This window comes from Hymenobacter actinosclerus, assembly GCF_900111515.1.
Taxonomy (GTDB): domain Bacteria; phylum Bacteroidota; class Bacteroidia; order Cytophagales; family Hymenobacteraceae; genus Hymenobacter; species Hymenobacter actinosclerus.
Genome location: NZ_FOHS01000001.1, coordinates 480,688 through 707,249 on the forward strand (window position 1 = coordinate 480,688; position 226,562 = coordinate 707,249).

The window sequence follows — 226,562 nt, forward strand, 5'->3', positions numbered from 1 at the left end:
TGGCGGGTGAGGGCGAACTGGCGGCCGATGTCGAACTGGATATTTTTGCCCACGCTGAACATGGCCCCCGCATTCACGGCCTGCTGCCAGCGGCGGGAGCGGAAATCGTGCTGGGCCACGAGCTCGCCAAAACCCGTCAGCCAGGGCCGGAAGGCGTGGTCGAGGTTGAGCGACGGGGCCGTTTGCAGGTAGTGCTGGCTTTCGTCGCGGTCGAAGTTGAGGCGCAGCGGCAGCTGGGCGCTGAGGTTCCAGGTGTCGGCCAGCGCGTAGGTGGCGGGCAGCAGCAGGCCGTACTCGTAGCCGCCCGCCCCCTGCCGGCCGCCGGTGGGCAGGCGCACAAACCCGATAAGGGCCACGGCCAGCGGACTTTCGGTGGAGTCGTTGCCCCGCAGGTTGCGCTTGAGGCGCACCGTAATATCGCCGAAGCCCTGGTTGCGGGTGCTGGGCTCGTCGGCGGTGGCAAAGGTGCGGTCCCACTCGTAGGCATCCACGAACAGCTGCACATCGGTGCGGTTGTCGAGGCCCATTTTCAGCACGAAGGCATTGGCCCGGAAGGTGTGCTGCTTGGGCTGCCGGCCGGGGTGGCTGCTGATGAGGTTGGCCAGCGCGGTTTCAAACTGAAAATGGCCCGCATCGACGGTAAACGGGCTTTCGGTCACCCCGGGCCGGTCGGGCGCCAGGTCGCGCAGCAGCTCCCGCGGCACCGGCCGAAACAGCGAGTACCGGCGCTTCACGGCCGTCAGCGAATCGGTAGGGGTTTGGGCAGCGGCCAGCAGCGGCAGCAGCAGCGCGCCGGCGGCGAGCAGGGTGGGGGAGAAAAGGCGCATAGATGGCAGATAACAGAACAGGCAGCCGGCAACGGGCCGCCAACCGCCTCCCGATACGGCAGAAAACGCCGGATAGCTGGCCGTCGGCCACCTGAGCTACCCGTTTACCGTGCCTTCAGCCACTCTACCAGCCCGTTCCAGTACTCGGGGGCCGGTTGGGGCCACTGCCACTGGCCATCGGAGCCAGTGCGGCCGGGGCGCCGGAAATCGGCCGTTACGCCGGCCACTACCTGCACCTGCGTGCCCCGGCGGTAGCCCAGCGCCGGGCGCAGCCGGCGGGCGCTGGCCGCTGCCTGCACCGTGGTGTCGAGCCCGGCGTAGTAGGCCAGCACCGGAATCCGCTGCCGGTTGAACACCTGATACCCGGCGGCCTCGGCGCGGGTAGCGGCGGCGGCGGCCTCCAGCACCGCAAATCCGGGCTGCGGCAACTGCCCGGCGGCGGCGGCCACCCGCGCGGTGGCCGGGCCCCGGCCCCAGTAGCCCACCCGGCCCGAATCTACCAGGGCCTGCCGCCGCAGCGCCGCCAGCGCCGCCACCGGCAGCGTCGTGCCCGAGTCGGTGGGGGCGGCCGGGGGCAGCAGCAGCGCTGCAATGCCGCGCCGGGCCAGGTGCGTGGCCCGGCGGGCAGCCGCCGGGGCATCGGCCGCCGAAGTCAGCAGGACCAGCGCCGGGTGCCGGGGCAGCGTATCGTCGGGCAGCAGCAGGCGCAGGCGCTGGGCGGGGCGGCCGGGCACGGTTACCGTCAGGGTGGTGTCGCGGAAGCCGGGGGCGGGGGCTCCGCCGCGGCGCACCCACACAAAATCGGCCCGCACGCTGTCGCCCCAGCCCAGCACCCCGCGCAGGAAGTCGCCCTCGCGCACGGCCTGCACCGTGATGCCGCCGGGCTGGCCGGGGGCTTCCTCCAGTCGCAGCTGGGGCGCTTTGTAGCTGGCCGTGGCCGCCTCAAACTCCAGCCCCGACACCTGCGGAAAGCTCAGCGTCGCGGTCAGCTGGCCGGACTTGGTTTGGCGCAGATCCAGCGCCGTGCGCAGCTCGCTGCCCTGGTAGCTGATGGCGCCTTCGTAGTGGCCGGTGGGCGGGGCGGCGTTGGGCACTTCCCCCGCGCCCGAGTTGCCCGAGCAGGCGCTCAGCAGCGGCAGCAGCGCCACCAGGCCGGTAAGACGAAGAAAGGGAAGGCGTTGCAACGACACGGAATGAGGGGACGGGCGGGCAAAGGTAGCGGACCCGCACGTAACGCCCGGCCGCCGGGGCCAATCCTTACAGACCCTTGCGCAGAATCAAATCGGTCTGGGCCTCGGCGCCGAGCTGGAACGCGTGCTGCCCGATGGGCCGAAAGCCGAACCGCTGGTAGAACTCCCGGGCGCGGGCGTTGTGCTCCCATACGCCCAGCACCACGGCCCGGCACTGCTGCTGGCGGGCCTCCTCGATGGCCCGGCGCATGAGCGCGGCGCCCAGGCCGGTGCCAATCCAGTCTTCGGCCACGTACAGCCGCTCGATTTCCAGCCGCTCTTCGGGCACTTTGGCGGGGTCGAGGCCCAACTCGGAATGCAGCCGCAGCTTGGCATAGCCCACCAGCTCCTGCAACATGCGCGCCTCCAGATACACCGTGTCGGGGTCCTGCAACTCGGCCAGCTGCTGCTCGGGGCTGAAATTAGCGTCGGCGTAAGCTGCCAGGTTTTCGGGCGTGTTCTGGGCGGCGTAGGTTTCGTAGAACAGCCGTCGGCCCAGCTCGGCGAGCTTGGCCGCGGCGGCCGGGGTGCGTTTGGCCAGGCTTATAATCAGGGGTTGACTCATGTTTTATGGAGCTGTCTATTGAGCTGTTAGCTGATAGCTGATAGCTGATAGCTAACGAAGCTGTTTAGAAAGTCGCTAGAAGTTGAGGAAGTTTCATGCTGAGCGCAGCCGAAGCATCTCTACTGCAATACTAACTCTGGCATTGAGTCAGCACCACAGAGAAGCGGTAGAGATGCTTCGGCAAGCTCAGCATGACGGTCTGATTGACTTGCTAAACAGCTTCAACAGCTCAAAATTAATCTACCGTGTCGTTGCCGCGCACTTCGCGCCAGCCGTAGCGCAGCATCATCACGGCGGCTACCAGCATCATCAGGCGCACGATGAGGGCTGTGGAGCTCACGCCGCCGTTGCCCAAGCGCTGGAACTCCTCGTACATGATCCAGAGCTGCATACTCACGCCCAGCACCAGCAGAAAGCCGGCCGTCAGGAACAGCCAGGCAACAAGGCGGCGGGTAGCAGGGGTAGGAGGCCAGGCCATAGCGAGCAGGGTTGAGCGTAGATGGGTAGCGGTCGGCCCTAGCGCCGGCCCGCCGGCCGCTACCGGCCGGCTACAAAAAGAAGCAATTTTTCGCGGTCGGGCAACGCCGCGGCGCACTTCGAAGCCGCAGCCGGTTGGATTTCGGTTTTCGCGGTGTATTTTTGCACTTACCAAGCCCCATAAGCGAGAGTAGCTCAGTTGGTAGAGCATCAGCTTCCCAAGCTGAGGGTCGCGAGTTCGAACCTCGTTTCTCGCTCATTATAAAACAGCCACCCATCTTCTGCTGGGTGGCTGTTTGCGTTTTAAGATGAGAGAAATAACTATGTAATTGATTGCTTAGTATAATATTCATTTCTAAGCTATTTTCATGAAAGCAGTGCCTTTACCTTTGTTTAATAATGAATGTATTTCGCTTGTCAACATCCCAATATGCTCTTGGAGTTCTTCTGGACTAAATTCTAGATCATGTAAATGGGCTTTAATCATGTTTTCAATCAATATGGGTCGTTCAGTAGGAATATCTAAACTGCTAGGCTCCCTCTTTCTATATCCCATTTTGCTCATTTGTTGAAATAAGGAAGTATAACGCTCTTTTGTAATGATTTGTAGCTGATAAGCTCTCTTGATTAGAAATTGCATTGACATTTTCCAATATCTCTTCAAATCTGCATAACCTGAAAGCGTTGTTTTGTCATTGACCATTCGTTGAAACTCCATAGAAGGAACCATGAATTCCCCAGCGAATCGAAATGCTTCATCTTCTACATCTTCATCCGCCATTGGATTGAATGCATGATGCATTATCCAATGCCCTAACTCGTGAGCAAGTGTAGAGCGCTGTCTGTCTCCTGGAGCATCCTTGTTGAGGTAGATTAATGGTAAAGCATCTTGGTCAGGTACAATCATTCCGTCTAACTTATCTGAATTAAAATCGGTGGTAATAATTATAATCCCTGCTCCCTCTATAATATTTACTAAATTCTTGATTGGGCCAGCTGGAACAGATAAAATATGCCTTGTCCGACGCGCTATTTCTTCCGGTGAGCCGAAGTCAGCTGGATTCATGGGCTCAATCTTCTGCTTAAGTTCTAAAGCCTTTAGGAGTTGTTTAATTCTAAAACGCTCTATATGAACTATATTATCTACCTTCTCAACATCACCTGCTCGTAATGCAGTGCGTTTGCGATAATAAATAATATTGGGGGTAAGGATATTTATTTCTTTAAAAAAGAAGGTATTAGGATAGTGAAGTTCTTCTGCAATTTTACTCAACAATTCTTCTTTTATAGCTAAGTGGCCGAGTTCGATTTTGCACAAGGTGGCAGGTGTGATATTTATGCTTGCTGCAAGAGCCTTCTGGCTTATACCACGCGAACGACGCGCAACAGATAGAGCTTCACCGTTAAATGTTAGCTTGGTTTCCATTGTCTTTTTTTGGCCTTGCATCAGCCCTTATGGTGAATGGAGAGTCTACAGGTAAGTTTGTTTCGGTAAAAAGGTCAGACATAATGACTCCTGAAAAGTCATTCGTTAAATTAAAAACTAGAGGGTCCTTACCTCTCACCACAGCCCAGACTTTATCAATCCCAGCATCAACAGCATCATTCACGTATCCTACATCAATGCATGTCAACTCCTGAATGTTAAGTTCTGGAATAATCAGGGTTCCATTACGCCAACTTCTGACTTGCCTAGTAGGAATATTAGCTGACTTTAATCGTTTGTCAAGCTTTTTAAAACGTAATCCGATTTTATCGCCAATAATTACCAGGAACATTCGGTTTTTAGTATGAAATCTTACTTCATGTTCGCCTTGTAATTGTTCTTTGATATGATTGACTACGTAGTCTCTTATGATGTTTGCACGAGTTGTCTTGGTCCAATCCACTATATGGTTGGCATGACGTTCTGAATACTGGTCATGCCCAAAGTGGATACATTGGTAGACAGTAGGTAAAACGTTTTTCAACTGCTCAGTAAGCCTTTCTCTCTTTCCCTCTACAGCAGGTATGAATTCGTAAAGTGAGGCGGTTTGGTTCTGGACCATAGAATTGGGGGAACAGATGTTAGTGATAATCAAAGGTAATAAATTGCTTTGAAAATTTCCAAATTTATTTCCAAATTGCCTCACCCATCCAGCCGCCGCTGCAACTCCGCCAGCAGCAGGCCCACGTGGTAGCCGTCGGCCAGGCCGTGGTGGACGTTGACGGACACGGGCAGCAGCTGCCGGCCACCCTCGGGGCGCAGGCGGCCGACCGATATTTTGGGGATGCTGTCGACGGCGGGGCGGGCGAAGGAGCGGGCGTGGGTGAGGCCGGTGAACGAGAGCCAGGGCAGGGCCGAGAAGTGGATGACGTCGGGGCGGCCGGTTTCGGGGCCCAGGCGCAGGCCGCTGCTGTGGCGCACGGCCGCGGCTTCGGCGGCCAGGCCGCGGCCGAATTCGTGCAAATCGGTGCTGTAGGGAATGAAGCTGAAGGCGAAGGTGTGGTCGGGCCGGGTGAGGATGGCCGACACGTTGATCTGGTCGTAGCAATCCACCTCGTTGTGCTCGTTGATGCGGTAGCGCAGATTTTCCACGGTTTGCACCGCCGAGAGCGTGGCGTGCAGGTAGAGCTGAAAGAACGACACGCCCAGCTCCCGGGCCCTAGCGTAAGCGCGGGTGGCGTCTACGTCGGCCACGAGGCCAAAAAACGGCTCATCAAACTGCGAGAAGAAGGCGAAATGCTCCTGCCGGTTCCAGCCAGCCGGCTCGATGCGGTGTTTCATGGGTTGGTATTGGGTAGTTGGTAGTGAGTAGTGAGATGCTTACAATCCCTCTTTCGTATGCTGGCGAAAGGGGGGCGCAAAGGTAACTTCGCGCCCTGGGCTGCTACTGGTCCGGTACCCTGGCTGTTTTCAGTCTCACTACCCACTACCAACTACCTACTACAAACCTATGCCCCGCCTGATTGCCTTCGACGCCGACGATACGCTCTGGCCCAACCAGCCCCACTTTGATGCGGCCGAGGCCCGCCTGCACGAGCTGCTGGCCCATTACGGCACCCCGCAGCAGTTCACCGACCAGTTTTTTGCCGTGCAGCGCCAGAACCTGCCGCTGTTCGGCTACGGGGCCAAGCCCTTCATGCTCGGCATGATCGAAACCGTGCTCCAGCTCACCGACGGGCAGATTACGGGCCAGGAAATCCAGCACATCCTCGACCTGGGCAAGCGCCTGCTCGACTACCCCATCGAGCTGCTACCCGACGTGGCCGATACGCTGGCCGCCATCAAAGCCCAGGGCCCGCCGCTGATGCTGCTCACCAAGGGCGACTTGTTCGACCAGGAAAGCAAGCTGGCCCGCTCTGGCCTCGGCGACCTGTTCGACCACGTCGAAATCGTGAGTGAGAAAAACGAGGGCACTTACCAGCGCATCCTCGACCGCCACAACGTGCGGCCCGAGGAGTTCGTGATGGTGGGCAACTCGCTCAAATCCGACGTGCTGCCGGTGGCCCGGCTGGGCGGCCACGCGGCCTACGTGCCCTACTACACTACCTGGGCAATGGAGCGCGTGTCGGAAGCCGAGCAGGCCGGCGTGGCGTTCCGCCAGATGCAGTCGGTGGCCGAGGTGCCGGCCTGGCTGCGGGAGCTGGCGGGGTAGGCTGCTACCGGGCCTTGCGTAGCAAATACACCACGCCGTCGGTGCCGAAGCTGCTCATCTGGGCTACCTCCCATCCATCTTCGGCGGCCAAGTTCAGGCTTTGCGTTATTTGGTCGGTGAGGGCTTTGGCGTGTTCAGAACTCATGCGGACGAATTTTTTTGTGTTTTCTATTAGCTCCTGATTCTGCTGCCGCTGCTCCTCCTGCTCCTTTTCCTCATACTTCCGGCGTTGTGCCAGCGTCATTTTCGTCAAATCAATAATATCGGCTGATGAGGTGGTAGAAACTTGCTGCGTCATACCACTACCAGAGCCACCCATCATCTGGGCCATCCGCTGCATGTAAGCCGTCGGAGCAGTTAGCATGATATCCGTTTGCCCGCGCATTGCCGGGCTGAAATGGCCTATGGGGCCAGACATTGTTTTACCTCCGTAATAAAACAACTGCATATATTGATACGCCGGCTTGGTCTGCGCTACGGCGGCCTGCGTGCTTACCAGCAGCAGAAAAAGAAGCAGAAGGCGGGTTGCTTTTTGATACATGATAGAAATGAATCAGATGATTAACAGCGGCAAACATACCGGTTTACTGCGAATAGACAGAAAGCAATTTGCCCATAACCAGCCGGCTCTTTGAAGCTCGCTGATTATGGGCAAAATTGTAAGTACAAACACTTTATCCTTACACGATAAGGTTTAATCGCGCTTGGTTTTGAGCACCTGCTTGAGGGCGGCCAGCTCGTCGCGGAGCTTGGCGGCGGTGAGGAAGTCGAGGTCCTTGGCAGCGGCTTCCATCTTCTTTTCGGTTTGCTTGATGAGCTTCTCCAGGTCCACCTTGTTCATGGTGGATATCACCGGCTCGGCGGCAATGGACAGGGCCACGTCGCCGTCGGGGCCGGCATAGGCCGTGTTGTCCTGGATGCGGTAGTCCGAAAGCGAGGTCTGGCCCATGATTTCGGCGTGGCTCTTGCGCACCGTGCGGGGCGTGATGCCATGCTCCTGGTTGTAGGCCAGCTGGGTGGCGCGGCGGCGGTTGGTTTCGTCGATGGCCCGCTGCATCGAGCCCGTCATGCGGTCGGCGTACATAATCACCTTGCCCCGGTCGTTCCGGGCGGCGCGGCCCATGGTCTGAATCAGGCTGCGCTGGTCGCGCAGGAAGCCTTCCTTGTCGGCGTCGAGGATGGCTACCAGGCTCACTTCGGGCAGGTCGAGGCCCTCGCGCAGCAGGTTTACACCAATCAGCACGTCGATTTCGCCCAGCCGCAGCTGGCGCAGTATTTCCACCCGGTCCAGCGTTTTCACGTCGGAGTGCACGTAGCTGGACTTGATGCCCAGGCGCTCCATGTACTTTTGCAACTCCTCGGCCATGCGCTTGGTGAGGGTGGTCACCAGCACCCGGTCGCCCATCTTCACGCGGTTGTCCACTTCGTCGAGCAGGTCGTCGATCTGGTTGGTGCTGGGGCGCAGGTCGATTTCGGGGTCGAGCAGGCCGGTGGGGCGGATGATCTGCTCCACGATGATGCCGTTGGCCTGGGTTAGCTCGTAATCGGCGGGCGTGGCACTCACGAACACGGCCTGGCGGTACATGCTCTCGAACTCGTTGAACGTGAGCGGGCGGTTGTCGAAGGCCGAGGGCAGGCGGAAGCCGTACTCAATCAGCGCGGTTTTGCGGCTCCGGTCGCCGCCCCACATAGCCCGGATTTGCGGCATGGTGGCGTGGCTTTCGTCTACTACCAGCAGGTAGTCGTCGGGGAAGTAGTCGAGCAGGCAGAACGGGCGGGTGCCGGGCTGGCGGCCATCGAAATAGCGCGAGTAGTTCTCGATGCCCGAGCAGTAACCCAGCTCCCGGATCATCTCCAAATCAAACTCGGTGCGCTCCATAATGCGCTTGGCTTCCGAGTCGCGGCCCTCCTTCTCGAAGTAGGCGTGCTGCTGCACCAAATCGTGCTGAATTTCCTTGATGGCCTGATTGAGCGTGTCTTTGCCGGTCACGAACAGCTGGGCCGGGTACAGGGTCACCGATTTCTCGTCGGCCAGCTTCTTGCCGCTCGTGGGGTCGATGCGGTGGATGGCTTCGATTTCGTCGCCGAAGAAAAACAGCCGGTAGGCATAGTCGGCGTAGGCCGGAAACACATCCACGGTGTCGCCCTTCACCCGGAACGTGCCGCGGGTAAACTCCACCTCGGTGCGCGAGTACAGAATCTGCACAAACTGGTAGAGCAGGTTGTTGCGGGAGTAGCGCAGGCCGGGGGCCATGAAAATCACATTTTTGCTGAATTCCTCGGGGTTGCCGATGCCGTAGATGCACGACACCGAGGCAATGACAATCACGTCGCGCCGGCCCGAGAGCAGCGTGGAGGTGGTGTGCAGCCGCAGCTTCTCGATTTCCTGGTTGATGGCCAGGTCTTTCTCGATAAACACGTCGGAGGAGGCAATGTAGGCCTCGGGCTGGTAGTAGTCGTAGTAGCTGATGTAGTACTCGACGGCGTTGTTGGGGAAGAACTGCTTGAACTCGCCGTAGAGCTGGGCGGCCAGGGTTTTGTTGTGGCAGAGCACCAGCGCGGGCTTGCCGGTTTCGGCAATCACGTTGGCCATGGTAAAGGTTTTGCCCGTGCCGGTGGCCCCGAGCAGCACCTGGGCCGGCTCGCCGTTGTTTACGCCTTCCACGAGTTGTTTGATGGCCTTGGGCTGGTCGCCGGTGGGCTGGAATTCCGAGGTAAGCTGGTAGTTCATGCAGGCAAGTTAGGTAGCCTCTGGTAACTGCAATTGGGGCCCGTTGGTTCGGGGGGATGCACTAATAGCTCCGGGCAGTGTTGCTGTAGCTTTCCCGCAGAGGTACGCAGAGGTTTGCGCAGAGGTACGCGGAGCCGTTCAGCGAAACCAAAAGCCCGCTTCCTGAGGCAGGAAAGCGGGCTTTGGTTATTCGTCAATGTCCTCAAACTGCAATTGGTGGCGGGCCTTGCTGATCGAAATCCGGTGGAAGGTGGGCGCATAGCCTGGTTTTCCGCTGGGCTTAAAGGATTCCCTGATGAATCCATCTTTCGTTTCGTAGTTCCTCACGCGCTCCGGGCCGGCGTAGCGGTTGGGGCCGCGAAGCAAACTCGCGCGGGAGCTGCTGTCGGCATGGAAGTCTTTCGACCGCTTGATCTGGCTTATCACCCGGTGTTTGTCTGGCTCCGAAATTTCCAGGCTGAAGGTGTGATAATAGTCCCCTATTCCGGACATCGACTTGTTGTTGAGCAACTCAAACTCATCCGTGAGCTCGATGCCGTGCTGCTGAATCAGGGCGCTGGCTTCGGTTTTCGTGAACAGCCGGTCTTCGAACCCTACCAACAGTACCAGCAGCCCTACCAGAACACTATAACCGACGGTCAGATACCTGGCGGCCCTGGGGTGGCCGGCTCGCCTGGGTACAAAATAGAGCAGTAACCCAATGCCGATGGGGATTCCAGCGCAAACAAGCAGCAGAAGGAAGAAAAGCGGGTCCGGCATAGTTCCGGCTTCAGTTGCTGAGGTACGAAAAGCCAACAGCGAAAAACGGCCCTTAGCGCGGGTCGCGCCAGATGAGGACGGGGTCGGTGGCGGTGGCGGCAAAATCGGGGCAGCCACCGTCGCCCTTGCCGTTCAGGCCGCCGGCCGCCGCGCATACTACTTTGCCGCAGTTGTCGAACAGGTAGGCGTAGGCGCCCGGGCTGCCACCGGTTACCAGGTACACGGTGCGGCCCTGGTAGGTGTACTGGGTTACTTCGGCGGCGGGGGTTTGTTTGGGCTTTTGCTTGAGCTGGTCGATGAGTTCAAGCGAAAAGTTGCCCCCGCAGTTGCCCGACGTAGGTAATACCTCGTCGTCCGTGACCGAGCAGCCCGCGGTGCTCAGCGCCAGCCCAGCTGTCAGCAATAGGAGGATAAAACGATTCATGGCAAGCTAAAAGAGTACGCGTTGGGCCATACTACGGAACATTTGGGACGGCGAAGAAAGCCAGGCTCTCATTCAGCGGATTCCTCTCCAAACAACGGCCCGGCTCTTCTCTCAAGGTAAAGCTTATTGGACTACCGACATCACCTTGGCGCTGCCGAACTCGATGGTTGCTTCTACGCCCAGGCTGTAAGGGCGGGTTTGGCGGGCCGCGCGCTGGCTGGGGTTGGCATTGAGCGGCGTGATAAACACCTCGGCGCTGGGGCCCACAGTTACGTTCCAGGTAGAAAGTACCGGCTGGTAGCGCACGCCCCCGCCCAGGCGGCCCGAGGCAAACAGCGTCCGGTACGGCGACTCGGCCGAGCGGATATCGTAGCTGCGGGTAGCCTCGGGCGAGCCTTCCAGCTCCGAGCGGCTATTGATCAGCAGGCTGACTACGGCGCCGGCTTTGGCATACAGCGACAGGCCGGCTTTCTGCGAGCCATAGCTCAGGCTTACGGGCACGGCCGCCGTGCGGTAGCGGTAGGAGGTAGGCCGGGCCGCAGAAGTGCTGGAGTTGCTGCCGGAAAAGCCCGCGCTGGAGTTGCGGTAGGTCGGCTGGGCGAAGAAATCGGGTGCTTCGCTGCCCACCTGCTTGCCGTCGAGAAAGCCGAACGAGGTGGCCGAGGACGCCCGGCTTTCGGCCCATTCGGCCCCGGTAGATACCGTCCAGTGGGGGTTGAGCTGGTAGGAGGCCGTGAGGGCAACGCGCTGGCTGGGGCCGGAGCGCAGGTTGCGGCGGTACTCGCGCTCGGCATCTTCCTGGTAGTAGCTGCGCAACGCGTCGGTTACGGGGTCAGACTTGGTGCGGCCGTCGGCGCGCGAGAAGTTGATGTTGGGATTGAACACGCTCAGGGCGTAGCCGCCCCCCACGCGCAGCCGCTTCCAGAGCTTGCCGGAAGCTTTGGGAGCCGGTTCGGGCGTGAGAACCGTGCGGATGGCCGGGGCTTCGGCCGGCGCCAGCAGCTGGCGCTGACCCGGGCGGCCCAGGCCCAGCCCGTCGCGCAAGTTCAGGTCGTCGAACGATACGGCCACGTTGCCCGGCTGGCCCCAGGCCGCCGAGCGGCTGCCCGGCAAGGCCAGCAAAGCCGGAGCCGAGTACGGAGCCCCGAAGGCTGCACCAGCATCTGCCCGCACCACGGCCGACTCGTAACCGGCCGCAGCCAGGCCATCGAGGGTGCGCCGGGAACGGCCCGCGCCGTAAGCGCCAACCAGCTGCGCATCGGCACCGGCACCCGATGCCGGAGCCAGGCTGGTAAGGCGGTCGAGGTAGCTGGCGTCAACTCCTCCGGGCAGCGTCAGGCCCAGGCCCGACAAGCCAGCGGCGGGCGCAGTAGCCGTAGCCAGCACCGGACCGGCCGGCCGGCCCGACTGCGCCAGGTAAGCCCAGCTGGCCACGCCCAGCGCCAGCACCAGACAGGCGGCGGCGGCCCAGCGGTACACGGCGGCCCGCTGGCGGTACATGGCGTTCTGGCGCAGCATATCGGTGTGCTGCTGGGCTACCAGCTCGTGGTCGAGCTGGTCCCAGAAGTTGGCCCGCGGGCGCACCTCGGCCTCGGCCAGCTTCTGCCGGAACAGGTGCTCTAGGTCGCCGCTGGGGCGCCCGGGCTGGTGGTTATCAGATGGAGGATTAGCGGAGGCCATGGGGGCGTTGCGCGTCGAGGCGCTCTATTTTATTTTTCAGAATGGCCCGGGCCCGCGAGTACTGCGACTTGCTGGTGCCCTCGGAAATGCCCAGCATTTCGCCGATTTCCTTGTGGCCGTAGCCTTCGATGGCAAACAGGTTGAATACCATCTGGTAGCGCGGGGCCAGGTCCTGCACCAGCCCGAGCAGCTCTTCGAAGTTGTAGTTGGAAAGCGTGAATTCCTCGCCAGCCAGATCTTCGGGGTAGTCGCCCCCGTCGCTGACGGCTATCAGCGGGGCGTTGCGGCGGTGCTGGCGCAGGGCCGCATTCACCATAATGCGGCGAATCCAGAACTCCAGCGGGCACTCGCGGCGGAAGCTGGCCAGGTTCTTAAATACGGTCAGAAAGCCTTCCTGCAGCACGTCTTCGGCCTCGAAGGTGGTTTGAGCATAGCGCAGGCATACGGCCATCATGCGGCTGGCAAACCGCTCGTACAGGTATTTCTGCATGAGCCGGCTGCCGGCCAGGCAGCCGTCGAGCAGCTCGCCATCCGAAAGCTGCGCGGGGGGCGTGAGCGTACGGCTGGCCGTGGAGGCCGAAGACGCCGCCGACTCGGTGGCGGTGTGGGCGCCGGGCAGCAGGCTCCGGAGGCCACCGACCCCGCTCAGGGCCGCCGACAGGGCGCTCATCGAGTTTTCCGGCCAAAACGGAGGCCGGTTCCGGAGTAGAAGGATGGCTGCATACGCTGCTAAATCGGCGGGGAGAAAACAGGTTCCGGCTAATGGCCGGCTAAGTGCTGGTAAGAGGACGCGCAGGCGGCCGGAGGTTGCATGGACACGCGCCTTTTTCCGAACCTGCAAGATAATCCTTTCGTCTTCATAGGTTTTAAGCGAAAACCGGGCGCCATTCTTTTAAACGAGGTACCCACAACCTTTGCGGCCGATTAAAGCTATACAGTAATTGGCCGGGCCCCGGCTCCGTTCTTCTTCCTTACACCCTCAACCCCTTTTTGCTCATGAAAACCCTGATTCTGTTCTACTCCACCTATGGCCACGTGTACAAGCTGGCCGAGGCCATGGCCGAAGGCGCCCGCCAGGTCGAAGGCAATACCGTCGTTATTAAGCGCGTGCCCGAAACGCTGCCGCGCGAAATTCTGGACAAAACCGGGGCCACCGAAGCCCAGAAGGCCTTCGAGCACATTCCGGTAGCCACGCCGCAGGAGCTGGAGCAGTACGATGCCATCATTATCGGCACGCCCACGCGCTACGGCAACGTCTGCGGGCAGATTCAGGCCTACCTCGACGGCACCGGCGCCCTGTGGGCCGCCAGCAAGCTGGTGGGCAAAGTGGGGGGCTGCTTCGTGAGCACCGCCACCCAGCACGGCGGCCAGGAAACTACCCTGCGCGCGCTGCACACCGAGCTGCTGCATCTGGGCATGGTGATAGTGGGCCTGCCCTACGCCTGGCAGGGCCAGATGGGCCACCACGAAGTAACCGGCGGCACGCCCTACGGCGCCAGCACCGTGGCCGGCGGCCAGGGCGAGCGGCAGCCCAGCGCCAACGAGCTGGAAGGTGCCCTCTACCAGGGCCGCCACACCGCCGAAATAGCCAAGAAGCTGGCCTCTTAGAGCTGCAAGCTACAAGCCTCAAGCGGCAAGCTTATGCCGGTGCCAATAGAGCAGAGGACCTCACATCGTATTAAGAACCACTTTAGTGGCTGCTTAAGCGGTGTGAGGTCCTCTTTTGTGACAATGTATCCGTAAGCTTGCCGCTTGTAGCTTGCCGCTCTTTCACAGCTGATTATACGCCTTGATCAGGGCGTTAAACGATTCGCGGTAGGTGTCGCCGATGGGCAGCAGGCGGCCTGCCACCTGCACTTTGCCCCGCTCCACGTGCTCGATGCGGCTCAGGGCCACCAGAAACGATTTGTGGATGCGCGCAAACCGTTCGGGCGGCAGCACTTCCTCCAGCCGCCGGAACGACTGCAACGTGAGCACCTTGCCAGTAGTGGTGTACAGCATCAGGTACTCCTTCATGCCCTCGATGTAGAGCAAATCGTCGAAGGCCACGCGCTGCAGGCGGTGCTCGTTCTTCACAAACATGGCATCGTCGGGGGCGGCCGCGGCGGCAGGAGCGGCTTCGGCCACTGCGGTCGGGGTGGGCGGTGCGGCTCCGGTCGAGGTGGCCGACAGCTGCTGGCGCACCCGCTGCACGGCCTGCACAAACCGCTCGAAAGCAATGGGCTTGAGCAGGTAATCGGCTGCGCTGAGCTCGTAGCTGCGCACCGCATACTGGTCGTAGGCGGTGGTGAAGACGATGCGCGGGCCGGGCTGGGGCAGCAGCTGGGCCAGCTGCACGCCCGTCAGGCGCGGCATATGAATGTCGAGGAACACCACATCCACCGGGTTGTCCTGCAGAAAGGCCAGCGCCGCCAGCGCATCATCAAACTGCCCCACCAGCTTCAGCCCCGGCACCTGGGCACAGTAGTCGGCCAGCAGGTCGAGGGCCAGCGGCTCATCATCGAGAATTACGCAGGTCATCGGTGAATGAGTGAGTTAGTGAATGAGTGGCTCATGGAATGAATGAGTTGGTGAGCAAGTGAGTTGGCGAATGACAGAACTGCTTCACTCATTCACCGAGTCACTCATTCACCGTTACGAAAGTAGCACCAAGGTAACGCGGTGCTGCTCGGCGGAGGTTTGTACGTCGAGGGTGTAGCGGTTGGGGTAGAGTAGTTCCAGGCGGCGGCGCAGGTTCACGAGGCCCACGCCGCCGGGCTGCCGGGGCAGGGGGCGCTCGGCATCGGCGGGCGCTACGCGGTTAAGCACCGAGAAGCGCAGGTGGCCGTCGGGGGCCAGGTGCAGGGCAATGTGCACGGCCACCGGCCGGGCCGTGAGGTCGCCGTGCTTGAAGGCGTTTTCGACCAGCGGCAGCAGCAGCAGCGGCGCAATGGGGTGCACGCAGTCGGGATTGGTGCCGTCTACTTCGAGCACCACGGCCTCCTGGGCCGAGGCCGGCAGGCGCAGGCGCTGCAAATCCAGAAAGCTGCGCAAATGGTCCAGCTCGCGGCTCAGCGGTACGGTGTCGGTGCTGCTTTCATACAGCAGGTAGCGCATGATTTCGGCCAGCCGCAGCACCGCCTCGGGCGCCTTGTCCGACTTGCGGCTGGTGAGCGAGTAGATGTTGTTGAGCGTGTTGAACAGGAAGTGCGGGTTGATCTGGGTTTTGAGCATGGCCAGCTCCGTAAGCAGCTGCTGGCGCTCCAGCTCGCGGCGGTTGCGCTGCCCCCGAATATAGTCGTGGGTGATGCGCAGACCCGAGGCGCCGGCAATGATGAAGCCGCCCAGAATGGCCGAGGCCAGCAGCTGCATCACCACTTCCGGGTGCACCCGCTTTTCCGGCTTGCCCGCTTCGAGGGTAACGGTAGCTGGTTTGCCCGCTCCGGCGCCCCGGGCCGGTACGCGGTGCACTACTACATTGAAATTCTTCGGGAGTACCTGCGGAACCACCCAGCCCATCAGGCCAACGTAGGGCAGGGCCAGCAGGGCAGCCATCGGCACGTATTGCAGCACCCGGGCCCGGCCCAGCGTGGTGGGCACCAGCCAGCGCCAGGTCAGGTAGAAGAGGGTGGCGGCGGCCAGGTCTTCGAACAGCAGCCCGGCCAGCCGCGGCAGCAGCGGCTGCCACTCGGCCACTGTCAGCGGAAACCGGGGCAGCTTGGATATGAGGTTGCTGATTTTCAGGCCGTCGAGCAGCAGTAGCCATGCCCACAATACAATATGGGCCCAGCGCGGCACCTGATTGGTCTCGGTCGTGGCCAACAGTTCGGTAGGCCGCAGCCAGCTGCGCAGCCGGGCCTGCCAGCTGCGCCACAGGGGCGGCCGGAGCGCGGTAACAGGGGCAGCAGCAGGCGGCGTCAGAACTTCCATACTCGAAAATAGCGCAATAACGGGCGGGAGCCGGGCCATCTTCAATCAACCCTGCTACCGGCACCGCCAACGCCACCGCCCGCCGCACCAACCCGCCGGGCGGGCGGTGGCGGTATTTTTTGGGGGTTGAGGAGGAAAAAAACGGGTTTCGGGGCCGAATGAGGAAGTTGGTTGAATTGTCGGGGAAAGATATAGGGCTGCCGCTAGGTTTGCAGCAGTTCTTCCCGCTTCGCTCAGCCTTTCGCCATGAAACCTGCTACTGCCACCCCGCTACTCGAAACCCACGACCTAAGCTTCCGCTTCGGGGCCCGCCCCGTTGTGCACGAGCTGAACCTGCGGGTGGAGGCCGGCAGCATCTACGGGTTTCTGGGGCCGAACGGGGCCGGCAAGAGCACCACCATGCGGCTGCTGCTGGGGCTGCTGCGGCCGGCTACCGGCTCGGTGCAACTGTTCGGGCACGATCTGGCCCGCCACCGGGTGGCACTGCTGGGCCGGGTGGGCGCGCTCATCGAAAGCCCCTCGCTCTACGACCACCTCACGGGCCGCGAAAACGTGGAGGCCACCCGCCGCCTGCGGGGCGTGCCGGCCCCCCGCACCGCCGAAGTGCTGGCCCTGGTCGGCCTCACGGCCGACGCCCACCGACCCGCCCGCGAGTACTCGCTGGGCATGCGCCAGCGCCTCGGCCTGGCCCTGGCCCTGCTGCCCGACCCCGACCTGCTGCTGCTCGACGAGCCTACCAACGGCCTCGACCCCACTGGCATCATCGAGATGCGGGCCCTGCTGCGGAGCCTGGGCCACGAGCACGGCAAAACCATCGTCGTCAGCAGCCACCTGATCAGCGAAATCGAGAAGACGGTGACCCACGTGGGCGTGATTCAGCGGGGGCGGCTGGTGTTTCAGGGCAGCCTGCCCGATTTGCAGCGCCTGCAAGCCGGCCGGGCCCAACTGGTGCTCGAAACCGCCAGCGCCGACACCTGCCGCAACCTGCTGCCCCGGCTGCTGGCCGGCGCCACGGTGGCCGGCCCCGGCACGCTGCACCTGCCCTGGCTGAGCCGCGAGCACGCCGCCGAGCTGGCCGCCGGACTGGTAGCCGCCGGCCAGCCGCTCTACAGCCTGCACCAGGAGCAGCCCAGCCTCGAAGATACCTTCCTGCACCTCACGGAGGCGGCGGTGAATGAGTGACTCAGTGAATGCGTGTGATGCCACGCACTACCAGTACCTATTCACCCAGTCAGCAATCCGCTCATCCCCTCATTCACCAACCCTCCCATGGAATACGCCCTGCCTACCGCCCCTGGCCCGCTTACCCAGCTCGGCCGCGCTCTGGTTGCCGACTCGCTGAAACTGCGCCGCACGGCCGTGCTGTGGCTGGCGCTGGGCGGCGGGGCGCTGCCGGTGCTGCTCAACCTGCTGATTTTCTACTTCAAAGGGCAGTACATTATAAAGCCGGGTGAGAACCCGTGGCCGCAGTACATAAGCATGAGCTGGCAAACGGCGTCGGTGCTGCTGGGCTTCTTTCTGGTGCTGCTCAGCGGGCTGGTCGTGAACCTGGAGAACCGGGGCGGCTGGCGGCAACTGCTGGCCCAGCCGGTAAGCCGGAGCTCCGTATTCCTCAGCAAGCTGCTGCTGCTGCTGGGGTTGAATGCGGTGGCCCAGCTGATTTACGTGGGTTTGCTGCTGGCAGCCGGCGTGCTGCTGGGAGCCGTGCGGCCCGCGCTGGGCTTCCAGCACAACACCATCGATTTGCTGCCCATGCTGCGGATGCTGGGCCATACCTACCTGGCCACGCTCGGTATTCTGGGCATTCAGTACGCGCTGGCGCTGGCCTTCCGGGGCTTCGTGGGGCCGCTGGCGGTGGGCATAGCCGGCATTGTGTCGGCCCTCACGCTGCTGCGCTGGGAACACATCGACCTGGTGCCCTACGCCGCGCCCAACGTGGTGCTGCGCCTGCTGGAATTTAAATCGGGCTTTACCGTAGCCGCCGCGCTTTCGTCGGCCGAATGGTACTCGCTGGGCTGGTTTGCGCTGGCGGTGCTGGCAGGCTACGTGCTGCTACTGCGCCGCCCGGTTACCGATTAATGCCCGGTTGGGCCACTGCCCTCGGCAAACACCGATTGCCAAGCAACCTTCGTCTCCTTTTCTTCTCTATTGGCGCCTCATTGCCTCAACTCATGAACTACGCTACTCCTCTGGCCCTGCTTACGGCCACGCTGCTCACTGCCCCGGCCCTGGCCCAGACCGGCCCACCCGCCGGCCAACGGCCCGCCGGGGGCCCGCCTGCCGCCGCGCCGGCCCGGCCGGTGCTGCCCGCCGCCAAAGGCACCGGCCGCCTCGAAGGCACCGTGCTCGACGCCACCACCAAAAAGCCCGTGGAGTATGCCACCGTGGCTTTGCTGCCACTGAGTGGCGCCACGCCGCTCGATGGCACGGTATGCGACGAGAAGGGCCGGTTCTCACTGAAAGGGCTGGCCGAAGGCTCGTTTCGGCTGCAAATCAGCTTTATTGGCTACGCGCCCCAGACGATGCCGGTAACCGTGAGCGGGGGCCTGACGACGGTGCCCGTGGTGCGGCTGGAGTCGACGGCCCAGAAGCTGGGCGAGGTGACCGTGACCGGCGAGCGGGATGTCATTGAAACCAAGCCCGACCGTATCGTCTACAACGCCGAGAAGGACCTCACCAACTCGGGCGGCACGGCGGCCGACGTGCTGCGCAAAGTGCCGCTGCTGAGTGTGGACCCCGACGGCGGCCTGCAACTGCGCGGCTCCAGCAACATCCGGGTGCTCATCGACAACAAGCCTTCCTCCATCGTGGCTACCAGCGTAGCCGACGCGCTCAAGCAGATTCCGGCCGACCAGATCAAGAGCGTGGAGGTGATTACGACGCCCTCGGCCAAGTACGACGCCGAAGGCACGGGCGGCATTATCAACATCATCCTCAAAAAGAACAACCTGCAGGGCCTCAACGGCTCGGTGGGCCTGGCCGGCGGCAACCGCAGCTCCAACGCCAACGGCTCGCTCAACTACCGCAAGGGTAAAATCGGCATCAACAGCTCGCTGAGCGGCTTTGCCTTCTATAGCCCCAACCGCAACGACCTGAGCCGCACCCTGAAAGACGGCAGCGGCAACGAGCAGCTGGCCGTGCGTCAGGCCGGCGACGGCAACACCGTAGGCGGCGGCGGCTTCGGCCGGCTGGGGCTCGATTACGACCCCGCCCCGTTCCACAACCTGCTGCTGAACGTGCAGGGCAACCTGTTCCGCAACAGCGGCAACTACGAGCAGTACAACGCCCAGTACAGCAACCCGCTGCTGCCGGCCCCCAACAACCCCGATAACCTCCCCAACGAGTTCACCCGCGACACCGACCGCAAGTTCCGCACCCAGAGCTACGACCTAAACGGCGGCTACACGCGCACGTTTGACGGGCAGAAGGGCCGCGAGTGGAGCGTGCTGGGCCAGCACACCCGCAACCGCAACGAGCAGGACTACAACCTCGACCAGTTCCAGGGCAACACCACGGCCAACGACGCCAAAGACTACCGCGAGGCCAGCAACAACCTGTCGCGCAACCTCGAAACCACCCTGCAAACCGATTACGCCCAGCCGTTTTCGGCCACCAATACGCTCGAAACCGGCGCCAAGGCCATTATGCGCCGCGTGAGCAGCGTCTATGACGTGGCCAACAGCGCCCCCAAGGCTGAGGTTATCGACCCGGTGTTCAATCCGGCCCGCTCCAACCAGTTCGACTACGACCAGGACGTGCTGGCCGGCTACGCCAGCTACGGCTTCGCGGCCTCGAAAAAGCTGAGTTTCAAGCTGGGCGGCCGGGTGGAAAACACCCGCGTGCGGGGCAGCTTCCAGGAGCGCCAGGGGCAGAATGCCGACCTGCCAGGCGTGCGCCAGAACTACACCAACCTGCTGCCCAACCTGAGCCTCAGCTTCCAGCCCAAAAACGAGAAAAAGCCCGGCGAATCGGTGCGCCTGGCCTACTCGCGCCGCATTCAGCGCCCCCAGATTTTCTACCTCAACCCCTTCCGCAACACCTCCGATACGCTCAACGTCAGCTTCGGCAACCCCGACCTGCGGCCCGAGCTGACCGACAGCTACGAGCTAAACTACACCACCTTCGTGAAGGGCTCGGTGCTGAACCTGAGCGCCTATGTGCGCCGCACCGGCAACGCCATCGAAACGGTACGCCTCGTGGACGAAAAAACCGGGATTAACAGCCAAACTTTCGATAACATCGGCCGCAACGCCACCTACGGCGGTAGCGTGTTTGGCTCGGTGAAGCCGCTGAAAGACTGGAGCGTGAGCGGCAACGTGAACGTGTACTACGTCTCGCTCAAGAGTTCCGGCCTGGGCTTCAACAACAGCGGCGTGCAGTACAATCTCAACCTGAATTCGAGCTACAAATTCAAGGAGGGCCTGAGCCTACAGTTCTTCGGCGGCCTCAACTCGCCGCGGGTGCAGCTGCAAGGCAAGCAGGCCGCCTGGACTTACTACTCCATGGGCCTGCGCAAAAACCTGCTCAAAGACAAAGCCGACCTGACGCTGAACGCCGACAACTTCCTCTCGGCCACCCGTAACCTCAGCACTACCCTCGAAACCGACCGGTTCCGCCAGGAAAGCAACAACTACCTCTACCTGCGCGGCGTGCGGCTGGCCTTCAACTACCGCTTCGGCAAAGTCACGAACCAGCCCCCCAAGCGCCGCCGCGGCATCCAGAACGACGACACCAAAAGCGGCGGCGACGGCCAGCAAAGCGGGCAGCAGTAGGGCAACTAAGGATTGAAGTCAAGGAGAAAAAGTCAAAAGTAAAAGCCGCTGAACAACGCCATATGAGTTGTTCAGCGGCTTTTGCTTTTGACTTTTTCTCCTTGACTTCAGCTAAACTTCCCGTGGTAGCGCAGCACTTCCAGCAGCCCTTCGCGGTAGGTTTCGCCGATGGGCAATGAGGCGCCGTGCACCTGCACGCGGTGGCGCTCCACGAATTCGAGGTGGCGCAGGTTGATGAGGTAGGACTTGTGGATGCGCACGAAACGGCCGGCCGGCAGCTGCTCTTCGAGCTTGCGGAACGATTGCAGAATGAGCAGCTTGCCGGAGGCCGTGTAGTACATCAGGTATTCCTTCTGGCCTTCCACGTAGTAGATGTCGTCAACCAGCACCCGGCGCAGGCGGCTGTCGTGGCGCACGAATAGCGCTTCGTCGGCCGCGACAGTGGGGTCGGCGGCGGGGGCTTCGGGCGCGGCGGGGGCAGCTGTGGGGGCCGGCGGGAGCAGGGCGGCGCGGGCGCGGTGGGCGGCCTGCACGAACCGCTCGAAGGATATCGGCTTGAGCAGGTAGTCCAGGGCCGGCAGTTCGTAGCTCTGCACGGCGTAGTCGGGGTGGGCGGTGGTGAAGATGATGCGCGGCCCCGGCGCGGGCAGCAGCTGGGCCAGCTGCAAGCCCGTCAGGCGCGGCATCTGAATATCGAGAAACACGACATCCACCGGATTGTCCTGCAGAAACGCTGCCGCCGCCAGCGCATCGCCAAACTGCCCTTGCAACGCCAGAAACGGCACCTGCTGGCAAAAGTCCACCAGCACCTTCCGGGCCAGCGGCTCGTCGTCCACCACAAGGCAGCTAATTGGTCGGCGGGTTTCCATGAGGTGGTGAGGTGGTGAGATAGTGAAATGGTGAGTTGATGTGCGGGCGGCGCGGGGGAGCTAATGGTTCAGCTTATGATGAGGATGATGGAACGTCATCTCACCATTTCACTATTTCACCGCTACGGGCACGGTAAGACGAACCGCGTATTCCTGCTGGTTGGCCGTAACTACCAGCGCGTGCCGGCCGGGGTAAAGCAGCTCCAGGCGGCGGCGCAGGTTGGCCAGGCCCACGCCGCCGGGGGCCGCCTTATCGGGCGAAATGCGGTTGCGCACCGTGAAATGCAGCTGCCCGTCGGCCGCGGCCAGCTCCAGCACCAAGCGCACCACGTGGGGGCGGGCCGTGAGGTCGCCGTGCTTGAAGGCGTTTTCGACCAGTGGCAGCAGCAGCATAGGCGGCAGCAGCAGCTTCGGGGCGGCCTCGGGGGGCAGCAGCAGGCGGAAGTCGATGGCCTCATCGGCGTCGTCGGTGGTGCCGCCGGCCGTGGGCAGGCGCAGCTGCTGGAGCGTGAGGAAGCTTTGCAGGTGGCCGATTTCGCGGGCCAGCGGCACAAGGTCGTCGGCGCTGTCGTAGAGCTGGTAGCGCATCAGCTCGGCCAGGCGCAGCACTGCCTCGGGGGCCTGGGGCGAGGCGTGCAGCGTGAGCGAGTAGATGTTGTTGAGCGTGTTGAACAGGAAGTGCGGGTGCAGCTGGCTTTTGAGCAGCGCCAGCTCGGTGCGCAGCTGTTGCTGCTCCAGGGCGCGGCGGTGGCGCAGCTCGCGCCAGTAGTAGCCGGCCAGCTGCACAAAAAAGCTCAGCAGCAGAATCTGCCCGCCCAGCAGCAGGTAGTAGGCCTGCAGCACCTGCACGTAGTAGCTTAGCGGCTGCGACTCGCCCTGTACTTTCACTTCATCAAACGCATAGCTCACGCCAATGCGCAGCGCGCAGAACGCCAGCAGGCCCAGCCCCAGCAGGCCCAGGTAGGCCCCCAGCCGGCCGCGCTGAAACAGCCGGGGCATCAACTGCCAGTTGAGGTAGAAAAGGGCCGAATCGAGCACGTCGGCCGTGAGGGCCAGAGCCCAGAAGTGGTCCTGCTGCTGCGGTACCAGCACGCCCTGGCGCAGCAGCCAGTTCTGCCAGTCGAAATACAGCAGCAGCGCTATCCAGCCCAGGGCCACCCAGGGCAGCCGCCGCAGCCAGACCGGGGGCGTAGGCAAGGGCCGCAACGGCCGGGAAACAGAAGCAGGCAGATTCAGGGAGGTTGGCGCTTAATTGAACTGGCAAAGTAGCCAATTGGCTGGGTTTGCGGCCGGATTTTCAACCTGCCCAACGTCCGCTTCAACCAAATAGCCCACAGCCGCCACCAGCATAAAGTAAGGGCTCAGCCAAGTGGCCGGTTGAGCGGAGTAACCCCGGCACGGCTTGCTCCGGAGGCCGTATTGGCTGAGCCGCGGCCCGGAGCTGCTTGAGCTTCCCGGCTTTCTGCCTGATACACGGGGTACGTTTGCGCGGCCGGTCTGCTGCTGGGTGCCGGCTTTTACCCCTGGGCGTTGCTAATTTCCTGGCTCCCGGCCACCAATACACCAGCCTCACCACTACGCCCGGCGTTGTCAATTTCGGCAGCTTCTATCAGTATCAGCGCAGCTTGCGCCTCTCGTTCAGCTACCGTTTTGGCCAGCCCGAAAGCAGCCCATGCCCGCGCCGCCCCATCAAAAACAACTGCTCCGAGAAGGGTGGCTCCACCGGCGGCGGGCCGGGTCGAGGCGGGTTCGGAAGAGAACCGAACAGGGTTGGGCGGCGCCGGAGTCAGGAGCGAAAAGCTGGCCTGGGGCAAGATGGGGCCGACGTGTGCAGTTAGTTGTTGATGTAGACCCGGATAAGCTTGGTCAGAATCAAATCCATTTTGCTGCTCAACGTTTCCAACTGGCTGCTCATTTTCTCGAAGCGGATTTCCAGGTCGTCCAGCTGCTGGGCCTGCCCGGGCGCGTAGCTGGCCTGCGCCGGAAGGAGGGTAGCCGGCGCAGATAAGGCCTCGTTGAGTTGCACCAGTTGCTCCTGGTAGCTGCTCTGCCCGGCTAGGAGCTGCTGCATAAGCTGGGCGTTGCCTTCCGTCGCCTGCACCAACTGCCGGAGCATAACCGCATGCTGGCGTAGCTGCGCCGTATGGCGGTCAAGAATAGAGGTTGTTTCCGAAAGCAGAGGCTCCAGCTGGTCGAGGCTTTCTTCAGGAGTCATGGGAAGGTTTATATAGTAGAATTATAAGGCAATCTACTACTATTCCCTTAGATTGTGTATATAATGGGGAAATTTCACTATATAATTGTACTAATACTGTCAGTCTGAATATTAGGATATTTTGGGCCAGATGCTTGGTTGAAAAAGGAAGTAGTTGCCTGGTCTATAAAGAGCTACGATTCCTGATGCCAGATGTCCCAGGCGGCTTCGGCCTGACGGCAAAGCATATCGAAGCCGTTTTTCACCTGCGCCCCGGCGGCCAGGCCGCGGCGCATAAACTCGGTTTCGGCCGGATTATATACCAGGTCGTGCAGGTAATGCTGGGGCGTGAGGGCTTCGTAGGGCAGGGGCGGGCAGCTGCTTACGTCGGGGAAGGTGCCCAGAGGCGTGGCGTTGATGATGAGCTGGTGGTCGTGGATCAGGCGCGGGCTTAGCTCGTCGTAAGTGAGGCCCGCGCCCAGTGGGTTGCGCGAAACCGTCCAGGCGCCGATGCCCAGCTCGCGCAGCGCCACCTCCACGGCTTTGGCCGCCCCGCCGCTGCCCAGCACCAGGGCCCGCAGCCCGGCCGGCACGGGCGCTGGCAGCAGGGCCCGCAGCGAGTCGCGGAAGCCCACGTAATCGGTGTTGTGCCCCACCAGCCGGCCATCGGCCCGGAACTCGACCACGTTCACGGCCCCCACCCGCGCCGCCGAAGGGGCCACCTCGTTGAGGAAGGGCCAGATTTGCTCCTTGTAGGGAATCGTGACGTTGAGGCCGCGCAACTCGGGCCGGGCCGCCAGCAGGGCCGGCAGCTCGTGCATATCGGCCAGCTCAAACAGCTCGTAGCGGTGGTCGGGCAGGCCCAGGCTGTGGAACTTCTGGCTGAAATAGGTCTGGGAGAACGAGTGCTTTAGGGAGCGGCCGAGCAATCCGAATTCGGGCATAACGCGGGGGTGGTTTCGGGCGGCAAGCAACAAAAAAACCGCCGGCTTTCCTTGCGGAGCCGGCGGTTATGATGGGTATGTTTTCGCTCTTGCTGGTCGCGGCCGACTTTAGGCCACGGGCTTCTGCTTGCCGAAGCGTGACTTGCCGAACTCCCATACTACTGGCAGCACCGACAGCACAATAATGGCCAACACAACCAGCGAGAAGTTTTTCTGTACTACCGGAATCAACCCGAAAAAGTAGCCCGCACTCGTGAGCGACACCACCCACAGCACCGCGCCCACCAGGTTGTACGACAAAAACTTGCTGTAGTGCATGGTGCCCACGCCCGCCACAAACGGCGCAAACGTGCGCACAATGGGGATAAAGCGGGCCAGAATAATCGTTTTGGCGCCGTGCTTCTCGTAGAAAGCCTGGGTGCGCTCCAAGTGCGCCCGCTTCAGAAAGCGGGAGTTTTCGCGGAATACCCGCGGCCCCAGGTAGTCGCCGATGTGGTAGTTGAGCGCGTCGCCGAGCACGGCCGCCACAATCAGCAGGCCCATCAGCAGCCACACGTTGAGCGGCGAGCCGGGCAGAGCGGCCGTGGCGCCCGCGGCAAACAGCAGCGAGTCGCCGGGCAGAAAAGGCAGCACCACCACGCCGGTTTCCACGAAAATGATCAGAAACAGAATAGCGTAAGTCCAGACTCCATAGTCCCTGACAATTTCACCCAGGTGCTTGTCGAGGTGCAGAACGAAGTCGATGATTTGCTGAAGAATTTCCATGAGAGGGGTTTGAACCCGCAAAGTAAGCGAGTTAGCGCCAAACGGCAGCCCGGTGCCCCGCTACGGTGGCGTTGGTCAGGGCCGCCGCTGCAAAATCAGCAGGCGGTTAAGCTGCTCCACTTCCATGTCCTTCACGGCAAAGCCCAGCGCCTCCAGAAACCCGGGCAACGGCTGGCCATCGGGCTCCAGTGCAGCCGTTGTCAGCAGGTTGCACAGGGCCCAGCCGCCGGGCCGCAGCACCCGGTGCAGCTGCCGCCAGAAAGCCGCCCCGCCCAGCTCGGCGGGCAGCGTCAGGTCCAGGAACAGATCGACTACCGCCAGCTCGAAGTGGCTGGCAGGAGCAGTGGGCAGCCAGGCGAAGGCGTCGGCGCACTCCAGGTTAAGCCCCGGACCCGGCCGTACGCCGAATTCCTCGGCGGCCACTCGCAGCACCGCCGGGTCGAGCTCGATGGCCGTAATGGGCCCGGTGCGGCCCTGCTCGCGACGCAGCAGCGGCAGCACCGAGCCGCCGCCCAGGCCCAGCACCAGCACCGGCGCGGCGGCATCGGTTACCGGCACGAAGCGCAGCCCGTAGCGCAGTACCTGTTGCAGCGAGCCGTAGCTGTAGTTGGCCTGGGCCGTGTTCAGCACCTTATAGCCGCGCCAGGTCGTAACCTCCAGCCACCCGCTATGGGCCGATGGCACGCGGCGCGTCATGGGCGTCAGGTAGCTCAGCAGATGGCGGGCAGTGGTCAGCCAGTTGGGCATTGGTCGGGGGGGCGGGAAATCAGGTGGTGGTGGCGCATAAGAAGCGGCAGGTTACCCGGCAACAATGCCGGGCTATTCGTGCACTCCTGACAAGCAAACCGGTCGACTGCCGCCACCGACTGGTCGAGCAGCCGCAGTTGACCGGTGGATTTCAAAAAACGTCCCGTTGATTTTTCGAAACATCAGGACGCTTTCAAAAAGCATCAGGAGGTTTTTAAAAATCGACGGGACGTTTTCGGTGCCTATGCTCCGGCCGGCCGGCAACGGCTATTGAGCGGCGATGCGCCAGATTTTGCCGCCGGCGTCGTCGGCGACCAGCATGGCGCCGGTGGGCAGCACCGTTACGCCCACCGGGCGGCCGTACACCTCATTCTTCTCCTCATTGGCGATGAAGCCGGTCAGGAAATCCTGGGGCTGGCCGGCGGGCTTGCCGTTGCGGAACGGCACGAACACCACTTTGTAGCCCGAAAACTCGGAGCGGTTCCAGGAGCCGTGCTGCCCGATGAAGGCGCCGTTGCGATAAGGCTCCGGAAACTTGTCGCCGGTATAAAAGGCCAGGCCCAGCGAGGCCGTGTGGGGGCCCAGCGGCACATCGGGTACGATGGCCTTTTTCACCAGCTCGGGCTTTTCGTCCTTGCGCCGCGGGTCGACGTGCTGGCCGAAGTAGGAGTAGGGCCAGCCGTAGAAGCCGCCTTCGCGCACGCTGGTCAGGTAATCGGGCACCAGCTCATCGCCCAGCTCGTCGCGCTCGTTCACGGCCGTCCAGAGTACGTTGGTGCCGGGCGCCCAGTCCATGCCCACGGGGTTGCGCAGGCCGCTGGCGTATATCCGTTCGCCCGTACCGTCGGGGTTTATTTCGATGATGTTGGCCCGGCGCTGCTCCTCCTTCATGCCGTGCTCGCCCACGTTCGACGATGAGCCCACCGAGATATAAATCTTGTGGCCGTCGGGGCTGGCCAGCAGGTTGCGGGTCCAGTGGTTGTTGTAGCCGCCGGCCGGCAAGTCCAGAATCTTCTGGCCCTTGGCCGTAATCGAGGTCTGGCCGCCCACGTAGGGGTAGCGCCACACGCCATCGGTGTTGGCTACGTAAAAGTAGCCGCCCAGCAGCAGCATGCCGAAGGGCTGGTTGAGGCTGTCGAGAAACACGGTGCGCGTGCTGGGGCGAGCCACCTGCTGCTCGTCGCGCAGCAGCGTAATGCGGTTGGCGCTGGTAGGCCTGAGCGACTTCGAGGGGTCGAGCTTGAGGGCGGCGGCCACCTCCTCCTTGGGGCCGGTGGGCACGGTGTTCGCCTCGGCCACCAGCACGTCGCCGTTGGGCAGCACGTACATATTGCGCGGGCTTTCGAGGTCGGCGGCGTACTGCGTTACCAGAAAGCCGGTGGGCACGGTGGGCATGGTGGCCTGGGGCCACTCTACAATTTTGCTGCGCTTGGTTACCGATTTGGTGGCGTAGGGCTCGGGCAGGGTCAGCGAGTCGGTTTTCGTAGCCACCGTGTCGGCGGGCGTGAGTACGGCCGCTTCGGTTTTTTCCTGCTTGGTGGGGCCGCCGCAGGCGGCCGTCAGGAGCAGCGCCGCCGCCGCCAGAAGAGAAGAGATACGAGTCATATAAAGGTAAAAGTGCTGAATAATCCGGGGCCGGGTCTGTAGCTGGCCGGGCCATTCTCTTTTAACTGATTTTAGGCGGCCGGGGTTAGGGCCTTGTTGCGGCCCAATGCCGCAAGCTTCGGGCCAGCCCGCCCAACCGGCCCGATTAAGCCAACGACAAAGGCCGCGCACTATGTACGCGGCCTGGTCGGCTACTTTCAAACGGACAGCCTGGCCTACTACCCGCGCGGCATGGAGGTGCCGGGGCGGCCGGGCGTCTTGGGCTCGGGCCGGAACATCTCGTCTACCTGGCTCATGTCGAGGAAATCGGTGAACGTGTCGCCGCGCAGGCCCAGGCGGATGGTTTCGAGGCTGATGATTTCGTTGGGCGCGATGTTGCCCAGGTTCACATTGGCCCCCAGCAGCTTGATAAACCACACCTGCTGGGCCTTCTGGGGGGCTTCCCAGATGATTTTCTCGAACGGAATCTGGGTCAGAATCTCTTCTACCAGACCCGAGCGCACCTCGCCGGTGCTGCGGAACAGGCCCACGTTGCCAGCCTCGCGGGCCTCGCCAATCACCTTCACGGCGCCGGCTTCCAGTTCCGTTTTCATCTGCGAAATCCACTTGTAGGGCGGAATAATCTTCTCGGCATCCTTCGAGCCCACCTCGCTGAGCACCTGCACCTGGCCCGAAAGCGTGCGGATAAACTCCAGCTTCTTGTCGTGGTTGAGGTCAATCGAGCCGTCGGATACCTCGGCGTACTCCATGCCGAAGGTGTCGAGCAGGCGCTGGTAGTCCTCGAACTGGTTGCGGATGATAAAGGCTTCGAACAGCGTGCCGCCGAAGTACACCGGAATGCCGGCTTCCTTGTAGGCGGCCAGCTTGCGCTTGAGGTTGGGCGTGGCGTACGAGGTAGCCCAGCCCAGCTTCACAATGTCGGTGTAATCGGCGCCCACTTCCAGGAAATCCTCCACCTCGCGCACGCTCAGGCCCTTGTCCATGACCATGGTGAAACCTTGTTCGCGGGGTTTGCTGGTGCGCTCGGGCAGCTGGCTGAGGGAGTAATTCATGCGTTAGGGGTCCGGAGGACTGAAGTTCTGAGGAACTGAATTGATATGCGGGCAAAAGTACAGCCGGATTGGGAATTGCGCGGTTGGCCTAAAAAAACTGTCATCCTGAGCGCAGCGAAGGACCTGGGCAGAAGCTAACATGTGACTGTCGCTTCCGTCCAGGTCCTTCGCTGCGCTCAGGATGACCGGTGGGTTCGTTTGCTGCTACTTCCGGTACTGGTCAATCAGGCGGGCCAGGGCCTGCTGCGACTCCAGCTCGGGGAAGTAGTCGAACAGCAGGCGGTGCTTGTCGAAATCGAGGGTGAGGGCCTGCTCCAGGGTCTGGTAGGCCTCGCGGTAGCGGCCGGCCGCCAGCAGGTAGGCGCACAGCCGGTAGTGCAGCTCGGCCTCTACGGGGCTGATTTCGAGGGCCGTGCGCATCAGGTCGATGGCGCCGTCGAAGTTGCCCTGCTCATACAGCAGAATGCTCCAGTTCAGCCAGCCGTCCTTGTTGTCGGGGCCGGTTTCGGTGGCTTTCTCGTAGGCCTCAATGGCCGAGGCCAGGTTGCCAATCTGGTACTCGGCGGCGGCCAGCGCCAGCCAGTACTCCACGCTTTCGTCGTACAGACTCACGGCCTTACGGAAAAAGTGGATGGCCTCGAAGTACTTCTCCTGAGCCTGCATGATGATGCCGATGCCAAACCAGGCCTCGTCCATGGTCGCGTCGAGGTCGATGGCCTTCTGGTAGAAGCGCCGGGCCAAATCCCACTCGGCCAGCTTCTCGTGGCACTCGCCGATGTTGCACAGCGCCTCGGGCGTGGGCGTGCCCTCGGCGTGGCTCAGCTCAAACTCGGCAATGGCTTCGCGGTAGCGTTCCAGCGTTACGTAGCAGCTGGCCAGGTAGCCGTGGGCGTCGTAGTACTGGGCATCAATCAGAATGGCGTACTCGAAGGCGCTGATGGCCTCATCCACCTTGCCGGCCCGGTAGTAGGCCTGCCCCAGGTTGAACCAGGCCAGGGCCGAGTAGGGGTCGTCGTCGGTGAAGCGGCGGAAGAACTCCAGGTTGCTTTCCAGCCGCTCGCTCACCTCCAGGCAGTACAGCAGCTCCTGCACGGCCACGTCGTTGTCGGGGTTGAGGCGCAGGCTTTGCTTGTAGTACTTGGCCGCGCTCTTGTACTTCTGCCAGCTCTGGTAGGCCAGCCCCAGGTTGAAGAAGATGTCGTCGCGGTCCTCGGTGTTTTCCACCGCTTGCAGGAAAAACGCCACGGCCTCGGCAAACTCGCCCTTCTGGGTGGCAATAATGCCGCGGGTAACGGCCACGTCGGGGTTGGTCGGGTCGAGGTGGGCCACGTCCTCAATCTGGGTACTGGCGGCGGTGTACTCGCCCTTCATGGCCAGCACCTGCGAGCGGTCGATCAGCAGCTCGGTGCTGAACGGGTACTGGGTTATAGCGGCCTCGCAGGCCTGCAGGGCGCGGTCGTACTGAGTATTGGACGTATAGTGGTCGATGATGTTCTCAAAATCAGCCAGGTCGAAAAATACGGGTTCGTTGCGGTCTACCATGTCCTCAAAACGGCGCACGGTAGCCAGCACTTCGTCCCGGTCCTCAAAGTTCTCGTTCATTCTCATGCTTCAGCTAACAACACAAACCCGCCAAAAAGGCAGGTTCCGTGGGGTGGGCACAGGCCGTTTCAACTCAGAAACCGCCCTGCCCTGAATATACAACAACCGCACCCAAAGGTGAACTGGCGCAAGGTGAAATAGTGAGATGGTGAAATGGTGAGTTGATGTTTTGGGGGCCTATTGGCGCGGGTGGCGCTATCGGCATAAGTGGCGCAAATCAACCAACGGTGCCAACTGCGCATTTTGCGCCGGTAGGGCCCCAGAACATCAACTCACCATTTCACCATCTCACTATTTCACCTTGCGCCAATTCCTGGCAGCACCAGCGGATGGTTTCCGGCAAAGGTCGGAACTGGCGGCCCAATTCGCGGCATACTTTGTCGGCCTGGTACTCCAGGGGCCGGCGGCCAGCGCGGGCCGTGTCTTTGGTGATGAGCGGGCGGGCGCCGGTCAGCAGACTCCGAACGTGTTCGAGGCGCCAGATAGTTTCGGCGGCCCAGCCCGGCACGGCCACCGTGGGCGGGCGCTTGCCGAAGTTTTCGGCCATAAGGCCCAGCACCTCGGCCAGCGGCCAGCGCCCGGCATTGAGCACGTACCGCTCGCCGCTGTGGTCGGTGTCGAGGGTGAGCTGGGCCAGCATTTCGGCCACGTCGCGTACGTCTACCAGGTTGAGGCTGGAGGGCGTGTAGAAGCGGTGCTCGTTGTAGGCGTAGCGAAACAGGCGAGTGCTGCTGCGGTGCCAGTCGGCGGGGCCCAGCACCACCGAGGGATTTACCACCACCGCCCGCAGGCCCTCCGATACGCCGCGCCATACTTCCAGCTCGGCCAGGTATTTCGAGGTAGCGTAGGCATTGTGCTCGGCTCCTAGGTCCCATTGGCTCTGCTCGTCGATGCGCAGCACCTCGGTGCTGGGCAGCTCGCGCTGGGCCGCCGCCGCTCCACCCCCGAGCGCCGCCACCGACGACACGTAGCCCAGCCGGATACCAGGCCGCTCCAGGCAGGCATCCACTATGTTGGCCGTGCCCTCCACGTTCACACGAAGCAGTTCCTCCTCATCCTGGGGCGCGTACGACACCAAGCCGGCGCAGTGAAACACGTGCGTTACGCCTTCCAGGGCCGTCCGCAGGCCCAGGCCGTCGCGCAAATCGCCCGGCACCCACTCCACGGTTTCGGCCCCGGCTACCACAGGAGCGGCCTCGCCCCGGTAGATTGCCCGCACCGGTAAGCCGCGCCGAACCAGCTCCGCCAGCAGAAAGCTGCCCACCAACCCCGTGCCGCCGGTTACTAGTATCATTTATTCGTTTTTCGTGGTTTGTTTTTCGTTGTTCGGCAGTTAGTGTTTTTCGGTATTACAAAGGGCTTGCTCAATCGGAATACCCTCACGAAAAATGAAAAACAAACCACGAAAAACGAATCTTACAGCGTATTATTGAGCAGTGGCAGGGCCAGGGCCTTGGCCAGGTAAGGGGAGAGCAGTGTTTTGGTGCGCAGCGTAGCAAGGTGCTTCACGTGGTGAGTATCGGAGCCCAGCAAATCCACGAGGCCACCGTCGATCAGCTTTTCGGCTACCCGTTTGGCCCCGGCCGAATAGTAGCCGCTCAGCGAGTTCAGGTTCACCTGCAGCATAACGCCCTGTTCGCGCAGCCGCTCCAACTCCTCAAAACGCCCGTAGAGGTAAGTGTAGCGCTCGGGATGCGCCAGCACCGGCTGGTAACCCGCCGCCTGCAGGTTGAAAATGCTTTCGTTCAGGTTGAAAGGCTCGTTGATGTACGACGTTTCGAACAGCACCAGCCGTCGCGCTCCGCCAAACGTGAGCAGCGGCTCCCGTTGCTCCAGCCGCCGCCCGAAACTCTCATCCAGGTAGTACTCGGCGGCGCAGTCCAGCTCCAGCCCGGTAATACCGGCCCTGGCTGCCGCCGTTTTCAGCGCCTCCAGCGCCCCCCGGATGCCCTCGGGCGTGTTACGGTAGAAGTCGCCCATGATGTGGGGCGTCATAATCAGCTTGCGGTAGCCAAACGCCTGCAACTGCCGTAGCAGATCCAGCGAGTGTTCCAGCGTTTCCGCGCCATCATCGAGGCCCGGTAGCACATGCGAGTGCATATCGACCTGCAGCGCAGCCAGCGACGCGGCCACGGCAGGCGCAGCCGACGGGCCAAACAGCTTGCTGAAAATCGACATAGACTTAGCTGAATCAGGATATGCGCTGCCGTAGCCGGCTCAACAAGCCATCCTTGGGCGTATTGTCCTCGTCGTAGTAGCCCTGCCCGTAGCTGTAACCGTAGCCATAACCGTAGCCGTAGCCGCCAGTGGTTTGGGCGTCGTTGAGAATAGTTGTCAGCTTCGTGAAGCCGTTGGTACGGATCAGCTTGTTGATGTTCTTGAGGAACGACTTTTTCGAGTAGTTGGCCCGCACGACGTAGATCGGGACATCGGCCTTACGCATGATGAGGATGCCGTCGGTTACCAGTCCCACCGGTGGCGTATCAATAATGATGACGTCGTAATGCTGGTGCAGCTCGGCAATCAATGGGTCGAACATGTCACTCAGGATCAGCTCCGAGGGGTTGGGCGGAGTGGGGCCGGCCGAGATGAAGTCGAGCGTCGGGATGCTGGTATGCTGCACGCATTCCTGCCAGGTGTGCTTCTCGATGAGAATTGTGCTGACGCCCTTGATGTTTTCGGCGTCGAAGGCCAGATTCACCTTGGGCTTGCGCATATCGAGGTCGAGAATTACCACCCGCTGGTCGGAAGCGGCGATAATACCGGCCAGATTCACCGTTACAAAGGTTTTGCCTTCACCGCTAATAGTCGAGGTAACGGAAATCAACCGTTTCCGCTTGGAGGACGCAACGAACTCCAGATTGGTGCGGATGGAACGGATGGCTTCCGACAACGCCGATTTGGGGTTGCGGTCTACGACCAGCTTCGAGACGGCCATCTTCTCTTTGTCGTAAGTCGGAATTACGCCCAGCACGGGGGCGTGAGTATTGCGCTCCAGTTCCCGGATGTTGGTGACGGTGTTGTGCAGCAGGTAGCGTACGGCAATAAGCCCGAGGCCCAGCACAATGCCGGCGGCCAGCCCAATGGCGTAGATAATAAACTTAACCGGCGAAATAGGTATGGCCGGTGAAGCAGGCGAGAGTATCTGGAAATCAGCAGTAGCGCCGGCCATCGAAATGCCAAACTCAATCCGCTTATCTAGCATCATTAAGTTATACTTCTCGAACAGTTCCAGCGGCCGTTGCAGGCGGGCCTGCTCGGTATACTTATCAGGCAGAACTCGCAGCTTGGCTTCCAGTTCGGCGCGCTTACCCAGCAGCTTCGCTTCCTGAGACTTAAGCAGCTGCTGATTTTTGCGCAGCAATTGGCGCACTATTTTCTTGAGGTCGGCAATGCTCTGCTCCTTGGTCTGCATGGCCAAGGTAGCCCCCGGCTGGTAAGAGAGCAGCGCCCGTTTCAGGTCGAGCTGCGCGTCGCTCAGCTCTGTAATGCGCTGCACGAGCTGGGCGTCTTTCACTTCGGCCAGGGCCGGGATGCTTTGCATTACGTCGCCGTCGGCGCGGGTCGTGAGCTGCTCCCGGTCCAGCAACTGGCCTACGTCGTTCATCATTTCGCCTTGCTCCTGCAGCTTGGCGCGCTCCTCCTCCAACTCCTGCATCAGGCCGGTAATCTGACCTACCTCGCCCTTTACGTCGTAAGATCCGGTGCGCTTCACGAAAGCTTCCATCGCCTCTTCGGCCTGGCTAAGGCTCTGGTTGTTACTGCCCAGCTGCTCGTTGATGTAGCGAAGAGCACGGGCCGACTGCTCCCGCTTGCGGGCCAGCTTTTCCTCCAGATAGACTGCATCCACGGCATTTACAATGTCGCGGGCTTTGGCCGGATTGTGGTCGGTGAATGAAATGCTGATGGTGTTGGCATCTACATTCACAATATCGACCAGCAGGTTGCTGTTGAAGTAGTTGCTCAGCGCGCCGGGGCTGTTAACCATGAACGAGTACTGCCCCTCCGGAGCCGCTGCGCCGCTGTCAGCAGCTTTGCGAATGGTCAGCCGAAAGCCGGCCACTGTGAAGGGCTGCCCGAACGTGTGTTGCTGCTCGGTTCCGCCTAACTCTTCGGGCAAAGTCAGCTCGAAGGTGGTGGGGGAGAGGAAGCGTAGCGCAATCTTCCGGTCGAAGGCCGCATCAGCCAGAGCTTCGTAGCTCACCTCAAAAGGCGAAGAACCATAGATTTCCGTTTCCAGCACCGTGCCCTGCACGTAGTAATTTACATCGAGGGCCAGCGAGTCGTTGAGGCGGCTGTAAATGATATCGGACTTGATAAGCTCGATTTCACCCGACAGCTTGGTGAGGCTTTGCTTTTGCTCTACGGCGCCACCCAGGCTGCCCAGGCCCAGTACGCCGGCCTCGGTTTTTTCGTCAATCTTAAGCGTAGAGGTGGATTTGTACAGCGGCGGCGTGTAGCGCAGAAACAGCCAGGAGGCAGTCAGGCCGAGTACTACCAGCAATACCATCCAAGGCAGACTGCGCCGGGCCACGGTCAGCAGCGTCGTCAGGTCCAGTCCGCCGCCGTCGTCTTCCTCCTCGGGTTCTCCTCCGGCGTTGCGGATCAGTTCTTCCAGTTCCGCGTCTTCCTTAGCTGCCATTCACGTAGGTAATCAATGAGAAAGCCCTTTATTACTATTACAGCTTCGAAATAAGATAGATCGTGCTTATAACGGATGCAATGCTAGCAATAAGACCAAACAAGGGAGTTGCATCCTGCAGTCCTTCGTAGAATGGCCGTCGGATGGGCTCAACATATATAATATCGTTGGGTTCCACCTGCAGGTTTGCTCGCCGCATGCCGTCAATAGTAGTCAAATCTATTATCTGGACCTGCGGGTTTTTGAGACTACCGCGGATCAGGCGAATGTTATCAGCGCGGCCGGCGCGGCCAGTGGCGGTAGTGCCTACGAAAGCTCCATCGATGCCACCAGCGGTGGCCAGCACTTCCAGCAGGTTCATGTTATCGTTGTACATCTGGATAACCTGGCCCGAGCCGCCGGAAGTGGCTCCGAGCACGATGATGCGGTTGTTGGCTACCCGGGTTGTTACAAAAACGCCTTTGTAAAATTCGGTGTACTTTGTTTGTAGCAAACTGTCGGCCTGTAACAACGTCAGGCCAGTCAGGCGCTGATAGCCTACCATAGGCAGGCGCACGACACCATCGTGCTGCACCAGAAACTGGGTGCTATTCTGGTTTTGCTGCTGCTGCTGCTGTTGTCCCCCCTGGCGGCCCCCAACTCCTGACTGCGGCCGGCTGATGCCGGTACTTCCGATACCACCGGTTCCCATCATGTTACCGAACTGCAGTTCGCCGTTGGGGTCGAGAATTCGCTCCCCTTCGTTGGTATAAAGTCGAACTTCGAGGTAGTCGTTGGGTTGGATGATGTAGTTGCGCTCGGCCCGGTTTACTACGTCACGCAGTTTAGCCGTATCGAGGCGCCCGGCTCCGTCGGTGCGGAACAAAATATTTTGCTGATGCACACGGGCGGCGGAGCAGGAGCCCAGAAACAGGGCCGCCGGAGCGCACAGCAGCCACAGCAGCAGGAGGCGGTGAAGCGAGGATTTAGGCATGCAAACCGGCTCACACCGGATTCAGTAGGAAAAACGACAGGCAAATACCGCCCCTGAACAGGACAATATCTGCCTAAAAACCATCAAAGAAACCGAATAAACCGGGCCCATCAAAATCGGCAGGGCTTCCGGCCCGAATCCTGCACTGGCGGGAGCGGGCGTAAAATCGTACTTTTGCAAACCCAAAGTTGGGTTTCACTGGTTGTATGCACTCCCACCCAACTTCTTTTACCCATCCCACCCACCCCTTACTTATGGAACTGGTAGCTACCGAAAATCAAACCATGATTGCCCAGATGGTGCGCGACTTTGGCGCCCAGCACATCAAGCCCCGCATGATGGAGTGGGACGAGTCGCAGGAGTTCCCGAAGGAAGTATTCCATAAGCTGGGCGAGCTGGGCCTGATGGGGGTGCTAGTGCCCCAGGAGTACGGCGGGGCCGGTTTTGGTTACGTCGAGTACGTAACGGCCATTGCAGAGCTGTCGAAGATTGACGGTAGCATCGGCCTGAGCATGGCGGCGCACAACTCGCTTTGCACCGGCCACATTCTGCAGCACGCCTCCGAGGAGCAGAAGCGCAAGTACCTGCCCAAGCTGGCCTCCGGCGAATGGATTGGCGCCTGGGGCCTGACCGAGCCCAACACGGGTTCCGACGCCGGCAACATGCGCACCGTGGCCGTCGAAGATGGCGACCACTACGTGCTCAACGGCGCCAAAAACTTTATTACCCACGGCAAGTCCGGCAACGTAGCCGTAGTTATTGCCCGCACTGGCGAAGTGGGCGACTCGCGGGGCATGACGGCCTTTATCATTGAGCGCGGCACGCCCGGCTTTGCGGCCGGCCGCAAGGAAGACAAGCTCGGTATGCGGGCTTCGGAAACGACGGAGTTGATTTTCACCGACTGCCGGGTGCCCAAGGAAAACGTGATTGGCAAAATCGGCGACGGCTTCGTGCAGGCGCTCAAGGTACTCGACGGTGGCCGCATCAGCATTGCGGCGCTGAGCCTGGGCATTGCCCAGGGGGCTTATGAGGCGGCGTTGCAGTACTCTAAGGAGCGCCACCAGTTCAACCAGCCCATCAGCAACTTCCAGGGTATCAGCTTCAAGCTGGCCGACATGGCGACGGAAATTGAGGCGGCCTCGCTGCTGACCTACCGCGCCGCCGACATGAAGGACCGGGGCCTGAACGTGAACCTGGAGTCGGCCATGGCCAAATTGTATGCCTCCGAGGTAAGCGTGCGCGTCGCTAACGAGGGAGTGCAGATTTTCGGGGGCTACGGCTACACCAAGGATTACCCGGCCGAGAAATACTACCGCGACGCCAAGCTTTGCACCATCGGCGAAGGCACTTCCGAGATTCAGAAGCTCGTTATTGCCCGCGCCATCCTCAAGTAAATCACAGATGGTGCAGATGAAAAAGGATAACACAGATTCGTTCTGGTAGAGGATGAACGCGGAGGAAATAGATGCTTAGCGGAACGAATCTGTGTTATCCCTTTTATCTGTAACATCTGTGATGTATCTTTGCGGCCCTTCATAGTTGATTTCTCAAGTTCACTGCTGATATGCTCATCGTCCAAATCAAAGAAAACGAGTCGGTTGACCGCGCCCTCAAGCGCTTCAAGAAGAAGTTCGAGCGCACCGGCGTTCTGAAGGAGCTGCGTCGTCGCACCTTCTTCCAAAAGCCTTCCATCACCAACCGCAAGCAGAAGCAGAAGGCTATCTACAAGCTTTCTACCTACGGCCCCGACGCGGACCCCAAGTAAGCATCCGCTAGCGGCTTAGCCGTAGTGTGGATCGAGAAACCCGGCTGATTTGCTCATCTGAGCGAATCAGCCGGGTTTCTCGCGTTTTAGCTGGCCGGTTTGTTTGCTGGGTTGAATTGCCTACATTGGCTATCCGCCCCTTGGTTGTTGCCTTTCTATGGAGTTGTTTTTTGATTACCTGCGCTTCGAGAAGCGGTACAGCCCGCATACAGTGGTATCGTACCAGACGGACCTGCGGCAGTTCAGTGAATTCCTGAGGGCTACCTACGAGCTCGACGATACCACCAAGGCCGACCACACGCTGATCCGCTCCTGGGTGGTGGCGCTGATGCAGCAGCAACTCGACCCACGCACTGTAAACCGCAAAATTGCCTGCCTGCGCTCCTACTACAGCTACCTGCTGCGTACCGGCGCGGTGGCCAAGAACCCGATGCTGCGCATCACCTCGCCCAAAACGGCCAAGAAGCTGCCCGACTTTGTCCCCGAGGAAAGCCTCAATGACCTGCTCAACTCGTTTGAATTCCCCGATACTTTTGCCGGGGCCCGCGACCAGCTGATTCTGGAACTGCTCTACGGCACCGGTATGCGCCTTTCGGAGCTGATGGGCATCCGGCCCGCCGACCTGAGCTTGCCCGGCGGCACGGTGCGCGTAACGGGCAAGGGCAACAAGCAGCGGCTGGTGCCCCTGAACCCCAGCCTGGTGCGGGTGCTGGAGCAGTATATGGCCCGGCAGCGGCACGAGTTCGGCAATAGCGGCAACACCAGCGGGCCGCTTCTCGTTACAGACAAAGGCGAGCCGCTGTACGAAAAACTAGTTTACCGCACCGTGAAGCACTATCTGAGCCAGATAACCACGGCTTCGGGCCAGCAGCATCCGCACGTACTCCGCCACTCTTTCGCCACGCATCTGCTGGGCAAAGGAGCTGATTTGAACGCCATTAAAGAACTGCTCGGACATGCCAACCTGGCTGCTACCCAAGTCTATACCCACCTGAGTATCGACCGGTTGAAGTCCGTTTTCGAGAAGGCCCACCCCAAGGCCTGATTGGTTTATTGTTTACCCTTAACCCCCTAGTCGATGAAAGTACAGATTAACTCGGTGCATTTTGACGCCGGCCAGCCCCTGCTCGATTTCATTCAGCAACGCCTTAACAAGCTCGAAACTTTCTTCGACCGCATAACCGAGGGTGAAGTCATTCTCAAACTGAACAACAAAGACGGTATTGCCAACAAGACCGTAGAAATCAAGCTGATGGTGCCCGGTAACACCCTGTTCTGCGAAGAAGACGCGCCTACTTTCGAAGCGGCTACCGATGCCTGCTATGAAGCCATGCGCCGCCAGTTGGTAAAGCATAAGGAGAAGCTGGTGAACTACTAGTTTTTGAGCTGCAAAACTCTGTAATAGCTGCAAGCCTGAAGCTACAAGCTGCAAGCTTTTCGTTCATGCAAAAGCCCCGTCTGACAATGCAGACGGGGCTTTTGCGTGAGTTGTTGTAGGAAGTTCGACTATTGCTTACTGATACGAAAGCTTGCAGTTTGAGGCTGGCAGCTTGTAGCGCTTATAGCCCAAACTCCGCCTTGATCCGGTCCACGTAGTCGAGCTTTTCCCAAGTGAAGGTTTCGACGGTTTTGGTGCTGCCGTCGGGCATTTGTACCTGCTTGGTGCCGGCCTCGCGGCCCATGTGCCCGTAGGCGGCCGACTCGGCGAAGATGGGGTTCTGAAGGCCCAGGCGTTGCACGATGGCGTAGGGGCGCAGGTCGAAAAGGCGCTGCACCTTTTTGGCAATCTGGCCGTCGGTGAGCTTGTCGCCGGTACCGCTGGTGGCTTTCGTGGTGCCGTAGGTGGTCACGAACACGCCCACCGGCTCGGCCACGCCGATGGCGTAGGCTACCTGCACCAGCACCTGGTCGGCCACGCCGGCCGCTACCAGGTTTTTGGCGATGTGGCGAGCCGCATAAGCTGCCGAGCGGTCGACCTTGCTCGAATCCTTGCCCGAAAAGGCCCCGCCGCCGTGGGCGCCCTTGCCCCCGTAGGTATCCACAATGATTTTGCGGCCCGTCAGGCCCGAGTCGCCGTGGGGGCCGCCGATAACGAACTTGCCCGTGGGGTTGATGTGGTGGATGATGCTATCAGTGAACAGCGCCTGGGTATTGGCATCGAGCTGGGCCTTTACGCGGGGGATGAGGATGGTTTTGACATCCTGCTCGATGCGGCGCAGCATGGTGGCCTCGTCGGCGTCGAATTCGTCGTGCTGGGTGCTGACGACGATGGTTTCGATGGCTTCGGGCGTGTTGTCGTCGGCGTAGCGGATCGTCACCTGGCTTTTGGCGTCGGGGCGCAGGTAGGTCATCTCGCGGCCTTCCTTGCGGATGGCTGACAGCTCGCGCAGCAGCCGGTGCGACAGGTCGAGGGCCAGGGGCATGTAGTTGGCCGTTTCGTTGGTCGCGTAGCCGAACATCATGCCCTGGTCGCCGGCGCCCTGCTCTTCGGCAGTGGCGCGCACTACGCCCTGGTTGATGTCGGGCGACTGCTCGTGCAGGCGGTTCATTACCTCGCAGGTGTCGGCGTTGAACAGGTACTCGGGCTTGTTGTAGCCGATGCGGCGGATTACCTCGCGGATAATAGGCTCGGCATCCACATGGGCCGTCGATTTGATTTCCCCGGCGACGAGGGCGAAATCGGTGGTTACCAGGGTTTCGCAGGCCACTTTGGCGGCGGGGTCCTGGCGCAGGTATTCGTCGAGGATAGCGTCGGAAATCTGGTCGGCTACTTTATCCGGGTGGCCTTCCGAAACGGATTCGGAAGTGAACAGGTAGGGCATCAGCTAAGAAAGGTAGAAGTACGCGAGAGGCCGGTAGCCCCTGCCCCGCGGCGGCGAATAACCGGGCAGGGCCGCAAAGCTACAAGTTTTCCGGCGGTTGGCTAGGGTTGACATTGCATCAACCGGCTGGCTAAACCCCAACCTCAACCGTCGGACGATGTTTTCGTTTACTGCTTTGAATCTCCCTCATTCCAGCTTCTATTCAGATGAAAAAACGCTTTACGCCCCTTCTGCTGCTGCTCCCGTTGCTGCCCCTGGCCGATGCGCAGGCCCAGCAGGCGCCCTCGCCCTACCGCACCCGTTTCGCCGTCGATGCCCCCGTTACGGCGGGCTTGGGTGCGCTCAGCGGCGTGGGGCTGCTGCTGATTTCCAGGAAGGACGGACTGAACCAGACTGAGCTGGCTGCCCTTAGCAAGCAGGACGTGCCGAAGTTCGACCGGTTCTCGGCTGGCAACTACAGTACCAGCGCCCAAACCGCCAGCGACCTTATCGTGTACCCCTCGCTGCTGCTGGCGCCGGGACTGCTGGCCCTGGATAGCGACGTGCGCGCCCGCTACGGGCAGGTGCTGGGACTATACCTGCAGACGATGGCCGCCTCCAATGCCGCTTTCACGCTCACGGCCGGCAACGTGTACCGCTACCGGCCCTTCCTGTACGGCCCGGAGGGCGGGAGCAAGCGCACCAGCCATATCTCTACCAACTCGTTTTTTGCCGGCCACACGGCCAATACGGCCGCGGCCACGTTCTTCGCGGCCAAAGTGTACCACGATTTCCACCCCGGTTCGGCGGCCCGCCCTTTCGTGTGGGGCGCGGCGGCGCTGGTGCCGGCCGCCACGGGCTACTTCCGCCTCAAAGCCGGCAAGCACTTTCTGTCCGATAACATTTTAGGGTATTCGGTAGGCGCGGCGGTGGGCATTCTGGTGCCGCAGCTGCACAAAACCACCAGCCGCACCGGCCTCTCGGTTTTTCCCGTGCAGGGCCTGAACGTGAACGGCTACGCCTATTCGGGCTTGGGTTTCACCAAACAACTGTAGGCCGGACGAACAGCCTCCGGATAGGTGTTCTTGTAAGACTTCTTATTGATAGAAGACAACCGCACAAAGCCCCGGCCGGGCGACCCAATCCATTAATCGGTTGGTATCGCCCGGCCGGGGCTTTGTGCGGCCGGTACGGTTATCAGCCGGTGGCCTGCGGAGGCTGGTGGGCAACCGGTAGGACGGTTTTAGCAGTATCAGGAACTTGCCTGCTGCTCCTGCTGCACTTCCTGCACGGCGCTGAAACGGGCGTTCAGCTCTTGGAAAGCCTGGGGCGGCACGCGCAGGTATTCGAGCACGTCGGCCGTTTTTTCGGACGCCTTACCGTCTTTGTCCAGCTCGAAGGTGACGTTTTCGAGCGACAGGTAGCAGCAGTCGGGGTCGGCGGGGGCGCGGTAGAAGTGCAGGCGCCCGTGCGGGGCCGTATCCGACAGGTCGGTAGGGTGCAGCTGCAGGTGATTCCAGTCGGCGGCTTCGAGGGCGGCCGTGGTGGCGGTGGTATCGGCAAAATGAGCGGCGGGGCGGGGCAGGGTTACTTTTTCGGCCCATTGTCCGGCCATTTCGGAGAAGGGCTCCTTGGCTTTGTTGCGGGTCAAAAGCCAGCTGAAGCCTACAATAATGACGAACTCTACCAGCCAGATCAGGTAAAGGAACACGCCGCTTACCGTTACCTTGAACAGCGTCCAGGTACCGTTTTCAGCCAGTGCGGGCAGGATGCTTAACACTTCGCCGGGGTTGGTGAGGTAATACAGAAAAGCTTCGAACTCGAAAGCGGTGTGGGCCACCGAAAAGCGGCTGCCGAACTCCTCGACCTCGCCGGCGCCGGCCAGCAGCGTAATGTACACGCACCACTGTACGTACCAGCCCCAAACGCCCACCAGCGCGCCCAGCAGGCCGGCCAGCGCGGGGTTGCGCAGCTTGCCGGCCACTACTAGCTTCCGCAGCACCCAGCCCAGTAATCCACCAAAAATAACGGTAAAAAAGAAGTTCAGGTAGATAAAAGGGATGTACCACACCCCATAGGTGTAGGCGAAGGCCAGCGGCACGGCAGCCACCAGGCCCCCTAACAGCAGCAGGATAATGCCGACCACCGTGAAGCGGCCGGAAGGTTGGTAGTAGAGTGGGTTCATAGAAGAGATGAAAGAAGGAAAGGTTGCCAAACCTAGTGGTTTGCCACGACTTTCTCCCAGCTATATAGCCCCCGGCGCATGCAGCGCGCCCGCTGGCCCGCCCACTCTCAGGAAAATGGCCCGTAGCTGACCATCTGCCAGACGTGCCAGCTCAGGGCCGCGGCCAGCAGCAGCCCGCCGGCCCGGCGGTCCGGCAGCCGGAGGGCCAGCGCCAGGGCTACTACCAGTAGCAGCAGCGGCACCAGCATAAACGTGAGGCGCGCCTGGTAGTAGCCCAGCGCGGCCAGAAACCCCGTCAGCAGTACCAGCAGCCCGCCCAATTCGGTTCTGCCGGCCGGGGCGCTTTGCCGGAGCGCCCCGCCGGCAACCAGCGCCGCCGCCAGGAAGGGCAGAATGGCCGGCAGCGTGGCCGCAAACCGGGCAAAGTTGGCGCCGGCCCGGGCCAGAAATGCGGGCAGCGGCTGCTGCCACAGGCCCCGCAGCCACACCAGCTGCTGGTAGGCTTCGGCCTCGTGGTTGTAGTAGCTTACGCCGCGCAGGTGCAGCAGCAAAATCCAGAGCAGTGTGGGCAGCGCGAACAGGCCGGCCAGCAACAGCGCCCGGCTTAGCAGGTCGAGCCACGTTTTCTCGCGGCGCAGCAGCCACAGCCCGTAGAGCAACACCGGCAGCACCAGCACGAAACTGCCGTAGAGCAGCGCCAGCAGCCCACCGGCCACGGCCAGAGCAGGAAGGGCCGCCCGCCAGCGGGGCCGGGCGCGTAGCTGCAGGGCCAGCCAGAGCAGGGCCAGCGGCACCAGAAACGTAAACATCTGCTGGTGCACCGTCCAGAAAAAGGCCTTGGTTACCTGGTTCGACACCATAAACACCAGCAGCGCCCCCAGCACCAGCGGCTGGCCGCGCCCGGCCGTGAGGCGGTAGTACAGGTGCCGAAACAGCAGCAACGCCCCCAGCAGCACGCCGAAATTCAGCAGCACGTAGCCGATGTAGAAGCCGAGCAGCGGCCGGTACTTGGCCGGCAACTTGGCCACCACGGCCGCCGGCAACACCCCGCCGGCCCGCAGGCCCTGCACCGCCCAGCTTAGCGGGTAGCCCACGGCCGAGCCCAGCAGCACGTACAGCGGCCGCGACTGGCGCACGGCCCGTGGCTGCAGCAACCGGGCCGGGTAGCGGGCACTTTCCATGTACTCGAATCCGTCGCAATTGGCCGTGAAGCCGGCGAAGGAGCTCAGGTGCAGGTAGGTGCCGCAGTACTCGTCGTCGGTGAGCGGGGCGGGCGAAAACCAGAACGACGCCGTGGCCGCCACAATCAGCACCGAGTAGCGCAGCAGGCGGCCGATGATGAGGGACATTGTGGGATATGCGCAGTTGTGGAACAGAAGGCCGTGCGTTTCAGTATGCTGGCTGCCATTTGCCAGGTACTGGAGTGCCAGCCCGGCGACCTGCTCGAGCACGCGCCCGACCCCAACGACGTGCGCGACACGTCCGAAAATGCCTGAGGCGCTGGCGTCCCACCTAACGGCAGGCGCCAGCGCATCAGCTGTCGATTGGCAGAAATCAGTAGCGTACTTGCTTACAGGGCCAGGTATAGTAGGAAAAGCCGGGCGCTACTGCCCGCCCGCGCCGCTGCCGGTTGCCGTACCAGCGGGCTTCAGGTTCTGCTCGAACAGCTTCAGAATGCGGCGGTACTCGTCGGTCCAGGAAGAGGGCTCGGTGAAGCCGTGGTTTTCCACGGGGTACACGGCCAGCTCCCAGTTCTCCTTTTTCAGCTCGATGAGGCGCTGGGTGAGGCGCACGATGTCCTGGAAGTGCACGTTGGTATCGACCATGCCGTGGCACATGAGCAGGTGGCCCTGAAGGCCGGCGGCGAAGTTGATGGGCGAGGAGCGGGCGTAGGCCAGCGAGTCGTTGTAGGGCTCGTTGAGGATGTTGTCGGTGTAGCCATGGTTGTAATGGGCCCAGTCGGTAACCGAGCGCAGGGCGGCCCCGGCCCGGAACACCTCGGGCTGGGTGAACATGGCCATGAGCGTAATAAAGCCGCCGTACGAGCCGCCATAAATGCCGATGCGCTGAGGGCTGACGCCGTATTTCTCGGTCAGCAGCTTGGCGCCGTCTACCTGGTCGGTGAGGTCCTTGCCGCCCATGTAGCGGTAGATGCCCGTGCGCACGTCGCGGCCGTAGCCGGCCGAGCCCCGGTAATCGATATCGAGCACTGTGTAGCCTTTATCCACCAGCAAATTGTGGAACATGTACTCGCGGGAGTAGCTGCTCCACCATTTGTGGGCGTTCTGGAGGTAGCCGGCGCCGTGCACGAAAATAACGGCCGGACCCTGGGCCTGGGGGCTGGCGGGGCGGTAGAGGCGGGCATATACGCTGGCCCCGTCGCGGGCCTGGTACTCGATTACCTCGGGCTGGCGCCAGGCATAGCTCTCAAACTCGGGGGTGGTGGAGTGAGTGAGGGCCCGCATAGCGGCGCCGGGCTTGTTGGGCATGGTGTACAGCTCCCAAGGCGTGTTGCTGGTGCTGTAGCGCAGGGCCCAGGTTTTCTCGTCGGGCGAGAGGGTGGCCTCGTCGTAGCCGCCGGGCCGGGTGGTGAGCTGCACGAGCGGGCCGCCGCCCACCGGCATGCGGTAGAGGTGCTGTTCGCCGGGATGGGTTTTGTTGGCCAGCAGGTACCAGGTCTGGCCGTCGCGGCTGAGCTGGGTTTTCTGGATTTCGAACTTCCCGCTGGTCAGGGCCTTTTTCTGGCCGCTCACCACGTCGTAGGTGTAGAGGTGCGAGTAGCCGGTAGCTTCGCTCTGGAACCAGAAGCGGCGCGAATCGGGCAGCCAGCCCACGTTGCCCTCGCCGTAGCCGATGCCCGGGCCGTTGATCCAGGCGTCGTCGTGCTGGCGGTCGAGCAGCTTTATTTTCTGCGTGGCCGGGTCGAGGCCCACAATCCAACGGTCCTTGTTGTCGGTGCTCCGGATGACGAGAAAGGCGTGCTGGCCGTTGTCGGACCAGAACGGGCCGTAGGGCATCACCCGGCGCAGCTCGGTGGCCGGCTTGGCGGATTTAGCCGTTTTGGCGGCCTTGGCCGAATCAGCGGGGGCGGGGGCCTGGGCTTTGAGCTGGTATTCCTTGCGGTAAGCCGGCTGCTCGTCGAGGCCCTGCAATTCGGCGTAGCCCAGCACGAAAGTGGTGTCGCGGCCCACGTCGTAGAGGCCCAGCTGCGAGGTTGTCTGGGCCGCGCCTACTTTGCTGCGGGTGTTGATGTCCTCGGTGAAGCCGGAAACCGTAACGAAGTCGGGGACCAGGGCCACCTTGGCGGCGGGCGGCTCCTGCATCAGCGTGTAGGTAACGTAGCGCCCATCGGGTGAGAGGCGCAGGTTACGCACGGTTTGGGTACCGAGCCAGATGGCCTTGGGCCGGAGCTTGGCCAGGGCCTTCTGCTGGCGCTGCCGGGCCTTGGCATCCTGCTCTTTCTCGCGCAGCACGTCGAACAAGGCCAGCTGCTGGGCTTTCAGGTACTGCTCGCTTTTGTCGGTAGGGGCGCCGCTGGCCGGGCGGTTGCCCTTGCGGAAATCGGTGCGCTGCGTGGTTTCGCCGGTGGCGGGGTCCCAGGTGAACAAGTTGCCGCCACGGGTGTAGCTGATGGCCTGCTCCTGGAGGGCAAAGTGCGGGTCGGTTTCCGGCTCGGCGGTGTTGGTGATGCGCCGGATGCGTTGGGTTTTGAGGTCGAGCAGGTAGATGTCGCCGCCCTTCTCGTAGAGCTTGCGGGCGTAGCGCCGGTCGTACTCGCCCTCGGCGGCCGGCAAGCCTACCTGCTCGCGCAGGCTCACCTTGCGGGCCGTCCCGCCATTGGGCGAAATGCGGTAAAGCGAGTCGCGCCTGGCCTTTTCGGGGTTCCAGTTGAAGTAGATGGCTTTGCCGTCGTCGGCCCAGGAAATGTTGCTGGGCGAGGTGCCCAGCCACTGGGCCTGGTCGCGCATAATTTTCTCGACGGTGAGCGGGGCCAGCTGCTGGGCCCGGGCCGGGCCGGCCAGCAGCAGCGCCGCCAGCGGCAGCAGGTAGCGGTGAGTCATAAGTAGTGATGCGGGTTGAAGCAGGAAAGTAAGGGACGCGGGCGGGAAGGAGGGCGTTGCGCTGACAAGGTGAATTATCGAACCCTCATTGATTCTGCTTCCACCACACCACCAGCCATGCGACCAGCGGGCATATAATCAGGACCAATGCAATCAAAATGCTGAGTTGCTCCATACTCCTAATAGTGGTGTCGGACCCAGAGAATATCCATAGCATCACCATTGCCCATAAATACAGCGAAACACTCCAAAACTTTACTCTATAAGTGAACCGGCCGAATAGAACGAACAGGCCAAGCACAACAAACGAAACGAGTTGCGCAAAAACAGGCAATAGCACCTGCTCACCATGCGCAAAAGCCCAAGCTGGAGTCAGCAACAGCACAAGTAGCAGGAGCAGTTGTTTGTGCATAGCAAGAAGCTTTTAAGAGGTCGATCAGGACCGTGATAAGCAAAGTGTAAACTTGTATTACTGCTCGCACCATTCACCCTACAACTCCGCCAGCTCCGCCCGCAAATTGCGCCGAGCCGCCGCGTCGAACCGCTCCTGGAACCCGGCGGTGCGGTACAGTTGCGGCGTGTTCAGCAGTTGCTCCAGCACCTTGCGGCGGCCCCGGCGGTACAGCACGGCGGGCACCAGCTGGTACTCCTGGCGAATCAGGCGGGCATATTCGGCGTAAGCGGCGGGAGCGGCTCCGAGGATGCGCAGGTCGGCGTCGAGGAAGAAATCCAGGTCGGGGGCCGGGGCGTGGGCGGCGGTGTGGCGGGCGGTGCATTCGATGAGGTAGGCTACCCGCGCCTGCCGCTCGGCGCTGAGCGTGGAATGCGCCAGAAACTGCCGGGCCAGCGCGGCGCTACGGGCCTCGTTTTCCGACGACAGGTAGTCGTACACCGCATCGTGAAACCAGACGGCCAGCTCCACTACCTCCCGGTCTTCAACTAAACCGATGTACTCGTCCACGGTAGTCAGCAGGGCCTGCACGTGGTGCAGGTTGTGGTAGTGGCGGCCGGGCCCGGAGTAGGCGGCGGTGAGCTGCCGGTACGTGGCGTCGCGCAAGGCGGCATCGGGTAACAGCGAGACTACGAGGGCGTTCCAGCGGGTTTGCATAAGGGAAGGGTGAGGGTAGCTTACTGAAAGAACGGTCATTCTGAGCGAAGCGGAGCGGAGTCGAAGAATCTCGCGTGCCAAAGTAAATCCTGATGATAGGAGTTAGCACTACACACGAGATTCTTCGACTCCGCTCCGCTTCGCTCAGAATGACCGTTCTTTAACCGGCTCACCCGTTCTAATTTCCCGTGGGCACCCCGTACGGGTTCTGTTTCTTGATTTCCAGGAACCGCTCGGGGGTGGGCAGGTCCTGGAAGCCGAAGCGGCGGTAGAGACTGTGCGCGTCGAGGGTGGCCAGCATAAAGCGGCGCACGCCCAGCAAGTCGGGATGGGCCATAACGGTTTCCACGAGCTGCTTGCCCAGGCCCCGGCCCTGGTATTCGGGCAGCACGAACACGTCGCAGAGCCAGGCAAACGTGGCTCGGTCGGTTACCACCCGGGCGAAGGCGGCCTGCCGGCCATCGGGGCCGTAGAGGCCGAAGCAGAGCGAGTTGGCCAGCGCCCGTTCCAGGGTTTCGAGCGGCATGCCCAGGCCCCAGTACGACTGCTGGCTGAGGTACTGGTGAATCAGGGCCACATCGAGGCGGGCGGGGTCGGTGCTGACGGTGAACATAGACGGTGGGCTGGTAGGAGTAGGCAGGGTTGAGACGCAGAAGCAGCAAGAACGATAAGTGGCAGCAAAGTTGGTGCGTCGGCCGGACAGAAACCGCCGGGTTTTGTTATCTTCCAATCCGGCCCCCGGCCCCAAACACCCTGACTATGAAACACCTGAACTCCTTCCTGACCACGCTGCTGCTGGCGGCCACTACGCCCCTGGCCGCCCAAACGCCGCTGCCGGTGCTCACTACCTTCCCGGTGGGCGCCACCACGGTTACGGTTTCCGCCCTAACCACTGGCCTGACCGTTCCCTGGGAGCTGGTGTGGGGCCCCGATAATTTCATCTGGATGACCGAGCGCGGCGGCCGCATCAGCCGCGTAAACCCCACTACCGGCGCGGTTACGCCGCTCATCACGCTCTCCGACGTGGCCACTTCGTCGGAGGGCGGGCTGCTGGGATTGGCGCTGCACCCCGATTTCGCTGTTTCGCCCTACGTGTACGTGGTCTACAACTACACCGACGCCGGCGGCACCTACCTCGAAAAGCTGGTGCGCCTGACCTACGCCAACGGCGCGCTCGGGGCTCCGCTGACGCTGCTGGGCAACATTCCGGCCACCAGCACCCACAGCGGCTCGCGCCTGCTCATGCTGCCCGACCGCACCCTGCTCATGAGTACCGGCGACGCCCAGCAGCAGCCCCAGGCCCAGAACCCGGCCTCGCTCAACGGCAAAATCCTGCGCCTCAACCTCGATGGCAGCATCCCGGCCAACAACCCCACGCCGGGCAGCCGGGTGTACACGCTGGGCCACCGCAACCCCCAGGGCCTCGTGCAAAGCCCCGCCGGCCGCCTCTACAGCTCGGAGCACGGCCCCGACAGCGACGACGAGCTGAACCTCATCGAGCCCGGCCGCAACTACGGCTGGCCTACCGTGGAAGGATACTGCAACCGGCCCGAAGAGCAGACCTTCTGCGCCGCCAACAACGTGAAGGAGCCCCTCACCACTTGGACGCCCACGCTGGGAGTAGCCGGCCTCACGTACTACAGCTCGCCCGCCATTCCGGGCTGGCAGAACCACCTGCTGCTGGTTTCGCTCAAGGGCGCCCGCCTCACCGATCTGGCCCTGAACGCCACCGGCGACGCCATTCCCACCCGCACCGACTACCTCAGCGGCTTCGGCCGGCTGCGCGCCATCTGCGTTTCGCCCCAGGGCCGGGTGTACGTGGCCACCAGCAACCGCGACGGCCGCGGCAGCCCCGCCCCCACCGACGACCGGATTCTGGTACTCGAAAACCGCGACTTCGTGGTCACCTCCACCGCCACGCCCGCCGCGGCCCGCCTCCAACTCTGGCCCAACCCCGCCCGCCACACCCTCACGCTGGAACGCCCGGCTTTGGGCGAAGACGCCATTACCATCAGCGACGCGCTGGGCCGCCGGGTGCAAACGGCCCGGTTCGCGGCGGGGCAAAAGCAGGTGGTGTTTTCGGTAGAGGGGTTGAAGCCCGGCGTGTACCTGGTGCAGAACGGCAGCCGGGCCCAGCGGCTGGTGGTGGAGGAGTGAATCGTGCTGGTGTGCGCCTCACCCCCTATCCCCCTCTCCTCAACAGGAGAGGGGGGACTAGAAGCTAGTTTTCTAGTCTAGCTGTAGATGCTCTACTACTAGAAATCTAGAGACTAGTTCCCCCTCTCCTTTTCGGAGAGGGGGCTAGGGGGTGAGGCGCACGCCAGCCGGTGCCGCTCGTTCTTGGCTACGTTGGCCAGCGTCCAGGTGATTTCCTGGGTGAAGGGGTGGCGGCGTACGGGGCAGTCGGGCACGTGGCAGTGCCAGCAGGCGGAAAACGTGCAGGGGTCGGCATGCACGAACATTTCCACGGGCACCTCGAACTCCTGGGCTACCAGCGCCTCAATGCCGTGCACCTGCTCGTGGGTTTGCTCCAGGCTCAGGTAGTAGGGCATGGTTACGTGGCAGTCGATGTGCAGGCTGGCGCCGTAGCGCTGCACGCGCAGGTTGTGCACGTCAATCCAGGCCGGCTCGCGGTGCTCCTGCAACTCGGCCACTACCTGTTGCACGGTGCTCACATCGGCCTCATCCATCAGCCCCGACACCGAGCGGCGCACCATCCGGAAGCCGTTCACCACGATGAACACGCCCAGGCCCAGGGCCGCCAGCGCGTCATACAGCACGTTATCGGTGAGCATAACCAGGCCCAGGGCGGCGCACGAGACGAAGGTGCTCACGGCGTCGAGGTAGAGGTGCTGGCCGTCGCCGACCAGGGCCGGGGAGTGGTGCCGGCGGCCGGCGCGCACCAGCAGCCAGCCGGTGCCCAGGTTCACGAGGGCCGTGGCGGCCAGCAGCGCAATGCCCCAGTCGGGCCGGGCCACGTGGTGCGGCTGCCACAGCGCCAGCAGCGCCGCATAGAAAATGTAGCCCCCTGCCATCAGAATCAGCCCACCCTCAAAGCCCACCGACAGGTACTCGATTTTGCCGTGACCGTAGGGGTGGTTTTCGTCCTTGGGCAGCCCGGCCAGGTAGATGCTGTAGAGCGCGAAGCCGCTGGCCACCACGTTGATAATGGATTCGAGCGCGTCGGTGAGCACCACCTGCGAGTCGGTGAGGGCCCAGGCGTAAAACTTGACGCCCACCAGCACCACGCTCACCACGAGCGAGAGCAGGGCGTAGCGGGTTTTGAGCGGCAGCTTCATAGTGGATAGAATGGGGAGGAGGGCGGAATGCGGACAAAGCTAACAATCGGCCCGGCCCCACCCGACGCGAGCCGGCCCGCTAAAATTCCGCTTTCTGCCTGCGGCCACAACTTTTTTGTTTCAGGTGAGTAAACTAGATGCTTAAAAAAATAATTTTAGATCAATCTAAAATTACCTTCCCTGCGTATCTTTGCGGCGCATCCGGCCCGCTCCCGTCCTGGCATCTATGTCCGAAATCTTACCCGCTTCTCCCGCTTCGTCCACCGCCTCATTCGACCAGGATGCCGGCTGGCGCTACCCGCGGCGCTCCAACTCGCTGTCGGAAGTGTACGCCTCTATTACGGTGCCGCCCGAGGGGGCCTCGTTCTGGCGCAAGCTCTGGGCCTTTACCGGGCCGGGCCTGATGGTGGCCGTGGGCTACATGGACCCCGGCAACTGGGCCACCGATATCGAGGGTGGGGCCCGCTACGGCTACATGCTGCTGTCAGTCATTCTGATTTCCAACTTCTTCGCCATGCTGCTTCAGCACCTGGCCGTGAAGCTGGGCGTCGTGACGGGCCGCGACCTGGCCCAGGCCTGCCGCGACCATTACTCCAAGCCCGTTTCGTTCGTGCTCTGGGTGCTGTGCGAAATTGCCATTGCCGCCTGCGACCTGGCCGAAGTCATCGGCTCGGCCATTGCCATCAACCTGCTCTTCGGCATTCCGCTCACCTGGGGCGTGGTGCTCACCATTCTCGATGTGCTGGTGGTACTCTACTTCCAGAGCAAGGGCTTCCGCATCATCGAAAGCATCGTGGCCGGCCTGATCTTCGTGATTTTCGGCTGCTTTCTCTACGAAATCGTGGCCTCGCACCCCGACTACTTCGCCCTGGCCCAGGGCCTGATTCCGAAGCCGGAAATTGTAACCGACCCGCACGCGCTGTACCTGGCCATCGGCATTCTGGGAGCCACCGTGATGCCGCACAACCTGTACCTGCACTCCAGCATCGTGCAAACCCGCGCCATTGCGCCCACCGAGCCGGCCAAGCGCTCGGCCATCAAGTTTGCCACCATCGACAGCACAGTGGCCCTGTTTCTGGCCTTCTTCGTGAACGGAGCCATTCTGGTGGTGTCGGCCGCCACCTTCCACAGCAACAACCTGCGCGACGTGGCCGACATCTACGACGCCCACAAGCTGCTCACGCCGGTGCTGGGCGCGGGCGCGGCCTCGGCCGTGTTTGCCATTGCCCTGCTGGCCTCGGGCCAGAACTCGACCCTCACCGGCACACTGGCTGGCCAGATTGTGATGGAAGGCTTCCTCGACATCAAGCTCAAGCCCTGGGTGCGCCGCCTCATCACCCGCGGTATTGCCGTGGTGCCGGCCCTCATCGTTACTATCCTGTATGGTGAGAAAGGCACGAGCGAGCTGCTGGTGCTGAGCCAGGTGGTGCTGTCGTTGCAGCTGAGTTTCGCCGTTATTCCGCTGGTGCTGTTCACTGGCAGCAAGCTCAAGATGGGCGTGTTCGTGAACAAGCCCTGGCTGCAAGCCGTGTGCTGGGTGGTGTCGGCCATTATTCTGGGCCTGAACGGCTACCTGCTGTACCAGTTCTTCACGGGGGCATAAGGCGCAGTAGCACCCACGAAAACCGCAACGGCCGCGTTGCGGTTTTTCTTGGCTTGTTGATTTAGATAAATCTAAAAATAAATTAAGCCCGGCTTAAATGAAGTTACTTCTTACATCATTTTTTCTCCTGCTGACGTTGCCCTTGCTGGCCCAAACCAGCGTGTTGCGCGGCCGGGTGCTCGACCAGCGAGGCCAGCCCGTGCCGTTTGCCAATGTGGGCTTACTGGCCCTGCAAAAGGGCACCGCCGCCGACGAAAACGGCCGCTTCACGCTTCCCGATTTGCCCGCTGGGGCCCAGCAGGTGCAGTTCAGCGCCGTGGGCTACACTACGGCCACCCAAACCGTAATGCTGCCGCTGGCGCTGCTCCTCACGGTCCGGCTGCATTCCACCGAAAGCACTTTGGGCGAAGTGGTGGTGACCGGGGTGAGCCGAAGCACTGAAATCCGCCGCTCGCCGGTGCCCATTGCAGCCTTAACAGGCCGCGAAATCCGCCTCAACGCCAACGGCAACGCCATCGATGCGGCTGTGCGCGGCGTGCCGGGTCTGGCGGCCGTTACCACGGGTCCCAACATCAGCAAGCCCTTTATTCGGGGCCTGGGCTACAACCGGGTGCTCACGCTATTCAACGGCCTGCGCCAGGAAGGCCAGCAGTGGGGCGACGAGCACGGCATTGAAGTCGATGGCTACGGCCTCGATCGGGTGGAGGTGGTGAAGGGCCCTGCCAGCCTGCTCTACGGCTCCGACGCAGTGGCCGGCGTAGTGAACCTGCTGCCTGCCCTGCCCAGTGGCCCCACCGGCGAGCTGCACGGCGAGGCGCTGGCCGAGTACCAGTCGGTGAATGGGCTGGTGGGCAATTCGCTGGCTTTCGACTACCAGAAAAACGGCTTCCAGACCAGCCTGCGCGGCAGCCACCGCCAGGCCCGCGACTACCGCAACGCGGTGGATGGCCGGGTGTACAACACCGGTTTTCGGGAGCTGAACCTGACGGGTATGGTGGGCATGCAGAAGGAGTGGGGTGCAGTGCGCCTGTGGCTGACGGCCTACAATAACCGCCAGGAAATCCCGGACGGCAGCCGCGACTCGCTGAGCCGGGCCTTCACCCGGCAGCTATTCGACGGTGCCCAGGACGACATCAATAACCGCCCCGTGGTGGGCCAGCCGGAGCTGAAAAGCTACGGCATCAGCAACCTGCACCAGCACATCCAGCACTACCGGGTCTTTGCTACGAGCGAGCTGCCAGCCGGCCCCGGCGAGCTGCGCCTGTTGCTGGGCGTGCAGCAGAACCACCGTCAGGAGTTCAACCACCCCACCGCGCCCCGGCAATCCGGCCTGGATTTGCAGCTGACCACGCTCAACTACCAGGCCCGCTACCTGTTTCAGGATTTCAACGGCTACGAGCTGACCGTGGGTGTAAATGGCATGGGCCAGGACAACCGGCACCTCAACGCCACCGACTTCGCTATTCCGCCCTACCGGCTGTTTGATGTTGGTGGCTTTGGCGTGGTGAAAAAGGCTTTCAGGGCGCTGGAGCTGACCGGCGGCCTGCGCTACGATACCCGGGTGGTAGACTGGAACGACTTCTACACCGGCCTCGACCCGGTTACCGGCTTCGGCCGCCAGGCCGACGCCGGCACGCCCGGCGCCGACCGGCAGTTCTCGGACTTCCGCAAGGTGTACCGGGGCGTGTCGGCCAGCGTGGGCGGCTCGTACGCTGTGGGACCTAACCTAATTCTGCGGGCCAACGTGGCGCGGGGCTACCGGGCCCCCAACATCCCCGAAATCGGCTCCAACGGCCTCGACCCCGGCGCCCACATCATCTACCTGGGCAACCCCGATTTCCAGCCCGAATTCAACTGGCAGGAAGACGTGGGCGTGCTCTGGAAGACGCCGGGCTTCGAGGCCAGCGCCGAGGCATTCTACAACCACGTCGAGAACTTCATCTACCAGGCCAAGCAGTTTGATGCCAACGGCCAAGCCCTGAGCGACCAGTTTGGCAACTCCACCTATAAATTCGAGCAGGCGGCGGCTAACCTGTTTGGGGGCGAAGTGGCCTTTAACGTGCAGCCCCGGGCGCTGCCGGGGCTGAGCTGGCGCACCGGCGCGGCCCTCGTCATCGGCGTCAACGAGAATAAACCCCTGCGCGAACGGGCCGGCGACGATGGCCGCTACCTGCCCCTGATTCCGGCCCCCACCGCCCAGACGGAACTACGCTTTACGCTGCCCGACCAACCCGGCCGGCGCCTCGCGAATAGCTACCTGCGCCTGTCGGTGGCCGGCACCGCCCGCCAAAACCGCTTCTACGCCGTGGATGGGGCCGAAACTGCCACGCCCGGCTACCTGCTCACGGGCCTGGGCACGGGCACCACCCTGCGCACCGCTGCCGGCCGCGACGTGCTGCAACTGGTGCTGCAAGCCGACAACCTGTTCGACGTGGCCTACCAGGCCCACCTCAACCGTCTCAAATACTTCGAGTACTACCGCGCTTCGCCCAACGGCCGCCTAGGCATCTACAGCCCCGGCCGCAACCTGAGCGTGAAAGTAGTGGTGCCGTTTTAACAGCCGAGAAGTGGGAGATACTATAAATGGGTAATATATTGCTGATTTTAAGTTATTTATGAAAATGGTTAGGTTATAAGGGTAAATTGCCCCGTTTATAGTGAGAACTAGATTCCTTCCACTTAATCCATTGTAAATATGGCTAATGCAAACGACCAAGCCGAAAAACACGTCGGCGAAACCAAAGGACTTCCTAACCACACCCACGACCTGGTGCATGACCTAAACACGCGCCTCGACGCCCTGTGGCGCTACGACCAGTACATTGCCAACGCCGAAAAAGGCGGCCCCAAAGACGGCAAGCAGTTCTGGTAGGACATGAAAACCCAGGAAACCAAGAACATCGACCGCCTGAAAGACCCGATTCGCCAGTGCGTGCAGGATGGCAGCTTCTGATTCGAGTTACTATAGTCCAACACAAAGCCCGCTGGCGACCTGCCAGCGGGCTTTGTGTTGGACTATATCCGACGGTTGCCAGCCTAGTCCTGGATATTAATAGTGAATTTCCCATCCGTGACGCGCTTTGTTACCTGATTATTCCGAAGGCTTTTGCCGGTAAAAGTAAAGGTGCCCGAAACGGTTGAGGCTGTGAGCGTAGAAACAGTAACGTAGCCAGCGTCAGCCGAATAAGCGTCAATTCCAATGTAAGTATTGGGGTCGGCAAAGCGGGCATTTGCGATAGAATTGGAGCCAATGGTATATGTCCCCACTTTCATAGGAACATGCAGCTCCAGGTTAAGTCCCACCCCTTTCGAATTGGCAATAGTAACTTCCTGGTAGATATAGATATCCAATCTATCAAAATTTATATCGCCATATCCTGTTGAGGAGGTCAGCTTCTGGCCCTCCAATATCCAACTGGCCACCCGCGGCTGGGTCGAGGCGGAACTGTCGTCATCCTTGGAGCAGGCTGTTAAAGCCAACAGCGATGCTGCGAAGGCTAAAGTGGCCAAACGATGGGAAAAGGTGGGCATAGCCAGAGGCGTTAAAGAGTGGGAATTATCGTGTCGCTCCTCCGACAATATTCGTTCCAGATGCCCTGTAAATAGCAATATATCAGCCCGTGAGCTGTTGAGGTGTCGTGCCAGTTGTGCATCCGCCGCCGCTACAGCACCAGCAGCCCCTTCTCGCGCAACGTCAGCCACGCTTCCGACTCCAGGAACCGCTCGAACGACTGACCGGCCGGGAAGTCGCGGGCAGCTTCTTTGAGCAGGATTTTCGTGTCGTAATCGGTGCTGAGGCGGGTGAGCAACTCGTGCAGCCAGGGGGCGAGGGCGGCGGGTACGGTCAACTCGAAATCTTCGGCCTGCTCGTAGAAGGTGAGCGTGGCGCGGCCGCCTTTTTTGCCCGGAGTCAGCCGCAACTCGGGGGCGTTGCCGAGCCAGAACAGGCGCTGGTTCTGCTTGGCGAAATCGGGTTTGGCAGGCTGCTGGAGGGCCTGGTTTATCAGTTGGCGGGGCACGGTGGTTTTGGGCACCCGGAAATCAAACCAGAAGCCCAGCGGCTCGTGCAGGGCCACGCCGTGCAGGTAGTTGTAGAGGGCTTTGGCCAGGCCCGGCCCGAACTGCGCGTGGTCGGTGCCGGTGGGGTCGTCGTGCCAGAGGTCGTTCCAGGCGAAGGGGCCGGGCGCGGGGCCTACGGCCGCCACCTGGTACTTGGCCGGATTCTTCCCCACGGGCGAGTGAGCCGTCATCGAAAAGCGGTGCCAGTAGCCGCTTTGGATGATGCCCGCCTGAAACAGCTGCCGCACGATTTCCAGGCTGTCGACGGTTTCCTGGGTGGTCTGGGTCGGGAAGCCGTACATCAGGTAGGCGTGCACCATGATGCCGGCCTGGGTGAAGCCATCCGTCACGCGGGCGACCTGGGCAATGGTAACGCCCTTTTCCATGAGGGCCAGCAGCCGGTCGGATGCCACTTCCAGGCCCCCGCTCACGGCAATGCAGCCGCTGGCGGCCAGCAGCCGGCACAAATCGGGCGAGAAGGTTTTCTCGAAGCGGATGTTGCCCCACCAGGTAATGCCCGTGCGGCGCTTGAGCAGTTCGATGGCCAAATCGCGCAACGCCAGCGGCGGGGCGGCCTCGTCCACGAAGTGAAAGCCGGTCTGGCCGGTCTGGGCCACGATTTGCGCGATGCGGTCGGCCAGCAGGGCAGCGGGGGCGGTTTCGTAGCGGCTGATGTAGTCGAGCGTGACGTCGCAGAACGAGCAGCGTTTCCAGTAGCAGCCGTGGGCCACCGTCAGCTTGTTCCAGCGCCCGTCGCTCCAGAGCCGGTGCATCGGGTTCAGCACCTCAATCACCGACAAATACTCGCTCAGCGGCAAATCCGAATAATCCGGCGTGCCCACCTCGGGGTGCGGAATATCGGGCTGCGGATGGTTGACGTACTCGACCTGGCCCGCCGCGTTGCGCAGGAAGGTGCGTTGCAGGGGAGCTGCAAGCCACCAGCTGCAAGCTGCAAGCTTACGTTCATTAGGCTCATCAACGGGCAATTCACCGCTTGCAGCTTGCAGCTGGTGGCTTGCAGCTTCTAAAACCCGCAGCCATGGCCCTTCGCCGTCGTCGAGGGTCAGGAAGTCGATGTAGTTGAAGAAGCGGGGCTCTTTGAGGGTGCGTAGCTCGGTGTTGGGGTAGCCGCCGCCCATGAGGGTGTAAGTGGCAGGGTGGGTTTCCTTGATGCGGCCGGCCAGCCGGAGCGCCCCGTAGAGGTTGCCCGGAAACGGCACCGTGAAGCCCACGATGTCGGGCTGGGTGCGGACCATAAGCTCATCGAGCAGTTCCAGCAGCATCCGGTCGAGCAGGTTGGGCGGGGCTTGCAGGGCCTCGTGCAGGGCATCGAAGGTGGTGGCCGACATGGCCAGCTTCTCGGCGTAGCGCGAGAAGCCGAACTGCGGGCCCACGGTTTCCTTGAGCAGGTCGCCCAGGTCTTCGAGATAGAGCGTGGCCAGGTGGCGGGCCTGGTCGGAGAGGCCCATGGTGCCGAAGGCGGTTTCCAGGTCGGCTACGTTGTCGAAGCGGCTGGCCTCGGGCAGGTAGCGCGAGTGGCAGATGCGCGGGGCCAGGGTGGAGTCCTTGTTCTGCAGGAAGCGCACGACCGGCTCCACGGTGCTCAGGTAGCTGTTTTTGAGCCGCAGCATCCGGCGGGCGTTGTCGCTCAGCTCGAACCCTCCGGCCTCAATCTCGGCAAACACCCGGCTCAGGCCCGCCCGCGAAAACAGCTTCAGCACCAGCTCCAGGCCCAGATCGGCCTGCGCCACGGCGTAGCCCCGCCCGCCCAGAAACCCCTTGATGTAGGCCGTGGCCGGGTAGGGCGTGTTGAGCTGCGTGAGCGGCGGGGTAATGAGCAGGACTTTGGGCGAAGTCAAAGAGAAAAAGTCAAAAGGAAAAGCCGGACCGACTTTCGGGCCGGCCGTGCGGAAAACAACCGCCGACCGGCCCGAAAGGTGCCCGCAAAGGTACGGCTCCGCCCGCCGCCTCAAGTGGTTGCCCTACATCTTCATCTTGCCCATCTTCATTAGCGAAGGGTTCAGCCGCAAATACACCTGCCCCGACACCGGCGTGCTGCCGTAATAGGGGCGGATAGCCTCTTCGGGCCGGTACACGGTGGCCTGGGCGCCCAGCGTGAAATCAATGTTGGCCACCTGGGCCACCCGGTAGTTGGCGCCCACCGTGAGCGAGTGCACGTTGAAGGTAGGGTGCGAGGCGGTTGGATATTCAGGCGTCGGGAGTTGCAGTTCCTCGTCCGACTTCTGCACGAACTCGTAGCGCCCGTACACGGCCGGCTTGCCCAGCTGCACGTTGGTTTCGGCCAGCACCGAGTGCGAAGCCTTGTCGGTGTGGCTGCCCTGCACGTGCTGGTTCATGCCCCAGACCAGCGCCGAGGTGATGTAGCGGTACTCGCCCCAGCTGCTGCTCTGGATGATGGAGGCCGTCGTGCGCTTCACGTCCTCTTCGGGCGCCAGTGTTTCGGGGCTTTTGATGAAGGCCCGGCTCACCTGCAACGCCAGCGCCGGAGTGGGATTCCAGTTCAGGCGGCCGGCCCAGGAGTCGGCGCGGGGCTTGTCGAAGCCGAAGCGGTGCTCGTCGGGCTCGCGGCCCGTGAAGTTGGAGCCTTCCAGCTTGAACTGCTTGTAGCGCAATCCCAGCGTGGCCACCCCGAACGTAATGTGGGTGGCGTCCTGCCAGTGGTGGCCCAGGGCGGCATCGGGGTTGGGCATGGCCGAAATCCGGTGCATGAAGGCCACCGGCCCGATGGCCGGCTCGCCGGGGTAGCCCACGTACAGGCTCAGGTCCACGTCCTGGTTAAAGGCGTGGGTGTAGGCTATGCTCAGCGACGAAAACAGGTCGTGCGGGTGCTGGCGGTCGACCAGCGGCTGGCCCTTGAGCGCCTCGCCGCTCTGGAACAGCAGCGGGTAGCCGTTGTTGCCGTCGGTGATGACGTCGAGCGAGAGCATGGCCGTGAAGTTGAGCAGGCCCTTCTGGCCGATGTTGCGCTGGGCCATGGTCATAAACCAGTTGGGCGCGTCGAAGGTGCTGCCGCCGCGCTGCCCGTTTTTGCGGCCGATGTTCTGGCTGGTGAAGCGCGGGCTGATGGCGCCGTGGTTCATAATCATCCAGGCCCCCTTGTGGTGCATCCACATGTACATGGGCGTGTTGTCGGGGTTCCAGGCCGTGCCCGAGCCGTTGCGGTTCATGGGCAGGTTGCGCGAGTAGGCGTGGCTCATGTTCTCCAGGCCGCCGTGGTCCATACTGCTGTGGTCCATTTCGGCGCTCTGGCTCATGCCGGGCATGTTGTGGCCGGCGTGGTTCATGCCCGGCATGGTTTGGCGGGTGGTATCGGCGGGCGCGGGCGTGGGGTGGTGCTGGGCCAGGGCCGGCGTGGCCAGCAGCGTACCGGCCAGCAGGGTCAGCGAATAAGGAAAACGCATGGTCAGAGGAGTCAGTTGGTGAGCTACCCTAAAGACCCGCTAACGAGCCTTCGGGTTACATACAACCCGGGCCCAGTGGGTACGAAATTGCGCCAGCCGGGGGCGTAGCAGTCAGGAAGAAGAAGTAAAAGGCAAAAGCCGCTGAAAGAGCCTGCGTGGCCCGTTCAACGGCTTTTGCCTTTTACTTCTTCTCTTCGCCTTACAATTAGCCCAGCTGGTCGAGCGAGAGGCGGCGGGGCATCAGGTCGCGGCGGAATTCGCTCACCGAGCGGCCGGTGACCTGGCGGAACTGGTTGCTCAGGTGCTGGCCCGAGCTGTAGCGCATCTTCTCGGCTATTTCGCTCAGCGTCATTTCGTTGTAGCTCAGCATCTCCTTCACCCGCTCAATCTTCATCCGGATGAGGTACTTCTCGATGGTGAGGTTGGCGGTGCGCGAAAATACCTTGCTCAGGTGCGAGTAGGTGGCCGCAAACCGGTCGGTGAGGAAGGCCGAGGTGGTTAGGGGCATGCGAGCGGTGCGCAGATGCTCCAGGTACTCGATCAGCGCCGATTTAATCTGCTCGGTGAGCTGGTCGGCGCGGCCCATAATCACGTCGAAGCCGGCCTCGCGCAGCAGTGGGGCTACGGCGCTGGGGTCGGCGGGGGTGTTTTCGTCCAGCTGAACCTGCCCGAGCGTTACGTCGGTGGGGGTGTAGCCGGCCTGTTCGAACAGGTTGCGCACTGCCTCGATGCAGCGGGGGCAAACCATATTTTTGATGTGGAGCAGATGGGTTTTCACGGATGGTTGTGGTTGGAGGGTTTCGGCCGTGCGACAGCGCGCACGGGAGTACGGGAAACGGCAACAGCCGACTTTTTACGCCGCCCGGAGCTAACCGGGGCTTCGGCCCAGGCGGAACCAAACCAATTGGCTGCCGCCCAACTTACAAACGGAACCGCGGCCAAAAAGGTGATGGCCAGCAGCCAGAAAAATACGAAAAAAGCCCCGAAGAGGCGGCTAAAGAACTGGCCCTGCGTTCCGTACAGGTACAGAATAAGGGCCAGGGCCAGCAGAAGGCTGATTCCGGCCAGCAAGGCGGCCTGCCGAAGCAACGGCCGCAGTGGCAAAAAACGGCTGGCGGGTTGGGGCATAACGGAGCGTTGAGGAAGCAAATATAAGCCGCTGCCCTACTTAGCCGTTACGCAGGCAGCTTGGAACCGGGTTGAAGACCGAACATAAGACGTGCAATGGAGTGGATAAAGTGGAAGAGGCCGCCGGCATAGCAGTAGAGCCGGAGTCCGAAATCAGCCTACGCAAAAACCAGTCGGGCAGTCAGCCGTACAGACAGGTAACCCGTTCTTTTTGGTTTAGTCCTGCCCATTTGCTGCACCCATGAAAATGACCCTACTTCGCCCCCTGGCGGCTGCCCTGCTGCTCACCGGTTCTCTGACCGCCTGCAACACGGGCAACGAAAACGGCGCCACCAACGTCGAGATTGGCAACGATAAGAAGATGGACCCCGAAGCCCTGCGCCCCGATAACCAGGGCGCCGACTCGGCTACCTCCGGTCTGACGCCCGACACCAGCCGCGCCACCCTCGAGCAGCAGTACAAAAACGCCGCCGACACGCCCGACCGCAACCGCGACGGGCTGGCCGACTAGGCTTACCAGCTGATACCGAAAGCTATAAACCGTAGCTTTTGTTTAACGGCTCAGGTTTCAAACGACAAAGCAAGGCCCCGTACTCCCTGGAGTGCGGGGCCTTGCTTTATGTTGGTGCCTGCCGGTTTTAAAGCCGGTGGCTATCCGGAGGGTTTAATAGAACACGAAACCGTTGGGGCCGGCCAGAACCGTGAACGAGTCGATGGCCGCGCCGGTGCTTTTGAAGCGGATAACCTTGTCGGATGCCGTGAACGAGGCCAGGCCGCCGTAAATCGTGCCATCCTGCGGATCGACGCCCAGGCCATAGAAGCTGCCGCGCTTGATCAGCGGTTTGGTGGGCAGCGTGGCCTCGTTGATGTTGAGCGTGTACACGCCCCCCAGGTAGGTGTAATACAGCTGGTCGAGGCTGCCGTTGATGGTCAGGCGGCCCGGAGAACTCTGGTCGGAGGGCATCTCGCGGGTAGTAGCCGTGAGCTGGCCGGGGACGATTTGTGAGAGGCTGCCTTTGCTTACCCGGGTAGAACCAGTGGTAGTGTACACGATTTTACCGCTGCTCAGCACCCATACCCGGCCATTGCGGTCGGCCACCACGCTGTTGGGGCCGTCGCCCACCGTAATAGTGCCTTCCACCACATCGGTCGTGGTGTTAATCACGGTAACTGTGTTGTCGCCGTTATTGGTCACGTACAGGCGCGAACCCACTACGGCCAGCTTCTCGGGCTGCTTGCCTACGGCAATGCTGCGGGTCACCTTGTTGGTTTTCAAATCGATAACCGAAACCTGGCCGGAAGCAGTGCTATATGATACCGTTTCGGTCACGTAACCCTTCTCCGACGAAGCGGCCACGAAATAACGCGGCAGCTTGAGGTTTTCGATAGTCGCCTTCGACTTGAACCGGGCCAGCGACACCACCTCCAGCTTGTTGCTGTTGTTGACCACAATGTAGCCCAGGCTGTCGCGCACGGCCATGCTCTGGGCAATGTCGCCAAGCGACCTGCCGTTGGCCGAGCTGAACAAAGACTTGTTGGTTACTGAGCTGCTGGCCTTGCTGAACAGGCTGATTTCGGCGTTGGAGCGCGTAAAGTTGCCCTCATTAACGATGTACACGGAGTTCGTAACGATGGGCTGCGAATCAGGCGTGGGGTCGTTGTCAGGGTCGCAGGCCAGTAGCGTAAGCGCGGCGGCGCTACCCAGCAACAGCCGGCCCGGCAGGCTGGCGAAAGCAGAAAATGGCTTCATGTAGGAAAGAAGAGGGTGAAGAAGGGTTGAAAAAATCGGTGGTTGAACTGGTTGCGGGTAAGAGCCGGCATCAGCGCCACAGCAGGCGCAGGCTGAGGCTGGCGTTGCGGCCGGGCAGGGCGCGGTTTTCGTAGTTCTGGTAGCTGTTATTAGTCAGGTTGAAGCCCTGGGCCAGCACCAGTATCTGCCAGGCGGGGGCCACGGCCAGCGTGCGGCCCACCGAGGCGTTCAGCAGCAGAAACCCGGGCAGAAAGGCCGTGGCCGAGGCATCGGTGAAGCGGTAGCCAGTGTAGGTAAGCGTGGTGCCCAGCTGCCAGCCCCGCCAGCCATGGTCGGTGCTGACGGCGGCCGTGTGCCGGGGCACGAAGGGCAGCTGCCGGCCTGCCGGGTCGGTATCGGTGGCCGTGCCGCGGGTTTTCTCGGTGCTCGTGAAGGCGTAGGAGCCCCGGGCCGTGAGGCGGTACGCGCCCGGCTGCCAGCCCAGCGTGCTGCCGGCCTCCAGGCCCTGGGCCCGCACCTGCCGCAAATTGCGCGGCGACCAGTACGAGGCGCCCGGCGTCCACTGCACCCAGTTGTCCACCAGCTGCCGGTAGCCGGTCAGCTCGGTTTGCAGCGTCAGGCGGGTGGTTTTAAAGGTGTGCGCCAGTCCGCCTTCATAGCCCATGCTTTCCTCGGGCAGCAGGTCGGGGTTGCCGCCGGGCCGCCAGTACCGCTCATTCAGGGTGGGAGCCCGGTAGCTGCGCGAGGCGTTGGCCTTCAGGCTGAGCGCGTGCCGGTTGGCGGCCAGCACCTGCCACTCGGCGCCGGCGGTGGGCGTGAGGGGGGGCTGCCGGCCCGGCAGCACGGCCTGCCGCAGGTTAAGCGAGAGTTGCAGCCGGGGGCGCGGGTCGTAGCGCAGCAGCAGGAAGCCCGAGTAGCGGTTCTCGGTGCGCGGAGCCGCACCGTAGCCATCCACATGGGCCGCGAAATGCTGGGCTTCGGCCCCCAGCCGCACCGAGGCGTTGGGCGCCAGCCGCCACGTGTGCTCGGCCTGGGCCTGGCTGGTGCGCACCGTCGATTCGCTCAGGCCGCTCACTTCGTCGCGGTAGTTGATCACGTCTTCAAACCAGGCGGCCCGCACGGCCCATTCGGCGCCGGTGCTCACGCGGCGGTAGGCGGCCATGAGGCGGCGGCTCTGGTCGCGCTCCTGGGCCCGGGTGTTGTTGGTGCCGATGCCGGGCTGAATCTGGCGGTCGGCGTCGGTCAGCCAGGCGGCGGCGCTCAGCTCGCCGTGCTGGCCCAGGCGCAGGGTGGCATCCTGGCTGAAGCTGGCCTGCCGAAACGCCGCGTTTTCCTGGTAGCGGCGCACGCGGCCGCCGCCTTCGCGGGTGTAGTAGGGGAAGTCGTTGTCGGCGCGGCGGTAGTTGAAGCTGGTGCGCAACGCTATTTTCTGGTTGCTGAAGCCGGCCGTTGCCAGCCCCGCGCCCAGCCCAAAGCTGCCGTAGTCGCCCTGCGCGGTGCCGTGCCAGCCCCGGCCCCAGTCGGCCGGACTGTTGGCGGCCGCGCTCAGCCGTACCGTGCCGCCCACTGCCCCGTTGCCGTAGGTGGCGCCCGCCGGCCCCGGCTGAATGTCAACCTGCGTGGTGCCATTGATGGGCAGCAGCGCGAAATCGGCTTCACCCAGCGAGGGCAGGTTGATGTTGAAACCGTTCCAGAGCACGGCCGTGTGCCGGGCCGAGGTGCCCCGCAACGAAATGGACGACAGCTGCCCCGGCCCGTAGTTCTTCAGGTAAATGGCCGTGCGCGCCCCCAGCGCATCGGCCAGCGTGCCACTCCGGTAGTTGCTGAGGGCTACCGAATCGAGGGTCAGCTGGCGGCTGCCCACGGCAAAGCGCGTGGGGCGCAGGCCGGCCACCCGCACGGTGGGCAGCTGCTGGCTCCGCAGCGTATCAGTAGGGGCCTGGGCGGCGGCGGGTCGCGGCAGCAGGCCAACCAACAGGCCGAAGCCGGTAAGCACGGGGAAGCGGGCGGCGAGCCGACTGGAAAAACGCGTCTGGAGAACCAAAATTTTCGCGACCGAAAAATTCAGTTCAAAACTTCGTGGGGTGTGCGCCGGCGGCGCCAACCGGCCGAAGCCGAGTCCGAAAACAGAAGGGTATTCCGCGGCCCCGAGAGGCCACTACTGTATTCGTTCTCCGCCCTTCCTCCGCAGGCGCTGAACATGGGGAAACGCAAAGGCAGGTCTCCTGGCTTGCTCCGGGTGCGTCGCCTTCCCATTTCCGCCATCTTTTTTCACTTGGAAAGAAGACAGCTGCCGAAACAGTGGCTGCTAATGACGCGCCGACTCGTGAAGCGTACAGTTGCGGGGACAGCTCCGGATTTCAACCGGATTCCCTTTTCAGCCTCGCCCCCCAATCGGGGTCCGGCCACCTTTACAGCCGCAAAGATAGGTGGGGGATTTTAGAAGTGGGTTAGGAGAAGTGAAATATGGGAGGTGAGAAGTGAGAAGGACGGTCTGTTTACCCCCAGGTTCCGTACCTCACCACTCACCACTCACCACTCACCACTCACTACTCACTACTCACTACTCACTACTCCAAAAATGAAGCTGCCACCCGAGTTTTACCGCCGCCCCGATCCGGTGCAGATTGCCCGCGAGCTGCTGGGCAAGCACGTTTTCTCGTGCGTGGAAGGGCAGCTCACCGGGGGGCGCATCATCGAAACCGAAGCCTACTCGCACCGCGGCGACGACTCGCTGACGCTGCACCTGAAGCGGCGCGGCAAGGCCGGGCAGGCGTTGCAGGAGCCCGGCGGCCACGCGTACCTATACAAGGTGTATCAGCGCCACACGCTGTTCAATATTGCCACCAACGAGGCCGGAAAACCCGATACGGTGCTGCTGCGGGCCATTGAGCCGCTCGTAGGCCTTGATACTATGCAGCTGCGCCGGGGCGCGTCCATCAAGCCCAACCGCCTCACGGCGGGCCCGGGCATGCTCACCCAGGCGCTGGGCCTCACGCCCGAGCTGAGTGGCACCGATTTGCAAAGCGACTTGCTCTGGATTGAAGACCACGGCGAAATCGTGCCCGAAGCCCAGGTTGTTGCCGGCCCCCGCATTGGGCTGGAGTACGCCGGCCCCGCAGCCGCCAGCCTGCCCTGGAACTACAAATGGGCCCGATGAAACCGCCCATAGTGCCGGTTCGTTTGGGCTGACCAGTCGGCTTCGATACCACCGGCAGAACAAACCGGCACCAGCCGGCCACCTGCGCTAGCCGTGGTGTTAAGGCTGCTCCAGGCCTATTACCGGCGCCATCTGCGATTCGCAAACCAGCACCATCAGCTTGCCCTCGTGGCTGGTGGTGGCGAACAGGTACAGGTCGCCGCCTTCGCGGATGCCGGTGCGGTGGCGGAACTCGGCCACCGAATCGGGGAAGTTGCGCGTGGTAACGTGGGCGCGCACCGCCGGCCCGAGGTGGGCGCGCAGGGCCTGGGCATCGTACTTCTCGACGGCCAGAATGCGGAAAATGCGGCCGGGGAAGTCCGTATACAGCGTGTCGGAGGTGTAGAGGTGGCTGTGCTGGTGCAGCTTGAGTAGCTCGAAAGCCGTGCCGACGCTCTTGAAGGCCCCCGCCTTGAGCACGGCCACGTTGGGCTCGTAGAGAAACTCCCGGGGCTCGGCGTAGCGCGTGATGGCGCGGGCCTCGCGGGCACGGTTGAGCCGGAACTCCTGCTGCGTGCCGTCGCGGCGCAGATTCAGGGCGTAGCGCTCGGGGTCGATGGCCGGCTCGGCGCCCAACTCGTACAGCACTTCCTTGCACTCGTTGTCTACGGCCACCACCCACAGCCGCCGCACGTGGCGCAGCTCGCGCACAGCCTGCTCGATATCGAGCATGGGCGAGGTTTTGAGCAGGATGCGCGGGCTTTTGCGCAGCAGCAGCGGCAGCAGGCGCAGCACATCGGGCTCGCAGTCCTGGAGGCGGAAAATCTTTTTAGCGGCCGTGTCGCGCCGGGCCGGGTCGAGGTAAATCCAGTCGAAGGTCTCGTCCGAGTCGCGCAGGAAGTGGGTGGCGTCGGTGCTGTGGCAGTGCACATTCTCCAGGCCCAGCTGCGCCAGATTGAAACGCACCACCTCGGCCAGCGCGGCATTGCGCTCCACGTAGTGCACCTCGCCTACGGTAGCCGCGAAGTGCGCCGAGTCAACCCCGAAGCCCCCGGTCAGGTCGGCCAGGCGCTGGGCCCCACGCACTAGCTCGGCCTTGAAGGTGGCCGTGCGGTCGGAGGAGGCCTGCTCGACGGAAAGCGCGGGCGGAAAAACCAGGTCGGTATTGGCGGCCCAGGCCGGCAGCTTCACGCGGGCCTTCTGGCGGGCCTGAATCTGGCGCACCAGGTCGGGAACGGGGAGGTCGGGATGACGGCGGGCCTGCAGGGCCAGTTGGGCGGGGTCGTCGTGCAGGTGCTCGGCCACGTACTGGCGAGCCGCCGCGGGCAGCGGGTATTCCATAGTGCGAAGCTACAAGCTTTGGCTTTTGAGCGGCGAACAACCCGCCTGTTTCTGACAGGGTCGCGCCTCAAACGAAGACGAAGGACTGCTGCAGAAGCAAGGCCGGGGCCTTCATCTGCAGCAGTCCTTCGCGAGGGTAAGTCGGATGAAGGCCAGCCCTTACAGCTGCCAGCTTAGCGCCAGCAACGGCCGGCCGGTGGCACTGGCGCCCAGGCCCACCGCATGGGGCTGTAGCTGCCGCAACAGGCCGGTTCTGCTGGCGGTGCGGCCGGCGTTGTGGGCCTCCACCGCCCGCTGGAAGTGGGTGTTCGTGTTGCGCGAAACAAAAATGTTGCTCAGCAGGCTGGCCGCCGCCACTCCGATAGCCACTTTCTGGGTGTTGTTGAAGTACTGCTGCCGGTCGGGGGCCGCAAGCACCTGCTGGCCATAAAGGCCTACCGCGCCCACAAACACCAGCCGTTCGGCCAGAAAGAGCGTCTTCTGGCGCCGGTAGCGGTTGAGCGCCGCCAGGGCATCAGGCTCACCTGCCAGGTAAGGGCGCAGGCGCTGGCCGAAGAAGCCGGCACTCTGGTAGTCGGCCTCGGCCGGGTTCTGGCTCAGAGAGAAGTAAAAGTTCTTCTGTACTCCATTCAGTCCGCGCTGCTGGTCGTCGGGAGCCAGGCGGATGGGGCCCGTTTGCTGGGCGTGTACGCCGCTGGCCAGGCCCAACAGGCAGACAAGCAGGGCGGCAAAGTGGCGCGACTGGCGCAAAAGGGCAGAGGGAAATAAGAACATAAAGACAAAAGTAGTGGACAGAAAGCCAAACCGCTAAGGTTGCCTTCAGGAAAATAGTGCAATTCGGAATGGATTTTTTTTCGCCCCGACTCAACAAAAGGCCCATGGCGTTCGTTGTGCAGGCCATCACCTTCCTCATCCATATGAAAATGACCTCTTTCTTCCGCCCTGCCGCTCTGTTGGCCACTTTGCCCGCCATGCTGGCCTTCTCGGCGTGCAAAGACGACAAAGATCCGGCTCCTCAGCAGGGTCGGGTAATGATTACGCACGTGGCCGCCGCGGTTTCGGGGCAGGTTACCGCCTTTGTCGGTGATAAGCAGGTCGGCCAGCTCAATTACGGCCAGAACAGTGCTTACCTGGGCGTTGATGCCGGTAGCCCGGTTTTCCGCATCAACAGCGGCACGCAGGAGGTCACGAAAAAGAACATAGACGTAGCGGCCAACCAGAACTACTCGGTTTTTGCCTACTCCCCCTCCGCTGCTATTGGCAGCGCCGAGCTCATCAGCTTCTCCGACGACCTGACGGCTCCGGCAACCGGGCAGGCCAAGATTCGACTCATCCACCTGGGCACCGGAGTTAATTCGCCGGTGCGCCTAAGCGTTCCTGCTCTCACTGCTGGCGCGGCTCCAACCGATCTGACGACCGACGTGGCCTTTGGTAAAGCATCGGACTTTATATTGGTTAATGCCGGCTCTACTCCCGATCTGAGGGTAACTACGACGGATGCCCAGCGTACGTCCATCCTGACAGTAGGCGATGGCTCGGGCTCGGGTACGGGCAGCAAGAAGATCGAAGCCGGTAAAATATATACGGTGCTCGTGCGCGGTATTGCTACGCCCGGTGCCCCGGCAGCGCAGAAGCCCCAAGCCGTTATCATTGCCAACAACTAAGAAGTTGCTTGAGTTGGTTTTTGGGGCGCCAGTGTGGTGTAGAGACGCAACATCTTGCGTCTCGTCGTTGCTGATGTTGGCTGTTTCCACATGAGAGTTCAACGACCGTTCAACGACGACACGCAAATAGGCGTCTCTACATCGTGCGCGGCTAACTTAAATAGCTTCTAAGCGGCTGCGGCCACTTATCAAACGCCAGCGCCTGCTTTCCCAAAAGGGAGGCAGGCGTTGGTCGTTAAAGTCTATATAGTAGCCGCCTTAACTTTTTCGTATTTTTGTGGTTGACTTCTCAAACCCCTTTTTATCATGGTAGAGACCAAGACGACGACGGCCTACGTGCCCTATAAAGTAAAAGACATGAGCCTCGCCGAGTGGGGCCGCAAGGAAATCCGTTTGGCCGAGGCTGAAATGCCCGGTCTGATGGCCCTGCGCGAGGAGTACGGCGCCAGCCAGCCCCTCAAGGGTGCCCGCGTGGCCGGCTGCCTGCACATGACCATCCAGACGGCAGTACTTATCGAAACGCTCATCGCCCTCGGCGCCGACGTTACGTGGTCGTCGTGCAACATCTTCTCGACCCAGGACCACGCCGCCGCCGCTATTGCCGCAACTGGTGTTGCCGTGTACGCTTGGAAGGGCATGACGGAAGAGGAGTTCAACTGGTGCATCGAGCAGACGCTGTTTTTCGGCGAGAAGCGCGAGCCGCTGAATATGATTCTCGACGACGGCGGCGACCTGACCAACATGGTGCTCAACCAGTTCCCTGAGCTGGCGGCCGGCATCAAGGGGCTGTCGGAGGAAACCACGACCGGCGTACTGCGCCTGCTCGACCGCGTGAAAGCCGGTACGCTACCCATGCCCGCCTTCAACATCAACGACTCGGTTACCAAGTCGAAGTTTGATAACAAGTATGGCTGCAAAGAGTCGGCCGTAGACGCTATCCGCCGGGCCACCGACGTGATGATGGCCGGCAAGATTGCCGTGGTAGCCGGCTACGGCGACGTCGGGAAAGGCACGGCCGCTTCGTTGCGCGGTGCCGGCGCCCGCGTTATCGTCACCGAAATCGACCCCATTTGCGCCCTGCAGGCTGCCATGGACGGCTACGCGGTGAAGAAAATGGAGAATGCCATCAAGGAAGCCGACATCGTGGTAACGGCCACCGGCAACTGCGACATCATCACCGAAAAGTCGTTCCGCGCCCTCAAGGACAAGGCCATCGTCTGCAACATCGGCCACTTCGATGATGAGATTGATATGGCCTGGCTGAACAAGAACTACGGCAGCACCAAGGACACCATCAAGCCCCAGGTTGATCTATACACCATTGATGGCAAGGAAATCATCGTGCTGGCCGAAGGTCGCCTCGTGAACCTGGGCTGCGCCACCGGCCACCCCTCGTTCGTGATGTCGAACTCGTTCACCAACCAGGTGCTGGCCCAGCTGGAGCTGTGGCAGCACGCCGACCAGTACGAAAACCAAGTGTACACCCTGCCTAAGCACCTCGACGAGAAAGTAGCCCGCCTGCACCTCGCCAAAATCGGGGTGGAGTTGGAGGAGTTGAACCCCCACCAGGCCAAGTACATCGGCGTGGACGTGGAAGGCCCCTTCAAGTCGGACCTGTACCGCTACTAGGCTTTCGAGCTTTCACCCAAACGCTAAAAACCCCGCCCGGCACTGTGCCGGGCGGGGTTTTTAGCGTTTGGGTTTAGATGCTAGTTGTCGGCTATCTGACCGCCCGATCCTTATACTCCGCCATCTACGCCTGAAGAAGTGAAAATAGCTTGAGAATCTTCTTCGGTTGCCTGAGAATTCTCTTTGGTTGCTTGAGAAAGGTCTTTGCTTGTCTGAGACCAAGCTTAGGCAGTATAGCAGAGCTTCCAGGGCTGGATAGCTACTTGCCGGTGCTGAACCAGGCGGCTCCCAGCCGGCCGGGCCGCTGGTAGATGTGCACCGTGTCGCCGATGACCGTTTGTTGATAAAGCGTTTTGCTTACCTCTACATTCTCGGGTTGGGCGCGGGCGCCCCAGGGGCCCACGTTGAGGTAGTAGGAGCTGGTTTGGCCGCCGCTCAGCTGCTTATCAAGCACCGGCACGGCATACACCCGCGGACCACTCGTATCGAAAACGCAATTGACGGTTACGACGGCCGCCGCGCCGTAGAGTACGGCCATAATTCCGCCCGTTAGCAGCACGCGCCGGCCGCTGGTGGCCAGCAGTTGGGGGCTGCCCAGCACCAAAGCCGTGGCCATTAGTAGGGCAGTGCCGGCCGCGTAAGGGGCTAGCGGCTGGTAAGCCAGCAGCTCAAAATCGAACAGCCCGCGTAGCAACAGGCCCAGCGGCGGAAACAGCAGGGCCGCCGTGATGGCAGGCCGGGCGCTATGGTTGCTGTCGTCGAAACAGAGCAGGCCGCGGTGCCAGAAAAGGGCTGCGGCGGCCAGGGGTGGCACACCCAGCCCTGCCCACACGGCCCAGTCGTAGGGCTCGGGCCAGAACAGCAGCCAGGCCCCGCTCAGGCAGCCAGCGGCATTTAATACCCAGCTTACATGCCGGGCGCCGGCCAGATTGGCCTCCCGCTCAGCCGGGTTGCGGCCGAAATCCTCTTCCAGCAGCAGCCTTTCGGCGTCTTGCTGTACTTGCTGCGCGTCGAGGTCGGGAAACCGGGCGGCCAGCCACTGCTGGATTTCGGCGTAGCCCTCGCTGGTATAGCCGATGCGGATGCCGCGGTACTGCCTGCTGACGGGAACGATGTAGGTGTAGTTGTCGTCGGTGCGGTAGCCCTTGATGGCGGCCAGGGGCAGGTCTTTGCTACGGAAGGCCCCCCGGTAGCGGATGCCCTGCGCCGAGAAAGTATGGCGCCCTTTATACACGTCGTAAAGCAGGACGCTGAAAAGCCCGGCCATACCCCACATAACGGCTCCTATTGGCCCATATACCAGAAGGCTCTGGTCGCTGTCAAACAGAAACGGACAAATCAGGAACACCACAATCATGGGTGGAGTAACCAGGTAAATGAACACGCGCCAGCCGCGGGCAGTGCCGTAGCTGCGAGGAGTGGTAGCGGTGAAGGGCACAGATGTGAGCACAGAGTAGGGCAGGGGAGTAGCCCGCCAAAGCTACGCGCCGGAAACAAGCGCGACAACTCCGGGAGGGAGCTGGCGCGGTTTGTTGACAGGCAGTTGGTTATTCAATTGGGGCTTGACCCTCATATTCTTCGGCGGTGGTATATACGTTTATGCCCAGCAGCTTCCAGTCGTGCAGCACCGTGACACTATAGGCTAGCTGGCCATTTTGGCCGTTTGCCATGCCTCTCAGCGGCCTCCAGTCGTGCCCAAGCATGACGCCGGACACGGTGGTATAGAGGCCGTAAGGCTTTACATTATCGCCGTCACGGTTCCCCTCTATAAGTACTGACAGCCGGTTATTGGGGTTGAGGCCAACGTGTTGCATTGTGCTCCAGTTGCCCACCTGGCCCGCCGGCTTAGCCGACTTCAGCAGGTTTTCGGCAGGCTTGCTTTCCTCACGGCCCCGGAAAGAAACCAGACTAAGCAGAAACAAGAGGGATAGGCCTATGCCCACCTGCCGCCTCAGCAATTGAAACACTTTAATCCAGGCATAACCAATCAGCAGAAAAAGGACGACGTTGAGGCCTGTCCAGGCTAAAGCTCCCATAAGACAGTACTTGGTAAAGAAGTGGACGCCTAAAGTAAGCCAAAGCAGCTAATCGGCCTACTCCCCGAAGAACTCCTGGCCTACCAGCCGCTCGGTTTCCTGCCAGAGTTGCCGGGCCTTGGCGGGGGCGGTGAACTCGTGCTTCACGGGCACGGCCTTCTGCTTGTCGAAGTAGCCGCCACTCACCTGCCCGCCAATGGGGTCGGTCGCCAGGAAGATGCTGGTACGAGCGCCTTCTTCGGGCGTGAGTAGCAGGGGGGCGGCCAGCTTGGTGAACCAGCTGGTGAGGCCGCCCGAAGCTGAACCGAAGCCGCTGGCCACTACGCCGGGGTGCAGGCTGTTGGTCACTACATTGCCGATGCCGCGGGTCCGTAGCTGCCGGGCCAGCTCCTGCGTGAACAGGATGTTGTAGAGCTTAGTGTTGCCGTACTGCCGCCAGGCGCTGTAGTTTTCTTTCTGGCCCAAATCGTGCAGGCGCGGTTTGGCTATGCGGTAGCCTTCGGAAGCCACGTTCACGATGCGGGCCGCTTCGCTACGCTCCAGCGCCGGCAGCAGCAGGCTGGTGAGCAGGAAGGGGCCGAGGTGGTTGGTGGCCAGGGTCATTTCGTAGCCATCGGCCGAGGTTTCGCGCTCCTTGCCGAAGATGAGGCCGGCGTTGTTCACCAGCAAGTCGAGGCGATGGTAGCGCTGGATGAACTCTTCGGCCGCACGCCGCACCTGGCTCAGGTCGGAAATGTCGCAGAGCAGCACATCGACCCGCTGGCCGGATGCCGCCAGTTGCTGAAATTTTTGGCGCACCCTGGCGGCCTTGGCGGCGTCGCGGGCCAGCAGAATAACGTGGTAGCCCCGGCGCACCAGCTCGCGGGCCGTTACTTTGCCAATGCCGGAAGTAGCGCCCGTCACGAGGGCAATTTGTTCAGAAGCAGAAGTAGTCATGGGATACAGAAGTAGTTGCCCGGCTATACGCGACACCGCCACAGTTGGGTGCCAGCTGGCCTGCTTCCGGCTACCCTACCGCTGTACCAGCAGCCGGCGCACCAGCGGGGCCGCGCCCGCATCGGCCCCGCTGATGCGCACCACGTAGTTGCCGGCCGGCAAATCGGCCACCGAAAAAGTAAGCCGTGCGTCGGGGGCCGGAACCGTTCGTATGGCGTGGCCCTGGTTGTTATAAAGTGTTACCAGCCGGTTGGCCGCGGTTGGGAAATCCAGCGTGGTTTGCTGCTGCGCCGGATTGGGGTAGGGTCCGAGCACGGGTGCTGCGGGCGGGGCGGGCACTTCGGCCGGTGCAGTGGGGCGCTCCGCGCCCAGCAGCCGGTAAATGGGCAGGCTATCGAGCTGTGCTGCGTAGAAGGACCGGAGCTGTCGTCGGTCGAAACGCAGGCGCAGGCTGTCGTTGGCGGCGCTGCGGAAACGGACCAGCTCAGAAAAAGCCCCGTTCCGGGTTTGCTCGCTCAGCGCCCGCATCTGTTCGTAGCCGGTGCCCAGACCCTGCACCTGCCCGTGGCCGATGTGCGCGGCATGGACCCAGTCGGCTCCATGGGTGCCGTTTTCCACGAAGTAGTAGAGGCCCCGAAACTGGAAAACCCGCGCGACGAGCACCGTGTCGTCGGTCGGGGTGGTGAAGATGGTGCGGCCGGTGGCGCCATCGAATGCCAGGCGAAGCTGGAAGGTATCGTCGACACCAGCCAGCGTGAGAGTAGGCCCCAGCGTCCGGGCCAGATTCAGCGGCTGGCGCACCGCTACGGGGTCGAATTGTGCCTCGGGGCCGGATGTGCCCTCGCAGCCAGCCAGCAAAAGCACGAGGCCCAGAAAAGAGACTGTTCGCATTGGTCAGGGGGATTGAGAACGAAGCTTTTAATGCGCGGCTGCTCCGGCAGGTAACCCGCCAGTCAGCCAGCCGCCCAAATCATCCGATATTTGCTGCCTATGCCCGCTGCCGTTTCGCTGTCCGTCGTCATCATCACCTTCAACGAAGAAGCCAACATTGCCCGCTGCCTCGAAGCCGCCCGCCCGGTGGCCGCCGAGCTGCTGGTGGTCGACAGCTTTTCGACGGATCGTACCGTGGAAATCTGCCGGGCGCTGGGGGCGCGGGTGGTGCAGCACGCCTTCGCGGGCTACGTCGAGCAGAAAAACTACGCCACCGCCCAGGCCCGGCACGAGCACGTGCTCCAGCTTGATGCCGACGAAGTGCTGACCCCGGAACTGCAAACCAGCATCCGGGCGGCCCTGGCCAACTGGCAGGGCGGAGGCTACACGCTGGCCCGCCTCACCAACTACTGCGGCCACTGGGTGCGCCACGGCGGCTGGTACCCCGACCGCAAGCTGCGCCTCTACGACCGGCGCCTCGGGAGCTGGCAGGGCCTGCTGCTGCACGAGCACTACGAGCTGGCCGCTGGCCAGGCCGCGCCGCAGCCCCTGACCGGCGACGCGCTGCACTACTCCTATACCTCCGTCGAGCAACATGTGCAGCAGCTCAACCGCTTCACCAGTATTGCCGCTCAGGAACGGTACCTACAGGGCAAACAGCAGGTTTCGGCCTTTCATCTGGTACTGAAACCGCTCTGGAAGTTCGGGCACGGCTACGTGCTGCGGGGCGGATTTCTCGACGGCTTCGCGGGGCTGAGCATTGCTGCTATTTCAGCCTGGGGCGTGTTTCTGAAGTTCGCCAAGCTTCGGTATCTGGGCGAAAGCCAGAAGCCGGACCAGAAATGACTGAACCAAAAGCCCCAAACAGCGCTAACAGCCATCAGCTAACAGCCAGAAAAATGAGCCGTACCTTCCTTATCAGCCGCACCGACGCCATCGGCGACGTGGTGCTGACGCTGCCGGTGGCCGGCCGGCTGAAACAGCTGTTTCCGGGCTGCCAGGTGCTGCTGCTGGGCCGCAACTACACCCGCGCCGTGGCCGAAGCCTGCCCCTGGGTGGATGATTTCGTGAGTTTCGACGAGTTGCAGCAGCTGCCGCCCAACCAGCAGATAGCCGCCCTGCGCGCCCTGGGGGCCGATACCATCCTGCACGTTTTCCCGAACAAAGACCTGGCCCGCCTGGCTCTGCTGGCGGGTATAAAAGTGCGCATCGGCACGCGCAACCGCTGGTTTCACTGGCTCAGCTGCAACCGGCTGGTCAAGCTCAGCCGCCGCCACTCGCCCCTGCACGAAAGCCAGCTCAACCTGGCCCTGCTGGCCCCCCTGACCGACAGCGCCGCCGCCCCGCTGCCGCTGCCCGAGGTAGCCGCGCTGGTGAAGCTGACGCCCGCTGTGCCCTTACGGCCCGAGTTGCAGGCCCTGCTGGCCGCCCGCCAACCCGGCCAGTTGAACGTGGTGCTGCACCCGCGCAGCCGCGGCAGCGCCCGGGAGTGGGGGCTGCCGCACTTCGGGCAGCTGGCCCGCCTGCTGCACAAGGCCGGCCACCGGGTGTTCGTAACGGGCACGGCCGCCGAGGGCGAGGAACTGCGCGACTGGCTGACGGAGCACCAGCCCTACCTCACGGCCGACCTCACCGGCCAGCTGGACCTGCCCGAATTCCTGGCCTTTCTGGCTGCTGCTGATGGGCTGGTGGCCGGCAGCACCGGTCCGCTGCACCTGGCCGCGGCACTGGGGCGGCACGCGCTGGGCCTCTACCCGCCCATCCGGCCCATGCACCCCGGCCGCTGGGCCCCGCTCGGCCCCCACGCCGAATACTTGGTCTTCGACCGGCCCGACTGCCAGGACTGCCGCGCGCAGCCAGCGGCCTGCACCTGCATCAAGGCCCTGGAGCCGGCGCTGGTGCTGGCCCGAGTGCAGCAATGGCAACCGCTTGCTTCGGGTGGTTAGCTGCCGCCTTGTACCTGCTGGCTCCCATTCCCGACAACCGGATTTCCGCTCAGCAAGCACATCGGCACATTGCGCTCTGCTTTACTGCTGCGTGTTGCAGACCTCCGCGAAAAATCTGCGTCAGTGTGTTCTGAAAACCTCGTTCGACCAGTTGCCGCCGCCGCAGGTGCATATTTGCCTAATCGTAGCTGTTTCTGATGCCCGTTTCTGTTTCTAAAACTGCCGAACCTGCCGCCTGGCAGGCGTGGTGGCATTCCGGCCGGCTTTCTCAGTACCTGCTGTTGCTGGCCTGCGTGGCCGGGGTAGTGGGGCTGCTGGCTTCGCGGGCGCTGGTGGCGCTGGCGCCGGTAGCGGGCGTGGTGGCGGCGCTGGCCAACCCTCACCTGCGCCAACAGGTGCCCCGGTGGCTACGGCTGCGCACGGTATGGGCTCCGGCCGGCCTCTACGCGCTGCTAGTGCTCAGCGGCCTCTACACCCACGAGTGGCCCGTATGGCGGCACGAGTTGTTTCGGTTGCTGCCCTGGCTGGGTGTGCCGCTGGTATTCGGGCTGGCCGTACCCCTCACGGGCCGGCAGCGGTTTGGGGTGGGCAGCCTGTTTGTAGTGGGGCTGGCGCTTATCGGGGCGGCCACCATGGGCCAGTACCTGCGCGACCCGGCCGCGGCCAACGAGGCGTTCCGGGTAGGGCACAACCTGTCTTCGGTTACCCGCATCTTCCATATTCACTTCGGGCTGATGCTGGCCCTGGCGGCCTTTTTCGGGTTCCGGATGGCCCGCCAGCCCCAGGCGCCGCGGTGGCTGCGGGTGGTGCTGGGCCTGAGCGTAGCCATGTGCGTAGCGGTGCTGCACGTGCTGGCCTACCGCACGGGCCTGCTGGCCGCCTACGTGCTGCTGCTGGTGGAGGCGCTGCTGGCCCTGCTGGTGCGCCGCCGGTTCTGGCTGGGCGCGGCCCTGCTGCTGGCCCTAACGCTGGTTCCCTGGCTGGCCTACCGCACATTAGGCTCGGTGAACGAGCGTTTTCACGCCACTTTCTACGATCTGGAGCAGTTTGAGCTGGGCCACGATATCAACAACTTCTCGCTTTCGCGGCGGCTGGCTGCCTGGCAGACGGCCACCGTCGTGGCCCGCCGCCATCCTGTGCTGGGCGTGGGCGCCGCCGATGCCAATGCGGCCATGATGCAACAGTACCAATGGCGCAGCTACGGCCTGCTGCCCCAAAACCGGGTGATGATTCACAACCAGTACCTGCACCAGCTGGTAGCGGGCGGCGTGGTGGGGCTGGCGCTGTGGCTGCTCGTGCTGCTGGGGCCGCTGGCGCAACCCGCCCTACGCCGAAATCCGTACGTGTACCGGTTCCTGCTGCTGCAGGCAGTGGCCATGCTCACCGATTCGCTGCTGGAATTACAAATCAGCTACAACCTGTTTGTTTTTCTCTATGGCTTTCTGGTAGTGGCTGCTGAGCGCCGGGCTTGGCAGAATCCCAAACCTTCCCCGGCGCAAATGGTATAAATAGTATATTTGTCTGACCGCGGTTTTCGGCCCCGAAAACCGCAATTTTTAGCGTCCATGAGCGATTCTCCCGAGCGGGTTCCGAAGCTGAGCAAAGAGGAAAAAGACCGGCGTTTCCAGGCCGAGCTGATGCCCGTGCTCGACCCTCTATACAATTTTGCCTTCCGCCTCACCCTCGACGAGGATGATGCAAATGACCTCGTACAGGAAACTTATCTGAAAGCATATCGCTTCTTTGAGTACTTCGAACCGGGGACAAACGCCAAAGCGTGGCTGTTTCGCATCCTCAAAAACTCGTTCATCAACGATTTCCGCAAGAAAAGTAAGCAGCCCGCCAAGGTTGATTACAGCGAAATCGAAGGTTACTACAACTCCGAAGAAGTGGAAGCCGACTCCGATGCCGGCACTACCTCCTCGGACATGCGGCAGCAGGCCGTGCGCGACCTCATCGGCGACGAAGTGGCCCGTGCGCTGAACTCGCTGCCCGTGGATTTCCGCACGGTTATCATCCTCTGCGACCTGGAAGGGTTCACGTACGAGGAGATGGCCAAAGTGCTCGACATCCCGATTGGTACCGTGCGCTCGCGCCTGCACCGGGCCCGGAACTTCCTCAAGGAAAAACTGGAAAAATACGCCCGTTCGATGGGCTACGGCTCGAGTGGAGCCACCCCCGAAGATGAAGACGATTCAACCGATTAACCGACCAACTCATTTCTCTCAAAGCCAGGCAGCAGCTATGGAAACTACCTCTACTTCATCAACCAAACAGGCTACGGCCGCCTTCACCGACGGCCCCGACTGTGAGCGTGTGAACACGATTCTCGATCAGATTATCGTAGGCCAGGACCCCTCGGCCGAAGATGAGGACTACTTTGTTAACCACGCCGAAGACTGCTCGCCCTGCTTTGATAGCCTGGAGAAACAACAGATTTTCATCGACTTCCTGGGCCAGCACGTCGGGCGCAAGGGAGCTCCGGCCGCACTTTCTCAGCGTATTCTTGCTAAAGTTCAGGGAGAAATGGCCTAATTTTACCCGATGCAGGGTAAAATTATTGCTTTCTCCGCGCCCTCCGGGGCCGGCAAAACCACCATCGTTCATCGGCTGCTGGCCCGAATGCCGGAGCTGAGCTTCTCCATCTCGGCCTGTACGCGCGACAAGCGCGGCCGCACCGAAGCCAATGGCAAGGATTACTACTTTATCTCCGTACAGGAGTTTCAGGAGAAAATCCGCCACGACGACTTCGTGGAATGGGAAGAAGTGTACGAAGGCGCTTTCTACGGCACGCTGAAACAGGAAATTGAGCGCATCTGGGAAAACGGCCAGCACGCCGTGCTCGACGTGGACGTGAAGGGGGGGCTCAGCATCAAGGAGTTTTACCAGGACCGCGCCCTGGCCGTGTTCGTGAAGCCTCCGTCGCTCGAAATTCTGGAGCAGCGCCTGCGCCACCGCGCCACCGACTCGGAAGCCAGCATTTCGGCCCGCCTCTACAAGGCCAATTTCGAGCTTACGTTTGAGGACCGCTTCGATGTGGTTATCACCAACGACGACCTCGACCGGGCCGTGGATGAAGCCGAACGACTGGTCCGCGCCTTTATTACTGCCGAATCGGCCATCTTGTGAGCAGCCCCACCTCCGTCGCCCCCCCGGGCCGGAAAGTGGGGCTGCTTTTTGGCTCATTCAACCCTATCCACACCGGCCACCTGATTCTGGCCAACTTCCTGGCCACGCACACCGACCTGGCCGAAGTCTGGCTCATCATCTCGCCCCAAAGTCCTTTCAAGGCCGAAGCCGACCTGCTCGACGAGCAGGCGCGCCTGGCTCTGGTCGCCCGCGCCATTGCCGGCAACGAGCGCCTGCGCGTGCTCGATATCGAGTTCCGGCTGCCCAAGCCCAGCTACACCATCGACACGCTGGCCCAACTGCGGCAGCTGCACCCGGAGCAGGAGTTCGTGCTGCTCATGGGCGGCGATAACCTGCCCGGCCTGCCGCGCTGGAAAGCCGCCGACCGCCTGCTGGCCGAATACGAAATTTACGTGTACCCGCGTCCCGGCTACGCGTTGCCCGAGCCGCTGCCGCCCGCCGTGCGCGTGGTCGATGCACCGCTGCTTGATATTTCGGCCACCTTTATCCGGCGCTGCCTGCGCGAAGGCCTGTCGGTGCGCTACCTGCTGCCCGAGGCCGTGGAGCAGCAGATACGGGCAAAGGGCTATTACGCGTAATAAGCAATAAGCCGCAAGCTCCAAGCTGATGTTGAACGTCAGCTTGGAGCTTGCGGCTTATTGCTTGTAGCTTATTATTGAGAAATCAAATCGTCATTATCTCCGACTCCTTCTTGCTCAGCACGTCATCTACTTTGCTGATGTAGGCGTCGGTGAACTTCTGCACTTTGGCTTCGGCATCCTTCACCGAGTCTTCCGACGCACCGTCCTTCTGCAGCTTGCGCAACGACTCGTTCACGTCTTTGCGAATGCCGCGGATGCGCACCTTGCCATTCTCCGATTCTGCCTTGGCCTGCTTCACCAGCTCGCGGCGGCGCTCCTCGGTCATGGCCGGAATGTTGAGGCGGATACCCTCGGCATCCGACTGGGGGTTGAGGCCCAGGTCGCTGTTTTTGATGGCCTTCACGATTTCGCCAATCATGTTCTTCTCCCAGGGCTTGATGAACAGCGTCCGGGCATCGGGCGTCGAGACGTTGGCCACGTTGGCCAGCGGGGTGGGCGTGCCGTAGTAATCGACGCGCAGCGAATCGAGCATGGCGGGCGAGGCCTTGCCGGCCCGGATGCGCGAAAATTCTACGGTCGTGTGCTCCAGGGCTTTGCCCATCGACTCTTCGGCCTCATCGAGGTAAAACTTAATTTCTTCGTCCACTTCGGAAAAGTTAAGCGTTGAAAAACGGGGATTAAATAGCTTGGCCGCCTGGCTGGGAAAACTAGGCCGACGGGGTGTTGGGTTCGCCTACGGCGGGTTGGAGCAAGGCGTCCGGCTCGTTGGCGCCGGCCGCAGTGGCGCCGTTCATGCTCACGAGCGTGCCCACGCTGTCGCCGCGCAGCAGGCGTTGCAGGTTGCCTTCCTTGTTCATATCAAAAACAATGATGGGCAGGTTGTTTTCCTTGCACAGCGTGAAGGCCGTCATGTCCATCACGTTGAGCTTTTTGTCCATCACCTCATCGAAGCTGATGTCGGTGAAGCGTTTGGCCGTAGGGTCTTTCTCGGGGTCGGCGGTGTAAATGCCGTCTACGCGGGTGCCTTTCAGTACCACGTCGGCCTCAATTTCGATGGCCCGCAGCGAAGCGGCCGAGTCGGTGGTAAAGTAAGGCGAGCCGATGCCGGCGCCGAAAATAACCACCCGGCCCTTTTCGAGGTGGCGCATGGCCCGGCGGCGGATATACGGCTCGCACACCTGCTGAATATGCAGGCCCGAGAGCAGCCGGGTGTTCACGTCCAGCTTTTCGAGGGCGCTCTGCAGGGCCATCGAGTTGATAACCGTGGCCAGCATGCCCATGTAGTCGCCCTGCACCCGGTCGAGACCAAACGCTTCGGCCTGCACGCCCCGGTAGATGTTGCCGCCGCCAATAACGACGGCCACCTGCGTGCCGGTTTCGGCGGCAATTTTGATTTCCTCGGCGTACTGCATGAGCCGGTTGGCATCGATGCCGTACTGCTGCTGGCCCATCAGGGCCTCGCCACTCAGTTTCAGCAGAATTCGGTTGTACTTCAAGGCAGTAGGAGGGATGGTGAGTTGATAATTGGTCAGAACCAAAGCTGACACCTATCAGCTAGTGGCTAACAGCTAAGCAATCAGGCAAACTGGATCAGTACCTGGCCCTTGGTTACGTTGTCGCGCAGCGAAACTTTGATGGCGGCCACCACGCCTTCGCCGGGCGCTTTCAGGATGTTCTCCATTTTCATGGCCTCCAGCACCAGCAGCGGGTCGCCCTTCTGCACGGTCTGGCCCGGCTCCACCCGCACGTCCACAATCAGGCCCGGCATGGGGGCTTTCAGCTCGTTGACTTTGGTGCTGACCGCCGCGCTCAGGCCCATTTTGTCGAGCAGCAAATCGAGCCGGTCTTTGGCCTGGAATTCCAGCCGCTGGCCATTGAGCTTGAGGGCTACCGTTTTGGCGGAGTAGTCGATTTCCAGCAGCTCGGCGTTGTAGGAGCGGTTCTGATACAGGATGTGGTAGCGGCCGTCGCCGAGGGGCGTCAGGTCCCAGGCGAAGGGCTGGCCGCCGAGCGTAACCGCGCCACCGGGCTGGTAGTCGACTTCCTGCGGCGGCTGGGCGGCCGCGGCCAATTGGATTTGCAGCATACAAATAGGGCGGGAGTGGGGCAGAAAAGGGCTTAAAGATAGGTCAAATCTGAAATAAATTCGGAACTTCACCAACTAATACCCTAGTGCCTTATTGCATGAAATACCTCTTGCTCGGTATTCTTTTTCTGTGGCTGCCGGCCCAGTTGCCAGCTGCTGCTCAGGCGGCTAAGGCGGGCCGCGGTGGTGCAGCCAGCCCGCATTCGCCCGCCCGAAAAACCCCCGATGTTACGCCCTACCTGGCGCCCGCCGTGGCCCCCGTGCCCAACTGGCTGCCCGACCTGGCCCGTCCGCGGCAGCCCTCAGCCACCATTCTGCACAGCCTGGTCGACACCAAGCTCGACGTGCGCCCCGACTGGGCCCGGCAGTGGCTGACGGGCACGGCCACGCTCACGCTCCGGCCGTATTTCTACCCCCAAAGCCAGCTGGTGCTCGATGCCAAGGGCTTCGATATTAAAAGTGTGGAGCTGCTCAGCGGCGGCCGCAAGGGGCGCGACCTGAAGTACACCTACGATAAAAAGAAGCTTACCATTGCCCTCGACCGCAGCTACCAGCGCACCGAGCAGTACCAGGTGCGCATTCAGTACGTGGCCAAGCCCAACGAGCTGCCCCGGGGCGGTGGGAGCGAGGCCATCATCGACGACAAGGGCCTGTACTTCATCAACCCGCTTGGTACCGAAAAGGGCAAGCCCCGCCAACTCTGGACCCAGGGCGAGACGGAAGGCAGCTCCTGCTGGTTCCCGACCATCGACCGGCCCAACCAGCGCATGACCCAGGAAATCAGCCTGACGGTGGAAGCCGATCAGAAAACGCTGTCCAATGGCCTGCTCGTGTCGTCGCGCCGCAACTCCGATGGTACCCGCACCGATACCTGGAAGCTCAGTCAGCCCCACGCGCCCTATCTGGCCATGCTGGCCGTGGGCAACTTTGCCGTAGTGTCGGATACCTGGCGCGGGAAGGCGGTAGACTACTACGTCGACCCGGCTTTCCAGAACATAGCCAAGCAGGTGTTCGGCCACACCCCCGAAATGCTGGAGTTCTTCTCCAAGAAGCTCGGCGTGGATTATCCGTGGGAGAAATATGCCCAGGTAGCCGTGCACGACTTCGTATCGGGTGCTATGGAAAACACCACGGCTTCGGTGTTTCAGCAGCAGCTGGTGCAGTTTACGCCCCGCGAACTGGCCGATGTGCCCTACGACGGCTCCGAATCGGTGATTGTGCACGAGCTGTCGCACCAGTGGTTCGGCGACTATGTAACCAACGAGTCGTGGGGCAACCTGCCGCTCAACGAGGCCTTCGCCGATTACTCGGAGCTGCTCTGGGCCGAGCATAAGTACGGGCCCGACGCGGCGGCGCTGGTGCAGCGCAACAAGCTGCGCACCTACCTCGATGAGGCCCAGGTGAAGCGCGAGCCGCTCATCCGCACCAGCTACAACAGCCACGAAGACCTGTTCGACCGCCACTCCTACGACAAGGGCGGCCGGGTGCTGCACATGCTGCGCACCCTGGTGGGCGACGACGCCTTCTTCGCCTCCCTCAACCGCTACCTTAACCAGAACAAGCTCTCGGCTGTCGAGCTGGCCAAGCTGCGCATTGCCTTCGAGGAGACGACCGGCGAGGATCTGACCTGGTTTTTCGACCAGTGGTTTCTGCAGCGCGGCCACCCCGAGCTGCGCGTAACCCACAGCTACGAAAACAACGCCGTGGTATTGCGCGTGCGGCAGGTGCAGGATACGCTCTACCAGCCCGTGTACCGCCTGCCGGTAACGGTAGCCGTCTGGACCGGCAACCAGGCTACCGAGCACCGCCTCGTTATCACCAAAACCGACCAGACCTTCCGCCTGCCCGCCCCCCAGCGGCCGGCTTTGGTGAAATTCGACAACGAAGGAATTCTGCTGGCTGACATCGACGAGACGCAAAGCGCCGAGGAGCTGCAGTTCCAGCTAAGCCACGCCCGCGGCTACCTGCAGAAAGTACAGGCCATTGAGGGGCTGAAAAGCAAGTCGGGCGATTTACTGGTCAGCTCGGCTTTCCGCAACGCCCTCACCGACCCGTTCTGGGCCACCCGCGTGGCGGCCCTGGAGGGTCTGCGGCGCTACCGTGGAGCCGAAGGCAGCGTGGTGCGCCGGGACCTGCAGCAGGTTGCTCTCAACGAGAAGCACGGCGCTGTGCGGGCCACGGCTATCAACGTGCTGTCGTCGTTTGCCAACGAAGACTTTGCCAAGGTGTATGAAGCCTCCCTCATCGATAGCTCGTACCTGGTAACGGCCGCCGCCATCGATGCGCTGGCTAAAGCGCCGGCGCCCACCACCCGCGCCCAGGTAGCGAGCCTGCAGAAAACCCGCAACCCGGCCCTGCTCACGTCGCTGTCCAACTACTATGGCCTCAACGGCACCCTCGACGATTACGACTGGTTTCTGCAACGCAGCCAGGATGCCCAGCCCGAAGTGCTCTATGTGCTGCTCGAAAACTTCGGCAAGCTGATGAACCGTATTCCCCCCATCGAGCGCGAGAAGGGGGTAGAGCGGCTCGAAAACCTGGCCCGTAACCATCCGCAGCTCTATGTTCGCCTGGGGGCCTACAAAGGCCTGAACGAGCTGACCGGAAGCATGCCCAGCCTGAAAACCACCCTGCAGGATATCCGCAGCAAGGAAAAAGATGGTAACCTGAAGGCCATGTATAGCCTGGTGCAATAATTTTTTTTGCCTGGCCGCCGGCGCGCCGACTCTGCTTTAGTATAGGAAGTCAGCCGCTTAGCCCGGCGACGTGGGTCGGAGCCGCTCAAAAAGTCAGCCAACGCAAAACCTTTTTTCGCGCAGGGCTTGACTTACATCGGAAAGCCACTAATTTTGCAACTCCAATTCGAGAAAAAGCGGCTCCGGCCCACGAATTGGAATGGGCAGGTTTCGCGCAAACGGCGTTGGAGCCACATAATTGGGGGTGTCGCATAGTGGCAATTGCGGCTGACTGTAACTCAGCTCCTTCGGGTTCAGAGGTTCGAGTCCTCTCACCCCCACATCCGTGAATGGGCGAATGAGTGAATTAATAAGTTCTATCTGAACTGCTGGTTCACTCATTCACCAAGTCACACATTCACTCCGCGGGAGTAGCTCAGTTGGTAGAGCGGCAGCCTTCCAAGCTGCAGGTCGCGAGTTCGAACCTCGTCTCCCGCTCGCAGCAACAGATGCGGCAGATAACAGATTGCGTCGGCTCCGGCTGGTAAATGTTGTTCTCCTGTCGTACCTTTGCCCCGGCTACGCGCCAGCGGGCTAAAAAAGTACCAGCCGTTTTAGCTCAGTGGTAGAGCACTTCCTTGGTAAGGAAGAGGTCATGGGTTCAAATCCCATAAATGGCTCAGAATTACGAGTACCAACGGGGCAGCGCGACTGCACCGTTTTGGAACTGTCAGCCAAGAAAAGCGACGTGCAGTCCCTGGTCAAGCAGAGCTGTGTTTCGCTTTCTTCTGTATAGTTAGGTTTTAGTCGCGTTTTCCCCTTCTCACCTCAAAATTCCTCTTAATCTCTTTACAATGGCTAAAGAAAATTTTGACCGGTCCAAGCCGCACGTAAACATCGGCACGATTGGTCACGTTGACCACGGCAAAACCACCCTCACCGCTGCCATTACCCAGGTACTGGCCGGCAAAGGCCTGGCTGCCAAGCGCGACTTCTCTTCGATCGACAATGCTCCCGAAGAAAAAGAGCGCGGTATTACGATCAACACTTCGCACGTAGAGTACGCTACCGAAAACCGTCACTACGCTCACGTTGACTGCCCCGGTCACGCTGACTACGTGAAGAACATGGTTACCGGTGCTGCCCAGATGGACGGTGCTATCCTCGTGGTAGCTGCCACCGACGGCCCAATGCCCCAGACCCGTGAGCACATCCTGCTCGCCCGTCAGGTAGGTGTTCCTCAGCTGGTGGTGTTCATGAACAAAGTAGACATGGTCGATGACCCCGAGCTCCTCGAGCTGGTGGAAATGGAAATCCGTGAGCTGCTCTCGTTCTACGACTTCGACGGCGACAACATCCCCGTAATTCAGGGCTCGGCTCTGGGTGGCCTGAATGGCGATGCCAACTGGGTTCCCAAGATCGAGGAGCTGATGGACGCTGTTGACTCCTTCATTCCGATTCCTGCTCGTCTGACCGACCTGCCCTTCCTGATGCCTGTTGAGGACGTGTTCTCGATTACGGGTCGTGGAACAGTTGCTACCGGCCGTATCGAGCGTGGCATTGTAAACTCGGGTGAGCAGGTTGACATCCTCGGCATGGGTGCTGAAGGCCTGAAGTCGACCGTTACCGGTGTGGAGATGTTCCGCAAGATTCTGGACCGTGGCGAAGCCGGCGACAACGTTGGTCTGCTGCTCCGCGGTATCGAGAAAGAAGCCATCCGTCGTGGTATGGTTATCTGCAAGCCCGGTTCCGTGAAGCCCCACACCAAGTTCAAGGCTGAGGTGTACGTGCTCTCGAAAGAGGAAGGTGGCCGTCACACGCCGTTCTTCAACAACTACCGCCCGCAGTTCTATTTCCGCACCACCGACGTAACCGGCATCATCACGCTGGGCGAAGGCGTGGAAATGGTAATGCCCGGCGACAACGTAACTATCTCGGTTGAGCTGATCAACTCGGTAGCTATGGAGAAAGGCCTGCGTTTCGCTATCCGTGAGGGTGGCCGGACGGTAGGTGCCGGTCAGGTAACCGAAATCACCGAGTAATTTTCTTCGGAAAACTGCTGAAATAAAACAAATCCGCCCCCGAAAATTTCGGGGGCGGATTTGTTTTGTCTGAAGAGTTACCTACATTTGCAGTCCCAATCGGGCTTTGTGCCTTTGCGGGACGCATCCACGGGCGTAGTTCAAGGGTAGAATAGAGGTCTCCAAAACCTTTGATGGGAGTTCGAATCTCTCCGCCCGTGCCACCAGATTGTACGGCTGCTTCGGCAGCCGTTCTTTTACTCACTCTCACCAGCAGTTCCTGTAGCATGAGCAAGCTGACCAACTACTTCCGGGAAACATCGGACGAGATGCGTTACAAAGTAACGTGGCCTTCGCTGGAAGAACTGCAGAAGAGCGCCGGCTTGGTATTGCTCGGCTCGCTGATTTTTGCGGTGGTTGTAGGAGTGATGGATGTGATTTTTAAAGAGGGCCTAGAAGCTTTCTATAACTCGTTCATTTAATCGACCATACCCGCGACTGAAATGGGCGAATTGAAATGGTACGTGGTCCGCTCGGTAAGCGGGCAGGAGAAAAAGGCCAAAACCTACCTCGAAACGGAAATCGGCCGTCATGGCCTCTCGGAGCTGGTACCGCAGGTGCTGATTCCGGTAGAAAAGGTTTTCGAGATGCGCAACGGCAAGAAGCGCGTCCGCGAGCGGAACCTTTACCCTGGCTACATCATTATCCACGCCGATCTGACCCACGGCGAGGTCGACCACATCATCACCAGCACACCGGGCATCATCGGCTTCCTCTCCGACAAGGAGGGCAAGGCGGCCAACCAGAACACGGTGCCCGTGCCACTGCACATTTCGGAAGTCAACCGTATCCTCGGCATCGTCGATGAGTCGGAAGAGCAAACCGAAACGCTGGAAACCCCCTTCGTGGTGGGTGAGTTGGTGAAAATTGTGGACGGTGGTTTCGCCGGCATGTCGGGCAACGTGGCCGAGGTGTTCGAGGACCGCAAGCGTCTCAACGTAATCGTGAAAATATTCGGCCGTAGCCAGCCCATGGAGTTGAGCTACACCCAGGTCGAGAAGGAAATAGAGTAGTTGTTAGTGATTTGTTGTCAGTTGTCAGTCTGTTGAACGGACTGACAACTGACAACAAATCACTAACAACGAAAGAAAAACGTCATCGGTTATCCGCTCCGGACCGGTGGTGCTTCCACTTCGGAGCAATTAGAAAACTGAGGATGAGGCGAGTTACGTCGCGGCATCCGAAGCCTTACAAACCAAATGGCCAAGGAAATTAGAGGTTATCTGAAGCTTCAGATAAAGGGAGGCGCCGCGAACCCCGCGCCGCCGGTTGGACCTGCACTTGGTAGCAAAGGCCTTAACATCATGGAGTTCTGCAAGCAGTTCAATGCGCGCACCCAGGATAAGGCCGGCCAAGTTTGTCCCGTTTTGATTACCATGTACACCGACAAGTCGTTCGACTTCGTGGTGAAGACCCCCCCGGTGCCCGTTCTGCTGAAGGACGCCGCCAAGCTCCAGAGCGGTTCGAAAGAGCCTAACCGGAACAAGGTAGGGTCGGTATCGTGGGACCAGGTTCGCACCATCGCCGAAACCAAAATGCCCGACCTCAACGCTTTTGCAATTGAGTCGGCCATGAAGCAGGTGGCTGGTACGGCGCGTAGCATGGGTATCACCGTGTCGGGCGCTTCTCCTTTTGCTGAATAATTTAACAACGGAGAAGACATGGCAACTAGTAAAAAACGCAAGGAAGCCCTTGCCAAGCACGACCTGACCGAAATCCGGACCCTGGTTGATGCCGCCAAAGTCGTGAAGGATATCACCTACACGAAGTTTGACGCCTCGGTGGATATCGACGTTCGTTTGGGCGTTGACCCCCGTAAAGCCGACCAGATGGTGCGTGGCGTTGCTACGCTGCCCCACGGCACTGGCAAAACCGTTCGCGTTCTGGCCCTCGTTACGCCCGACAAAGAAGCCGAAGCTACTGCAGCCGGTGCCGATTTCGTTGGTCTGGACGACTACATCGCCAAGATCGAGAAAGGCTGGACCGACATCGACGTAATCATCACCATGCCGGCCGTAATGGCCAAGGTGGGCCGTCTGGGCCGCGTATTGGGCCCCCGTGGCCTGATGCCAAACCCTAAGTCGGGCACGGTTACGACCGACGTTGCGAAAGCAGTGCAGGAAGTGAAGGCTGGTAAAATCGACTTCAAAGTCGACAAAACCGGTATCATTCACTGCTCGGTTGGCAAGGTGTCGTTCGACGACCAGAAGTTGGCTGAAAACGCCATCGAGGTTATCCAGACGCTGCTGCGCCTGAAGCCTTCGTCGGCCAAGGGCACCTACATCAAGAGCATCACGCTCTCGAGCACGATGTCGCCCGGCGTGCCGGTCGATACGTCGGTAACTTCCGCCTAACCTTAATCAACACGACGATATGATCCGGGAAGACAAACAAGCCCTCGTCGACGAGTTGAGCGAGAAGTTTCAATCGCACAACGCGTTCTACATTGCCGATGCATCGGGAATGTCGGTGGCGAAAATCAACGAATTCCGCCGGTTGTGCTACAACCGCGGCATGGAGTTCAAGGTGTACAAGAACACGTTCATCCGTAAGGCCCTCGATACCCTCGAGGTAGACACGACGGAGATGGACGCGGCGCTGGTAGGCCAGTCGGGCATCCTGTTCTCGAAAGAGAGCGGCAATGCTCCGGCCAAGCTGATGCAGGACTTTCATAAGTCGCAGAACTACAGCAAAACGGCTGTTGTTCGCCCGGCCCTGAAAGGTGCTTACGTAGATGCTGGCATCTACATCGGCCACGACCAGCTCGGCACGCTTGCCACGCTGAAAGGCAAGACGGAACTCATCGGTGAAATCATCGGTCTGCTCCAGTCGCCCGCCAAAAATGTTATCTCGGCTCTTTCGAGCGGTGGTAGCAAGCTGGCTGGCATCCTCAAAACGCTTTCCGAAAAAGAAGAGGTTGCAGGCTAACCACTGCTCATCTTTTTCAAGTATAAATTTTCTTCAACAACCCCCCTTTTTAACAATCTACAGAAATGGCAGATTTGAAAGCATTCGCCGAGCAGCTCGTTAGCCTGACGGTAAAAGAAGTAAACGAACTGGCTACCATCCTGAAGGATGAGTACGGCATCGAGCCTGCTGCTGCTGCTCCGATGATGATGGCTGGTGGCGGCGCTGCCGCTGCTGACGCTCCTGAGGAGAAGACGTCGTTCGACGTTATCCTGAAAGCTGCCGGTGGCCAGAAACTGGCTGTTGTGAAGCTGGTGAAGGACCTGACCGGCCTCGGCCTGAAGGAAGCCAAAGAACTCGTTGACGGTGCTCCAAAGGCCGTTAAGGAAGGTGTTGCCAAAGACGAGGCTGAAGGCCTGAAGAAGCAACTGGAAGAAGCCGGCGCTGAAGTAGAGATCAAGTAATTTCTGCTGCCTGCTCTAACACCCAGCAAATTAGGAGAGGCCTGGCAACTAAGCCAGGTCTTTTCCTGTTTGTAGGCAACAAACTAGTCGGAAGTTCGTTTACGCGCCGCTTCGCGGCTTTTGGCGGCTACGGACGGTCCAGCGCAAACTGCTACTAGTAGTGCTTTGCGCTTCGGCGTGTCCGCTGATTTCACAAATTATTCGCCAAGCGGCCGACGTTGTTTTCCGCCTGGCTTGGATTCTCCCAGTCTCCATTTCCTAACCCCACATACATTGGCTACATCGAAAGAACCGAAAGCGCCTCAGGCGCCGACAGGGCTGCAAAAATTGCAGGCCGCTGACGAGCGGATCAACTTCGCCAAGATTAAAAAGGTTATTGAGTACCCGGATTTCCTCGACGTGCAGGTTCGCTCGTTTATGGATTTCTTCCAGTTGGAAACGGCTGCTGAGAACCGGACCGATGAAGGCCTTTTCAAGGTATTCGCCGAGAACTTCCCGATTTCGGACTCGCGCGAAAACTTCGTCCTGACCTTCCTCGATTACCACGTCGACCCGCCCAAGTACTCGGTTGACGAGTGCATCGACCGGGGCCTGACGTACTCCGTGCCGCTGAAGGCCAAGCTCCGGCTGGTCTGCAACGATTCGGACAACGAAGACTTTGAGACGATTGAGCAGGAAGTGTTCTTGGGCAACATCCCGTACATGACGGAAAAGGGCTCATTCGTTATCAACGGGGCCGAGCGTGTTATCGTATCGCAGCTGCACCGCTCGCCGGGCGTGTTTTTTGCCCAGAGCAAGCACACCAACGGCACCAAGCTGTATTCGGCCCGTATTATCCCGTTCAAGGGTTCGTGGATTGAATTTGCCACGGACGTGAACAACGTGATGTACGCCTACATCGACCGCAAGAAGAAATTCCCGGTTACCACGCTGCTGCGCGCCATCGGTTACGGCACTGACAAAGACATCCTCGACCTGTTCGGGCTGTCGGAGGAGGTGAAGGCCGACAAGAAGAATCTCAAGAAAGCGGTTGGCCGTAAGCTGGCTGCCCGGGTGCTGCGCACTTGGACCGAGGACTTCGTGGACGAAGACACCGGCGAAGTAGTTTCCATCGACCGCAATGAGGTGCTGATGGAGCGCGATTCCGAAATCTCGGAGGAGGACATCGACATCATCCTGAATGCCGGGGCGAAGTCGGTGATTCTGCACCGCGAGAACGTGAACATTGCGGACTACGCTATCATCTACAACACCCTCCAGAAGGACAACTCCAACTCGGAGAAGGAAGCCGTAGAGCAGATTTACCGTCAGCTCCGGAACACGGAGGCTCCCGACGAGGAAACTGCCCGCGACATTATCCAGAAGCTGTTTTTCTCGGATAAGCGCTACGACCTCGGCGACGTAGGCCGCTACCGCATCAATAAGAAGCTGGGCATCGAGACCAACTGGGAAGCCCGCGTGCTGACCAACGAGGACATCGTGCTCATCGTGAAGTACCTCATCGGTCTGATCAACTCGAAGGCCATTGTCGATGACATTGACCACCTGAGCAACCGCCGTGTGCGCACGGTGGGCGAGCAGCTCTACGCCCAGTTCGGCGTGGGTCTGGCCCGCATGGCCCGCACCATCAAGGAGCGCATGAATGTGCGCGACAACGAGGACTTCAAGCCCGTAGACCTGATCAACGCCCGCACCCTGTCGAGCGTTATCAACTCGTTCTTCGGTACCAACCAGCTCTCCCAGTTTATGGACCAGACCAACCCGCTGGCCGAGGTGACGCACAAGCGTCGCGTATCGGCACTGGGGCCAGGAGGTCTGTCGCGGGAGCGTGCTGGCTTTGAGGTACGGGACGTTCACTACACGCACTACGGTCGCCTTTGCACCATCGAAACGCCGGAAGGACCCAACATTGGTCTGATTTCGTCGCTGTGTGTGCACGCCCGCGTGAACTCGATGGGCTTCATCGAAACGCCATACCGCACGGCCGCCAATGGTCAGGTGGACATGACGGAGAACGTGAAGTACCTGACTGCTGAAGAAGAAGACACCCACCACATCGCCCAGGCTAACGCCCCGATTGATGACAATGGTAACTTCCTCAACGACCTCGTAAAAGGCCGTTTCGAAGGTGACTTCCCCGTAGTTGGTCCCGACGAGTATAGCTACATGGACGTAGCCCCGAACCAGATTGTGTCGGTAGCCGCTTCGCTGATTCCGTTCCTGGAGCACGATGACGCCAACCGGGCACTGATGGGCTCGAACATGCAGCGCCAGGCAGTTCCGCTGCTGAAAGCCGAAGCCCCCATCGTGGGTACCGGCCTCGAAGGCCGCGTAGCTACCGACTCGCGCACCCTGGTTGTATCCGAGGGTGTGGGTGTGGTCGATTACGTGGATGCCAACCGCATCGTGGTGAAGTACGATCTGACGCCTGATGAAGTCCTCGTAAGCTTCGACGCTGAGCGGATTTCCTACGACCTCATCAAGTTCCGCCGCACCAACCAGGACACCTGCATCAACCTGACGCCCCTCGTGAAGAAGGGCGAGCGGGTGACCAAGGGCCAGGTACTGTGCGAAGGCTACGGCACCAACAAGGGCGAACTCGCCTTGGGCCGCAACATGCAGGTGGCGTTCATGCCGTGGCAGGGCTACAACTTCGAGGATGCCATCGTCATCTCGGAGAAAGTAGTGCGCGACGACATCTTCACCTCGATTCACATTGAGGAGTTTGAACTGGAAGTGCGCGAAACCAAGCGCGGCGAAGAAGAGCTGACCTCGGAGATTCCGAACGTGAGCGAAGAAGCCGTGCGCAACCTCGACGACAATGGCGTAATCCGCCTAGGTGCTGAGGTGAAGGAAGGCGACATTCTGATCGGTAAGATTACGCCCAAGGGCGAAACCGATCCGACGCCGGAAGAGAAGCTGCTCCGCGCCATTTTCGGCGACAAGGCCGGCGACGTGAAAGACGCTTCTCTGAAAGCGCCACCGTCCCTGCAGGGCGTTGTTATCGGCACCAAGCTGTTCTCGCGTCCTAAGAAAGACAAAAACCTCCGGGCCAAGTCGAAGAAGGAAGTAGAGGAGCTGAAGGAGGCTTACGGCCGCGAGCTACGGGGCATCCGCGCCATCATGGTGGAGAAGATGACCAGCCTGCTCGAAGGCAAGACGTCGCAGGGTATCAAGCATAAGTTCGGTGAGGAAATCATGTCGAAGGGCGTGAAGTTCGGCAAGAAGAACGTGGCCGAAAACCTGTTCCCCGACAAGAACCCCTACCGCGACGAGAGCAACTACGCCGTGCCAGAAGAGGCCAACCTGTTCAAGGACCTCGTGCTGGACGGCTGGACAGCTGATGCCCGCGTGAATGCCATGGTGGGCGAGCTGGTGAAAAACTACGCCAAGCGCCGCAACGTGGTAACGGCCCGCTTCAAGCGCGAGCGGTTCACGCTGGAAGTAGGTGATGAATTGCCCGCCGGCATCGTGCAGCTGGCCAAAGTGTACATCGCCAAGAAGCGCAAGCTGAAGGTGGGTGACAAGATGGCCGGCCGCCACGGTAACAAAGGTGTAGTAGCCCGCATCGTGCGCGATGAGGACATGCCCTTCCTGCCCGACGGCACCCCAATGGACATCGTGCTCAACCCGCTGGGTGTACCCAGCCGGATGAACATCGGTCAGATCTACGAAACCGTACTCGGCTGGGCCGGTCTGAAAATGGGCCGCACCTACGCCACCCCGATTTTCGATGGTGCCACCGAGGACGAAGTAGCCAAGGAACTGACCGAAGCCGGTCTGCCCGACTGGGGTCGTGCTTACCTGCACGACGGCCTGACGGGCCAGCGCTTCGACCAGCCGGTAACGGTGGGGGTTATCTACATGCTGAAGCTGGGTCACCTGGTGGATGACAAGATGCACGCCCGTTCGATCGGACCGTACTCGCTCATTACCCAGCAGCCGCTGGGTGGTAAGGCCCAGTTCGGTGGTCAGCGCTTCGGCGAGATGGAAGTGTGGGCCCTGGAGGCCTTCGGTGCCTCCAACGTGCTCCAGGAGATCTTAACCGTAAAGTCGGACGACGTGGTAGGCCGGGCCAAGGCATACGAAGCCATTGTAAAAGGCGACGTGCTGCCCAAGCCCAACATCCCCGAGTCGTTCAACGTGCTCATCCATGAGCTGCGCGGTCTGGCTCTGGAAATCACGCTGGACTAGGTATTCGGAAAGGGAGCTGCTGCCGGTCCGCCGGTAGCAGCTCCCACTTCGGACATAATAGGAGTGGCCCAACCTGCCACCGGCGTCGTGCCGAGATATGGTCAGCACGACTTATACGCCCGGCGGGAGTGGCCGCACTACGCTTCGGTTTGCTAAAACCGGAGTGAGTACCCATCAGACCTGACGAAAATCTACTGCCCGGCGTACCTATCCGACTGGCAGAGCACTTTTAGCAGAGTCGAGCTGTTATGGTATTTCCGCCTCGCTTAAGCGGCGCGGATTTTCCCTGACAGATAAACAGCCAACAGCTAACAGCTTCCCTACATGGCGTTTGCAAAAAACAAGAAACTGGTGCAGGACTTCTCGAAAGTCACCATCTCGCTGGCCTCGCCCGAATCCATTCTGGAGCGGTCGAACGGTGAGGTGATTAAGCCCGAAACCATCAACTACCGGACGTATAAGCCCGAGATGGGCGGCTTGTTCTGCGAGCGAATTTTCGGTCCTGTGAAGGACTGGGAGTGCCACTGCGGCAAATACAAGCGCATCCGTTACAAGGGCATCATCTGCGACCGTTGCGGTGTGGAGGTGACCGAGAAGAAAGTTCGCCGGGAGCGGATGGGCCACATTGAACTGGTGGTGCCCGTGGCGCATATCTGGTACTTCAAGTCGTTGCCTAATAAAATCGGCTACCTGCTGGGCCTGCCCACCAAGAAGCTCGACCAGATTATTTACTACGAGCGCTACGCCGTGGTGCAGCCGGGTACGCTGGCCGAGGAAGGCGTGCAGCAGCTTGACTTCCTGACCGAAGACGAATACCTCGACATCATCGACAAGCTCCCCCGCGAGAACCAGATGCTGCCGAACGATGACCCCAACAAGTTCATCGCCCGCATGGGTGCCGAGGCGCTGCAAATGCTGCTCGAGCGCATCAACCTCGATGAGCTGAGCTACTCGCTGCGCGACTCCGCCGCCACCGAAACCTCCCAGCAGCGTAAGGCCGAGGCGCTGAAGCGCCTGCGCGTAGTGGAAGCCTTCCGCGACGCCGCCACCCGCGTGGAGAACAAGCCCGAGTGGATGGTTATCCGCATGGTGCCCGTGATTCCGCCGGAGCTGCGTCCACTCGTTCCGCTCGACGGTGGCCGTTTCGCTACGTCCGACCTCAACGACCTGTACCGTCGCGTTATCATCCGCAACAACCGCCTCAAGCGCCTGATTGAAATCAAGGCCCCGGAGGTGATTCTGCGCAACGAGAAGCGCATGTTGCAGGAAGCCGTGGATTCGCTCTTCGACAACTCGCGTAAGGTGAATGCCGTGCGCGCCGAAGGCAACCGCGCCCTGAAGTCGCTGTCGGATATGCTGAAAGGCAAGCAGGGGCGCTTCCGCCAGAACCTGCTCGGTAAGCGCGTCGACTATTCCGGCCGTTCGGTTATCGTAGTAGGCCCCGAGCTGAAGCTGCACGAGTGCGGGCTGCCCAAGAACATGGCGGCCGAGCTGTTCAAGCCGTTCATCATCCGCAAGCTCATCGAGCGCGGCATCGTGAAGACGGTGAAGTCGGCCAAGAAAATCGTAGACCGCAAGGACGCCGTAGTCTGGGATATCCTGGAAAACGTGCTGAAAGGCCACCCCGTGCTCCTGAACCGGGCTCCAACCCTGCACCGCTTGGGCATCCAGGCCTTCCAGCCGCGCCTCATTGAGGGCAAGGCTATCCAGTTGCACCCGCTCGTTTGTACGGCCTTCAACGCTGACTTTGACGGTGACCAGATGGCTGTGCACGTGCCCCTGGGTCCGGCCGCCATCTTGGAAGCTTCCATGCTCATGCTGGCCTCGCACAACATCCTGAACCCTGCCAACGGCGCACCGATTGCGGTACCGTCGCAGGACATGGTTCTGGGTCTGTACTATGTCACCAAAGGCAAGCGCAGCACCGAAGACGAGAGCATCCAAGGCGAAGGCCGGGTATTCTATTCCGACGAGGAAGTGGTAATTGCCCTCAACGAAGGCCAGCTCTCGAAGCACGCCTACATTAAGGTGCGTACCGAGATTCGCGACGAGGACGATAACCTCGTGACGAAAATCATCGAAACCGTGGCCGGCCGCGTGCTCTTCAACCAGCTCGTGCCCCGCGAAGTAGGTTTCGTGGATGAGTTGCTGACCAAGAAGAAGCTCCAGCAGATTATCTCGCTGGTGTTCAAGCGCACGGGCATGGCCCGCACCGCTCAGTTCCTCGACGACATCAAGACGCTGGGCTTCCAGTCGGCTTACAAAGGTGGCCTGTCGATGGGGCTGGGTGACATCCAGATTCCGAAGGAAAAGGATGAGCTGGTGAAGCAGGCCCAGGCCGACGTAGCCGCGGTAACCCAGAACTACCAGATGGGTCTGATTACCGACAACGAGCGTTACAACCAGGTTATCGATATCTGGACGCGCATCAACAACCAAATCACCGAAACCCTCATGGGTCGCCTCGAAAAGGAGAACCAGGGCTTCAACTCGATTTACATGATGATGCACTCTGGGGCCCGGGGTTCGCGCGAGCAGATTCGTCAGCTCGGCGGTATGCGGGGTCTGATGGCCAAGCCCCAGAAGTCGCTCCAGGGTTCGGTAGGCGAGATTATTGAAAACCCGATTCTGTCCAACTTCAAAGAAGGCCTAGACGTAATCGAGTATTTCATCTCGACCCACGGTGCCCGCAAAGGCCTCGCCGACACGGCCCTGAAAACTGCCGACGCCGGCTACCTGACCCGTCGCTTGGTGGACGTTTCCCAGGACGTTATCGTGAACGAGCCCGATTGCGGCACGCTACGCGGTATCGAAACCTTCGCCCTCAAGGACAACGAGGACATCGTGGAGCCCCTGGCCGAGCGTATCCTGGGTCGCGTGGCGGTACACGATATCATCGACCCGCTCACGGACGAGGTTATCCTGACGGCCGGCGACGAAATCACCGAGGAGATTACCCGCCGCGTTGATGCCACGAGCATTGAGTCAGTGGAAATCCGCTCGGTGCTGACCTGCGAGAGCAAGCGTGGTATCTGCGCCAAGTGCTACGGCCGTAACCTGTCGTCGGGCCGCATGGTCCAGCGCGGCGAGGCGGTGGGCGTAATTGCCGCCCAGTCGATTGGCGAGCCCGGTACCCAGCTCACGCTGCGCACCTTCCACGTGGGTGGTACGGCTTCCAACATTGCGGTGGAAGCCAGCATCCGCGCCAAATTCGCGGGCGTGGTGGAGTTCGAGGACATCCGGACCGTGGAAACGGCCAGCGCCGATGGCGAGGCCGTGAACGTTGTAATGGGTCGCTCGGGCGAAATCCGCATCGTGGAGAAAGGCACCGGCAAGGTGTTCATCTCGAACCACGTTCCTTATGGTTCGTTCCTGCTCGTAAAAGAGGGTCAGGAGGTCGAGAAGGGCCAGGAGCTCAACAACTGGGACCCCTACAACGCCGTTATTCTGGCCGAGTTCGACGGTACAATTGTGTACGACGCCATTACGGAAGGCGTAACCTACCGCGAGGAGTCGGACGAGCAGACGGGTCACCGCGAGAAGGTGATTATCGAATCGAAGGCGGCCAAGGACCAGAACCCCGCCATCATCGTGCGCCCCGGCAAAAAGGGCGACGAGGAGGGGCAGAAGGGCTACAGCATCCCGGTGGGTTCGCACCTGAACGTGGAGAACGGCCAGAAAATCAAGGCCGGCCAGATTCTGGCCAAGATTCCGCGCGCCGTAGGCAAGACCCGCGACATTACCGGTGGTCTGCCCCGCGTAACGGAGCTGTTCGAGGCCCGCAACCCGTCGAACCCGGCCGTAGTAGCCGAAATCGACGGCGTGGTAACCTACGGCACCGTGAAGCGTGGCAACCGCGAAATCTTTGTCGAGTCGAAAGACGGGGTGAAGAAGAAGTACATGGTGCCGCTGTCCAAGCACATTCTGGTGCAGGACAACGACTTCATCCGGGCTGGTTCGCCGCTCTCCGATGGGGCCATTACGCCGTCCGACATTCTGAGCATTCAGGGTCCGGGCGCGGTGCAGGAGTACCTCGTGAACGAGATTCAGGAAGTGTACCGCTTGCAGGGTGTGAAAATCAACGACAAGCACATCGAGGTGGTCGTCCGCCAGATGATGCAGAAAGTCGTGATTCTCGACGCTGGCGACACCTCGTTCCTCGAACATCAGGTAATCGACAAGATTATCTTCATGGAGGAGAACGACACCATCATCGATATGAAGGTGGTGACCAACGCCGGGGATTCGAGCAACCTCAAGCCCGGCCAGATTGTCACGGCTCGCCGCCTGCGCGACGAGAACAGCAGCCTGCGCCGCCGCGACCTGCAACTGGTGGAAGTGCGCGACGCCCAGCCTTCGGTTTCGCGTCCGACGCTCCAGGGTATCACCCAGGCCTCGTTGGGCACCCAGTCGTTCATCTCGGCCGCTTCCTTCCAGGAGACGACCAAGGTGCTCTCGGAAGCCGCCATCCGTGGCAAGGCCGACGAACTGCTGGGCCTGAAGGAGAACGTGATTGTGGGCCACCTCATCCCGGCCGGTACCGGTCTGCGCGAGTATACGCGTCAGATTGTGGGCTCGAAGGAAGAGATGGAAGCCGCCCAGGCCGCTAAAGCCGAAGAGGCTGCTGCTCCTGTAAAGCGCCCCTCCCGCGCCAAGCGCGAAGTTTCGGCAGAGTAATCTGCGGAAGTGAGTAAATGAGAAACCCCAGCCGGAGCGATTCGGCTGGGGTTTCTCATTTAGATTTGATGCTTTAACAGTAAATCGTTTTGTAAGATGAATGTAATTATACTGAACGCTTCTCAGGCAGTAGCTAACATAGCGGAGGTGATGCCCTATTTGTTAGGAGCTATTGCATTGAGCCTTATAATTTACATAGGAGTAATTGTACTGCTGATTAGAAGTAAAACTGCTCTTTGGCGCATACTTGCTTTATCGTTGGCCTTTCTAATTCTTCTAATAGGGGTAAAAGGTGTATTAGATGAAGGGAATGATTGGGGTATGATGAACATCATCTTCTTTGTCCCAATTATAATTGGGCTACTTACCGAGTATCACTTGCGCAAAAACCGACCTGTCTCTTAACCAGAACATTTTTCAAGCATATACCAATGAACCAACCCACCGAACCCCAGAACCCCGACGCGGCCCAGCCCCAGGACCAGAACGCCATCAACATCGAACTGTCGGAGGAAATGGCCGAGGGCGAGTACGCCAACCTAGCCATGATTGCGCATAGCAGCAGCGAATTCGTGATTGACTTTATCCGGCTGATGCCGGGGGTGGCCAAGGCCAAAGTGAAGTCGCGCATCATCCTCACGCCCGAGCACGCCAAGCGCCTGCAGGCAGCCCTGGCCGAGAACATCGAGCGGTTCGAGCAGGCCAACGGCTCCATCAAGGCCCAGCAGGAGACCCCGGCGTACCCGATGGGTTTCGGTGGGACGATGGGGGAGGCATAGAACGATGTAGGGTGCGGGGCTTGCCCCCGCCCGCCGTTGAACGATTCGGTAATGGGCCGTTGTATCAACCAAGCGGCGGGCGGGGGCAAGCCCCTACGACGTTCTAAAACAAACTATCTCAACTCGTTTGCTATTGCCGCGCAACTTTTCTACCTTTGCAAGCCTAATTTTTGGGAGAGAACCCTCCCTGGACAAACCAATTCCGTAAATGCCTACTATCAACCAGTTAGTACGAAAAGGCCGCGAGAAACTGACGACGAAGTCGAAGTCGCCGGCCCTGGATTCGTGCCCGCAGCGCCGCGGCGTTTGCACCCGGGTGTACACCACCACGCCTAAGAAGCCAAACTCGGCTATGCGTAAGGTCGCCCGCGTGCGCCTCACCAATGGCAAAGAAGTAAACGCCTACATCCCTGGCGAAGGCCACAACCTGCAGGAGCACAGCATCGTGCTGATTCGCGGCGGACGGGTGAAAGACCTTCCCGGCGTGCGTTACCACATCATTCGCGGTGCCCTCGATACGGCCGGCGTAAGCGGCCGTACCCAGCGTCGCTCGAAGTACGGTGCCAAGCGCCCCAAGCCCGGTCAGGCAGCCGCGGCCGGTAAAGGTGCTCCCGCTAAGAAGAAAAAGTAATTGAAGCCGGGTGAGGTAGTGCGAAGTGCTGGATAGCACATGGTTCTTATCCCACTTTCCCGCTACAGCAACCCATTTCTACTCTCATGAGAAAGTCAAAACCAAAGAAGCGCATCCTCCTGCCCGACCCTAAGTACAAGGAGACGCTGGTAACCCGGTTCGTCAACTACATGATGTATGACGGCAAGAAAAACCTGGCCTACACCATTTTCTACGAAGCCTGCGAGCTGGTAGAAGAGCGGACCAAGGAAAGCGGCGTGGAGATGTGGCGCAAAGCCCTCAACAACGTAATGCCGACCGTGGAAGTAAAGAGCCGCCGCGTAGGTGGTGCCACTTTCCAGGTTCCCATCGAAGTTCGCCCCGACCGCCGCATTGCAGTTGGCTCGAAGTGGCTGATTCAGTACGCTCGTCGTCGTGGTGAGAAAACCATGAAGGACAAGCTGGCTGGCGAAATCATTGCCGCCGCCAAGGGCGAAGGTGCCGCCGTCAAGAAGAAGGACGACACCCACCGGATGGCCGAAGCCAACAAGGCCTTCTCGCACTTCCGTTTCTAATCAGTGAATGAGCGAATGAGTGAATGAGCGAAAGTTCTTTTTAGGGAATTATTCGTCCGTCTCACTCATTCACCAATTCACTCATTCACTTACTGAACTAATGGCTGTAAATAAAGACCTGCAATACCTCCGGAATATCGGGATTATGGCGCACATCGATGCTGGTAAAACCACCACGTCGGAGCGCATTCTCTACTATACCGGCAAGACCCATAAAATCGGGGAGGTGCACGACGGTGGCGCCACCATGGACTGGATGGAGCAGGAGCAGGAGCGGGGTATTACCATTACCTCGGCCGCTACTACTACCTTCTGGAACTACCCCACCGACGCCAACGGCGAGCCGGTGGATAGCACCAAGCAGTACAAAATCAACCTGATTGACACCCCCGGCCACGTAGACTTTACGGTGGAGGTGGAGCGCTCCTTGCGCGTGCTCGACGGCGCTGTGGCGCTGTTCTGCGCCGTATCGGGCGTAGAGCCCCAGTCGGAGACCGTATGGCGTCAGGCTGACAAGTACAAGGTGCCCCGCATCTGCTTCGTCAATAAGATGGACCGCGCCGGTGCCGACTTCTTCAAGGCCGTCAACGAAATCAAGGAGAAGCTGGGTGCTAACCCCGTGCCACTCCAGATTCCGATTGGTGCCGAGGAAACCTTCAAAGGCGTGGTGGACTTGCTGACCGGCAAAGCCATCGTATGGGACGACGCTACTCAGGGCAAATCCTTCCACGAAATCCCCGTTCCCGAGGACCTCGTTGAAACGGTAGCCGAGTGGCGCCAGAAACTCATCGAAAGCGTAGCCGAGTACGACGACGCTCTGTTGGAGAAATTCTTCGACGACCCGGACTCCATCACCCGCGAGGAAATGATGGTCGTTATCCGCCAGGCGGTTATCGACATGAAGTTCTCGCCCGTGATGTGCGGCTCGGCCTTCAAGAACAAGGGTGTACAGACGATGCTGGACGGCGTAATGGCCTACCTGCCCTCGCCCCTCGACATGCCCCCCATCATCGGTAAAAACCCCGAGACCGAGGAGGAAATCGAGCGTCACCCCGACAACTCGGAGCCCTTCACGGCCCTGGCCTTCAAGATTGCCACCGACCCCTTCGTGGGCCGTCTGTGCTTCTTCCGCTGCTACAGCGGCGTGCTGGATGCCGGTTCGTACGTGCACAACAACCGCACGAACAAGAAGGAGCGTATCTCGCGCCTGATGCAGATGCACTCCAACAAGCAGAACCCCATCGAGCGCATCCAGGCCGGCGACATTGCTGCCGGCGTGGGTTTCAAGGACATCAAAACCGGCGATACGCTGAGCGACGAGAAGCACCCGATTGTGCTCGAATCCATGTCGTTCCCCGAGCCGGTTATTGGTTACGCCATCGAGCCCAAGACGCAAGCCGACGTGGACAAGATGGGCATGGCCATTGCCAAGCTCGTGGAAGAAGACCCCACCCTGGTGGTACAGACCGACCCCGAAACGGGCCAGACCGTACTTAAGGGTATGGGTGAGTTGCACCTCGAAATCATCATCGACCGCATGCGTCGGGAGTTCAAGGTGGAAATCAACCAGGGTGCTCCGCAGGTAGCCTACAAAGAGGTACTCACCAAAAATGTTGAGCACCGCGAGACCTACAAGAAGCAGACCGGTGGCCGCGGTAAGTTCGGCGACATCGTGTTTGAACTGGGTCCGAAAGTAACCGACCCGGAGAAGCCCGGTCTGGAGTTCGTGAACGATATCACGGGTGGTGTAATCCCCCGCGAATTCATCGCGCCAATCCAGAAAGGTTTCGAAGAGGCCATGAAGAATGGTCCGCTGGCCGGCTTCCCCATCGAGGGCATGCGGGTTCGCCTGTTCTTCGGTTCCTTCCACGACGTTGACTCGGACGCCCTGTCGTTCGAACTCGCCGCCCGTGGTGGTTTCCGTGAGGCTGGCCGTCAGGCTGGTCCGAAGCTGCTCGAGCCGATTATGGCAGTAGAGGTAGCTTCGCCGGATGAGTACACTGGTTCGGTAACGGGCGACCTGAACCGTCGCCGCGGTATCATGAAGGGCATGGATACGAAGGCTGGTGCCAACATCATCAAGGCTGACGTTCCGCTGTCGGAGCTGTTCGGCTACGTTACCTCGCTTCGTACGATTACGTCGGGTCGGGCTTCGGCTTCGCTCACGTTCTCGCACTACGACCAGGTGCCGAACAACCTTGCTGAAGGCATCATTGCCAAGCAGAAGGGCAACGCTATCCGCTAACCCGCTTTCACACAAATCGACATGAATCAGAAAATTCGCATCAAGCTCAAATCCTACGACCACAACCTGGTGGACAAATCGTCGGAGAAGATTGTGACGGCGGTGAAGGCTACGGGCGCTATCGTTAGCGGTCCGATTCCCCTGCCCACTAAAAAAGAGAAGTTCACTGTGCTCCGTTCGCCCCACGTGAACAAGAAGAGCCGGGAGCAATTCCAGCTCTGCACCTACAAGCGTCTCGTGGATATCTACTCGACTTCGTCGAAGACGGTAGATGCCCTGATGAAGCTAGAGCTGCCCAGCGGTGTTGACGTAGAAATCAAAGTCTGAGGACCGGGTTTCCGTTAGCTGATTAACTTAAACGCCCCATCGTCTCTTCGGAGCCGGTGGGGCGTTTTTGGTTGGTGAAAGAATCGGCGGGGAACTGGCACTGCGGTGGGAGGGAAGGAACTATCCTGCCGCTACAGCGCTTGACTGACTTCTGCCTAAGATGGTAAGCGGTTCCGGATGGTAAAGGCAGGCTAACTATCTAACTCTGAAAATATTTCGGAGCCACCTTAGATATTCCGGCAACAAATCCCTAGCTTTGCACTCCATTTGCGAAAATGCCACGCGGGCGTTTTCGAGTGTGTCTTTTTTTAAAACCCCAATTGAATGCCTGGCATCATCGGTAAAAAAATCGGTATGACAAGCCTCTTCACTCCGGACGGGAAGAACATTCCCTGCACGCTCATCGAGGCGGGTCCGTGCGTAGTGACGCAGGTTAAGACCATCGAAACGGACGGCTATCTGGCCATCCAGCTCGGTTACGGCGAGAAAAAGGCGAAGAACACGACCAAGCCTCTGGCTGGTCACTTCGCTAAAGCCGGAACCACCCCCAAGAAAAAGCTCGTTGAGTTCCGCACCGACGACGCCGCCAACTTTGCTGCTGGCAGCGAAATCAACACCTCGCTGTTCGAGGAGGGCGAATTCGTTGACGTAGTAGGTACGTCGAAGGGTAAGGGTTTCCAGGGCGTTGTAAAGCGCTACAACTTCGCCGGTGTTGGCGGCCAGACCCACGGTCAGCACAACCGGGCGCGTCACCCCGGCTCCATCGGTGCCTGCTCGTGGCCTTCGCGCGTATTCAAAGGAATGCGCATGGGTGGCCGCATGGGCAACGACCGGGTGAAAGTGCAGAACCTGAAGGTTATGCGCATTGTAGCCGACAAAAACCTCATCGTGGTGAGCGGCTCGATTCCCGGTGCCAAGAACTCTTTCGTGGTCCTGGAAAAATAACCTAGCAAGATGGAACTGTCAGTAATCAACATCAAAGGCGAAGACACCGGCCGTAAGGTCACCCTGTCCGACGCCATCTTCGGCCTCGAGCCGAACGAGCACGTGATGTACCTCGACGTGAAGCAGTACCTGGCCAACCAGCGCCAGGGCACGCACAAGTCGAAGCAGCGCAACGAAGTGCACGGCACCACCAAGAAGCTGAAGAAGCAGAAAGGCACCGGCGGTGCCCGGGCCGGCTCCATGAAGTCGGGCGTATTCGTAGGTGGCGGCCGCATGTTCGGCCCCCAGCCCCGCGACTATGGCTTCAAGCTCAACAAGAAAACCAAGCGTCTGGCCCGCCTGTCGGCCCTCTCGACGCTGGCTCAGGACGGCAAGGTATCGGTAGTGGAGAACATTACGATGTCGGCCGTGAAGACCAAGGACTTCGCCGCCATCATGGCCGGTCTGAAGCTGAACAACGGCAAAAAGACCCTGCTCGTAACGGGCGCGGTTGAGAAGAACGTAGTCCTGTCGGCCCGCAACATTCAGCGCGTAAGCGTAGCTACTCCGGTAGCCCTGAACACGCACGACCTGCTGAACACCGATACGCTGTTGCTGTCGGAGGATGCGCTGACGGCATTGGAACAACTCTATACCACGGCTGAGTAATGAGCATTCTGAAAAAACCCATCGTAACGGAGAAGGCAACCAGCCTCAACGACAAAGGACAGTACTCCTTCGACGTAGCCATCGATGCCAACAAGGTGCAGATCAAGAAAGAGATTGAGCAGCTTTACGGCGTTACCATCACCAGCATCAGCACGATGCGCACGATTGGTAAGGTGAAGTCGAAGTTCACGAAAGGCGGCTCCATCTCGGGCCGTCGTCCGCACGGCAAAAAGGCCGTGGTTACCGTTAAAGAAGGCGACATCATCGACTTCTACAGCGGCCTGTAAGCCTTTCTTTCAGCCAAGAATTTTTCCTAAGCAAGAGTAATGGCACTCAAAAAACTAAGACCAACATCACCGGGTCAGCGCTTCCGCATCGCCCCGGCCTTCGACGAGCTAACTGCGTCGACGCCGGAGAAGTCGCTGTTGGCACCCCTCAAAAACTCCGGTGGCCGTAACAATTCGGGCAAAATGTCGAACCGCTACATGGGCGGCGGACACAAAGCCCGTTACCGTATCGTCGACTTCAAGCGTGACAAGGCCTCCGTGCCTGCCACGGTGAAGACGATTGAGTACGACCCCAACCGCACCGCCCGTATTGCCCTGTTGCAGTACGCCGATGGTGAGAAGCGTTATATCATTGCTCCGGCCGGTCTGGCTGTGGGTACGGTAATCGTTTCGGGTACGGGCGTGGCCCCTGAGGTAGGCAATGCCCTGCCCCTGCGCGAAATTCCCCTCGGTACCATCGTGCACGCCATCGAGCTACAGCCCGGTGCTGGCGCTGCTATGGCGCGCTCGGCCGGCACCTACGCCCAGCTCGTAGCCCGCGAAGACCGCTACGCTACCCTGAAGCTGCCTTCCGGCGAAATGCGCATGGTACTCGTTACCTGCATGGCCACGGTTGGTACTGTTTCCAATGGCGACCACATGAACGTTCGTCTGGGCAAAGCCGGCCGCAACCGCTGGTTGGGTCGTCGTCCGCGCGTTCGTGGCGTAGCCATGAACCCTGTCGATCACCCCATGGGTGGTGGTGAAGGCAAGTCGTCGGGTGGTCACCCACGCAGCCGTAACGGTATCTTCTCGAAAGGCCAGAAGACCCGTAACAAGAACAAGTATTCCGAGCAGCTGATCATCAACCGTAAAGGCAAGAAGTAAGCAATGGCACGTTCACTAAAAAAAGGGCCGTACATTGACTTCCGGCTCGAGAAGAAAGTAACGGCAATGGAGGAATCCGGCAAAAAGTCGGTGGTGAAGACCTGGTCGCGCCGCTCGATGATTTCGCCCGACTTCGTTGGCCACACGTTCGCCGTGCACAACGGCAATAAGTTCATCCCGGTGTATGTCACGGAGAACATGGTAGGGCACAAGCTCGGTGAGTTTGCCCCGACCCGTAACTTCCGCGGCCACGTCGCCAAGAAAGATAAAGGCAAGCGCTAATTATGGAAGCAGTAGCTAAACTCCGGAACGTGCCCACCTCGCCGCGCAAGATGCGTCTGGTGGCCAACCTGGTTCGTGGTCAGAAAGTGACCCGCGCCCTCGGCCTGCTGAAGTTTGAGGCCAACTCGGGTGCTCCCAAAATCGAAAAGCTGCTCCTCTCGGCCCTGGCCAACTGGCAGCTCAAGAATGAGGATGAGCGCATCGAGGATGCCAATCTCTACATCAAGGAGATTTTCGTGGATGAAGGCCGCATGCTGAAGCGTTTGCGCCCCGCCCCCCAGGGCCGTGGCCACCGCATCCGCAAGCGGAGCAACCACGTGACGCTGATTATCGACTCGAAAGTGGAGCCGCTCGGCAGCAAAGCCGCTGCCAAGCAAGCCGCCGAGACGATGAGCCCCGAGGCTTCGGCCGAGGCCGCTCCCAAGAAGTCGCGTCGCAGCAGCACCAAGAAATCAACTGAAACCAAGGCAGAAGCCACCGCATAAGCACTATGGGACAGAAAGTAAATCCGGTTGGCTTCCGTCTGGGCGTCATTAAAGGATGGGACTCGAACTGGTACGGCGGCAAGGACTTTGCCGACAAGCTGGTGGAGGACGAAAAAATCCGCAAATACATCAACGCTCGTATTCCGAAGGGCGGCATCAGCCGCATCGTAATTGAGCGCACGCTCAAGCGCGTGACCATTACCATCAACACGGCCCGTCCGGGCGTGGTGATTGGCAAAGGCGGCGCCGAGGTGGACAAGATCAAGGACGAGCTTAAGCAGATCACCGGCAAAGACGTTCAGATCAACATTTTCGAGATTAAGCGCCCCGAGCTGGACGCCAAGCTGGTTGGCGAGAGCATCGCCCAGCAGCTGGCCGCCCGGATCTCGTTCCGTCGCGCCATGAAGATGTCGATCCAGGCTGCTATGCGTGTTGGTGCCGAAGGCATCAAGATTCAGTGCGGCGGCCGTTTGGGTGGCGCTGAAATTGCCCGCTCCGAGCAGTACAAGGAAGGCCGGACGCCGCTGCACACGCTGCGCGCCGACATCGACTACGCGCTGTCGGAAGCTCAGACGGTATATGGCAAGATCGGCATCAAGGTGTGGATCATGCGCGGTGAGGTGTTCGGCAAGCCCGACCTCTCGCCTAACCAGCAGCCCGCCAACGCGCAGGGTGGCGACAGCCGCAACGACCGTGGTCCGCGTGGTGAGCGTGGCCCGCGCCGCGACCGGAACGACCGGGGTGGTGACAGCCGTGGTGGCGACCGGGGCGGCGACAGCCGCGGCGGTGGTGCCGGTGGTCAGCGCCGGGGTCCGGGTGGCCCAGGCGGTGCCGGTGGTGCCAACCGTGGCGGTGGCGCACCGCGTCGCTAGTCCTCTCCCTTTCTCTCGAATTTTAAGACAGTATATCTCATGTTACAACCGAAAAGGACCAAGTATCGCAAGATGCAAAAGGGTCGCATACATGGCTTAGCCCATCGCGGCAGCTCCATCGACTTCGGTTCGTTCGCTATCAAGTCGCTGGAACAAGCGTGGATTACGGCTCGCCAGATTGAGGCTGCCCGTATCGCCATGACCCGCGCCATGAAACGCGAAGGTCAAGTATGGATCCGCATTTTCCCCGACAAGCCGATTACCAAGAAGCCTGCTGAAGTGCGGATGGGTAAGGGTAAAGGTTCGCCCGAGTACTGGGTAGCCTGCGTGAAGCCCGGCACCATCATGTTCGAGTCGGACGGGGTGACGCTGGAGGTAGCTCAGGAATCCCTGCGTCTGGCCGCTCAGAAACTGCCGGTACGGACGTCGTTTGTTGTTCGTCGTGATTACGTAGATAACAAGTAAGATGAAGAACACCGAAATCCGTAACCTCTCGCTGGAGGACCTCAAAAATCAATTGAAGACCGAGCAGACCTCGGGCCAGACCATGCGCTTTGCGCACGCCATCTCGCCGCTGGAAAACCCGCTCCGTCTGAAGCAAGCCCGCAAAAACGTCGCCCGTCTGCTGACTGAGTTGAAGCGTCGCGAGAATGAGCAGGCTACAAACACTGCTAACTAACGATGGCAAACAACGAAGAACAGCAGGGCACAGCCGCTACCACTGAGCGGAACCTGCGCAAAGAAATCATCGGCCGCGTAACCTCCTCCAAGATGGACAAGTCCATCACGGTGATGGTTGAGAGCAAGATGAAGCACCCGATCTACGGCAAGTTCGTTACCAAGTCGACCAAGTTCATGGCCCACGACGAGAACAACGAGTGCGGCGAAGGCGACACGGTGCGCATTATGAGCACCCGCCCCTTGAGCAAGCTGAAGCGGTGGAGACTGGTTGAAATTCTAGAACGCGCCAAGTAAGATGATACAGCAAGAATCCCGTCTGATCGTCGCTGATAACAGCGGCGCCAAAGAAGTTCTTTGCATTCGTGTCCTCGGTGGCACGGGCAAGAAGTACGCCAGCGTAGGCGACAAGATTGTCGTTTCGATCAAGTCGGCCATTGGCTCCGGCAACGCTAAAAAAGGCACGGTTTCCCGCGCTGTAGTTGTTCGCACGAAGAAGGAGGTTCGCCGCAAGGATGGCTCCTACATTCGTTTCGACGACAACGCTGCCGTGCTGCTCAACAATAACGACGAGCCGCGTGGTACGCGCATCTTCGGCCCCGTAGCCCGCGAGCTGCGTGAGCGCCAGTTCATGAAGATTGTTTCGCTGGCTCCTGAAGTTCTCTAAGCATGGCAACGAAAAAAGCAACGCCTACGAAACTGCACGTGAAAACCGGCGACACCGTTCTGGTGATTGCCGGCGACGAGAAAGGCAAAACCGGCACCATCAAGTCGGTTAACCGTTCGACCCAGCGTGTGATCGTGGAAGGCCTGAACCTGGCAACCAAGCACAACAAACCCAGTGCGAAGAACCCCCAGGGCGGCATCACCAAGATCGAGGCCCCGATTCACGTGAGCAACGTGAAGCGCGTGGACTCGGCTAACGCCTAACCGCTTCCGACATGGCTCGTTTCAAAGAGAAATACAACAACGAAGTAGTACCCGCGCTCCAGGAGAAATTCCAGTTCAAGAGCATCATGCAGGTACCACGCATCACCAAAATCTGCATCAACCGCGGCATTGGCGCGGCGGTAGCCGACAAGAAGTTGGTAGACAACGGCGTAGAAGAGCTGACCATCATTACCGGTCAGAAAGCTGTGCCTACGATTGCCAAGCGTTCGGTATCGAACTTCAAGCTGCGCGAGGGTATGCCAATCGGCGCCCGCGTAACGCTACGGGGTGAGCAGATGTACGAATTCCTCGACCGTTTGCTGACCGTGGCCCTGCCCCGGGTACGCGACTTCAAAGGAATCAACGACAAAGGCTTCGATGGCCGGGGTAACTATACCCTGGGCGTGAAGGAGCAGATCATTTTCCCGGAGATTTCGATTGACAAGATCAAGTCGATTGCCGGCATGGACATCACCTTCGTGACGTCGGCCGAAAACGACGAGCAGAGCTACGAGCTGCTCAAGGCCTTCGGAATGCCATTCGCCAACGCTAAGAAAGAAAACAATGGCTAAGGAGAGCATGAAAGCACGGGAACGGAAGCGCATCGCGACCGTTGCCCGTTACGCCGAGAAGCGCAAGGCCCTGAAAGCGGCCGGCGACTACGAAGGCCTGGACAAACTGCCGCGTAATGCGTCGCCTGTGCGCCTGCACAACCGCGACAAAATCGACGGTCGTCCCCGCGGTTACATGCGTAAGTTCGGCATCAGCCGCGTACGCTTCCGCGAAATGGCCCTCGCCGGCAAAATCCCCGGCGTAACCAAGTCGAGCTGGTAAGCCAGTTGGATTAAGGATAAGGGATGAAAGGATAAGGAACTTCTGAAGTTGTCGTTAATCCTTTTATCCTTTATCTCTAATCCCTTTACAATTTGGCAGGTTGCCGAAAGAAACCATTGGCCGAGCCGTTACAAGCCGAGCCGAGTAGTCTTAACCGAAAATTTCGCTGACCCTTTCGGGGGCCGGTGAAATTTTCCTATCTTTGCGGCTCCCTAAAAAAGGGCGCTTCATTTTTACAATCGAATGAACACAGATCCAATTGCCGACTACCTGACCCGGGTACGCAATGCCATCAAGGCAAACCACCGGGTGGTGGAAATTCCGGCCAGCAACATCAAAAAGGAGATTACGAAGGTGCTCTACAAAAAGGGCTACATTCAGAGCTACCGTTTTGACGACGCCGCCGTGCAGGGAACGATTAAAATCGCCCTCAAATACAACCCCACCACGAAGGTGCCGGCTATCACCAAGTTGCAGCGCGTGAGCTCGCCCGGTCTGCGCCAGTATGCGCACGTTGGCAACATGCCCCGCGTACTCAGCGGCCTCGGCATCGCCATTCTCTCCACGTCGAAGGGCGTGATGACGGAGAAAGAGGCGAAGGCGGAGAACGTGGGCGGCGAAGTGCTGTGCTACGTTTACTAATCTGAAAGGAAACAGAAACTATGTCACGCATTGGTAAACTGCCCATCAGCCTGCCCGACAACGTGCAGATTGAAGTGAGCAACGACAACAACGTAACCGTAAAGGGCCCGAAAGGCACGCTGGTAGTTCCCGTAGACCGCGACATTAACGTGGCTACCGAGGACGGCCAGTTGCTGGTAACGCGCCCCACGGAGCAGAAGCGCCACAAGGCCATGCACGGCCTGTACCGCTCGCTGCTAAACAACGCCGTTGATGGCGTTAGCAATGGCCTCGAAAAGAAGCTGGAGCTGGTAGGTGTAGGTTACAAAGCCGCCATGGCTGGTACCACCCTCGAGCTATCGCTGGGCTACTCGCACAACATCTTCCTGGCGCTGCCGGCCGAAGTAACGGCTACGGCCGTTACCGAAAAAGGTAAAAACCCCATCGTTACCCTCACCAGCATCGACAAGCAGTTGCTGGGCCAGGTAGCCGCAAAGATTCGCTCGTTGCGCAAAGTTGAGCCCTACAAAGGCAAAGGCGTGCGTTTCGTGGGTGAGCAGATTCGTCGTAAGGCTGGTAAAACGGCTTCGAAATAATAACGCACCATGGCTTTCGATAAAGCAACTAGAAGAAAACGGATCCAGCGCATCATCCGCACTAAGGTGGCTGGCACGTCCGAGCGTCCGCGTTTGTCGGTGTTCCGCAGCAATACGGGCATTTATGCTCAGATTATTGACGACACCACCGGCCACACGCTGGCGTCTGCTTCCTCGAAGCACGTTTCGGTGGAAGGGGGCAACGGAGTCGCCCTCGCCGCCGCAGTCGGCAAAGAACTTGCCGCCCGTGCTACTGGAAAAGGAATTTCGAAAGTGGTATTTGACCGCTCCGGTTACCTCTACCACGGCCGCGTAAAATCATTGGCAGAAGGAGCCCGCGAAGGCGGCCTCAATTTCTAATCTATCCTCATGGCAGAATTTAACAACGGCCCTCGGGGTGGTGGTAACGACCGCGGCGGCAACGGCCCTCGTGGTGGTGGCAATGACCGTCGCGGCGGCAATGACCGCAACAAAGACAACGATTCGCGCACCGGCGACTCCGACCTGAAAGAGAAAGTAGTAGCTATCAACCGCGTTGCCAAAGTGGTAAAGGGTGGTCGTCGCTTCAGCTTCTCGGCCATCGTAGTAGTAGGTGACGGCAACGGCACCGTAGGCTATGGCCTCGGCAAAGCCAACGAAGTAACCGACGCCATTGCCAAAGGCATTGACGACGCGAAGAAGAACCTGGTGAAAGTGCCTTTGTACAAGCACACGGTTCCTCACAAAATGGAAGGTAAGTACTCGGGTGGTTTCGTGCTGGTTCAGCCGGCCGCCGCTGGTACGGGTGTAATTGCGGGCGGTGCCATGCGTGCCGTGTTCGAAAGCGCCGGTATCAAAGACGTACTGGCTAAGTCTAAAGGCTCGTCGAACCCTCACAACGTGGTGAAGGCTACCTTCGACGCCCTGCTAAAAATGCGCGACCCTATGCAAATTGCGCAGGCTCGTGGTATCACCCTCGCTCAGGTTTTTAACGGATAAGAGACGATGGCGCAGATCCAAATCAAACTCGTAAGAAGCGTTATCGACCGCCCCGAGCGGCAGAAGCGTACCGTGCAGGCCCTCGGCCTCGGCAAAATGAACAGCACCCGGACTGTGGAAAACACTTCCGAAATAGCTGGCATGATTAAAGCCGTTCAGCACCTATTGGAAGTAACCGAACTCTAGGAACTCGAACATGAATCTCAGCAATCTCCAGCCCGCCACCGGCTCCACCCGCAATGTAAAGCGCGTGGGTCGTGGTACGGGTTCCGGCCGCGGCGGCACTTCGACGCGTGGTCACAAAGGTGCCAAGTCCCGCTCGGGTTACTCCAAGAAGTCGGGCTTCGAAGGTGGCCAGATGCCTCTGCAGCGTCGGGTGCCTAAGTTTGGCTTCAAGAACATCAACCGCATTGAGTACAAAGCCGTCAACCTCGACGTGCTGGCTGCTCTGGCCGAAAACGGTGCTACTACCTTCGACGCCGCTTTCTTTGTGAATGCCGGTCTGGCTTCGAAGAGCGCCAAAATCAAGGTTCTGGGCCGTGGTGAAGTTACCACCGCCCTGGAAGTACATGCCCACGCCTTCTCGAAATCGGCTGTTGAGGCTATCGAGAAAGCCGGCGGAAAAGCCGTGACGCTCTAAGCATCAAAGCAGCAATGAAAAAACTTATCGAGTCGATAAAGAATGTATTTGCGATTGAGGATCTGCGTACGCGGATTCTCAATACGCTTTTTTTCATTGCCATCTACCGGCTGGGTTCCTTCGTGGTGCTGCCGGGTATTGATCCTACCCGCTTAAAAACCGGTGCTTCGGGCGTGCTGGGCATTCTTGATACCCTGCTGGGTGGGGCATTCAGTCATGCTTCCATCTTCGCTTTGGGCATTATGCCCTACATCTCGGCTTCTATTGTACTGCAGCTGCTGACTATTGCAGTGCCGTACTTCCAGAAGCTGCAGAAGGAAGGGGAGTCAGGTCGGAATAAAATCAGCCAGTACACGCGTATCCTCACAATTCCGATTGTGGCGGCGCAGTCGGTGGGTTTTATTGCCACCATCAACGCCGAGGCCATCATGAACCCGGGCGTCTTCTTCACCGTTTCGACGGCTCTTATTGTTACGGCAGGCACCCTGTTCTGCATGTGGCTGGGAGAGAAGATTACCGATAAGGGTATCGGCAACGGTATCTCGATGCTGATTATGATTGGCATCGTCTCGCGCCTGCCCGGCGCCCTGATTGGGGAAGCCACGGCCCGCTCGATGCGTGGCTCGCTGATTTTCCTCATTGAGATGGCCGTGCTCTTCGTGGTGGTTATGGCCGTTATCATCCTCACGCAGGCCGTGCGGCAGATTCCGGTGCAGTATGCCAAGCAGGTGGGCGGTGCCGCTTCGCTTAGTTCCCAGCGGCAGTACATTCCGATGAAAGTGAATGCGGCCGGTGTAATGCCAATCATTTTCGCTCAATCATTGATGTTCGTGCCGGCAATTGCTGCCTCGGCCTGGAACAAGGACAGTGAGGCCGCTACTATGATTGGTACCTGGTTCCAGCCCAACCATGCCGTTTACAACGTCGTGTTTGGGCTGCTCATCGTCGTGTTCACCTACTTCTACACGGCTATCAGCGTCAACCCCAACCAGATTGCGGACGACTTGAAGCGCAGCGGTGGGTTTATCCCCGGGGTGAAGCCGGGTCGTGATACATCGGAGTTCATTGATGAGGTACTTACCCGTATCACATTGCCCGGCGCGGTGGCACTGGCAATTATTGCCATCCTGCCTGCCATTGCTACGGTGGCCGGTGTAACGGGACCCTTTGCCCAGTTCTATGGTGGTACTTCGCTCATCATTATGGTGGGCGTGGTGCTCGATACCATGAACCAGGTGAAGAGCTATCTGCTCATGCGTCAGTACGACAGCATGATGAAGACGGGCAAAACCCGGGGCCGTTCGCAGAACATTTCCATGGCTTCGTAGAAATGATTTTTTACAAAACCGAAGAGGAAATCGACTTGATGAAGGCTAGTGCGAAAGTGCTGGCCCAGGCTCACGGCGAAGTCGCCAAGCTCATCGGGGAAGGTGTAACTACTCGGGCCTTGGATCAGCGGGCCGAAGAGTTTATCCGCGACAATGGGGGCTCGCCTTCGTTCAAGGGATACAACGGCTTCGAGTACAGCTTATGCATCTCGCCTAACTCGGTTGTGGTACACGGTTTCCCGGGCGACTACGTGCTGAAAAGCGGCGACATCGTTTCGATTGACTGTGGAGTTCAGCTTAACGGCTACCACTCTGATAGCGCCTATACCTACCCGGTAGGGGAGGTGGCGCCGGAAGTGCTGACGCTGCTGGACGAAACCAAAAAGTCGCTCTATCTGGGCATCGAGCAGGCGGTGGTGGGCAACCGCCTCGGTGATGTGAGCTACGCCATCCAGAACTACGTGGAGAAGCAGGGCTACGGCGTAGTGCGGGAGTTGGTTGGTCACGGCATTGGCCAGAAGCTGCACGAGCGGCCCGAGGTACCCAACTACGGCAAGCGTGGTTCGGGCCTGAAGCTGCAAGCCGGACTTACGCTGGCCGTTGAGCCGATGGTGAACCTAGGCACGAAAAGCGTGGTGCAGGAAAAGGATGGCTGGACTATCCGCACCAAGGATTTCAAACCCTCGGCGCACTTTGAGCACACAATCGTTGTTCGCAAAGACAAGGCAGAAATTCTGACCTCCTTCGATTACATAGAACAAGCCTTACAGGCAAAAACCTTATAGTAGCCATATGGCCAAACAAACTTCCATTGAGCAGGACGGTACCATCCTGGAAGCCTTATCCAACGCCATGTTCCGCGTGGAGCTGGAAAACGGGCACCAGCTCATTGCTCACATATCGGGCAAGATGCGGATGCACTACATCAAAATCCTGCCGGGAGATAAGGTGAAACTCGAAATGTCGCCCTACGATTTGTCGAAGGGCCGTATCGTGTACCGTTATAAGTAAGGGTATGGGGTACTTGGGGTCCGGGGAACTGGGTTGAGCGTCAACCAGGTTGTTCGGCCCTAGCCAACTCAGACCCTTTTGAACCTCCGACCCTAACCACTCACTACCATGAAAGTAAAAACTTCCATCAAAAAGCGTAGCGCCGATTGCAAGATCATTCGTCGCAATGGCAAGCTCTACGTCATCAACAAAAAGAACCCCCGCTTCAAGCAGCGTCAGGGATAATTATTGGAAATTGGGGTCTTTGGAGCATGGCAGCTTGCTGTGTGTTCCGACAGCCAGAGCTAATCAGCAGCGGAACCCCAAGACCCTAACTCGCCAACAACCCAAACTCATCACATGGCTCGTATTGCAGGGGTAGACATCCCAGACAACAAGCGCGGCGAAATCTCGCTGACTTACATTTTCGGCATCGGCAAGACGTCGGCCCAGCAAATCCTTTCGAAGGCAGGTGTTGACCTGAACAAGAAAGTGAAGGACTGGACCGAGGAGGAAGCCGGCGAAATCCGGAGCATCATCGCCAGCACCTACAAAACGGAAGGCGTGTTGCGTTCGGAAGTGCAGCTCAACATCAAGCGGCTCATGGACATCGGTTGCTACCGGGGTCTGCGTCACCGTAAGGGTCTGCCCGTTCGTGGTCAGCGCACCAAGAACAACTCGCGTACCCGTAAGGGCAAGCGCAAGACCGTTGCCGGTAAGAAAAAAGCCACTAAATAATCTGTAGCGGGAATCAGGCTGATGGGTTGCGAAAAGCTTTCAGCCTAACACCTTCCGCAGTAATTTTTGCGATAACCAAATGGCACAGAAAAGAAAAGACAAAGCCAAGAAGCGCGTTGTCGTTGTTGAGCCCGTAGGGCAGGTCCACATCAAGGCCTCGTTCAACAACATCATCATCTCCATCACCAACAACAATGGCCAGGTAATTTCCTGGGCTTCGGCTGGCAAGATGGGATTCCGGGGTTCGAAGAAGAACACTCCCTACGCCGCCCAAATGGCGATGTCGGATGCCGGCAAAGTTGCCCACGACCTGGGCATGCGCAAGGCCGAGGTGTTTGTGAAGGGTCCGGGTGCAGGCCGTGAGTCGGCTATCCGCACGCTGGGTAATGTGGGCATCGAGGTAACGACCATTAAGGACGTAACTCCGCTGCCGCATAACGGCTGCCGCCCTCCTAAGCGTCGTCGCGTTTAGTTTAAAGCCCCGCGCTGGCCTGCCGGGCCGCGCCCCCTTCAACCCCCAACAACTCCGAAATGGCACGTTATACTGGTCCTAAAACCAAGATTGCCCGTCGCTTCAATGAGCCGATTTTCGGCCCTAGCAAGGCACTCACCAAAAAAGCATATCCTCCCGGCCAGCACGGCCGTGGTCGTCGTAAGAAGCAGAGCGAGTACGCTATCCAGCTGATGGAGAAGCAGAAAGTGAAGTACATGTACGGCATGCTCGAAAAGCAGTTCGAGAACCTCTTCCACAAGGCTGCGGCTGCTCCCGGCATCACCGGCGACAACCTGCTGGCCATGCTGGAGTCGCGCCTCGACAACACGGTGTACCGTTTGGGCATTGCCCCAACGCGTCGCGCCGCCCGTCAGCTGGTGTTGCACAAGCACATCACCGTAAACGGCGAGATTGTAAACATCGCTTCGTACAAGCTCCGCGCCGGCGACATCGTGGCCGTTCGCGAGAAGTCGAAGTCGCTGGAAGCCATCACCACGAGCCTGAGCGCCCGCAATGCCCGCGCTTTCTCGTGGCTGGAGTGGGACGGCAAGGATATGGTCGGCAAGTTCCTCAATGCGCCTTCGCGCGAGCTGATTCCGGAGACCATCACCGAGCAGCTCATCGTCGAACTGTATTCGAAGTAGTAAACGAAGCGGCCCGGACGCCCGGGCCGCTCGTTGGCTTCGCTGCCTTTTTATTGAATTCAGGTATTAGGTATTGGGTAACAGGCACTGCAAACGCATCCTTTTACCTGATACCTTTTACTCAATTTTAACCAACCGCCCCACTTATGTCAATCTTAGCTTTTCAAATGCCGGAGAAAGTGGTGATGGAGAAATCCGACGACTTCTACGGCACGTTTGAATTCAAACCGCTTGAGAAAGGCTACGGCGTCACGATCGGCAACGCTTTGCGCCGCATCCTGCTGTCGTCGCTGGAGGGCTACGCCATCACCTCGGTGCGCACCAACAGCGTGCTGCACGAGTTCATGACCATCGAAGGCGTGCTGGAAGATATGTCCGAAATCATCCTCAACCTGAAGCAGATTCGCTTTAAGAAGGTGAGCGATGCCATTGAGGATAAAATCACGGTTCGCATCAAAGGCCAGGACTCGTTCAAGGCCGGCGACATCAACAACTTCACCAACGGGTTTGAGGTTCTCAACACCGAGATGGTTATCTGCCACGTGGACCCCGGAACGGAGCTGGAGTTCGAGTTCACGATTCAGAAGGGCCGCGGCTACGTGCCGGCCGAGGAGAACAAGCCCCTCGACCAGGTGTTCGGCCAGATTGCCATCGACGCCATCTTCACGCCGATTAAGAATGTGAAGTACAGCGTGGAAAACACCCGCGTGGAGCAGAAGACCGACTACGAGAAGCTCGTTATCGAGATTCACACCGACGGTTCGATTCATCCGGAGGAAGCCCTGAAGGGGGCCGCCAACATTCTGATTCAGCACTTCATGCTGTTCTCCGACAGCACCATGACCTTCGAGACGGTGAAAGCCGAGGAGGAGGAAATCGTGGACGAGGAGACGCTGCACATGCGCAAGGTGCTCAAGACGCCGCTGGCCGACATGGACCTGAGCGTACGCGCCTACAACTGCCTCAAGGCCGCCGACATCAAGAGCCTCGGCGATTTGGTGCAGCTGGACATGGCCGACATGATGAAGTTCCGCAACTTCGGTAAGAAGTCGCTCACGGAACTGGAAAACCTCGTGGAGGAGAAGGGCCTGACCTTCGGCATGGACCTGGGCAAGTACAAGCTCGACGAAGAATAGTCGCTCAACGAAAAAATGTGCTGACTGTGAATGGATGCCTCGCGCATAATTCACGGCAGCACATTTTTCGTGGCCAACTATTGCGTACATTTGCAGACTTTTTCACTTTTCTCATAGTGCGCCCCCGGGGCAGCGGTTCTAATGAGAAGGTTGCCGCAAGGCACTTTCCGCCGTGGTCGTTGCCCGCAAGCGTACGTTTTTTTCTTTTTTATGCGTCACGGTAAATCTTTCAACCATCTCGGCCGCACCACCTCGCACCGCCACGCGATGCTGGCGAACATGGCCAACTCGCTTATCCTGCACAAGCGCATCACCACCACGGTAGCCAAGGCCAAGGCCCTGCGCCAGTACGTGGAGCCCCTGCTGACCAAAGCCAAGAACGACACGACGCACTCGCGCCGCCTCGTTTTCTCGAGCCTGGGCCAGAAGGAGGTACTAAAAGAACTGTTTGACAACGTGGCCGCCAAAATTGCTGGCCGTCCCGGTGGCTACACCCGCATCATCAAGCTGAGCCAGAACCGTCTGGGTGACAACTCGGAGATGTGCGTTATCGAGCTGGTGGACTTCAACGACACCTTGCTGGAGGCTAAGAATGCCGGCGAAGCCAAGGCTACGACCCGTCGTTCGCGCCGCGGCGGCAAGAAGGCTGATGCTACCACGACCGAAGGCGATTCGTCGGCTGAAGTAGTAGCTGAAGCTAAGCCCGCCAAGAAGGCCAAGGCTGCCACCACGGAGGTTTCGGCCCCCGAGGACACCGACACGGAGACGCTGCACAACGGCGAGACCCGCGAGGAGAAGGCCGCCGAGTAGTCGGACCAAGCTGTATATAAATGAAAGGGACGCTCCAGCCGGGGCGTCCCTTTTTTTTTGCCCGGGTCAGAAGGCGAGTGGGGTTGTTGTTCGAGGGCGATTCCCCCGAGTTTATCGGGATTTTGCCGGACTTCGGAAAATATGGGCTGCATTGCGGGGCAGGCTGGGCGTGTTTTGTGAAGTATTCACATTCAGTCTTTCCCTATGAAGCCTTTCCTGTTTTGTTTGCTGTATGCTTTGGCCGGCGCGCTGTTAGTTCCTACTGCCCGGGCCCAGCAATTGGCCGCCCTAGGTTCCGCGGCATCAGCGGCCGTATTTGCGGGGGTGCCCCAAGCAAGCTGGCAACCTGATTCCGATTCGGCATTCGCGCTGTTTGACGAGGCGTTTTATGCCAACCAGCTTTTCCTGCTGGGTGAGGCGCACGGGGTAGCGCGGGTGCAGGATGTGGACTTAGCCCTGCTCAAGCACCTGAACGTCCGCGCCGGGGTGCGCACCTACGTGGCTGAAGTGGATTGCAGCAAGGCTTACTACCTCAACGAGTACCTGCGTACCGGCCACGATAGCACGTTGCGACTGGTGTTCCGAAGCTGGGTGGCAGGTACGGCCCAGTGGGGTAATGCCGAACTGTACCGCAAGTTTCAGCAAATCCGGGAGTGGAACCGGACATTGCCTGCGAACCGGCAAATCCGGTTTATTGGCCTGGATGCGTTGCAGGACAAGCCCCTGGCAGCCGATTACCTGGCGGCGCGGCTGAAGGGGCAACGCTTACGGCCGGCGTTGCGCACCCAGCTGGATTCGGTTATGCAACTGTTGCGCAATGATACCGGGGCGGCTGCGTTAGGCGCCGTGGCCAAACGGAGTGTGGATGTCCTGCAACGGGCCCGGCAGCAACGGGCTGCCACGCTGGGCCCGGTTTATGACGATGTTCGGCACCTGTTACGCAATCTGGGTTACGAGTCGGCCGGGCTGGGGCGGGAGCAAATTCTGTTTGCCAATTTCGAGGCTTTGTTTAGGGACTTGCAGTTAGAAAACGAGAAGCTCTACGGACTGTGGGGCTTGGCGCACGTGCTGCAAAGCCCGATTCAGGGAGAGACCCGGCTGCTGGCCGGAATGATACGGGCCAGCAAGCTACCCGTGCACGATAAGGTGGTGTCGGTGCTGGCCATGTTCAGCGGGTGCCGGATGCTGTACCCCACGGCGGGCCTGCCGCCAGCCTGGCAGGACGCGGGTCAGCAGACTTACACCCGTACTGATAAGTTCAACCACGATGGCCCGCTGACAGTACTGGCGGGCATAGAGGAGCTCAAGCAACGCACCAGGCCCGGCAGCACCACCCTGTTCCGGCTCGATGCCGCCGGGGCAGCTACTACGCGCCAACCGATTGCGGTGCGCTATGCGCTGGGTATTCCAGCCGGGCAGCAAATTCAATTCAGCCCGCGGCTGCCGGCCAGCGCCTACGTGCAGTACCTGTTGCTGGTGCGCGACTCGAAGGCGGTAGAGCCGTTGCAACCATGAAGCCCGCTACTGCCAAGCTATTCGATTACGAGGGAATAGTAGCATCTTTCGCCCTGGTTCAGCGGCTTCTCCCTGCTACCGGCTCCATGCTGATTCAACGCCCTTCGCGTTCCGACGCCTTCCTTATTCTGGTGTACTGGCTGCTGGCCGCGCCTATTATCTTCTTTAGTTACCTCCAGCAATTTGGGCTGGAGCGGGCCTTGGCGGGCATTCTGTACACCATTTCGCTCGATACACTGTCCGTATACGCCCTGGTGTTTGGGCTGCTGCCCCTGGCCCTGGCCCGCCGCAACGCGGGAGTAGTCCTGGGTGTGCTGGTGGTGTTTGTGGTGCTCGATGCCCACCTGTACTGGCTGGGTTACGGTGTGCTGTTCGATGAGGAGCCGCTGCGCTGGAACTTGCTGGCGGTACTGAACGCCGTTATGCAGCACACCAAAAGCTACGGAATGCTGGGCGTCCTTATGGCCGGCAAGCGCTATTTCGACGTGCAGAAGCGGCTACTGCAAACCCAGCAGGCCCAGACCGAAAGCGAGTTGCGCAACCTAAAGGCCCAACTCGACCCGCACTTTCTGTTCAACAACCTCAACGTGCTGCGCGGCCTCATCCAGCACGACCCCGCCGAGGCCAACGAGTACCTCAACCGCTTCGCCAGCCTTTACCGCTTCCTTATCCGCCACAAAGACGACGATTTCGTGACCCTGGCCGAGGAACTGCGCTTCGTCGATGAGTACGTGTACCTGCTGCGCCACCGCTTCGGGGCGGCCTACGCCTTCCGACAGACGCTGCCCGAAGCGGCCGAACTAGACCAGCTGCTGGTGGTGCCCGGTACGTTGCAGCTGCTGGTCGAAAACGCCATCAAGCACAACGCCGGCGACGAGGAAAACCCGCTGCTCATCGAAATTGAAGCTTCCGACACTGAGCTAAACGTGCACCACCCGCGCCGCCCCAAGCTCACGCCCGTCGATTCCATCGGCCTGGGCCTGGCCAATCTGCGGGAGCGGTACCGGCTGCTGTTTGGCCAGGAAATCAGGGTGGAAGACACGGCCGCGGGGTTCCGGGTGACGGTGCCGGTGCTGCGCCAGCGCCGGGCGTGGGCGGCGGGCAGTGAGCCGGTGGCGGTGCGGGCTGCTGGGTAAGTTGGGTTTATGCCGCCTGAACTGTAGAGACGCATACTTGCGTCTCGTCGTCCACGCCGCTGTTGCATTGTTGTTCAACAATGAGACGCAAGTATGCGTCTCTACATCCCTATTGCCAACTATGAACATTCTGATTCTGGAAGACGAGGAGCTGGCGGCCCGGCAGACAGTGGATTTCCTGCAACGAGCGGGTCTCACTACCAATGTGCCGCCGGTGCTGCGGAGCGTGGAAAAGGCCCTGGCGTGGCTGGAAAGCAACCCCATGCCCGACCTGCTTTTCTCGGATATTGAGCTGCTTGATGGTAACGTGTTCAGCCTCTACGAGCGGTTTCGCGTAACGTGCCCCATCATCTTCACTACCGCCTACGACCAATACCTGCTGCCGGCCTTCCGGGGCAACGGCATTGCCTACCTGCTCAAGCCCTTTAGCTACGAGCAGTTTGCAGAGGCGCTGGATAAGTATCAGTTTCTGCGCGGCAGCTTTGCCGGCGCTACGCCCGCACCCGCGCCGGCACTGAGTCCGGAGGTGCTGCGCGAGCTAAGCCAGGCGCTGCGCCAGAACGGCCAGCCCCGGTACCGGCAGCGGCTGTCGGTGCGGGTGCGCAACGGCCTTTACGTGTTGCCGGAGGTGGCCTATTTGCAGGCCGATGAGGGCGTGGTGTTTGCCGTAGACGGGGCCGGCGCCCGCCACCCGCTCACCGGCACGCTCACGGAGCTGGAGGCCCAGCTCGACCCGGCCCGGTTCGGGCGACTCAACCGCTCGGAGCTGGTGAATGTGGCCTTCGTGGAGCGCGTGGAGCCGTATTTCAACAACCGGCTGGTGGTGAAGCTGCGGGCCAGCACGGCTTCGCTAATGACCAGCGCGGCCCAGACGCCCGAGTTCCGGCGCTGGCTGGAAGGGTAGAAGCGCCGGGACAAGGGCCGAAACGTCGGCTATCCTATTTACCTTGCAGCCCGATAGCCCGGAGCAACCGGGCTTCGCACTCCGTTTTCTAACCCCCGTTTTCCTATGAGCATTATCACCGAAATCCACGCCCGCCAGATATTCGATTCGCGTGGCAACCCAACTGTTGAAGTGGACGTGACCACCGACAGCGGCACTGTGGGCCGCGCCGCCGTACCCAGCGGCGCCAGCACCGGCAAGCACGAAGCCGTGGAGCTACGCGACAACGACAAATCCATGTACATGGGCAAGGGTGTGCTGCGGGCGGTGGAGAACGTGAACACGACGATTGCCGAGGAACTGGTGGGCTTTTCGGTGTTTGAGCAAGGCTTGCTCGACAAGATTATGTGCGAGCTCGACGGCACGCCCAACAAGGCCAACCTGGGCGCCAACGCCATTCTGGGCGTGTCGCTGGCCGCCGCCCGCGCCGCCGCCGCCGAGGCGGGCATGCCGCTGTACCGCTACGTGGGTGGCGTAAACGCTACCACGCTGCCCGTGCCGATGATGAACATCCTCAACGGCGGCTCGCACGCCGATAACAGCATCGACTTCCAGGAATTCATGATTATGCCGGTGGGTGCCGGCAGCTTCTCGGAGGCGTTGCGCTGGGGCACCGAAATCTTCCACCACCTGAAAGAGGTGCTCAAGAAGCAGGGTCTGAGCACCAACGTGGGCGACGAGGGCGGCTTTGCCCCCAACATCAAAAGCAACGAGGACGCCATTAAGGTGGTGCTCCAGGCCATCGAGAAGGCCGGCTACAAGCCCGGCGACGACGTGATGATTGCCATGGACGCCGCCGCTTCGGAGTTCTATTCCGATGGCCACTACCACTTCAAGAAGAGCACCGGCGACAAGCTGACCTCCTCGGAAATGGTGAGCTACTGGACCGACTGGACCAAGAAGTACCCCATCATCAGCATCGAGGATGGCATGGACGAGGACGACTGGAGCGGCTGGAAGGACCTGACCAACAGCATCGGCAAAACCACCCAGCTCGTGGGCGACGACCTGTTCGTAACCAACGTCGACCGGTTGCAGCGCGGCATCGACGAGCAGATTGCCAACGCCATCCTCATCAAGGTAAACCAGATTGGTACGCTGTCGGAAACCATCGACGCCATCAACCTGGGCCGCCGCCACGGCTACAAGAGCATCATGAGCCACCGCTCGGGCGAAACCGAGGACAACACCATTGCCGACCTGGCTGTGGCCCTGAACACCGGCCAGATCAAAACCGGCTCGGCCTCCCGCTCCGACCGCATGTCGAAATACAACCAGTTGCTGCGCATCGAAGAGGAACTGGGCGAAGTGGCCTACTTCCCCGGCCGCCGCATGTAAATCACTGATTTTTGCTGATTAATCGTGATTGCGCTGATTTTTATGTTCAGCCAAGCAAACGGTACTGTTCCTTGTGGAGCAGTACCGTTTTGTTTTTAGCCGATGGCCGAGGAGGGCGTAATCAGCGGCAATCTATAGGGTAGTTGGGTGAAATAGTGGATATTTGTCTGGCTGAGGTCTGCGCGTGCTTAATCAGCGAAAAATCGGCGACATCTGTGATTTATGAGGATTGGCGAATTATTCGAGCGGGTGCCACGGTGGCTGCGTAGCTTCTATTTCTTGACCGGGCTGGCGTTTCTGGTCTGGATGTTTCTGTTTGATGCCAACGACCTGGTGCGGCAGTACGACATGTACGCCAAGCTGCAAGAGTTGGAGGGCGACCGGGAGTACTACCTGCGCGAAATTGAGAAGGTGAAGAAGGACCGCGCCGAACTGCTGAGCAGTCCCGAGCTGCTGGAGAAATTCGCCCGCGAGAAATACATCATGAAGCGGCCGGGTGAGGACGTATTCGTGCTCGTGCCCCAGGACAAGGAGTAACCGGCTGTACTGATGCGAATAAACATGATGAAGGCGGTTTTGCTAGCAATGAGTCTGTTGCTGGCTGTGCCAGGACTGGCCCAGCAACGGGTGAATTCGCAGGTGCAGGTGGCCCGGCAGTTCTGGCTGGCCGCCGTGGGGCAGGAGTGGCCGCAGGCCTACCGCTGGCTGACTCCTGCCGCCCAGGCCCAACTCAGCGAGAAGCAATTCCGGCAGTCCTTACAGCCCCTGCGTGAGCTGGTGCGCCAATTCGGCCCCGTTATCGACCTCTACAAGCTCGGCTACCGCCTGCGCGAAACGGCTGCTTCCGAAACCTTCGTGGCGTACAGCTTCCGCGCCGATACGCTGGCCCACCGACCGTACTTCCAGCTCGACGTCAGCTTCCAGGATTCCACGGCCCGGCTGGTAAAAAGCTTCCGGCTGGTAAAGGCACAATAAAAACGAAGATGCCTCCTGCTTAATCGGGCAGCGAGATTTTGCCCATCCGGATAGCCGGCACGCGCTGGCTGCCGGCCCCAATACTGACGGGTTGGCCGGCCACAGCTTCGTTGGCCAGCAGGGCAAACAGGATGGCCTCCTTGGCATCGGGCGGCACGCCCAGCACGGCAGTGCTGGCGAAGCGGCAGGCGGGCAAAAGGCGCTGCAACGCGGCCATCAGCACCGGGTTGTGGGCGCCGCCACCGCTGGCGTAAACCGCCAGGGCGGGCTGCGGTCCTAAAGCCAACCGGACTGCCCGTGCGACGCCGGTTGCGCTCAGCTCCACCAGCGTCGCCAGCAGGTCTTCAACTGCCAGGTCAGCGGTGCCGGTGCATACCTGAGCGGCGTGCAGGTAGGCCAGATTAAACAACTCGGGCCCGGTGGTTTTGGGCAGGGCCGCCGCGAAAAATGGGTGTTTCAGCAGCTCGGCCAGCAACTCCGGATGCACCGTGCCGGCGGCGCCCAGGCGGCCGTCTTCATCAAAGGATAAGTGTGGGAAATGCTGGCGTACCACGGCATCAAGCAGGGTGTTGCCGGGTCCGGTGTCGGTGCTTAAGGCGGCGCTGCCGGCCTGGGCGCTGGCGGCGTTGGTGCGGGGCAGGTAGGTGAAGTTGGCAATGCCGCCCAGATTGAGCAGCAGGCGCTCTTCGTTTGGGCTGCTGAGCAGCAGAAAGTCGCCGTAGGTGGCCAGCGGCGCGCCTTCGCCTCCGCCCGCCACGTGCTTCTGGCGGAAGTCGCCGACGGTGATGATGCCGGTGCCCACGGCCAGGTGGTCGGCGTCGCCGAGTTGCAGGGTGGCGTTGAGGCCGGGGAAATCGGGATGCTGGTGCTGGTGGGCGGGCGCGTGGTACACCGTCTGGCCGTGGCTGGCCAGCAGGTCGACTTCGGCCGGGGCTACCTGCCACTCGCGCAGGCAGTCGAGCACCATGCGGGCGTGCGCGCGGCCCAGCCAGGCGTGCAGCAGCGTCAGGTACTCCAGGCTAACCTGTTCGCGGGCAAACACCTGCCGCACCCGCCGCCGGAACTCCTCATCGTAACCTACAGTGGCAAAGTGCTCCAGCTCCAGCCGCGTGGCCGGGCCGTGCCCGTGCAGGCGGCACAGCGCCACGTCCAGCCCGTCCAGCGAGGTGCCCGACATCAGCCCAATAATGCGGCGGCTGGGCTGCTGAGCAAGCTGGGCGAGGCGGTGCATATTTTGTCGGCTAGGGCTAAGATGTAAACGTCTGTCATCCTGACGAAGGAAGGACCTCCTTACGACAGCAAAAATTGCTTCAGGGAACCCTACCGTAAGAAGGTCCTTCCTTCGTCAGGATGACAGACGTTTCCGTTCACTCACTACTCACTACTCACTACTCACTACTCAATCTTCTTCCCGGCCATAGCCTCGCTGATGCTGATGTTCATCACCCGCTCGGCGAAGGGGCGGGTGAGTTCTTCCAGCTCGTCCACGGCTTTCAGCATCACGTCTTTTTCCTGAGTTTGCAGGGCGGCTTTGAGCTTTTCTACGCCGACCTGGGTCTGGGTGAGCTCGGTGGGGGTGAGGTGCCGGCCGTTTTTGGTGATGAAGCGCTCCACTTGGTAGAGCATCTGCTCGGCTACGGTGCGGGCTTCAATCACCATGCGGGCCGCCACGTCTTCGCGGGCGTGGGTGAGCGAGTCCATGAGCATCTGCTCCACCTGCTCGTCGGTGAGGCCGTACTGGGGCTTGATTTCGACTTCCTGGCGGGTGCCGGAGCGCAGCTCCACGGCCTCTACTTTCAGGATGCCGTCGGCGTTGAGCAGGAAGTTGACGTCGACCTTGGGCAGGCCGGCGGGCATGGCCGGGATGCCGCGCAAATCGAACTCGGCCAGCTTGCGGTTTTCCTTCACCACGTCCCGCTCGCCCTGGTACACCGAAATTTTCAGGTTCACCTGCCCGTCGACACTGGTCGTGTACTGGCGGCCGGCCTTGGTCGGGATTTTGGAGTTGCGCGGGATAATGGGGTCCATCAGGCCGCCCAGGGTTTCGATGCCAAGCGTGAGCGGCGTTACGTCGAGCAGCAGCACGTCGCGGCGGTTGCCGGCCAGAATATCGGCCTGAATGGCCGCGCCCAGCGCCACCACTTCGTCGGGGTTAAGCGAGCTGTTGGCCGGCTGCCCGAAAAAGGCCGAAACCGACTCGTGCACCAGCGGCACCCGCGTCGAGCCGCCTACCAGCAGCACGGCGTCGAGCTGTTCGGCTTTCAGGCCGGCGTCAGTCAGGGCGCGGCGGCACGAGTTTATCGTGCGCTCCACCAGCGGGCGGGCCAGCTCGTCGAACTCCGGGCGGCTCAGGCGCACTACTACGTCGTCGCCGAGGTTGCCGGCGAAATCGTCGTGCTGGCTGAGGTAGCGCTTGGCCGATTCGGCCAGCAGCCGCAGCTCCTGCCGGAGCGAGCCGTTGGCGGCCAGTTGGGCCGTGAGCTCGTGCTGCCGGGTCCAATGCTCGGCCACGGCGCGGTCGAGGTCGTCGCCGCCCAAATACGTGTCGCCGTTGGTGCTGAGGACCTCAAAAATGCCCTGGTGCAGCTTGAGAATGCTCACGTCGAAGGTGCCGCCGCCCAAATCGTACACGGCCACGGTCTTCTCCTCGTCCGGGTTCAGGCCGATGCCGTAGGCCAGGGCCGCGGCGGTGGGCTCGTTCACGATGCGCAGCACCTCCAGCCCGGCCAGGCGGCCGGCGTCGCGGGTGGCCTGGCGCTGCGAGTCGTTGAAGTAGGCCGGCACCGTGATGACGGCCTTGTTGACCGGCGTTTTGAGCGCGTGCTCGGCCCGCTCGCGCAGCTCCTTCAGGATTTCGGCCGACAGCTCGATGGGCGAGTAGAACCGGTCGCCGACCCGGATTTTCACCAGGCCCTCCGAGTTGTCGTCAATCACCTTGTAGCCCAGGCCGCCGGCGTGCTGGCCCAGGTCGTGGTAGCTTTTGCCTAGCAGGCGCTTTACCGAGTAAATGGTGTTCTGCGGGTCAGTCAGCAGGTATTCTTTGGCCTCGGTGCCCACCAGCGGCTCGGCCCCGCCCTGCGGGAAGTGCACCACCGACGGCACGATGGTGCCCCGGCCCTGGTCGTTGATGGCCAGCGGCTGGCGGTTCTCGGGGTGGATGTAGGCCACCAGCGAGTTGGTGGTGCCCAGATCGATACCCACGATAATTTCTTCCTGCTGAATACTGCCGGTAGAAAGGTTGATTGCAACTTTAGCCATAGGGAAGAACGAGGCGGCGAAGCCGCACGAAGAGCCGAGGGAGGTAAATAACCAGCTACTATAACAAGGGGCGGCCGGAAAGGGCCAAAATTACGCAACAAAAGTCCGGCGCGGCCGGGGGCGGGCTTGCCTGGTTGCGGGTCGGGTGCGAACCAGCTAATTGCCAGATTTCCATCTGATAAAGCGCCTTTGTGCCCTGGAAATCAGCTAAAACGATTTTGGTTACAGATTTCGAAGAAAACCTTGTACAAAATTAGGGTTATTTAAATCCACTGCCGAGTTGGGCTGCGTACGCTTTCTGCGGGCCTTACTGCCGCGCTTACCCCTTGGTTTTCAGTGACCCCGGCCGAATGGGGTGCCTATTTAGTTCGGGCCGTTTGCAGGCCCGGTTGCGCTTGCCTTTCAGACTTTTTCCCAGGAAGTCTTATCTGCTGTTCCGGCTGCCGTAGCCGGTTCTTTTTTCCATCCTTTTACCTTTTTTATCATGCCCAAATTTCTTACCCGCCCCATTCTGCCCATCGCGCTGGCCGCCACTACCGTGGCCGGCCTGCTGGCCTGGAGTGCTCAGCACACGCCGCTGGAGGCATCGAGCCACCGCGAGGCCCCGCTGATTGCCGACGACCCACTGGCCGACAACACCGACGTATATGCGTTCCGCGACCCCAACAACGCGGAAATGGTGAACATCATCGCCAACTACATTCCGCTGGAGCTGCCCCAGGGCGGCCCCAACTACAATACGTTCGGCGAGAACGTGCGCTACGAAATCCACATCAAAAACGACGGCAGCAAGCCCAACGCCGACGACATCACCTACCGCTTCACCTTTAAGCGGGTGAACGAAGACCCCGGCACGTTTTTCAACATCCGGCTGGGCAAGCAGAACCTGAAGGCCACGTACACGCTGGAGCGCAGCGTAAACGGCGCGGCTTTCACCACGCTGAAAACCGATGGCGTGGTGCCGCCGCCCAACGTTGGGCCGCGCTCCATCACCGGGGCGGCCGGACTGGGCGCTGCCAGCTACGAGAGCCTCTTTACCGGTGCCATTCAGGCGGTTGACGGCGACATCAAAGTATTCTGCGGACCCGTGGACGACCCGTTCTTCGTGGACCTGGGCGGCATTTTTGACCTGGGCGGCATCCGGGCGGCTGCGGCCCGCGACGGCGTGGCCCGCAAGAACACCCACACCATCGCCCTGCAAATCCCGATTGCCAAGCTTCAGAAGGCGGGTAAAACCGGCGCCCAGGCCGCCAACATCCTCGACCCCGACTACATTATCGGCGTGTGGGCCTCGGCCAGCCGTCAGTCCATCCGCACCATCAATACCACTGATGGCACGCAGGCCCACAGTGGCACCTGGGTGCAGGTTTCGCGCCTGGGCATGCCGCTGATGAACGAGGTAATCCAGCCCATTGGCTCGAAGGACCGTTGGAACTACGACACCCCGTATACCGAGCAGGCCAGCACCGAAGACTACCTCTCGAACCCCGAGCTGGGCCTGTACATGGCCGAGGGCACGGGCTACTACGGCACGGCGGTACCCGGCTTTAACAACCTGCGCATTCAGCGCAACTCGCTGGGCATGTTCGACTTTGCCAACAGCAAAAACGGGGTGTCGGCCCTGCTGAATGCCGATAAGGCTACGGTGGCCAACACGGCCTTCGCCAAGGTTGCTGATGGAGGCTTCGCCGAATACCTGCTGCGCCCCGGCAAGCCCCGCTCGGTTGATATTCTGCCCATTTTCCACACCGGAGTGCCCAACCTGCCGCCTTACCAGCTGGCCAACATCAAGCCGGCCGGCCAGCCGCTGGCACCGGGCAAGCCGTTCGTCAACAACTTCTTCCCCCTGCTTGATAACCCGGCGGCCCCCGCTGGTGTGGGTGGGGATATGCTGCGCCTGAATATGGCCGTGCCCACCACGCCCCGCAATTCGGCTGATTTCAGCTCGGAAGGCCTGTTGGGGGCCGCTGTGCTGGGCCTCACCGATGCGCGTTTCAACAAGACCAACACCCTGGAATTCATTCCGAACATGGACGGCTTCCCGAATGGTCGCCGTTTGGAAGATGACATTACCCGCATTGAGTTGCAGGCCGTGGGGGGCATTGTGCTGGCCGCCATTGGCCTGCCGTATGAAGATGGCACGCCGGGCCTGGCGGGCGCGCTGGCCTTCCGCACGGGTATCGAGAAAAACGATACGGCGTTCCGCACCAGCTTCCCCTACATGCAGCTGCCCTGGTCGGGCACCAAGGCCCAGACCACGATTACCTCGCAGCTTGGCGCGGTTGGCTTTAGCCTGAAGCCCGAAATTGTGGCCGCCGCGCAGAACTACCCGAACCCGTTCACCGAAACCACCAAAGTAACCTACGAAGTAGCCACCAAGACCCCGCTCACGATGTTCGTGAGCGACCTGACCGGCCGCCGCGTAGCCACGCTCATGGAGGGCAAGACCCACAAAGTGGGCAAGTTCGAACTCGACTGGAAGCCCGGCCCCGAAGTAGCGGCCGGCACCTACGTGCTGACCATTGCCACGGGCAAAACCGTGCTGCAATCGATGAAACTGGTGCATAACCAGTAAGTCGGGCTGAAACCGGCCGGGGCGGGCGCTGCCTGCGCCGGCCGGCTGCCGACGGATAGCCGGGCCCTGGGTGAGTCTGCCTATCTTACTGGCTGCCGACGGGGGAGCCGGCCACGCGGCCGGTTCCCTTTGCGGTGGCTGACCACCTAAAGCGAATTCTGAGTTGGTCTACAGCCTGCATTCGACTGGCTCCCCCTCTTCGTTGAGGAGAGGGGGCCGGGGGGTGAGGCGCGACGTCAGAACGACCCGGTACACTAATCTGAAAACCGCTTTAATATCACCGCATCAACCTACTCTGAGCACGTGAGAAAATACCTTTACCCGGCCCTTATTCTGCTCTTTCTGGCTCTGGGGGTTACCATTTACCTGACCCGTACCCCCGAGCCCGTACCGCAGCTGCGCGAGCGGCGCGGCGACCTGGCGGCCGGCGGCGAGTGGCTGAACACCAAAGCCGCCATCGAGGGCCTGCTGGCCAAGCTGCGCGCCAAACCCGACGATACCAAATCCAAGGTGCTGCTGGCCCAGGCCTATATGCAGGAAGCCCGCGTAACCGGCGACCATCCGTACTACGACACGGCCGCCATGCAGCTGCTGAATGAAGTGCTGCGCGCTGAGCCCGAAAACTTCGAGGCCCTGTGCTGCAAGGCCTCATTGAGCCTGACCCAGCACCATTTCTCGGAGGGGCTGGCCGTGGCCCAAAAAGCGGTGGCCCTTAACCCCAGCAATGCGTTTGTGTACGGCTTGCTCTGCGACGCCAACGTGGAGCTAGGCCGCTACGCCGAGGCCATTAAGATGGCCGATAAGATGAACGAGGTGCGGCCCGATTTGCGCTCCTACTCGCGGGTTTCCTACCTGCGCGAAATCCACGGCGACCTGCCGGGGGCCATTGAGGCCATGCAGCTGGCCGTGCAGGCCGGCTACGTAGGCCTGGAGCAAACCGAGTGGGCCCGCATCACGCTGGGCCACCTCTACGAAACCACCGGCGACCTGGCTAACGCCGAAAAAGCCTACCGCACGGCCCTGGCCGCGCGGCCTTATTACGCCTACGCGCTGGCCGGCCTCGGCCGCGTCGAGCAGGCCCGCCAGAACTACCCGGATGCCATCAAGTACCTGGAGCAGGCCCGCAACACGGTGAAGGATTACGCCTTCGCCGACGAGCTGGCCGACCTCTACCGCCTCAACAACCAGCCCGCCGAGGCCCGCAAAATGGAAGCCGAAGCCATCAGCATGCTCGCTTCGGCCGCCAATGAGGCCGACGAGAACGAAGACCTGGGCCACTACGCCGACCGGGAGCTGGCTTACGCCTACCTCAAAACCGGGGAGCTGGACAAAGCCCTCGAACACGCCAAAATCGAATACGACCGGCGCCCGGACAACATCGACGTGAACGAAACCCTGGCCTGGGTTTCGTACAAGCGCGGCGAGTTTCCGGCCGCTGCTACCTATATAAAAGCGGCCCGCCGCACCAACTCCAAAAGCCCGGTGCTGCTGTGCCGCGCCGGCCTGATTGCCGCCAAAAACGGCCAGTCCGCCGAGGGCCAGGCCCTCATCCGGCAGGCTCTGGCCATCAACCCCTACCTCACCCTGGACCTCGCCGACGAAGGCCGCCAGCTGCTGGCGGTGCGGTAGAGGAGGGTAGGAGCAGGTAGGAGCGGGTAGGGGGCAGGTAAGAAAATGAGTAAGAACGATGTCATGCTGAGCTTGCCGAAGCATCTCGCGTGCAATGCTAATCCTGACATCAGAAGTTGCCATTGCACGCGAAATGCTTCGACTGCGCTCAGCATGACAGTTCTTGTAGTTCAAAACAGCACCCCCAAATTACCGCTCTCCCCAACCTTCCCAATGCGCGCCATCCGCCTCTACCTGCCCCTGACTGCCGCGCTGCTGTTGCTGCCGCTGCTGGCCGGTGCGCACGTGCTCGATGTGGATTTGAGCAAGCTCTCGCGCACCGATATTTTCTTCACTTACCTCCAGCTCGGCTACACCCACATTCTGCCGCTGGGCATCGACCACGTGCTGTTCGTGCTGAGTTTGTACCTGCTGGAGCCGCGCCTGAAACCGGTGCTCTGGCAGGCTACGGCCTTCACGGTGGCGCACTCCATCACGCTGGGGCTGGCCATGTACGGGGTGGTGTCGCCGCCGGCCAGCCTGATTGAGCCGCTCATTGCGCTGTCGATTCTGTTCGTGGCCATCGAGAACATCGTGGTCGAGCGCCTGAATCCATGGCGCATCGTGGTGGTGTTCGGGTTCGGATTGCTGCACGGGCTGGGCTTTGCCGGGGCCCTCACGGGGCTGGGGCTGCCGCCGAATATGTTTGCCGAGTCGTTGGTAGCCTTTAATATTGGGGTGGAATTGGGGCAGATTTCGGTGATTCTGCTGGCCTGGCTGCTGATTGGCCGCTGGGCCGCCGGCAAGCCCTGGTACAAGCGCCGCATCCTGGTGCCCGCCTCCGTCCTCATTGCCCTGCTGGCCGCTTACTGGACCTTCGAACGACTGAGCTGAACGAAAAGGATCGAACAGAATCGGAAGGAACAAAACAAAACAGAATCAGAACGAGGAGATGACCGTCATACTGAGCGCAGCGGAGCGAAGTCGAAGTATCTCTACTGCAATGCTAAGTTCAACAGCATAATTACCACTGCGGTAGAGATACTTCGACTCCGCTCCGCTGCGCTCAGTATGACGTTCCTTTTCTAAATCACCAAATCACCAATTCACCAATTCACCAAATCACCAATGCTCCGCCACCTGCTCCTGTTGCTGCTGTTGCTATCCTACCTGGGAGGCATCGGTGCGGGCCTGGTGGGGCGGCCGGAGGCGCCGGGGCCCACGGCGGCGCACCCGTACGTGCATAGCGCCGCCTGCCAGCACGAGAACTACCTGCGGCTCGACTGCTTCGATACCTGCAACGGCGACCAGTCGGCGGTGCAGGCCCAGACCAGGCGCACCACAACCGCCCAGCTGCTGGCTGCGGCCAAGAGCATCGACCTGCATTGCCTGTCCGAAATGCCGCTCCGTCTGCAAACGGCGCGCTTCCGGCAGGTCGTGCTGTACCAGCCGGCCACCGAGCCGGCTGTAGCAGCCGGCATCCGGCTGATTCCGGAGCAGCCACCGCGTCGGGGATAAGTGAAAGCGAAGCCTTGTGTGGCTCCGGGGCCGCGCCGTATGCGTGGCCGTCAACTTATCTTCTGACTCAGACGCGCTGCCAGGGTGCGGAGCGTCGCCTTGTGGCTGCACCTATGCGCCTTTTTTATTGGATAACCGCGGCCGGCACCATGCTGGCGGCGTGGGGGTGCGGGCCTGAAGCCCGGGCCCAGAACACCGCCGTGCTGCGCGGTACGGTGGCCGATTCGGCCTCCGGCAGGCCCCTGAGCGGGGTGAACGTGCGGATAACGGGCCGCGTGGGCGGCACCGTGGCCGACGAGCTGGGCCGGTTCCGGCTTACAGATTTGCCGGCCGGCACCTACGTGGTGCGGGCCGTAGGCCTGGGTTTCGCGGCCCGGCAGCAAACCGTAACCCTAGCCGCCGGTCAGACGGCCACGGTGGCCCTGCGCCTGCCGGCCACTTCGCTCACGCTGGCCGAGGTAACGGTGGCCCAGCCCCGCGACCCCAACCAGTCGCTGGCCGTTATTTCCAACATTGATAAGCTGCTGCGGCCCATCAATTCGGCCCAGGACCTGCTGCCGCTGGTGCCGGGCCTGGTAATTGCCCAGCACGCGGGCGGCGGCAAGGCCGAGCAGATTTTCGTGCGCGGCTTCGATGCCGACCACGGCACCGACTTCAACGTGAGCGTCGACGGGCTGCCGGTGAACATGGTCAGCCACGCCCACGGCCAGGGCTACGCCGACTTCCACTTCGTGATTCCCGAAACCGTCGACCAGCTGCGGGTATACAAGGGCCCCTACACGGCGCGGTTCGGCGACTTCGCCACAGCCGGCGCGGGCGAGTTCACCACCAAAACCCGCCTCGACCACAGCCAGCTGAAGCTCGAAGTAGGCCAGTTTGATACCCGCCGGGCGGTGGCTCTGGTGAACTTGCTGCCGGTGCGGGCGGCGGGCCAGCGGCCGGCCGCGGCCTACGTGGCCGGCGAGTACTACTTCACCAACTCGTACTTTGATGCCAAGCAGCACTTCAAGCGCTTCAACGGGCTGGCCAAATACACCGGCCAGCTTTCCGACCGCACTTCGCTGATGGTGCTTGGCTCGCAGTTCGGCTCCCGGTGGGATGCCTCGGGCCAGATTCCGGAGCGTGGTATCCGCGACGGCCTGATTTCGCGCTTCGGCAGCATCGACCCCACCGAGGGCGGCTCGACCAGCCGCACCAACGCCACGGCCGTGCTCACCACCGACCTGCCCCACAACGCCGTGCTGCGCCAGCAGGTGTACTACACGCGCTACGATTTCAACCTGTATTCCAACTTCACCTTCTTCCTCAACGACCCGGTAAACGGCGACGAAATCCGCCAGACCGACGCGCGCAACCTCTACGGCTACACCGGCACCTACAGCCGCGACCTGCCGCTGGGCAGCCGCACGCTGCGCACTGTGGCCGGCCTGGGCACCCGCCTCGACGACACCCATATTGCCCTGCGCAACTCGGTAGGCCGCGTGGTGCTCGATACCATCCGTTCGGGCCGGGTGTACGAGCAGAATTTCAACGGCTACCTCGAAGGCACCCTGGGCCTCACCGACCAACTCACGCTCAACGCCGCCCTGCGGACCGATTACTTCCGCTTCGCCTTCCACGAAGACCGGGCGGCGGCCGATTCGGCCTCGGGCCGGGCCGGCAAGGGGCGGGTGAGTCCCAAGCTGAACCTGTATTACGACGTGAATCCGGCCGTGCAGCTGTTTGTGCGCTCGGGCTTTGGCTTCCACTCCAACGATGCGCGGGCGGTAGTCACCAACGCTACGGCCAACGTGCTGCCCCGGGCAATTGGCTACGAGGTGGGCGGCACCTTTAAGCCGGTGCCGGCGCTGGTGGTAAACGCCGCCCTGTGGGCCCTGCATTTGCAGGACGAGCTGGTGTACGTGGGCGACGAGGGCGTAGTGGAAAGCGCCGGCCGCACCCGCCGCCTGGGCTTCGACCTCTCGGCCCGCTATCAGCTCACGCGCCTGCTCTTCGCCGATGCCGACCTGAACCTGAGCCGCGGCCGGCTGGTGGATGAGCCGAAAGGGGCCAACCGCATTCCGCTGGCCCCCAGCCTCACCAGCATCGGCGGGCTCACGCTACGGGCCCCCGGCGGGCTCGGCGCCAGCCTGCGCTACCGCCACATCGACTCGCGGGCGGCCAACGAAGACAACTCAGTGCGGGCCCGGGGTTACTTCCTGCTCGATGCCATCGTGAGCTACACGCACCGCCGGTTTCAAATTGGGGCCACCGTCGAGAACCTGCTGAACGTGGCGTGGAACCAGGCCCAATTCGACACCACTACCCGCCTGCGCAACGAGGCCGCGCCGGTGTCGGAGCTGCATTTCACGCCCGGCACGCCCTTCTACGCCAAGCTCAACGCCAGCCTGTTTTTCTAGCCCTGGCCTGCTGCCCCGCTCGGCTGCCTTCCCGGCGGCTGATTCGCCTGGATTCGGGGCCGCTTAAACGGGCGGTTGCCGGCTCATTTCTCAACTTCAACTTCCCTCATTATGTCTTTCTTCTCTTACACCAATTCCGCCGACACCCAATACGCCATCCGCCAGGCCCTGACCGGCCCTGCCGCCCCGCCCACACCGGGTGCGGGGGCGCCGCCGCCACTGCCGCCTGGCAGCCATCAGCGGCAGCGCGAAATAAAAGCCCAGGCCCGCTGCCGCACTCATGCCCGCTCCACGCCCCACAGTTCCGCCAAGCGCTGGTGATTCCGAAAGCCGCTTTCCTTCCTGGGAGGCGGCTTTTTTGCACCCCAATTTGGGCCTGAATCTGCCCCGAATTTGCATCCGGTGGCTTAAATGCGGATTTTGGGCCCTGAACTGCCCGTTACCTATGAAGACTCCTGCTGTCACTGTCCGCTTTGCTGCCCTGTTTTTAGGCCTGTTGGGAGTAGGGGGCGCGGTAGCCAGCTGCCAGTCGGCGGGCGGCGAGGTGGCCGCGGCGATGCACACTCCACCGGTAGCCGTTGCCGCTCCGGCTGCCCTTACCCCGTCGCCCGCGGCTACCGATTCGCTGGCACCCACCTCGCTCGCGCCGCTGCCCGGGGTGTCGGTAGAGTTGCGGGCGGCCGTGGCCGAACTGCGCGCCCGCCTGGGCCCCGAAGTAGCCGCGCTGCGGCCCGAGGTGCTGGAGCGGGCCTGCGTGGGCTACCTCACGTTGCGACAGGCCGGCCGCATCAGCCGCCCCGGCATTCTGGCCGTGGCCGATATGGATTTGCCTTCTTCCGAGCCGCGCCTCTGGGTGCTCGACTTACGGGCCGGAAAAGTGCTGCACCGCAGCCCCGTGGCCCACGGCCGCGGCTCCGGCGACCTACGGGCCCGGCGCTTTTCCAACACCGTTAAGTCGGCCTGTACTTCCGTAGGCTTCTACCGCACCCAGGATACTTACCGGGGCAAACACGGCCTCTCGCGCCGCCTGCGCGGCCTCGACGCGGGCCAGAACGACAACGCCCTGCGCCGCTACGTGGTGCTGCACGGTGCCGACTACGTGAGCCAAACCTATATGCAGCACCACGGCCAGGCCGGCAACAGCCGTGGCTGCCCCGCCCTGCCCCCCGACCAGTACAAGGCCATCATCGGGGCCGTGGGCGAGGGCGGCTGCCTCTATTTGAGCGGCCCCGGCCTCGAATCGAAGTGGCTGGCCCCAACCGTTGCGGCCCAGCGGCTGGCCACGCGGGGCTGGGAGTAGCGGGCCTATCTTATTCGGCATGTCCGACGATACAATTCTGTATGTGGAGCTGAAAACCGGCTTCGACAACAATGGCCCGGCCTGGATTGGCCGCGGCCGTTTCTCACGCACGGGTGGCACCCTCTACTTTCTGGGCCGGGTGCTGAAGAAAGCCCAATCGGCGGCCGGTAATTTTCTGGATGCTGCGTCTGGGGAGGCCTACTGGGTATCCGGAGTGAAGCAGAACGAGCAAAACCGGCTGTTTGGCAACCAGCCCGTGGCGGTTGATGCGGCAGTGCTGGTCGGGTACCTGCAATTTATTGGTCGAAAGACGTTGCCCAAGGCGCACTATCGGGTAGTGGAAGTACTACCGACTTCAACAGCGTACAACCACCTTCAAGAGAACCAAACGCTTTAAGTGCCTCGCGGCCCAATAGCCGGCGGCGCAGGGCTGAGAGCAGGGGAAACGTTGGGGAAGTGAAATATTGGGGAGGAATTAATCGGCCAAACGCTATGTTATAACCGTACCGCGCCCGACTGCGCAACTTTCAGGCGTCCGGGTTTGGGGCGGCTACGTATACGCTCTTTAGCTGGCTTTTCGCGCGGCGATGCCCTTTTCTGCAACCGAATCCTGCAACTGAAACGAACTGTGATGATGGAAAATATAAGTGTAGTTCGCCGGCAGCGGCTTAAGCTGAAGTCGCGCCGGATGGTCCGTCGGGTTTTGCCCTTCGTGGCCGCATTGTTTATGGCTACCCCCATGGCCGCACCGGTTACGCGTTCCAAGGCCGCGGCTACCAATCCTAAAACGCACCTGCCCAAAGTAGCAGTTTCCAAAGCCACCCTGTTCGACCAGAAGGTGCGCGACCTGTACCGCGACTTGCAGGTAGAGCAGCAAGGCCTGACGTTTGAAGTGTTCGAGAAGGCCATGACCGGCTACCTCAACCTCGAAGAAGCCGGCAAGGTGAGCGATAAGCAGCTGCTTACCGTGGTTGATTTCAGCCTGCCCTCCACCCAAAAGCGCCTGTGGGTGCTCGATCTGGGAAGCAAGCAGGTGAAGTTCCATACGCTGGTGGCGCACGGCCGCAACTCGGGCGAAAACATGGCCACGACCTTTTCCAACGAGAACGAATCGAACAAAAGCAGCCTGGGTTTCTACGTAACCGAAGGCGAGTACGTGGGCAAGCACGGCCGCTCGTTGAAGCTGGCCGGGGTCGATGAGGGTTATAACACCAATGCCCTGATGCGCTCCGTGGTGATGCACGGCGCCGACTACGTGAGCGAGGAGTTCATCCGCCAGAACGGCCGCCTGGGCCGTAGCCTCGGCTGCCCGGCCCTGCCCATGGACCAGAAGGACGCTATTATCGAGGCCGTGGGCGGGCAGACGGCCATGTTTATCAATGGTCCCGATAGCCGCTATTCCTCCAAGTACCTCAACCAGGATGTGGCCATGAGCACCCTGCTCGACAACAGCCAGATGATTTAAGGCCGCTGCCCGTTAAACAGCACCCAAAGCAAAAGCGCCCCTTCGCAAGGAGGGGCGCTTTTGCTTTTCCGGGCTACTCCTGCCGACCCGGGTACTGTTTAAGGGCCGCTGCCAGGCAATCCATGGACCGGTTGATGATATCCTGATGCACGACGTAGGCCAGGCGCAGCTGCTGGCGGCCGAGCTCCGCGGTGGCGTAGAAGCCGGCCGCGGGCGAAACCAGCAGCGTTTCGCCGCGCAGCTCGAACTCCTCCAGCAGCCAGCGGGCGAAGCGGGCTGCATCATCGACGGGCAGCTGGCAGAGCACGTAGAAGGCGCCACCCGGGCGCGGACACTGCACACCGGGCATGGCCTGTAGGCGCGCCACCATCAGGTCGCGGCGGGCCTGGTACTCGGCCTGGGTGTGGGCGAAGTAGTCGGTGGGCAGCTCGGCGGCGGCCTGGGCCAGCAGTTGCCCCAGGCCGGGCGGGCATACCCGTAGCTGCGCCAGCTTGAACACCGCCTCGCGCAGGGTCTGGTTCTTGGTTACCAGCGCTCCGATACGGGCCCCGCAGGCGCTGTAGCGCTTGGAAATGGTGTCGAGCAGCACCACGTGTTGCTCCGCGCCCGGCAGCTCCAGGGCACTCACGAAGGGCGCGTCGTAGCAGAACTCGCGGTAGGCTTCGTCGGCCAGCAGGTAGAGGTTGTGGCGCAGGCACAGGTCGCGCAGCTGCTCCAGCTCGGTGCGCGAGTACACGTAGCCGGTGGGGTTGTTGGGGTTGCAGAGGAGGATGGCGCGGGTGCGGGCCGTGATTTTAGCCTCGAAATCGGCTATCGGTGGCAGGGCAAACTCGTTTTCCAGGTAAGAAGAAACGGGCACCAGCCGGGTGTCGGTGGCAATGGCAAAGCCCTGGTAGGGGCCGTAGAAGGGCTCGGGCACGATAAACTCGTCGTCCGGATTCAGGCAGGCCAGCAGCGCGAACATGATGGCCTCGCTGCCCCCGGTGGTTACAATGATGTCGTCGGCCGTTACGGCCAGGCCCTGCTGCTGGTAATAGTCGGCCAGCACGCGGCGGTAGGAGTCGAGGCCGGCGGTGGGGCCGTAGTCGAGCACCCGGATATCGGCCTGCTGCACGGCGGCCAGCATTTGCGGGGGCGTTTCGATGTCGGGCTGGCCGATGTTGAGCGGGTGCACCACGAGGCCCCGGCGGCGGGCGGCCTCGGCGTAGGGGGTAAGCTGGCGGTAGGGCGAGGGCGGCAGCAGTTGGCCGCGCTCCGAGACGTGGAGCATGAAGCGAGCAGAAAAAGACCGAAAAATGAATGCCCCCGCAAGGTAACAGCCAGCCGGTCAGATGGAAGCCCCGGGCGTATCTTTCAGCTCATGGAAAACCATCTGCCCCGGCCGTTGCCCGCCACCAGCCGGATGCCAGCAGCTGCTACTCGATTGCCTGAAGAGTGGCCGGTACGTGCTTAGCCCAGCCGATAAGCAGGGCAACCGGCCCAGGTTGCAAGCCAGAACTAGAAGTTAGTTCCCCTCCTTGGAAAGGAGGGGCTGGGGGTGGTTGATAATCGTTGAACAAGGTCTAGAAACTGGTTAACCCAAGTTGTGGACTAGAGCTAGTAATTAGCTCCCCTCCTTGGGGGTGGTTGATGCTGCTTGAACGATAACTAAAGCTAGTTTCTGGTTGCCGTTCAATGGCAATCAACCACCCCCAGCCCCTCCTTTCCAAGGAGGGGAGCTAATTACTAGCTCTAATTTTAATACTCTGCAACTTGGGTTAGTTATAGTAACCGTGCCGCCAGCGTCAACCACCCCAGCCCCTCCTTTCCAAGGAGGGGAGCTAATTTCTAGTTCTGGCTTGCACCTGCTGGCCCACCTAGCGCAGCCGCTGCGAGCAAAGCCGGAAATAACGAACGGCCAGGCCCGCTGGCGCTACGACCTCACCGAAGCCGAGCTGCTGGAACAGTGGCACCTGCAACCGGGCCGGCTGGGGCCCTTCGGCGAGGCGCAGCGGCGCCTTATGGCCGGCATACTGGCCGGGTTTGCCGCCCTGGGGCCAGTAGCTGGCTAAGGCTGGCCCCGGAATTTGTAGACTTTGATATAATCCACCACCAGGCTGCTGTAGGGCCCATCGGGGCCAACGGGCCAGGTGGCTGCGTTGGCGTAGGATAGCACGGCCTGATTGACGATGACGGTAGCCGGAGCCGGGAAGGTTGGCAGGCGGCTGGCCGGTACCGTACGCTGCCAGCGCCGGTCGAAGTAAAAGCTTACCTCGGTAGGCGTCCAGACGGCTGAGAAAACATGGAAGTCGGTGCTCAGATCCTGCCAGGCCGGCAGCTGCTCGCTGCCCTGGTCAAAACGGGCCGGTGAGTTGCGGTTGTCATGCACGTTGTTGGAGTACGACCGGCCGGCGTCGCCCTCGAACACGTCGATTTCGGTGGGGCCGCTGTAGAGCCAGAAGGCCGGCCAGGTGCCCGCCCCGCCCCCAAACCGGCAGCGAATCTCGAACAGGCCGTACTGAAAACCCTGGTTGCCGGGCCACCGGGCCGTGTCGCCGAGGGCCGGGTTGGCCCCGAAGCCGGGTTTCAGGCTCAGCCAGCCCGACTCGAAGTGCAGCTGCTTGAGCGTGTCGCGGCCATCTACCTGGAAAGCGTAGGTGCGCGGCGCGGGCAGCGGGCGGGCCGTGAGGTAGGCGTAGCCGTCGCGCAACGACACGGCGGCCTGGTCGTAGTACTGGTCTTCGTAGCGGTTGCCCACGAGCGTAGGCGCCCCGTCGGGCGAGAATTGCCAGGGCGAGCGGGCGGCCATGTCGGCCACGTCGCGGTAGGTGTCGAAGTCTTCGAGAAACACCAGCTGCCACTTGTTGTAGCGCAGGCGGCGCTGGGCCTCGGCCGTCGGGCCGGGCAACAGCAGCAGGAAAGCAAGCAACAGCAGCAGAAGGCGCATGCAGGAACAGGAGGGAGGAGGCTGGGAAAAAGCAAGCCGGGCAACTACCGGGCCGTGCTGCGGCGGGCGGCCTGCCGCACATGCTCCTCGATGTGGCGGGAGCGGCGCTGGCAGCGCCACCAGCCCAGCCCGATGGTGAGCAGGCCCGTGGGGATGAGCAGGGCCCCGACCACGATGTAGATATCGTCGCGGAAGAAATTGATGAGCGAGAAGCCGGCCACCACCAGGGCAATGCCGCTGCGCACGTAGGCCAGCAGGGTGCGCTCGTTGGCCAAATGGGTACGGTCGATGGCCAGCTGGTCGCTCAGCGACAGGTGCCGGACATCGGGTTCAGACTCGGGCATGAAAGGAAAATCGGGCATGGGTCTTCTTACGCAGCCCGACAGTATTTGGGCCGGGCAACAACTATTGTTGGGGTATTTACGTGTTTTAGCACGACGGCTACGCGCCTATTTTCTTCTCTTACTACCTGTATGGATTTTTCGGTTACCTGGCAGAAGCTCAATAGCATGGGCATCACCTTCATGGCCATGCTGCCTAATTTATTGATCGGGCTGGTGGTGCTGGCCGTTTTCACTTTCATTGCCCGGGGCGTGCGCTCGGGCGTGGAGCGCCTCACCGCCAGCCGCCACCAAAGCCAGAGCCTGGCGCTGCTGCTCAGCCGGCTCGCCTACGTGTTCGTGCTGTTGCTGGGCGTGCTGGTGATGTTTACGGTGATGATTCCCAGCTTCACGCCGGCCAGCCTGATCAGCGCGCTGGGCATCGGGGGCGTGGCCATCGGCTTTGCCTTCAAGGATATCTTCCAGAACTTCCTGGCCGGCATGCTGCTGCTGCTCACCGAGCCGTTCCGCATCAACGACCAGATCAAGTACAAGGACTTCGAGGGCACCGTCGAAACCATCCAGACCCGGGCCACCACCATCAAAACCTACGACGGCCGCCGCGTGGTCATTCCCAACGCCGAGCTGTTCATCAACGCCGTAACGGTGAATACGGCCTACGACATGCGTCGGCTGGAGTACGATTTCGGCATCGGCTACGGCGACAACATTGCCCACGCCCGGCAGGTGATGCTGGCCGCGGCCCTGTCGGTGGAAGGCGTGCTCTCCGACCCGGCGCCCGAGGCGCTGGTGGTGGAAATCGGGGAGAGTACCATTGATATCCGGCTGCGCTGGTGGATAAACCCGCCCCGCCGCGCCGCTTACATGCAGTCGAAAGACCAGGTGCTGGAAGCCGTGAAAAACGCCCTCACCGAAGCCGGCATCGACCAGCCCTTCCCCACGCAAGTGGTGCTGTGGCACGACCAGACCGAGGAAACCGACGGCAACCGCAAAACCCAGCGCGAAGGCTGGCCCGCCGGCCCCGGCCAGGTGCCCCGCTCGATGATCGAAGTGCGCGAGGAGCGCCGCGAGCAGCAGAAGAAGCTGCTGGCCGAGCAGCAGGCCGCCGCCCCGGCCCCGGCCGCCGCCACCGGGCCGCAACCCCAGCCCCGGCAGCCGCAACCCGATACGGCCGGGTAAGTAGCTAGCGCAACTACTGCCATATCTTCACCTCGTTTCTCAAACGCATCCGTCACGAACGGAAGAAGCAGCCGCCCCCCGCGTAGTTAGCTGGCTTGGTAGAAAACACAAACAGAGCACCCACCGGGTGCCCTGTTTGTGTTTGGATCAATTTAAACCGGCTTGCCCTATCTTGGGGCTACTCGCACGGTTGTCGCCCCGCCAGCGCGTCGTCTGTAACAAGACGAAGCCCCGGCAGCGGGAACTACCGGGGCTTCAGGAAGTGGGTGAATAGCGCACCCTCAACCTAACCTTTATGGGTAAACGTGCGAAGGTGGGACAGGTTAGCAGAGCCAATTGGTTTCGCCTTCGCATCGGCAACGGAGCCAACAGTCATTGCTAGCTGCCGCCCGCCAGCAGCCCGGCCACGCTCAAATCCTCGTCCAACTCATCCCAGTGCAGCCCGCGCCCGCCGGCCCCGAGTTGCACCTGCTGGCGCTGCTCGGGCCGGGCAGCCAGCAGCCGCGGAAACCACAGCAGCGGTACGCTTACCACGCGGCCATCGGTAAGCTGCACGTGCATGGTGCTATCGTCGAACGTAACGACCTGGGCCAGCGCCGTAGTGGAGCGGTAGGAGCGAGGGGCTGTCATTTTATTTGGTCCAGTTCACCAATTCCAACCCTTCAATTCGCTCGAAATGCGCGGTGTTGTTGGTGGCGAGCTGCATCCCATTTGCCATAGCTACTCCAGCAATAAGCGTATCAGTATGCCCGATTGGCCGGCCGGTTTGACGTAAGTCGGCAAAAATTCGAGCCGATATTTCTACTGATTCGAGGGTAAGCGGTAGAATCTGATGCAATGCGGTGAATTTTTCGAATACTATCAGTCTTCTTCGGGCGTCCCGATAGTATAAGCCATTCAACACTTCGTAATGCGTAATTATACTAATCGATAGTTGCCGAAATTCCTGTATGTATTTTTCAGCATACAGCACTGTAGTTGACTCGTTGTTCAAATAGTGGGATAACACGTCGGTGTCCAGCAGGATGGGTTTCATAGCTCGGGCTCTGGACGATTGAATAACTCCTGACGCGTCTGCTTCAAGTCAGCATCAAAAGCGGCTCGCTCCTCTTCCGGCCAAGCAGAAAATTCAGCAATTAATGCCCGGCTTTGTCGGATAATGTCTTCATTTTGAGCCGGACGGCTAGCTGCCATTTCGTGAATTATCTGGTAGGCTTCTTCAAGGCGGCCAACAGGTACCTTATGCAACTCTCGTACAATGGTTTCGATGCTGATAGTCATGGCAGGAGATTTAAGTTGTGAAGAGTGTCATGAAGAGATTGAGAATAAAAATTATATAAATTATTCTATTAGCAGCGTCAACAATTTTCTGAATCAGCTCCGGATTACCTGCATTTTTGAAATAAAAAAAGGATATTATTATTTTATGGGTTTAGAATAAAGCTTTACAAATGGAGCTAGTAAGTTTTTGACTCCTACATCTTCAAAATCTATAATAATTTTAATTTGTCCCATAATTCCTTCTAAGTTGGTTATAACACCTTTGCCAAATTTCGGATGATAAACGGTTGAGCCAATCTTTGCTACTGAACCGTCATGAAGGTCAACAGTGTGAGATGAGAGCTCTTCGTCGTTAATAAAAACACGAGGATTAGAATGTTTCATATTTGATTCAATATTATTGATCTTGCTGTTTATATTATTGAGGCTCTCAATTATCATACTCATCTCTGGAGATAAATTAATAGGTTCTGATATTGTTGCTTTTGTTACACTAAGAAGAGCAATAATAGAATTATCTTTTAAGTTTTTTTGCTCAAAAGTCACAACTAATGCTTCCGCTATTTGCTCGATAGCAGAATTGACTTCATCAATTCTCATAGTGTGTTTATATTCTATATCTCTAAAGCCTTGAATGTCAAATATTCTACTCGTCACCTCATCCTTAATTAGGGTAACAGGCAAATCAAAAGCTTGTCTAATTCCTAATTCATATAGAACATTAGGGTTTCTAGAGCTTAAATCACATAGAGCTAAATCACAAGTAACTATTTTGTGCAATAAGTCAACAACAATTATATTAGTTTTTTGTACATCATCAGCTCTTATAGGATTGAAACCAGCTTTAATGCAAGCAGGCTTAATTAAAAAGTCATAAGCTCTCTTGAAGTGCCCTGGCTGATGATCATCATTATCAGCAATTGGCATTATTATAAAACAGTTTCTTTCTATCTTGCTCATTTTGAAGTATTATATAAAACCCCCGCGCCGGCCTCTAACAGCCAACGCGGGGGTTCCGGTGTGAGGTAGTTGGCTTACACCAAGCTACTACATATCCTGGATAATTTCGTCGCCGAACTCGCTGCATTTGAGCAGGGTGGCGCCTTCCATCTGGCGTTCGAAATCGTAGGTGACGCGCTTGGCGGCAATGGCGGCTTCGAGGCCCTTGTAGATGAGGTCGGCGGCTTCCTGCCAGCCCAGGTGCTCCAGCATCAGGGCGCCCGACAGAATTACGGAGCCGGGGTTTACCTTGTCGAGGCCGGCGTACTTGGGGGCCGTGCCGTGGGTGGCTTCGAAGATGGCGTGGCCGGTGTCGTAGTTGATGTTGGCGCCCGGCGCAATGCCGATACCGCCCACGATGGCGGCCAGCGCGTCGGAGATGTAGTCGCCGTTCAGGTTGAGCGTGGCGACGACCGAGTAGTCGGCGGGGCGGAGCAGGATTTGCTGCAAAAAGGCGTCGGCGATGCTGTCCTTGATGAGGATTTTGCCGCTGTCGAGGGCCAGCTTCTGCTGGGCGTCGGCCATTTCCTGGCCCTGCTTGGCCAGCACCTTATCGTACTGGGCCCAGGTGTACACCTTGTCGCCAAACTCCTTTTCGGCCAGCTCGTAGCCCCAGGTTTTGAACGCGCCCTCGGTGAACTTCATGATGTTGCCCTTGTGCACGATGGTTACCGAGGGCTTCTTGTGCTTGATGGCGTACTCGATGGCTGCGCGCACCAGCCGCTCAGTGCCTTCCTTGCTCACGGGCTTGATGCCGAAGGAGGACGTTTCGGGGAAGCGGATTTTCTTCACGCCCATCTCATCCTGCAGGAATTCGAGCATTTTCTGGGCCTGGGGCGTGCCGTTCATGTACTCGATGCCGGCGTAGATGTCCTCGGTGTTCTCGCGGAAGATGACCATGTCGGTCAGCTCGGGCTGCTTCACAGGGGAGGGTACGCCCTCGAACCAGCGCACGGGCCGCACGCAGGCGTACAGGTCGAGTTCCTGGCGCAAAGCCACGTTCAGGCTCCGGATGCCGCCGCCCACGGGCGTGGTCAGGGGGCCTTTAATGCCCACCAGGTAGTCGCGGAAGGCGTCGAGGGTTTCGTTGGGCAGCCAGTTGTTTACCTGCTTGAAGGCCTTCTCGCCAGCCAGCACCTCTTTCCATTGCAGCTTGCGCTTGCCGTTGTAGGCCTTCTCTACCGCCGCATCAAACACGCGTACGGCCGCGGCCCAGATATCCGGCCCCGTGCCGTCGCCCTCAATAAATGGAATAATCGGCTGGTCCGGCACGTTGAGCTTGCCGTTCTTGATGGTTATTTTCTCTGCCATTGTTGAAAAAAAGTGTCAGGTGTTACGTGACAGGTATTTTGAGGTTAGTGCTGGGGTGTTGGGGTGCTCGGGGGTAAGCGGTGAACTGGGTGAGAGCTAGAACGTCATGCAGAGCGGAGCGAAGCATCTCGCGTGCTGACGTCAAATTAGCATTGCAACGTCAGCACGCGAGATGCTTCGCTCCGCTCTGCATGACGGTCTTTTTGCCCGTTCTATCATCGTTCTAATAGCCGAAAATCTCCTTCAGCGTCAGCTGCTCGACTTTGCCGTACTTGGCTAACTCCTTAAAGTTGAGGCGGTCTTTGGAGCCGATGACGAGGATGGTCTGGGGCTGGCCCTTCACGCGGGCCTGCTGGAACTTGAGCAGGTCGGCGAAGCTCATGTTGGCCGTCTGCTCGTACACGTCGCGGCGCAGGTCGTAGTCGAGGCCGAGGCGCTTGGCGCGCTCGTAGCTGAAGAGGATGTCGGATTTGGTGATGCGGTCGGTGGCGATGCCGTTGCGGATGGCGGCTTTGGCGATTTGCAGGTTGGCTTCGGCGGCGGGCATGTCGAGCAGCAGCGTGTTCATGCCGGCCATGGCCTCGGGCAGCTTGTCGGCCTGGGTGCCAATGTAGCTCAGGTTGTAAGAGCTGCGGCCCACTTTGTCGGCCGTGGAGAAGCGCGAGGAGGCGGAGTAGGCCAGGGCCTGGCTTTCGCGCAGCTCCTGAAACACGATGCTGCCCATGCCCCCGCCGAAGTACTCGTTGTAGAGGCTGGTGGTGGGCACGAGCGTTTTGTCAAACACGGGGCCCTTGCTCAGGAACAGGATTTCGGCCTGCACCATGTTGTAATCCACCCAGTACACCTTGGGCGTGGTCAGCGGCTGCTCCACGTAGTCCTTGTTGGTGGGTACGGGCTTGAGCGTGGCGGGCGTTTTGTGACTGATTGCAAGAACGTCAAGTATTCCAGCCTCCAGCATGCGCTGTTGAGGCGTTTTAGTGTCTTGCGTGGGAGTAACTTCCTTGTGCCAAGTTTCCAGCGTACGTGGCCCGTAGTACAGCACCCGGTGCTGGTAGGTCGGCAGCTGCTGGATGAGGCTGGTGAGCTGCTCGGGCTTGAGGGCCTTGAGCTCTTTCTCGCTGAGCTGGGTGGTGAAGGGGTTTTTGGGGCCGTACTTGGCGTAGTTCACCATGGCCTGCTGCAAAATCACGCCCTTGTTAAGCTTGGCATCCTGGCGGGCCTTGAGCACGCCGGCCACCATGTTTTTGAGGGCGGCGGCATCGGGCTTGGGGGCGGCCAGCAGGGTTTCGAACAGCTGGAGCGCGGGCTCCATGTTGCTGTCGAGGCCGCTGAGACTGATGGTGGTGCGGTCCTGGGCGCTTTGCACGGCAAAAGAGCAGCCCAGCTTATAGAACTCCTGCTGCAGCTCGGCGGCCGAGTACTTGCCGGCCCCCAGGTACTGAAGGTAGTCGGTGGCCAGCCCGAGGCGCGGGTTGGCGTTGGTGCCCATATCGAGCACGTAGTACAGGTTGAACAGGTTGTTCTCGGTGTTGTGGGTGTAGAACACCGGAATGCCCGAGGCCAGCTTGGTTTCCTGAATATCCTTCTTGTAGTCAACGAACACCGGCTGCAACTCCGGCGACGACATGGCCATCACCTGCTTGTAGAACCCGGAGGCCACCTCGCGGTTGACGGGCACGGGCGTGATGGCGGGCTTCACCACCTTCACCTTGTTGGGGTCTTCGCCAGTACGCTTGTACACCAGCGCGTAGCCGGGGCCGTAGTACTGCTGGGCCACGCGCATCACGTCGTCGCGGGTTATTTTGCCGAAATCATCGAGCTGCCGGAGGTAGTCCTTCCAGTCCTGGCGGGCCACGAAGGCATCGACGAAGGCACCGGCGCGGGCCTCGTTGCTCTCGTAGCTCTTGGTGCGCTGGAGCTTATCGTTGTTGATGATGGCCGGAATGAGCCACTCCGGAAAGTCGCCCTTCTTCACCTTGTCGAGCTGGGCCAGTAGCAGGTCGCGCACTTCTTCCAGCTTCTGGCCCTGGCGGGGCGTGGCGTAGAGGATGTGGGCCGAGTAGTCGTTGTTGATGTTGGTGAACGAGGCCGCCTGCAACACTTTCTGCTGCTGGTTGAGGTTGAGGTCAATCAGGCCGGCCTGGCCGTTGCTGAGAATCTTGTCAATCATGCGCAACGCCAGCGCATCCTGAGTGCTGCCGCCGGGGAAGCGGAAGCCCAGCATCACGTTCTCGGCGCTGGGGCCCACGATTTTCGTAACCACCGGGGCCGTCAGCGGCTCCTCTTTGGCTACCTCAAACGTGGGCACCGGCTTGCGCTGGAGCCTGCCGAAGTACTTATCAATCGTGCGGATGGTCTGGTCGTAGTCCAGGTCGCCGCTCAGGGCCAGGGCCACGTTGTTGGGCACGTAGTACTTATCGAAATACGCCTTGATTTCCGTGATGGACGGATTCTGCAGGTGCTCGATGGTGCCGATGGTGGTCTGGGTGCCGTAGGGGTGCTGCTTGAACAGCGTGCGGTTGAGGGCCTCAAACTCCTTGCTGAAGTCGTTGTCGAGGCCCCGGTTCTTCTCCTCGTACACGGCCTCCAGCTCGGTGTGGAACAGGCGCGGCACCAGCTCGCCCAGCCGCTCGCTCTGGATGGCGGCCCACTTCTCGATTTGGTTGCTCGGAATATCCTCCTGGTACACCGTCTGCTCGACCGAGGTGTAGGCGTTGGAGCCCTGCGAGCCGATGGCGCCCATCACCTTGTCGTACTCGTTGGCCACGGCGTACTTGGCCGCGACGCCCGAAATGGAGTCAATCTGGTGATAGGTTTTGCGGCGGGCGGCGGGGTCGTTGCGCTGGGCGCGGTACTGCTCGTAGAGGGCCTCAATCTTATCCAGCTCGGGCTTTTCGGCGGCCCAGTTCTGGGTGCCCAGCTGCGAGGTGCCCTTGAACACCATGTGCTCCAGGTAGTGGGCCAGACCGGTGGCGGTGGCCGGGTCGTTTTTGGAGCCGGCCCGCACGGCCAGGTAGGTCTGGATGCGCGGGGCGTCCTTGTAATCCGACAAATACACCGTCAGCCCGTTATCCAGCGTGTAGATGCGGGCCTTGAGCGGGTCGCCGGGGACGGTCTGGTAAGTATATTCCTTCTGCCGGGCCGGGGCGGGGGCTTCGGTGCCTGGGCTGGTGGCCGGGGCCGAAACGGTGGGCTTGCTGGACTGGCACTGGGTCAGGCCCAGGGCCGCCAGGGCCGGAACGAATAGCAGAAGGGGTTTTCTCACGAGGAAAGGACGGCGGAGCGGGCAGGACACAATAAGAAACCCAAAGATAGGCGTCCCCCCCGGGAATAAAAAGCCCGTCTGCACCCCTGCCGCCTTTCAAGTGCGAAAAAATGCTTATAGGATCACGGATTAGCCCGGATTTTAGCGGATTTCACGGATTTTGTAGCTGACCCTGCCGAGCATTAGTTCAAACCTGTACAACTGCAAAATCGAAAAGGCTGCCTCGCCAGAGGCAGCCCTTCGCAATCGACTACAAAATCCGTGAAATCCGTTAAAATCCGTGCTAATCCGTGATCTAGTCGGCATCCAGCCCCAGGCGCTGCTTCATCTCGGCCAGCATGGGGTACTTTTCGGTGAGGTACTCCAGCTTGTCGGTGGCGGTGTAGAGCTTGCGGCCGGTTTCCTGGCGCTCCACGATGCTTACCTGCACGTTGAGGCGGGGGTAGCCGGTGCGGCGGCGCAACTCGGTCACGAATTCGCCCCGGAAGTCGTTGAACTGGTCTTCCTGCACGGGGTTGTCCACGGTTAGCAGGATGGCGTGCTGCTCGCTGGCCTGCACCGGGCGGTTGAGGATGCTGTAGTGCATCATGCTGTGGGCCTTGCGCTCCTCGGTCAGCTCGCCCCACACCCGTTGCAACACGGCGTTGTCGATGGCGGGCAGGCCGATGACGGGGCCGCTGGGCTCGGCTTCGGCGGTGGCTTTGCCGGCGGCGGCCTGCTCGGCCAGCTGGGCCTTCATGGCGCTCAGGCTGCCCAGGCCGGGCAGCTTGGTGCCCAGGCCCAGGGGCTTGCCCGCCGGCGGCATCCCGGGTTTGGGAATGGGCACGGCCATAGGCGGGGGCAGGGGCGCGGCCGTAACGGGCGTCATACCCGGCTCGTGGCCGGCAATGCTGGGCCGGCCGGTTTCAATGTGCGGCACCGTGTCGCGCAGCTGGCCGGTGGTGGGCACCTGGGTGGCCGTTTCGTCCTCAATGCTGGGCGTGTCGTGCAACTCGTCCACGCCGCTTTCCACCGGCACGATGGGCTCGGGGTCGGCGGGGCCGGATTGGATTTTGGTAGTTGGATGTTGGTAGTTGGATGGCTGTGCTGGCGGCTTGGCGTAGGCGGCGGGCGTTTCGGCGGTGCCGTCGGCTACCAGCTGGCCGGGCGCGGGGGTGCTGGTGGCGGCGGCCGGGGCAGCAGCAACCGGAGTGCTTACGCTACTTTTTTTTTTCGCCTCGCCGTTGTCCGACGACGAGGTGGTGGGGCCGGCGCTCAGGTCGCGGGCGAATTGTACGGCCCCGTTGAGGTAGGCCAGCTTCATGAGCATGAGCTCGACGTGCAGGCGCTGGTTTTTGGCCTGCTTGAACTCCCGGTCGCAGAGGCTAACCAGGTTCAGGGCCGAGAGCAGAAAGGCCAGCGGGGCGGCCTGGGCCTGCTGCACGTAACGCGCCCGGATGTTGTCGGACACCTCCAGCAGCTGCACCGTCACGGCATCTTTGCACACGAGCAGGCCCCGCAGGTGCTCGGCCGCGCCCACCACGAAATTGTGCAAATCGAAGCCGTTCTGCATCACTTCCTCCAGCAGCAGCAGCGCGGCGCTCAGGTTCTCGGTCAGCAGCGCGTCGGTCAGCCGGAAGTAGTATTCGTAGTCCAGAATGTGCAGGTTCTGCACCACGTCCTGGTAGCGCAGGTTCTGACCCGAGAAGGTCACCATCTGGTCGAACATGCTCAGCGCGTCGCGCAGGCCGCCGTCGGCCTTCTGGGCCAGCAGGTGCAGGGCATCGTCCTCGGCCGCAATCTGCTCCTGGGTAGCTACGTGCCGCAAATGCCCCCGAATGTCATCGACCTTGATGCGGTTGAAGTCGAATACCTGGCAGCGCGACAGAATCGTGGGGATAATCTTGTGGCGCTCAGTAGTAGCCAGAATGAAGATGGCGTAGCCCGGCGGCTCCTCCAGCGTCTTGAGAAAGGCGTTGAAGGCCGCATTCGAGAGCATGTGCACCTCGTCGATGATGTAGACCTTGTAGCGGCCCTGCTGGGGGGCGTAGCGCACCTGCTCCACGAGGCTCCGGATGTCCTCGACCGAGTTGTTGGAGGCCGCGTCCAACTCATGCACGTTGAACGAGGCGCTTTCCTGGAAGGCCCGGCACGAGCCGCACTTGCCGCAGGCCTCCAGCTCGAAGGGCGTGTTGTCGGGGTCAGCAGCCGTCAGCAGGGCCTCGGGCACGATGTCGGGCTGGCTGGCAATCAACTCCGACACCGGCCGGCCGCGGCGTACGTGCTCTTCCACGAACTCGCAGTTGATGGTTTTGGCCAGAATGCGGGCGCAGGTGGTTTTGCCCACGCCCCGCGGGCCGCAGAACAGGAAGGCCTGGGCCAGGTGCTGAGAAGCAATAGCGTTTTGCAGCGTGGTAGTCACGTGCTGCTGCCCCACCACGCTGCGGAACGTGGCGGGGCGGTACTTGCGGGCCGAAACAACGAAATTCTCCATAGGTCTTCCTACAAAGTTACCCCGAAAAGCCCGGCTTTGGAAGGAAGTTTCGCAGCTTCGGCGGCCCGGCCGCTCAGGCCGGCACCAGCACCCGGCGCACGGCCGCCGTGCGGTTGAGCACGCCCAGCTTGGCGTAGAGGTTGCGCAAATGCACCTGCACCGTGCGCGGACTGATGCCGCAGCGGTGGGCAATGTCCTTGTCTTCGCGGCCCCGCGCCAGGTGGTCAAGGATTTCGGCCTCGCGGGGCGTCAGGCCCAAGGCCGCGGCGTGGTTGGGGGCCGGAGCCGGGGCGGCCGGCCGCAGCAGCGCCACCAAGTGGGGCTGTAGGAAAGCCATCAGCGTCCGCTCGGTTTCGCTGAAGTCGCGGCGGCTACGCGAGAAGGCGCAGCTGACCAGCCCCAGCCCCGGCACCTGGAAGGCCTGCACCAGTTGGTAGCGCACGTTGACAAGCCGGTAGAACTCGTTGTAGACCAGGCCGCCGGCAAATTGCGGGCCGCTGCAAAAGTCGCTGATTTTAAGCGGGTCGGGGTAGTGCCGCACGAACAGGTAATCGAAAAGTGGGTGCTCGTGGATGTGGGCGGCCAGCAGGGCCAGCCGCGGCGGCGTGAACAGGGTGGGGGAGTTGCCGCCCAGGTTCAGGAGCCGGCCCGCTTCATCAAACACATCAAAGCAGGCCAGCTCCGAGCCTATCAGGGCATTCACGGCCTCAGAGAGGCGCACAAACCGGTCGGGACCCGTCGGCAGCTCCTGGTAGAGCGGTAGCAGCGTGGCGTTGAGTTGCCGGGCATGATGGAGCGAGAGCGAGGCCATAGTGCAAAACAGGTAAAGCAGCCGCTGTTCGCCCGCAACGGCGCAGGCACCCGGTGGCGAATCAACCAGGCTAATATAGGGGTTTTAGCATTTTTTGGCTAAGTGATTTTACCTATTTCCTGAATTGCAGGCAGCCGGTACTTTTGAATCCGGGCGGTGGGCTGGTTTTTTCCGGCTTTCTACCGGGCCTTTGCCAAGCGCCGGGGCCGCTACCGGAGCCAACCCAACTGCCCGCTTTTTCTGCCACGCTTTCCCTCGTTGCTATGAACACGTTTTCAAGGGCAGCTCTGCTGCTGGGCCTGCTTACGCTGGGCTGCAAAAAAGACGCCAGCGAAACCGCCGCCACCGCCGGCGACGGCACCATTACCTGGACCCAAAACGGCCAGTCCTATACCAGCACTCTCTATTCCAGCGCCATTGTCGATACGGGCGACAAAATCATCATCACCGGCTCGCCCGCCGATCTGAATACGGTCGTATCGTTGGCCCTGCCCGGAATCAACGCCAAAGGCGCGGGCACCTACGACCTGCCCCGGCGGGCGGGCAGCACCGAGGTGGCCGTGGGCGGGCTCACGCTCGATGCCAAAGCCCCCTCCACTGCCCGGCCCTACGAAACGCTGTTTGGCCCCGCGGCCAGCAACGGCACCATCACGGTAACCCAGTACGACAAGGCCAGCCAGAAGCTTAGCGGCACGTTCAGCTTCACGGCCGGGGCGATGCCCAGCACCAGCGCCACCGGCACCCAGGCCGTCACCAACGGCTCGTTCAGCTTCACCCGCTTCCGGTAGCGCGGTGCCGCAAGGAGCTATAAGGCCACTGCCCCGGCGCCCGGTGCCGCCCGCCGGCAGCTGCTGCCTACGCTAGCCGACGCCCAGGGGTCCCCGCGCCTCGTTGCCGGTTGAGTGCAGGATGGAGCGCTAAGGCAAGTTTTTGATTGACAAGCAACTGGCTGTTTTTATAAGTATAGAAATCAGTGTAGTAATCAACGCGGCCAACCGGCCCTCGCCACATTTTCGCTTCTGCTCATGAAATCAACTGCTTTCCTGGTCGGCCTGCTGCTGGCCCCACTGGCGGCCCTGGCCCAAACCACGCCCCCCGCCGCCCCCCAAGGCCCCGCCACCGACACGTACTTTGGCGTGAAAGTCGAAGACCCCTACCGCAACCTCGAAAAGCTCGACGACCCGGCCGTAGCTTCCTGGATGAAGGCCCAGAGCCAGTACGCCCGCCAGACGCTCAATGCCATTCCGGGCCGCCAGAAGCTCATCAACCAGATGGTGGCTTTCGACCAGCGCAAGGCCGCCCGCGTCTCGGACCTCAAAATTGCCGACAACGACCGGTACTTCTACTTCAAGTCGCGGCCCCAGGACCAGCAGCCCAAGCTCTACTGCCGCGACGGCTACCAGGGCCCGGAGGTGCTGCTCTTCGACCCCGAGGCGTACGTGGTGGGCAAGGTGTACAACATCAATGGTTTCGCGCCCAGCTACGACGGCTCCAAGGTGTCGTTCGGCATCAGCGAAAAGGGCTCCGAGCTGGGTTCTACGCTGATTATGAATGTGAAAACCCGCCAACTCTACCCCGAACAGATTCCGCTGAACCGGGGTAGCGGCGAGTGGCTGCCCGACAACCAGACCCTGGCCTACGTTCCCTTAAATAACGCCGACTTGCGCGACATGGCCGCCCGCCAGAACATGCAGTGCCGGCTGCACCGCATGGGCACGCCCGTCAGCCAGGATAAAGCCGTTTTCTCCGCGCAACTCTATCCCCAGCTGGGCATCCGACCTTCCGACTACCCGTATGTCGGCATCGACCGCGACAGTAAGCTGGCCCTGGGCTTCCTCTACTCCGTCGACCGTTACCTGCACGTATATCAGGCCCCGGCCGCGGCCCTGACGCAGCCCAACATCCCGTGGAAACCGCTGTTCCGGCCCGCCGACGAGGTAACCAACGTGGCCTCCGACGACCAGTACATCTACTTCACCACATCGAAAAACACCCCCCGTCAGAAACTGATGCGCATGCCCGCCGCCCGGCCCGATGTAGCGAAGGCCGAGGTACTGGTGCCCGAAAGAACCGACGAGGCCATCATGGACGATCAGCTGCAAACCACCCGCGACGGCCTGTACTTCGTGCGCAGCCGCAATGGCGTGCAGGCCAGGCTCTACTTCGTGCCCCGCGGCAGCAACACGGTGCGCGAGCTGACGCTGCCCCAGCCGGCGGGCCGCATCGAGCTGAGCAGTAAAAACGCGCAGTCGCCGGAGCTGTGGGCCACCGTGGGCGGCTGGACCACCGACCGCCAGCGCTACCGCTACGACGGGGCCAGCAGCCAGTTCGTGGCCGAGCCCCTGTCGTCGCAGGCGCAGTGGCCGGAGTTTGCCGGTTTGGTGGTCGAAGAAATCATGGTGCCCTCGCACGACGGCGTGCCGGTGCCGCTGTCGTTGGTGTACAAAAAAGGGCTGAAGCGCGACGGCCGCGCGCCCACGCTGCTGGTGGGCTACGGGGCTTATGCCCACTCCTACGAGCCCACGTTTATGCCGCCGTTCCTGCTCTGGACGCAGCAGGGCGGCATTCTGGCGGTGCCCCACGTGCGCGGGGGCGGCGAGCTGGGCGAGGACTGGCACAAGGCCGGCCAGAAAACGACCAAGCCCAACACCTGGAAAGACCTGATTGCCTGCACCGAATACCTGCATAAAAACGGCTATACCAGCCCGGCCAAAACCGTAATCAACGGCGGCAGCGCCGGCGGCATCCTCATCGGAAGGGCCCTGACCGAGCGGCCCGACTTGTTTGCCGTGGCCATTCCGGAGGTGGGCTGCCTGAACCCGGTGCGCATGGAAAATTCGCCCAACGGCCCCGTCAACATCCCCGAATTCGGGACTATGGCCCAGGAAGACGAGGCGAGGGCGCTGCTGGAAATGGATGCCTACCACCATTTGCAACCCGGCACCAAGTACCCCGCCACGCTAGTCACGGCCGGGGCCAACGACCCGCGCGTCATTGCCTGGCAGCCGGCCAAATTCGCCGCCCGCCTGCTGGCCGATAACGCCTCGGCCAAACCCATTTTATTCTTCACCGACTACGAGGCCGGCCACGGCCTGGGCGATTCGCGCCTTAAACAGTTCGAAAGCATTGCCGACCTCATGGCCTTCGGGCTCTGGCAGACCGGTACGCCAGGGTTTCAGCCGCCCAAAGTAGCCGCCAGGTAGCGCCAGCCGGGCCGGCCGCCCCGGCCGGGGCCGCCGCGCAAACCGGCCGGAAAAGCGGAACATTTTCGGGCCCAGGCAACGTTTACCAATCAGCGTGCGTACATTCGCACCCCGCCACTCGTGGCGGGCATCGTTCTTTCACAACTGGGGCTGACCGGAATTGACAGCTTGTGCACTGCGCGAGTAAGCGTGTCGGGAGTTGGATGAATCTCCCGTAAAAAAAGTTGTCCAAACAATAACTGGCGAGTATAGCTACGCCATGGCTGCTTAGTCTAGGTACTAAGTAATGCCATCGTCCCGCATCCGTCTTCCTGCTCACGGGTGAGTTCGGGGCGTCGAAAGCAGTTAGGATAGTTCGTAGGGCGCTGTGACCTACGGGCGAAACTCAAACAGATAAGGGGAAATCGAAGGCCTGATGTGCGCCTGGTTTCCTTCGACAATCCAAGCATAGATACACACGTAGAAAGCTCGACGTTTTCCTTGTCTGGACCAGAGTTCGAATCTCTGCAGCTCCACTTCTGAACGATACTAAAACCCCGCGGGCCTCGGCCGGCGGGGTTTTTTGTTGTTTTTGCCCCTCAGTTACTTTCAGTCTGCAATCTTGCAAGTAAGCTGTCCATGCCTTGCCCGAGAGAAACCATCGGGTGGCCGGCTGCATGTTGCTGGCTGGGTTGAGTATGTCGCCTTATCTTGCCGCGAGTAGCGCATGGAAGCAGTTGTTGAACCGTATTTAGGGGCCGTTTACACCCGGGCCTGGGTGGTAGAGCTGATGCTCGATCTGGCCGGCTATGCCGCGCCCCGCAACCTGGTTGATGCCCGGGCCGTGGAGCCGTCGGTAGGGCAGGGGGCCTTTTTGTTGCCAATGGTCGCTCGGCTGCTCACCTCCTGCCGGGTGCAACGCCGGCCCTGGCTCGACTGCCGCGACTCGCTCCGGGCTTATGACGTGGATGCTACTGCCCTCAAACAATGCCGCCGCCATGTACAGCAGCTGCTAATTGAAGCCGGCGTTTGCGGCCCGGATGCGGAAGCGCTGTTGAATGCCTGGCTGGTTGAAACGGATTATCTGCTGCTAGTGGGCCGCACCACTGGCCACACCAGCCAACTGCCCGGACTGTTCGATGAGCCTGTAGCCGCCGGGGTAGATTTTGTGCTGGGCAATCCGCCCTACGTGCGGGTAGAAAGTATTCCCGAAGCCCAAAACGCGCGCTACCGGCACCTTTTTCCCACCATGCGCGGCCGTGCCGACTTGTACGTGGGCTTCTTTGAAGCGGCCCTGCGGCAACTGCGGCCCAATGGTGTTTGCGCCTTTATTTGCGCCGACCGGTGGATGCTGAACCAATACGGGGAATCGTTGCGCCGCTACATTACCACCGATTTTGCGGTGGAGCTGCTGCTGGAAATGCACGACGCGGCGGCTTTTGAAGACACGGTAAGCGCCTATCCGGCCATTTCGCTTATTCGCCGTGCCTCCCAAGGGGCCGCCGTGGTGGCCAGGGCTACCAACGAACTGGAGCAAACCCCCGCGGCCGAAATCGTGGCCTGTCTGAACGCCATCCGGCTGGAAGCTACACCCCCCGGCGTACTTGGCCTTACCGCCGCCCGGGTTCCCGAATGGTTTCCCGCTGGTCGGCCCTGGACGCGTACTACCCCCACCCGCACGGCGCTGCTGGCCTATCTGGAGCAGCATTTCGAGCCACTGGTATCAGCCGCTACCGGCACCCGCGTGGGAATCGGCATTGCCACCGGGGCCGACGCCGTGTTTTTCACCACCACTCCCGACCTGGTGGAGCCAGCGCAACAGCTACGGCTGGCCCGCCCCGCCGACGTGCGCACCGGCCAGCTGGTCTGGGGCGGGCAGTGGCTGCTTAGCCCCTGGCACCGGGGGAAGCTGATTGACCTGGCCCATTATCCCCGGCTGCACGCTCACCTGGCCGCCCATCGCCCCCAACTGGCCGGCCGCCACGTGGCTAAAAAGAACCCCCAAGCCTGGTGCCGTACCATTGATAAAGTAGACGAACCGCTCTACCGGCGCCCCAAGCTCTATATCCCCGACATCAAGAACACCCTCTTTCCGGTCCTCGACCAGGGTGAAACCTACCCCGACCACAATCTCTACTTTATTACTTCCGACCACTGGGACCTGGAAGTGCTGGGCGGGTTGCTGCTCAGCGACCTGGGTACTTTTTTCGTTGAGTGCTACGGCGTACGAATGCGCGGGGGTTACTTGCGGATGCAGGCCCAATACCTGCGCAAAATCCGGGTGCCCGCCCCGGCGGCCATCCTGCCACCCCAGGCCGATGCGCTCCGGCAGGCTTTCCGCACCCGCGACGTGGCGGCAGCCACCGTAGCTGCCGTGGCCGTGTATGGTATCGGCCACCTCTGGCCCACCGCTTAACTATATTCATCTTCTATGCCCACTCCTCTCGAAACGCTCTTCCAAAATCTTGATTCCGAGTTGCAGCAGGCCGTGCAGTATTATTGGAACGCCCGCGACCAGGCCCGCACCAGGCAGCAAACCGCCGGCCGACTCGATACCGGTACCCGGAGTGCCGTAACTGCCGGCGGCCAGATGGGTGCCCTGGAAGCCCTTATCGTGCGGGCCCTACGGCTGGTAGGCCTGCCTAACCTTGATATCAAAATTGGCCGCTCCGAAGACCCTGCCTCCCAGGGCCGCCTGGAGATTCCGGGTTACTACCGGCCCGAGAAGAAGTGGGACATGCTGGTACTATCTAACGGTCTGCTCATTGCCGCGCTAGAGTTTAAAAGCCAGGTAGGTCCTTCGTTCGGCAACAACGCCAACAACCGCGTAGAAGAAGCCGTGGGCAGCGCCGAAGACGTGTGGAAAGCCTACCGCGAGCAGCGGTTCGGCCCCGGCCCCCGGCCGTTCTTGGGTTACCTGTTCTTGCTCGAAGACTGCCCCAAAGTCCATGCTCCAGTTAAGCTCAACCAGCCCTACTTTCCCGTCGACCCGGCTTTCGTTACTCCCCGCGGCGGCACGTCTTACGCCCAGCGCTACGAAGTGCTATGCCGGCGACTGATGCACGAAAACCTGTACTCAGCCGCCTGTCTGCTACTGGCAACCAACGCCACCCCTACTACCGTCACCCAACCTGCCCCCAACCTCACGTTTCGCTGGCTCCTGGCCGGACTTGTAAAACACGCTGAGGCGGTAGTATTGGGCCAGGGTAGCTAGACCTTTCCTTGTCTGGACCAGAGTTCGAATCTCTGCAGCTCCACTTCTGAACGATATAGAAGACCCCGCTGGCCTCGGCCGGCGGGGTTTTTTATTTGCCTTTCAACCGAGTATATTCGTTAATAAGGTGCTGTTATATAGCGTTTTATATAGATTAAAAATTCGGGCTTTTTCGTCTGATGCTCTCGTGCGGCCGTATACCCGCTCTGAAAGCTGACCCGCCAGGGCCGGCATCAATTCACCCCAAACGACTTTCCGATGAAACTGAATCTCCTGCTGGCTGCTGCCCTATTTGTGGGTACCGCCACGGCCGCCTCGGCCCAGACCACGCCCACCGGTACGCCCCACACCGGCACCATGAACCAGACGACGCCGATGACGCCGAATCCGGCTAACCCCACCACCAACCCCGGCATGCTCGACCAGCGCACGCCTACCATGAGCAACCCCACGCAAACCGGCGTCGGGACCATGGACCGCACGCCGGCCATGGAGAGCCGCACGACCGTGGAGGCCGAGCGCCGCACCTCTACCATGACCACCACCGAGCCTCGCAGCACCCGCACGACCACGACCAAGCGCTCGACCCGCAAGGCCAACATGCCGCGCAGCACCAGCCCGATAAAATAGTAAGCGCCCGCGTTTACCGACCACAAAAAAACCGGCCCGCATCGTGCGGGCCGGTTTTTTTGTGGCTGAATATCGGAGTAGCTAGGCTTTTTGCTCCAGTTGGCCGCCGGCCCGCAGCAGCAGGTCGGAGAGGGCCGTCAGGCTGTCGCGGATTTCGGCGGGCGCCTTGTCTACTACCTCGGCGGTCTGGGCGGCCAGCATGCTCAGCGAGCGGCCGATGGCCGGCGCGTTCAGGCCCGTGTCGCCCGCACTGAGCAGGGACTGCAGGTTGCCCATTTCGCGGCCGATATCCTGCAGGCGCGGCTCGCCGCTTTGCAGCAGGTGCTGCTGCCAGGTTTCGGTGTTGTCCATGGCGGCACTGATGGGAATGCCGGTCAGGCCGTTGCTGAGGGAGTGAATGGTGGCGTTGAGCAGGTCGGTGGAAATCATAGGAAAGGAAAATACAGGAGAAAAACGAATAGCCCGATGGGCAGGCTGGCTTACGTAGAAACAGGCGGTAAGGGTCAGGTTGAGGCTACGGAAGGCCCGGCGGGCAGGCGCCCGGCCCCGCGCAGGGCGGCGCAGGCGCGGTGGGCACTGGCTTCCTTGTCCTTGATTTCGAGCATGATATCCGCGTCCAGGTCGCCCAGGTCGTGCAGGAAACCCGCAAACAGGTCGTCTTCGAGCGTGGGCGTGTGCTTGCCATTCCGCTCGCCGGGCGCCTGCGAGCTGTAATCCATCATCATCACGCCGTCGTGCTGGGGGTGCCAGGTGGCGGCGGCCAGGCGCAGGGCCTCGGCCATGGGCTCGCCGTGGTTGAGGCATTCGTGGTGGAAGTTGTCGAAGAGCACCGGAATGCCCACCGCCGCGTGCACCCGCAGGCAATCCTGCAGGCTGAACAGGCGGTCGTCGTTTTCGATAACCAGGCGGGCGCGCACGGCTTCGGGCAGGCGCCGGTAGGTGGCAATAAAGCGACTGATGGCCAGCTCCCGGTCGTTATAGAGGCCGCCCACATGAATCTGGAGCTTGTGGGTAGAGTCGAGGCCCATCAGATCCAGCATCGAGCCCTGGTATATCAGCTCCTGGATGCTACGTTCCACAATACCGGCGTCGGGCGAGTTAAGGACTACGAACTGGTCGGGATGAAATGAGATCCGCAGGTTGTGGGCTTTCACATAGTCGCCAATGGCCCGGAACTCGGCCGCAAAGCGCGTTTGCCAGGGAAAGGTATTGATGGGATGGGAGCCAAACGGCACCACGCCCGAGCCGATACGGAAAAACAGCAGCCCGTGGGCCACGTTCCACTCCAGAATCCGGAGCAGGCAGCGCAGGTTGTTGGCCACCGTCAGCTCCAGGCGCTCATCGGTGTAAGAAGCCAGCCGGAACGTGCTGGTAGAGGTGCAGTCGAGCGTTTCGTTGACGCAGGGATAACCGATTCGCATAGGGGAGGCTGGATTGCCAGGTGGCCAGCCGACCCGGGAAGCAACTCTTCGGGGCCGGTATAAACACGCTTAGCGTTTCAAACCACTACGGAAAGCGCATCGGCACTGTTCGGAAGAAGCCGGCGCAATAGCAGCCGGAACCCGCCATCAAGCCCGAATCCTTACTCGTAGCCGCGGTTGTCCTTGAAGTTGCGGTTGTAGCGGCGGCGCTCCTGCAGGGCGCGTTTGGCGGCTTCCTCGGCCTCAATCTGCCGCAGCTTCTCCCGCTCCTTGCCGGCCCGCGAAAACTGCTCGTAAAGCAGGCTTACGGGGCTGGCCAGCGTGGGCGTGGGGGCCTTGGGCGCCGCCGAATCGACGGGGAACATGGGCTTGGGGGCCGGGGGGCGCTTCACGGCACTGGTGGGGGCTTTAACGGGCCGCTTGATGTTACGCAGGGCCCGGTCGATGAGCTCCTGATCGGGCCGGCCCTCGGTGATGCGCACCTCGCCCAGCTGCACCGTGTCGGGCCGCAGGCGCACCTGCACAATGAGCTGCGAAAGGCCGGTGCCCCCCAGCGGCAGCATGCGGGGCTTGAAGCCCACGGCCCGGAAAACGAGCGTATCGGTGCGCTGGGCCGTTACGCCGAAGTCGCCGCTGGCATCGGCAACTACGGCCAGCTGCGTGCGCCGTACCGTTACGGAGGCGCCCCGGATGGGCCGGCGCGAGCCTTCTTCTGAAATGCGGCCCGTTACGCGCACCTGCCCCGCCGCCAGCCCGGCCAGCAACAGCAACGGCGCCAGCAGCAACAGCAGGAAACGAACGGGGCCGACGGAGGGTAAGGCAGGAATCAGCATCAACAGGCAAACTAACGCAGCGCGGCGGGAAAATGATGGAAGCCGCATCGGCCAACGGGCCGGCCGACCAGCGCCCATACCGCCGGAAGGAGACAAAAGAAGCCCGCACCGTTGCAGGTGCGGGCTTCCGGGAGCTAACAAATTGGTGGCCGAAAATACGCCGGCCGCCGAAAAAGTTATTTGATAACGGTTTTGTCGCCGTTTTCGGGCTTCATTTTCACGGTGCCGTCGTCGGCATCCATCTTGGCTTTGTTGCCCTCGGCATCCTTCATTTTCACGTCGCCGTCGGCTTTTACTTTCAGCTTGCCGCCGTCTTCGCCCTTCACTTTCATCTTGTCCACGTCGGCCGTGTTCATCGTGCCCGACGACATATTGTCGGAGGAGTTCGTGGTCATGTTGTCCGACGAAGCCGAGCCGGTGTTGTCCATGTACCGGTCGTCGTAGTAGTTGGTGCGGCTGCTTTCGTAGGCCGAGTACTGCTTGGGGTCGGTGAACACGGTTTTCATTTCCGTGTCGGTGTTGTTGTACACGTCGCGGCGGGCGGCGGCCATGCCCATCGTGTCGGTCATGTACTTCTGGTTGAGCTCGGCCATGCGTTGCCCGCGGGTGACGTACATGTCGCGTACTTTCATACGGGTAGGCTCGTCGAGCTGCATGCTGGTGGCCATATCGTTGGCCATGCGGTCGGCGCGGCTGTTCACGGCCTCGGGCGAGTAGTCCATGCTACCGCTCGTGGTGGTAGTGGTCATGGTGGTATCGGTAGTAGCGGTAGTGGTTTCGGCGGGCTTGTTTTCCGAGCACGAGCCGAGCGTGAAAGCAGCGGCAGCCGAAAGCAGGAGCAAAGTCTTTTTCATAAGGAAAGCCTGAAATTCAGTGAAAAAAGAAGGGAGAGAAAAAAGGGAATGGCGCATATACGGGCAGTGGCGGGCAGAGGTTGGGCAGCTGCCCGGATTGTGGTTGGGAGAGCGGCAAAGCAAAAAAAAGTGCGCGTTCGGCAGAGGTCGAAACCCCACCGAACGCGCACTGCCAGTTAGCTGCAGGCTGTACTAACCCGGCCTAGCCGCGCCGCAGCTCAAACACCGTGATTTCGGGCAGAAAACCCACCCGGCCGGGGTAGCCGATAAAGCCCAGGCCCGTGTTGACGTACAGGTGCTGGCGGCCGCGCTGGTACAGGCCGGCCCACTGCTTGTAGGCGTACTGCACCGGGCTCCACTTCAGAAACGAGAGGTTGATGCCGAACTGCATGCCGTGGGTGTGGCCGGCCAGCATCAGGTCGATGTCGGGGTAGTTAACAACCTGGGCATCCCAGTGCGAGGGGTCGTGGGAGAGCAGGATTTTGAACGGGGCGGCGGGGTCGGCGGCGGCGTGGGCCTTGGCCAAGTTGCCGTACTGGGCGAAACCGCGGGCGCCCCAGTTCTGCACCCCGATGATGCTGATTTTTTCGCCGTTGCGCTCCACCGTGCGGGCCTCATCGAGCAGCAGGTTCCAGCCCATGCGGGCGTGGCTGTTTTTGAGGCGGGCCAGGTTGGCATCCTTGGCCGCCTGGCCGCCTTCCTGGGTCCAGTCCACGTAGTCGGAGTAATCGTGGTTGCCCAGCACCGAGTAAATCGGCAGCTTGGCCCGGATGCCGGCCAGCGTGTCGATATGCTCCTCGACCTCCGCGGCGTAGTTGTTTACCAGGTCGCCGGTCATGAACACCATATCGGCGGCCTGCTCGTTGATGAGGGCCACGGCGCGCCGCAGCGGGTCCAGGCTCTGGAACGAGCCGGTGTGCAGGTCGGAAATCTGGAGCATCTTAAAGCCGTCGAACGAGGCCGGCAGGTTGGGAAAGCGCAGCACCACGCGCTTCACGGTGTAGTCGGTGCGCCCCTTGAACATGCCCCAGATGAGGGCCACAAACGGCACGGCCCCGGCCACCAGCGCGGCCTTGCTCAGAAACTCGCTCCGCGAAATAGCCGGACCCGCGCCTGCGCCGGCGGGTCGGCCCACCAGCTGCAGGGCCCAGCGGCCCAGACGCACCACGTCTTCGAGCAGCAGCGGAATGATGATGAGCATTTTGGCCGCAATAACGGCCAGCAGCAGCCCGCCGAAGTAGGCTTTGTAGGAGACATGCTCGCGGCGGTTGCTCACGGCCCAGATGCCCAGGCCCCAGACCAGGGCAGTAACCACCCAGTAAAGTATGGTAGTGGTGCGGCGCACGCCGGGCGAAGATGCTTGTACAAGTGTGCGAACGGCCTGGAAGGCGTACCACTCGGCGGCAGCTACCAGGGCCAGAAAGAAAGGCAGAAACAGTTTGCGGGACATAAAAAAGGGAGCCCCCGTAATTGGGACCACAAAGTAAGGCACAGGGGCGGGCAACGGCATGGTTGCGCCCGGTTTTTAAAGTAAATTCCGGGCCTACAACAACAATGCCCCATGCAAGAGTTTGACAAGCTGTCGGAAAACCCGGATTCAGCCGGCCTACTAGCCCCCACGGGCGAGGCGGCGCCCTACGCCCCGGTTGTCAGCGGCATCAAGAGCTGGGCCGAGGAAGACCGGCCGCGCGAGAAGCTGCTGCAAAAGGGCCGCGCCGTGCTGTCGGATGCCGAGCTGCTGGCCATCCTGCTGGGCTCGGGCACCGCCAGGCTGTCGGCCGTGGATGTGGCCAAGCTCGTGCTCAAAAGCGCCCAGAACGATTTGAACGCGCTGGCCCGCTTCTCGGTGAAGGAGCTAATGAAGCAGAAGGGCATTGGCGAAGCCCGCGCCATTACCATTGTGGCGGCCCTGGAGCTGGGCCGCCGCCGCAAGGAAGCCGACGCGCCCGCCCGCACCACCATCACCTGCTCGCGCGACATTTACCTCGCCATGCAGCCCCATTTGCAGGATTTACCCCACGAGGAGTTCTGGGTGATTCTGCTCAACCGGGCCAACGTGGTCATGCGCACCGTCAGCATCAGCCGGGGTGGAGTGGCCGGCACCGTGGCCGACCCTAAGCTCATTTTCAAGGAGGCGCTGGAGCAGCTGGCCAGCAGCATCGTGCTGGTGCACAACCACCCCAGCGGCAACCGCAACCCCTCGGCCGCCGATATTGCCCTCACCCGCAAGCTCAAGGAAGCCGGCCTGCTGCTCGACCTGCCCGTGCTCGACCACCTCATCTTCACCGACCAGGGCTACCACAGCTTCGCCGATGAAGGAATGCTGTAGGAGGGGCTTTTGACTTTTAAATTATGGATTTTGACTTTTTGGGCTTGGGCAGAGTTATTAAGCTGCTGCCTGCCTCTGCCGGAGCTCGGCAAAGCGCCGGGGCCGGTCAGCGGGTGTAGCCTCCGGTAGAGGGAATTGCCAGGCAGCTTCCATCTTTGCCGAAAGTTGCAGCTGAGCGAGGCTCAACGCAATTCATAATTCAGAATCTAAAATTCATAATTCCTTTCCCCTTGCGTTTCAATCCCAAACTCCTCATCGGCCTGGGCCTGCTGCTCGTATTCGGCTATTTTCTGCAGGACCTTGTGCTGGGCCAGGACCAGTACGCTGCCCGGCTGCAGCAGGCGCGGGCGGCCAAAAACAACGCCTTCCGCCGGCCCAACTCCTCGCCCCTGAGTGCCGATGCGCGCCAGAGTTTCGACAGCCTCAAGTTCTACCCGCCCAACCGGGCCTACCGCCTCGAAGCCCAGCTGGAGCACTTCCCGCAGCGCGACACCGTGGAAATGCCGCTCACCGACGGCAAGGCCGATAAGTACCTGCGCTGGGGCCGGGCCAAGTTTATCTTCGACAAGCAGGAGTACCAGCTCACGCTCTTTCTGAAGGCCGACGGTAAGGATACCACCCTGTTCGTGCCCTTCACCGACCGCACCAACGGCTTCGGCTCCTACGGCGGCGGCCGCTACCTCGATGCCCCCCTGCCCGCCGCCGCCGACACCGAAGTGCTGCTCGATTTCAACCAGGCCTACAACCCCTACTGCGCCTACTCCGACGGCTATGCCTGCCCCGTTCCGCCCCCCGATAACCGGCTGAAGCTGCAGATTGAGGCCGGCGAAATGGCCTATAAGTAGTCATTGGTCAGCTATTAGCCGTTAGCTTTTAGGTTGTCGTGAGGTATGCTTAGAAGAAAAAAAGGGCGGCCCCTCCAGTCTGGAGGGGCCGCCCTTTTGTGTGTCCGGCCTCAATTCAGAAGAAAAGCAGGCTAACCGCTGATAGCGCTCAGCGAAGAGTTCAAATAAAACTACCGCTGAATCAGGATTTTGCGCGAGGCGGCATCGGCGCCGTTGCCCAGGCTAAGCTGGTAAAGGCCGCTGGCCAGCTGGCCCAGGTCGATGGGCATGTTGAGGCTGGCGGTAGCGGGTACGGCCTGGCGGTACACCTCCTGGCCGAGCATGTTGCGCACTACCACTTCGAGGCCGCTGGTGGGCCGGCTGAAGCTGGCCTGCACCCGGAACTGACCCGCGCTGGGGTTAGGCGACACCACGAGGCCGCCGCTGGCTTTCAGCTCCGAGGCTACGCTGGTAATCACGTTGCTGACCACCATATTGTCGATGGCCCAGCCCCAACCGTATGCGGCGGGGTCGGAGGTAAGACGGAAGCGCAGCCGCACTTCGTCGCCCACGTTGTACTTGCTGCCCAGGCTGAAGGTATGCGCCTTGAACAACGAAGCCGAGCCAACGGAGTTGGAGTTGCCGGCGGCCGTTGTGTTAGCTTTCCAGGCGGCCAGCCAGTCGGCCTGCAGATTGGAGTCGTAGCCGTCGGCTACCGGCTTCCAGGTGGCGCCCCGGTCGGTGCTGCCTTCCACGACCACGTAATCGTAGAAATTGGGGTTGCCGAAGGGAACACCCGCGTCGCCGGGCTCTGCCAGCACTATCTCATCAAACGTGAGGGTCGTGTTCTTCGACGATACCTTGATGGGCACCAGCATCTGGTAGATGATGGTTGACGCATCCTGGTAAGGGTGGTTGGAATGAATAGCCGGATTGGTGAAGTTTGCCGGCTGGGTAATGCTGAAACCATCCCCCACGAAATCGAGCGGCGTTGTGCTGTTGAAGTTGTTGCTGTACGCTTCCTGCGCAGCCTTGAAATCCACCACATTTACGGTGTAGAATCCGGTGGCGGGATTTAACGTTTGGTTGGCTGCGGCCGCTACATCGCGGGTGACAATACGATAGGTAAGCACGTCGCCGGCCACAATGCCAGCGGCCGCCAGCGTCCCGGCATAGATGTCAGAAGTGCCCTGACGGTTGAGCGTAAGCGTAGACTTAGCCACGCCGTTAACAGAGAGTTCGGCTTGTACGCTGCCGATGCCCACATTATCAGTAGCCGTTACTTTCAGCTCCAACGGCAGCTGATTAACAAATACATAGCTAGGAGCCTTGTGCTGCACGAGTGGCGCCACCACATCGGGGCCCACTACAAACGAGTAGCGGTCGACGGTTGTCACGTTGGGCTGGTAAGCAGCCGGCGCGGTGTAGGTGCGCTTGGTTTCGTTGTCGGAAGCCGTGATGAAGTAGCTGACCTTGTGGTTGAGGCCCGGGTTTGGAATCACGCCCCGGTACTCGGAGCCGCCGGTATTGGTCATGGTAACTACCACGGCAGCGGCGTTGTCGATGGTATAGGTAAGCTTCACCGAGCCGGGCGTAACGGTGCCGTCGCTCACGATGGTGGCCGTAACGGGGAAGTCCTGGGCTACCTCCGAATCTTTGAGCGGGGTGGTGCGGATGGCCGTGTTGAACCAGCCCATTTCGTCGAACATGCGGAGCGTAATCGGGCCCGGGTTGTGCATGGCTTCTGCCGCGCCAATCTGGGGCGACATCAGCGAGTTGATGTCGCCGGCGCGGTACGTGGCCTCATCGAGGTGCGAAATGCTGGAGCCCGACGAGTAGGTGGCCGGGGCGTACAGCTTGGGGCGCTTGTCGTCGTTGAAGGCCTGGGCCAGGGGGCTGTTGAAGTAGAGCTGGTTGCCGGTAAACTGCGTGCCCAGCGCGGCCGAGCCGTTAGGGTAGGCGGGGTTGTTGGTGAGCAGCTCGCCGGCCTGATTCTCGATGTAGGTGCTGAAAATAGAGGCCGGGTTGCCGTAGGCCCCGTTGGGGGAGGTGTAGCTGGTGCCGGCAATAAAGCCCAGCCCGTGGCCCAACTCGTGCAGCACTACCGTTACCAAGTCGTATTTGCCGGTTGGTACCTTGCCATCCAGCCCGTAGTACCAGTTGAAGGTGCTGCTGAAGTTGGCATTGATATCGGCGGCATTCGTTGCGTTCAGCTCCTGTCCGCTGATTTTCTCGGCCAGTGCCACCGGGTATACCACTCCGTTGCGGGTGGCCCCGTTCAGGTCGCGGTAATAGGCACTTGCCCCGGCCGAGCCTAATACGCCCGCAGCCAGTGGCGTCCAGTTGGCATTCACCCGAATGGTTACCGGCGAGCTCAGCAACGACTGCCAGATATCGACGGCGTGCTGAAATGCGGCCTGTGCCTCGGGCGAGAAGCCCGTGTAGGTTACCTGAATCTTGGCCCCGTCGGCACGGCGGCCGGCGCGCTGCTGCTCGAGGTAGGCGGCGGGCAGGGGCAGTTGCGTGTGCATGCTCTCGGGACGCGAGTAGCAGATGGTAGCCGGGGCCGGGGTAGGGTCGAGGGCAAACTTATGCGTCTGGCCGAACCCGGCCAGGCTTACCAGCAGCGCCGGCACCGTAAGTAGAGTTTTCATCAAATAAGCAGAAATGCCTGGTGAAAATTGAAAGAAAGTCCGGAAAGTTACGCCACCGATGCCATTTATTCAACTATGTTCCGATGATTAAGCCCACCGCCGCCAAGGATTTTAGAGGAGCGCCCCCGCGTTGCGGCCCCGGTTTCGGCCTGCCGGGGCCGCCGCCGGCCGCGGGCCGACCCGGCGGCGGCTTTATACCGCCCGCCCGAATCTGTACCTTTGCCCGAATTCAGTTGCCCGTTGCCCGTTGCCAGTTGCCCGTTTGTTCAATGAACGACGAACGACTGGCCGCTGACAACCGGCCGCTGGACCCTGGCAACTGAATACTGGCAACTGAAAAATGAAGATATCCTACGACTGGCTCCGCACGCTTATTCCAACCGATAAACCCGCTGCTGAAATCGGGGCCCTGCTCACCGGCTCGGGGCTGGAGGTGGAGAGCATTGAAGAGCTGGAAAGCGTGCCCGGCGGCCTGCGCGGCCTCGTGCTGGGCACCGTGCTCACCCGCGAAAAACACCCCGACGCCGACAAGCTCAGCCTGACCACCGTGGATGTGGGCGACGCCACTCCGCGCCAGATTGTGTGCGGCGCGCCCAACGTGGCCGCCGGCCAGCGCGTGGTGGTGGCCCTCGAAGGCGCCATGCTGTACCCCACGGGCGGCGAGCCGTTCAAAATCAAGAAGTCAAAAATCCGGGGCGCGGCCTCCGAGGGCATGATTTGCGCCGAGGACGAAATCGGCCTGGGCCAGTCGCATGCCGGTATTATGGTGCTCGACACCGACCTGCCCAACGGTACGCCCGCCGCCGATTACTTCGGCCTGGGCTCCGACGCGGTGTTCGAAATCGGCCTGACGCCCAACCGGGCCGACGCGGCCTCGCACTACGGCGTGGCCCGCGAGCTGCGCGCGTTGCTGCGCCAGCCCTGCCATCTGCCCGACGTGAGCGGCTTCCGGGCCCCGGCTGAGGCGACCGTCAATGTAAAGGTTACCCTGGAAGACCCGGCCGCCGCCCCGCGCTACGCCGGCCTGCTGCTGGAAAACGTGCGGGTAGCACCGTCGCCCGAGTGGCTGCAACGCCGCCTGCGCAGCATCGGCCTGGCGCCGATTAACAACGTGGTCGATGTCACCAACTTCGTGCTCCACGAGCTGGGCCAGCCCCTGCACGCCTTCGACGCCGACCAGCTGGCCGGCCACCACATTCGCGTGAAGCGGGCTGAGATAGGGGAGAAGTTCATCACCCTCGACGGCGTGGAGCGCACTTTACGCGCTGATGATTTGGTTATTGCCGACGGCAGCGGCCAGCCGCTGGCCCTGGCCGGCGTGTTCGGCGGGCAGACCTCGGGCGTGAGCGACCAGACGACCCGCGTGTTTCTGGAAAGCGCCTACTTCGCGCCGGCCGTGGTGCGCAAAACCGCCCAAACCCACCAACTCAAAACCGACGCCTCGTTCCGCTTCGAGCGCGGCACCGACCCTAATATGGTGCCGCTGGCTCTCAAGCGCGCCGCCCTGCTGCTCCAGGAAGTAGCCGGTGCCACCGTGGCCGCGCCGGTCGTGGATGAGTACCCGGAGCCCATCGAGCCCACCCTGGTGCGCCTGCGCCTGTCTCGCGTTGAGAAGCTCGTGGGCCAGTTCATCGAGCCCGCCCGCATCCGCCAGATTCTGACCGACCTGGACATCCTCATCACGGAGGAAATAATGAATTCTGAATCAGGGATTTTGAATTCCGAGGAGACGACCCAACCAGCCGAAGAGGGCGCCAACTCAGTAATTCAAAATTCAGAATCCCTAATTCAGAATTCAGCACCCACGGAGTGGGTGCTGGCCGTGCCGCCGCACAAGGTGGACGTGACGCGCGAGGCCGACGTGATTGAGGAGATTCTGCGGATTTATGGCTACAACAATGTGGCGCTGCGGCCCCATAACTCGGCCTCGTTCCTGGCCCGGTTCCCGAATCCCGACCCCGAAATCATCCGCCAGAACGTGGCCCGACTGCTGAGCGGGCAGGGCTTTTCGGAAATCATCACCAACTCCATCACCAACTCGCGCTACTTCGAAACCGAGGATGCGCCCGATGCCGGGCTGGTGCACCTGCTTAACTTCAACAGCGCCGAGCTGAACGTGCTGCGGCCCAGCCTGCTGCCCAGCGGCCTGGAGGTGGTGCGCCACAACGTGAACCGCCGCCAGCGCGATTTGAAGCTCTACGAGTTCGGCAAAACCTACCGCCAGCTGCCCGGCGGCGGCCACGAGGAGCAGAACCAGCTCGTCATCTACCTCACCGGCAACACGGCGGCCGAAACCTGGCAGCAGAAATCGGCCAAAAGCTCGTTCCACCAGCTGGCCGGGGCCGTGCAGCAGGTGCTGGCCGCGCTGGGCTTCCCCGAGCCCGCCAGTCGGCCCGTCGAGCACCCCTACCTGGCCGGCGGCCTTACGCTGCTGGCCCAGAATCAGCCGGTGGCCCGGCTCGGCGCCGTGTCTGCGGCCGTGCTCAAGCGCCTCGACGTCAGCCAGCCCGTGTGGTTTGCCGAGCTGGACTGGGACGGCCTCATGCGCAAGTACAAAAGCCGCCTCGTAGCCCAGGAGCTGCCCAAGTTCCCGGAGGTACGCCGTGACCTGAGCCTGGTAGTCGACCGCACTGTAACCTTCGACCAGCTCCGGCAGATTGCCCGCCGCGCCGAGAAGAAGCTGCTGCGCCAGGTAAACGTGTTCGACGTGTACGAGGGCGACAACCTGGGAGCCGGCAAGAAGTCGTACTCCGTCAGCTTCCTGCTCCAGGATGCCACCCAGACGCTCACCGACCAGGCCATCGACCAGGTGATGAACCGCCTGATTCAGCAGTTCGAGCAGCAGGCCGGCGCGGTAATTAGGCGGTAAACAGAACGTCATTCTGAGCATATGGCGAAGAATCTCGCGTGCTGATGTTGCAGGGCTAACCTGCCGTTTGGATTACTTTGGCACGCGAGATTCTTCGCTTCGCTCAGAATGACGTTCTTGCTAAATCACGTTCTTTACGAAAAACCAAAACCGCCCACCAAAAAACAAAAAATGGCTTCCACCCAGCAGCTGGCCCAACTCGACCGCCTGGAGCGGCAGGTAACCACTTTAGTGGCTGCCTATCAGCAGTTGCGCGAAGAGCTGGCCGATGCCCAGACCACGGTGCAGCAGCTTCAGGCCGACGTGCGCGACCGGGAGCGGGCCATCAAGGATTTCCAGAATCAGGAGAATATCACTAAACTTGTCAATACCATAGCGACCGGGGAACCGGCCAATGTCAACGAGCTGAAACTTCGCCTGAACGAATACATCCGCGAAATAGATAAGTGCCTTGCCTATTTGAGGGAGTAAACCAACCCGAACCAATCCCCCAACTCTAACCCACCACCGCCAGCAGCCCGCTGATGTCCGACCTTTCCATCAAAATCCGAATTGCTGACCGGGATTACCCTATGAAGGTAAGCCCCCAGGATGAGGAGCGCCTGCGCCTTGCGGGCCGGCTGCTCGGTGAGCGGCTGAAGGAATTTCGGGAACAGTACGGCATTCAGGACAAACAGGACCTGCTGGCCATGATTGCCTTATCAACCATGGCTGACCGCTTGAAGGTGAGCACGGAAAAGGATGGGACCGATGCGGCCCTGACCGAGCGCCTGGCGCGTTTGGACGAGCTGCTGTCGGGGACGGTGTTGGTCTGATTCTGTGGCCCCCTAGTGGGCACAGGGCCAATTCGGCGCGAAGCAACAGCCCGGTGCGGGGCGGGGCAAACGGCCCGGCCACCGCACGGGCCTTTGGCGTTTCTACCGGGGGCTATGTAGTATGGAGTGATTGATACTGTGTGGGGAGAGAAGGTTCTGTTGAATTATATAGACTGTCAGAACGTCCTCTCCCTATGCAGTACGAATTACTCACTACTGCTTACCAACTTCCCATTTCAATCCCCCTACAGTCATGTCTGAAACGCTTTATATTGTTCTGGCAGCCGTGCTGGCCCTTGTGGTTGGCGTGGCGCTGGGACGCCTGTTGGCCGGCAAGGCCCGGCAGGACCACGAGGGTGACGCCCGCGCCAGGGGCCAGCAGCTGCTGGCCGACGCCGAGGCCGAAGCCACCCGCATCCGCGACGAGCGGATTCAGCAGTCAAAAGATAAATTCCGCAACCTCAAGCAGGAATTCGAGCAGGAAAGCCGCCGCCAGAAACAGTCGCTCGATCAGGAACTGACCGAGCGCCGCGCCAGCGTAGTGGAGCAGGAGCAGAGCATTAAGCAGCTCGCCCAGGCCACCCAAAAGCAGCTCGACCAGGTGCAGCGCAAGGAAAAAGAGCTCGATGCCGCCAAGGAACGCCTCGAAACCCAGGCCCAGCAGCAGCGCGAGAAACTCGAACAGCAGGACGAAAAGCGCAAAGCCACCCTCGACGCCCAGCTGGCCAAGCTGGAAACCCGCGAGCAGGAAGTGGAAACCGAGCTGCGCGACATCCGCCAGCAGCTCACCGAGAAAATCAGCGCCATTACCACCCAGCTCGAAGCCATTTCGGGCCTCACGGCCGCCGAGGCCCGCGAGCAGCTGGTGGAAGGCCTCAAGAACGAAGCCCAGATTCAGGCCAGCTCCTACATCAAGGACGTAGTGGCCCAGAGCAAGCTTACGGCCACCAAGGACGCCAAGAAAATCGTGCTCGAAACCATTCAGCGCACCGCCGCCGAGCACGCCATCGAGAACTGCGTCAGCATTTTCAACATTGAAAGTGATGATGTGAAGGGCAAGATTATCGGCCGTGAGGGCCGCAACATCCGGGCTTTGGAGGCCGCCACGGGCGTGGAAATTATCGTGGACGACACGCCGGAGGCCATCATCATCTCGGGCTTCGACCCGGTGCGCCGCGAAGTGGCCCGCCTGAGTTTGCACCTGCTGGTGAAGGACGGCCGCATCCACCCGGCCCGCATCGAGGAAATTGTGGCCAAAACCCGCAAGAACATCGACGAGGAAATCGTGGAAATCGGCGAGAAAACCATCATCGACCTCGGCATCCACGGCCTGCACCCCGAGCTGATTAAGATGGTGGGCCGCATGCGCTTCCGCTCCAGCTACGGCCAGAACCTGCTGCAACATAGCCGCGAAGTAGCCAACCTCTGCGCCACCATGGCCGCCGAAATGGGCCTCAACGTGAAGCACGCCAAGCGCGCCGGCCTGCTCCACGATATCGGCAAGGTAAGCACCGAGGAGCCCGAACTGCCCCACGCCATTCTGGGCATGGAGATGGCCAAGAAGTACAAAGAACACCCCGACGTGGTCAACGCCATCGGCGCCCACCACGACGAAATGGAGATGACGGCCATGATTTCGCCGCTCGTGCAGGCCTGCGACGCCATTTCGGGCTCGCGCCCCGGCGCCCGGCGCGAGATGATGGAGAGCTACATCAAGCGCCTCAAGCAGCTCGAAGAAACCGCCAACGGCTTCAAAGGGGTAAACCAGTGCTTTGCCATCCAGGCCGGCCGCGAACTGCGCGTGATGGTGGACGCCGAAAACGTAACCGACGAGCGGGCCAGCGAGCTGAGCTACGAAATCTCCCAGAAAATCGAAAAAGAGATGCAGTACCCCGGCCAGATCAAAATCACGGTTATCCGCGAAATGCGCGCCGTGGCCTACGCCAAGTAAGCAGATTCTTATTACCGATTAAGCCCGCTGGAAGCACTTCCGGCGGGCTTTTTTCGTGAAGCTACTTGCAGCCCAACGCACCTAGAGTTGTGGCCGATTTCTCATAAGCTGGCTCGATGGGTTGGTTGGTCAACAGCCGCTGGGCATCCTGCGTGGTAGTGGCGTAGGCTGCTGTTGCCTGCAAGGCAACCCGCACCAGCTTGCGCCATTCAGCGTAGGCGGCAGGATTTTTATCCACGTAGAGAGCCTTGGTGTAGGCCGCCGTTTGTTCGTAGTACCAAGCGCAGGCGCGGTTGGCTACTGGAACGTAGTAGATATAGACAGTGCCGTAGGCCTGCGTACTGTCCTGGAGCTGTTGCAACGACTGCCGGGCCTGCCGGGCCGCCAATTCGGCCAAATCGAAGATAATCCGGTGCTTAGCCAGTTCGACGGTGTCGGTGGTGAGTGTGGCCGATTGATCTTTGAGCCATAAAGCGGCGAAATAGGCCTTTTCCAGCATAGGGCCCCGGTCGCGCTTGCGGCGGGGTACATCGAGCACGGAACTGAGACTTACGCGGGAGTCAACCAACAAGCCGGCTTGCTTCTCAAGGCGCCGAAGCTGTTCCGAAGGAGCCGCCTGAAAATCGGTGGCCAGCACATTTTGGTTGGGCTGCCAGGCCTTGCGGGTCGCCGACTCGAAGGGTAGACTTTGGGCCGTCAGCACATGGGCTGCCAATAGGAAAACGACGAGCAGTAGGGGTAGGCGCATCGCACGGGAGGTATGGAATAGTAGCTTGTTGATGCAAACAAAGCTACTATTCCATAAATCACTAGCGCTCAATAGTGGCTATTCCTGCCCATTTACCTCCGGCAGCGTGATTTCGCCCTCGAACTCGCCCGAGTCGGCCAAATCGTGCAGCCAGTATTCCGACGAAATCAGGCGCACGGCGAAGGTGCCGGGCGCACCGGTGGGCGTGGCGGTCAGCTCCCACAGGATGTTGTCGGCGGCCTCGAAAGGGGTGGGGTCGGTTAGCTCGGTGCCGTAGAGGCGCTTGATGAGGGAGCGGTCGGAGAGGGCCGGAGCCAGCGCCCGGAGCACGAGGCCGGCCGTGAGCTGCTCGGGGGCCTCGGGGCCGGTGAGCTGGATGGTAGCCTCCGCCAGCACGGCCTGGCCATTAGGAAACTTGCCGTTGTAGGCCAGGCGCAGGAGCTGGTTGGCATCGAACAAATGGCGGTGCAGGCCGATTTCGGGGTATTCCTCGAAAATCTTATCGTTCTGCATGTCGTGCGAAATCTGGTCGATCTGGCCGTCGTTCAGGTCGTCGCCGAGGCGGTAGCTGAGCAGTACGGTGGCCGCTTCGGCCGGGTCGAGGTCGGCCAGGGCCATCAGGGTCATTTCGCGGGTTTCGGCCTCCGAGATGGTGTCGCCGTCGGTGAAGCCGGCCGCGCTCATGATGGAGCGGTAGTCGGTGAGCTGCCAGGTGCCGGGAATTTCACTCAGCGTTTCTTTGGTCGTAATGGTGGTTTTGCAGGCAATGGTCATAAGCGGCAGATTCAAAAAAAAGTAGGAGCGGCGCCGCCTGTGCTTACAGGCCGGGCCGCCCGGTGGATGGTAAACGCGGCTACGCGGCAGGTCAGCCCCGCTTCAGCCGCTGGAAAGCGTTGTTGAGCACTTCGGCCCAGGTGGGGTGGGCAATAACGAGGTTTTCGAGCTGCTGGTAGCGCAGCCCGCCGGCCATGGCCAGCTGGAACATGGTCATGATTTCGCCACCCTGCTCGCAGAGTACGGCCGCGCCCAGCAGTCGGTCGTCGTCGCCCACCAGCACTTCCACGAAACCCGCGGTCTGGCCCGTTTCCACAGCCCGGCCAATGGAGCCGGCCGGCAGCCGGCTCACCCGGAAAGGCACCTTCTGCTCGCGGGCCTGGGTTTTAGAAAGCCCGATGCGGCCCAGCTGGGGCTCGGTGAACACCACGTAGGGCACCGGCCGGTCGTGGTAGTCGCGGGCGCGGCCGTGTAGCAGCTGGTCGCGCACGATGCGGTAGTCGTCGTAGGCAATGTGGGTGAACTGGGGGCCGCCCTTTACGTCGCCGAGCGCGTACACGCCTTTGGCCGGCGTGCGCAGGTCGTTGTCCACCACAATGTAGCCGTCTTCGTCGGTGGGGATGCCGGCCAGCTCCAGGCCCATGTCCAGGGTGTTGGGCACCCGGCCGGTGGCTACCAGCAGGTGCGAGCCCCGAAGGCGCCGCTCGCCGCCGGGCGTGTCGGCCGTGAGCGTGAGCACGCCTTCGGCGTTGCGCGACACGTGCCGGACCTCGGCTTCGAGAACCAGCTCGATGCCCTCGGCTGCCAGCAGCTCCTGTAGTGGCCGGCTCACGTCGGGGTCTTCGCGGTCCATGAGCGTGGCCGACGTTTCGATGATGGTCACGCGCGCGCCCAGCCGGCGGAACATCTGCCCAAACTCGACGCCAATGTAGCTGCCACCCAGAATGAGCAGGTGCTCGGGCAGCTCCGTCAGGCCCAGCAGCAGGGTGTCGTTGGTGAGGTAGCCGGCCAGCTCCAGACCTGGAATGAGGGGTACGGCGGCGTGGGTGCCGGTGTTGATGAAGATGAGCGGCGCGGTTAGCTGTTCCTGTCCGCCTTGCTCATTCAGGTCGACGTGCAGCGTGTTGGGGGCCGTGAAGCGGGCGCGGCCCCGCACCAGCCGGATGTTGGGGTGCTCAGTGGTCAGGCTGTGCTCGATACCGTCGCGCGAATTCTGGGTCAGGCGGTCTTTGCGGGCCACCACGGCCGCAAAATCCACAGTAGGGGCCGAGGCGTTGATGCCCAGCTCGCCGGCCGTACGTACCAGGTGGGCGCGCTGGGCCGAGGCCAGCAGCATTTTGGTAGGCGCGCAGCCGTAGTTGACGCAGGAGCCGCCCAGGTGGGCGCTTTCGATAAGCGCGACGCGGCGGCCGGCCTCGGCCAGCGCGTAGGCCAGCGGGTTGCCAGCCTGACCGGAGCCGATGATAAGAGCGTCGTAGGGGGTAGCAGACATGTATCGTTAAACTATTGGCGGTCAGGAGTTAGCTGATTGGGAGGGTAGATAGTAGGGAGGATGCTGGTTGTTGGGTGAGCGGAGTCCGGACGTATCCTTTCTACTGTACGTAGCCGCCGAGCTTGCGGCCGGACAACGAAGCGCAGGGGGCTGCGTTAGGCTGGCAGCCGGCCTCCGGCTCCGGCCCCGCTGCCCGTACTTTGGCACGACCTTTCTATCTTCCCGCATCGGCTTTACTTCCCGGTTCATGCTTTTTCAATTTCGCGCGGTTTTCCTCCTGCCCTTGCTGCTACTGTTGCTACCGGGCTGCGCGTCGCTCTACTTTCCGCCGCCGCCCCAGGTGCCGCTGCTCACCCAGAAGGGCGAGTGGAGCGCCGGCGTACACACCAACGCGAGCCAGAATACGGCTGTGCAGGGCGCCTACGCTATTTCCGACCATCTGGGCGTGATGGGCTCGGCCTCGTTTCTGCATACCAACAAGAAAAAGGAAGCCGTCGACCACGACTTCGCCGAACTGGGCCTGGGCTACTTCACCCGCCTGCCCGATAAGCGGGTGCTGGAAATTTATGGCGGCTACGGCGGCGGCCGCACCAAGCGCGTGGAGCGCAACCCCACCGAGGGCATCACGCGCACCCTGGAGGCGGGCCTGAACAAATACTTTGTGCAGGTTAATTACACGAGCAAGGAGAAGAAAAGCTACTACCTGCTGGGCCGCGACTGGCCCCTGACCTATGGCACGGCCATGCGCGCCAGCTACGTCACGCTCACCGATTTCCGCCTCAACGGCCAGCCCGCCTTCAACGAAGACAACATCCTGTTCGAACCCATCACCTACGCCCGCGTCAAGCTCATCGGCCCGCTCGACGGCCAGTTTATCAGCGGCTACAACTTCGGGCTCAAGCACCGTAAGTTCCTCAAAGCCGCCAACTCGGTGTTTCAAATTGGTATTGTGGTGAACCTGGGCGGGCAGAGTGGGGAGAAGTAGAGGCGTCGTCGAAAGGTCGGATTGGAAATGGGGGAGAAGGCAGGTTACGCGTGCGGCAAGCCGAAAAAACAGCTTTACAGGCGCCGCAGGCCGGCTAGTAAAGTCTGATAGGAAGATGTTCTGGATGGGAATAAGGAACTATCGTTTCTTCCTTTCAGGCAGACTTCAGCCCTCACTCATGAAAACACTGTTACTACTGGTTTTTACCGGCTTAGCGGCTGCCAGCTGCGCCGTATATGTGCCCACCGTGCCCACGACCCCGCTACTACGGCAGAAGGGTGAAATGGAAATAACAGCCGGTACGCGCAGCTTCGCCAGCCTGGAAGCGGGTGCTGCCTGGGTGCCCGTGGGCCGGCTGCTGGTCGCCGGCGAAGCGGCTTTCAAACCCGCCAGTGACAGCAAAACGAATAATAGCATCTACCGTGACTACCACCGCCAAGCTGGGCTGGGGCTGGGTACTTTCTGGCTGCTGGGTCGTAACCAGACCAGCTACCTGGCGGCTATCGGGGGCGTAGGCCTGGCTGCGAGCCAGGTATATGATCCGTCAGTGGATGTTGCAGTGATACTTTTACCCTTTCCGCCACTTGGTACTCCTAAGCAGGGTAGCTTGTATCAGGCCCGCTATCGGCGCTACTACGGGCAACTGTATTGGGCGGCCCAGCAGGAACGGAGCAGCTTCGGCTTCTCAGTACGGGGCACGCTGGTCGACTATTATAAACTACACCGCGACCAACTGCCCATCAGTACCGCGAACCGCTTTTTTTTGGAGCCCACGTGCTTTCTGCGCTACGGTCGGGGCCCAATTCAGGGCCAGGTCACGCTGGGCATTTCCGTGGCCCCCGGCGCCGATTCCAGCAGCCCCGACAGGAATAACCTGACGCCTATTTCGACGCTTATTGGGGTAGGAGTAGTGGTGAAGCCATCCTTATGGTTTCAACGCTCCAACGAAACAGTGCTCCTTAAGTAGCCCGACAGTCGTATCGAGTAATGCTGCCACCAGTCAGTAAAATCAATAAAAAAGGGTTGTTCTCGGCAGAGAACAACCCTTTTAAAATAGAATCGGAGAGGCTTACTTGCCGCCCAGCACGCGCAACATGGTGTCGCCGATTTCGGCGGGCGAATCCACTACGTGGATGCCGCACTCGCGCATGATGGCCATTTTGGCAGCGGCCGTGTCGTCGGCGCCGCCGACGATGGCACCGGCGTGGCCCATGCGGCGGCCGGGAGGGGCAGTCTGGCCGGCAATGAAGCCTACGACGGGCTTTTTGTTGCCGGTTTCTTTGATCCAGCGGGCGGCTTCGGCTTCCATGCCGCCACCGATTTCGCCAATCATCACGATGCCCTCAGTTTCGGGGTCGTTCATGAGCAGCTCCACGGCTTCCTTGGTGGTCGTACCGATGATGGGGTCGCCGCCGATGCCGATGGCCGTGGTCTGGCCCAGGCCGGCCTTGGTGAGCTGGTCAACGGCCTCATAGGTGAGAGTACCCGACTTCGAAACAATACCGATTTTGCCTTTGGTGAAGATAAAGCCGGGCATGATGCCCACTTTGCACTCGCCGGCCGTCATCACGCCGGGGCAGTTGGGCCCGATCATGCGCAGGCCCTCGCGACCCTTCAGGTACTCCTTCACCGCAATCATGTCCTTGGTCGGGATGCCTTCGGTGATGGTGATGATGACCTTGATGCCCGCGTCGGCGGCCTCCATGATGGCGTCGGCGGCGAAGGCCGGCGGCACGAAGATGATGCTGGTGTCGGCGCCGGTTTCGGCTACGGCATCGGCCATGGTGTTGAACACGGGGCGCTCCAGGTGCTGGGTGCCGCCCTTGCCGGGCGTTACGCCGCCCACCACGTTGGTGCCGTACTCAATCATCTGCTGGGCATGGAACGAGCCTTCGGAGCCCGTGAAACCCTGCACTAGCACTTTGGAATCCTTGTTTACCAGAACACTCATAAAAGGGGGATTAGCGGAAATTGCTGCTTAGGAAGTGGGAACAGAGGCCGCCGGGCCGGCGGCAGCGCAAAAGTAGGCTTTTCTCTTTATAGCTGTTAACAGCGAGCTATTAGCTGTTAGATTTCCGTTCTGGTGTAGCCGGGCAAACGAATAACTGCGCTTTAATTATTGGATAACGGGTTTTCTGTCTGAACGGAAGCTAACAGCTAACGGCTCGCAGCTAACAGCTAAGGATAAGTTACCTTTGCGGACGCAAATCACCCAGCTGACTATGTACCTGAATAATATCATTGAAACCATTGGCAATACGCCCCTGGTGAAGCTCAACCGTGTAACCGACGGCATCAAAGGCACGGTGCTCGTGAAAGTGGAGTACTTCAACCCGGGCAACTCGGTGAAGGACCGCATGGCCGTAAAAATGATTGACGACGCCGAAAAAGCGGGCCTGCTCAAGCCCGGCGGCACCATCATCGAGGGCACCAGCGGCAACACCGGCATGGGCCTGGCCCTCACGGCCATTGCCCGCGGCTACAAGTGCATCTTCACGATGAGCGACAAGCAGAGCAAGGAAAAGCAGGATATTCTCAAGGCCGTGGGCGCCGAGGTTATCGTGTGTCCCACCAACGTGCCGGCCGACGACCCGCGCAGCTACTACTCCATTGCCCGCAAGCTGAACGCCGAAATCGAGAACTCTTACTACCCCAACCAGTACGATAACCTCTCCAACGCCCAGGCGCACTACGAAACCACGGGCCCCGAAATCTGGGCGCAGACCGAGGGTAAAATCACGCATTTCGCGGCCGGCGTGGGCACGGGCGGCACCATCTGCGGCACCGGCAAGTACCTGAAGGAGCAGAACCCGGCCGTGGTATCGGTGGGCCTCGACACCTACGGCTCGGTGTTCAAGAAGTACAAGGAAACCGGCATTTTCGATGAGGACGAGATTTACTCGTACAAAACTGAAGGCATCGGCGAAGACATCCTGCCTAAAAACGTCGATTTCGACCTCATCGACCTCTTCATCAAGGTAACCGATAAGGATGCGGCCCTGATGACGCGCCGGCTGGCCAAGGAGGAAGGCCTGTTTGTGGGCTGGTCGTGCGGCTCGGCCGTGTTCGGCGCCCTCGAATACGCCCGTGAGCACCTGAAGGAGGACGATACGATGGTCATCATCCTGCCCGACCACGGCACCCGCTACCTCGGCAAAATCTACAACGACGAGTGGATGCGCGAACAAGGCTGGCTGTAGCCGGTTAGCCCTTTCTCTGATTACTTTTCCCGCTTCCGGCATGGCGTCTAAGCTCCGCAGCATCGTTTTGGTGGACGACAACGAAACCACCAGCTTCCTCAACAACCGCCTGCTCAGCCGCCTCGAAGTGGCCGAGCAGGTGTACACCTACCACAAAGCCGAGCAGGCGTACCAGCAAATCTGGGGGGAAGAAAAAAGCGAAGCCACCTCTGCCGCCCCCGATTTGGTGTTCGTCGACCTGAAGATGCCCGGCATGGATGGCTTCGAGTTCCTGAAGCTCTTCAGCGCCCTGCCTCCGGAAGTGCGCGAGAAAACCGTCATGGCCGTGCTCACCACCTCCATGCACGCCGCCGACACCGCCCGCGTGGCCCAGTACCCCAACGTGGAATACCTGGCCAAGCCCCTGACGGAGGAAAAGCTAAGCAAGCTGCTGGAAAAGCGGTTTTAGGTTTAAGGAGCGTCAAGCCGCAAGCTACAAGCGGCAAGCTGACGGCCTGTCATCCTGAGTAAAACGAAGGACCTCATTGCGTGAAGACGAGTCGTTATTACGGTCGTTCAAGCGTAGTAAGGTCCTTCGCTTTACCCAGGATGACAGGCCGTCAGCTTGCCGCTTGTAGCTTGCGGCTTGACGCTTTTTTACCCCACCACGTTCTCCACGAACCGGAACGCCTCGCCGTCAAACAGGCCTTTATCGCTCAGCTTGAGGCTGGGGATGACGAGCAGGGCCATGAACGAGAGCGTCATGAACGGGGCCTGCAGGGGGGAGCCCAGGGCCTTGGCCGCCGCGTCGACGGCCGAGTAGGCGGCTGCCACCGCCGGGCCGGGCTGGTCCGACATGAGGCCGGCCACCGGCAGCGGCAAAACCAGCTCGGTGCCATCGGGCGAAACGACGGCCAGGCCGCCGCGGGCTTCCATCACCAGCTGCACGGCGCGGGCCAGGCTGGCGTCGTCGGCGCCTACGGCCGTGATGTTGTGCGAGTCGTGGCCGACGCTGCTGGCCAGCGCGCCGCCTTGCAGGCCGAAACCCCGGATGAAGGCCACGGCCGGCGGGGCCGCGTGGTAGCGGTTTACCACCGTCAGCTTCAGCAGGTCGCGGCTCAAATCGACCACTACCTGCCCGTTCTCCACTCTCGCTGGCTCGTCGTGCCGGGCTGTAATCAGCTGCCCATCGAAGCACTCGATGAGGCGGACGGTAGCTTCGTTTTTCGTCGGCTGACCTTGCTGGTCGGCCTCGGTTACTGCTGCAAGTGAGGAAACTTCAACAATAAAATCTTCGGCTTTGACCTCGTGGGGCGTGAAGTTGTTGATGACTTCCACGGGGGCGGCGGCAATCAGGGTTACGCCGTTTTCGGCCACCAGTACGCCGTCGAGGTAGGTCTGGCGTACCTTGAAATCCACCAGGTTTTCCACCACGATGAAGTCGGCCGGGTCGCCTTCGCGGAGCAGGCCCACGGGCAGGCGGTAGTGCTCGACGGGGTTGCGGCAGGCCACGTGCAGCACTTGCAGCACGTCCTGGCCGCGGGCTACGGCGCGCTGCACGAGCTGGTTGATGTGGCCCTCCAGCAGCGTGTCGGGGTGCTTGTCGTCGGAGCAGAACATCAGGTGCGCGTGGTGCTCGGGCAGCAAATCAATCAGGGCTTCGAAGTTGCGGGCCGCTGAGCCTTCGCGAATCAGGATGTGCATGCCTGCCGCCAGCTTATCCACGGCCTCGCCGGCCATAAAGCACTCGTGGTCGGTGCTGATGCCGGCCTCGGCGTAGCGGCGCGCGTCGGCGCCGGTCAGGCCGGGGGCGTGGCCATCGACGGGGCGGTTATAGCGTTGGGCCAGGGCAATCTTCTCCATTACTACCTCGTCGCGGTTGAGTACGCCGGGCCAGTTCATCATCTCGGCCAGGTAGCCGATTTCGGGATGGTCGCGGAACAGGGCCTCGATGTCGGCGGCCGTTATTTCGGCTCCTGCGGTTTCGAAGGGCGTGGCCGGCACGCAGGAGGGGGCCCCGAAGCAGAACTTGAACGGCACCTGGGCCGCGTTGGCCAGCATGTACTTCACGCCGGCCACGCCCAGCACGTTGCCGATTTCGTGGGGGTCGGACACGGTGGCCACGGTGCCGTGCGTGACGGCCATCCGGGCAAACTCGGAGGGCACCAGCAGCGAGCTTTCCACGTGCACGTGGGCATCCACGAAGCCCGGCAGGGCGTAGGGCAGGGCCGGGTCGGGCGCAGTAGGGCCCAGGGGCTCAATTTGCCGGATACGGCCGCCGGCTACGTGCACCGTGGCGGGACTTATGGTGTTGCTGAACAGGTTGATAACGTTGGCCTGGAGCGAAAAATCAAGCGGCATAAGCGGGGCAGAAGACACAGGGAAAAACCGGGCCGCAGAGCGGCGGGCGGGTAAAGAACCGTATATTTGCCCAAAATCCGCGCCGTGAGAAAGATTGTGACTTTGCTGCTAGCCGCCTGTATTGGGGGCTCGGGCCTGCTGACGGCGGGCTGCGCCTCCCGCTCGGCTCTTCAGAAAAAAACGGCCAGCTACAAGCGCAAAGCCAAGTCCGGCAAGATTCCCTGTCCCTGCGAAAGCCACTAAAACACCACCAGCCGGCGGGCCCTGCCCGGCGGCTGGTGGCTGTTCCTGCCCTTTACCAGCCTGCCCATGCCCGACGAATCGCCCTTAGCCGCCCTGCAAAACGCCGCCGAAGCCGTCCGCCACCAGCTGCGCCTCAATACCTACGATGCCGCCGCCGTGCAGCGGCTCGATGAATTCATTGAAGTGCAGCGGCCCATCATCAAGGAAACCGACCGCGAAGGCGTTATCAAGGCTCTGGGCTGCTTTTTGGGCCAGTGCATGGTGCAGACCTATGGCGGCACCTGGGCCCAGAACCCCCAGGGCGTGACGGGTGTGGGCATTGGCGACGTGCACTTCTTCAACCCCTTCTACCGGGTTGGCGAGCAGCTGGCCAAAGGGCCCGCGCAATCGGTAACGGATTTTTTTGCGAGCCTGCCCGAGCGCATGGCCGCCCAGCCCGCCCGTAAAACCTGGATTTAGTGAGCTCTCCAACCGAACCCGGCCGCCCCGACCTTGCCATGCAGAAAATCGTGATTGCCATCGACGGCTATTCTTCGTGCGGTAAAAGCACCACGGCCAAGGCCGTGGCCGCCGAGCTGGGCTACGCCTACATCGATACCGGCGCCATGTACCGGGGCGTAACGCTGTACCTGCTCGAAAACAGCATTGCCTTCGACGATCTGCCCCGCATCGAGCAGGCGCTGCACGACATGCAAATCAGCTTCAAGCGCAACCGCCAGACTGGCCGCAATGAGCTGTGCCTCGACGGCAGGATTCGGGAGGATGAAATCCGGCAGATGCGCATTTCCAACTCCGTGAGCGAGGTTTCTGGGCTGCCGGCCGTGCGCCACGCCATGGTGCGCCAGCAGCAGCAGATGGGCCGCCGCCGCGGCGTGGTCATGGACGGCCGCGACATCGGCACCACCGTTTTCCCCGATGCCGAAGTGAAAGTGTTCATGACGGCCGAAGTGCTCACCCGGGCCCTGCGCCGGCAGGAGGAGCTGGCTACCAAAAACGAGCACGTGCCGGTCGAGGACATTGTGGAGAACCTGCAAAAGCGCGACCACCTCGACTCGACCCGCACCGAAAGCCCCCTGCGCCGCGCCGCCGACGCCGTGTTGCTCGACACCACCCACATGATGATTGACGAGCAGGTAGATTTCGTGCTCGAACGCGTATCGGCCGCCCTGTTCTCCCGCGCCGTAAAGGGGTGATTGGTACAGAGTCCGTCTGTCATCCTGAGCTTGCGAAGGACCTGTACAGAGGCTAGCATCTCACATTGCCTTCTCTATAGGTCCTTCGCAAGCTCAAGATAACAAATGATCTGCCGCCGCCCGGCAGCCCGCGGACCCAAACGGCTGCCGCCGCTGTTATAGCTGCGGAATCTGGCTCGTAATTAGCAGGCCTGCCGGAGTCGCCCGTTGTCGGGCCCGGCCTCATAAATCCAAGCGCATGAACGTCCTCATTGATAAGAATTCCGGTTACTGCTTCGGCGTCGAATTCGCCATTCAGATGGCCGAAGACGAATTGTCCCACGAGCATAGCCTGTACTGTTTGGGCGACATCGTGCACAACCGCATGGAAGTGGAGCGCCTGCACGGTCTGGGCCTGCGCATCATCGACCGCGAGCAGCTGGAGGAAATTCATGATGCCAAAGTGCTCATCAGGGCCCACGGCGAGCCGCCGGCCACCTACGAACTGGCCCTGCGCAACAACCTGGAGCTGATTGACGCTTCCTGCCCCGTAGTGCTCAAGCTCCAGAACCGCGTGAAGCACGCCTTCGACGCCTCGACCCGCCAGCAGGGCCAGATTGTGATTTACGGCCAGCCCGGCCACGCCGAAGTAGCCGGCCTCACGGGCCAGACGCTCAACCAGGCCATCATCGTGATGAGTGAAGCCGACCTCGACCAGGTGGATTTCACGCGGCCCGTAACCTTGTTCAGCCAGACCACCAAGAGCACCGCCGGTTTCTACCACATGAAAGCCGTTATCGAGGAGCGCATCAAAGCGGCCGGCGGCTCGCTCGATTCCTTCGACGCCAACGACAGCATCTGCCGGCAGGTGAGCAACCGCGAGCCGGCCCTGCGCATTTTTGCCCAGCAACACGACATTATCATCTTCGTGAGCGGGCGCAAAAGCTCCAACGGCAAGGCCCTGTTCTCAGTCGTCAACCAAACCAATCCGCGCAGCTACTTCGTCGAAAACGAGCAGGAACTGGACGAGGCTTGGTTTGAGGGAGCCGAGTCGGTGGGCATTTGCGGCGCCACCAGCACCCCTATGTGGCTGATGGAGCGCGTGAAAGCGCGGATTGAGGAAGTAGGCGTTAGTGCATAGTTGATAGAGCGTAGTTAATAGAGCGTAGAAATTACCTGTCATCCTGAGCGCAGCGAAGGACCTGCTTACGCCAGCACCAATCGTTGATACGTCTGTGCTGGCGTAAGCAGGTCCTTCGCTGCGCTCAGGATGACAGTATCTTTACGGCCCTATCCAGGCCCCGTCACCCAAGCACCAATCCATGCGCAAATACCTGAACTACTTCCTGAGCGGTTTTCTGATTGTGGCCCCCATCGGGCTCACGGCCTACATTCTGTTCGCGGTACTGCGCTGGCTCGACGAGTTGTTCGCAGGCCTGAGCTTTGATATCCCCGGGCTGGGGCTGCTGGTGGCCGTGCTGCTGATTACGGCCGTGGGCTTCGTGGCCAAATCGTTTCTGGTGCGGCCCTTCCTTATCATCACCGAGCGGCTGCTGCACCGCACGCCGCTGGTCAGCATCATCTACTCCAGCCTCAAAGACCTGTTCGATGCCTTCGTGGGCGACAACCAGAAGTTCAACCGCCCGGTGCTGGTGCGCCTTAACGCCGCCGACCAGGTATTCAAAATGGGCTTCGTTACCCAGCCGACCATGGGCGCCATCACCCGCGACGATTTGCTGGCCGTGTACTTCCCGCACTCCTACAACTTCTCGGGCGAGCTGGTGCTGGTGCCCATCGAAAACGTGACCTACCTGGAGCTGCCCAGCAGCGAAATCATGAAGTTCATCGTCTCCGGCGGCGTTTCGCGGCTGGGGTAGCGGTGAAGTGAGGGAGTTGGTGAATAAGTGAACCGGCCGCGCCCTGAGTGGTTGCCAACCGCTTCAGCCGCCGTCCGCTACGCTTCGGAAGCCGCGGCCGACGGTTGGGTAACTACGGGTTGGGGCCGGCCACAGAAACGGGTAGGTTTGATGCAGTCAACCACTTAAACCCCTCCCGCTCATGGAAACCACCGACCGCAACCCCCAACTCTGGCGTCTGGCCCGGCAACGGGCCCGGTTTCAGGGCAGCCTGCTCACTTTCCTGTTCGTCAATACCATCCTGTGGGCCGTGTGGTACTTCACCGACCGCAACTCCCATCTCATTCCCTGGCCGCTGTGGGTGTCGTTTTTCTGGGGCATCGGCGTGGTAGCCCGCGGGCTGAAGGCCTACGCCGGCCTTAACTGGGCCGACCGTTCGGAGCGCGAGTACGAGAAGCTGGTGCGCCAGCAGCGCAACGAGCTACGCTAATTGCCCGGCAGTTTGAATTAAGATGCGCCAATGGCCGGGTTGGGCAACCTTCCCGGCCGGGGCCGGGTTAGGGGTACTATGAAAACCCGCTATTTTCTGCCCCTGCTGCTGGCCCCGCTGGCCCTGAGTTCTGCCATAACGCCCGGTCCCGCGCCGGCTGCTGATGCCAACCTGAGCAAAATCAGGCTGCCGCCCGGCTTTAGTATCAGCTACTTCGCTCAAAACGTGAAAAGCGCCCGCGAGCTGGCCCTGGGCCCCGACGGCACGGTGTACGTGGGTACCAAGAACGATAAGGTGTACGCCCTGCCCGACCGCAACAAGGACGGCCGCGCCGATGAGGTGATTACGCTGGCTTCGGGCCTGAACGCGCCCAACGGCGTGGCCGTGCGCAACGGCAGCCTCTACGTGGCCGAAATCAACCGCATCCTGCGCTACGACAACGTGGGCGCCAAGCTCAAACAGCCCCCCAAGCCAGTAGTGGTAAGCACGGCGTTGCCCGACAAGGAGTGGCACGGCTACCGCTACATTGCCTTCGGGCCCGATGGCAAGCTGTACGTGCCGGTGGGCGCGCCCTGCAACAGCTGCCTGCCCGAAGCGCCCATCTTCGCCACCATCAACCGCATGAACCCCGACGGCACGGGCCTCGAAACCTTCGCCTACGGCGTGCGCAACACCGTCGGCTTCGACTGGAGCCCCCAGGACAAGGCGCTCTGGTTTACCGATAACGGCCGCGACAAGCTCGGCGACAACCTGCCGGCCGACGAGCTGAACCGCGCCGCCAAGCCCGGCCAGCACTTCGGTTTCCCCTACTTTTTCGCCGGCGACGTGCCCGACCCCGAATTTGGGAAAGGCAAATCGATGGACACCTACGTGAAGCCGGCCCGCAAGCTGGGGCCGCACGTGGCGGCGCTGGGTATGAAGTTCTACACCGGCAAGCAGTTCCCGGCCAAGTACCAGAACCAGATTCTCATTCCCGAGCACGGCTCCTGGAACCGCAGCAGCAAAATCGGCTACCGCATCACGCTGGTTACGCTCGATGCCGCCGGCCGGCAGGCCACCGGCTACCAGACCTTCGCCGAAGGCTGGCTGCAAGGCCAGACCCCCTGGGGCCGCCCCGTAGCCCTGCTCGTCATGCCTGATGGCTCCGTCCTGGTTTCCGACGACCAGAACGACGCCGTATACCGCATCAGCTACAAGGGCTGAAGGTGAGGTGGTGAAATGGTGAGGTGGTGAGATGGTGAAATGGTGAGATGGTGAGTTTGACGTTCCAGGGGCCTGTCGGCGCAAGTGGAGCAGTCAGGCCCCTGGAACGTCAAACTCACCACCTCACCACCTCACCACCTCACCATTTCACCATCTCACCATTTCACCATCTCACCTTATCTTGCCCCCCATGAAAAAGCAACGTGAACCCAAGCGCACGGTGGGACGGCGGGAGTTGGTTGATTTCCCGGAGCTCCAGTTCTGGGGCGTGGAAGCCAAGGTGGATACCGGCGCCTTCACCGGGGCGCTGCACTGCTCCAACATCCACGAAGAAACCGACGAGCACGGCGTTACGCGCCTGCACGTGCAGCTGCTCGACCCCTCGCACCCCGATTTCGACGGCTCGCCCATGACCTTCGACACGTTCGGCATGCGCGACATTCGCAGCTCCAACGGCGAGGTGCAGCAGCGCTACGTAATCGAGGCCGTTATCCGGCTGTTTGGCCAGGATTTCACCACCGAGTTTTCCCTTTCCGACCGTTCGGACATGAAATATCCCGTTCTTGTGGGCCGGGTGCTGCTGCGCCAGGCCCGGTTGGTGGTCGATGTAGCCCGGCGCAACGTATCGTACAAACTTCAGCGCACCCTCGACAGCTAATGCTCCGTCAGTTGCCAGTTGCCAAGCTGTTCGACAAATGAAACGGGCAACTGGACACTGGCAACTGCCCCCTTCCTCTACAGTCCGCAACCCAATGAAAGTAGCGATTCTATCGCGTGAGCCAAAGCTCTATTCGACCCGCCGACTGGTGGAAGCCGCCGAACAGCGCGGCCACGAGCCCGTGGTAATTGACCATCTGCACTGCAACCTGGTACTCGAAAAAGGCCAGCCCGGCATTATTTACCAGGGCAGCCGCCTGGAAGGCTTCGACGCCATTATTCCCCGCATCGGGGCCTCGGTTACGTTTTACGGCTGCGCCGTGGTGCGCCAGTTCGAGATGATGAAGGTGCGCACGGCCATCGACAGCCAGTCGATTGTGCGCAGCCGCGACAAGCTGCGCTCCATGCAGATCCTGAGCCGCGCCGGCGTGGGCATGCCCAAAACCGCCTTCACCAACTACTCCGACGACGTACCGGCCATGATTGAGCAGGTAGGCGGCGCGCCCGTTATCATCAAGCTGCTCGAAGGCACCCAGGGCCTGGGCGTGGTGCTGGCCGAGTCGGCCAAGGCTGCCCAATCGGTGATTGAGGCCTTCCACAACCTGAAGGCCCGCATTATCGTGCAGGAATTCATTGCCGAGAGCAAGGGGGCCGATTTGCGCGCCTTCGTGGTGGACGGTGAGGTAGTGGGCGCCATGAAGCGGCAGGGCAAGGAGGGCGAGTTTCGCTCGAACCTGCACCGCGGCGGCTCGGGCAAGCTCGTAAAGCTGAGCCGGGCCGAGAAGGCCGCCGCCCTGCTGGCTGCCAAGTCGTTGGGCCTGGGCATTGCGGGCGTGGATATGCTGCAAAGCACGCGCGGCCCGCTGGTGCTGGAAGTAAACTCCTCGCCCGGCCTCGAAGGCATCGAGCGCGCCACCGGCCTCGATATTGCCGGTAAAGTCATCGAGTACACCGAGCAGCTGACGCTGAAAAAGAAGTCGACCGCCGCGAAAAAGGCGTAGCTGAAGAAAAGTCGTTGTCATCCTTAGCATTCCGCGCATCATTACCCCAAAAATGCCCCACTCTACCCCCGACCAGCTTTGCCTCAACGGCCTTACTATCGGGCCCGGCGAGCGGGTGCTTACCCGGCTCGTGATTTCGCGGCTGCCCTCGGGAACGGTGATTGACATTCCGGTGCACGTGTTCCGGGCCCTGGAGCCGGGGCCCACGGTGCTGCTGATGGCCGGCATGCACGGCGACGAAGTGAACGGCATCGAAACCATCCGCCGCCTTATCCGGCGCGATTTGTTGCGCCCGTTGCGCGGCACTATCATTGCCATTCCCATCCTCAACATCTACGGCTTCCTCAATTTCTCGCGCGAGGTGCCCGACGGTAAGGACGTGAACCGCAGCTTCCCCGGCAACCCCCGCGGCTCGCTGGCCAGCCGCGTCGCCCACCGCTTCATGCGCGAAATCATGCCCCTGATTGACTACGGCATCGACTTCCACACGGGCGGGGCCACGCGGGCCAACACCCCGCAAATCCGCTGCCTGCTGCACGAAGACGCCGAAACCGACGCGCTGGCTGCCGCCTTTGCCGCGCCGTTCACGCTGCACGCCGGTCTGCGGCCCGGCTCGCTGCGCGAAACGGCCATGCAGGAGGGCCGCCGCATTATCGTGTACGAAACCGGCGAGTCGATGCGGCTCGACGAGGCCGGCATCGACCTGGGCATTGCCGGCACGCTGCGGGTGCTGCACTACCTGGGCATGGCCGCCGAGGCCCCGGCCCCCGCGCACCCGACGGTGGTCTGCCTGCGCTCAACCTGGCTGCGGGCGCGCTACGCCGGTATTTTCCGGAGCCTCGTGCAGCTGGGCCAGCATGTAGAAGAGGGGCAGGCCTACGGCTCGGTAGCCGACCCCTACGGCGAGCGGTCGGTACGGCTGGAGTCGCCCGTTACGGGCTACATCATCGGCCTCAACCACATGCCGGTCGTGAACCAGGGCGATGCGCTGGTGCACGTGGCCCGCCTCGACGCCGCCCCCAGCCGCGCCGACCTGGTAGTTCCCTTCGAGGAAAAGCCCCTCAAGCGCACCGAAGAAGACGTGAACGAGGTAGACCGCGCCGACGACCCCACCCCCCACGACGACGGCCACGGCGACGAGGTGTGGTAGCGGTGATTTGGTGATGTAGTGATTTGGTGACTGATGAGCTGGTTCACCACATCACCAAATCACCGAATCCCTGTACTTTTGCCCGGCTGCCCCGCGGTGGCCTTTTGTTTTCTCTTGCCTGCTGAATGAAAAACTCAACCCAACTGATTGTAAACGCGGTGCTGGTAGTGGCCGTGGCCGTGCTGTTCTACCTCCACTTCGCCAGCGGCAAGCCCGCCAAGCCCGCTGCCTCACCCGCGCCCGTAGCCGCCACGCCCGCCGATACGGCGGCCACCGAACCCGAGCCCGAAGTTGCCCTGACGCCGGCCGTGCTGGCCGACACCAACAAGGTGGCCTATGTGGAAACCAACCGCCTGCTGGAAGAATACCAGGGCATGAAGGACGCCAGTAAGCGCCTCGAAGCCAAGGCCCGCGGCTGGGAGGCCCAGAACAAAAAGCTCGTTACCAGCTTCCAGACGGCCGTGCAGCAGTATCAGCAGAAGGCCGAAGGCATGAGCGCCGAGCAGCGCGCCGCCACTGAGCAGCAGCTCCAGGCCCAGCAGATGAAGGTGGGCCAGGAGCAGGAGCGCCTCCAGCGCCAGGCCCAGGAGGAGCAGGGCAAGCTGAACGAGCAGGTGATGGGCCGCGTGAACAAGCAGATTGAGAAGTACGGCAAGACCAACGGCTACCGGCTGATTCTGGCCACCGGCGCCGGCAACATCGCCTACGGCCGCAAAGACCTCGACATTACCACGCCGGTGCTCAAGTACCTGAACAGCGAGTACGGAGGCAAAAAGTAACTCTTGCCCGAAACCAGAACGCAGCGCGGCCTGGCTCCATCAGCCGGGCCGCGTTGCGTTCTGGGGGTGGGGGTGAGTGGTGCGGAATCCGGCCTTGGAGGGCGCGTGGTGGTTGCTGCACCCAGCTGATTAAACCCTGGCGGCGGCCCGGCCTCTAAACCGGCAGCCTCGCTACCAACGGTGGGGCCGCTTACACGTAGCGCTATATGAAAAAGCTCCTGCCTTTGCCTGCTTTGCTGGCCGTACTGGCCCTCGCCTCCTCCGCTTCGCTGACGGGCTGCGCGGCATCAGTCCAGCCAACGGCGGTTGTTGTGCGCCCGCGGCCCTACCACCGGCCCTATTACCGGCCGGCGCCCGTAGTGGTGGCGCCGCGGCCCGTGGTGGTAGTGCCCCTACGGCCGGTGCGGCTGGCGCCCGCGCCCCGGGCCTATTACCCCTACCGTCCGCACCGCTTTTCGGGCCGGATTCGGTAGCAGGCAATACAGCTGCAAAAAGCCCTGCCGAACCCCTGCCGCATGGCGCGGCGAGGGGTTCGGCAGGGCTGTTACCGGATTGGGCCTGCGTTAGAAAGCGAAGCGCAGGCTGACGGCGGCGTCGTTGTAGAAGCCAGTGTAGCCCCGGAATACTTCAAAAAAGGGCTTGTAGTCCAGTGCCACCACAAAGGGTAGGTCGGGCAGCTTATACTCTACGCCCAGAATGAGGTCGGCGCCGGCTACCAGGTGGGTTTCGTCGTCGTAGTAGTAGCGGTAGTAGTACTTGTTCTTTTTACGGCCGAAACGGTCGTCGTCGAAGTAGTAGCGGCCCTCGTAGGCGCCTAGGTGCGCCCCGGCTCCGTAGTAGAACTGGAGGCCTTTGAAGTCGGAAACGGGCAGGTGTTTTTCCAGCAGCAGGGTCAGGCGGCCACCCCGCGCCGCGTATTCGCGCGTGAGCAGGCCCTCCACGGCTACGCCGTTCTTGCCGCTCAGGAAGTGCTTCACCGTGAGGCCCGACGACCAGCCGCCGCCCCGCAGGCCGATGCCGGTAGCGTAGCCGTTGCCGCCGCTCTTTTTTTGCGCCAGGGCCGGAGTGCCCGCCGCCAGTATGCCCAGCGCCAGTGCGCCAGTCAGCCAGAATTTCATACTAAATCGTAAAGTGAGGGAATCGGGATTCCCCGCGAAAGTACAACAACTGCCCCACTAAGCGCCGAAGCCACCCGCCCCGCCTGCGCGGGCAATGGCATCGGAGCGGTGAATGCGGATGCCGCCGCCGTCGTCCTCGGCCGCACGCAGCATGGCCCGGGCCACGGTATCGGCGTTTATGGCGCGGTACGGGCGTAGCGGGCCCCGTAGCAGCGGCTTTAGCAGCGCCAGCAAACCACCAGCCAGCCGCTCGTTGGGGTGCGGTATTTCCCGGTGGCCCAGCAGCAGCGAAGGCCGGAAAATATGCACGGCGTGAAACGAGGTCTGGCGCACGGCTTCCTCCATTTCGCCCTTCACGCGCAGGTAGTAAGACCAAGCCTGGGCATCGGCCCCCAACGACGAAACCACCAGGAGCTGCCCGCCGAAATTGGCCGCCGCCAGCCGGGCCAGCTCCGTTACGTAGGTGAAATCGACTTTATAAAAGGCCGCCCGCGAGCCGGCCTGCCGCATGGTGGTGCCCAGGCAGCAGAACACGTCGTCGGCCACGAGCTGGGGCTGGTAATCGGCGAGGCGTTCGAAATCCACGACCAGCTGCTCCAGTTTGGCGTGCCTGAGCGGCAGGGGCGTGCGAACCAGGGCAATTACGCGGCCGTAGCGGGCCGAGGCCAGCAACAGCGGCAGCAGCTGTTGGCCAATCAGGCCGCTGGCACCGGCAAGCAGGGCGGTTTTGGGCATGGCGGGGAGGGTGAGGTTATGAGATTATAGGCTAAAAGAACGTGTCATTCTTCGACTACGGCTACGCACCCTGGCTCAATTCGCCACATGCTCAGAATGACACGTTCTTTTACCCGCGCAGCTGCGTGTGCTCGGGGGCCAGATCAACCAGACCCTGCTTATATAAAGCGCCCAGGGCCTTTTTGAAGATTTTCTTGCTCATGCCCAGGCGGCGGTACACGTCGTCGGCCAGGCTTTTGTCGCCCAGCGGCAGGCGGCCGTCGGGGGCGGCGCGCAGGGCTTCGAGCAGCGTGTCGGCCTGGGCGCGGGCCTCGTCGTAACCGAGCTGTTGCAGGCTCAGGTCGAGCTTGCCATCGGGGCGAATGGCGCGGATGTAGCCGGTGTGCACGTCGCCGAGGCGCAGGGGCTTGAACACCTCGTTGTGGTAGATGAGGCCTTGGTGGGTACCATCGACCAGCATTTTGTAGCCCAGGTCGGTTTCTTCGGCCACGAACAGTTCGGCCGCGTCGCCCACTTTGCCCGGGAACGGGTCGGAGCTCAGAAACCACTCCCACTTGGCCGAGGCCACGATGCGGTCAGAGGTATCGTCGAGATACACGAACACGGTGGCCCGCTCGCCGGGGCGCAGGTTGCGGCGCTGGTTGCGGTAGGGCAGCAGCAAATCTTTCTCCAGGCCCCAGTCGAGGAAGGCGCCGGTGCTCGTAACGTCGCGCACGGTGAGAGCCGCGAACTGGCCCACCCGGGCAAAAGGCTCGAGGTTGGTAGCAATCAGGCGGTCTTCCGAGTCGCGGTACACGAACACGCGCACCACGTCGCCGATTTGGGTGCCCGGCTCGACGTACTTGCGCGGCAGCAGCAGGTCGCCGTCGTCGGAGGTCAGGTAGAGGCCAAAATCCACCTCCCGCACCACTTCCAGGTCGTTGAAATCACCGAGAATCATAGGGAATTATGAGTTATAAATTTTGGATTTTGAATTGGGGGCGGCAGTTGAGGCGCGAGACACGAAGGTACGCAAACGCAGATAGGCTGGTAAAGCCAGCCGTACTCTGCTTCTCCGCGTACCTCACTCACTACTCACTACTCACTACTCACTACTCACTACTGAAACCGCGTGACGCCGGGCTGGCCAAAGGTGAAGTCGGAGAATTCGTAGTAGGAGCGCGAGTTTTCGAAGATGCGGATGCCGTTGGGCGCGTTGAGGCCGCGCGGGTAGAAGCCCAGTGTGAGCTGAATGGTGCGAATGGCGGTGTACTCGTTGCGGAAGCGCAGGCCCATGCCGATGCCGGTGTAGGGTTTCTCGAAGAAGGGCAGCAGGCGCTCGGGCTTGGTGGCGTTGAGCCAGGCGATGTCGGCGAAGCCCACCACCGCCATCCGGAAGCCCAGAAACGAGAGCGGCGTGTACATGGTGGCCTCGTAGTTGAGCGTGACGCGGCTGGTGCCCGTGAGCGGGCCGGTGGGCCGGAAGCCGCGCAGGCCCCGCTCGCCATCAATAGTCAGGTACTCGTTGGCGAAGCGGTGCAGGCCCAGCACCGAGCGCTGCCAGATAAAGTGCCGCCACTGGAAGTTGCCGGTGTGGTAGAGCCGGGTAAAGTAGAGTATCTGGCCGCTCAGCAGGCCCTGCTGCCAGTCGTTGCCGCGGCCCCGCACGAAGCTCCCGAACTCGCCGCTCAGATACAGGTAGCCCCGCTGCGGCCGGTAGCTGGCCGACGACAGGCGCAGGCCGTAGTAGCGGCGGTTGCCGGCCGGGTTGAACTCGTAGCCGGCCGTAAAGCTCACCAGCGAGCCGGTCGGGATGTCCTCGGTGCGGCCGAAGCCGAACAGGTACTTGTCCTTGTAGTAGCGCCGGATGCTGTAGCCTACGGTGCCCAGCATCAGGTTGGCGCTCTGCAGAAAATCGTAGGGCTTGGCGTGGTAGGAGGTGCGCACGGTGCGGGCCGCCACAATGATGCGGCCGGGGCTCTCGTAGCCCAAATCGTAGCTGCGGGGCTGGAAAGCGCGGCCCACCCAGGCGTCCTGGGTGTTGTAGCGCAGGGGCTCGTACTGGTAGGGCTTCTCGGGCGAGCCGTCGCCGGAAACGGGGTAAAGCCAGTCGAAGTTGCTGTAGCTGACGGCCCCGGCGTAGCGGGTGTTGATGGAGTAAAAGTCGCGCGAGACGCCGACGCTGAATTCGCGGCGGCGGGTTTCGTCGCGGTAAGTGGCCCCGGCGTACACGAACTTGCGAAACGGTACCCGGTAGCTGCCCTCGTAGGCCCAGGACTGGGGCCGGGGCCCGTCGTCGGTGCGGCCGTAGGCGTAGCGGTTCTTGAACTGGTGGCCCAGGCCCAGGAAGTTCACGTCGCGCAGCCCCGCCACACCCGCGCCCACGTCGCGCAGCTGAAACGAGCCGCTCAGACTGAACAGGTCTTTGGTAATCACCAGCACATCTACGCTGTCGGCGGTGGCCGTGCGCTCGTCCACAAACACGCGGGCATCCAGAATTTCGTCGGTCTGGCGCAGCAGTCGCTCCGATTCGGCCAGGGCCTGGGGTTCCAGCTCGCGGCCTTCGCGCAGCAGCAGCACCTGCCGCACCCGCGAGGGCCGGGTTCTCATGTGGAACACGTTGCCGGTTTTCTCCAGAATGTTGCGGGGCACCCGCAGCGAGTCGCTGATGCTGTAACCGAACGCATCGAGGGAGGTGATGCGGATGTGGCGCACGATTTTGTAGTTGTGCTGCTCGAACTGGCGGTCGAGCAACGCCGCATCGAGCCCGGCCTGGTCTTCGCGCCGCTCCCGAAACGAAAACACGGCCGCCGCCGCCCGGCCCAGCATGGTTTTGCGCTTGGTGTATTCTTTGAGCCCATTCAGCATGCGCTCCTGATCGAAGCGGCGGCGCAACGAGTCGGGGCCGATAGCGGAAGCCGGGCGGGTGGTGTCGGGCGGCAACGGCGGGGCCGTCTGGGCAGTGGCCGGCGCAAGGCCGGCTCCCAGCCAGAACAGCAAAACCAGCAGCTGCAACAGGTAGCGTATCATCCGGACACAGGAAAGGAGCAAGTTACGATGCCGACCGCGGTTTTGGGCGCTGTGGGGCCGACCGCCCGACGTAGGGGCGGGGGCAAGTCCCGCCCCTACATCGTTTAAAATACTCTGATTATACCTCGGTAAACCGGAACAATTCCAATGAAATTAGTCTTATAAAGCTTGCGCGTCTGCGCGGCAAGAAGTAGTTTTAAGCCAGAAAACGAGCCCCATGAACGAAGAGCGCATTCAGGAGAAGCTAAGCATATTGGCAGACGCGGCCAAGTACGATGTGTCGTGCAGCAGCAGCGGCGGCAAGCGCAAAAACATGGACAAGGGCCTGGGCAACGCCGAGGGTATGGGCATCTGCCACAGCTACACCGAAGACGGCCGCTGCGTGAGCCTGCTCAAGATTCTGCTCACCAACCACTGTATATTCGACTGCGCCTACTGCGTGTCGCGCAAGAGCAACAACGTGAAGCGGGCCGCTTTTACGGTGGACGAGGTAGTGGATCTGACCATGAACTTCTACCGCCGCAACTACATCGAGGGCCTGTTTCTGAGCAGCGGCATTTTCTCCTCGCCCGACTACACCATGGAGCGGCTGGTGCGCATCATTAAAAAGCTGCGCACCGAGCACCGCTTCAACGGTTACATCCACGTAAAGGCCATTCCGGGGGCCTCGGAGGAGCTGATTCAGGAGGCCGGCCTGTACGCCGACCGGCTGAGCGTGAACATCGAGCTGCCCTCGGAAATGGCGCTTCAGAACCTGGCGCCCGAGAAAAACTACGAGGAGATTCTCACCCCGATGGCCCAGATCCGGGACGGCATCACGCGGACTAAGGAAGAAAAGGCGCTGTTCAAGAAGGTGCCCCAGTTCGCCACTGCCGGCCAGAGCACCCAGCTGATTGTGGGCGCTTCGGCGGAAAACGACCTGCAAATCATCAACCTCAGCGACTCGCTCTATAAGGGCTATGGCCTGAAGCGGGTGTACTACTCGGGCTACATCCCCATCACCGACGATGCTCGCCTGCCCCAGGTCACCCAGCCGCCGCTCATCCGCGAGCACCGCCTCTACCAGTCCGACTGGCTCATGCGCTTCTACGGCTTCCAGGCCGACGAAATCCTCGACCCCGCCCACCCCTTCCTCGACCTCGAAGTTGACCCCAAGCTGGCCTGGGCCCTGCGCAACCGCCACGTATTCCCGGTTGATGTCAACTCGGCCGACTACGAGATGATTCTGCGGATTCCGGGCGTGGGCGCGCGTTCGGCTAAGCGCATTGTGGCCGCCCGCCGCTTCACGCCGCTGGGCCTCGACCACCTGCACAAGTTCGGCGTGGTGCTCAAGCGGGCCAAATTCTTCCTCACCTGCCGCGGCCAGGCCCTCGAAAAACGCGACTACGACGAGCAGACCATCCGCCGTCAAATCCTGTTCGGCGCCGGCTCCGTCCGCTCCGCCCTCGTCACCCAGCAGCTCGATTTATTCGCCCAAGCCTCCTAAATGGGTTGTCAGTTTTTAGTTGCTAGTTGTCAGCTTGTTCTTTTTGAGCGATTTGAGAAATAGCCTGACAACTGACAACCAGCAACTGACAACTAATACTATGACTATTGCTCATCGCGCTGCCGACGCGCCGGCCGCCTCCGCTTCTGCTCCCAAACCCCTGAAAGTAGCCCGCGTGGCCTGCTGCTGCAAGCTCTCCGACCTGCTGCCCATCGTGCTGCTCATGCACCAGGAGGCCGCCCGCAACAACGGCAAGTTCCGGCAGCCGCGGCGGGCCGCGTAGCGGCACCCCTAATCCGGCACCCCAGGGCTGAAGCCCTGGGCTACGCAGCGAAACAACCGCCGCATACTTTTCCTTCTTCCCACTTCACCACTGACTAGGCCAGGGCTTTAGCCCTGGGACACTGGGGTGCGTGGCCGTCCATTTCTGCCCATGTCCCGTTCTTTGGTTCCGCGGCGCTCCGCCGCCGAAGCCCTGGCCGCTGCCGCTAACCGCCGCCAGGCCGCGCCCGAGTTACGTAATCCGCCCCTCGATTACGCCTACGATGGCTCGTTTGAGGGTTTGCTGACGGTGGTTTTCCAGGTCTACGACCGCAAGGCGGCCCCCAACAGCATTCAGCCGCTGGGGACGGTGCAGGGCGGCCTGTTTGCGCAGCCCGTGGAAATAGATACCAACGAGGCCGCCGCCGCCCGCGTTTGGGACGGGCTGCTGCGCTACATGGACAAAGACGCGCGCACCCGGCTGTTTCATGTGTTCTTGAGCGAGGTGCCCGACCGCGAACTGCTGGTGTTCCGCTACGCCCACACCGCCATGTGCGCCGGCCGCGACATTGCCGAAAACTACGCCGACGACAACGTGCGCCGGGTGCAGCGGCTGGCCCAGCAGATGTACCGCGAAAAACACCGCATGGAAGCCTTCGTGCGCTTCGAGAAAACCCAGGACGGCCTGTTCCATGCCACCATCGAGCCCGATTTCGACGTGCTGCCGCTCATCGCGCCCCACTTCACCAAGCGCTATGCCGACCAGCGCTGGCTGATTTTCGACCGTCGCCGCTCCTATGGTCTCTACTACGACCTGCACCGCACCGACATCGTGCAGTTCGACGCCGACTCCGCGCCCCAGCGCCGCGCCGCCGTATCGGCCACCGTGCTCGACGAGCGGGAGCCCCTGTTTCAGGTGCTCTGGCAGGCGTATTTCGACCATGTGAACATCCCGGAGCGCAAAAACATGAAGCTCCACCGCCGCCATATGCCGCTGCGCTACTGGAAGTATCTGAGCGAAAAGCAGCCTCGCCAGCGGCCCTTCCAGCCTATCCAGAACAAGCGCCCCGTGCAGCCCGGCGGCCCGGCCCTGGGCGCGGGCGGTGAGGTGCAGGGGTAGGAGGGGAAGGGGAAAGCCGTAATTTGCGGCCACTTCCTTTAGCTCTTATGAACAAAACCCTCGTTTTTGGCGGCTCCGGCCAGCTCGGCCAGTGCCTACAATATGTCGCCCAGGAGCGCGGCTTCACCGATATTGTATTTCTGGCCGAAGAGCAAGCGAACATCCTCAACCAGGAAACGCTGCGGGCAACCTTCGAGCAGCATCAGCCCGCCTATATCATCAACTGCGCCGCTTACACGGCCGTCGACAAGGCCGAGGATGAAGTAGACCTGGCCCGGAAAGTGAACCGCGACGGGGCCGAAAACCTGGCCCGGCTCTGCGCCGAGTTCAACGCCACGCTGCTGCATCTGTCTACCGATTTCGTGTTTGCCGGCACCGGCAACGAGCCGCTTACCGAAACCGCCGAAACCGCGCCCATCAGTGTGTACGGCCTCACCAAGCTCGAAGGCGAGCAGGTGATTCCGCAGCACACTGCGCAGTATTTCATCCTGCGCACCAGCTGGTTGTACTCCGAGTACGCCGGCAACTTCGTGAAAACCATGCTGCGCTTTGGCAAGGAGCGCGACGAAATGCGCGTCATCTGGGACCAGTTGGGCACGCCCACCTACGCCATCGATTTGGCCGGGGCGCTGCTGCATATCATCGAATCGGGCAGCACTGCCTACGGCCTCTACCATTACAGCAACGAGGGTGTTACCTCGTGGTATGATTTCGCGACGGCCATTTTCGAGCTGGGCGGACTGCCTACCCGCACCGTGCCCATCCGCACCGCCGAGTATCCCACCAAAGCCACCCGCCCCACCTACTCGGTGATGGACAAGACCAAAATCAAAGCCGAATTAGGCCTGGCAATTCCGCACTGGCGGGCCAGTTTGGCGGAGTGTATGGGGCGGTTGAGCTAAGTACTTGTTCAAAAATAGTCTAGCCCTTCAGACAAGTTTTATCGCGACTTTCGTGTGTCTAACTGTAATCGGACGATAGAATCTCCTCGTATCAGGTAATAATCGCCTATTGCTCCCGGACGCGGCAAGGAGAGTGCCTCAACGCCAGTGCTATCTTGTCTAAGCACCCGAATGCACTGTCGATAGAAAGGCTCTTGAGCGAAAATGGAGTCTGGTTGAGGTTGCTTCTGTAATTTCTGTTGAAACCCGATAGCATTGATGTAAGCATCGACATATTCTATATTCTGCTGTCCTCGATTCTCTCTTTCCTGAAGATAAGGCCTAAACCACCTTGTACGATTGCCTAATTGGAATCCAAGGGATAGGCCCACCAGTACAGAAATCATTATAAGTCCTAAGCTTATCAGAATACGCATGTCTACTCCTTCTATTCGGGCCTTTTTGGTCTGAATGTGTTGTAATAGTAGCGAATGAAATTACCAGTAGAGCATCTTTTGTGCTCTACTTAAACTACCGTAGTATTATCTTCTACTTCCCGCCCGTAAAACCGGTTCACGCCGTACGCCAGCGCCACTAGGCCTAGGCCCACAGCGCACACGCCGGGCCATTGGTAATGTGTCCAGGCGAGGCCGCCGAGCAGCGAGCCGGCCGAGGCCCCGATAAAGCAGGCCGTCATGTACACCGTGTTCAGGCGGCTGCGGGCTTCGGGGCGGAGGCTGAAAATGCGAGTCTGGTTGGCGATGTGCGCCATCTGCTGGCCCACATCGAGCACGATTACGCCCGCAATCAGGCCTAGCAGGTGGTAACCGCCGAACGTCATCAGCAAATAACCGCCGCCAAACAACGCCAGCCCGATGCGCAAGGCAAAGCCCGGCCCCTTCTGGTCGGCCGACTTGCCGGCGTAGGAGGCCGCAAAGGCCCCGGTGGCACCAATGAGGCCGAACAGGCCGGCAACGTCGGCGCCGTAGTGGTAGGCGTCGCTTTCCAGGAAGAACACCAACGTGGTCCAGAAGGCGCTGAAGCCCCCGAACAGGCAGGCCCCGATGATGGAGGACCGGCGCAGCGCCGGCAGCCCGGCGGCTAATGTGCCCAGCGAGCGAAGCAGGCTGGCGTAGGTGCCCGCGTAGTAGGGCTGGTTGCGGGGTAGCATGCGGGCCAGCACGACCACCAGCACCAGCATCAGCCCGGTGCCCACCCAGAACATGGTGCGCCAGCCAAAGTGCAGGCCCACGTAACCGCTGATAGTCCGCGACACCAGAATGCCAATCAGCAGCCCACTCATCACCTTGCCCACCACCCGGCCCCGCTGCTCCTCGGAAGCCAGCGAGGCGGCCATGGGCACCAGCAGCTGGGGCACGGCCGAGAAAAAACCCAGCAATAGTGAGGACCCCAGCAGCACCCCAAACGTGGGCGCATAGGCCGCCACGGCCAGGCAGCCAGCCGCCAGCAGGGTAAGGTTTATAATCAGTTTTTTACGCTCCCATTTGTCGCCCAGCGGCACCAGCAGCAGCAGGCCCAGCGTATAGCCCACCTGGGTGGCGGTGGCAATCCAGCTCACGCGGCTTTCGGCCAGCCCGAAGGTGCGCCCGATTTCGGCCAGCAGGGGCTGGTTGTAGTAGAGGTTGGCCACTACCAGCCCGCAGGTTATGGCCATCAGCCAGACCTGGGAGGGGGCCAGCGGAGCGGTTGCGGGGGCCGTAGAAGTTGGCTGAACGGGCTCGGCAGTCAGGATTTCACTCATGTAAAAAAATAAGCCGCGCCAGATGGAGCGGACCCGCAAAGGTACGGCGAACCCAACCTGTTTCCGCCCCTAAAAGTTGCTTTTCCCCGGTAAGCGCCCCGCTGCCAGGCCAGGCACAGCCCATCAGCCAGGCAGCCCGAAAAGCCGGGCGCTGGCCTACACCCGGCTTGATTAGCGCAACCTGCTACTCGGTTTTTAGCTCCACAACCGGCGCGACACCGGGCACTATTTCCAGCTCATCGTTGAAAAAGGTGATGGAATATTCGCCTTCCGTCGGTGGAGTGCGCTCGGCCAGCAGCGCCGTTAGCTCCCATTCATCGGGGGCAATGGCGGCGCGGGCGGCCTCAATGACGGCCGCATCGGCGGTGCCCCAGGCCAGGGGGCGGGGCTCGTAGTCGGTGTAGATGCCGTCGTCGCTGGCGCCGAACAGAGCCACGCAGGGCACGGGTTCACCCAGCTGCTCGGGGTGCATGGTGAGGGCCGGTATGGTCAGGTGCTTGACGCCCCACACGATGCCGCGCGGGTTCTGGCCGTCGCCGTTTTCCACTTCGGCCACCACCGTCACGCGCAGCGGATTCAGGGCCGTGATGATGCCCGGCACCAGCAGCCCGTTGCGGTAGGCGTCGCCGGTGAGCATTTTGCGGAAGCGCCAGCCGAACAAAAACACGGCGTAGGTAATGCAGCCTACGGCAAAAGCCGTTTTAAAATGCCCGAACAGGGCAAGCACCACCACTACCGCCAGCAAACCCGCCACCGCCGCCATGCTCCGCCACAGGTAGCGGCGGTAGTCGCGGTGGAAGGTGTCGAGTTGCCGCACCTTTCGCATGTCGGGGCGGATGTTGACGGCGCGGCTGGCCATCGAACCATCCAGAAATTCGCCGGGAGCACCAATTTGTCGTTCCATAAGCCGGAGCGAGTGGGGTTGGAAGGGGAGAGATAAGAAAGGCAATAATACGGTTTCTGCATACTGCCCCGGCCGGCCGGAGGTTGCCCGCGCAACCCCCTAAGCAGTAGCTGGTCTTTGCCGTGCATTGGCTTAACCCAACCTCGCCATGAAAAACCTGCTTTTGCCCCTGCTGTTGCTGGCCGCCGCCGCCCCGGCCGCCACCGCCCAGCAACTCCCGCGCCCCGGCCAGAAAAACCCTGACTGGCGGCTGCTCAAAACCGAAGCACCACTTGGCACCGCCGACCTCGACCTCGACCCCAGCCAGCCCCGCCCGGTGCCCATGCCCAACGCCGCGCCCATTTCCAGTGGCAGCCACGACAGCAACGGCCACTGGATACTCTATAACGACCCTGCTCACTCCCTGCGCTATAATCTGAAAGCATTGCTGTCGAAGGGCATTGCCGTGGTGCAGCACACCCAAACCGGCACCGTGTATACCTACCAGGCCAAGAACCTGGCCGCCGTCCGGGAGCCGGAGTAACGGCGGCAACGCAAGAGGCCCCGGCAGCCCACCCATAATTTGGGCGGGCCACCGGGGCCTCACAGGTTTAGCAGGAAGCGGGGCGGTGCCTTACTTCACTTTTACGGGCAGGCCTTCGAGCTGCACGTAGCTGAGCTTCCAGGCGTTTTTGGCGTTCTTTTTCCAGACCAGGATGAAGTTGCCCTCGCCTTCGCCGCGGGGCTGGTCGGCCAGCTCGGGCAGCACGTCGGTCGAGAAGGTACCGGCCTCGTAGGCCATAGCCGGGCCACTGCCCGAGTTGGTACCGTACAGTTTCAGGTCGGCAATGGTGCCCATGGTGGCGCGCACCCATTTGTCCGATACTTCGGCCTTGCCGTTGAAGCGCGTGGCGCCCTGGGCGTACTGCACGTCGTCGGCCAGCAGGGTATCGAGCTGGGCGGTGTTTTTGGCGTTCCAGGCCCCGATGAACTGTTGGTTGAGGCTTTGCACGTTCACGGCATCGGCATCAGCCGCCGGTTTATTTTCGGAGCAGGAAGCCAGCAGGGCACCTCCCAGCAGGAGGCCAAAAATGCGTTTCATGGAAACAGAGTTAGGTAGAAAAATCAGAAGCAAACAGGCCGCCCTATTCGGAGCGCGAAAAGGCCAGGTCCGGAAACCTGGCCTTGGAAATTACGCAAACAGGCCGGACTACCAGCTCTTGCGACGAACTTCGGACGTGGGGTAAGCGGCCTCGCGCTTGCCGTAAGCCTCGTTGGGCAGGTAGCCCGAGCTCATGGCGAAGGCGGCGGGGGCAGTGCCGGGAGCGGCGAAGCTGCTCATCATGGCCGGAGCGGCAGCGGGGGCAGCCGCCATAGTAGCGGCGTTGGCCTGGGCAGCCGAAGCCTTGCCCTGGGCGATGCCCGAACGGTAGGCGGCTTTACGATTGGCCTCGGCGCGGTTGGCAGCGGCTATGCGGGCGGCCTCGGCGCGGCGCTTGTTGTCGGCGGTGCGGCCGATGCTGTAGCCCAGGCCGGCTCCGGCGGCGCCACCTACTACGCCACCCACGGCGCGGTGCTTTTTGTTGATGAGCACACCGGCGGCGGCGCCACCCAGGCCACCGAGCACGGCCCCTTTGGCGCTGGAGCTAACCTTGCGGTCCTGCGCAAAGCCGTGGAAGGCGGTGGTCAGGAACAGGACAAATGCGAGAAGCAAACTAACCTTTTTCATGGCGAATGAAGTTGAAGTGAAAGGGCGTTGGTACCCCGGAGTGAATGAGCGTTTTACAAGCACCATGCCAATACGCGCATTGCACGGTCGGGGTTAGGCTTCATGGGGTTGGTTTCCGATTCCTCCCAAGGTAGCGTAAAGTAGGCGTAACCGCTAAATTAGCCGCATTTTTCGTATCTCACCGCATGAAAACAAATCTGCTTTTCCGAGTGGCCGAAAGCCGCCCACTCACGGGCCTGGGCGTGCTGCTGTTCCCTGCCGAGCCACCCGAAACCCTGGGCCTGCTGGAGCTGCACACGAGCTTACAGCTTATGCTGGTGCAGCCTGATAAACAGGAGATTTCCGCTACGGCCAGCGTCGAGGAAGTGACCCGCACCGGGCAGCCGGCCGTTCGGGCGCTGCTGCTCACGCAGGAAGGCGCTGCTGCTGTACCCGTTGGCACGGAGGTGTGGACGGTAGCGGTGAATGGGTGAATGAGTGAATGAGGTGCTGTCATTCAGAGCATGTGGCGCATCAAGCCAGGGACGAAGAATCTCGCGTGCCACAGTAATTCAGACGTTGCAACGGAAGTGTTACGACAGGAATTACTGTGGCACGCGAGATTCTTCGACTTCGCCTCCGGCTTCGCTCAGAATGACAGTACCTCATTCACTCATTCACCAACTCACTCATTCACCGCTACCGCCCCGCCGTGCTCCTCGTCGGGCTTATAGTTGGCTTCCAACTCGGCCAGCTTTTCTTTGCCGTAGGCGAAGCGGGTGATGAGCACGTAGAGGACGGGCACGATGAAAATGGCTAGCACCGTGGCCGAGAGCATGCCGCCGAGTACCGTCCAGCCTATTGTTTGGCGGCTGATGGCGCCTGCGCCGGAAGCAAATACCAGCGGCGACACGCCCAGAATAAAGGCCAGCGAGGTCATCACGATGGGGCGCAGGCGCAGGCGGACGGCTTCGAGGGTGGCGTCGATGAGGGGCATGCCTTTATCGACCCGCTCCTTGGCGAATTCGATAATGAGGATGGCGTTTTTGGCCGAGAGGCCGATGAGCGTAATCAGGCCAATCTGGGCGTACACGTTGTTGGTGAGCTTGGGCAGGAACGTGAGGGCCAGGATGGCCCCGAACGCGCCCAGCGGCACGGCCAGCAGCACCGAAAACGGCACCGACCAGCTTTCGTACAACGCGGCCAGCAGCAGGAACACGAATACCAGCGAGAGGCCGAAGATGTACACCGTCTGGCCGCCGGCCTTTTGCTCTTCGCGCGTCAGGCCCGAAAACTCGTAGCCGTAGCCCTGGGGCAGCTCCTGGTCGGCCACTTCTTTGAGGGCGTTCAGGGCGTCGCCGGAGGAGTAGCCGGGGGCGGCGCTGCCGTTGATTTCGGCCGAGCGGAACAGGTTGAAGTGCGAAATCAGCGGGGCCGAGTTGGCGCGTTTGTAGCTCGTGATGGTGCTCAGGGGCACCATGCCGCCGGTTTTGTTGCGCACGTAGTATTGGCTCAGGTTGGCTATGCTGCCCCGGAAGCCCGAATCGGCCTGGGTAACGACCCGGAAGTTACGGCCGTAGAGCGTGAAGTCGTTGACATACGACGAGCCCAGGTAGGTGCGCAGGGCCGTGCCGATGTCGGCAATGGACACGCCTAGTTTCTTGGCCTTTTCGCGGTCGATATCGAGCTGGTAGCCGGGGGTGCTGGCGGTGAAGAACGAGAAGGGCCGCACGATTTCGGGCCGCTTGGCCAGCGCCGCCTGGAAGGCTTTCAGGTTGCGGTCGAAGGTCTGGATGTTGCCGTCGCCGTCGCGCTCCTGGAAAATAAACGAGAAGCCGCCGCTGTTGCCCAGGCCCGGAATGGCGGGCGGCGAAATCACGACCACGTTGGCTTCCTTGAACTTGCTGAGCCGCTGCTGCACCGTGGCCATCAGGCCTTCGAGCTGCTGCTCCTTGTCTTTGCGGTCGGCCCAGGGCTTGAGCTGGCAGAAAATGGTGCCGCTGTTCGACTTCGACGAGAAGTTAATCACGTTCAGGCCGCCCAGACCGGCGTAGTGGGCAATGCCTTTCACCGAATCAAGCTCCTGCATAATGCCCTTGAGCGTGGCCACCGAGCGGTCGGTGGAGGAGGCTTCGGGCAGGTTGTAGGTGATGAACAGCCGGCCCTCGTCCTCGGTGGGAATGAAGGCGGTGGGCTTGTTGAGGTAGAGCAGGCCCGTGCCGCCAATCAGCAGCACCAGCAGAATAACCACCAGCCGCGAGTGCTTGATGCTGCTTTGTACACCCTTGCCGTACCTGCCGGTTACGCGCTCAAACCAGTTGTTGAACTTGAAAAAGAACTTGTCGAGGCCCTTCGATTCGGTGGTGCGCTCGTGGGGCTTGAGCAGCAGCACGCACAGCGCCGGCGTGAGCGAGAGGGCCACGAAGGCCGAAATCACCACCGAAATGGCGATGGTAATAGCGAACTGCTGATACAGCCGCCCGGTGATGCCCGGAATGAAGCCCACCGGCACGAACACCGCCGCCAGAATAAGGGCAATGGCAATAACCGGGGCCGAAATCTCGCGCATGGCTTCCATCGTGGCTTCCAGCACCGGCATTTTGCGGGCGTTCATGTTGTGCTCCACGGCCTCCACCACCACAATGGCGTCATCGACCACGATACCAATGGCCAGCACGAAGCCGAACATGGTGAGCGTGTTGATGGTGAAGCCCAGCGGAATAAAGAAGATGAACGTGCCCACGATGGATACCGGAATGGCCAGAATGGGGATGAGCGTGGAGCGCCAGCTTTGCAGGAACAGAAACACCACGATAATCACGAGCACCAGGGCCTCGACCAGCGTGTGCAGCACTTCCTCAATCGACACCTTCACCACCGTAGCCGACTCGAAGGGGATGATGTAGTCCACATCGGCCGGGAACTGCTGCTTGAGCCGTTCCATGGTGGCCTTCACGTTTTCGTAGGTGTTGAGGGCGTTGGCGCCGGGGGCCTGGTACACGAGCAGGTAGGCGGCGCGCTTGCCATCGACGAACGAGTTGCTGGCGTAGTTGAACTTGCCCAGCTCCAGCCGCGCCACGTCTTTGAGGTAGACCACGGCCCCGTCGTCGGAGTTGGTTTTGATGATGATGTTGCCGAATTCCTCGGTGTTGCGCAAACGGCCCTGCACGAACACGATGTACTCGAAGGTCTGCCCCGCCTGGGCCGGCGGCGCGCCAATCGAGCCGGCCGCAATCTGGGCGTTCTGCTCCTGAATGGCCGCCGTAACCTCCTGGGCCGTGATGCCGAGCTGGGAAAGCTTATCGGGATTGAGCCAGACGCGCATCGAAAAATCGTCGGCCCGGCTCACGATGTCGCCCACGCCGGGCGTGCGCAGCAGCGCGTCCTTGATAAACAGGTTGGCGTAGTTGTCGAGGAAAGTAGTGTTGTGGGTGGCCTGGGGGGCGTACATGGCCACCAGCATCAGAATGCTGGGGTTGCGCTTGCGCACCGTCAGGCCCAGGCGCTGTACCTCCTGGGGCAGGGTGGGCAGGGCAATGCCCACGCGGTTCTGCACGTCGAGGGCCGCGATGTTCACGTCGGTGCCCAGCTCGAAGTTCACCGTCATGCTCATCTGCCCGTTGCTGGTGCTGTTGCTTTGCAGGTAGGTCATGCCCGGCGTACCGTTCACCTGCACCTCCACGGGCGTGGCCACGGTTTGCTCTACGGTCTGGGCATCGGCGCCGGTGTACGTCCCGTTCACCGACACGGTGGGCGGCGTAATCTCCGGGTACTGCCCCACCGGCAGGTTCAGAATAGCCAGCACGCCCACCAGCATAATCACCAGCGACGTAACAATAGCCGTAACCGGCCGGCGAATAAAGGTTTCTGCAATCATATTTAGGAGCTGTTCTGCCGGTGGACCCCACCCCCGGCCCCTCCCCTCCGGGGGAGGGGTGCCAGACGCGGGTTCAACCTGTCTCTATCTACATCTACACAAATCTGCCAGAACGCACCCCTCCCCCGGAGGGGAGGGGCCGGGGGTGGGGTTAGCGGGAACTGGCTTTGGCCGTCGGGGCGCCGGCGGCTTCCGGCGGGCCGGCCTGTACGGGGCTGCCTTCGCGGAGGCGCTGGAAGCCTTCAGTGATTACCTGGTCGCCTTCCTTGAGGCCTTCGAGCACCACAATCTGGTCGCGGAGCTGGGGGCCGAGCTGCACTTTCTGCTGGTGGGCCTTGCTGCTGTCGCCCACGATGTAGACGAAACTCTCGCCCATCTGGTCGGTCACGGCCTTGTAGGGCACCACAATGCGCTGGCCCGACTGCCGATTGAGCACGTGCAGCACCGTGCTCATGCCATCCTTGAGGCGGCGCTCGGGATTAGCAAACTCCACCCGCACCTGCACGGTGGCCGTTTGCTGCTCCACGCCGCGGGCAATGGCCTTGATGCGGCCCGACTGCTGGTACATCGTGCCGTCGGAGAGTTGCAGTCGGAACAGCGAATCGGGGTTTGATTTGGCGGCTTGCAGGGCTGTAAAGCGGGGCAGGTCGGTTTCGTTGATGACGAAGTCGACGCCCATCGGGTCTTCGGCGCTGATGGTGTTGAGCAGGGTGGTGCCGGGGCTGATTTGGGAGCCCAGCCGCACTTGCGAGATGCCGATGCGGCCGGTGAACGGGGCCGTGATGGTGGAGTAGCTTAAATCGGTGCGGGCCAGCGAAACGGCGGCGCGGGCCTGGGCCACCTGGGCCTGGGCGGTGGCGTAAGCGGTGGCGGCGTTATCCACAATCTGGCCCGCAATGGCGTCCTGCTGGGCCAGGCGCTGGTACCGGTCGAGGTTGAGCTTGGCGTTCTGCACCGTGGCTTGGGTGCTCCTGAGCCCCGCCAGCGCCTGCTGGTAGGACGCCTCGTAGGTGCGCCTGTCGATTTCGTAGAGCTTCTGGCCTTTAGTTACCACCTCGCCTTCCTTGAAAAACAGGCCCGTGATAAAGCCGCCCACCTGGCTCCGCAGCTCCACGCTGTTAAGGGCCACAGCCGTGGCCGGGTACTCGTCGTAGTACACGGCGTCGGTGGTGCGGGCTGCTACGAGCGTTACGGGCGTAGGCGGCGGCGGACCCGCCGGTTTGTCCGCGCCCTGGTCGGCGCCGCAGCCCGCCAGCAGCAGCAGGGCCAGAAGAGAGAGAAAGGGGTGCTTCATGGGTGTGGTCTTGTTGAGCTGTTAGCCAATAGCTTTTAGCTGATAGCTTTCGTTGAAAAAGGAGCTAACAGCCAACAGCTAGCAGCTAATAGCTTACGCTGTTTAATACGTTACCGGCAGCGTGCCCAGGGCGCGCTGCACGTCGAGTTTGGCGGCCAGCACGGCGTAGAGGGCGTTGTAGTAGTTGAGCTGGGCGGCGCGCAGGTCGTTTTCGGCCACAATTACTTCGAGGTAGGTCTTGATGCCCTCGTCGTACTGGAGCTTGATGATTTTGTAGATTTCGCGGGCATCGTCGCGGTTCTGGGCCTGGGCTTGCAGGTCGAGGAAGTTGCCTTTGTAGCGGGCCAGGGCCTGCTCGTATTCGGTGCTGATCTGGTTTTTGGTGTCGAGCACTTGCAGGCTCAGGCGGTCCTGGCGCAGCTCGGCAATCTTGAGGTTCTGAAGGCGGCGGGTGCCGGTGAAAATCGGCACGCCGAGCTGCAAACCGGCCTGGGAAGTGGGGAAAGCCTGCTTGTAAAGCTCCGAAAACTCGTTGTTCTGGTACACCTTGGTGTAGTTGCCGAAGGCCGAAAGCGAGGGCAGAAACCCCAGCCGGTAGTAGTCGATGTCGAGGCGCTGGAGCTGCTGCTGGGTCAGGAGCTGCTGCACTTCGATGCGGCGCTCGAAGGCCAGCGGCTCCAGCGTATCGAGCAGGGTTTCGCGGGCCAGTTGCAGCGTGTCGTAGGCCAGCGTTACGGGGGCGGCCTCGGGCGGGGCGCCCATCAGCTGGCGCAGCACGGCGTACTTGCCCTTGAGGTTTTCGGCCGTGGCCTTGCGGTCGGTTACGGCGTTTTTCACGGCAATTTCGGCCCGCTTGTAGTCAATTTTGTCCTTGAGGCCGACCTCGTACTGAGCCCGGGCGTCCTTGAGCTGCTTCTGCTGGCGCCTGATGGCCTCATCGAGCACCCGCAGCTGCTCATTAGTCAACAGGATGTCGTAGAAGGCCTTGCTCACATCGCGCACCACATCAATTTGAAAGCTGACGGTGTTCTGCCCGTTCTGCTGGCGCACGTAGCGGGCCGAGCGGGCGGCCAGCAGCACATCGGCGTTGTAGAGCACCTGGTTGCCCTGCAAGCCCAGGTTCGAGGTGTTCTGCAAACCAATGCGCCGAATCTGGGCCGGGGCCGAGGGGTCGGTGAAGTTGGGCAGCACCGCCACCGGCAGCTGGAAATTGCGGGTGTAGGTGCCCTGGCCCTGAATCTGGGGCAGCCAGGCCGAGAGGCCCACCCGAATCTGCCGCTCGCCAATGGCCTCATCGAGCCGGGCCTGGCGCACCAGTGGCTGGTTCTGCAAGGCATATTGCAGGCACTCGGTAAGGGAAAGCGGCTGTTCCGGGAGGGTGGGGGCCGGCGCGGCCACCTGGGCCCGACTCAGCAGGGGCAGCAGGAGTAGCAGCAGCAAACCCGGCAGCCCAAAGGCACGAAGCGGTTGATTCATACAATAGGCATAAGCAGCCACCTGCTTACGCAAACAAAAGGAATGCGGTCAGAAAGCCCGGCTTCAAAAGTTTGCCGGGTACCCTAATTGGCCCAACACCGGCAGAAGCCGGCACCGAAACCCAAGCCGCCATAACCCGGGGCAGGTAAAATTGTTGGCAAATAGTTTTCCCCAGCCCTTGGCAGCGGGCCGGAAAACCACCCGCCACGCCGGCCGAAACACCCGCTTCGGCCCAGGCCAGGGTGCCGGGTAACCGACCGGTAAATTGCCCCAGCAAGCCAGTAGCTATAGTTCGGCCACCGTTACCAGCACATCGGTGTTGCGGCCATGGTCGTCGGCGCAGGATATTTTGAGCGGGCCGGGCGGCGGCCGAAAAAACACCCGCTCGGTAGCCCCGGCCGCCCGCAAAAACTGGTCGTTCACGTACCAGTACACCTGCCGCACCTCACTGTCGGTGGTGCAGCTGAGCAGGAGCTGCTGCTGCTCGTGGATGCTGAGCACGTACTCGGTGTTGGGCGTGGGCGAGGTGATGGTGGGCGCCCGCTCGGGGCCGCCGCTGGCCCGCTGACACTGGGGGTTGTGGGGCGGCAGTCGGCGGTACGGCAAGCCCTGGGCCACGCGGTAGGCGGCCACTTCGGGCAGCAGGTTGGGGTACAGCTCGCGCCGGAACCCGGCCGCCGGCGCGCAGGCCCGGCAGTAGGTAAAGGCCCCATCGGCCGACACGAGCACCTCGCGCTGGTGCTGGCAGCGCAACCCCGAGCTCTGGCCGGGCAGGAAGTAATCAATTACCTGGTCGGGGCAGTTTTCGCCGGGCACGAGGCCGGTTTGGGTGCACACGAGCCGGAAATCGAGGCTGGCGGGGGGCGTAAACCAGTCGTTGGGCGAGTTGTAGGCCAGGGCGTTGAACAGGTCGAAGAGCAGGGGTGTGGCCACGTCGGAGCCGGTAAGGGCCGGGCTGCCCTGGCCGCTGAAGTTGCCCACCCACACCCCGATGGTATAGTCGCGGTTGTATCCGATGCTCCAGGCGTCGCGGCGGCCGTAGCTGGTGCCGGTTTTCCAGGCAATTTTGGGCAGCCGGCTGCTCCGGGCCGCGCCCAGCGGCAAATCGGGCCGGGTGAGCTGGCTCAGGATGTCGGTAACGAGGAAGGCGGCGGCGGGGGAAACCAGCGAAACCCCACCCCCCGGCCCCCTCCCCTCCGGGAGAGGGGGAGCCTGACGCGAGTTAGAAGGCGAGTTCGAATAATTCGTTGAACGCTCCCCCTCTCCCGGAGGGGAGGGGGTCGGGGGGTGGGGTGAAGTCAGCCCCACCTTCTCATACTCGCCCCCATTGGCCAGCGCCGCGTACAGCCCGGTCAGCTCCTCCAGGGTAGCGCCGCAGCCGCCCAAAATGCTGCTCAGGCCCAGGCGGGTGCGGTTGCGAGCGACGCTCTGGAAGCCGGCCTGCCGGAGCTTTTCGGTGAAGGCGGGCACGCCGTAGTCCTGGAGCACGCGCACGGCGGGGATGTTGAGCGAGAAGGCCAGAGCGCGCTCCAGCGTTACTTCGCCCTGGCAGTGCTTGTCGAAGTTTTCGGGGCGGTAGCCCTGAAAATTGGTGGGCACGTCGGGCAACTGGAGCTTGGGCGTTACCAGGCCCCGGTCGAGGGCCAGCGCGTAGAGGAAGGGCTTGAGGGTGCTGCCCGGCGAGCGGACGGCCACCACGCCGTCGTTCTGGCCCTGGCCCCGGAAGTCGCGGAAATCGGCCGAGCCCACGTAGGCTTCCACCTGCCGGGTGCGGTTGTTGACTACCAACACCGACGCCTGCGAAATGCCCAGCTCGTGCAAACGGCGCACGTAATTGCCAGTCAGCTCCTCGGCCCGGCTCTGCTTGGCCCGTTGCAGGCTGCTGCGGATAATGGCCTGGTGCGGAAACTGCCGCACCAGCCGCCGCGACAGGTGCGGGGCCAGGGTGGGGGCGGCATGGCGGCGCACGTTCAGCGGCTCGCGCAGGGCATCCTCAATATCCTGCTTCGCAAACAACCCGGCGGCCCCGAAGCGCCGGAGCCAGCGGTTGCGCTCCTGGCGCACGGCCTCGTTGTTCTGGCCCAGCACCAGGCCGCGGGGGCGGTTGGGAATGATGGCCAGCGTGACGGTCTGGGCCAGCGAGAGGTAGTCGGGGGGCTGCTGGAAGTAGAGCAGCGCGGCCGATTTCACGCCCTCGATGTTGCCGCCGTAGGGCACCAGGTTCAGGTAGAGTTGCAGGAGCTCGTCCTTGCTGTAGTGCGCTTCGAGCTGGGTGGCGCGGGCCATTTCGAACAGCTTGTTGCCCAGCGTGCGCGGCTTGGGCTCCAGCAGCCGCGCCACCTGCATCGTAATCGTGCTGGCCCCGGTGGTGCGCCCCTGCCCAAACACGTTGCGGCCGGCAGCCTGCACCAGTGCCAGCGGGTTCACCCCGAAATGCCAGCGAAACCAACGGTCCTCCTTTTCAATAATGGCCTGACGCAGTACCGGCGTAATCTCGGCCAGCTCGGTTTTCATCCGCCACTTCTGGGTGGGGTTGAGGTAGGCGTGCAGCACGGTTCCATCAGCGGCCAGTACGATGGGCGAGTAGCGCGGGGCCGCCGGCAGCGGAAACAGCCGGTCAAGGACCAGCAGCAGCAGCGCCAGCCCGGCCAGGATTTCCAGAGTGCGAATGGCTGTGCGCCGTTTCATAGCGGCAAGATACGGCTTGCGACGGCCTTCGGTGCCACCATTCGTCCGTATATTCGCTAGCCCACTACGCCCGTCCGCTATGCCCGTCATCACCGATATTTCCCAGCTCGACCTGAGCAAAACCTACACCTACGCCGACTACCTGACCTGGCGGCTGGATGAGTTCGTGGAACTGATAAAAGGCAAGGTGCGACTGATGAGCCCCGCGCCGCGGGTACGACACCAGAAAATATCTTTCCGGCTTAATACGCTTATCGGAAGCGCCCTGCGCGGCAGCCAATGCCAGGGCTTCGCCGCGCCGTTCGACGTTCGCCTGCTGAAAAACAGCCCTAACGGCGACGCCCAAGTCAGTACTGTGGTGCAGCCCGACTTATGCGTTATCTGCGACCCGGCTAAGCTCGACGAATTTGGCTGCGTAGGGGCGCCCGACTGGATTATCGAAATCCTGAGCCCCGGCAACACCACCCACGACAGCAAAACCAAGTTTGACCTCTATGAGGAAAACGGCGTGCGCGAATACTGGATGGTGGACCCCGGCCTTAAAAACGTGGTCGTGTACACGCTCGAAAACGACCAGTACCAACTGCAAGGCGAGTTCTACCAGCCCGGCCCGATTCCGGTGGCCACGCTACCCGATACGGCGCTGGAGTGGGCAGAAATATTTGAAGGGATATAGCCGGCAGATTTCCGAAACTTACCCGATATACGTTACCTCCCGCGGCGGAAACAGCCGGCCCACCAGTTTCTCCAGCCGGCCCCGGGTGCTGCGCACGCGGTGCTTCACGGGCAGGGCGTGGTAGTTGAACCCCGCCAGGGCCGCCACTTCCTCGGCCACCGTGCGCTGGCACAGATGTGATTCGAGCAGGAACGCGCTGATGGCGGCGTTCCACTCGGTTTTGGTGCTCCAGTAGTGCCCGATGTGGGGCGCGGCGGCTTCCAGCGGTCCGGTTTCGGCCAGCGCCACCGACAGGGCAAACTGCTCGATGAGCCGGGGCGTTACCTGCTGCCGGCTCAAATCGTCGCAGATGTTCAGCGCCAGCGCAATGGCCGCCGCGGCCCGGCCCGCCGGAATGCCTACCACCCCGGCGTTCCACATGACGTGGTTCTCGCGCATGGCCACGTCGCCAAACGTGTGCTGGCGGACCTGCTGCCACATGCGCTGCTCGGTTTTGCTGGCCAGCTGGCTCAGGGCACCCTCGGGCTCGTGCATCAGCGCGGTGCCGGCTTCCAACTGGGCCCGCATCGTGGGCAGGGAGCCGTGCAGGAAGGTGTCGGTGTCGAGGTAGAGCACGGCCGCGTCGGGCTGGCGCTGGTGCACGTATTCGAGGGCTTTGATTTTGATGCGCCAGAAGAAGTCGAACTCGCCCCGCCACTCCTGAATCGTGGCCGCCGCGATGGGCAGCACCGTTACGTGCCCGGCCAGGTGGCGGTAGAATTCGGGCGCGTCCGTGACCACCGTGATGCCATCGAGCGACTCGGGCTGCCGCAGAAACGAGAGGATGGAAAAAGCCGCCTGGAAATGGTTGGGGGCCGCGTTGCCGAAGACGAGGTAGAGCAGGTGCATAAAGTAGATTCGACTTGGAAAGAACAAAGGTGAAAAAAACTGTCATCCTGAGCGGAGCGAAGGACCTGCATAGAAACTATCCTCTTTTAAAGAGAGCTTCTGCCTGGGTCCTTCGCTTCGCTCAGGATGACAATTTTCCACTCATCGTTCTACCGTACCCGCACCACGCCGGCCCCCGAATACGAGTGGTACTCGGCGTTGTACATGGCGTCGGCGCTGACGGGGCCTAGCTTGAAGGTGCCTTTGGACACGGCGCGGGCCAGGTAGTAGAACGTTTTGGGCTTGGGGGTGGCGGTGGTGAACAGGTTCAGGCGGTCGTCGCGCACGTCGAGGTAGTCAGGCTGGGCGGCGTCCTTGGCCCAGGCCAGCTCGCGCACGGCCCCGATGCGGGGGTTCTCGATTTCGAGGCCGGCGGGTAGTAGGTCGGTAACGGCCACGTTGGCCACTTCGCCGGCGCTTTCGGCCGATTGCAGCGTGAGGCGCACCACTACCAAATCGTTCTGGCGGAAGGTGGCCGAGCCCAGTGGGTTGCCGTTGCGGTCCATAAACTGCCGGCGTACCATCAGGTAGGCGTCCTCCTCGGGCACGCGACCCGAGGCCGAAACGCCTTCCATCTCCCAGAAGTAGTAGAGGCTGCCCTTGCCGGCCGGCTTCAACGTGATTTGGCGGTTGGCCACGTTGCTGACCGTGAGGTCTTTGCCGGTGAAGGCGCCGATGTTCTTGCCGTCGGCCAGGAGCTGGGCGGTGGCGGTGCTATTGGCGTTGCTCTTGGCCAGCTTGCCCAGGGCCAGCAGCGAGAAGGCGCGCTCCTGGGTGCTCAGCCAGCCGGCCTGTTGCACGCGGCGGCTCAGCTGGCGGCTCAGACTCACGACCTGCGGGTTGCCGGGGTCGGCGGCGAGCAGGGCGTTGAGCACCAGGGCCATGTCGCGGATGGGCGAGGAGAAGGAGCCGCCCAACTCGCGGCGGGCGATGCTGGGGGCCGCGCCGTAGCGGGTGGGCACCGTCTGCTGGAAGGCCCGCTGGTTGCCGCTCAGGGCGAAGGCTGCCGCCAGCAGGTAGCGCGAGTCGTCGGCCAGCAGGGGGCGGTTGGCCTTGTAGTAGTTGAGGGCCACCGGGGTGGGCCGCCCGGCCAGGGCCAGCACGTAGAGCGAGTACGGGATTTCCTTTTTGGCCAGCGTCACGGGCCGAATCACGCCACCGGTCTGGATGATGTTGTAGGTTTCGGTTTCGCGCTGGCGGGTGCGGGCTTCGAGGTAGCCGAGCACCCGGTCGAGCACGTTCTGGTTCACCGCGAAACCGGCTTGGCGGGCCTCCAGCAGGAAGTGGGCGGCGTAGGCCGTGGCCCACCAGTTGTCGTAGTCGCCGCCGGGCCAGTAGCTGAGGCTGCCGTTGTACATCTGCTGGGCCTCCACTTTGCGGATGGCCTCCTGCACGTGGTAGTTGGGGTTGAACTGGCCCGCCTTGCCCTTGACGCCGGTTTTCTGGCCCAAAGTCGCCACCAAATCACCGTAATAAAGCTGCGGGAAGGCGGCCGACACGGTTTGTTCCAGGCAGCCGTAGGGGTACTGCAACAGCCAGCGCAAATCCTTGGCAAACTCGGCCATCGGCGAGCGGCTCACCACCAGCTGGCTCCTGAGCGAGGCCGCCATGAAATCGGTCTTCAGATTCAGCTGCTGCGCCTTGCCACCGCCCGCCAGCACACCGCTGCCGGTGCGCTTTTGCAGCGGCGAAGCGGGCCGCACGGGGATTTCGATGGTTTCGGTGAAGGTTTCGTTGAGGGCCTTGACCGTGGTAGTGAGGGTGGCGTTGCCGATGCTGGCCGGAGCCAGCACCCGGAACCGCACCCGCTGCTCGGCTCCGGCCGGCAGGCGCACGCTTTGCGAGGCGGCCCCCAACACCCGCAACGGACCGGTTACGGCCAGGCTGGCCGCCCCGGTGCCGGGCTTATTGGTGGTATTGGTCAGCGTTACGGGCACGTCAATGGTGTCGCCGGGGCTGGCGAAGCGGGGTAGGGCGGTGCTGATAACCACCGGGTCGGCGACGCGCATGGTGTGCTCGGCCGAGCCGAAGGCGTCGCCCTGGTAGGCCACGGCCATGATGCGGATGGCTCCGCTGAACTGGGGCACCTGGAGCTGGTAGCGGACTTTGCCGCTACCGTCGGCCGTGAGCACGCCGCTCCACTTGGCCAGCAGCTTCACGCGGCGCGAGGGTACGGGCGTGGTGCGGCGGGCCAGGTCGTAGCCGTCGCCGCCGGTGGAGCTGGTGCCCAGCTCGGGCAGCAGGAAGGGGTACACGTCGTGGGCCGCCACTTCGAGGGCGCGCTTCTGGTAGAAGTAGCCGTGGGGGTCGGGCGTGCGGAAATCCTTCATCTGCAAGATGCCCTCGTCCACCATGGCCAGCGTTACCTGGGCGCCGGGGGCGGTAGTCACCTCAATAGTCTGCATGGTCTGGGAGCGGCTCAGCTCCGGGGCCTTGATGGCTACCGAGAGGCGCGAGCCGGGTTTTTCTACCGTCAGGGGCACGAAGCCGCGGGCCACGGTCAGGGGCAGGCGGTTGTCTTTGATGGGGCGGATGGCGGTGGCCGTAACGTAGATGTTGGGCACGTGGCCGCCGCGAATCGGAATGTCCACCTTGGCCGATTTCTCGTCGGTGTCCACGTAGAAATGGTCGAGCACCCGGTCCCGCTCCACCGTCACCAGCACGCGGCCGGGGAAGGGTGTTTTGAGCAGCAGGTGGGCCGTCTGGCCGGGCTCGTACTTGTCCTGGTCGGCCTCAATGGTCACCTGGCCCTCGTTGCTGACCTCGAAGGAGTTGCTCTGGGTGTCGCCGTAGCCGTAGGCGTACACGCGCTGGGCCACGTAGGTGGCGGCACCCGGCCGCGAAACCCGGATTTCGTACTCGCCCGAATACTGTGGCGCGAAGCCCAGGTTGGCATCGGTGCCGGAGCCGGAGACCGGCACGTTGCGGCTCAGAACGGTTTCCTCGCGCTTCTGCGAGTTGTAGATGTAACGGCCGCCGCGGCGCTCAATCACGGTTTCCCAGAGCATGCGGATAACTTCCACGCGGGCTGTGGCGCGGGTGGGCTTGCCGGCCGGCGTGAGGGCCACCAGCCGCACGGGCACCTCGTCGCGGGTTTTCACCAGCTCCCCCAGGTTCTGCACTCCAAACATTACTGCCTGGGTTTGCACCTCGAAGGTGGCGAAGCGGTTCACGGGGCGGCCGGTTTCGTCGAACACCGTCGTGAAGGCCGCGCCTTCCAGGGTGCCTAAATCGGGGTAGTCGGGCACCTGGTAGGTAGCGGTGCCGCGGCCGGCGGCGTCGGTGGTGCCTTCGCGCACGGTTTTCTCGAAGCGGTCGGAAATCGGGGTCGATTCCAGGTCGCCGTAGTTGCCCCGGCGCCGGTCGCCGCTGTTGATGGCGAAGCTGTAGTCAGGGAATTCCTTGGGCTGGAAGCGCTTTTCCTTGAGCGAAAACTCCACCTCAAACTTGCGGTCGGAAGCGGGCGGGCCGAACAGGTTCTGGGCCGTAATCCGGGCCTGCACCGTCTGGCTGGGCTTCACCACGGCCGGACTAGCCTTCACCGTCACCTTCATGCGGTCCGGAATAAACTCTTCCACCGAGAGCTGGCGCGAGGTCAGCAGCACGTCGTTGGCGGTCAGGATTTCGAGCGTGTAGAGGCCCGTCATCACGCTGGGGGGCAGAATGAAGCGGGCCTCGGTGCTGCCCTCGGGGCTGAGGGTTTTTTGCAGGCTGGCGTACTCCTTGCCGGTGGGCAGCAGCAGGCGCACCTTCAGCGGCAGGCCCTTGGGGGGGGCCTGCCAGGTTTCGGTGCGCACCACGGTGTTGGTCTGGATGGTGTCGCCGGGGCGGTACAGGTCCCGGTCGCCGTAGAGGAAGGCCTGGTAGCGGGCGGCGTTGCTTTGCAGGCCGCCCACCTCGAAGCGCGAGGTTTCCACCCGGCTGCGGTTCAGGTCCAGAAACGTGAAGTCGTCGCCGCGGCGGGCCACCACCATGCCCAGCCGGAACCGCGCGTTCTGGGCGGTGGAGTCGAACTTGGCCACGCCCGCGCCGTTGGTCACGCCGGTGCCCATTACCTGGTTGTTGGTGCTCAGGTAGCTGATTTCCACGCTACCCAGCGCCTTGGCCTCCCGAATCGAGTTGGCAAATACCATCGTGCTGCCGGCCGCGCCCTGCTTCACAATCAGGCCGATATCCGACACGGCCACCAGCTTGCTCACTTGCAGCCACTGCCGCTCGGTGTCCTGAATCCGTATCACATAAAGCCCCTTGAGGCCCGCCGAAAACTCCAGGTCTTTGAGGCTCAGGTTCAGCAGCCGCAAGCCCTGCTCCTGGGGCAGGCCGGCCACCGTGTAAGTGCGGTCGGAGAGCACGTTGCCCAGGTTTTCCACGTCGTAGTACTGGAACGAGCGGTCCACGTATTCGCCGTACTCGTCCTGGCTGCTCTCGCCGTCTTCGCCGTCGTACTCGGGGTAGCCATACTGGCTGCCGGCGCGCAACAGCTGCTGAATGTTGTTGGCGTACACTTTGGCGATGGTCACCTTCACCTTGTCCACTTCGTTGATGCGGATGCCCAGGTTGCGGGCGCCCAGCGCGTCGAGGTACAGGGCCTTATCGGCGCTGGCGAAGCTGATGGTGGGCCGCTCGTTGGAGAAGCTCACTGTCTGGGTCACGTCGCTGTCGAGCTGGCCACCGAGGCTGCCGCGCAGGCCGCTGCTCAGGCGCACCTGGTAGCTTTTGCCCACCTCGAAGCCGCCTTTCAGGCGCACCCCGCTCTCCAGCTCCTCCACCTCGAAGGCCACCTGGGGCGACACGCTCACGGCGCTGCGCATATCCATGCCGCTCACCGGCTGGCTGGTCTGGATATTGACGACCGGGTCGGCGCCTTGCAGCGTGCCGGTCATGGCCGTTACTTCCAGGGCCTGGGGGTCGGGCACGGTCAGCTCGGTTTCGGTGGCCTGGTCGGTGGGCAGGTCGCTGCCCACCGCGCTCAGGCCGGGGGCCAGGGCCACCAGCAGCGGCGAGCCGGAGCGCACTTGCTGCTTGAGGCTCAGGCGCACCTGCTGGCCCGCCTCGGCGGCCGCCAGCTCGAAGGCCACCGGCTGCCCGTCCTGGGTCAGGCGCAGCAGTGGCTTCACATCGGCGGGCTTCACGGGGTAGTTGAAGGGGAGTTCCACCCGCAGCTCGGCCGTGCCCGCGGCCCGCTCCGAGCGCGCCCAGAAGGCCTGCGGGGCCTCCAGCGCCAGGTAGGGCGTATGGAATTTCTGGCGGTCTTCGGGCAGCTCGGTGCCCCGGCGCGTACCTTCGGGCAGGGCCTCGTTCACCAGCTTGGCCGTGAAAGCCGTGCTGGGCCTTAGCGGCACGTTGGGCGAAAACACCAGCTCCCGGTCGGTGGTCCACTTGAACTTACCGCGCATGGCCGGCTCAAACGCCACGACCCGCGTGGTATCCCAGCGGCCCTGCTGCTCGGGCCCCACGACGGCATCGGCAAACTGGAACACGATGTTCTGGTAGGGGTCGATTTCCGCGCCGTTGGGGTCGGGCGCACCCTCATCGGAGCGCGAGCAGGCGAAACCAAGCAGCGCCAGCAACACCAGCAGCGGCTGGCGGGAAAGTCGGGAAAGCAGCATAGGGGGAGAGTTGGCTGGAAGCCCGAAGGTATAGAAAAAGGGGGATGGGTGGGCGTTCGTTCTTATATTCGAATAGCCTGCTACAATGAAAAAATATATGAAGCGACTAATCATTTTGCAAAAGCTTATTGAAGACACTAAATGCAAAGTCAGGCTCAAACCAGACCGTACCAACCAAATTACAGATTGGCGGGGTGGCTTTGGCATTCCTGTAGAGGGCTATATTGAAGTGGCCGGCCCGGAGAGAATAGCAGACGTGGAGTGGATAGAGCTAGACCCGATAGTTGTAACGCATATCGGCAGGCTGGTTCCCCCGCACATTGCTTTTGTCAGCGACGCAATCCGTGAAGTTTTGAATAAGGAATTGGTTGAGTTCGATGTAGTGAAGGGAATGATTCGGATAGATGGCAGTCAGTTGAGATGAACCCCCTTACACCCCCGCAAACACCTCCGCCCATTCCACCGCAAACCCCGGCAGCGTCGCGCCCGGAATCGGGCCCGGCTCGAAGTACTCGTCGCGCACCTTATAGTAGCCGGCTTCGTGCACGTATGTCACCACGGTTTATTGGCTCGGAAACACAATCCTATTTTGATCGGGCCAAGCTGGGAAATATTGGTGATGACGGGCATGGCGGCGAACTGAAGAGCCATAGTAAAACTACGCGGGTGGCGTACATTCGGGCCATGCAAGCCGTCACTATCCTCACCGTTCCTGGCCTGGGCAGCTCCGGCCCGGCGCACTGGCAAACCCGCTGGGAGCAGCACTACGGCTGCCGGCGCGTAGAGCAGGGCGACTGGCAGCACCCCGTTTGCGCCGACTGGGTAGCTGCCCTCGACGCCGCCGTGGCCGCCGCGCCGGGGCCGGTGGTACTGGTGGCCCACAGCCTGGCCTGCGCCATGGTGGCACACTGGGCCGCCACGGCCACCCGCCCGCTGGCCGGGGCCCTGCTCGTGGGCCCCGCCGACGTGGACCGGCGGGCGCAACTGCCCGAAGTACGCGGATTTGCGCCCATGCCACTGGCGCGGCTGCCGTTCCCGAGCATGGTGGTGGCCAGCACCACCGACGAGTACGTGACCCTGGCCCGCGCCACGGAGTTTGCCGCTGCCTGGGGCAGCCGCCTGGTAAACGTGGGCGCGCTCGGTCACCTTAACTCCGAGTCGGAGTTGGGTTTGTGGCCGGAGGGCTGGGCGCTGGTGCAGGAGTTGGTTACTGGTGCCAGCCAGTAATATAAAGTTGGTATTCGCGCAAAAGCGAGCCGTTGGCTTGTAGCGCGAAGCTTCCGCTTCGCATATCGCAAAACGAAGCCGTTCAGAAGTCAGCAACGGAACGCGAAGCGGAAGCTTCGCGCTATATCCAACGCAAAAGCGCCCCGACCAACCGGCCGCTTGCTGCAATCAGGTAATTAAAGCGGCTACAGCTTCTGGAATCGGCTTACGTATACCTGCTTGGCGCCCACCACGCGCATCACGTAGAGGCCGTTGCGCAGGCCCGCCACCCGCTGGCTAAGCTGCTGGTTGAGCTGCTCGGCCGAACCGCCAGCTTCCAGCACGAGGCTGCCGGTGGTGGTGTACACGCTCAGGCGCAGGCTCCGGCCGGTTTCCGGTACCTCGAACCCGAGGCTGCTGGTGGCCGGGTTGGGGTACAGGCTCAGCGTAGCGGCGGCCATGGCGCTGGTGGTGGCCGTGGGCGTCTGGCTCAACGAGAAGCGCGTGAACACCGGGTAATGGTCGGTGGTGGTGGTGGCGTAGCTGGCAATGCCGGCGGCCAGGTCGGTGCGGATGGCGGCCGAGCCGTTGATGTAGTAGGCGGCCATGGGCCGGGTGGCCAGCACATTGTCAATTACCGTATTGAAGCCGGCCGTGGATTGGGCGCCGGCGCGGGCCAGCGGCAGCGTAAGGGCCACGTAGTTGGGGTCGGCTACGAAGGAGTTATACGACGATATGGCCGGCGTTACGCCCGTGGCAATGGTGCCCTCCAGCACGTCGTTGAAGTCGCCGAGCACCAGCGTGTTGGCGTTGGTGTAAATGCGGAAGCCGGCGGGCAGCCCGCCGGCCAGCCCATCGAACGTTTCGACGTAGGGGCTGGTACCGAGCGTGACCTGGGCCCGGGCATCAGGCGTAGCTAGGCCCAGCAGGCTGCTCCAACCCAGCAGGAGAAAAGGTTTTATCATGCAGAATGGGATTTGGAGTATTGGAAAAATAAGCCCTTGGCAACTAGCTTATTGCACTGGCTGTAATCGAATGTAAAGATGCCGATAAATGAGTCTTTAATTCAATAAATAAATGAATTATTCATATGGTATAACCCCGCTAGCAGGTCAGCCGGTAGTCCTGCCCGGCCAGCGCCCACCCTGGTTGCGGCCCGCATCCTCAGCTGCTGCCGTCAACCCAGCTGCTTTATCGTTTGGTGG

At 61.4% G+C, this 226,562-nt stretch carries 211 protein-coding genes, 5 tRNA genes, 1 other RNA gene, 3 pseudogenes and 1 riboswitch (1 of these 221 running past the window's edge); of the genes and pseudogenes, 128 read left to right on the forward strand and 92 right to left on the reverse strand.

Annotated features, from left to right (window positions below; genetic code table 11):
• The 4 genes from BMY67_RS01970 to BMY67_RS01985 all read right to left on the reverse strand — a co-directional run.
• On the reverse strand, window positions 1–827 hold the 5' portion of the coding sequence (locus BMY67_RS01970) for a transporter (protein WP_092767794.1). Its footprint begins 43 nt before the window's first position; 827 of the gene's 870 nt are visible here — the first part of the coding sequence; it begins with the start codon at window positions 825–827; its stop codon lies beyond the left edge, outside the window.
• 104 nt (window positions 828–931) lie between these two features.
• Entirely contained in the window at window positions 932–2,011 is a 1,080-nt protein-coding gene (locus BMY67_RS01975) for a hypothetical protein (RefSeq protein WP_143069665.1), read from the reverse strand.
• Window positions 2,012–2,084: 73 nt separating this feature from the next.
• Window positions 2,085–2,621 carry a GNAT family N-acetyltransferase gene (locus BMY67_RS01980; protein WP_092767798.1) on the reverse strand — a complete coding sequence of 179 codons (537 nt, stop codon included), beginning with the start codon at window positions 2,619–2,621 and terminating at the stop codon, window positions 2,085–2,087.
• Window positions 2,622–2,856: 235 nt separating this feature from the next.
• The gene (locus BMY67_RS01985) at window positions 2,857–3,099 is read right to left on the reverse strand and encodes a hypothetical protein (protein ID WP_092767800.1); all 243 of its coding nucleotides are present in this window, start codon (window positions 3,097–3,099) and stop codon (window positions 2,857–2,859) included.
• A gap of 183 nt (window positions 3,100–3,282) precedes the next feature.
• On the opposite strand from BMY67_RS01985, the gene BMY67_RS01990 reads away from it, so the two are divergent.
• Window positions 3,283–3,355 (forward strand) — tRNA-Gly (locus BMY67_RS01990).
• A gap of 98 nt (window positions 3,356–3,453) precedes the next feature.
• Here BMY67_RS01990 and BMY67_RS01995 read toward each other — a convergent pair.
• The 3 genes from BMY67_RS01995 to BMY67_RS02000 all read right to left on the reverse strand — a co-directional run bounded on the left by BMY67_RS01995 (window position 3,454) and on the right by BMY67_RS02000 (window position 5,865).
• Window positions 3,454–4,524 carry a helix-turn-helix domain-containing protein gene (locus tag BMY67_RS01995; RefSeq protein WP_177189648.1) on the reverse strand — a complete coding sequence of 357 codons (1,071 nt, stop codon included), beginning with the start codon at window positions 4,522–4,524 and terminating at the stop codon, window positions 3,454–3,456.
• Window positions 4,502–5,146 carry a hypothetical protein gene (locus BMY67_RS18750; protein ID WP_143069666.1) on the reverse strand — a complete coding sequence of 215 codons (645 nt, stop codon included), beginning with the start codon at window positions 5,144–5,146 and terminating at the stop codon, window positions 4,502–4,504. Before BMY67_RS18750 ends, BMY67_RS01995 begins: the two co-directional genes overlap by 23 nt.
• 80 nt (window positions 5,147–5,226) lie before the next feature.
• Window positions 5,227–5,865, reverse strand: coding sequence for a chloramphenicol acetyltransferase (locus BMY67_RS02000; RefSeq protein ID WP_092767804.1), 639 nt, complete (start codon window positions 5,863–5,865; stop codon window positions 5,227–5,229).
• A 169-nt stretch (window positions 5,866–6,034) separates the two neighbouring features.
• Here BMY67_RS02000 and BMY67_RS02005 point away from each other — a divergent pair, with 169 nt between their 5' ends.
• Entirely contained in the window at window positions 6,035–6,736 is a 702-nt protein-coding gene (locus BMY67_RS02005; RefSeq protein ID WP_092767806.1) for an HAD family hydrolase, read from the forward strand.
• 4 nt (window positions 6,737–6,740) lie between these two features.
• Here the strand turns inward: BMY67_RS02005 and BMY67_RS02010 are convergent, their stop codons facing one another.
• The 6 genes from BMY67_RS02010 to BMY67_RS02035 all read right to left on the reverse strand — a co-directional run bounded on the left by BMY67_RS02010 (window position 6,741) and on the right by BMY67_RS02035 (window position 13,000).
• The gene (locus tag BMY67_RS02010) at window positions 6,741–7,277 is read right to left on the reverse strand and encodes a hypothetical protein (protein WP_092767808.1); all 537 of its coding nucleotides are present in this window, start codon (window positions 7,275–7,277) and stop codon (window positions 6,741–6,743) included.
• Between the two features lie 153 nt (window positions 7,278–7,430).
• Window positions 7,431–9,467 carry an excinuclease ABC subunit UvrB gene (gene uvrB / locus BMY67_RS02015; RefSeq protein WP_092767810.1) on the reverse strand — a complete coding sequence of 679 codons (2,037 nt, stop codon included), beginning with the start codon at window positions 9,465–9,467 and terminating at the stop codon, window positions 7,431–7,433.
• Window positions 9,468–9,653: 186 nt separating this feature from the next.
• Window positions 9,654–10,226 carry a hypothetical protein gene (locus BMY67_RS02020; protein ID WP_092767812.1) on the reverse strand — a complete coding sequence of 191 codons (573 nt, stop codon included), beginning with the start codon at window positions 10,224–10,226 and terminating at the stop codon, window positions 9,654–9,656.
• 52 nt (window positions 10,227–10,278) lie between these two features.
• Window positions 10,279–10,650 carry a DUF6970 domain-containing protein gene (locus BMY67_RS02025; protein ID WP_143069667.1) on the reverse strand — a complete coding sequence of 124 codons (372 nt, stop codon included), beginning with the start codon at window positions 10,648–10,650 and terminating at the stop codon, window positions 10,279–10,281.
• 123 nt (window positions 10,651–10,773) lie between these two features.
• Complete coding sequence (locus BMY67_RS02030) at window positions 10,774–12,330, reverse strand: hypothetical protein (protein ID WP_092767816.1); 1,557 nt, start codon at window positions 12,328–12,330, stop codon at window positions 10,774–10,776.
• Entirely contained in the window at window positions 12,317–13,000 is a 684-nt protein-coding gene (locus tag BMY67_RS02035) for an RNA polymerase sigma factor (RefSeq protein ID WP_092767818.1), read from the reverse strand. Before BMY67_RS02035 ends, BMY67_RS02030 begins: the two co-directional genes overlap by 14 nt.
• 326 nt (window positions 13,001–13,326) lie before the next feature.
• On the opposite strand from BMY67_RS02035, the gene wrbA reads away from it, so the two are divergent.
• A complete protein-coding gene (wrbA, locus tag BMY67_RS02040; RefSeq protein WP_092767821.1) occupies window positions 13,327–13,938 on the forward strand; it encodes an NAD(P)H:quinone oxidoreductase in 612 nt (203 codons plus the stop codon).
• 162 nt (window positions 13,939–14,100) lie between these two features.
• Here wrbA and BMY67_RS02045 read toward each other — a convergent pair whose 3' ends face one another.
• Together BMY67_RS02045 and BMY67_RS02050 are read right to left on the reverse strand one after the other, a co-directional pair.
• A complete protein-coding gene (locus tag BMY67_RS02045) occupies window positions 14,101–14,850 on the reverse strand; it encodes a LytR/AlgR family response regulator transcription factor (protein WP_092767823.1) in 750 nt (249 codons plus the stop codon).
• A gap of 114 nt (window positions 14,851–14,964) precedes the next feature.
• The gene (locus tag BMY67_RS02050) at window positions 14,965–16,239 is read right to left on the reverse strand and encodes a sensor histidine kinase (RefSeq protein ID WP_177189649.1); all 1,275 of its coding nucleotides are present in this window, start codon (window positions 16,237–16,239) and stop codon (window positions 14,965–14,967) included.
• A 246-nt stretch (window positions 16,240–16,485) separates the two neighbouring features.
• Here BMY67_RS02050 and BMY67_RS02055 point away from each other — a divergent pair, with 246 nt between their 5' ends.
• The 3 genes from BMY67_RS02055 to BMY67_RS02065 all read left to right on the forward strand — a co-directional run bounded on the left by BMY67_RS02055 (window position 16,486) and on the right by BMY67_RS02065 (window position 21,011).
• Window positions 16,486–17,421: an ABC transporter ATP-binding protein gene (locus BMY67_RS02055; RefSeq protein ID WP_092767827.1), complete on the forward strand. Its 936-nt coding sequence runs from the start codon at window positions 16,486–16,488 to the stop codon at window positions 17,419–17,421.
• Between the two features lie 87 nt (window positions 17,422–17,508).
• The gene (locus BMY67_RS02060; RefSeq protein ID WP_092767829.1) at window positions 17,509–18,318 is read left to right on the forward strand and encodes an ABC transporter permease; all 810 of its coding nucleotides are present in this window, start codon (window positions 17,509–17,511) and stop codon (window positions 18,316–18,318) included.
• Window positions 18,319–18,410: 92 nt separating this feature from the next.
• Window positions 18,411–21,011, forward strand: a complete 2,601-nt coding sequence (locus tag BMY67_RS02065) for a TonB-dependent receptor (RefSeq protein WP_177189650.1) — start codon at window positions 18,411–18,413, stop codon at window positions 21,009–21,011.
• A 107-nt stretch (window positions 21,012–21,118) separates the two neighbouring features.
• Here BMY67_RS02065 and BMY67_RS02070 read toward each other — a convergent pair whose 3' ends face one another.
• From BMY67_RS02070 to BMY67_RS02135, 13 genes are all read right to left on the reverse strand, one after another.
• The gene (locus BMY67_RS02070; RefSeq protein ID WP_092767833.1) at window positions 21,119–21,880 is read right to left on the reverse strand and encodes a LytR/AlgR family response regulator transcription factor; all 762 of its coding nucleotides are present in this window, start codon (window positions 21,878–21,880) and stop codon (window positions 21,119–21,121) included.
• A 111-nt stretch (window positions 21,881–21,991) separates the two neighbouring features.
• Complete coding sequence (locus tag BMY67_RS02075; protein WP_092767834.1) at window positions 21,992–23,077, reverse strand: sensor histidine kinase; 1,086 nt, start codon at window positions 23,075–23,077, stop codon at window positions 21,992–21,994.
• Between the two features lie 637 nt (window positions 23,078–23,714).
• The gene (locus BMY67_RS02085) at window positions 23,715–24,095 is read right to left on the reverse strand and encodes a hypothetical protein (protein ID WP_092767837.1); all 381 of its coding nucleotides are present in this window, start codon (window positions 24,093–24,095) and stop codon (window positions 23,715–23,717) included.
• A 173-nt stretch (window positions 24,096–24,268) separates the two neighbouring features.
• Entirely contained in the window at window positions 24,269–25,018 is a 750-nt protein-coding gene (locus BMY67_RS02090) for a shikimate dehydrogenase family protein (RefSeq protein ID WP_092767839.1), read from the reverse strand.
• Between the two features lie 108 nt (window positions 25,019–25,126).
• Window positions 25,127–25,783 carry a DedA family protein gene (locus BMY67_RS02095; RefSeq protein ID WP_092767841.1) on the reverse strand — a complete coding sequence of 219 codons (657 nt, stop codon included), beginning with the start codon at window positions 25,781–25,783 and terminating at the stop codon, window positions 25,127–25,129.
• A gap of 75 nt (window positions 25,784–25,858) precedes the next feature.
• Window positions 25,859–26,530 carry a spermidine synthase gene (locus tag BMY67_RS02100; RefSeq protein WP_092767843.1) on the reverse strand — a complete coding sequence of 224 codons (672 nt, stop codon included), beginning with the start codon at window positions 26,528–26,530 and terminating at the stop codon, window positions 25,859–25,861.
• 267 nt (window positions 26,531–26,797) lie between these two features.
• Window positions 26,798–28,135 (reverse strand): PQQ-dependent sugar dehydrogenase, encoded by a 1,338-nt coding sequence (locus tag BMY67_RS02105; protein WP_092767845.1) that lies wholly within the window; start codon window positions 28,133–28,135, stop codon window positions 26,798–26,800.
• 218 nt (window positions 28,136–28,353) lie between these two features.
• Window positions 28,354–29,187 carry a phosphosulfolactate synthase gene (locus BMY67_RS02110; protein WP_092767846.1) on the reverse strand — a complete coding sequence of 278 codons (834 nt, stop codon included), beginning with the start codon at window positions 29,185–29,187 and terminating at the stop codon, window positions 28,354–28,356.
• 204 nt (window positions 29,188–29,391) lie between these two features.
• Complete coding sequence (locus tag BMY67_RS02115; RefSeq protein WP_092767849.1) at window positions 29,392–30,789, reverse strand: tetratricopeptide repeat protein; 1,398 nt, start codon at window positions 30,787–30,789, stop codon at window positions 29,392–29,394.
• Between the two features lie 280 nt (window positions 30,790–31,069).
• Complete coding sequence (locus BMY67_RS02120) at window positions 31,070–32,083, reverse strand: NAD-dependent epimerase/dehydratase family protein (protein WP_092767851.1); 1,014 nt, start codon at window positions 32,081–32,083, stop codon at window positions 31,070–31,072.
• Between the two features lie 122 nt (window positions 32,084–32,205).
• Complete coding sequence (locus tag BMY67_RS02125) at window positions 32,206–32,967, reverse strand: tyrosine-protein phosphatase (protein ID WP_092767853.1); 762 nt, start codon at window positions 32,965–32,967, stop codon at window positions 32,206–32,208.
• A 13-nt stretch (window positions 32,968–32,980) separates the two neighbouring features.
• Window positions 32,981–35,431: a GumC family protein gene (locus tag BMY67_RS02130; RefSeq protein WP_092767855.1), complete on the reverse strand. Its 2,451-nt coding sequence runs from the start codon at window positions 35,429–35,431 to the stop codon at window positions 32,981–32,983.
• 37 nt (window positions 35,432–35,468) lie between these two features.
• Window positions 35,469–36,404 (reverse strand): polysaccharide biosynthesis/export family protein, encoded by a 936-nt coding sequence (locus BMY67_RS02135; protein WP_092767857.1) that lies wholly within the window; start codon window positions 36,402–36,404, stop codon window positions 35,469–35,471.
• Window positions 36,405–36,658: 254 nt separating this feature from the next.
• Here BMY67_RS02135 and BMY67_RS02140 point away from each other — a divergent pair, with 254 nt between their 5' ends.
• From BMY67_RS02140 to hpf, 4 genes are all read left to right on the forward strand, one after another.
• Window positions 36,659–37,798, forward strand: coding sequence for an acyl-CoA dehydrogenase (locus tag BMY67_RS02140; protein WP_092767859.1), 1,140 nt, complete (start codon window positions 36,659–36,661; stop codon window positions 37,796–37,798).
• 170 nt (window positions 37,799–37,968) lie between these two features.
• The gene (rpsU, locus tag BMY67_RS02145; RefSeq protein ID WP_019946232.1) at window positions 37,969–38,169 is read left to right on the forward strand and encodes a 30S ribosomal protein S21; all 201 of its coding nucleotides are present in this window, start codon (window positions 37,969–37,971) and stop codon (window positions 38,167–38,169) included.
• A gap of 157 nt (window positions 38,170–38,326) precedes the next feature.
• Complete coding sequence (locus tag BMY67_RS02150; protein WP_092767861.1) at window positions 38,327–39,214, forward strand: tyrosine-type recombinase/integrase; 888 nt, start codon at window positions 38,327–38,329, stop codon at window positions 39,212–39,214.
• 33 nt (window positions 39,215–39,247) lie between these two features.
• Complete coding sequence (hpf, locus tag BMY67_RS02155; protein ID WP_092767862.1) at window positions 39,248–39,547, forward strand: ribosome hibernation-promoting factor, HPF/YfiA family; 300 nt, start codon at window positions 39,248–39,250, stop codon at window positions 39,545–39,547.
• A gap of 181 nt (window positions 39,548–39,728) precedes the next feature.
• Here hpf and metK read toward each other — a convergent pair whose 3' ends face one another.
• Complete coding sequence (gene metK / locus BMY67_RS02160) at window positions 39,729–40,991, reverse strand: methionine adenosyltransferase (protein WP_092767864.1); 1,263 nt, start codon at window positions 40,989–40,991, stop codon at window positions 39,729–39,731.
• 206 nt (window positions 40,992–41,197) lie between these two features.
• Between metK and BMY67_RS02165 the strand changes: the two genes are divergently transcribed.
• A complete protein-coding gene (locus BMY67_RS02165; protein ID WP_092767865.1) occupies window positions 41,198–42,025 on the forward strand; it encodes a phosphatase PAP2 family protein in 828 nt (275 codons plus the stop codon).
• Between the two features lie 197 nt (window positions 42,026–42,222).
• Here BMY67_RS02165 and BMY67_RS02170 read toward each other — a convergent pair whose 3' ends face one another.
• Window positions 42,223–43,155, reverse strand: coding sequence for a hypothetical protein (locus tag BMY67_RS02170; RefSeq protein ID WP_092767867.1), 933 nt, complete (start codon window positions 43,153–43,155; stop codon window positions 42,223–42,225).
• Window positions 43,156–43,262: 107 nt separating this feature from the next.
• Window positions 43,263–44,504 carry a hypothetical protein gene (locus BMY67_RS02175; RefSeq protein ID WP_092767869.1) on the reverse strand — a complete coding sequence of 414 codons (1,242 nt, stop codon included), beginning with the start codon at window positions 44,502–44,504 and terminating at the stop codon, window positions 43,263–43,265.
• A gap of 33 nt (window positions 44,505–44,537) precedes the next feature.
• Here BMY67_RS02175 and BMY67_RS02180 point away from each other — a divergent pair, with 33 nt between their 5' ends.
• Window positions 44,538–44,651 (forward strand): helix-turn-helix domain-containing protein, encoded by a 114-nt coding sequence (locus BMY67_RS02180; protein ID WP_262490343.1) that lies wholly within the window; start codon window positions 44,538–44,540, stop codon window positions 44,649–44,651.
• Window positions 44,652–44,759: 108 nt separating this feature from the next.
• Here BMY67_RS02180 and BMY67_RS02185 read toward each other — a convergent pair whose 3' ends face one another.
• From BMY67_RS02185 to BMY67_RS02200, 4 genes are all read right to left on the reverse strand, one after another.
• Window positions 44,760–47,216 (reverse strand): S9 family peptidase, encoded by a 2,457-nt coding sequence (locus tag BMY67_RS02185; RefSeq protein WP_092767871.1) that lies wholly within the window; start codon window positions 47,214–47,216, stop codon window positions 44,760–44,762.
• A gap of 85 nt (window positions 47,217–47,301) precedes the next feature.
• On the reverse strand, window positions 47,302–47,628 hold the full coding sequence (locus tag BMY67_RS02190) for a hypothetical protein (RefSeq protein ID WP_092767873.1): 327 nt from the start codon (window positions 47,626–47,628) through the stop codon (window positions 47,302–47,304).
• Between the two features lie 78 nt (window positions 47,629–47,706).
• Window positions 47,707–48,324, reverse strand: a complete 618-nt coding sequence (locus BMY67_RS02195; RefSeq protein ID WP_092767875.1) for an HD domain-containing protein — start codon at window positions 48,322–48,324, stop codon at window positions 47,707–47,709.
• Window positions 48,325–48,502: 178 nt separating this feature from the next.
• Window positions 48,503–48,937, reverse strand: a complete 435-nt coding sequence (locus BMY67_RS02200; protein ID WP_092767877.1) for a GNAT family N-acetyltransferase — start codon at window positions 48,935–48,937, stop codon at window positions 48,503–48,505.
• A 146-nt stretch (window positions 48,938–49,083) separates the two neighbouring features.
• On the opposite strand from BMY67_RS02200, the gene BMY67_RS02205 reads away from it, so the two are divergent.
• Entirely contained in the window at window positions 49,084–50,481 is a 1,398-nt protein-coding gene (locus BMY67_RS02205) for a PQQ-dependent sugar dehydrogenase (protein WP_177189651.1), read from the forward strand.
• A 113-nt stretch (window positions 50,482–50,594) separates the two neighbouring features.
• Here the strand turns inward: BMY67_RS02205 and BMY67_RS02210 are convergent, their stop codons facing one another.
• Window positions 50,595–51,623, reverse strand: coding sequence for a cation diffusion facilitator family transporter (locus BMY67_RS02210; RefSeq protein WP_092767879.1), 1,029 nt, complete (start codon window positions 51,621–51,623; stop codon window positions 50,595–50,597).
• Between the two features lie 226 nt (window positions 51,624–51,849).
• On the opposite strand from BMY67_RS02210, the gene BMY67_RS02215 reads away from it, so the two are divergent.
• The 3 genes from BMY67_RS02215 (at window position 51,850) to BMY67_RS02225 (ending at window position 56,098) form a co-directional block, all read left to right on the forward strand.
• Window positions 51,850–53,226, forward strand: a complete 1,377-nt coding sequence (locus BMY67_RS02215; protein WP_092767881.1) for an Nramp family divalent metal transporter — start codon at window positions 51,850–51,852, stop codon at window positions 53,224–53,226.
• Between the two features lie 136 nt (window positions 53,227–53,362).
• The gene (locus BMY67_RS02220) at window positions 53,363–55,783 is read left to right on the forward strand and encodes a TonB-dependent receptor (protein ID WP_245744842.1); all 2,421 of its coding nucleotides are present in this window, start codon (window positions 53,363–53,365) and stop codon (window positions 55,781–55,783) included.
• A gap of 138 nt (window positions 55,784–55,921) precedes the next feature.
• On the forward strand, window positions 55,922–56,098 hold the full coding sequence (locus tag BMY67_RS02225; RefSeq protein WP_218144588.1) for a hypothetical protein: 177 nt from the start codon (window positions 55,922–55,924) through the stop codon (window positions 56,096–56,098).
• A gap of 164 nt (window positions 56,099–56,262) precedes the next feature.
• Here the strand turns inward: BMY67_RS02225 and BMY67_RS02230 are convergent, their stop codons facing one another.
• The 5 genes from BMY67_RS02230 to BMY67_RS02250 form a co-directional block, all read right to left on the reverse strand.
• Complete coding sequence (locus BMY67_RS02230) at window positions 56,263–56,757, reverse strand: DUF6252 domain-containing protein (protein WP_143069668.1); 495 nt, start codon at window positions 56,755–56,757, stop codon at window positions 56,263–56,265.
• Between the two features lie 131 nt (window positions 56,758–56,888).
• Window positions 56,889–59,144 (reverse strand): B12-binding domain-containing radical SAM protein, encoded by a 2,256-nt coding sequence (locus BMY67_RS02235; protein WP_092767887.1) that lies wholly within the window; start codon window positions 59,142–59,144, stop codon window positions 56,889–56,891.
• 123 nt (window positions 59,145–59,267) lie between these two features.
• Complete coding sequence (locus BMY67_RS02240) at window positions 59,268–60,707, reverse strand: hypothetical protein (protein WP_092767889.1); 1,440 nt, start codon at window positions 60,705–60,707, stop codon at window positions 59,268–59,270.
• Window positions 60,708–60,912: 205 nt separating this feature from the next.
• On the reverse strand, window positions 60,913–61,485 hold the full coding sequence (locus BMY67_RS02245) for an AraC family transcriptional regulator (RefSeq protein WP_092767891.1): 573 nt from the start codon (window positions 61,483–61,485) through the stop codon (window positions 60,913–60,915).
• Window positions 61,482–61,835, reverse strand: coding sequence for a hypothetical protein (locus tag BMY67_RS02250; protein ID WP_092767893.1), 354 nt, complete (start codon window positions 61,833–61,835; stop codon window positions 61,482–61,484). Before BMY67_RS02250 ends, BMY67_RS02245 begins: the two co-directional genes overlap by 4 nt.
• Window positions 61,836–62,076: 241 nt before the next feature.
• Between BMY67_RS02250 and BMY67_RS02255 the strand changes: the two genes are divergently transcribed.
• The gene (locus BMY67_RS02255; RefSeq protein ID WP_092767895.1) at window positions 62,077–62,346 is read left to right on the forward strand and encodes a hypothetical protein; all 270 of its coding nucleotides are present in this window, start codon (window positions 62,077–62,079) and stop codon (window positions 62,344–62,346) included.
• Between the two features lie 153 nt (window positions 62,347–62,499).
• Here the strand turns inward: BMY67_RS02255 and BMY67_RS02260 are convergent, their stop codons facing one another.
• On the reverse strand, window positions 62,500–63,585 hold the full coding sequence (locus BMY67_RS02260) for a DUF5074 domain-containing protein (protein ID WP_092767897.1): 1,086 nt from the start codon (window positions 63,583–63,585) through the stop codon (window positions 62,500–62,502).
• Between the two features lie 70 nt (window positions 63,586–63,655).
• The gene (locus tag BMY67_RS02265) at window positions 63,656–65,581 is read right to left on the reverse strand and encodes a TonB-dependent receptor plug domain-containing protein (RefSeq protein WP_177189652.1); all 1,926 of its coding nucleotides are present in this window, start codon (window positions 65,579–65,581) and stop codon (window positions 63,656–63,658) included.
• Between the two features lie 202 nt (window positions 65,582–65,783).
• A riboswitch (cobalamin riboswitch) is annotated at window positions 65,784–66,013 on the reverse strand.
• A gap of 153 nt (window positions 66,014–66,166) precedes the next feature.
• On the opposite strand from BMY67_RS02265, the gene BMY67_RS02270 reads away from it, so the two are divergent.
• Entirely contained in the window at window positions 66,167–66,745 is a 579-nt protein-coding gene (locus BMY67_RS02270; RefSeq protein WP_092767901.1) for a DNA-3-methyladenine glycosylase, read from the forward strand.
• A 99-nt stretch (window positions 66,746–66,844) separates the two neighbouring features.
• Here BMY67_RS02270 and BMY67_RS02275 read toward each other — a convergent pair whose 3' ends face one another.
• Together BMY67_RS02275 and BMY67_RS02280 are read right to left on the reverse strand one after the other, a co-directional pair.
• The gene (locus BMY67_RS02275) at window positions 66,845–68,065 is read right to left on the reverse strand and encodes a class I SAM-dependent methyltransferase (RefSeq protein ID WP_092767903.1); all 1,221 of its coding nucleotides are present in this window, start codon (window positions 68,063–68,065) and stop codon (window positions 66,845–66,847) included.
• 159 nt (window positions 68,066–68,224) lie between these two features.
• Window positions 68,225–68,839 carry a hypothetical protein gene (locus tag BMY67_RS02280; RefSeq protein WP_143069670.1) on the reverse strand — a complete coding sequence of 205 codons (615 nt, stop codon included), beginning with the start codon at window positions 68,837–68,839 and terminating at the stop codon, window positions 68,225–68,227.
• Between the two features lie 143 nt (window positions 68,840–68,982).
• Here BMY67_RS02280 and BMY67_RS02285 point away from each other — a divergent pair, with 143 nt between their 5' ends.
• Window positions 68,983–69,729, forward strand: coding sequence for a DUF4397 domain-containing protein (locus tag BMY67_RS02285; protein WP_177189653.1), 747 nt, complete (start codon window positions 68,983–68,985; stop codon window positions 69,727–69,729).
• Between the two features lie 306 nt (window positions 69,730–70,035).
• Entirely contained in the window at window positions 70,036–71,358 is a 1,323-nt protein-coding gene (gene ahcY / locus BMY67_RS02290; RefSeq protein WP_092767909.1) for an adenosylhomocysteinase, read from the forward strand.
• A 259-nt stretch (window positions 71,359–71,617) separates the two neighbouring features.
• Here the strand turns inward: ahcY and BMY67_RS02295 are convergent, their stop codons facing one another.
• From BMY67_RS02295 to BMY67_RS02310, 4 genes are all read right to left on the reverse strand, one after another.
• Window positions 71,618–72,808: a hypothetical protein gene (locus BMY67_RS02295; protein ID WP_177189654.1), complete on the reverse strand. Its 1,191-nt coding sequence runs from the start codon at window positions 72,806–72,808 to the stop codon at window positions 71,618–71,620.
• Between the two features lie 97 nt (window positions 72,809–72,905).
• Window positions 72,906–73,394, reverse strand: a complete 489-nt coding sequence (locus BMY67_RS02300) for a hypothetical protein (RefSeq protein WP_092767913.1) — start codon at window positions 73,392–73,394, stop codon at window positions 72,906–72,908.
• Between the two features lie 57 nt (window positions 73,395–73,451).
• Window positions 73,452–74,330: an SDR family NAD(P)-dependent oxidoreductase gene (locus BMY67_RS02305; protein WP_092767915.1), complete on the reverse strand. Its 879-nt coding sequence runs from the start codon at window positions 74,328–74,330 to the stop codon at window positions 73,452–73,454.
• Window positions 74,331–74,405: 75 nt separating this feature from the next.
• Window positions 74,406–75,221: a T9SS type A sorting domain-containing protein gene (locus tag BMY67_RS02310; protein WP_092767917.1), complete on the reverse strand. Its 816-nt coding sequence runs from the start codon at window positions 75,219–75,221 to the stop codon at window positions 74,406–74,408.
• Window positions 75,222–75,320: 99 nt separating this feature from the next.
• Between BMY67_RS02310 and BMY67_RS02315 the strand changes: the two genes are divergently transcribed.
• From BMY67_RS02315 to nadD, 7 genes are all read left to right on the forward strand, one after another.
• Complete coding sequence (locus BMY67_RS02315; RefSeq protein WP_092767919.1) at window positions 75,321–76,106, forward strand: glycosyltransferase family 2 protein; 786 nt, start codon at window positions 75,321–75,323, stop codon at window positions 76,104–76,106.
• 53 nt (window positions 76,107–76,159) lie between these two features.
• Entirely contained in the window at window positions 76,160–77,206 is a 1,047-nt protein-coding gene (locus BMY67_RS02320; RefSeq protein ID WP_177189655.1) for a glycosyltransferase family 9 protein, read from the forward strand.
• Between the two features lie 197 nt (window positions 77,207–77,403).
• Window positions 77,404–78,714 carry an O-antigen ligase family protein gene (locus BMY67_RS02325; protein ID WP_092767923.1) on the forward strand — a complete coding sequence of 437 codons (1,311 nt, stop codon included), beginning with the start codon at window positions 77,404–77,406 and terminating at the stop codon, window positions 78,712–78,714.
• Between the two features lie 57 nt (window positions 78,715–78,771).
• Window positions 78,772–79,413 carry a sigma-70 family RNA polymerase sigma factor gene (locus BMY67_RS02330; protein ID WP_092767925.1) on the forward strand — a complete coding sequence of 214 codons (642 nt, stop codon included), beginning with the start codon at window positions 78,772–78,774 and terminating at the stop codon, window positions 79,411–79,413.
• Between the two features lie 37 nt (window positions 79,414–79,450).
• Window positions 79,451–79,741 (forward strand): hypothetical protein, encoded by a 291-nt coding sequence (locus BMY67_RS02335; RefSeq protein ID WP_092767927.1) that lies wholly within the window; start codon window positions 79,451–79,453, stop codon window positions 79,739–79,741.
• A gap of 9 nt (window positions 79,742–79,750) precedes the next feature.
• Window positions 79,751–80,335 carry a guanylate kinase gene (gmk, locus tag BMY67_RS02340; RefSeq protein WP_092767929.1) on the forward strand — a complete coding sequence of 195 codons (585 nt, stop codon included), beginning with the start codon at window positions 79,751–79,753 and terminating at the stop codon, window positions 80,333–80,335.
• The gene (gene nadD / locus BMY67_RS02345; RefSeq protein ID WP_092767931.1) at window positions 80,332–80,934 is read left to right on the forward strand and encodes a nicotinate (nicotinamide) nucleotide adenylyltransferase; all 603 of its coding nucleotides are present in this window, start codon (window positions 80,332–80,334) and stop codon (window positions 80,932–80,934) included. Before gmk ends, nadD begins: the two co-directional genes overlap by 4 nt.
• Window positions 80,935–81,019: 85 nt before the next feature.
• Here the strand turns inward: nadD and frr are convergent, their stop codons facing one another.
• The 3 genes from frr to BMY67_RS02360 form a co-directional block, all read right to left on the reverse strand.
• Window positions 81,020–81,583, reverse strand: a complete 564-nt coding sequence (gene frr, locus BMY67_RS02350) for a ribosome recycling factor (protein WP_092767933.1) — start codon at window positions 81,581–81,583, stop codon at window positions 81,020–81,022.
• Window positions 81,584–81,644: 61 nt separating this feature from the next.
• Window positions 81,645–82,433, reverse strand: coding sequence for a UMP kinase (gene pyrH, locus BMY67_RS02355; protein WP_092767935.1), 789 nt, complete (start codon window positions 82,431–82,433; stop codon window positions 81,645–81,647).
• A gap of 80 nt (window positions 82,434–82,513) precedes the next feature.
• Complete coding sequence (locus BMY67_RS02360; RefSeq protein ID WP_092767937.1) at window positions 82,514–83,023, reverse strand: acyl-CoA carboxylase biotin carboxyl carrier protein subunit; 510 nt, start codon at window positions 83,021–83,023, stop codon at window positions 82,514–82,516.
• 98 nt (window positions 83,024–83,121) lie between these two features.
• On the opposite strand from BMY67_RS02360, the gene BMY67_RS02365 reads away from it, so the two are divergent.
• From BMY67_RS02365 to BMY67_RS02635, 54 genes and pseudogenes are all read left to right on the forward strand, one after another.
• Window positions 83,122–85,719, forward strand: a complete 2,598-nt coding sequence (locus BMY67_RS02365) for a M1 family metallopeptidase (RefSeq protein WP_092767939.1) — start codon at window positions 83,122–83,124, stop codon at window positions 85,717–85,719.
• Window positions 85,720–85,959: 240 nt separating this feature from the next.
• Window positions 85,960–86,039 (forward strand) — tRNA-Tyr (locus BMY67_RS02370).
• An 84-nt stretch (window positions 86,040–86,123) separates the two neighbouring features.
• Window positions 86,124–86,196, forward strand: a tRNA-Gly gene (locus tag BMY67_RS02375).
• 110 nt (window positions 86,197–86,306) lie between these two features.
• Window positions 86,307–86,378: transfer RNA gene (locus BMY67_RS02380), tRNA-Thr, on the forward strand.
• Between the two features lie 174 nt (window positions 86,379–86,552).
• Window positions 86,553–87,740: an elongation factor Tu gene (tuf, locus tag BMY67_RS02385; protein WP_092767941.1), complete on the forward strand. Its 1,188-nt coding sequence runs from the start codon at window positions 86,553–86,555 to the stop codon at window positions 87,738–87,740.
• A 129-nt stretch (window positions 87,741–87,869) separates the two neighbouring features.
• Window positions 87,870–87,943 (forward strand) — tRNA-Trp (locus BMY67_RS02390).
• A gap of 63 nt (window positions 87,944–88,006) precedes the next feature.
• Window positions 88,007–88,201, forward strand: a complete 195-nt coding sequence (secE, locus tag BMY67_RS02395; RefSeq protein WP_092767943.1) for a preprotein translocase subunit SecE — start codon at window positions 88,007–88,009, stop codon at window positions 88,199–88,201.
• Between the two features lie 21 nt (window positions 88,202–88,222).
• Entirely contained in the window at window positions 88,223–88,792 is a 570-nt protein-coding gene (gene nusG, locus BMY67_RS02400; RefSeq protein WP_092767945.1) for a transcription termination/antitermination protein NusG, read from the forward strand.
• 186 nt (window positions 88,793–88,978) lie between these two features.
• Window positions 88,979–89,422, forward strand: a complete 444-nt coding sequence (gene rplK / locus BMY67_RS02405) for a 50S ribosomal protein L11 (protein ID WP_092767947.1) — start codon at window positions 88,979–88,981, stop codon at window positions 89,420–89,422.
• Window positions 89,423–89,440: 18 nt separating this feature from the next.
• Complete coding sequence (gene rplA / locus BMY67_RS02410; protein WP_092767950.1) at window positions 89,441–90,133, forward strand: 50S ribosomal protein L1; 693 nt, start codon at window positions 89,441–89,443, stop codon at window positions 90,131–90,133.
• Window positions 90,134–90,152: 19 nt separating this feature from the next.
• Window positions 90,153–90,707 (forward strand): 50S ribosomal protein L10, encoded by a 555-nt coding sequence (gene rplJ / locus BMY67_RS02415; protein ID WP_092767952.1) that lies wholly within the window; start codon window positions 90,153–90,155, stop codon window positions 90,705–90,707.
• A gap of 65 nt (window positions 90,708–90,772) precedes the next feature.
• Window positions 90,773–91,150 carry a 50S ribosomal protein L7/L12 gene (gene rplL / locus BMY67_RS02420; protein WP_092738484.1) on the forward strand — a complete coding sequence of 126 codons (378 nt, stop codon included), beginning with the start codon at window positions 90,773–90,775 and terminating at the stop codon, window positions 91,148–91,150.
• Window positions 91,151–91,468: 318 nt separating this feature from the next.
• On the forward strand, window positions 91,469–95,344 hold the full coding sequence (gene rpoB, locus BMY67_RS02425) for a DNA-directed RNA polymerase subunit beta (RefSeq protein WP_177189712.1): 3,876 nt from the start codon (window positions 91,469–91,471) through the stop codon (window positions 95,342–95,344).
• 324 nt (window positions 95,345–95,668) lie between these two features.
• Window positions 95,669–100,021 (forward strand): DNA-directed RNA polymerase subunit beta', encoded by a 4,353-nt coding sequence (gene rpoC / locus BMY67_RS02430; RefSeq protein WP_092767956.1) that lies wholly within the window; start codon window positions 95,669–95,671, stop codon window positions 100,019–100,021.
• A 431-nt stretch (window positions 100,022–100,452) separates the two neighbouring features.
• Window positions 100,453–100,800: a DUF3467 domain-containing protein gene (locus BMY67_RS02440; protein ID WP_092767960.1), complete on the forward strand. Its 348-nt coding sequence runs from the start codon at window positions 100,453–100,455 to the stop codon at window positions 100,798–100,800.
• Window positions 100,801–101,008: 208 nt separating this feature from the next.
• Entirely contained in the window at window positions 101,009–101,431 is a 423-nt protein-coding gene (rpsL, locus tag BMY67_RS02445) for a 30S ribosomal protein S12 (RefSeq protein WP_092767962.1), read from the forward strand.
• Between the two features lie 86 nt (window positions 101,432–101,517).
• Complete coding sequence (rpsG, locus tag BMY67_RS02450) at window positions 101,518–101,985, forward strand: 30S ribosomal protein S7 (RefSeq protein WP_092767964.1); 468 nt, start codon at window positions 101,518–101,520, stop codon at window positions 101,983–101,985.
• Window positions 101,986–102,085: 100 nt separating this feature from the next.
• Complete coding sequence (fusA, locus tag BMY67_RS02455; RefSeq protein ID WP_092767966.1) at window positions 102,086–104,230, forward strand: elongation factor G; 2,145 nt, start codon at window positions 102,086–102,088, stop codon at window positions 104,228–104,230.
• Between the two features lie 21 nt (window positions 104,231–104,251).
• Window positions 104,252–104,557: a 30S ribosomal protein S10 gene (gene rpsJ, locus BMY67_RS02460; protein WP_019946175.1), complete on the forward strand. Its 306-nt coding sequence runs from the start codon at window positions 104,252–104,254 to the stop codon at window positions 104,555–104,557.
• Between the two features lie 324 nt (window positions 104,558–104,881).
• Window positions 104,882–105,502 carry a 50S ribosomal protein L3 gene (rplC, locus tag BMY67_RS02465; RefSeq protein WP_019946174.1) on the forward strand — a complete coding sequence of 207 codons (621 nt, stop codon included), beginning with the start codon at window positions 104,882–104,884 and terminating at the stop codon, window positions 105,500–105,502.
• Between the two features lie 9 nt (window positions 105,503–105,511).
• Complete coding sequence (rplD, locus tag BMY67_RS02470; RefSeq protein ID WP_092767968.1) at window positions 105,512–106,150, forward strand: 50S ribosomal protein L4; 639 nt, start codon at window positions 105,512–105,514, stop codon at window positions 106,148–106,150.
• The gene (gene rplW, locus BMY67_RS02475) at window positions 106,150–106,437 is read left to right on the forward strand and encodes a 50S ribosomal protein L23 (RefSeq protein WP_019946172.1); all 288 of its coding nucleotides are present in this window, start codon (window positions 106,150–106,152) and stop codon (window positions 106,435–106,437) included. Before rplD ends, rplW begins: the two co-directional genes overlap by 1 nt.
• 39 nt (window positions 106,438–106,476) lie before the next feature.
• Window positions 106,477–107,304: a 50S ribosomal protein L2 gene (gene rplB / locus BMY67_RS02480; protein WP_092767970.1), complete on the forward strand. Its 828-nt coding sequence runs from the start codon at window positions 106,477–106,479 to the stop codon at window positions 107,302–107,304.
• Between the two features lie 3 nt (window positions 107,305–107,307).
• Window positions 107,308–107,586: a 30S ribosomal protein S19 gene (gene rpsS / locus BMY67_RS02485; RefSeq protein ID WP_019946170.1), complete on the forward strand. Its 279-nt coding sequence runs from the start codon at window positions 107,308–107,310 to the stop codon at window positions 107,584–107,586.
• Between the two features lie 2 nt (window positions 107,587–107,588).
• Window positions 107,589–107,924 (forward strand): annotated as a pseudogene (gene rplV, locus BMY67_RS02490) (50S ribosomal protein L22); the annotation flags it as partial.
• 152 nt (window positions 107,925–108,076) lie between these two features.
• A complete protein-coding gene (gene rpsC / locus BMY67_RS02495) occupies window positions 108,077–108,943 on the forward strand; it encodes a 30S ribosomal protein S3 (RefSeq protein WP_092767974.1) in 867 nt (288 codons plus the stop codon).
• 39 nt (window positions 108,944–108,982) lie between these two features.
• On the forward strand, window positions 108,983–109,408 hold the full coding sequence (rplP, locus tag BMY67_RS02500; RefSeq protein ID WP_088462461.1) for a 50S ribosomal protein L16: 426 nt from the start codon (window positions 108,983–108,985) through the stop codon (window positions 109,406–109,408).
• Window position 109,409: 1 nt separating this feature from the next.
• Window positions 109,410–109,622 (forward strand): 50S ribosomal protein L29, encoded by a 213-nt coding sequence (rpmC, locus tag BMY67_RS02505; RefSeq protein WP_088462460.1) that lies wholly within the window; start codon window positions 109,410–109,412, stop codon window positions 109,620–109,622.
• A 2-nt stretch (window positions 109,623–109,624) separates the two neighbouring features.
• Window positions 109,625–109,918, forward strand: a complete 294-nt coding sequence (gene rpsQ / locus BMY67_RS02510; RefSeq protein WP_092767976.1) for a 30S ribosomal protein S17 — start codon at window positions 109,625–109,627, stop codon at window positions 109,916–109,918.
• A gap of 1 nt (window position 109,919) precedes the next feature.
• Window positions 109,920–110,288: a 50S ribosomal protein L14 gene (gene rplN / locus BMY67_RS02515; RefSeq protein ID WP_092767978.1), complete on the forward strand. Its 369-nt coding sequence runs from the start codon at window positions 109,920–109,922 to the stop codon at window positions 110,286–110,288.
• A 2-nt stretch (window positions 110,289–110,290) separates the two neighbouring features.
• Window positions 110,291–110,536, forward strand: a pseudogene (gene rplX / locus BMY67_RS02520) (50S ribosomal protein L24); the annotation flags it as partial.
• A 26-nt stretch (window positions 110,537–110,562) separates the two neighbouring features.
• Window positions 110,563–111,123, forward strand: a complete 561-nt coding sequence (gene rplE, locus BMY67_RS02525; protein WP_092767980.1) for a 50S ribosomal protein L5 — start codon at window positions 110,563–110,565, stop codon at window positions 111,121–111,123.
• Window positions 111,116–111,385, forward strand: a complete 270-nt coding sequence (gene rpsN / locus BMY67_RS02530; protein ID WP_092738469.1) for a 30S ribosomal protein S14 — start codon at window positions 111,116–111,118, stop codon at window positions 111,383–111,385. Before rplE ends, rpsN begins: the two co-directional genes overlap by 8 nt.
• 243 nt (window positions 111,386–111,628) lie before the next feature.
• Window positions 111,629–112,027, forward strand: coding sequence for a 30S ribosomal protein S8 (gene rpsH / locus BMY67_RS02535; protein WP_088462454.1), 399 nt, complete (start codon window positions 111,629–111,631; stop codon window positions 112,025–112,027).
• 20 nt (window positions 112,028–112,047) lie between these two features.
• Complete coding sequence (rplF, locus tag BMY67_RS02540; protein ID WP_092767982.1) at window positions 112,048–112,602, forward strand: 50S ribosomal protein L6; 555 nt, start codon at window positions 112,048–112,050, stop codon at window positions 112,600–112,602.
• Between the two features lie 9 nt (window positions 112,603–112,611).
• Window positions 112,612–112,962 (forward strand): 50S ribosomal protein L18, encoded by a 351-nt coding sequence (gene rplR / locus BMY67_RS02545; protein ID WP_044003239.1) that lies wholly within the window; start codon window positions 112,612–112,614, stop codon window positions 112,960–112,962.
• 9 nt (window positions 112,963–112,971) lie between these two features.
• Window positions 112,972–113,580 (forward strand): 30S ribosomal protein S5, encoded by a 609-nt coding sequence (gene rpsE, locus BMY67_RS02550; protein ID WP_245744845.1) that lies wholly within the window; start codon window positions 112,972–112,974, stop codon window positions 113,578–113,580.
• Between the two features lie 6 nt (window positions 113,581–113,586).
• The gene (rpmD, locus tag BMY67_RS02555; RefSeq protein ID WP_092738467.1) at window positions 113,587–113,766 is read left to right on the forward strand and encodes a 50S ribosomal protein L30; all 180 of its coding nucleotides are present in this window, start codon (window positions 113,587–113,589) and stop codon (window positions 113,764–113,766) included.
• Between the two features lie 10 nt (window positions 113,767–113,776).
• Window positions 113,777–114,220 carry a 50S ribosomal protein L15 gene (rplO, locus tag BMY67_RS02560; RefSeq protein ID WP_092767984.1) on the forward strand — a complete coding sequence of 148 codons (444 nt, stop codon included), beginning with the start codon at window positions 113,777–113,779 and terminating at the stop codon, window positions 114,218–114,220.
• A gap of 14 nt (window positions 114,221–114,234) precedes the next feature.
• Window positions 114,235–115,548 (forward strand): preprotein translocase subunit SecY, encoded by a 1,314-nt coding sequence (gene secY, locus BMY67_RS02565; RefSeq protein ID WP_092767986.1) that lies wholly within the window; start codon window positions 114,235–114,237, stop codon window positions 115,546–115,548.
• 2 nt (window positions 115,549–115,550) lie between these two features.
• Window positions 115,551–116,333 (forward strand): type I methionyl aminopeptidase, encoded by a 783-nt coding sequence (map, locus tag BMY67_RS02570; protein WP_092767988.1) that lies wholly within the window; start codon window positions 115,551–115,553, stop codon window positions 116,331–116,333.
• 7 nt (window positions 116,334–116,340) lie between these two features.
• Window positions 116,341–116,559, forward strand: coding sequence for a translation initiation factor IF-1 (gene infA, locus BMY67_RS02575; protein ID WP_019946152.1), 219 nt, complete (start codon window positions 116,341–116,343; stop codon window positions 116,557–116,559).
• Window positions 116,560–116,667: 108 nt separating this feature from the next.
• Window positions 116,668–116,784 (forward strand): type B 50S ribosomal protein L36, encoded by a 117-nt coding sequence (gene ykgO, locus BMY67_RS02580; RefSeq protein WP_092767990.1) that lies wholly within the window; start codon window positions 116,668–116,670, stop codon window positions 116,782–116,784.
• Window positions 116,785–116,898: 114 nt separating this feature from the next.
• On the forward strand, window positions 116,899–117,276 hold the full coding sequence (rpsM, locus tag BMY67_RS02585; RefSeq protein WP_092767992.1) for a 30S ribosomal protein S13: 378 nt from the start codon (window positions 116,899–116,901) through the stop codon (window positions 117,274–117,276).
• Between the two features lie 79 nt (window positions 117,277–117,355).
• The gene (gene rpsK, locus BMY67_RS02590) at window positions 117,356–117,748 is read left to right on the forward strand and encodes a 30S ribosomal protein S11 (RefSeq protein WP_019946149.1); all 393 of its coding nucleotides are present in this window, start codon (window positions 117,356–117,358) and stop codon (window positions 117,746–117,748) included.
• Window positions 117,749–117,807: 59 nt separating this feature from the next.
• Complete coding sequence (gene rpsD, locus BMY67_RS02595; protein WP_092767994.1) at window positions 117,808–118,413, forward strand: 30S ribosomal protein S4; 606 nt, start codon at window positions 117,808–117,810, stop codon at window positions 118,411–118,413.
• A gap of 146 nt (window positions 118,414–118,559) precedes the next feature.
• On the forward strand, window positions 118,560–119,549 hold the full coding sequence (locus tag BMY67_RS02600) for a DNA-directed RNA polymerase subunit alpha (RefSeq protein WP_092767996.1): 990 nt from the start codon (window positions 118,560–118,562) through the stop codon (window positions 119,547–119,549).
• A gap of 210 nt (window positions 119,550–119,759) precedes the next feature.
• The gene (gene rplQ / locus BMY67_RS02605) at window positions 119,760–120,359 is read left to right on the forward strand and encodes a 50S ribosomal protein L17 (protein WP_092767998.1); all 600 of its coding nucleotides are present in this window, start codon (window positions 119,760–119,762) and stop codon (window positions 120,357–120,359) included.
• A 204-nt stretch (window positions 120,360–120,563) separates the two neighbouring features.
• Window positions 120,564–121,874 (forward strand): erythromycin esterase family protein, encoded by a 1,311-nt coding sequence (locus BMY67_RS02610; RefSeq protein WP_092768000.1) that lies wholly within the window; start codon window positions 120,564–120,566, stop codon window positions 121,872–121,874.
• Between the two features lie 86 nt (window positions 121,875–121,960).
• Complete coding sequence (locus BMY67_RS02615) at window positions 121,961–123,010, forward strand: sensor histidine kinase (protein ID WP_177189656.1); 1,050 nt, start codon at window positions 121,961–121,963, stop codon at window positions 123,008–123,010.
• Window positions 123,011–123,131: 121 nt separating this feature from the next.
• Window positions 123,132–123,914 carry a LytR/AlgR family response regulator transcription factor gene (locus BMY67_RS02620; RefSeq protein ID WP_092768004.1) on the forward strand — a complete coding sequence of 261 codons (783 nt, stop codon included), beginning with the start codon at window positions 123,132–123,134 and terminating at the stop codon, window positions 123,912–123,914.
• 105 nt (window positions 123,915–124,019) lie between these two features.
• Window positions 124,020–125,291 carry a phosphopyruvate hydratase gene (gene eno, locus BMY67_RS02625; protein WP_092768006.1) on the forward strand — a complete coding sequence of 424 codons (1,272 nt, stop codon included), beginning with the start codon at window positions 124,020–124,022 and terminating at the stop codon, window positions 125,289–125,291.
• A gap of 279 nt (window positions 125,292–125,570) precedes the next feature.
• Window positions 125,571–125,828, forward strand: a complete 258-nt coding sequence (locus BMY67_RS02630) for an FtsB family cell division protein (RefSeq protein WP_317040318.1) — start codon at window positions 125,571–125,573, stop codon at window positions 125,826–125,828.
• A gap of 48 nt (window positions 125,829–125,876) precedes the next feature.
• Window positions 125,877–126,266: a hypothetical protein gene (locus BMY67_RS02635; RefSeq protein ID WP_092768010.1), complete on the forward strand. Its 390-nt coding sequence runs from the start codon at window positions 125,877–125,879 to the stop codon at window positions 126,264–126,266.
• 19 nt (window positions 126,267–126,285) lie between these two features.
• On the opposite strand, the gene BMY67_RS02640 is transcribed toward BMY67_RS02635, so the two are convergent.
• Window positions 126,286–127,497: an anhydro-N-acetylmuramic acid kinase gene (locus tag BMY67_RS02640; protein ID WP_092768012.1), complete on the reverse strand. Its 1,212-nt coding sequence runs from the start codon at window positions 127,495–127,497 to the stop codon at window positions 126,286–126,288.
• Between the two features lie 164 nt (window positions 127,498–127,661).
• On the reverse strand, window positions 127,662–129,524 hold the full coding sequence (gene hscA, locus BMY67_RS02645) for a Fe-S protein assembly chaperone HscA (RefSeq protein ID WP_092768014.1): 1,863 nt from the start codon (window positions 129,522–129,524) through the stop codon (window positions 127,662–127,664).
• Between the two features lie 484 nt (window positions 129,525–130,008).
• Between hscA and BMY67_RS02650 the strand changes: the two genes are divergently transcribed.
• The 9 genes from BMY67_RS02650 (at window position 130,009) to BMY67_RS02685 (ending at window position 140,389) form a co-directional block, all read left to right on the forward strand.
• On the forward strand, window positions 130,009–132,099 hold the full coding sequence (locus BMY67_RS02650; protein ID WP_092768016.1) for a DUF4331 family protein: 2,091 nt from the start codon (window positions 130,009–130,011) through the stop codon (window positions 132,097–132,099).
• A 303-nt stretch (window positions 132,100–132,402) separates the two neighbouring features.
• On the forward strand, window positions 132,403–133,728 hold the full coding sequence (locus tag BMY67_RS02655) for a tetratricopeptide repeat protein (protein ID WP_092768018.1): 1,326 nt from the start codon (window positions 132,403–132,405) through the stop codon (window positions 133,726–133,728).
• A gap of 213 nt (window positions 133,729–133,941) precedes the next feature.
• The gene (locus BMY67_RS02660) at window positions 133,942–134,601 is read left to right on the forward strand and encodes a HupE/UreJ family protein (protein ID WP_245744846.1); all 660 of its coding nucleotides are present in this window, start codon (window positions 133,942–133,944) and stop codon (window positions 134,599–134,601) included.
• Between the two features lie 234 nt (window positions 134,602–134,835).
• Window positions 134,836–135,225, forward strand: a complete 390-nt coding sequence (locus BMY67_RS02665; RefSeq protein ID WP_092768020.1) for a hypothetical protein — start codon at window positions 134,836–134,838, stop codon at window positions 135,223–135,225.
• Window positions 135,226–135,338: 113 nt separating this feature from the next.
• The gene (locus BMY67_RS02670; RefSeq protein ID WP_092768022.1) at window positions 135,339–137,624 is read left to right on the forward strand and encodes a TonB-dependent receptor; all 2,286 of its coding nucleotides are present in this window, start codon (window positions 135,339–135,341) and stop codon (window positions 137,622–137,624) included.
• Between the two features lie 111 nt (window positions 137,625–137,735).
• The gene (locus tag BMY67_RS18755; RefSeq protein WP_143069671.1) at window positions 137,736–137,945 is read left to right on the forward strand and encodes a hypothetical protein; all 210 of its coding nucleotides are present in this window, start codon (window positions 137,736–137,738) and stop codon (window positions 137,943–137,945) included.
• Between the two features lie 124 nt (window positions 137,946–138,069).
• The gene (locus tag BMY67_RS02675) at window positions 138,070–138,924 is read left to right on the forward strand and encodes a murein L,D-transpeptidase catalytic domain family protein (protein ID WP_177189657.1); all 855 of its coding nucleotides are present in this window, start codon (window positions 138,070–138,072) and stop codon (window positions 138,922–138,924) included.
• Between the two features lie 43 nt (window positions 138,925–138,967).
• Window positions 138,968–139,321, forward strand: a complete 354-nt coding sequence (locus tag BMY67_RS02680) for a hypothetical protein (RefSeq protein ID WP_177189658.1) — start codon at window positions 138,968–138,970, stop codon at window positions 139,319–139,321.
• A gap of 330 nt (window positions 139,322–139,651) precedes the next feature.
• Window positions 139,652–140,389, forward strand: coding sequence for a murein L,D-transpeptidase catalytic domain family protein (locus BMY67_RS02685; protein ID WP_245744847.1), 738 nt, complete (start codon window positions 139,652–139,654; stop codon window positions 140,387–140,389).
• 73 nt (window positions 140,390–140,462) lie between these two features.
• On the opposite strand, the gene BMY67_RS02690 is transcribed toward BMY67_RS02685, so the two are convergent.
• Entirely contained in the window at window positions 140,463–141,659 is a 1,197-nt protein-coding gene (locus BMY67_RS02690) for a pyridoxal phosphate-dependent aminotransferase (RefSeq protein ID WP_092768028.1), read from the reverse strand.
• A 568-nt stretch (window positions 141,660–142,227) separates the two neighbouring features.
• On the opposite strand from BMY67_RS02690, the gene BMY67_RS02695 reads away from it, so the two are divergent.
• Window positions 142,228–142,440 (forward strand): hypothetical protein, encoded by a 213-nt coding sequence (locus BMY67_RS02695; protein ID WP_092768030.1) that lies wholly within the window; start codon window positions 142,228–142,230, stop codon window positions 142,438–142,440.
• On the opposite strand, the gene BMY67_RS02700 is transcribed toward BMY67_RS02695, so the two are convergent.
• Both BMY67_RS02700 and BMY67_RS02705 read right to left on the reverse strand, forming a co-directional pair.
• Entirely contained in the window at window positions 142,437–143,315 is an 879-nt protein-coding gene (locus tag BMY67_RS02700) for a glycoside hydrolase family 16 protein (RefSeq protein WP_092768031.1), read from the reverse strand. The genes BMY67_RS02695 and BMY67_RS02700 overlap by 4 nt on opposite strands.
• A 44-nt stretch (window positions 143,316–143,359) precedes the next feature.
• On the reverse strand, window positions 143,360–143,659 hold the full coding sequence (locus BMY67_RS02705; protein WP_092769551.1) for a DUF202 domain-containing protein: 300 nt from the start codon (window positions 143,657–143,659) through the stop codon (window positions 143,360–143,362).
• 129 nt (window positions 143,660–143,788) lie between these two features.
• Between BMY67_RS02705 and BMY67_RS02710 the strand changes: the two genes are divergently transcribed.
• A complete protein-coding gene (locus tag BMY67_RS02710) occupies window positions 143,789–144,835 on the forward strand; it encodes a mechanosensitive ion channel family protein (protein WP_092768033.1) in 1,047 nt (348 codons plus the stop codon).
• A gap of 378 nt (window positions 144,836–145,213) precedes the next feature.
• Here the strand turns inward: BMY67_RS02710 and BMY67_RS02715 are convergent, their stop codons facing one another.
• From BMY67_RS02715 to BMY67_RS02745, 8 genes are all read right to left on the reverse strand, one after another.
• Entirely contained in the window at window positions 145,214–145,465 is a 252-nt protein-coding gene (locus BMY67_RS02715; protein WP_092768035.1) for a DUF2442 domain-containing protein, read from the reverse strand.
• A 1-nt stretch (window position 145,466) separates the two neighbouring features.
• Entirely contained in the window at window positions 145,467–145,871 is a 405-nt protein-coding gene (locus tag BMY67_RS02720) for a type II toxin-antitoxin system VapC family toxin (protein ID WP_092768037.1), read from the reverse strand.
• On the reverse strand, window positions 145,868–146,116 hold the full coding sequence (locus BMY67_RS02725) for a hypothetical protein (protein ID WP_092768039.1): 249 nt from the start codon (window positions 146,114–146,116) through the stop codon (window positions 145,868–145,870). The genes BMY67_RS02720 and BMY67_RS02725 overlap by 4 nt, the downstream gene beginning before the upstream one ends.
• Window positions 146,117–146,254: 138 nt before the next feature.
• The gene (locus tag BMY67_RS18760; RefSeq protein ID WP_143069672.1) at window positions 146,255–147,076 is read right to left on the reverse strand and encodes a hypothetical protein; all 822 of its coding nucleotides are present in this window, start codon (window positions 147,074–147,076) and stop codon (window positions 146,255–146,257) included.
• Window positions 147,077–147,163: 87 nt separating this feature from the next.
• The gene (icd, locus tag BMY67_RS02730; RefSeq protein ID WP_092768041.1) at window positions 147,164–148,426 is read right to left on the reverse strand and encodes an NADP-dependent isocitrate dehydrogenase; all 1,263 of its coding nucleotides are present in this window, start codon (window positions 148,424–148,426) and stop codon (window positions 147,164–147,166) included.
• A gap of 223 nt (window positions 148,427–148,649) precedes the next feature.
• Window positions 148,650–151,691, reverse strand: a complete 3,042-nt coding sequence (locus BMY67_RS02735; RefSeq protein ID WP_245744848.1) for a M16 family metallopeptidase — start codon at window positions 151,689–151,691, stop codon at window positions 148,650–148,652.
• A gap of 295 nt (window positions 151,692–151,986) precedes the next feature.
• On the reverse strand, window positions 151,987–154,164 hold the full coding sequence (dnaX, locus tag BMY67_RS02740; protein WP_092768043.1) for a DNA polymerase III subunit gamma/tau: 2,178 nt from the start codon (window positions 154,162–154,164) through the stop codon (window positions 151,987–151,989).
• A gap of 73 nt (window positions 154,165–154,237) precedes the next feature.
• The gene (locus BMY67_RS02745) at window positions 154,238–154,975 is read right to left on the reverse strand and encodes a helix-turn-helix transcriptional regulator (RefSeq protein WP_092768045.1); all 738 of its coding nucleotides are present in this window, start codon (window positions 154,973–154,975) and stop codon (window positions 154,238–154,240) included.
• Between the two features lie 263 nt (window positions 154,976–155,238).
• Between BMY67_RS02745 and BMY67_RS02750 the strand changes: the two genes are divergently transcribed.
• The 6 genes from BMY67_RS02750 (at window position 155,239) to BMY67_RS02775 (ending at window position 162,001) form a co-directional block, all read left to right on the forward strand.
• Window positions 155,239–155,763 (forward strand): DUF6252 domain-containing protein, encoded by a 525-nt coding sequence (locus BMY67_RS02750; RefSeq protein WP_092768047.1) that lies wholly within the window; start codon window positions 155,239–155,241, stop codon window positions 155,761–155,763.
• Between the two features lie 237 nt (window positions 155,764–156,000).
• Window positions 156,001–158,178 (forward strand): prolyl oligopeptidase family serine peptidase, encoded by a 2,178-nt coding sequence (locus tag BMY67_RS02755; protein WP_092768049.1) that lies wholly within the window; start codon window positions 156,001–156,003, stop codon window positions 158,176–158,178.
• A gap of 146 nt (window positions 158,179–158,324) precedes the next feature.
• Window positions 158,325–158,696, forward strand: a transfer-messenger RNA (tmRNA) gene (gene ssrA, locus BMY67_RS02760).
• A gap of 188 nt (window positions 158,697–158,884) precedes the next feature.
• Window positions 158,885–160,573 (forward strand): Eco57I restriction-modification methylase domain-containing protein, encoded by a 1,689-nt coding sequence (locus BMY67_RS02765; protein ID WP_092768051.1) that lies wholly within the window; start codon window positions 158,885–158,887, stop codon window positions 160,571–160,573.
• A 15-nt stretch (window positions 160,574–160,588) separates the two neighbouring features.
• Window positions 160,589–161,371 (forward strand): PaeR7I family type II restriction endonuclease, encoded by a 783-nt coding sequence (locus BMY67_RS02770; RefSeq protein ID WP_092768053.1) that lies wholly within the window; start codon window positions 160,589–160,591, stop codon window positions 161,369–161,371.
• A 258-nt stretch (window positions 161,372–161,629) separates the two neighbouring features.
• Window positions 161,630–162,001 (forward strand): hypothetical protein, encoded by a 372-nt coding sequence (locus tag BMY67_RS02775; RefSeq protein ID WP_092768055.1) that lies wholly within the window; start codon window positions 161,630–161,632, stop codon window positions 161,999–162,001.
• A gap of 81 nt (window positions 162,002–162,082) precedes the next feature.
• On the opposite strand, the gene BMY67_RS02780 is transcribed toward BMY67_RS02775, so the two are convergent.
• The 5 genes from BMY67_RS02780 to BMY67_RS02800 form a co-directional block, all read right to left on the reverse strand.
• Window positions 162,083–162,430, reverse strand: a complete 348-nt coding sequence (locus BMY67_RS02780; RefSeq protein WP_092768057.1) for a hypothetical protein — start codon at window positions 162,428–162,430, stop codon at window positions 162,083–162,085.
• A gap of 74 nt (window positions 162,431–162,504) precedes the next feature.
• Window positions 162,505–163,422 (reverse strand): UV DNA damage repair endonuclease UvsE, encoded by a 918-nt coding sequence (uvsE, locus tag BMY67_RS02785; protein ID WP_092768059.1) that lies wholly within the window; start codon window positions 163,420–163,422, stop codon window positions 162,505–162,507.
• A gap of 161 nt (window positions 163,423–163,583) precedes the next feature.
• Window positions 163,584–164,255 (reverse strand): carboxypeptidase-like regulatory domain-containing protein, encoded by a 672-nt coding sequence (locus BMY67_RS02790; RefSeq protein WP_177189659.1) that lies wholly within the window; start codon window positions 164,253–164,255, stop codon window positions 163,584–163,586.
• A 176-nt stretch (window positions 164,256–164,431) separates the two neighbouring features.
• Window positions 164,432–165,109 (reverse strand): hypothetical protein, encoded by a 678-nt coding sequence (locus tag BMY67_RS02795; protein ID WP_092768063.1) that lies wholly within the window; start codon window positions 165,107–165,109, stop codon window positions 164,432–164,434.
• Window positions 165,110–165,311: 202 nt separating this feature from the next.
• Entirely contained in the window at window positions 165,312–166,559 is a 1,248-nt protein-coding gene (locus BMY67_RS02800; RefSeq protein WP_092768065.1) for a metallophosphoesterase, read from the reverse strand.
• A 111-nt stretch (window positions 166,560–166,670) separates the two neighbouring features.
• Between BMY67_RS02800 and radC the strand changes: the two genes are divergently transcribed.
• Both radC and BMY67_RS02810 read left to right on the forward strand, forming a co-directional pair.
• Window positions 166,671–167,438 (forward strand): RadC family protein, encoded by a 768-nt coding sequence (radC, locus tag BMY67_RS02805; RefSeq protein WP_245744849.1) that lies wholly within the window; start codon window positions 166,671–166,673, stop codon window positions 167,436–167,438.
• Window positions 167,439–167,668: 230 nt separating this feature from the next.
• A complete protein-coding gene (locus BMY67_RS02810; protein WP_177189660.1) occupies window positions 167,669–168,283 on the forward strand; it encodes a DUF1684 domain-containing protein in 615 nt (204 codons plus the stop codon).
• Between the two features lie 170 nt (window positions 168,284–168,453).
• Here the strand turns inward: BMY67_RS02810 and BMY67_RS02815 are convergent, their stop codons facing one another.
• Window positions 168,454–170,916, reverse strand: coding sequence for a T9SS type A sorting domain-containing protein (locus BMY67_RS02815; RefSeq protein WP_092768069.1), 2,463 nt, complete (start codon window positions 170,914–170,916; stop codon window positions 168,454–168,456).
• Between the two features lie 340 nt (window positions 170,917–171,256).
• On the opposite strand from BMY67_RS02815, the gene pheT reads away from it, so the two are divergent.
• From pheT to rny, 4 genes are all read left to right on the forward strand, one after another.
• Window positions 171,257–173,785: a phenylalanine--tRNA ligase subunit beta gene (gene pheT, locus BMY67_RS02820; RefSeq protein WP_092768071.1), complete on the forward strand. Its 2,529-nt coding sequence runs from the start codon at window positions 171,257–171,259 to the stop codon at window positions 173,783–173,785.
• 171 nt (window positions 173,786–173,956) lie between these two features.
• Window positions 173,957–174,256 carry a hypothetical protein gene (locus BMY67_RS02825; protein WP_092769557.1) on the forward strand — a complete coding sequence of 100 codons (300 nt, stop codon included), beginning with the start codon at window positions 173,957–173,959 and terminating at the stop codon, window positions 174,254–174,256.
• A gap of 53 nt (window positions 174,257–174,309) precedes the next feature.
• Window positions 174,310–174,600, forward strand: a complete 291-nt coding sequence (locus tag BMY67_RS02830; protein WP_092768073.1) for a cell division protein ZapA — start codon at window positions 174,310–174,312, stop codon at window positions 174,598–174,600.
• A gap of 253 nt (window positions 174,601–174,853) precedes the next feature.
• Entirely contained in the window at window positions 174,854–176,551 is a 1,698-nt protein-coding gene (rny, locus tag BMY67_RS02835; RefSeq protein ID WP_092768075.1) for a ribonuclease Y, read from the forward strand.
• A 61-nt stretch (window positions 176,552–176,612) separates the two neighbouring features.
• Here the strand turns inward: rny and BMY67_RS02840 are convergent, their stop codons facing one another.
• The 3 genes from BMY67_RS02840 to BMY67_RS02850 form a co-directional block, all read right to left on the reverse strand.
• Window positions 176,613–177,299 carry a hypothetical protein gene (locus BMY67_RS02840; RefSeq protein WP_143069673.1) on the reverse strand — a complete coding sequence of 229 codons (687 nt, stop codon included), beginning with the start codon at window positions 177,297–177,299 and terminating at the stop codon, window positions 176,613–176,615.
• Window positions 177,300–177,377: 78 nt separating this feature from the next.
• Window positions 177,378–178,088: a hypothetical protein gene (locus BMY67_RS02845; protein WP_143069674.1), complete on the reverse strand. Its 711-nt coding sequence runs from the start codon at window positions 178,086–178,088 to the stop codon at window positions 177,378–177,380.
• Between the two features lie 76 nt (window positions 178,089–178,164).
• Entirely contained in the window at window positions 178,165–179,565 is a 1,401-nt protein-coding gene (locus BMY67_RS02850; protein ID WP_092768081.1) for a mercuric reductase, read from the reverse strand.
• 283 nt (window positions 179,566–179,848) lie between these two features.
• On the opposite strand from BMY67_RS02850, the gene BMY67_RS02855 reads away from it, so the two are divergent.
• Window positions 179,849–180,550, forward strand: coding sequence for an outer membrane beta-barrel protein (locus tag BMY67_RS02855; protein ID WP_177189661.1), 702 nt, complete (start codon window positions 179,849–179,851; stop codon window positions 180,548–180,550).
• Between the two features lie 178 nt (window positions 180,551–180,728).
• Entirely contained in the window at window positions 180,729–181,517 is a 789-nt protein-coding gene (locus BMY67_RS02860) for a hypothetical protein (RefSeq protein WP_092768085.1), read from the forward strand.
• Window positions 181,518–181,619: 102 nt separating this feature from the next.
• Here the strand turns inward: BMY67_RS02860 and sucD are convergent, their stop codons facing one another.
• Window positions 181,620–182,501 carry a succinate--CoA ligase subunit alpha gene (sucD, locus tag BMY67_RS02865; RefSeq protein ID WP_092768087.1) on the reverse strand — a complete coding sequence of 294 codons (882 nt, stop codon included), beginning with the start codon at window positions 182,499–182,501 and terminating at the stop codon, window positions 181,620–181,622.
• 271 nt (window positions 182,502–182,772) lie between these two features.
• Here sucD and BMY67_RS02870 point away from each other — a divergent pair.
• A pseudogene (locus BMY67_RS02870) lies at window positions 182,773–183,747 on the forward strand (PLP-dependent cysteine synthase family protein); the annotation flags it as partial.
• A gap of 43 nt (window positions 183,748–183,790) precedes the next feature.
• Window positions 183,791–184,198 carry a response regulator gene (locus BMY67_RS02875; RefSeq protein ID WP_092768089.1) on the forward strand — a complete coding sequence of 136 codons (408 nt, stop codon included), beginning with the start codon at window positions 183,791–183,793 and terminating at the stop codon, window positions 184,196–184,198.
• Window positions 184,199–184,386: 188 nt separating this feature from the next.
• On the opposite strand, the gene ade is transcribed toward BMY67_RS02875, so the two are convergent.
• The gene (gene ade / locus BMY67_RS02880; RefSeq protein ID WP_092768091.1) at window positions 184,387–186,090 is read right to left on the reverse strand and encodes an adenine deaminase; all 1,704 of its coding nucleotides are present in this window, start codon (window positions 186,088–186,090) and stop codon (window positions 184,387–184,389) included.
• Window positions 186,091–186,399: 309 nt separating this feature from the next.
• Between ade and BMY67_RS02885 the strand changes: the two genes are divergently transcribed.
• The 11 genes from BMY67_RS02885 to BMY67_RS02935 all read left to right on the forward strand — a co-directional run bounded on the left by BMY67_RS02885 (window position 186,400) and on the right by BMY67_RS02935 (window position 195,114).
• Window positions 186,400–186,792 carry a hypothetical protein gene (locus BMY67_RS02885; protein ID WP_092768093.1) on the forward strand — a complete coding sequence of 131 codons (393 nt, stop codon included), beginning with the start codon at window positions 186,400–186,402 and terminating at the stop codon, window positions 186,790–186,792.
• A gap of 38 nt (window positions 186,793–186,830) precedes the next feature.
• Window positions 186,831–187,526: a (d)CMP kinase gene (cmk, locus tag BMY67_RS02890; protein ID WP_092768095.1), complete on the forward strand. Its 696-nt coding sequence runs from the start codon at window positions 186,831–186,833 to the stop codon at window positions 187,524–187,526.
• 238 nt (window positions 187,527–187,764) lie between these two features.
• A complete protein-coding gene (locus tag BMY67_RS02895) occupies window positions 187,765–188,646 on the forward strand; it encodes a 4-hydroxy-3-methylbut-2-enyl diphosphate reductase (protein WP_092768097.1) in 882 nt (293 codons plus the stop codon).
• 181 nt (window positions 188,647–188,827) lie between these two features.
• On the forward strand, window positions 188,828–189,382 hold the full coding sequence (locus BMY67_RS02900; RefSeq protein WP_092768099.1) for a DUF502 domain-containing protein: 555 nt from the start codon (window positions 188,828–188,830) through the stop codon (window positions 189,380–189,382).
• A 181-nt stretch (window positions 189,383–189,563) separates the two neighbouring features.
• On the forward strand, window positions 189,564–189,851 hold the full coding sequence (locus tag BMY67_RS02905) for a 2TM domain-containing protein (protein ID WP_092768101.1): 288 nt from the start codon (window positions 189,564–189,566) through the stop codon (window positions 189,849–189,851).
• 78 nt (window positions 189,852–189,929) lie between these two features.
• Entirely contained in the window at window positions 189,930–191,054 is a 1,125-nt protein-coding gene (locus BMY67_RS02910; RefSeq protein WP_092768103.1) for a PQQ-dependent sugar dehydrogenase, read from the forward strand.
• A 190-nt stretch (window positions 191,055–191,244) separates the two neighbouring features.
• On the forward strand, window positions 191,245–191,712 hold the full coding sequence (locus tag BMY67_RS02915; protein WP_092768105.1) for an ATP-dependent zinc protease family protein: 468 nt from the start codon (window positions 191,245–191,247) through the stop codon (window positions 191,710–191,712).
• 94 nt (window positions 191,713–191,806) lie between these two features.
• Window positions 191,807–192,712, forward strand: a complete 906-nt coding sequence (gene rimK / locus BMY67_RS02920; protein ID WP_092768107.1) for a 30S ribosomal protein S6--L-glutamate ligase — start codon at window positions 191,807–191,809, stop codon at window positions 192,710–192,712.
• 52 nt (window positions 192,713–192,764) lie between these two features.
• Window positions 192,765–193,862 carry a succinylglutamate desuccinylase/aspartoacylase family protein gene (locus tag BMY67_RS02925; protein WP_092768109.1) on the forward strand — a complete coding sequence of 366 codons (1,098 nt, stop codon included), beginning with the start codon at window positions 192,765–192,767 and terminating at the stop codon, window positions 193,860–193,862.
• A 125-nt stretch (window positions 193,863–193,987) separates the two neighbouring features.
• Entirely contained in the window at window positions 193,988–194,641 is a 654-nt protein-coding gene (locus tag BMY67_RS02930) for an OmpH/Skp family outer membrane protein (protein WP_092768111.1), read from the forward strand.
• A 206-nt stretch (window positions 194,642–194,847) separates the two neighbouring features.
• The gene (locus BMY67_RS02935) at window positions 194,848–195,114 is read left to right on the forward strand and encodes a hypothetical protein (protein ID WP_092768113.1); all 267 of its coding nucleotides are present in this window, start codon (window positions 194,848–194,850) and stop codon (window positions 195,112–195,114) included.
• Window positions 195,115–195,204: 90 nt separating this feature from the next.
• Here BMY67_RS02935 and BMY67_RS02940 read toward each other — a convergent pair whose 3' ends face one another.
• The 4 genes from BMY67_RS02940 to BMY67_RS02955 form a co-directional block, all read right to left on the reverse strand.
• A complete protein-coding gene (locus BMY67_RS02940; protein WP_092768115.1) occupies window positions 195,205–195,759 on the reverse strand; it encodes a hypothetical protein in 555 nt (184 codons plus the stop codon).
• Window positions 195,760–195,816: 57 nt separating this feature from the next.
• Window positions 195,817–196,494 carry an NAD(P)H-binding protein gene (locus tag BMY67_RS02945; RefSeq protein ID WP_092768117.1) on the reverse strand — a complete coding sequence of 226 codons (678 nt, stop codon included), beginning with the start codon at window positions 196,492–196,494 and terminating at the stop codon, window positions 195,817–195,819.
• A gap of 109 nt (window positions 196,495–196,603) precedes the next feature.
• Window positions 196,604–197,434, reverse strand: a complete 831-nt coding sequence (locus BMY67_RS02950; RefSeq protein ID WP_092768119.1) for a CvfB family protein — start codon at window positions 197,432–197,434, stop codon at window positions 196,604–196,606.
• A gap of 158 nt (window positions 197,435–197,592) precedes the next feature.
• A complete protein-coding gene (locus BMY67_RS02955) occupies window positions 197,593–199,503 on the reverse strand; it encodes a BamA/TamA family outer membrane protein (RefSeq protein WP_092768121.1) in 1,911 nt (636 codons plus the stop codon).
• A 217-nt stretch (window positions 199,504–199,720) separates the two neighbouring features.
• On the opposite strand from BMY67_RS02955, the gene BMY67_RS02960 reads away from it, so the two are divergent.
• The 4 genes from BMY67_RS02960 (at window position 199,721) to rfbD (ending at window position 203,272) form a co-directional block, all read left to right on the forward strand.
• A complete protein-coding gene (locus BMY67_RS02960) occupies window positions 199,721–200,989 on the forward strand; it encodes a putative DNA modification/repair radical SAM protein (protein WP_092768123.1) in 1,269 nt (422 codons plus the stop codon).
• Window positions 200,990–201,089: 100 nt separating this feature from the next.
• Complete coding sequence (locus BMY67_RS02965) at window positions 201,090–201,272, forward strand: hypothetical protein (protein ID WP_092768125.1); 183 nt, start codon at window positions 201,090–201,092, stop codon at window positions 201,270–201,272.
• A 150-nt stretch (window positions 201,273–201,422) separates the two neighbouring features.
• A complete protein-coding gene (locus BMY67_RS02970; RefSeq protein ID WP_092768127.1) occupies window positions 201,423–202,370 on the forward strand; it encodes a TIGR03915 family putative DNA repair protein in 948 nt (315 codons plus the stop codon).
• A gap of 47 nt (window positions 202,371–202,417) precedes the next feature.
• The gene (gene rfbD / locus BMY67_RS02975) at window positions 202,418–203,272 is read left to right on the forward strand and encodes a dTDP-4-dehydrorhamnose reductase (protein WP_092768129.1); all 855 of its coding nucleotides are present in this window, start codon (window positions 202,418–202,420) and stop codon (window positions 203,270–203,272) included.
• A 505-nt stretch (window positions 203,273–203,777) separates the two neighbouring features.
• Here the strand turns inward: rfbD and BMY67_RS02980 are convergent.
• A complete protein-coding gene (locus tag BMY67_RS02980) occupies window positions 203,778–205,013 on the reverse strand; it encodes an MFS transporter (RefSeq protein WP_245744850.1) in 1,236 nt (411 codons plus the stop codon).
• A 184-nt stretch (window positions 205,014–205,197) separates the two neighbouring features.
• A complete protein-coding gene (locus tag BMY67_RS02985; RefSeq protein ID WP_092768131.1) occupies window positions 205,198–205,917 on the reverse strand; it encodes a DUF3239 domain-containing protein in 720 nt (239 codons plus the stop codon).
• A 148-nt stretch (window positions 205,918–206,065) separates the two neighbouring features.
• Here BMY67_RS02985 and BMY67_RS02990 point away from each other — a divergent pair, with 148 nt between their 5' ends.
• Window positions 206,066–206,440 (forward strand): hypothetical protein, encoded by a 375-nt coding sequence (locus BMY67_RS02990; protein ID WP_092768133.1) that lies wholly within the window; start codon window positions 206,066–206,068, stop codon window positions 206,438–206,440.
• 90 nt (window positions 206,441–206,530) lie between these two features.
• Here the strand turns inward: BMY67_RS02990 and BMY67_RS02995 are convergent, their stop codons facing one another.
• Together BMY67_RS02995 and BMY67_RS03000 are read right to left on the reverse strand one after the other, a co-directional pair.
• A complete protein-coding gene (locus BMY67_RS02995) occupies window positions 206,531–206,998 on the reverse strand; it encodes a YybH family protein (RefSeq protein WP_092768134.1) in 468 nt (155 codons plus the stop codon).
• 108 nt (window positions 206,999–207,106) lie between these two features.
• On the reverse strand, window positions 207,107–207,625 hold the full coding sequence (locus BMY67_RS03000) for a glycine zipper 2TM domain-containing protein (RefSeq protein ID WP_092768136.1): 519 nt from the start codon (window positions 207,623–207,625) through the stop codon (window positions 207,107–207,109).
• A 185-nt stretch (window positions 207,626–207,810) separates the two neighbouring features.
• On the opposite strand from BMY67_RS03000, the gene BMY67_RS03005 reads away from it, so the two are divergent.
• Entirely contained in the window at window positions 207,811–208,098 is a 288-nt protein-coding gene (locus BMY67_RS03005; RefSeq protein WP_092768138.1) for a hypothetical protein, read from the forward strand.
• Between the two features lie 191 nt (window positions 208,099–208,289).
• Here BMY67_RS03005 and BMY67_RS03010 read toward each other — a convergent pair whose 3' ends face one another.
• The 4 genes from BMY67_RS03010 to pbpC all read right to left on the reverse strand — a co-directional run bounded on the left by BMY67_RS03010 (window position 208,290) and on the right by pbpC (window position 216,939).
• Window positions 208,290–211,481 carry an efflux RND transporter permease subunit gene (locus BMY67_RS03010; RefSeq protein WP_092768140.1) on the reverse strand — a complete coding sequence of 1,064 codons (3,192 nt, stop codon included), beginning with the start codon at window positions 211,479–211,481 and terminating at the stop codon, window positions 208,290–208,292.
• A 151-nt stretch (window positions 211,482–211,632) separates the two neighbouring features.
• Entirely contained in the window at window positions 211,633–212,775 is a 1,143-nt protein-coding gene (locus BMY67_RS03015; protein ID WP_092768142.1) for an efflux RND transporter periplasmic adaptor subunit, read from the reverse strand.
• Window positions 212,776–212,877: 102 nt separating this feature from the next.
• A complete protein-coding gene (locus tag BMY67_RS03020; protein WP_092768144.1) occupies window positions 212,878–214,251 on the reverse strand; it encodes a TolC family protein in 1,374 nt (457 codons plus the stop codon).
• A 285-nt stretch (window positions 214,252–214,536) separates the two neighbouring features.
• Window positions 214,537–216,939 carry a penicillin-binding protein 1C gene (gene pbpC / locus BMY67_RS03025; RefSeq protein ID WP_092768146.1) on the reverse strand — a complete coding sequence of 801 codons (2,403 nt, stop codon included), beginning with the start codon at window positions 216,937–216,939 and terminating at the stop codon, window positions 214,537–214,539.
• Window positions 216,940–217,018: 79 nt separating this feature from the next.
• On the opposite strand from pbpC, the gene BMY67_RS03030 reads away from it, so the two are divergent.
• Entirely contained in the window at window positions 217,019–217,615 is a 597-nt protein-coding gene (locus tag BMY67_RS03030; protein WP_092768148.1) for a Uma2 family endonuclease, read from the forward strand.
• A gap of 18 nt (window positions 217,616–217,633) precedes the next feature.
• Here BMY67_RS03030 and BMY67_RS03035 read toward each other — a convergent pair whose 3' ends face one another.
• Window positions 217,634–218,503, reverse strand: a complete 870-nt coding sequence (locus tag BMY67_RS03035) for a hypothetical protein (protein ID WP_092768150.1) — start codon at window positions 218,501–218,503, stop codon at window positions 217,634–217,636.
• Window positions 218,504–218,652: 149 nt separating this feature from the next.
• The gene (locus BMY67_RS03040; RefSeq protein WP_143069675.1) at window positions 218,653–224,151 is read right to left on the reverse strand and encodes an alpha-2-macroglobulin family protein; all 5,499 of its coding nucleotides are present in this window, start codon (window positions 224,149–224,151) and stop codon (window positions 218,653–218,655) included.
• Window positions 224,152–224,236: 85 nt separating this feature from the next.
• Between BMY67_RS03040 and BMY67_RS18765 the strand changes: the two genes are divergently transcribed.
• Window positions 224,237–224,575, forward strand: a complete 339-nt coding sequence (locus tag BMY67_RS18765) for a DUF6678 family protein (RefSeq protein ID WP_143069676.1) — start codon at window positions 224,237–224,239, stop codon at window positions 224,573–224,575.
• A 6-nt stretch (window positions 224,576–224,581) separates the two neighbouring features.
• On the opposite strand, the gene BMY67_RS19700 is transcribed toward BMY67_RS18765, so the two are convergent.
• Entirely contained in the window at window positions 224,582–224,710 is a 129-nt protein-coding gene (locus tag BMY67_RS19700) for a hypothetical protein (RefSeq protein WP_262490340.1), read from the reverse strand.
• Window positions 224,711–224,835: 125 nt separating this feature from the next.
• Between BMY67_RS19700 and BMY67_RS03050 the strand changes: the two genes are divergently transcribed.
• Window positions 224,836–225,378, forward strand: coding sequence for an RBBP9/YdeN family alpha/beta hydrolase (locus BMY67_RS03050; RefSeq protein WP_092768156.1), 543 nt, complete (start codon window positions 224,836–224,838; stop codon window positions 225,376–225,378).
• A 185-nt stretch (window positions 225,379–225,563) separates the two neighbouring features.
• On the opposite strand, the gene BMY67_RS03055 is transcribed toward BMY67_RS03050, so the two are convergent.
• Window positions 225,564–226,322, reverse strand: a complete 759-nt coding sequence (locus BMY67_RS03055; protein WP_092768158.1) for a T9SS type A sorting domain-containing protein — start codon at window positions 226,320–226,322, stop codon at window positions 225,564–225,566.
• Window positions 226,323–226,562 lie beyond the last annotated feature (240 nt).

Coding starts and splice junctions, on each gene's coding strand:
- BMY67_RS02170 (WP_092767867.1), bottom strand. CDS start 43,155: ATGAACCCACTCTACTACCAACCTTCCGGCCGCTTCACGGTGGTCGGC.
- BMY67_RS02280 (WP_143069670.1), bottom strand. CDS start 68,839: ATGTTCTTATTTCCCTCTGCCCTTTTGCGCCAGTCGCGCCACTTTGCC.
- rplF (WP_092767982.1), top strand. CDS start 112,048: ATGTCACGCATTGGTAAACTGCCCATCAGCCTGCCCGACAACGTGCAG.
- rpsM (WP_092767992.1), top strand. CDS start 116,899: ATGGCTCGTATTGCAGGGGTAGACATCCCAGACAACAAGCGCGGCGAA.
- BMY67_RS02770 (WP_092768053.1), top strand. CDS start 160,589: ATGCCCACTCCTCTCGAAACGCTCTTCCAAAATCTTGATTCCGAGTTG.
- metK (WP_092767864.1), bottom strand. CDS start 40,991: ATGCCCTACCTGTTCACTTCCGAATCCGTTTCGGAAGGCCACCCGGAT.
- BMY67_RS02200 (WP_092767877.1), bottom strand. CDS start 48,937: ATGTTCACCGTCAGCACCGACCCCGCCCGCCTCGATGTGGCCCTGATT.
- BMY67_RS02140 (WP_092767859.1), top strand. CDS start 36,659: ATGGAACTGGTAGCTACCGAAAATCAAACCATGATTGCCCAGATGGTG.
- BMY67_RS02000 (WP_092767804.1), bottom strand. CDS start 5,865: ATGAAACACCGCATCGAGCCGGCTGGCTGGAACCGGCAGGAGCATTTC.
- ade (WP_092768091.1), bottom strand. CDS start 186,090: ATGCCGCTTGATTTTTCGCTCCAGGCCAACGTTATCAACCTGTTCAGC.
- rpmC (WP_088462460.1), top strand. CDS start 109,410: ATGAAGAACACCGAAATCCGTAACCTCTCGCTGGAGGACCTCAAAAAT.
- BMY67_RS02765 (WP_092768051.1), top strand. CDS start 158,885: ATGGAAGCAGTTGTTGAACCGTATTTAGGGGCCGTTTACACCCGGGCC.
- BMY67_RS02825 (WP_092769557.1), top strand. CDS start 173,957: ATGGCTTCCACCCAGCAGCTGGCCCAACTCGACCGCCTGGAGCGGCAG.
- BMY67_RS02650 (WP_092768016.1), top strand. CDS start 130,009: ATGCCCAAATTTCTTACCCGCCCCATTCTGCCCATCGCGCTGGCCGCC.
- rpsK (WP_019946149.1), top strand. CDS start 117,356: ATGGCACAGAAAAGAAAAGACAAAGCCAAGAAGCGCGTTGTCGTTGTT.
- rplL (WP_092738484.1), top strand. CDS start 90,773: ATGGCAGATTTGAAAGCATTCGCCGAGCAGCTCGTTAGCCTGACGGTA.
- BMY67_RS02620 (WP_092768004.1), top strand. CDS start 123,132: ATGAACATTCTGATTCTGGAAGACGAGGAGCTGGCGGCCCGGCAGACA.
- BMY67_RS02240 (WP_092767889.1), bottom strand. CDS start 60,707: ATGCGTTTTCCTTATTCGCTGACCCTGCTGGCCGGTACGCTGCTGGCC.
- BMY67_RS02755 (WP_092768049.1), top strand. CDS start 156,001: ATGAAATCAACTGCTTTCCTGGTCGGCCTGCTGCTGGCCCCACTGGCG.
- BMY67_RS02105 (WP_092767845.1), bottom strand. CDS start 28,135: ATGACTCGTATCTCTTCTCTTCTGGCGGCGGCGGCGCTGCTCCTGACG.
- BMY67_RS02635 (WP_092768010.1), top strand. CDS start 125,877: ATGAGTCTGTTGCTGGCTGTGCCAGGACTGGCCCAGCAACGGGTGAAT.
- BMY67_RS02185 (WP_092767871.1), bottom strand. CDS start 47,216: ATGACTCACCGCTACCTGCTGCCGCTGGCGGCGCTGCTGCTGGCCGGC.
- rplA (WP_092767950.1), top strand. CDS start 89,441: ATGGCAACTAGTAAAAAACGCAAGGAAGCCCTTGCCAAGCACGACCTG.
- rplO (WP_092767984.1), top strand. CDS start 113,777: ATGAATCTCAGCAATCTCCAGCCCGCCACCGGCTCCACCCGCAATGTA.
- BMY67_RS02725 (WP_092768039.1), bottom strand. CDS start 146,116: ATGACTATCAGCATCGAAACCATTGTACGAGAGTTGCATAAGGTACCT.
- tuf (WP_092767941.1), top strand. CDS start 86,553: ATGGCTAAAGAAAATTTTGACCGGTCCAAGCCGCACGTAAACATCGGC.
- BMY67_RS18760 (WP_143069672.1), bottom strand. CDS start 147,076: ATGAGCAAGATAGAAAGAAACTGTTTTATAATAATGCCAATTGCTGAT.
- BMY67_RS18755 (WP_143069671.1), top strand. CDS start 137,736: ATGTCTTTCTTCTCTTACACCAATTCCGCCGACACCCAATACGCCATC.
- BMY67_RS02205 (WP_177189651.1), top strand. CDS start 49,084: ATGAAACACCTGAACTCCTTCCTGACCACGCTGCTGCTGGCGGCCACT.
- BMY67_RS02850 (WP_092768081.1), bottom strand. CDS start 179,565: ATGTCTGCTACCCCCTACGACGCTCTTATCATCGGCTCCGGTCAGGCT.
- rplQ (WP_092767998.1), top strand. CDS start 119,760: ATGCGTCACGGTAAATCTTTCAACCATCTCGGCCGCACCACCTCGCAC.
- BMY67_RS02055 (WP_092767827.1), top strand. CDS start 16,486: ATGAAACCTGCTACTGCCACCCCGCTACTCGAAACCCACGACCTAAGC.
- BMY67_RS02090 (WP_092767839.1), bottom strand. CDS start 25,018: ATGCCCGAATTCGGATTGCTCGGCCGCTCCCTAAAGCACTCGTTCTCC.
- rplR (WP_044003239.1), top strand. CDS start 112,612: ATGGCTTTCGATAAAGCAACTAGAAGAAAACGGATCCAGCGCATCATC.
- rpsQ (WP_092767976.1), top strand. CDS start 109,625: ATGGCAAACAACGAAGAACAGCAGGGCACAGCCGCTACCACTGAGCGG.
- rpmD (WP_092738467.1), top strand. CDS start 113,587: ATGGCGCAGATCCAAATCAAACTCGTAAGAAGCGTTATCGACCGCCCC.
- BMY67_RS02225 (WP_218144588.1), top strand. CDS start 55,922: ATGGCTAATGCAAACGACCAAGCCGAAAAACACGTCGGCGAAACCAAA.
- BMY67_RS02070 (WP_092767833.1), bottom strand. CDS start 21,880: ATGGAAACCCGCCGACCAATTAGCTGCCTTGTGGTGGACGACGAGCCG.
- BMY67_RS02995 (WP_092768134.1), bottom strand. CDS start 206,998: ATGAAACGCATTTTTGGCCTCCTGCTGGGAGGTGCCCTGCTGGCTTCC.
- BMY67_RS02275 (WP_092767903.1), bottom strand. CDS start 68,065: ATGGAATACCCGCTGCCCGCGGCGGCTCGCCAGTACGTGGCCGAGCAC.
- rpsL (WP_092767962.1), top strand. CDS start 101,009: ATGCCTACTATCAACCAGTTAGTACGAAAAGGCCGCGAGAAACTGACG.
- BMY67_RS02895 (WP_092768097.1), top strand. CDS start 187,765: ATGAACGTCCTCATTGATAAGAATTCCGGTTACTGCTTCGGCGTCGAA.
- BMY67_RS02955 (WP_092768121.1), bottom strand. CDS start 199,503: ATGATACGCTACCTGTTGCAGCTGCTGGTTTTGCTGTTCTGGCTGGGA.
- BMY67_RS02665 (WP_092768020.1), top strand. CDS start 134,836: ATGCTCCGCCACCTGCTCCTGTTGCTGCTGTTGCTATCCTACCTGGGA.
- BMY67_RS02815 (WP_092768069.1), bottom strand. CDS start 170,916: ATGAAAACTCTACTTACGGTGCCGGCGCTGCTGGTAAGCCTGGCCGGG.
- BMY67_RS02085 (WP_092767837.1), bottom strand. CDS start 24,095: ATGACTCCTGAAGAAAGCCTCGACCAGCTGGAGCCTCTGCTTTCGGAA.
- BMY67_RS02120 (WP_092767851.1), bottom strand. CDS start 32,083: ATGATACTAGTAACCGGCGGCACGGGGTTGGTGGGCAGCTTTCTGCTG.
- map (WP_092767988.1), top strand. CDS start 115,551: ATGATTTTTTACAAAACCGAAGAGGAAATCGACTTGATGAAGGCTAGT.
- BMY67_RS02715 (WP_092768035.1), bottom strand. CDS start 145,465: ATGACAGCCCCTCGCTCCTACCGCTCCACTACGGCGCTGGCCCAGGTC.
- icd (WP_092768041.1), bottom strand. CDS start 148,426: ATGGCAGAGAAAATAACCATCAAGAACGGCAAGCTCAACGTGCCGGAC.
- rpsN (WP_092738469.1), top strand. CDS start 111,116: ATGGCTAAGGAGAGCATGAAAGCACGGGAACGGAAGCGCATCGCGACC.
- BMY67_RS02965 (WP_092768125.1), top strand. CDS start 201,090: ATGACTATTGCTCATCGCGCTGCCGACGCGCCGGCCGCCTCCGCTTCT.
- BMY67_RS02925 (WP_092768109.1), top strand. CDS start 192,765: ATGCCCCACTCTACCCCCGACCAGCTTTGCCTCAACGGCCTTACTATC.
- nusG (WP_092767945.1), top strand. CDS start 88,223: ATGGGCGAATTGAAATGGTACGTGGTCCGCTCGGTAAGCGGGCAGGAG.
- BMY67_RS02325 (WP_092767923.1), top strand. CDS start 77,404: ATGCCCGTTTCTGTTTCTAAAACTGCCGAACCTGCCGCCTGGCAGGCG.
- rpsC (WP_092767974.1), top strand. CDS start 108,077: ATGGGACAGAAAGTAAATCCGGTTGGCTTCCGTCTGGGCGTCATTAAA.
- BMY67_RS02875 (WP_092768089.1), top strand. CDS start 183,791: ATGGCGTCTAAGCTCCGCAGCATCGTTTTGGTGGACGACAACGAAACC.
- BMY67_RS02095 (WP_092767841.1), bottom strand. CDS start 25,783: ATGGAAATTCTTCAGCAAATCATCGACTTCGTTCTGCACCTCGACAAG.
- BMY67_RS02780 (WP_092768057.1), bottom strand. CDS start 162,430: ATGATTTCCACCGACCTGCTCAACGCCACCATTCACTCCCTCAGCAAC.
- BMY67_RS02335 (WP_092767927.1), top strand. CDS start 79,451: ATGGAAACTACCTCTACTTCATCAACCAAACAGGCTACGGCCGCCTTC.
- BMY67_RS03050 (WP_092768156.1), top strand. CDS start 224,836: ATGCAAGCCGTCACTATCCTCACCGTTCCTGGCCTGGGCAGCTCCGGC.
- rplE (WP_092767980.1), top strand. CDS start 110,563: ATGGCTCGTTTCAAAGAGAAATACAACAACGAAGTAGTACCCGCGCTC.
- BMY67_RS02300 (WP_092767913.1), bottom strand. CDS start 73,394: ATGGGAGCTTTAGCCTGGACAGGCCTCAACGTCGTCCTTTTTCTGCTG.
- rimK (WP_092768107.1), top strand. CDS start 191,807: ATGAAAGTAGCGATTCTATCGCGTGAGCCAAAGCTCTATTCGACCCGC.
- BMY67_RS02010 (WP_092767808.1), bottom strand. CDS start 7,277: ATGTATCAAAAAGCAACCCGCCTTCTGCTTCTTTTTCTGCTGCTGGTA.
- BMY67_RS02910 (WP_092768103.1), top strand. CDS start 189,930: ATGAAAACCCGCTATTTTCTGCCCCTGCTGCTGGCCCCGCTGGCCCTG.
- secY (WP_092767986.1), top strand. CDS start 114,235: ATGAAAAAACTTATCGAGTCGATAAAGAATGTATTTGCGATTGAGGAT.
- BMY67_RS02260 (WP_092767897.1), bottom strand. CDS start 63,585: ATGAAGCCATTTTCTGCTTTCGCCAGCCTGCCGGGCCGGCTGTTGCTG.
- BMY67_RS02980 (WP_245744850.1), bottom strand. CDS start 205,013: ATGAGTGAAATCCTGACTGCCGAGCCCGTTCAGCCAACTTCTACGGCC.
- BMY67_RS02615 (WP_177189656.1), top strand. CDS start 121,961: ATGCTGATTCAACGCCCTTCGCGTTCCGACGCCTTCCTTATTCTGGTG.
- BMY67_RS02610 (WP_092768000.1), top strand. CDS start 120,564: ATGAAGCCTTTCCTGTTTTGTTTGCTGTATGCTTTGGCCGGCGCGCTG.
- BMY67_RS02065 (WP_177189650.1), top strand. CDS start 18,411: ATGAACTACGCTACTCCTCTGGCCCTGCTTACGGCCACGCTGCTCACT.
- BMY67_RS02115 (WP_092767849.1), bottom strand. CDS start 30,789: ATGAACGAGAACTTTGAGGACCGGGACGAAGTGCTGGCTACCGTGCGC.
- eno (WP_092768006.1), top strand. CDS start 124,020: ATGAGCATTATCACCGAAATCCACGCCCGCCAGATATTCGATTCGCGT.
- BMY67_RS02905 (WP_092768101.1), top strand. CDS start 189,564: ATGGAAACCACCGACCGCAACCCCCAACTCTGGCGTCTGGCCCGGCAA.
- BMY67_RS02100 (WP_092767843.1), bottom strand. CDS start 26,530: ATGCCCAACTGGCTGACCACTGCCCGCCATCTGCTGAGCTACCTGACG.
- BMY67_RS02720 (WP_092768037.1), bottom strand. CDS start 145,871: ATGAAACCCATCCTGCTGGACACCGACGTGTTATCCCACTATTTGAAC.
- ahcY (WP_092767909.1), top strand. CDS start 70,036: ATGGTAGAGACCAAGACGACGACGGCCTACGTGCCCTATAAAGTAAAA.
- cmk (WP_092768095.1), top strand. CDS start 186,831: ATGCAGAAAATCGTGATTGCCATCGACGGCTATTCTTCGTGCGGTAAA.
- BMY67_RS02035 (WP_092767818.1), bottom strand. CDS start 13,000: ATGAGCGCCCTGTCGGCGGCCCTGAGCGGGGTCGGTGGCCTCCGGAGC.
- BMY67_RS02945 (WP_092768117.1), bottom strand. CDS start 196,494: ATGCCCAAAACCGCCCTGCTTGCCGGTGCCAGCGGCCTGATTGGCCAA.
- BMY67_RS02255 (WP_092767895.1), top strand. CDS start 62,077: ATGAAAATGACCCTACTTCGCCCCCTGGCGGCTGCCCTGCTGCTCACC.
- rplB (WP_092767970.1), top strand. CDS start 106,477: ATGGCACTCAAAAAACTAAGACCAACATCACCGGGTCAGCGCTTCCGC.
- BMY67_RS02230 (WP_143069668.1), bottom strand. CDS start 56,757: ATGCCCACCTTTTCCCATCGTTTGGCCACTTTAGCCTTCGCAGCATCG.
- BMY67_RS02360 (WP_092767937.1), bottom strand. CDS start 83,023: ATGCTGCAAATCCAATTGGCCGCGGCCGCCCAGCCGCCGCAGGAAGTC.
- BMY67_RS02125 (WP_092767853.1), bottom strand. CDS start 32,967: ATGTCGATTTTCAGCAAGCTGTTTGGCCCGTCGGCTGCGCCTGCCGTG.
- BMY67_RS03000 (WP_092768136.1), bottom strand. CDS start 207,625: ATGAAAAAGGTTAGTTTGCTTCTCGCATTTGTCCTGTTCCTGACCACC.
- BMY67_RS02315 (WP_092767919.1), top strand. CDS start 75,321: ATGCCCGCTGCCGTTTCGCTGTCCGTCGTCATCATCACCTTCAACGAA.
- BMY67_RS02135 (WP_092767857.1), bottom strand. CDS start 36,404: ATGCCTAAATCCTCGCTTCACCGCCTCCTGCTGCTGTGGCTGCTGTGC.
- hscA (WP_092768014.1), bottom strand. CDS start 129,524: ATGGCTAAAGTTGCAATCAACCTTTCTACCGGCAGTATTCAGCAGGAA.
- BMY67_RS02660 (WP_245744846.1), top strand. CDS start 133,942: ATGCGCGCCATCCGCCTCTACCTGCCCCTGACTGCCGCGCTGCTGTTG.
- BMY67_RS02970 (WP_092768127.1), top strand. CDS start 201,423: ATGTCCCGTTCTTTGGTTCCGCGGCGCTCCGCCGCCGAAGCCCTGGCC.
- BMY67_RS02025 (WP_143069667.1), bottom strand. CDS start 10,650: ATGAATCGTTTTATCCTCCTATTGCTGACAGCTGGGCTGGCGCTGAGC.
- rplW (WP_019946172.1), top strand. CDS start 106,150: ATGAGCATTCTGAAAAAACCCATCGTAACGGAGAAGGCAACCAGCCTC.
- BMY67_RS02990 (WP_092768133.1), top strand. CDS start 206,066: ATGAAAAACCTGCTTTTGCCCCTGCTGTTGCTGGCCGCCGCCGCCCCG.
- BMY67_RS02915 (WP_092768105.1), top strand. CDS start 191,245: ATGAAAAAGCAACGTGAACCCAAGCGCACGGTGGGACGGCGGGAGTTG.
- BMY67_RS02030 (WP_092767816.1), bottom strand. CDS start 12,330: ATGGCCTCCGCTAATCCTCCATCTGATAACCACCAGCCCGGGCGCCCC.
- BMY67_RS03015 (WP_092768142.1), bottom strand. CDS start 212,775: ATGAAGCACCCCTTTCTCTCTCTTCTGGCCCTGCTGCTGCTGGCGGGC.
- dnaX (WP_092768043.1), bottom strand. CDS start 154,164: ATGGAGAATTTCGTTGTTTCGGCCCGCAAGTACCGCCCCGCCACGTTC.
- BMY67_RS02270 (WP_092767901.1), top strand. CDS start 66,167: ATGAAGCTGCCACCCGAGTTTTACCGCCGCCCCGATCCGGTGCAGATT.
- uvrB (WP_092767810.1), bottom strand. CDS start 9,467: ATGAACTACCAGCTTACCTCGGAATTCCAGCCCACCGGCGACCAGCCC.
- gmk (WP_092767929.1), top strand. CDS start 79,751: ATGCAGGGTAAAATTATTGCTTTCTCCGCGCCCTCCGGGGCCGGCAAA.
- BMY67_RS03040 (WP_143069675.1), bottom strand. CDS start 224,151: ATGCTGCTTTCCCGACTTTCCCGCCAGCCGCTGCTGGTGTTGCTGGCG.
- BMY67_RS02640 (WP_092768012.1), bottom strand. CDS start 127,497: ATGCACCGCCTCGCCCAGCTTGCTCAGCAGCCCAGCCGCCGCATTATT.
- BMY67_RS01985 (WP_092767800.1), bottom strand. CDS start 3,099: ATGGCCTGGCCTCCTACCCCTGCTACCCGCCGCCTTGTTGCCTGGCTG.
- BMY67_RS02130 (WP_092767855.1), bottom strand. CDS start 35,431: ATGGCAGCTAAGGAAGACGCGGAACTGGAAGAACTGATCCGCAACGCC.
- BMY67_RS03005 (WP_092768138.1), top strand. CDS start 207,811: ATGAAAACAAATCTGCTTTTCCGAGTGGCCGAAAGCCGCCCACTCACG.
- BMY67_RS02440 (WP_092767960.1), top strand. CDS start 100,453: ATGAACCAACCCACCGAACCCCAGAACCCCGACGCGGCCCAGCCCCAG.
- BMY67_RS02215 (WP_092767881.1), top strand. CDS start 51,850: ATGTCCGAAATCTTACCCGCTTCTCCCGCTTCGTCCACCGCCTCATTC.
- infA (WP_019946152.1), top strand. CDS start 116,341: ATGGCCAAACAAACTTCCATTGAGCAGGACGGTACCATCCTGGAAGCC.
- BMY67_RS02930 (WP_092768111.1), top strand. CDS start 193,988: ATGAAAAACTCAACCCAACTGATTGTAAACGCGGTGCTGGTAGTGGCC.
- BMY67_RS02285 (WP_177189653.1), top strand. CDS start 68,983: ATGAAAATGACCTCTTTCTTCCGCCCTGCCGCTCTGTTGGCCACTTTG.
- BMY67_RS02745 (WP_092768045.1), bottom strand. CDS start 154,975: ATGGCCTCGCTCTCGCTCCATCATGCCCGGCAACTCAACGCCACGCTG.
- BMY67_RS02330 (WP_092767925.1), top strand. CDS start 78,772: ATGAGCGATTCTCCCGAGCGGGTTCCGAAGCTGAGCAAAGAGGAAAAA.
- BMY67_RS02800 (WP_092768065.1), bottom strand. CDS start 166,559: ATGTCCCGCAAACTGTTTCTGCCTTTCTTTCTGGCCCTGGTAGCTGCC.
- hpf (WP_092767862.1), top strand. CDS start 39,248: ATGAAAGTACAGATTAACTCGGTGCATTTTGACGCCGGCCAGCCCCTG.
- BMY67_RS02165 (WP_092767865.1), top strand. CDS start 41,198: ATGAAAAAACGCTTTACGCCCCTTCTGCTGCTGCTCCCGTTGCTGCCC.
- BMY67_RS02830 (WP_092768073.1), top strand. CDS start 174,310: ATGTCCGACCTTTCCATCAAAATCCGAATTGCTGACCGGGATTACCCT.
- rpoC (WP_092767956.1), top strand. CDS start 95,669: ATGGCGTTTGCAAAAAACAAGAAACTGGTGCAGGACTTCTCGAAAGTC.
- rplC (WP_019946174.1), top strand. CDS start 104,882: ATGCCTGGCATCATCGGTAAAAAAATCGGTATGACAAGCCTCTTCACT.
- rplK (WP_092767947.1), top strand. CDS start 88,979: ATGGCCAAGGAAATTAGAGGTTATCTGAAGCTTCAGATAAAGGGAGGC.
- BMY67_RS02110 (WP_092767846.1), bottom strand. CDS start 29,187: ATGAATTACTCCCTCAGCCAGCTGCCCGAGCGCACCAGCAAACCCCGC.
- BMY67_RS02985 (WP_092768131.1), bottom strand. CDS start 205,917: ATGGAACGACAAATTGGTGCTCCCGGCGAATTTCTGGATGGTTCGATG.
- BMY67_RS03035 (WP_092768150.1), bottom strand. CDS start 218,503: ATGCACCTGCTCTACCTCGTCTTCGGCAACGCGGCCCCCAACCATTTC.
- BMY67_RS02675 (WP_177189657.1), top strand. CDS start 138,070: ATGAAGACTCCTGCTGTCACTGTCCGCTTTGCTGCCCTGTTTTTAGGC.
- BMY67_RS02685 (WP_245744847.1), top strand. CDS start 139,652: ATGGCTACCCCCATGGCCGCACCGGTTACGCGTTCCAAGGCCGCGGCT.
- rpsJ (WP_019946175.1), top strand. CDS start 104,252: ATGAATCAGAAAATTCGCATCAAGCTCAAATCCTACGACCACAACCTG.
- BMY67_RS02060 (WP_092767829.1), top strand. CDS start 17,509: ATGGAATACGCCCTGCCTACCGCCCCTGGCCCGCTTACCCAGCTCGGC.
- BMY67_RS02775 (WP_092768055.1), top strand. CDS start 161,630: ATGAAACTGAATCTCCTGCTGGCTGCTGCCCTATTTGTGGGTACCGCC.
- wrbA (WP_092767821.1), top strand. CDS start 13,327: ATGAAAACCCTGATTCTGTTCTACTCCACCTATGGCCACGTGTACAAG.
- BMY67_RS02250 (WP_092767893.1), bottom strand. CDS start 61,835: ATGCCCCAACCCGCCAGCCGTTTTTTGCCACTGCGGCCGTTGCTTCGG.
- rpsH (WP_088462454.1), top strand. CDS start 111,629: ATGAACACAGATCCAATTGCCGACTACCTGACCCGGGTACGCAATGCC.
- BMY67_RS02885 (WP_092768093.1), top strand. CDS start 186,400: ATGCCCGACGAATCGCCCTTAGCCGCCCTGCAAAACGCCGCCGAAGCC.
- BMY67_RS02190 (WP_092767873.1), bottom strand. CDS start 47,628: ATGCACAAACAACTGCTCCTGCTACTTGTGCTGTTGCTGACTCCAGCT.
- BMY67_RS02935 (WP_092768113.1), top strand. CDS start 194,848: ATGAAAAAGCTCCTGCCTTTGCCTGCTTTGCTGGCCGTACTGGCCCTC.
- BMY67_RS02175 (WP_092767869.1), bottom strand. CDS start 44,504: ATGTCCCTCATCATCGGCCGCCTGCTGCGCTACTCGGTGCTGATTGTG.
- BMY67_RS02150 (WP_092767861.1), top strand. CDS start 38,327: ATGGAGTTGTTTTTTGATTACCTGCGCTTCGAGAAGCGGTACAGCCCG.
- BMY67_RS03030 (WP_092768148.1), top strand. CDS start 217,019: ATGCCCGTCATCACCGATATTTCCCAGCTCGACCTGAGCAAAACCTAC.
- ykgO (WP_092767990.1), top strand. CDS start 116,668: ATGAAAGTAAAAACTTCCATCAAAAAGCGTAGCGCCGATTGCAAGATC.
- rplD (WP_092767968.1), top strand. CDS start 105,512: ATGGAACTGTCAGTAATCAACATCAAAGGCGAAGACACCGGCCGTAAG.
- radC (WP_245744849.1), top strand. CDS start 166,671: ATGCAAGAGTTTGACAAGCTGTCGGAAAACCCGGATTCAGCCGGCCTA.
- BMY67_RS02210 (WP_092767879.1), bottom strand. CDS start 51,623: ATGAAGCTGCCGCTCAAAACCCGCTACGCCCTGCTCTCGCTCGTGGTG.
- BMY67_RS02310 (WP_092767917.1), bottom strand. CDS start 75,221: ATGCGAACAGTCTCTTTTCTGGGCCTCGTGCTTTTGCTGGCTGGCTGC.
- BMY67_RS18765 (WP_143069676.1), top strand. CDS start 224,237: ATGAAAAAATATATGAAGCGACTAATCATTTTGCAAAAGCTTATTGAA.
- rpsE (WP_245744845.1), top strand. CDS start 112,972: ATGGCAGAATTTAACAACGGCCCTCGGGGTGGTGGTAACGACCGCGGC.
- BMY67_RS02960 (WP_092768123.1), top strand. CDS start 199,721: ATGAACGAAGAGCGCATTCAGGAGAAGCTAAGCATATTGGCAGACGCG.
- rpsU (WP_019946232.1), top strand. CDS start 37,969: ATGCTCATCGTCCAAATCAAAGAAAACGAGTCGGTTGACCGCGCCCTC.
- BMY67_RS02690 (WP_092768028.1), bottom strand. CDS start 141,659: ATGCTCCACGTCTCGGAGCGCGGCCAACTGCTGCCGCCCTCGCCCTAC.
- secE (WP_092767943.1), top strand. CDS start 88,007: ATGAGCAAGCTGACCAACTACTTCCGGGAAACATCGGACGAGATGCGT.
- BMY67_RS03020 (WP_092768144.1), bottom strand. CDS start 214,251: ATGAATCAACCGCTTCGTGCCTTTGGGCTGCCGGGTTTGCTGCTGCTA.
- BMY67_RS02320 (WP_177189655.1), top strand. CDS start 76,160: ATGAGCCGTACCTTCCTTATCAGCCGCACCGACGCCATCGGCGACGTG.
- BMY67_RS02195 (WP_092767875.1), bottom strand. CDS start 48,324: ATGCAAACCCGCTGGAACGCCCTCGTAGTCTCGCTGTTACCCGATGCC.
- BMY67_RS02705 (WP_092769551.1), bottom strand. CDS start 143,659: ATGCCCGAGTCTGAACCCGATGTCCGGCACCTGTCGCTGAGCGACCAG.
- rplJ (WP_092767952.1), top strand. CDS start 90,153: ATGATCCGGGAAGACAAACAAGCCCTCGTCGACGAGTTGAGCGAGAAG.
- BMY67_RS02305 (WP_092767915.1), bottom strand. CDS start 74,330: ATGACTACTTCTGCTTCTGAACAAATTGCCCTCGTGACGGGCGCTACT.
- BMY67_RS02670 (WP_092768022.1), top strand. CDS start 135,339: ATGCGCCTTTTTTATTGGATAACCGCGGCCGGCACCATGCTGGCGGCG.
- BMY67_RS02710 (WP_092768033.1), top strand. CDS start 143,789: ATGGATTTTTCGGTTACCTGGCAGAAGCTCAATAGCATGGGCATCACC.
- BMY67_RS02790 (WP_177189659.1), bottom strand. CDS start 164,255: ATGCTGATTCCTGCCTTACCCTCCGTCGGCCCCGTTCGTTTCCTGCTG.
- BMY67_RS02365 (WP_092767939.1), top strand. CDS start 83,122: ATGAAATACCTCTTGCTCGGTATTCTTTTTCTGTGGCTGCCGGCCCAG.
- BMY67_RS02005 (WP_092767806.1), top strand. CDS start 6,035: ATGCCCCGCCTGATTGCCTTCGACGCCGACGATACGCTCTGGCCCAAC.
- BMY67_RS02860 (WP_092768085.1), top strand. CDS start 180,729: ATGAAAACACTGTTACTACTGGTTTTTACCGGCTTAGCGGCTGCCAGC.
- BMY67_RS02020 (WP_092767812.1), bottom strand. CDS start 10,226: ATGCCGGACCCGCTTTTCTTCCTTCTGCTGCTTGTTTGCGCTGGAATC.
- rny (WP_092768075.1), top strand. CDS start 174,854: ATGTCTGAAACGCTTTATATTGTTCTGGCAGCCGTGCTGGCCCTTGTG.
- pbpC (WP_092768146.1), bottom strand. CDS start 216,939: ATGAAACGGCGCACAGCCATTCGCACTCTGGAAATCCTGGCCGGGCTG.
- BMY67_RS03010 (WP_092768140.1), bottom strand. CDS start 211,481: ATGATTGCAGAAACCTTTATTCGCCGGCCGGTTACGGCTATTGTTACG.
- BMY67_RS02700 (WP_092768031.1), bottom strand. CDS start 143,315: ATGCGCCTTCTGCTGCTGTTGCTTGCTTTCCTGCTGCTGTTGCCCGGC.
- BMY67_RS01995 (WP_177189648.1), bottom strand. CDS start 4,524: ATGGAAACCAAGCTAACATTTAACGGTGAAGCTCTATCTGTTGCGCGT.
- BMY67_RS18750 (WP_143069666.1), bottom strand. CDS start 5,146: ATGGTCCAGAACCAAACCGCCTCACTTTACGAATTCATACCTGCTGTA.
- BMY67_RS01980 (WP_092767798.1), bottom strand. CDS start 2,621: ATGAGTCAACCCCTGATTATAAGCCTGGCCAAACGCACCCCGGCCGCC.
- rpsD (WP_092767994.1), top strand. CDS start 117,808: ATGGCACGTTATACTGGTCCTAAAACCAAGATTGCCCGTCGCTTCAAT.
- BMY67_RS02750 (WP_092768047.1), top strand. CDS start 155,239: ATGAACACGTTTTCAAGGGCAGCTCTGCTGCTGGGCCTGCTTACGCTG.
- BMY67_RS02050 (WP_177189649.1), bottom strand. CDS start 16,239: ATGGAAGTTCTGACGCCGCCTGCTGCTGCCCCTGTTACCGCGCTCCGG.
- rplN (WP_092767978.1), top strand. CDS start 109,920: ATGATACAGCAAGAATCCCGTCTGATCGTCGCTGATAACAGCGGCGCC.
- BMY67_RS02795 (WP_092768063.1), bottom strand. CDS start 165,109: ATGAAAAAGACTTTGCTCCTGCTTTCGGCTGCCGCTGCTTTCACGCTC.
- BMY67_RS02950 (WP_092768119.1), bottom strand. CDS start 197,434: ATGATTCTCGGTGATTTCAACGACCTGGAAGTGGTGCGGGAGGTGGAT.
- BMY67_RS03055 (WP_092768158.1), bottom strand. CDS start 226,322: ATGATAAAACCTTTTCTCCTGCTGGGTTGGAGCAGCCTGCTGGGCCTA.
- rpsG (WP_092767964.1), top strand. CDS start 101,518: ATGAGAAAGTCAAAACCAAAGAAGCGCATCCTCCTGCCCGACCCTAAG.
- rpsS (WP_019946170.1), top strand. CDS start 107,308: ATGGCACGTTCACTAAAAAAAGGGCCGTACATTGACTTCCGGCTCGAG.
- rfbD (WP_092768129.1), top strand. CDS start 202,418: ATGAACAAAACCCTCGTTTTTGGCGGCTCCGGCCAGCTCGGCCAGTGC.
- BMY67_RS02045 (WP_092767823.1), bottom strand. CDS start 14,850: ATGACCTGCGTAATTCTCGATGATGAGCCGCTGGCCCTCGACCTGCTG.
- pheT (WP_092768071.1), top strand. CDS start 171,257: ATGAAGATATCCTACGACTGGCTCCGCACGCTTATTCCAACCGATAAA.
- BMY67_RS02600 (WP_092767996.1), top strand. CDS start 118,560: ATGTCAATCTTAGCTTTTCAAATGCCGGAGAAAGTGGTGATGGAGAAA.
- sucD (WP_092768087.1), bottom strand. CDS start 182,501: ATGAGTGTTCTGGTAAACAAGGATTCCAAAGTGCTAGTGCAGGGTTTC.
- BMY67_RS02900 (WP_092768099.1), top strand. CDS start 188,828: ATGCGCAAATACCTGAACTACTTCCTGAGCGGTTTTCTGATTGTGGCC.
- rplP (WP_088462461.1), top strand. CDS start 108,983: ATGTTACAACCGAAAAGGACCAAGTATCGCAAGATGCAAAAGGGTCGC.
- uvsE (WP_092768059.1), bottom strand. CDS start 163,422: ATGCGAATCGGTTATCCCTGCGTCAACGAAACGCTCGACTGCACCTCT.
- fusA (WP_092767966.1), top strand. CDS start 102,086: ATGGCTGTAAATAAAGACCTGCAATACCTCCGGAATATCGGGATTATG.
- BMY67_RS02840 (WP_143069673.1), bottom strand. CDS start 177,299: ATGCGCCTACCCCTACTGCTCGTCGTTTTCCTATTGGCAGCCCATGTG.
- BMY67_RS02940 (WP_092768115.1), bottom strand. CDS start 195,759: ATGAAATTCTGGCTGACTGGCGCACTGGCGCTGGGCATACTGGCGGCG.